217 protein-coding genes, 1 tRNA gene, 1 other RNA gene and 7 pseudogenes (2 of these 226 cut by a window edge) are annotated in these 227357 nt (G+C 59.0%); 115 read left to right on the top strand and 111 right to left on the bottom strand.

The annotated features are described in order from the left end of the window. The 5 genes from EC915_RS15230 to EC915_RS15210 all read left to right on the top strand — a co-directional run. Positions 1 to 200, top strand: partial view of an ABC transporter substrate-binding protein gene (locus EC915_RS15230; RefSeq protein WP_133751358.1) — the final stretch only. Its footprint begins 565 nt before the window's first position; 200 of the gene's 765 nt are visible here — the last part of the coding sequence; its start codon lies beyond the left edge, outside the window; its stop codon occupies positions 198 to 200. Positions 201 to 254: 54 nt separating this feature from the next. Further along, the gene (locus tag EC915_RS15225; RefSeq protein ID WP_133751357.1) at positions 255 to 950 is read left to right on the top strand and encodes an ABC transporter permease; all 696 of its coding nucleotides are present in this window, start codon (positions 255 to 257) and stop codon (positions 948 to 950) included. After that, entirely contained in the window at positions 947 to 1636 is a 690-nt protein-coding gene (locus EC915_RS15220; protein WP_133751356.1) for an ABC transporter permease, read from the top strand. Before EC915_RS15225 ends, EC915_RS15220 begins: the two co-directional genes overlap by 4 nt. Before the next feature lie 134 nt (positions 1637 to 1770). After that, positions 1771 to 3006, top strand: a complete 1236-nt coding sequence (locus EC915_RS15215; RefSeq protein WP_133751355.1) for a methyltransferase — start codon at positions 1771 to 1773, stop codon at positions 3004 to 3006. A 266-nt stretch (positions 3007 to 3272) separates the two neighbouring features. Further along, positions 3273 to 3348 (top strand) — tRNA-Thr (locus EC915_RS15210). A gap of 77 nt (positions 3349 to 3425) precedes the next feature. Here EC915_RS15210 and EC915_RS15205 read toward each other — a convergent pair. Further along, positions 3426 to 3713 (bottom strand): helix-turn-helix domain-containing protein, encoded by a 288-nt coding sequence (locus EC915_RS15205; protein ID WP_133751354.1) that lies wholly within the window; start codon positions 3711 to 3713, stop codon positions 3426 to 3428. 96 nt (positions 3714 to 3809) lie between these two features. On the opposite strand from EC915_RS15205, the gene EC915_RS15200 reads away from it, so the two are divergent. Beyond that, entirely contained in the window at positions 3810 to 4136 is a 327-nt protein-coding gene (locus EC915_RS15200) for a hypothetical protein (protein ID WP_133751353.1), read from the top strand. 171 nt (positions 4137 to 4307) lie between these two features. Here the strand turns inward: EC915_RS15200 and EC915_RS15195 are convergent, their stop codons facing one another. Next, complete coding sequence (locus tag EC915_RS15195) at positions 4308 to 5099, bottom strand: hypothetical protein (RefSeq protein ID WP_133751352.1); 792 nt, start codon at positions 5097 to 5099, stop codon at positions 4308 to 4310. A gap of 384 nt (positions 5100 to 5483) precedes the next feature. Here EC915_RS15195 and EC915_RS24840 point away from each other — a divergent pair, with 384 nt between their 5' ends. Next, positions 5484 to 5621 carry a hypothetical protein gene (locus EC915_RS24840; RefSeq protein ID WP_166650997.1) on the top strand — a complete coding sequence of 46 codons (138 nt, stop codon included), beginning with the start codon at positions 5484 to 5486 and terminating at the stop codon, positions 5619 to 5621. A 633-nt stretch (positions 5622 to 6254) separates the two neighbouring features. Here EC915_RS24840 and EC915_RS15190 read toward each other — a convergent pair. The 3 genes and pseudogenes from EC915_RS15190 to EC915_RS15180 form a co-directional block, all read right to left on the bottom strand. Then, positions 6255 to 7748 carry a P-loop ATPase, Sll1717 family gene (locus tag EC915_RS15190; RefSeq protein ID WP_133751351.1) on the bottom strand — a complete coding sequence of 498 codons (1494 nt, stop codon included), beginning with the start codon at positions 7746 to 7748 and terminating at the stop codon, positions 6255 to 6257. A 317-nt stretch (positions 7749 to 8065) separates the two neighbouring features. Then, positions 8066 to 8493, bottom strand: a pseudogene (locus tag EC915_RS15185) (SgcJ/EcaC family oxidoreductase). Between the two features lie 108 nt (positions 8494 to 8601). Beyond that, a complete protein-coding gene (locus EC915_RS15180; RefSeq protein WP_133751350.1) occupies positions 8602 to 8829 on the bottom strand; it encodes a hypothetical protein in 228 nt (75 codons plus the stop codon). Positions 8830 to 9251: 422 nt separating this feature from the next. On the opposite strand from EC915_RS15180, the gene EC915_RS15175 reads away from it, so the two are divergent. The 4 genes from EC915_RS15175 to EC915_RS15160 all read left to right on the top strand — a co-directional run bounded on the left by EC915_RS15175 (position 9252) and on the right by EC915_RS15160 (position 13589). Then, positions 9252 to 9551 carry a DUF6124 family protein gene (locus tag EC915_RS15175; RefSeq protein ID WP_256658742.1) on the top strand — a complete coding sequence of 100 codons (300 nt, stop codon included), beginning with the start codon at positions 9252 to 9254 and terminating at the stop codon, positions 9549 to 9551. Positions 9552 to 10257: 706 nt separating this feature from the next. Continuing rightward, positions 10258 to 10650, top strand: coding sequence for a DUF3597 family protein (locus EC915_RS15170; protein ID WP_133751349.1), 393 nt, complete (start codon positions 10258 to 10260; stop codon positions 10648 to 10650). Between the two features lie 94 nt (positions 10651 to 10744). Beyond that, the gene (locus tag EC915_RS15165) at positions 10745 to 11761 is read left to right on the top strand and encodes a TIGR04086 family membrane protein (RefSeq protein ID WP_133751348.1); all 1017 of its coding nucleotides are present in this window, start codon (positions 10745 to 10747) and stop codon (positions 11759 to 11761) included. Positions 11762 to 11948: 187 nt separating this feature from the next. Continuing rightward, on the top strand, positions 11949 to 13589 hold the full coding sequence (locus EC915_RS15160; RefSeq protein ID WP_133751347.1) for a methyl-accepting chemotaxis protein: 1641 nt from the start codon (positions 11949 to 11951) through the stop codon (positions 13587 to 13589). A gap of 49 nt (positions 13590 to 13638) precedes the next feature. Here EC915_RS15160 and EC915_RS15155 read toward each other — a convergent pair whose 3' ends face one another. From EC915_RS15155 to EC915_RS15135, 5 genes are all read right to left on the bottom strand, one after another. Continuing rightward, complete coding sequence (locus tag EC915_RS15155) at positions 13639 to 14976, bottom strand: MFS transporter (protein WP_133751346.1); 1338 nt, start codon at positions 14974 to 14976, stop codon at positions 13639 to 13641. Positions 14977 to 15172: 196 nt separating this feature from the next. Beyond that, on the bottom strand, positions 15173 to 16111 hold the full coding sequence (locus EC915_RS15150) for a hydroxymethylglutaryl-CoA lyase (protein ID WP_133751345.1): 939 nt from the start codon (positions 16109 to 16111) through the stop codon (positions 15173 to 15175). Further along, complete coding sequence (locus tag EC915_RS15145; RefSeq protein ID WP_133751344.1) at positions 16108 to 17301, bottom strand: CaiB/BaiF CoA-transferase family protein; 1194 nt, start codon at positions 17299 to 17301, stop codon at positions 16108 to 16110. Before EC915_RS15145 ends, EC915_RS15150 begins: the two co-directional genes overlap by 4 nt. A gap of 105 nt (positions 17302 to 17406) precedes the next feature. Next, positions 17407 to 18318: a LysR family transcriptional regulator gene (locus EC915_RS15140; protein WP_133751343.1), complete on the bottom strand. Its 912-nt coding sequence runs from the start codon at positions 18316 to 18318 to the stop codon at positions 17407 to 17409. Between the two features lie 143 nt (positions 18319 to 18461). Then, positions 18462 to 18788 carry a helix-turn-helix domain-containing protein gene (locus tag EC915_RS15135; protein WP_133751342.1) on the bottom strand — a complete coding sequence of 109 codons (327 nt, stop codon included), beginning with the start codon at positions 18786 to 18788 and terminating at the stop codon, positions 18462 to 18464. A gap of 163 nt (positions 18789 to 18951) precedes the next feature. Here EC915_RS15135 and EC915_RS15130 point away from each other — a divergent pair, with 163 nt between their 5' ends. Both EC915_RS15130 and EC915_RS15125 read left to right on the top strand, forming a co-directional pair. Further along, the gene (locus tag EC915_RS15130; RefSeq protein WP_133751341.1) at positions 18952 to 19260 is read left to right on the top strand and encodes a hypothetical protein; all 309 of its coding nucleotides are present in this window, start codon (positions 18952 to 18954) and stop codon (positions 19258 to 19260) included. Positions 19261 to 19567: 307 nt separating this feature from the next. Continuing rightward, entirely contained in the window at positions 19568 to 19888 is a 321-nt protein-coding gene (locus EC915_RS15125) for a hypothetical protein (RefSeq protein ID WP_133751340.1), read from the top strand. A gap of 54 nt (positions 19889 to 19942) precedes the next feature. Here EC915_RS15125 and EC915_RS15120 read toward each other — a convergent pair whose 3' ends face one another. From EC915_RS15120 to EC915_RS15090, 7 genes are all read right to left on the bottom strand, one after another. Beyond that, the gene (locus EC915_RS15120) at positions 19943 to 20902 is read right to left on the bottom strand and encodes a zinc-binding alcohol dehydrogenase family protein (RefSeq protein WP_133751339.1); all 960 of its coding nucleotides are present in this window, start codon (positions 20900 to 20902) and stop codon (positions 19943 to 19945) included. 40 nt (positions 20903 to 20942) lie between these two features. Beyond that, complete coding sequence (locus EC915_RS15115) at positions 20943 to 21116, bottom strand: DUF1427 family protein (protein ID WP_133751338.1); 174 nt, start codon at positions 21114 to 21116, stop codon at positions 20943 to 20945. A gap of 148 nt (positions 21117 to 21264) precedes the next feature. After that, entirely contained in the window at positions 21265 to 22041 is a 777-nt protein-coding gene (locus tag EC915_RS15110; protein WP_133751337.1) for a helix-turn-helix transcriptional regulator, read from the bottom strand. Positions 22042 to 22344: 303 nt separating this feature from the next. Continuing rightward, a complete protein-coding gene (locus EC915_RS15105) occupies positions 22345 to 23613 on the bottom strand; it encodes an OprD family porin (RefSeq protein ID WP_133751336.1) in 1269 nt (422 codons plus the stop codon). Between the two features lie 251 nt (positions 23614 to 23864). Continuing rightward, entirely contained in the window at positions 23865 to 24044 is a 180-nt protein-coding gene (locus EC915_RS15100; RefSeq protein WP_256658741.1) for a hypothetical protein, read from the bottom strand. A gap of 200 nt (positions 24045 to 24244) precedes the next feature. Continuing rightward, on the bottom strand, positions 24245 to 25351 hold the full coding sequence (gene aguA, locus EC915_RS15095; protein ID WP_133751334.1) for an agmatine deiminase: 1107 nt from the start codon (positions 25349 to 25351) through the stop codon (positions 24245 to 24247). A 304-nt stretch (positions 25352 to 25655) separates the two neighbouring features. After that, on the bottom strand, positions 25656 to 28574 hold the full coding sequence (locus EC915_RS15090; protein WP_133751418.1) for an aminotransferase: 2919 nt from the start codon (positions 28572 to 28574) through the stop codon (positions 25656 to 25658). A gap of 272 nt (positions 28575 to 28846) precedes the next feature. Here EC915_RS15090 and rfbB point away from each other — a divergent pair, with 272 nt between their 5' ends. From rfbB to EC915_RS15055, 7 genes are all read left to right on the top strand, one after another. Further along, complete coding sequence (gene rfbB / locus EC915_RS15085) at positions 28847 to 29926, top strand: dTDP-glucose 4,6-dehydratase (RefSeq protein ID WP_133751333.1); 1080 nt, start codon at positions 28847 to 28849, stop codon at positions 29924 to 29926. Beyond that, positions 29923 to 30798, top strand: a complete 876-nt coding sequence (gene rfbA / locus EC915_RS15080; protein ID WP_133751332.1) for a glucose-1-phosphate thymidylyltransferase RfbA — start codon at positions 29923 to 29925, stop codon at positions 30796 to 30798. The genes rfbB and rfbA overlap by 4 nt, the downstream gene beginning before the upstream one ends. Beyond that, the gene (rfbC, locus tag EC915_RS15075) at positions 30795 to 31340 is read left to right on the top strand and encodes a dTDP-4-dehydrorhamnose 3,5-epimerase (RefSeq protein ID WP_133751331.1); all 546 of its coding nucleotides are present in this window, start codon (positions 30795 to 30797) and stop codon (positions 31338 to 31340) included. Before rfbA ends, rfbC begins: the two co-directional genes overlap by 4 nt. Beyond that, positions 31337 to 32218 (top strand): dTDP-4-dehydrorhamnose reductase, encoded by an 882-nt coding sequence (rfbD, locus tag EC915_RS15070; RefSeq protein ID WP_133751330.1) that lies wholly within the window; start codon positions 31337 to 31339, stop codon positions 32216 to 32218. Before rfbC ends, rfbD begins: the two co-directional genes overlap by 4 nt. A gap of 106 nt (positions 32219 to 32324) precedes the next feature. Further along, positions 32325 to 34139, top strand: coding sequence for an ATP-binding protein (locus EC915_RS15065; protein ID WP_133751417.1), 1815 nt, complete (start codon positions 32325 to 32327; stop codon positions 34137 to 34139). Further along, positions 34136 to 35515, top strand: coding sequence for a sigma-54 dependent transcriptional regulator (locus tag EC915_RS15060; RefSeq protein ID WP_133751329.1), 1380 nt, complete (start codon positions 34136 to 34138; stop codon positions 35513 to 35515). Before EC915_RS15065 ends, EC915_RS15060 begins: the two co-directional genes overlap by 4 nt. Further along, complete coding sequence (locus EC915_RS15055; protein WP_133751328.1) at positions 35502 to 35972, top strand: YiiD C-terminal domain-containing protein; 471 nt, start codon at positions 35502 to 35504, stop codon at positions 35970 to 35972. Before EC915_RS15060 ends, EC915_RS15055 begins: the two co-directional genes overlap by 14 nt. 92 nt (positions 35973 to 36064) lie before the next feature. Here EC915_RS15055 and cysQ read toward each other — a convergent pair whose 3' ends face one another. Both cysQ and nudE read right to left on the bottom strand, forming a co-directional pair. After that, on the bottom strand, positions 36065 to 36907 hold the full coding sequence (gene cysQ / locus EC915_RS15050) for a 3'(2'),5'-bisphosphate nucleotidase CysQ (protein ID WP_133751327.1): 843 nt from the start codon (positions 36905 to 36907) through the stop codon (positions 36065 to 36067). After that, positions 36904 to 37470, bottom strand: coding sequence for an ADP compounds hydrolase NudE (nudE, locus tag EC915_RS15045; protein ID WP_133751326.1), 567 nt, complete (start codon positions 37468 to 37470; stop codon positions 36904 to 36906). Before nudE ends, cysQ begins: the two co-directional genes overlap by 4 nt. A 99-nt stretch (positions 37471 to 37569) precedes the next feature. Here nudE and yrfG point away from each other — a divergent pair, with 99 nt between their 5' ends. From yrfG to EC915_RS15020, 5 genes are all read left to right on the top strand, one after another. After that, entirely contained in the window at positions 37570 to 38232 is a 663-nt protein-coding gene (yrfG, locus tag EC915_RS15040; RefSeq protein ID WP_133751325.1) for a GMP/IMP nucleotidase, read from the top strand. Positions 38233 to 38430: 198 nt separating this feature from the next. Then, positions 38431 to 39318: a LysR family transcriptional regulator gene (locus EC915_RS15035; RefSeq protein ID WP_133751324.1), complete on the top strand. Its 888-nt coding sequence runs from the start codon at positions 38431 to 38433 to the stop codon at positions 39316 to 39318. Between the two features lie 94 nt (positions 39319 to 39412). Further along, positions 39413 to 40246 carry a formate dehydrogenase accessory sulfurtransferase FdhD gene (fdhD, locus tag EC915_RS15030; protein ID WP_133751323.1) on the top strand — a complete coding sequence of 278 codons (834 nt, stop codon included), beginning with the start codon at positions 39413 to 39415 and terminating at the stop codon, positions 40244 to 40246. 8 nt (positions 40247 to 40254) lie between these two features. Then, positions 40255 to 42585, top strand: a complete 2331-nt coding sequence (locus EC915_RS15025; protein WP_166650999.1) for an FdhF/YdeP family oxidoreductase — start codon at positions 40255 to 40257, stop codon at positions 42583 to 42585. A 340-nt stretch (positions 42586 to 42925) separates the two neighbouring features. Then, positions 42926 to 43396, top strand: coding sequence for a glycine zipper domain-containing protein (locus tag EC915_RS15020; RefSeq protein ID WP_133751321.1), 471 nt, complete (start codon positions 42926 to 42928; stop codon positions 43394 to 43396). A gap of 60 nt (positions 43397 to 43456) precedes the next feature. On the opposite strand, the gene EC915_RS15015 is transcribed toward EC915_RS15020, so the two are convergent. Then, a complete protein-coding gene (locus tag EC915_RS15015) occupies positions 43457 to 43885 on the bottom strand; it encodes a thioesterase family protein (protein ID WP_133751320.1) in 429 nt (142 codons plus the stop codon). Next, a complete protein-coding gene (locus EC915_RS15010; RefSeq protein ID WP_133751319.1) occupies positions 43878 to 45815 on the bottom strand; it encodes an ATP-dependent DNA helicase RecQ in 1938 nt (645 codons plus the stop codon). Before EC915_RS15010 ends, EC915_RS15015 begins: the two co-directional genes overlap by 8 nt. Positions 45816 to 45917: 102 nt before the next feature. On the opposite strand from EC915_RS15010, the pseudogene EC915_RS25295 reads away from it, so the two are divergent. From EC915_RS25295 to EC915_RS15000, 3 genes and pseudogenes are all read left to right on the top strand, one after another. Beyond that, a pseudogene (locus EC915_RS25295) lies at positions 45918 to 46121 on the top strand (hypothetical protein); the annotation flags it as partial. A 1-nt stretch (position 46122) separates the two neighbouring features. Next, positions 46123 to 46209, top strand: a pseudogene (locus tag EC915_RS25290) (transcriptional regulator); the annotation flags it as partial. A gap of 134 nt (positions 46210 to 46343) precedes the next feature. Beyond that, the gene (locus tag EC915_RS15000) at positions 46344 to 47060 is read left to right on the top strand and encodes a hypothetical protein (protein ID WP_133751318.1); all 717 of its coding nucleotides are present in this window, start codon (positions 46344 to 46346) and stop codon (positions 47058 to 47060) included. A 55-nt stretch (positions 47061 to 47115) separates the two neighbouring features. On the opposite strand, the gene EC915_RS14995 is transcribed toward EC915_RS15000, so the two are convergent. Next, on the bottom strand, positions 47116 to 48657 hold the full coding sequence (locus EC915_RS14995; protein WP_133751317.1) for a phosphoenolpyruvate carboxykinase: 1542 nt from the start codon (positions 48655 to 48657) through the stop codon (positions 47116 to 47118). Positions 48658 to 48849: 192 nt separating this feature from the next. Then, complete coding sequence (gene hslO / locus EC915_RS14990) at positions 48850 to 49752, bottom strand: Hsp33 family molecular chaperone HslO (protein WP_133751316.1); 903 nt, start codon at positions 49750 to 49752, stop codon at positions 48850 to 48852. 96 nt (positions 49753 to 49848) lie between these two features. Here hslO and EC915_RS14985 point away from each other — a divergent pair, with 96 nt between their 5' ends. Continuing rightward, positions 49849 to 50658: a phosphatase PAP2 family protein gene (locus EC915_RS14985; RefSeq protein WP_133751315.1), complete on the top strand. Its 810-nt coding sequence runs from the start codon at positions 49849 to 49851 to the stop codon at positions 50656 to 50658. Between the two features lie 25 nt (positions 50659 to 50683). Here the strand turns inward: EC915_RS14985 and EC915_RS14980 are convergent, their stop codons facing one another. Next, entirely contained in the window at positions 50684 to 51085 is a 402-nt protein-coding gene (locus tag EC915_RS14980; RefSeq protein ID WP_133751314.1) for an RNA-binding S4 domain-containing protein, read from the bottom strand. A 118-nt stretch (positions 51086 to 51203) separates the two neighbouring features. Between EC915_RS14980 and EC915_RS14975 the strand changes: the two genes are divergently transcribed. The 3 genes from EC915_RS14975 to rimK are packed head-to-tail and all read left to right on the top strand — an operon-like array spanning position 51204 to position 53377. Then, positions 51204 to 51977 (top strand): EAL domain-containing protein, encoded by a 774-nt coding sequence (locus tag EC915_RS14975; protein ID WP_133751313.1) that lies wholly within the window; start codon positions 51204 to 51206, stop codon positions 51975 to 51977. A 42-nt stretch (positions 51978 to 52019) separates the two neighbouring features. Beyond that, complete coding sequence (locus tag EC915_RS14970) at positions 52020 to 52475, top strand: ATP-dependent zinc protease (protein WP_177413379.1); 456 nt, start codon at positions 52020 to 52022, stop codon at positions 52473 to 52475. Continuing rightward, positions 52472 to 53377 carry a 30S ribosomal protein S6--L-glutamate ligase gene (gene rimK, locus EC915_RS14965; RefSeq protein WP_093465889.1) on the top strand — a complete coding sequence of 302 codons (906 nt, stop codon included), beginning with the start codon at positions 52472 to 52474 and terminating at the stop codon, positions 53375 to 53377. The genes EC915_RS14970 and rimK overlap by 4 nt, the downstream gene beginning before the upstream one ends. A 194-nt stretch (positions 53378 to 53571) precedes the next feature. Here rimK and EC915_RS14960 read toward each other — a convergent pair whose 3' ends face one another. Continuing rightward, positions 53572 to 54885: an ATP-binding protein gene (locus tag EC915_RS14960; RefSeq protein ID WP_133751311.1), complete on the bottom strand. Its 1314-nt coding sequence runs from the start codon at positions 54883 to 54885 to the stop codon at positions 53572 to 53574. 164 nt (positions 54886 to 55049) lie between these two features. Further along, entirely contained in the window at positions 55050 to 55790 is a 741-nt protein-coding gene (gene ompR, locus EC915_RS14955; protein WP_133751310.1) for a two-component system response regulator OmpR, read from the bottom strand. Positions 55791 to 56071: 281 nt separating this feature from the next. Between ompR and EC915_RS14950 the strand changes: the two genes are divergently transcribed. The 3 genes from EC915_RS14950 (at position 56072) to gshA (ending at position 60569) form a co-directional block, all read left to right on the top strand. Then, positions 56072 to 58396 (top strand): Tex family protein, encoded by a 2325-nt coding sequence (locus tag EC915_RS14950; RefSeq protein ID WP_133751309.1) that lies wholly within the window; start codon positions 56072 to 56074, stop codon positions 58394 to 58396. Next, the gene (locus EC915_RS14945; RefSeq protein WP_133751308.1) at positions 58396 to 58782 is read left to right on the top strand and encodes a PaaI family thioesterase; all 387 of its coding nucleotides are present in this window, start codon (positions 58396 to 58398) and stop codon (positions 58780 to 58782) included. Before EC915_RS14950 ends, EC915_RS14945 begins: the two co-directional genes overlap by 1 nt. 200 nt (positions 58783 to 58982) lie before the next feature. After that, positions 58983 to 60569, top strand: a complete 1587-nt coding sequence (gene gshA / locus EC915_RS14940; RefSeq protein WP_133751307.1) for a glutamate--cysteine ligase — start codon at positions 58983 to 58985, stop codon at positions 60567 to 60569. A 171-nt stretch (positions 60570 to 60740) separates the two neighbouring features. On the opposite strand, the gene argA is transcribed toward gshA, so the two are convergent. Both argA and argE read right to left on the bottom strand, forming a co-directional pair. Next, on the bottom strand, positions 60741 to 62039 hold the full coding sequence (gene argA, locus EC915_RS14935; protein ID WP_133751306.1) for an amino-acid N-acetyltransferase: 1299 nt from the start codon (positions 62037 to 62039) through the stop codon (positions 60741 to 60743). A gap of 117 nt (positions 62040 to 62156) precedes the next feature. Continuing rightward, a complete protein-coding gene (gene argE / locus EC915_RS14930; RefSeq protein ID WP_133751305.1) occupies positions 62157 to 63305 on the bottom strand; it encodes an acetylornithine deacetylase in 1149 nt (382 codons plus the stop codon). A gap of 172 nt (positions 63306 to 63477) precedes the next feature. Here argE and EC915_RS14925 point away from each other — a divergent pair, with 172 nt between their 5' ends. Then, a complete protein-coding gene (locus EC915_RS14925; protein ID WP_133751304.1) occupies positions 63478 to 64845 on the top strand; it encodes an inorganic triphosphatase in 1368 nt (455 codons plus the stop codon). A gap of 90 nt (positions 64846 to 64935) precedes the next feature. On the opposite strand, the gene EC915_RS14920 is transcribed toward EC915_RS14925, so the two are convergent. Then, positions 64936 to 65406: an Lrp/AsnC family transcriptional regulator gene (locus tag EC915_RS14920; RefSeq protein WP_133751303.1), complete on the bottom strand. Its 471-nt coding sequence runs from the start codon at positions 65404 to 65406 to the stop codon at positions 64936 to 64938. A 162-nt stretch (positions 65407 to 65568) separates the two neighbouring features. On the opposite strand from EC915_RS14920, the gene EC915_RS14915 reads away from it, so the two are divergent. The 5 genes from EC915_RS14915 (at position 65569) to EC915_RS14895 (ending at position 69875) form a co-directional block, all read left to right on the top strand. Next, on the top strand, positions 65569 to 65916 hold the full coding sequence (locus EC915_RS14915) for a hypothetical protein (RefSeq protein ID WP_133751302.1): 348 nt from the start codon (positions 65569 to 65571) through the stop codon (positions 65914 to 65916). A gap of 110 nt (positions 65917 to 66026) precedes the next feature. Then, positions 66027 to 67811, top strand: coding sequence for a GspE/PulE family protein (locus EC915_RS14910; RefSeq protein ID WP_133751301.1), 1785 nt, complete (start codon positions 66027 to 66029; stop codon positions 67809 to 67811). A gap of 137 nt (positions 67812 to 67948) precedes the next feature. Then, positions 67949 to 68902 carry an SPFH domain-containing protein gene (locus tag EC915_RS14905; protein WP_133751300.1) on the top strand — a complete coding sequence of 318 codons (954 nt, stop codon included), beginning with the start codon at positions 67949 to 67951 and terminating at the stop codon, positions 68900 to 68902. Between the two features lie 3 nt (positions 68903 to 68905). Then, positions 68906 to 69352 carry an NfeD family protein gene (locus EC915_RS14900; RefSeq protein ID WP_133751299.1) on the top strand — a complete coding sequence of 149 codons (447 nt, stop codon included), beginning with the start codon at positions 68906 to 68908 and terminating at the stop codon, positions 69350 to 69352. A 205-nt stretch (positions 69353 to 69557) separates the two neighbouring features. Beyond that, complete coding sequence (locus EC915_RS14895) at positions 69558 to 69875, top strand: DUF2388 domain-containing protein (protein ID WP_133751298.1); 318 nt, start codon at positions 69558 to 69560, stop codon at positions 69873 to 69875. 91 nt (positions 69876 to 69966) lie between these two features. Here EC915_RS14895 and gcvH read toward each other — a convergent pair whose 3' ends face one another. From gcvH to EC915_RS14855, 8 genes are all read right to left on the bottom strand, one after another. Next, entirely contained in the window at positions 69967 to 70350 is a 384-nt protein-coding gene (gene gcvH, locus EC915_RS14890) for a glycine cleavage system protein GcvH (protein WP_133751297.1), read from the bottom strand. A gap of 68 nt (positions 70351 to 70418) precedes the next feature. Beyond that, positions 70419 to 71501 (bottom strand): glycine cleavage system aminomethyltransferase GcvT, encoded by a 1083-nt coding sequence (gene gcvT / locus EC915_RS14885; protein ID WP_133751296.1) that lies wholly within the window; start codon positions 71499 to 71501, stop codon positions 70419 to 70421. 323 nt (positions 71502 to 71824) lie between these two features. Continuing rightward, on the bottom strand, positions 71825 to 73441 hold the full coding sequence (locus EC915_RS14880) for an iron ABC transporter permease (RefSeq protein ID WP_133751295.1): 1617 nt from the start codon (positions 73439 to 73441) through the stop codon (positions 71825 to 71827). A 187-nt stretch (positions 73442 to 73628) separates the two neighbouring features. Then, the gene (locus EC915_RS14875; RefSeq protein ID WP_133751294.1) at positions 73629 to 74630 is read right to left on the bottom strand and encodes an extracellular solute-binding protein; all 1002 of its coding nucleotides are present in this window, start codon (positions 74628 to 74630) and stop codon (positions 73629 to 73631) included. A gap of 258 nt (positions 74631 to 74888) precedes the next feature. Then, positions 74889 to 76109, bottom strand: a complete 1221-nt coding sequence (locus tag EC915_RS14870) for a 2-octaprenyl-3-methyl-6-methoxy-1,4-benzoquinol hydroxylase (protein WP_133751293.1) — start codon at positions 76107 to 76109, stop codon at positions 74889 to 74891. A 49-nt stretch (positions 76110 to 76158) separates the two neighbouring features. Further along, complete coding sequence (gene ubiH / locus EC915_RS14865) at positions 76159 to 77346, bottom strand: 2-octaprenyl-6-methoxyphenyl hydroxylase (RefSeq protein WP_133751292.1); 1188 nt, start codon at positions 77344 to 77346, stop codon at positions 76159 to 76161. After that, on the bottom strand, positions 77343 to 78677 hold the full coding sequence (gene pepP / locus EC915_RS14860) for a Xaa-Pro aminopeptidase (RefSeq protein ID WP_133751416.1): 1335 nt from the start codon (positions 78675 to 78677) through the stop codon (positions 77343 to 77345). The genes ubiH and pepP overlap by 4 nt, the downstream gene beginning before the upstream one ends. 78 nt (positions 78678 to 78755) lie before the next feature. Continuing rightward, complete coding sequence (locus EC915_RS14855; protein WP_133751291.1) at positions 78756 to 79307, bottom strand: YecA family protein; 552 nt, start codon at positions 79305 to 79307, stop codon at positions 78756 to 78758. A 150-nt stretch (positions 79308 to 79457) separates the two neighbouring features. On the opposite strand from EC915_RS14855, the gene EC915_RS14850 reads away from it, so the two are divergent. The 4 genes from EC915_RS14850 (at position 79458) to EC915_RS14835 (ending at position 80914) form a co-directional block, all read left to right on the top strand. Next, positions 79458 to 79667 (top strand): TIGR02449 family protein, encoded by a 210-nt coding sequence (locus EC915_RS14850; protein WP_133751290.1) that lies wholly within the window; start codon positions 79458 to 79460, stop codon positions 79665 to 79667. Further along, a complete protein-coding gene (locus EC915_RS14845) occupies positions 79664 to 79981 on the top strand; it encodes a cell division protein ZapA (RefSeq protein WP_133751289.1) in 318 nt (105 codons plus the stop codon). The genes EC915_RS14850 and EC915_RS14845 overlap by 4 nt, the downstream gene beginning before the upstream one ends. Before the next feature lie 31 nt (positions 79982 to 80012). Then, positions 80013 to 80191: non-coding RNA, 6S RNA (gene ssrS / locus EC915_RS14840), on the top strand. 96 nt (positions 80192 to 80287) lie between these two features. Then, on the top strand, positions 80288 to 80914 hold the full coding sequence (locus tag EC915_RS14835; RefSeq protein WP_133751288.1) for a 5-formyltetrahydrofolate cyclo-ligase: 627 nt from the start codon (positions 80288 to 80290) through the stop codon (positions 80912 to 80914). Positions 80915 to 81039: 125 nt separating this feature from the next. On the opposite strand, the gene EC915_RS14830 is transcribed toward EC915_RS14835, so the two are convergent. Beyond that, on the bottom strand, positions 81040 to 81189 hold the full coding sequence (locus EC915_RS14830; RefSeq protein WP_133751287.1) for a hypothetical protein: 150 nt from the start codon (positions 81187 to 81189) through the stop codon (positions 81040 to 81042). Positions 81190 to 81383: 194 nt separating this feature from the next. Here EC915_RS14830 and EC915_RS14825 point away from each other — a divergent pair, with 194 nt between their 5' ends. After that, positions 81384 to 81833, top strand: coding sequence for an EVE domain-containing protein (locus EC915_RS14825; protein WP_133751286.1), 450 nt, complete (start codon positions 81384 to 81386; stop codon positions 81831 to 81833). 29 nt (positions 81834 to 81862) lie between these two features. Here EC915_RS14825 and EC915_RS14820 read toward each other — a convergent pair whose 3' ends face one another. Then, a complete protein-coding gene (locus EC915_RS14820; RefSeq protein ID WP_133751285.1) occupies positions 81863 to 82273 on the bottom strand; it encodes a flagellar basal body-associated protein FliL in 411 nt (136 codons plus the stop codon). A gap of 135 nt (positions 82274 to 82408) precedes the next feature. On the opposite strand from EC915_RS14820, the gene EC915_RS14815 reads away from it, so the two are divergent. From EC915_RS14815 to glpT, 6 genes are all read left to right on the top strand, one after another. Continuing rightward, the gene (locus EC915_RS14815) at positions 82409 to 83386 is read left to right on the top strand and encodes an NADPH:quinone oxidoreductase family protein (RefSeq protein WP_133751284.1); all 978 of its coding nucleotides are present in this window, start codon (positions 82409 to 82411) and stop codon (positions 83384 to 83386) included. Between the two features lie 202 nt (positions 83387 to 83588). Continuing rightward, complete coding sequence (locus EC915_RS14810) at positions 83589 to 84689, top strand: hypothetical protein (RefSeq protein ID WP_133751283.1); 1101 nt, start codon at positions 83589 to 83591, stop codon at positions 84687 to 84689. A gap of 69 nt (positions 84690 to 84758) precedes the next feature. Further along, positions 84759 to 85607 carry an S-type pyocin domain-containing protein gene (locus EC915_RS14805; protein ID WP_133751282.1) on the top strand — a complete coding sequence of 283 codons (849 nt, stop codon included), beginning with the start codon at positions 84759 to 84761 and terminating at the stop codon, positions 85605 to 85607. Beyond that, positions 85604 to 85864: a bacteriocin immunity protein gene (locus tag EC915_RS14800; RefSeq protein WP_133751281.1), complete on the top strand. Its 261-nt coding sequence runs from the start codon at positions 85604 to 85606 to the stop codon at positions 85862 to 85864. The genes EC915_RS14805 and EC915_RS14800 overlap by 4 nt, the downstream gene beginning before the upstream one ends. 44 nt (positions 85865 to 85908) lie before the next feature. Further along, positions 85909 to 86799 (top strand): hypothetical protein, encoded by an 891-nt coding sequence (locus EC915_RS14795; RefSeq protein ID WP_133751280.1) that lies wholly within the window; start codon positions 85909 to 85911, stop codon positions 86797 to 86799. A gap of 253 nt (positions 86800 to 87052) precedes the next feature. Continuing rightward, the gene (gene glpT / locus EC915_RS14790) at positions 87053 to 88390 is read left to right on the top strand and encodes a glycerol-3-phosphate transporter (RefSeq protein WP_133751279.1); all 1338 of its coding nucleotides are present in this window, start codon (positions 87053 to 87055) and stop codon (positions 88388 to 88390) included. A 221-nt stretch (positions 88391 to 88611) separates the two neighbouring features. Here glpT and EC915_RS14785 read toward each other — a convergent pair whose 3' ends face one another. From EC915_RS14785 to EC915_RS14760, 6 genes are all read right to left on the bottom strand, one after another. After that, positions 88612 to 89286, bottom strand: coding sequence for a gamma-glutamylcyclotransferase (locus EC915_RS14785; protein ID WP_133751278.1), 675 nt, complete (start codon positions 89284 to 89286; stop codon positions 88612 to 88614). A 184-nt stretch (positions 89287 to 89470) separates the two neighbouring features. Beyond that, the gene (locus EC915_RS14780) at positions 89471 to 90439 is read right to left on the bottom strand and encodes a CDP-6-deoxy-delta-3,4-glucoseen reductase (RefSeq protein ID WP_133751277.1); all 969 of its coding nucleotides are present in this window, start codon (positions 90437 to 90439) and stop codon (positions 89471 to 89473) included. After that, positions 90439 to 91905, bottom strand: coding sequence for a 4-hydroxy-3-polyprenylbenzoate decarboxylase (gene ubiD, locus EC915_RS14775; protein ID WP_133751276.1), 1467 nt, complete (start codon positions 91903 to 91905; stop codon positions 90439 to 90441). Before ubiD ends, EC915_RS14780 begins: the two co-directional genes overlap by 1 nt. 287 nt (positions 91906 to 92192) lie before the next feature. After that, on the bottom strand, positions 92193 to 93452 hold the full coding sequence (gene rho / locus EC915_RS14770) for a transcription termination factor Rho (protein WP_037016529.1): 1260 nt from the start codon (positions 93450 to 93452) through the stop codon (positions 92193 to 92195). Between the two features lie 229 nt (positions 93453 to 93681). Beyond that, positions 93682 to 94011, bottom strand: a complete 330-nt coding sequence (gene trxA / locus EC915_RS14765; protein ID WP_081564805.1) for a thioredoxin TrxA — start codon at positions 94009 to 94011, stop codon at positions 93682 to 93684. Positions 94012 to 94187: 176 nt separating this feature from the next. After that, positions 94188 to 94892, bottom strand: coding sequence for a FadR/GntR family transcriptional regulator (locus EC915_RS14760; RefSeq protein ID WP_133751275.1), 705 nt, complete (start codon positions 94890 to 94892; stop codon positions 94188 to 94190). A 266-nt stretch (positions 94893 to 95158) separates the two neighbouring features. On the opposite strand from EC915_RS14760, the gene EC915_RS14755 reads away from it, so the two are divergent. The 5 genes from EC915_RS14755 to ppx all read left to right on the top strand — a co-directional run bounded on the left by EC915_RS14755 (position 95159) and on the right by ppx (position 99709). Beyond that, positions 95159 to 95944 carry a transporter substrate-binding domain-containing protein gene (locus EC915_RS14755; RefSeq protein ID WP_133751274.1) on the top strand — a complete coding sequence of 262 codons (786 nt, stop codon included), beginning with the start codon at positions 95159 to 95161 and terminating at the stop codon, positions 95942 to 95944. A 40-nt stretch (positions 95945 to 95984) separates the two neighbouring features. Continuing rightward, positions 95985 to 96650 (top strand): amino acid ABC transporter permease, encoded by a 666-nt coding sequence (locus tag EC915_RS14750; RefSeq protein WP_133751273.1) that lies wholly within the window; start codon positions 95985 to 95987, stop codon positions 96648 to 96650. Next, positions 96647 to 97297 (top strand): amino acid ABC transporter permease, encoded by a 651-nt coding sequence (locus tag EC915_RS14745; RefSeq protein ID WP_166650998.1) that lies wholly within the window; start codon positions 96647 to 96649, stop codon positions 97295 to 97297. Before EC915_RS14750 ends, EC915_RS14745 begins: the two co-directional genes overlap by 4 nt. After that, positions 97284 to 98018: an amino acid ABC transporter ATP-binding protein gene (locus EC915_RS14740; RefSeq protein ID WP_133751271.1), complete on the top strand. Its 735-nt coding sequence runs from the start codon at positions 97284 to 97286 to the stop codon at positions 98016 to 98018. Before EC915_RS14745 ends, EC915_RS14740 begins: the two co-directional genes overlap by 14 nt. Before the next feature lie 188 nt (positions 98019 to 98206). After that, the gene (gene ppx / locus EC915_RS14735) at positions 98207 to 99709 is read left to right on the top strand and encodes an exopolyphosphatase (protein ID WP_133751270.1); all 1503 of its coding nucleotides are present in this window, start codon (positions 98207 to 98209) and stop codon (positions 99707 to 99709) included. Here ppx and ppk1 read toward each other — a convergent pair. Then, a complete protein-coding gene (ppk1, locus tag EC915_RS14730; RefSeq protein WP_133751269.1) occupies positions 99696 to 101918 on the bottom strand; it encodes a polyphosphate kinase 1 in 2223 nt (740 codons plus the stop codon). The two genes, ppx and ppk1, sit on opposite strands and share 14 nt — an antisense overlap. A 348-nt stretch (positions 101919 to 102266) precedes the next feature. Between ppk1 and EC915_RS14725 the strand changes: the two genes are divergently transcribed. Beyond that, a complete protein-coding gene (locus EC915_RS14725) occupies positions 102267 to 102869 on the top strand; it encodes a DedA family protein (RefSeq protein WP_133751268.1) in 603 nt (200 codons plus the stop codon). Positions 102870 to 102942: 73 nt separating this feature from the next. On the opposite strand, the gene EC915_RS14720 is transcribed toward EC915_RS14725, so the two are convergent. The 5 genes and pseudogenes from EC915_RS14720 to EC915_RS14695 form a co-directional block, all read right to left on the bottom strand. Next, on the bottom strand, positions 102943 to 103398 hold the full coding sequence (locus tag EC915_RS14720; protein ID WP_133751267.1) for a DUF188 domain-containing protein: 456 nt from the start codon (positions 103396 to 103398) through the stop codon (positions 102943 to 102945). 164 nt (positions 103399 to 103562) lie between these two features. Beyond that, positions 103563 to 104021, bottom strand: a pseudogene (locus tag EC915_RS14715) (hypothetical protein); the annotation flags it as partial. 290 nt (positions 104022 to 104311) lie between these two features. Beyond that, the gene (locus EC915_RS14705) at positions 104312 to 104938 is read right to left on the bottom strand and encodes a LysE family transporter (RefSeq protein ID WP_133751265.1); all 627 of its coding nucleotides are present in this window, start codon (positions 104936 to 104938) and stop codon (positions 104312 to 104314) included. Between the two features lie 104 nt (positions 104939 to 105042). Next, positions 105043 to 105647: pseudogene (locus EC915_RS14700) on the bottom strand (mechanosensitive ion channel family protein). Next, entirely contained in the window at positions 105647 to 107557 is a 1911-nt protein-coding gene (locus EC915_RS14695; protein WP_133751264.1) for an ATP-binding cassette domain-containing protein, read from the bottom strand. Before EC915_RS14695 ends, EC915_RS14700 begins: the two are co-directional and overlap by 1 nt. A gap of 46 nt (positions 107558 to 107603) precedes the next feature. Here EC915_RS14695 and EC915_RS14690 point away from each other — a divergent pair, with 46 nt between their 5' ends. Next, positions 107604 to 108071, top strand: a complete 468-nt coding sequence (locus EC915_RS14690; RefSeq protein ID WP_133751263.1) for a TIGR02444 family protein — start codon at positions 107604 to 107606, stop codon at positions 108069 to 108071. On the opposite strand, the gene EC915_RS14685 is transcribed toward EC915_RS14690, so the two are convergent. Further along, complete coding sequence (locus tag EC915_RS14685) at positions 108068 to 109102, bottom strand: AlgP family protein (RefSeq protein WP_133751262.1); 1035 nt, start codon at positions 109100 to 109102, stop codon at positions 108068 to 108070. The genes EC915_RS14690 and EC915_RS14685 overlap by 4 nt on opposite strands. 179 nt (positions 109103 to 109281) lie before the next feature. Here EC915_RS14685 and EC915_RS14675 point away from each other — a divergent pair, with 179 nt between their 5' ends. Next, positions 109282 to 109959 carry an FKBP-type peptidyl-prolyl cis-trans isomerase gene (locus EC915_RS14675; RefSeq protein ID WP_133751260.1) on the top strand — a complete coding sequence of 226 codons (678 nt, stop codon included), beginning with the start codon at positions 109282 to 109284 and terminating at the stop codon, positions 109957 to 109959. 226 nt (positions 109960 to 110185) lie between these two features. On the opposite strand, the gene rsd is transcribed toward EC915_RS14675, so the two are convergent. The 8 genes from rsd to EC915_RS14630 form a co-directional block, all read right to left on the bottom strand. Further along, a complete protein-coding gene (rsd, locus tag EC915_RS14670) occupies positions 110186 to 110644 on the bottom strand; it encodes a sigma D regulator (protein WP_133751259.1) in 459 nt (152 codons plus the stop codon). A gap of 183 nt (positions 110645 to 110827) precedes the next feature. Next, positions 110828 to 111331, bottom strand: a complete 504-nt coding sequence (locus tag EC915_RS14660; RefSeq protein WP_256658739.1) for a disulfide bond formation protein B — start codon at positions 111329 to 111331, stop codon at positions 110828 to 110830. Between the two features lie 273 nt (positions 111332 to 111604). Next, positions 111605 to 112852, bottom strand: a complete 1248-nt coding sequence (locus EC915_RS14655) for a heme biosynthesis protein HemY (protein ID WP_133751256.1) — start codon at positions 112850 to 112852, stop codon at positions 111605 to 111607. Next, on the bottom strand, positions 112849 to 113991 hold the full coding sequence (locus EC915_RS14650; protein WP_133751255.1) for a uroporphyrinogen-III C-methyltransferase: 1143 nt from the start codon (positions 113989 to 113991) through the stop codon (positions 112849 to 112851). The genes EC915_RS14655 and EC915_RS14650 overlap by 4 nt, the downstream gene beginning before the upstream one ends. A 51-nt stretch (positions 113992 to 114042) precedes the next feature. Further along, on the bottom strand, positions 114043 to 114816 hold the full coding sequence (locus EC915_RS14645) for a uroporphyrinogen-III synthase (RefSeq protein WP_133751254.1): 774 nt from the start codon (positions 114814 to 114816) through the stop codon (positions 114043 to 114045). Next, positions 114813 to 115754, bottom strand: coding sequence for a hydroxymethylbilane synthase (hemC, locus tag EC915_RS14640; RefSeq protein WP_133751253.1), 942 nt, complete (start codon positions 115752 to 115754; stop codon positions 114813 to 114815). Before hemC ends, EC915_RS14645 begins: the two co-directional genes overlap by 4 nt. A gap of 228 nt (positions 115755 to 115982) precedes the next feature. Further along, the gene (locus tag EC915_RS14635; RefSeq protein ID WP_133751252.1) at positions 115983 to 116729 is read right to left on the bottom strand and encodes a LytTR family DNA-binding domain-containing protein; all 747 of its coding nucleotides are present in this window, start codon (positions 116727 to 116729) and stop codon (positions 115983 to 115985) included. Then, positions 116726 to 117808, bottom strand: coding sequence for a sensor histidine kinase (locus EC915_RS14630; protein WP_133751251.1), 1083 nt, complete (start codon positions 117806 to 117808; stop codon positions 116726 to 116728). The genes EC915_RS14635 and EC915_RS14630 overlap by 4 nt, the downstream gene beginning before the upstream one ends. Before the next feature lie 155 nt (positions 117809 to 117963). Here EC915_RS14630 and argH point away from each other — a divergent pair, with 155 nt between their 5' ends. From argH to EC915_RS14610, 4 genes are all read left to right on the top strand, one after another. Next, positions 117964 to 119358 (top strand): argininosuccinate lyase, encoded by a 1395-nt coding sequence (gene argH / locus EC915_RS14625; protein ID WP_133751250.1) that lies wholly within the window; start codon positions 117964 to 117966, stop codon positions 119356 to 119358. Positions 119359 to 119498: 140 nt separating this feature from the next. Next, positions 119499 to 119792, top strand: coding sequence for a hypothetical protein (locus EC915_RS14620; protein WP_133751249.1), 294 nt, complete (start codon positions 119499 to 119501; stop codon positions 119790 to 119792). 317 nt (positions 119793 to 120109) lie between these two features. Beyond that, positions 120110 to 120358 carry a TIGR02647 family protein gene (locus EC915_RS14615; protein ID WP_133751248.1) on the top strand — a complete coding sequence of 83 codons (249 nt, stop codon included), beginning with the start codon at positions 120110 to 120112 and terminating at the stop codon, positions 120356 to 120358. 201 nt (positions 120359 to 120559) lie between these two features. Next, a complete protein-coding gene (locus EC915_RS14610; RefSeq protein ID WP_133751247.1) occupies positions 120560 to 123403 on the top strand; it encodes a class I adenylate cyclase in 2844 nt (947 codons plus the stop codon). Between the two features lie 98 nt (positions 123404 to 123501). On the opposite strand, the gene EC915_RS14605 is transcribed toward EC915_RS14610, so the two are convergent. Both EC915_RS14605 and cyaY read right to left on the bottom strand, forming a co-directional pair. After that, complete coding sequence (locus EC915_RS14605) at positions 123502 to 123720, bottom strand: DUF1289 domain-containing protein (protein ID WP_133751246.1); 219 nt, start codon at positions 123718 to 123720, stop codon at positions 123502 to 123504. Beyond that, positions 123717 to 124076 carry an iron donor protein CyaY gene (gene cyaY, locus EC915_RS14600; RefSeq protein ID WP_133751245.1) on the bottom strand — a complete coding sequence of 120 codons (360 nt, stop codon included), beginning with the start codon at positions 124074 to 124076 and terminating at the stop codon, positions 123717 to 123719. Before cyaY ends, EC915_RS14605 begins: the two co-directional genes overlap by 4 nt. A 237-nt stretch (positions 124077 to 124313) precedes the next feature. Here cyaY and EC915_RS14595 point away from each other — a divergent pair, with 237 nt between their 5' ends. Genes EC915_RS14595 through EC915_RS14570 form a run of 6 tightly spaced genes read left to right on the top strand, consistent with a single transcriptional unit; the run spans position 124314 to position 128908 of the window. Beyond that, a complete protein-coding gene (locus tag EC915_RS14595) occupies positions 124314 to 124475 on the top strand; it encodes a lipoprotein (protein ID WP_133751244.1) in 162 nt (53 codons plus the stop codon). A gap of 8 nt (positions 124476 to 124483) precedes the next feature. Beyond that, positions 124484 to 125731: a diaminopimelate decarboxylase gene (lysA, locus tag EC915_RS14590; protein WP_133751243.1), complete on the top strand. Its 1248-nt coding sequence runs from the start codon at positions 124484 to 124486 to the stop codon at positions 125729 to 125731. 4 nt (positions 125732 to 125735) lie between these two features. Then, positions 125736 to 126566, top strand: coding sequence for a diaminopimelate epimerase (dapF, locus tag EC915_RS14585; protein WP_133751242.1), 831 nt, complete (start codon positions 125736 to 125738; stop codon positions 126564 to 126566). A 13-nt stretch (positions 126567 to 126579) separates the two neighbouring features. Next, on the top strand, positions 126580 to 127317 hold the full coding sequence (locus tag EC915_RS14580; protein ID WP_133751241.1) for a DUF484 family protein: 738 nt from the start codon (positions 126580 to 126582) through the stop codon (positions 127315 to 127317). A gap of 2 nt (positions 127318 to 127319) precedes the next feature. After that, positions 127320 to 128216, top strand: a complete 897-nt coding sequence (gene xerC, locus EC915_RS14575) for a tyrosine recombinase XerC (protein ID WP_133751240.1) — start codon at positions 127320 to 127322, stop codon at positions 128214 to 128216. Beyond that, positions 128213 to 128908: an HAD family hydrolase gene (locus EC915_RS14570; RefSeq protein ID WP_133751239.1), complete on the top strand. Its 696-nt coding sequence runs from the start codon at positions 128213 to 128215 to the stop codon at positions 128906 to 128908. The genes xerC and EC915_RS14570 overlap by 4 nt, the downstream gene beginning before the upstream one ends. 107 nt (positions 128909 to 129015) lie before the next feature. Here EC915_RS14570 and sutA read toward each other — a convergent pair whose 3' ends face one another. The 4 genes from sutA to glnK form a co-directional block, all read right to left on the bottom strand. After that, positions 129016 to 129348 carry a transcriptional regulator SutA gene (sutA, locus tag EC915_RS14565; RefSeq protein ID WP_133751238.1) on the bottom strand — a complete coding sequence of 111 codons (333 nt, stop codon included), beginning with the start codon at positions 129346 to 129348 and terminating at the stop codon, positions 129016 to 129018. Positions 129349 to 129439: 91 nt separating this feature from the next. After that, positions 129440 to 129871, bottom strand: coding sequence for a secondary thiamine-phosphate synthase enzyme YjbQ (locus tag EC915_RS14560; protein WP_133751237.1), 432 nt, complete (start codon positions 129869 to 129871; stop codon positions 129440 to 129442). 250 nt (positions 129872 to 130121) lie between these two features. Then, entirely contained in the window at positions 130122 to 131459 is a 1338-nt protein-coding gene (locus EC915_RS14555; protein WP_133751236.1) for an ammonium transporter, read from the bottom strand. 33 nt (positions 131460 to 131492) lie between these two features. Continuing rightward, positions 131493 to 131831 carry a P-II family nitrogen regulator gene (gene glnK, locus EC915_RS14550; protein WP_002555808.1) on the bottom strand — a complete coding sequence of 113 codons (339 nt, stop codon included), beginning with the start codon at positions 131829 to 131831 and terminating at the stop codon, positions 131493 to 131495. 416 nt (positions 131832 to 132247) lie between these two features. Here glnK and EC915_RS14545 point away from each other — a divergent pair, with 416 nt between their 5' ends. Continuing rightward, positions 132248 to 132511: an accessory factor UbiK family protein gene (locus EC915_RS14545; protein ID WP_133751235.1), complete on the top strand. Its 264-nt coding sequence runs from the start codon at positions 132248 to 132250 to the stop codon at positions 132509 to 132511. Positions 132512 to 132679: 168 nt separating this feature from the next. After that, a complete protein-coding gene (locus tag EC915_RS14540) occupies positions 132680 to 134173 on the top strand; it encodes a YifB family Mg chelatase-like AAA ATPase (protein WP_133751234.1) in 1494 nt (497 codons plus the stop codon). 109 nt (positions 134174 to 134282) lie between these two features. On the opposite strand, the gene EC915_RS25660 is transcribed toward EC915_RS14540, so the two are convergent. From EC915_RS25660 to EC915_RS14530, 3 genes and pseudogenes are all read right to left on the bottom strand, one after another. Continuing rightward, positions 134283 to 135005: a methyl-accepting chemotaxis protein gene (locus EC915_RS25660; protein ID WP_372237905.1), complete on the bottom strand. Its 723-nt coding sequence runs from the start codon at positions 135003 to 135005 to the stop codon at positions 134283 to 134285. A 177-nt stretch (positions 135006 to 135182) separates the two neighbouring features. Next, positions 135183 to 136121, bottom strand: a pseudogene (locus EC915_RS25655) (Cache 3/Cache 2 fusion domain-containing protein); the annotation flags it as partial. Between the two features lie 475 nt (positions 136122 to 136596). After that, positions 136597 to 137517 carry a LysR substrate-binding domain-containing protein gene (locus EC915_RS14530; protein ID WP_133751232.1) on the bottom strand — a complete coding sequence of 307 codons (921 nt, stop codon included), beginning with the start codon at positions 137515 to 137517 and terminating at the stop codon, positions 136597 to 136599. A gap of 166 nt (positions 137518 to 137683) precedes the next feature. Between EC915_RS14530 and EC915_RS14525 the strand changes: the two genes are divergently transcribed. Further along, entirely contained in the window at positions 137684 to 139066 is a 1383-nt protein-coding gene (locus EC915_RS14525) for a NorM family multidrug efflux MATE transporter (protein ID WP_133751231.1), read from the top strand. A 29-nt stretch (positions 139067 to 139095) separates the two neighbouring features. Here the strand turns inward: EC915_RS14525 and EC915_RS14520 are convergent, their stop codons facing one another. Next, positions 139096 to 140766, bottom strand: coding sequence for a bifunctional diguanylate cyclase/phosphodiesterase (locus EC915_RS14520; RefSeq protein WP_133751230.1), 1671 nt, complete (start codon positions 140764 to 140766; stop codon positions 139096 to 139098). Between the two features lie 202 nt (positions 140767 to 140968). Between EC915_RS14520 and rep the strand changes: the two genes are divergently transcribed. The 4 genes from rep (at position 140969) to EC915_RS14500 (ending at position 145517) form a co-directional block, all read left to right on the top strand. Beyond that, positions 140969 to 142978, top strand: a complete 2010-nt coding sequence (rep, locus tag EC915_RS14515) for a DNA helicase Rep (RefSeq protein WP_133751229.1) — start codon at positions 140969 to 140971, stop codon at positions 142976 to 142978. A 40-nt stretch (positions 142979 to 143018) separates the two neighbouring features. Further along, positions 143019 to 143588 (top strand): xanthine phosphoribosyltransferase, encoded by a 570-nt coding sequence (gene xpt, locus EC915_RS14510; protein ID WP_133751228.1) that lies wholly within the window; start codon positions 143019 to 143021, stop codon positions 143586 to 143588. A 189-nt stretch (positions 143589 to 143777) separates the two neighbouring features. Further along, the gene (locus EC915_RS14505; protein WP_133751227.1) at positions 143778 to 144662 is read left to right on the top strand and encodes an MBL fold metallo-hydrolase; all 885 of its coding nucleotides are present in this window, start codon (positions 143778 to 143780) and stop codon (positions 144660 to 144662) included. 39 nt (positions 144663 to 144701) lie between these two features. Then, positions 144702 to 145517, top strand: a complete 816-nt coding sequence (locus EC915_RS14500; RefSeq protein WP_133751226.1) for a sulfite exporter TauE/SafE family protein — start codon at positions 144702 to 144704, stop codon at positions 145515 to 145517. Between the two features lie 33 nt (positions 145518 to 145550). Here the strand turns inward: EC915_RS14500 and EC915_RS14495 are convergent, their stop codons facing one another. The 6 genes from EC915_RS14495 to dadA all read right to left on the bottom strand — a co-directional run bounded on the left by EC915_RS14495 (position 145551) and on the right by dadA (position 151487). Further along, positions 145551 to 147473 (bottom strand): acetyl-CoA hydrolase/transferase C-terminal domain-containing protein, encoded by a 1923-nt coding sequence (locus EC915_RS14495; protein WP_133751225.1) that lies wholly within the window; start codon positions 147471 to 147473, stop codon positions 145551 to 145553. Between the two features lie 120 nt (positions 147474 to 147593). Next, a complete protein-coding gene (locus EC915_RS14490; RefSeq protein ID WP_133751224.1) occupies positions 147594 to 147896 on the bottom strand; it encodes a DUF2845 domain-containing protein in 303 nt (100 codons plus the stop codon). A gap of 45 nt (positions 147897 to 147941) precedes the next feature. Continuing rightward, the gene (locus EC915_RS14485; protein ID WP_133751223.1) at positions 147942 to 148490 is read right to left on the bottom strand and encodes a cupin domain-containing protein; all 549 of its coding nucleotides are present in this window, start codon (positions 148488 to 148490) and stop codon (positions 147942 to 147944) included. Between the two features lie 149 nt (positions 148491 to 148639). Continuing rightward, positions 148640 to 149713 carry an alanine racemase gene (gene alr, locus EC915_RS14480; RefSeq protein ID WP_133751222.1) on the bottom strand — a complete coding sequence of 358 codons (1074 nt, stop codon included), beginning with the start codon at positions 149711 to 149713 and terminating at the stop codon, positions 148640 to 148642. A gap of 147 nt (positions 149714 to 149860) precedes the next feature. Beyond that, a complete protein-coding gene (locus tag EC915_RS14475; RefSeq protein WP_133751221.1) occupies positions 149861 to 150214 on the bottom strand; it encodes a RidA family protein in 354 nt (117 codons plus the stop codon). Beyond that, a complete protein-coding gene (gene dadA, locus EC915_RS14470; protein ID WP_133751220.1) occupies positions 150189 to 151487 on the bottom strand; it encodes a D-amino acid dehydrogenase in 1299 nt (432 codons plus the stop codon). The genes EC915_RS14475 and dadA overlap by 26 nt, the downstream gene beginning before the upstream one ends. A gap of 156 nt (positions 151488 to 151643) precedes the next feature. On the opposite strand from dadA, the gene dadR reads away from it, so the two are divergent. Continuing rightward, positions 151644 to 152132, top strand: a complete 489-nt coding sequence (gene dadR, locus EC915_RS14465; protein ID WP_133751219.1) for a transcriptional regulator DadR — start codon at positions 151644 to 151646, stop codon at positions 152130 to 152132. Between the two features lie 57 nt (positions 152133 to 152189). Here dadR and EC915_RS14460 read toward each other — a convergent pair whose 3' ends face one another. After that, the gene (locus EC915_RS14460) at positions 152190 to 152543 is read right to left on the bottom strand and encodes a YkgJ family cysteine cluster protein (RefSeq protein WP_133751218.1); all 354 of its coding nucleotides are present in this window, start codon (positions 152541 to 152543) and stop codon (positions 152190 to 152192) included. Positions 152544 to 152820: 277 nt separating this feature from the next. On the opposite strand from EC915_RS14460, the gene EC915_RS14455 reads away from it, so the two are divergent. Continuing rightward, a complete protein-coding gene (locus EC915_RS14455; RefSeq protein ID WP_133751217.1) occupies positions 152821 to 154110 on the top strand; it encodes an FAD-binding oxidoreductase in 1290 nt (429 codons plus the stop codon). A 67-nt stretch (positions 154111 to 154177) separates the two neighbouring features. Here the strand turns inward: EC915_RS14455 and EC915_RS14450 are convergent, their stop codons facing one another. Further along, complete coding sequence (locus tag EC915_RS14450) at positions 154178 to 154411, bottom strand: DUF1127 domain-containing protein (RefSeq protein ID WP_133751216.1); 234 nt, start codon at positions 154409 to 154411, stop codon at positions 154178 to 154180. Positions 154412 to 154584: 173 nt separating this feature from the next. Between EC915_RS14450 and EC915_RS14445 the strand changes: the two genes are divergently transcribed. Next, entirely contained in the window at positions 154585 to 156018 is a 1434-nt protein-coding gene (locus tag EC915_RS14445; RefSeq protein WP_133751215.1) for a PLP-dependent aminotransferase family protein, read from the top strand. 46 nt (positions 156019 to 156064) lie between these two features. Then, positions 156065 to 157657, top strand: coding sequence for a phospholipase D family protein (locus EC915_RS14440; protein WP_166650995.1), 1593 nt, complete (start codon positions 156065 to 156067; stop codon positions 157655 to 157657). Here the strand turns inward: EC915_RS14440 and EC915_RS14435 are convergent. Both EC915_RS14435 and EC915_RS14430 read right to left on the bottom strand, forming a co-directional pair. Next, positions 157654 to 158925, bottom strand: a complete 1272-nt coding sequence (locus tag EC915_RS14435) for an MFS transporter (RefSeq protein ID WP_372237903.1) — start codon at positions 158923 to 158925, stop codon at positions 157654 to 157656. The two genes, EC915_RS14440 and EC915_RS14435, sit on opposite strands and share 4 nt — an antisense overlap. A 191-nt stretch (positions 158926 to 159116) precedes the next feature. Then, positions 159117 to 160610 (bottom strand): aldehyde dehydrogenase, encoded by a 1494-nt coding sequence (locus EC915_RS14430; RefSeq protein ID WP_133751212.1) that lies wholly within the window; start codon positions 160608 to 160610, stop codon positions 159117 to 159119. A gap of 263 nt (positions 160611 to 160873) precedes the next feature. Between EC915_RS14430 and EC915_RS14425 the strand changes: the two genes are divergently transcribed. Further along, positions 160874 to 161236: a cupin domain-containing protein gene (locus EC915_RS14425; protein ID WP_133751211.1), complete on the top strand. Its 363-nt coding sequence runs from the start codon at positions 160874 to 160876 to the stop codon at positions 161234 to 161236. An 89-nt stretch (positions 161237 to 161325) separates the two neighbouring features. On the opposite strand, the gene rpmG is transcribed toward EC915_RS14425, so the two are convergent. Both rpmG and rpmB read right to left on the bottom strand, forming a co-directional pair. After that, positions 161326 to 161481 (bottom strand): 50S ribosomal protein L33, encoded by a 156-nt coding sequence (gene rpmG / locus EC915_RS14420; protein WP_010225867.1) that lies wholly within the window; start codon positions 161479 to 161481, stop codon positions 161326 to 161328. A gap of 11 nt (positions 161482 to 161492) precedes the next feature. After that, positions 161493 to 161729: a 50S ribosomal protein L28 gene (gene rpmB / locus EC915_RS14415; protein ID WP_037016669.1), complete on the bottom strand. Its 237-nt coding sequence runs from the start codon at positions 161727 to 161729 to the stop codon at positions 161493 to 161495. A 362-nt stretch (positions 161730 to 162091) separates the two neighbouring features. Between rpmB and EC915_RS14410 the strand changes: the two genes are divergently transcribed. Then, complete coding sequence (locus tag EC915_RS14410) at positions 162092 to 163684, top strand: ABC transporter substrate-binding protein (RefSeq protein WP_133751210.1); 1593 nt, start codon at positions 162092 to 162094, stop codon at positions 163682 to 163684. A gap of 163 nt (positions 163685 to 163847) precedes the next feature. On the opposite strand, the gene radC is transcribed toward EC915_RS14410, so the two are convergent. Continuing rightward, positions 163848 to 164522, bottom strand: a complete 675-nt coding sequence (radC, locus tag EC915_RS14405; protein WP_133751209.1) for a DNA repair protein RadC — start codon at positions 164520 to 164522, stop codon at positions 163848 to 163850. A gap of 132 nt (positions 164523 to 164654) precedes the next feature. Here radC and coaBC point away from each other — a divergent pair, with 132 nt between their 5' ends. The 4 genes from coaBC to argB all read left to right on the top strand — a co-directional run bounded on the left by coaBC (position 164655) and on the right by argB (position 169962). After that, a complete protein-coding gene (gene coaBC, locus EC915_RS14400) occupies positions 164655 to 165863 on the top strand; it encodes a bifunctional phosphopantothenoylcysteine decarboxylase/phosphopantothenate--cysteine ligase CoaBC (protein WP_133751208.1) in 1209 nt (402 codons plus the stop codon). A gap of 6 nt (positions 165864 to 165869) precedes the next feature. Then, a complete protein-coding gene (gene dut, locus EC915_RS14395) occupies positions 165870 to 166325 on the top strand; it encodes a dUTP diphosphatase (RefSeq protein WP_133751207.1) in 456 nt (151 codons plus the stop codon). A 106-nt stretch (positions 166326 to 166431) separates the two neighbouring features. Continuing rightward, entirely contained in the window at positions 166432 to 169032 is a 2601-nt protein-coding gene (locus EC915_RS25650; RefSeq protein ID WP_133751206.1) for a phosphomannomutase/phosphoglucomutase, read from the top strand. A 24-nt stretch (positions 169033 to 169056) separates the two neighbouring features. After that, positions 169057 to 169962: an acetylglutamate kinase gene (gene argB / locus EC915_RS14385; protein ID WP_133751205.1), complete on the top strand. Its 906-nt coding sequence runs from the start codon at positions 169057 to 169059 to the stop codon at positions 169960 to 169962. A 60-nt stretch (positions 169963 to 170022) separates the two neighbouring features. On the opposite strand, the gene EC915_RS14380 is transcribed toward argB, so the two are convergent. Beyond that, positions 170023 to 170637 carry a DUF4124 domain-containing protein gene (locus EC915_RS14380; RefSeq protein WP_133751204.1) on the bottom strand — a complete coding sequence of 205 codons (615 nt, stop codon included), beginning with the start codon at positions 170635 to 170637 and terminating at the stop codon, positions 170023 to 170025. Between the two features lie 22 nt (positions 170638 to 170659). Next, complete coding sequence (gene pyrE, locus EC915_RS14375; RefSeq protein ID WP_133751203.1) at positions 170660 to 171301, bottom strand: orotate phosphoribosyltransferase; 642 nt, start codon at positions 171299 to 171301, stop codon at positions 170660 to 170662. 81 nt (positions 171302 to 171382) lie between these two features. Here pyrE and EC915_RS14370 point away from each other — a divergent pair, with 81 nt between their 5' ends. Further along, complete coding sequence (locus EC915_RS14370; protein ID WP_133751202.1) at positions 171383 to 172162, top strand: exodeoxyribonuclease III; 780 nt, start codon at positions 171383 to 171385, stop codon at positions 172160 to 172162. Between the two features lie 99 nt (positions 172163 to 172261). On the opposite strand, the gene EC915_RS14365 is transcribed toward EC915_RS14370, so the two are convergent. Both EC915_RS14365 and rph read right to left on the bottom strand, forming a co-directional pair. Continuing rightward, the gene (locus EC915_RS14365; RefSeq protein WP_133751201.1) at positions 172262 to 172630 is read right to left on the bottom strand and encodes a DUF4870 domain-containing protein; all 369 of its coding nucleotides are present in this window, start codon (positions 172628 to 172630) and stop codon (positions 172262 to 172264) included. 37 nt (positions 172631 to 172667) lie between these two features. After that, positions 172668 to 173390, bottom strand: a complete 723-nt coding sequence (gene rph / locus EC915_RS14360) for a ribonuclease PH (protein WP_133751200.1) — start codon at positions 173388 to 173390, stop codon at positions 172668 to 172670. Between the two features lie 276 nt (positions 173391 to 173666). Here rph and EC915_RS14355 point away from each other — a divergent pair, with 276 nt between their 5' ends. The 6 genes from EC915_RS14355 (at position 173667) to EC915_RS14330 (ending at position 179097) form a co-directional block, all read left to right on the top strand. Next, complete coding sequence (locus EC915_RS14355) at positions 173667 to 174530, top strand: YicC/YloC family endoribonuclease (protein ID WP_133751199.1); 864 nt, start codon at positions 173667 to 173669, stop codon at positions 174528 to 174530. 13 nt (positions 174531 to 174543) lie between these two features. Beyond that, positions 174544 to 175164 (top strand): guanylate kinase, encoded by a 621-nt coding sequence (gene gmk / locus EC915_RS14350; protein ID WP_133751415.1) that lies wholly within the window; start codon positions 174544 to 174546, stop codon positions 175162 to 175164. 269 nt (positions 175165 to 175433) lie between these two features. Continuing rightward, entirely contained in the window at positions 175434 to 175697 is a 264-nt protein-coding gene (rpoZ, locus tag EC915_RS14345; RefSeq protein WP_133751198.1) for a DNA-directed RNA polymerase subunit omega, read from the top strand. 59 nt (positions 175698 to 175756) lie between these two features. Beyond that, entirely contained in the window at positions 175757 to 177865 is a 2109-nt protein-coding gene (gene spoT, locus EC915_RS14340; protein WP_133751197.1) for a bifunctional GTP diphosphokinase/guanosine-3',5'-bis pyrophosphate 3'-pyrophosphohydrolase, read from the top strand. Positions 177866 to 177916: 51 nt separating this feature from the next. After that, positions 177917 to 178297 (top strand): RidA family protein, encoded by a 381-nt coding sequence (locus tag EC915_RS14335; RefSeq protein WP_133751196.1) that lies wholly within the window; start codon positions 177917 to 177919, stop codon positions 178295 to 178297. 62 nt (positions 178298 to 178359) lie between these two features. Beyond that, on the top strand, positions 178360 to 179097 hold the full coding sequence (locus tag EC915_RS14330; RefSeq protein WP_133751414.1) for a hypothetical protein: 738 nt from the start codon (positions 178360 to 178362) through the stop codon (positions 179095 to 179097). A 251-nt stretch (positions 179098 to 179348) separates the two neighbouring features. On the opposite strand, the gene EC915_RS14325 is transcribed toward EC915_RS14330, so the two are convergent. Further along, positions 179349 to 180209, bottom strand: a complete 861-nt coding sequence (locus EC915_RS14325) for an SDR family oxidoreductase (RefSeq protein ID WP_133751195.1) — start codon at positions 180207 to 180209, stop codon at positions 179349 to 179351. Positions 180210 to 180421: 212 nt separating this feature from the next. Between EC915_RS14325 and exbB the strand changes: the two genes are divergently transcribed. The 6 genes from exbB to EC915_RS14295 all read left to right on the top strand — a co-directional run bounded on the left by exbB (position 180422) and on the right by EC915_RS14295 (position 187143). Next, positions 180422 to 181390 carry a tonB-system energizer ExbB gene (gene exbB / locus EC915_RS14320; protein WP_133751194.1) on the top strand — a complete coding sequence of 323 codons (969 nt, stop codon included), beginning with the start codon at positions 180422 to 180424 and terminating at the stop codon, positions 181388 to 181390. Positions 181391 to 181393: 3 nt separating this feature from the next. After that, on the top strand, positions 181394 to 181819 hold the full coding sequence (gene exbD, locus EC915_RS14315; RefSeq protein WP_133751193.1) for a TonB system transport protein ExbD: 426 nt from the start codon (positions 181394 to 181396) through the stop codon (positions 181817 to 181819). Next, positions 181816 to 182559 carry an energy transducer TonB gene (locus EC915_RS14310; RefSeq protein WP_133751192.1) on the top strand — a complete coding sequence of 248 codons (744 nt, stop codon included), beginning with the start codon at positions 181816 to 181818 and terminating at the stop codon, positions 182557 to 182559. The genes exbD and EC915_RS14310 overlap by 4 nt, the downstream gene beginning before the upstream one ends. 91 nt (positions 182560 to 182650) lie before the next feature. Then, positions 182651 to 183580, top strand: a complete 930-nt coding sequence (locus EC915_RS14305; RefSeq protein ID WP_133751191.1) for a hydrogen peroxide-inducible genes activator — start codon at positions 182651 to 182653, stop codon at positions 183578 to 183580. Positions 183581 to 183588: 8 nt separating this feature from the next. Next, complete coding sequence (recG, locus tag EC915_RS14300; protein ID WP_133751190.1) at positions 183589 to 185664, top strand: ATP-dependent DNA helicase RecG; 2076 nt, start codon at positions 183589 to 183591, stop codon at positions 185662 to 185664. An 84-nt stretch (positions 185665 to 185748) separates the two neighbouring features. Next, the gene (locus EC915_RS14295) at positions 185749 to 187143 is read left to right on the top strand and encodes an aminoacyl-tRNA deacylase and HDOD domain-containing protein (RefSeq protein WP_133751189.1); all 1395 of its coding nucleotides are present in this window, start codon (positions 185749 to 185751) and stop codon (positions 187141 to 187143) included. Between the two features lie 105 nt (positions 187144 to 187248). Here the strand turns inward: EC915_RS14295 and EC915_RS14290 are convergent, their stop codons facing one another. The 4 genes and pseudogenes from EC915_RS14290 to EC915_RS14275 all read right to left on the bottom strand — a co-directional run bounded on the left by EC915_RS14290 (position 187249) and on the right by EC915_RS14275 (position 189871). Beyond that, the gene (locus EC915_RS14290; RefSeq protein ID WP_133751188.1) at positions 187249 to 187620 is read right to left on the bottom strand and encodes an SCP2 sterol-binding domain-containing protein; all 372 of its coding nucleotides are present in this window, start codon (positions 187618 to 187620) and stop codon (positions 187249 to 187251) included. Between the two features lie 445 nt (positions 187621 to 188065). Beyond that, positions 188066 to 188335: pseudogene (locus EC915_RS14285) on the bottom strand (HU family DNA-binding protein); the annotation flags it as partial. Between the two features lie 188 nt (positions 188336 to 188523). After that, positions 188524 to 189672 (bottom strand): NAD(P)/FAD-dependent oxidoreductase, encoded by a 1149-nt coding sequence (locus EC915_RS14280; RefSeq protein WP_133751187.1) that lies wholly within the window; start codon positions 189670 to 189672, stop codon positions 188524 to 188526. A gap of 31 nt (positions 189673 to 189703) precedes the next feature. Further along, a complete protein-coding gene (locus EC915_RS14275; RefSeq protein WP_002555879.1) occupies positions 189704 to 189871 on the bottom strand; it encodes a rubredoxin in 168 nt (55 codons plus the stop codon). 202 nt (positions 189872 to 190073) lie between these two features. On the opposite strand from EC915_RS14275, the gene EC915_RS14270 reads away from it, so the two are divergent. Then, positions 190074 to 190649 carry a chorismate lyase gene (locus EC915_RS14270; protein ID WP_177413376.1) on the top strand — a complete coding sequence of 192 codons (576 nt, stop codon included), beginning with the start codon at positions 190074 to 190076 and terminating at the stop codon, positions 190647 to 190649. Continuing rightward, entirely contained in the window at positions 190649 to 191539 is an 891-nt protein-coding gene (gene ubiA, locus EC915_RS14265) for a 4-hydroxybenzoate octaprenyltransferase (RefSeq protein ID WP_133751186.1), read from the top strand. Before EC915_RS14270 ends, ubiA begins: the two co-directional genes overlap by 1 nt. Before the next feature lie 34 nt (positions 191540 to 191573). On the opposite strand, the gene EC915_RS14260 is transcribed toward ubiA, so the two are convergent. Continuing rightward, entirely contained in the window at positions 191574 to 191954 is a 381-nt protein-coding gene (locus tag EC915_RS14260) for a hypothetical protein (RefSeq protein WP_133751185.1), read from the bottom strand. 172 nt (positions 191955 to 192126) lie between these two features. Here EC915_RS14260 and phoB point away from each other — a divergent pair, with 172 nt between their 5' ends. From phoB to EC915_RS14245, 3 genes are all read left to right on the top strand, one after another. Further along, positions 192127 to 192816 carry a phosphate regulon transcriptional regulator PhoB gene (gene phoB / locus EC915_RS14255; protein WP_133751184.1) on the top strand — a complete coding sequence of 230 codons (690 nt, stop codon included), beginning with the start codon at positions 192127 to 192129 and terminating at the stop codon, positions 192814 to 192816. Between the two features lie 45 nt (positions 192817 to 192861). After that, entirely contained in the window at positions 192862 to 194163 is a 1302-nt protein-coding gene (gene phoR / locus EC915_RS14250; protein WP_133751183.1) for a phosphate regulon sensor histidine kinase PhoR, read from the top strand. Positions 194164 to 194261: 98 nt separating this feature from the next. Then, complete coding sequence (locus EC915_RS14245; protein WP_133751182.1) at positions 194262 to 195602, top strand: hemolysin family protein; 1341 nt, start codon at positions 194262 to 194264, stop codon at positions 195600 to 195602. 269 nt (positions 195603 to 195871) lie between these two features. Here EC915_RS14245 and EC915_RS14240 read toward each other — a convergent pair whose 3' ends face one another. From EC915_RS14240 to EC915_RS14205, 8 genes are all read right to left on the bottom strand, one after another. Then, a complete protein-coding gene (locus EC915_RS14240) occupies positions 195872 to 196780 on the bottom strand; it encodes a M23 family metallopeptidase (protein ID WP_133751181.1) in 909 nt (302 codons plus the stop codon). 394 nt (positions 196781 to 197174) lie between these two features. Further along, positions 197175 to 198071 (bottom strand): response regulator, encoded by an 897-nt coding sequence (locus EC915_RS14235; protein WP_133751180.1) that lies wholly within the window; start codon positions 198069 to 198071, stop codon positions 197175 to 197177. Between the two features lie 183 nt (positions 198072 to 198254). Next, the gene (gene phoU / locus EC915_RS14230) at positions 198255 to 199013 is read right to left on the bottom strand and encodes a phosphate signaling complex protein PhoU (protein ID WP_133751179.1); all 759 of its coding nucleotides are present in this window, start codon (positions 199011 to 199013) and stop codon (positions 198255 to 198257) included. Positions 199014 to 199067: 54 nt separating this feature from the next. After that, positions 199068 to 199898: a phosphate ABC transporter ATP-binding protein PstB gene (pstB, locus tag EC915_RS14225; RefSeq protein ID WP_133751178.1), complete on the bottom strand. Its 831-nt coding sequence runs from the start codon at positions 199896 to 199898 to the stop codon at positions 199068 to 199070. Positions 199899 to 200009: 111 nt separating this feature from the next. Next, the gene (pstA, locus tag EC915_RS14220; protein ID WP_133751177.1) at positions 200010 to 201680 is read right to left on the bottom strand and encodes a phosphate ABC transporter permease PstA; all 1671 of its coding nucleotides are present in this window, start codon (positions 201678 to 201680) and stop codon (positions 200010 to 200012) included. A 15-nt stretch (positions 201681 to 201695) separates the two neighbouring features. Further along, complete coding sequence (locus tag EC915_RS14215) at positions 201696 to 203981, bottom strand: ABC transporter permease subunit (protein ID WP_166650994.1); 2286 nt, start codon at positions 203979 to 203981, stop codon at positions 201696 to 201698. A gap of 205 nt (positions 203982 to 204186) precedes the next feature. Then, positions 204187 to 205158: a phosphate ABC transporter substrate-binding protein PstS family protein gene (locus EC915_RS14210; RefSeq protein ID WP_133751176.1), complete on the bottom strand. Its 972-nt coding sequence runs from the start codon at positions 205156 to 205158 to the stop codon at positions 204187 to 204189. A 158-nt stretch (positions 205159 to 205316) separates the two neighbouring features. Continuing rightward, a complete protein-coding gene (locus EC915_RS14205; RefSeq protein WP_133751175.1) occupies positions 205317 to 206612 on the bottom strand; it encodes an MFS transporter in 1296 nt (431 codons plus the stop codon). A gap of 376 nt (positions 206613 to 206988) precedes the next feature. Between EC915_RS14205 and EC915_RS14200 the strand changes: the two genes are divergently transcribed. Together EC915_RS14200 and EC915_RS14195 are read left to right on the top strand one after the other, a co-directional pair. After that, entirely contained in the window at positions 206989 to 207390 is a 402-nt protein-coding gene (locus EC915_RS14200; RefSeq protein ID WP_108236231.1) for an acyl-CoA thioesterase, read from the top strand. A 94-nt stretch (positions 207391 to 207484) separates the two neighbouring features. Beyond that, positions 207485 to 208396 (top strand): D-hexose-6-phosphate mutarotase, encoded by a 912-nt coding sequence (locus tag EC915_RS14195; RefSeq protein WP_133751174.1) that lies wholly within the window; start codon positions 207485 to 207487, stop codon positions 208394 to 208396. Positions 208397 to 208467: 71 nt separating this feature from the next. Here the strand turns inward: EC915_RS14195 and EC915_RS14190 are convergent, their stop codons facing one another. The 5 genes from EC915_RS14190 to EC915_RS14170 form a co-directional block, all read right to left on the bottom strand. Then, entirely contained in the window at positions 208468 to 209004 is a 537-nt protein-coding gene (locus tag EC915_RS14190) for a DUF3299 domain-containing protein (RefSeq protein ID WP_133751173.1), read from the bottom strand. 80 nt (positions 209005 to 209084) lie between these two features. Further along, the gene (locus EC915_RS14185) at positions 209085 to 209330 is read right to left on the bottom strand and encodes a GlsB/YeaQ/YmgE family stress response membrane protein (protein ID WP_133751172.1); all 246 of its coding nucleotides are present in this window, start codon (positions 209328 to 209330) and stop codon (positions 209085 to 209087) included. 280 nt (positions 209331 to 209610) lie between these two features. Next, a complete protein-coding gene (locus EC915_RS14180; protein WP_133751171.1) occupies positions 209611 to 210693 on the bottom strand; it encodes a 5-(carboxyamino)imidazole ribonucleotide synthase in 1083 nt (360 codons plus the stop codon). Between the two features lie 7 nt (positions 210694 to 210700). Beyond that, entirely contained in the window at positions 210701 to 211192 is a 492-nt protein-coding gene (purE, locus tag EC915_RS14175) for a 5-(carboxyamino)imidazole ribonucleotide mutase (protein WP_133751170.1), read from the bottom strand. Between the two features lie 219 nt (positions 211193 to 211411). After that, the gene (locus tag EC915_RS14170; protein ID WP_133751169.1) at positions 211412 to 211981 is read right to left on the bottom strand and encodes a reprolysin-like metallopeptidase; all 570 of its coding nucleotides are present in this window, start codon (positions 211979 to 211981) and stop codon (positions 211412 to 211414) included. 332 nt (positions 211982 to 212313) lie between these two features. On the opposite strand from EC915_RS14170, the gene EC915_RS14165 reads away from it, so the two are divergent. Then, positions 212314 to 212961 carry a hypothetical protein gene (locus tag EC915_RS14165; RefSeq protein ID WP_133751168.1) on the top strand — a complete coding sequence of 216 codons (648 nt, stop codon included), beginning with the start codon at positions 212314 to 212316 and terminating at the stop codon, positions 212959 to 212961. Between the two features lie 54 nt (positions 212962 to 213015). Here the strand turns inward: EC915_RS14165 and EC915_RS14160 are convergent, their stop codons facing one another. Next, on the bottom strand, positions 213016 to 213933 hold the full coding sequence (locus tag EC915_RS14160; RefSeq protein ID WP_133751167.1) for a LysR substrate-binding domain-containing protein: 918 nt from the start codon (positions 213931 to 213933) through the stop codon (positions 213016 to 213018). A gap of 345 nt (positions 213934 to 214278) precedes the next feature. Here EC915_RS14160 and EC915_RS14155 point away from each other — a divergent pair, with 345 nt between their 5' ends. The 3 genes from EC915_RS14155 (at position 214279) to EC915_RS14145 (ending at position 218440) form a co-directional block, all read left to right on the top strand. Beyond that, on the top strand, positions 214279 to 215703 hold the full coding sequence (locus tag EC915_RS14155; protein ID WP_133751166.1) for an aspartate ammonia-lyase: 1425 nt from the start codon (positions 214279 to 214281) through the stop codon (positions 215701 to 215703). 250 nt (positions 215704 to 215953) lie between these two features. Then, the gene (locus EC915_RS14150; RefSeq protein WP_166650993.1) at positions 215954 to 217405 is read left to right on the top strand and encodes a sodium:alanine symporter family protein; all 1452 of its coding nucleotides are present in this window, start codon (positions 215954 to 215956) and stop codon (positions 217403 to 217405) included. Positions 217406 to 217435: 30 nt separating this feature from the next. Continuing rightward, positions 217436 to 218440, top strand: a complete 1005-nt coding sequence (locus EC915_RS14145; protein ID WP_133751165.1) for an asparaginase — start codon at positions 217436 to 217438, stop codon at positions 218438 to 218440. A 143-nt stretch (positions 218441 to 218583) separates the two neighbouring features. Here the strand turns inward: EC915_RS14145 and EC915_RS14140 are convergent, their stop codons facing one another. Next, on the bottom strand, positions 218584 to 219480 hold the full coding sequence (locus EC915_RS14140) for a bestrophin family protein (protein ID WP_166650992.1): 897 nt from the start codon (positions 219478 to 219480) through the stop codon (positions 218584 to 218586). Positions 219481 to 219675: 195 nt separating this feature from the next. Between EC915_RS14140 and tkt the strand changes: the two genes are divergently transcribed. Further along, positions 219676 to 221787 carry a transketolase gene (tkt, locus tag EC915_RS14135; protein ID WP_133751163.1) on the top strand — a complete coding sequence of 704 codons (2112 nt, stop codon included), beginning with the start codon at positions 219676 to 219678 and terminating at the stop codon, positions 221785 to 221787. 207 nt (positions 221788 to 221994) lie between these two features. On the opposite strand, the gene EC915_RS14130 is transcribed toward tkt, so the two are convergent. Then, positions 221995 to 223206: a YeeE/YedE family protein gene (locus tag EC915_RS14130; protein WP_133751162.1), complete on the bottom strand. Its 1212-nt coding sequence runs from the start codon at positions 223204 to 223206 to the stop codon at positions 221995 to 221997. A gap of 183 nt (positions 223207 to 223389) precedes the next feature. Next, positions 223390 to 224934 carry a PLP-dependent aminotransferase family protein gene (locus EC915_RS14125; RefSeq protein ID WP_133751161.1) on the bottom strand — a complete coding sequence of 515 codons (1545 nt, stop codon included), beginning with the start codon at positions 224932 to 224934 and terminating at the stop codon, positions 223390 to 223392. An 88-nt stretch (positions 224935 to 225022) separates the two neighbouring features. Here EC915_RS14125 and EC915_RS14120 point away from each other — a divergent pair, with 88 nt between their 5' ends. From EC915_RS14120 to EC915_RS14110, 3 genes are read left to right on the top strand one after another with little or no spacing between them, the layout of a single operon-like run. Beyond that, the gene (locus EC915_RS14120; protein ID WP_133751160.1) at positions 225023 to 225661 is read left to right on the top strand and encodes an FMN-binding negative transcriptional regulator; all 639 of its coding nucleotides are present in this window, start codon (positions 225023 to 225025) and stop codon (positions 225659 to 225661) included. Continuing rightward, the gene (locus EC915_RS14115; protein ID WP_133751159.1) at positions 225654 to 226100 is read left to right on the top strand and encodes a GNAT family N-acetyltransferase; all 447 of its coding nucleotides are present in this window, start codon (positions 225654 to 225656) and stop codon (positions 226098 to 226100) included. Before EC915_RS14120 ends, EC915_RS14115 begins: the two co-directional genes overlap by 8 nt. A 13-nt stretch (positions 226101 to 226113) precedes the next feature. Continuing rightward, positions 226114 to 226785: a GNAT family N-acetyltransferase gene (locus EC915_RS14110; RefSeq protein ID WP_133751158.1), complete on the top strand. Its 672-nt coding sequence runs from the start codon at positions 226114 to 226116 to the stop codon at positions 226783 to 226785. Positions 226786 to 227081: 296 nt separating this feature from the next. Here EC915_RS14110 and oadA read toward each other — a convergent pair whose 3' ends face one another. After that, positions 227082 to 227357: the 3' portion of a sodium-extruding oxaloacetate decarboxylase subunit alpha gene (oadA, locus tag EC915_RS14105; RefSeq protein ID WP_133751157.1), read on the bottom strand. It continues 1533 nt past the right edge of the window; only the last 276 of its 1809 coding nucleotides appear in the window; its start codon lies off the right edge, out of view — the gene reads right to left on this strand; its stop codon occupies positions 227082 to 227084.

The raw sequence follows: 227357 nt of genomic DNA, 5'->3' as shown, positions 1-227357 counted from the left end.
CTTACGAGTGGCTGAAAAGCGACACCGGCCAGCGCTTCGAATTCAAGGGCGAGCCGATGTTCGGCGACGACAAGATCGGCATTGCCGTACGCAAGGACGACCCGCTGCGCGAAAAGCTGAACACGGCACTCAAGGAAATCATTGAAGACGGCACCTACAAGAAGATCAACGACAAGTATTTCCCCTTTAGCATTCTCTGACCGGCAACGCCGCCTGCCCACGCGGGCGGCGTCTGCCCTCTAGCAAGCACAGCCATGAACTTCGATCTCCAAGGATTCGGCCCGGCCCTCGCTGCCGGCATGCTGATGACGATCCAACTGGCGCTGTCAGCCTTGTGCCTGGGCCTCGTCCTGGGCCTGCTCGGCGCGCTGGCCAAGACCTCACCGAACCGGGCCCTGCAATGGCTCGGCGGCACCTACTCGACGCTGGTGCGCGGCATTCCCGAGTTGCTCTGGGTATTGCTGATCTACTTTGGCACCGTCAGCTCGATGCGCGCCATCGGCCATTTTTTCGGCATCCCCAACCTGTCGCTCAGCGCCTTTACCGCCGGTGTGATCGCGCTGGGCCTGTGTTTCGGCGCGTACGCCACGGAAGTGTTTCGCGGCGCCATGCTGTCGATCCCCAAAGGGCATCGCGAGGCAGGTTTGGCGCTGGGCCTGTCACGCTCGCGCATCTTCATCAAACTGGTGATGCCGCAGATGTGGCGAATCGCGCTGCCGGGGCTGGGCAACCTGTTCATGATTCTGATGAAAGACACCGCGCTGGTGTCGGTGATCGGGCTTGAAGAAGTCATGCGTCACGCGCAGATCGCCGTCACCACCACCAAGCAGCCGTTTACCTTTTATATGGTCGCAGCGTTCATGTACCTGGGCATGACGGCCATCTCGATGATCGGCTTGGCGTGGCTTGAGCGACGTGCATCGGTCGGGTTCGTAAGGAGTGCGTCATGAGTTGGGAGTTCGTCCTCAAATGGCTGCCAAAGCTGCTGCAGGGCGCGACCCTGACGCTGGAGCTGGTGGCCATCGCGGTGGTAGCCGGGTTGATTCTGGCAATCCCCATGGGCATTGCCCGCGCCTCGCGTAACAGCTTCGTCCGCGCCCTGCCCTACGCCTACATATTCTTCTTCCGTGGCACGCCGCTGCTGGTGCAACTGTTTCTGGTCTACTACGGCCTGGCCCAATTCGACGCCGTGACCAAAAGCGCCGTGTGGCCCTACCTGCGCGAACCGTTCTTCTGTGCCGCGCTGACCATGACCCTGCACACCACCGCGTACATCGCCGAGATCCTGCGCGGCGCGATTCAGGCCGTCCCCGCAGGCGAAATCGAAGCCGCCCGCGCACTGGGCATGTCCCGAGGCAAGGCGCTGCTCTACATCATCCTGCCCCGCGCCGCCCGCATCGGCCTGCCCGCCTACAGCAACGAAGTCATCCTGATGCTCAAGGCCAGCGCCCTGGCGAGCACCGTGACGCTGCTCGACATCACCGGCATGGCCCGCACCATCAACGCCCGCACCTACATGCCGGAGCAGACCTTCTTCATCGCGGGGATGATCTATCTGGTGATGTCGTTCGTGCTGGTTCAAGGCTTCAAGCTGCTGGAGCGCTACCTGCGCGTGGATGCCAGCCAAGGGCGCTGACAGGTCAGTCTGACTCAACGGCCGCTCTCACACCCCCGAAACCCTGTGGGAGCAAGCTGGCTCGCGAAGACTGACGCCCACAGGCCGCAAAACCCGTAAGCTTCACTCCACGCCCTGACACCACCGCCCAGCCCATGCCCCCCCACACCGACGACCTCCACGCCCGCTTCCTCGCGCTCGATGCCTTCCTGCTCGCGCACCAGCACCTGTGGAAGCCCAGGCCCTTCACCCATCGCCACCTGCCCTGGGAAGCGCAACACCCCGAGTTATCCACATGGCTACGCCAACGCTCGCTGGAACAGGCCGAAACAGCCCACAACCATCCCGAACGGCTCGACGCGCCACAGCCCTTCGTCGAAATCGCCAACCAGTCCAAGGCACTGAGTGAAGTCGACGCCCTGCCGACTCACCCCCTCAACGCCGTCTCCTCACGCCTGAGCGTCGACGTCCCGGGCCGCAAATGGCAGCAGATCGAAGCCTTCGCCAAAAGCCTGAGCTTTCGCAGCACGCCCACCCACTGGCTCGACTGGTGCGCCGGCAAAGGCCATCTCGGCAGGCGCCTGGCCCACGGTGGCCAAGCCCTCACCTGCCTTGAATACGACGAACAACTGGTTCAGGCAGGTCAGCAACTCAGCGCCAAACTGGGCATTCACGCCATGCACCTGCACCAGAACGTCATGGCCGCCGACGCCGCAAGCAGGCTCGCATCACACCAAACCCCTGTCGCCCTGCATGCCTGCGGCGACCTTCACGTGCGCCTCATGCAACTGGCCAGCGACGCCCGCTGCCAACACATGGCCATCGCCCCCTGCTGCTACAACCGCATCGACAGCCACCAGTACCAGCCGCTGTCCGCCGAAGGCCTGGCATCAAGGCTCACGCTGTCCCTCGACGACCTTGGCCTACCGCTCAGCGAAACCGTCACCGCAGGCGCCCGCGTTCGGCGCCAGCGCGACACCTCCATGGCCCGCCGCCTGGCGTTCGACCTGCTGCAACGCCAACTGCGCGGCATCGACGACTACCTGCCCACCCCATCGCTGCCCAGCGCCTGGCTCGACAAGCCCTTCGCCGACTACTGCCGCGACCTCGCCGAACTCAAACACCTGCCCGCGCCAACCGACAGCAACTGGCCCGAACTCGAAGCAGCCGGCTGGCAACGCCTGGCCCAAGTGCGCAACCTCGAACTGGTCCGCAACCTCTTCCGCCGCCCCCTCGAACTCTGGCTCATCCTCGACCGCGCCCTCTATCTGCAACAGCGCAATTACGACGTCCGCATCGGCACCTTCTGCGACAGCCACATCACCCCAAGAAATCTGCTCATCCTCGCCGAACTCAAACCCCATAATTCGGGCGTACTGCCCTGTGGATAACTCTGTTGACTAAATTCCGAAGAACACACATAAACCCTGCTTTCCACAGGATTCTGATCAGTGGTTATTTTTTAACCATCCGTTAAATTTTCGAAAAAACAGTAGCTTGCGAACGATTAATAACGATTCCACAAAGCCAGCGCTCCGCCACCCCGATTTGGCGCAATTGTGAATAACGGTATTTGCACCGCGCCAGAAACCCTGCAAAAAAACTGAAATTAGGGCTTTACTCGACCGATCAAATCCCTATAATCAGCGCCCACAACGCCGGTATAGCTCAGTTGGTAGAGCAACTGACTTGTAATCAGTAGGTCCCGGGTTCGACTCCTGGTGCCGGCACCATACGCAGTAAGACTTAGGCCAACCTTCGGGTTGGCCTTTGTCGTTTCTGAGTCAGACTAAAACACGAAACTGACACGCTAAGCGTCTTGCTTGGTGGCCCTCTTGGTTTTTGGCGAAGCCCCTTTACCCCGCTTCGTCAAAAACTCACTGAGTAGGTCCAAGGGTTCGACCCCGAGAGCTTCTGCGAACTCGACCAGCTCAACAACGTCTAGGCGACGCTCTCCACGCTCACATTTGGAAACGAACGTCTGCGTGTTTCCCAACCGATTTGCAAGGTCCACCTGAGAGACGCCCACCCTCCCCCTATACTCACGTAATACGGCGAGCAGGAGCTGATAATCAGAATTGTGGGTCGAGTTAGCCATGAACACAGTAACCAAGGATTCACGGCACGGTAAAGTCCATTTCGGGATAGTCCAAAATTGACTATTTTAAGCCGTGGATATTAATGGAATTCAGAAATGCGACTCAAATGCCTTCTTCTCGCAGCAGCCTTTTTCACGCCAGCGCTCGCTGTGGCAGAGTCAAGCCAGACTCAGAAAGACTTCATCACTTATCTGGTGAAAAGCGGCAGAGAACCGAAGGTGAAAGACGCGACGTGGATGACTGACTCAAATCTATACGCGGGAGTGTTTGACGACCGCTCAAGACGAGATGGCTTTGCAGACTACATCCGCTCTGTTGCAGGAGACCATGGCGTAAGCCCCGAGCTCGCCAAGATTATCGACATCGTGAAGCTGGTGCGCACCGGGAAGTTTGTCGAAATTGGTAAATCTGTCTGCAAATAGCGAGACAAGCGCAATGATTGGTTAAATAATAAACAAATCAGCGGAACTCAACGGGTCGCCCGTTCAATTTACCATCATTGCCTGCTAGACCATCGCCGAACTGGACCACGGCTACCCCGACTATCAATGCGTCTGGCACTCAATAGCTATTAATCCAGCTCTTCGGAAGTTTTAGAAATCTTCATCCTCGCTGGGCAGGTCGTCATAGGTGCCTAGATCTAGGCCCAGTTTCAGCTGAGCGACCAATGCCTCCATACTCTTCTTCGAATAGGGACCGTTGGCCGTAAGTCTGATAGTCGTAGACCGCGAAACACGAATATTCGCTATCTCCTCGCCGACGACTTGCGGAAGATAAGCGGTCGGCCTCTCAACTGACGCCGCTACATTAGGGCTCCGAGGGAGGTCACTGACCGGAGAATCGACCTCTTCCTCGTCAATGATCTCATCTTCAAAAATCGAGTCTAGGCTCTCGCTCGAAGAGTCGTTAGCGCCAAGTTTTGCATAGCTGACCACCTCTTTGTATATCTTAATTAAGTCTAAGGCAGCAGCAGGGATGAATAATTTTTCGACCCTGAGATAATGAGCTACCGTATCTGTGGATGGCAAATTCAAGCCGTACCGCTCCCAAAGATCTCTTAGGATGGCGGGATTCAATGCAGCCTTCTTTATGGCTTCGTCTCGCTCAGGGGACACGAGCCTGTCATCTTGAGCTATCGACAAACCTAGCTGGCTCAAACGTACCTTACGATCGACTCCGACGCCTTTATCATCCATCAATCCATAAGATTTTAAGGCCGATATTGTCACCAACCCTCCACTACTCTTCGGACCGTATTTCCAGTGTCCGACGGCAGTGGCGACCACGGTCTCATGCCTATCCTCTGCGCGATAAAAAGCTTTGGCCCTGGCGAGGGCGGTTTCCAGCGTGATTCCTGGATATGAAGGACTTCTTTGCTTAGCCATATTAAGGCTCCAATACGGTTTTCGAGCCGCTCAATCTACCGTATCTAAGAGACCCGGGCAAGACTTGGCATTCTCCAATACTCAGAACCGAAAAGCTATTCTTGACAACCCGCATCTCGGCTTATAAACTCCGAAACAAGATACGAGAAACCTCAGATTTCAGATACAAAAAAACCTCCGGGGAACCGGATTCTGATCTTGAATGGTTGAGAGTCATGGAGAACCGGTCAAGCGCCAACTTGACCGGCTTGTAAAAGACAACTGAATGGGCTCCAGATGTCTCTCGCGATGCTTTTGGGAAAGCTTCGTAATAGTAGTGGTGTTTAGCTTCTGTTGCAAGGCTGCGAGTTTTGTGTTCGAGCCCCTAAATGTAGGGGAATAGACATGTCATACAAAGACCTGTCCGACCAAGACAACGGCTGTGAGGTCATCTATCGGATGACCATCCGCACCAAGTCTGGGAAAGTGATCCGTCGGGCCAACGGCCAGCCGTTTCGCATCGTAATTCGTCGTAAACCGTAATAAAGGGCCTTGGCATCTTAGATGCCAAGGCCCTTTCAGTGCTAAGGGCAAGGATATGTCGAATCGAAATGAGGTACAGGACTGGGTTACCGCAGCACTAATGAGCTATGCGGGTAGGGCCTCATTGACGCAGCCCCACTGATTTTTCTCCATTAAGTCGAGATAAATCAGCCACGTAAGCGCTTTTCAGCACACCGATTCAAATCATGGCACAGCAGCAAGCGCCCGACTTGTAATCAGTAGGTCCCGGGTTCGACTCCTGGTGCCGGTACCATACAAGGTTCCAGAGAAGGCACCTCAGTTTTTTCGAGACCAGACCTTGTAGAGCAAGAAAGCCGCGATTAAAGCGGTACAGCCGATCGCTAGGCCTATTTGTTCAAACGTAAACCGACTTGGACGCCAAGCATCGCCAAGGCTGAACGTGCCCAGCGCAACCAATACGAGGATGGGAACAAATATTTTCCACGACATCAGAAATCCTATTCAATGCACGCTCCAGGCAAGACCATTCCCGCCGGGCTTGGTAGACCATGTCTGTGGATTCTGGTTTCCAACGAACGCAAAAAAAACCACCGGAGTGGGCTTTTCTGTGGGGGTCGATTGAACAGAACACCCCTTTTGAGAAAACCAGTTTTACTGCGCTCGACCTTGAACCAGTTCCAACGCGTCTCGATATAAGAACGGAACCCAATAGGTAATTCCATCCTTTTCAGTGCGAGTTTCAAAAAAACCAGTAGCCACTAATTTATCGGCAGTTAGTTGAGCCTGCTCTAAACTTTCGTCCCAAGTTTTTGCCAAGTTAACAATTGCTTGTTCTGTTTTACCGCCCTTCAATAGATCTGTATATTTTTTCAGCTCAGGATATTCAGCACACAATGTCTGCTCATACCTTACTTTGGACACGATAGCCAATGACGCTTTGAACACAGATCGTTCAAACAAATTTTTAGACTCAGGTTCAACGCCGCCTTGTTCAAGCTTTCTGATCTGAGTATTAATTAAAGACTCTAACATATGGATAACCTCGCGTGGCGCCGTTTGCTCGGTACCATCTTGTACTCGAGAAACCATCCAATCAAACGATTTTGGGTTTTTCCCTGTATCAACCTTATCTGGAAAAATTAATTCAATCAGCGCTTCTTGCTTGGCAAGATCCGAAAGGATAGCGACTTTATCTAGCTGTAGATAATCAACTAGAGTTTGATTATTCACAAGCCTGTGAACCACAAGATTTAGGAGACCATCTCGATTCCATTCGATTGTGTCAGCCTTAATAACATGACTAGCTTCGCGGAAACCACCCTCCATTATCCGATTCCAAATATCTTTTCGAACAAAAATTTTAGCCTTTATATTATCCAGAGGCTTTAGATCGGAATAAACTTTGAAAAGAGCACGCAATGCAGATTTTTCGAGAGCAAAAGAGGATGAAAACGAAACATCGAGCCGATCAAAAAGAAGCCAAACCTTGAGAGACGCCTCCCCAAGACCTTCATTAGCAAATCTCAATAGGTCATTCACAGGGACACTAGACAGCTTAGCTTTAGGGTCAGTTTTTGCATATTTTGATTTCTTTGTGGCATTGGGCATTCCTGAATCAGAATCTAGCCCCAAGGTATACTCCACTTCAGTAGGCTCGTTCTCAGCGAAACTTTGTATATAGTTCTTCGCCCGATTGAACAGAGACTCCAAGGTGAAAGACTTAGGGAGAAGTCCGGCAGTCTCAAGCGACAAAACAAGTTTTGTTGCGATATCGCTCGCAGCACCGCTAGAGCGCAACTTTGTAGCAATCAGCTGTAGTAAATAGAGCTTCCACATATAAGAGAGCGCCACTTCATTATAGATGCCATCATCAAGAAGCGTTTGAAATACAGAAGCACCTAAAGGATTTTCAGCTGGTATTAATAGAATATTTTTAGCAGCAAAATCATCCGAGCTGTTCGACAGTAACGAATATAAGGCACTTTTACCCATTCCTTTAGCGCCATATATAACATCAATTTCCCCATTCTCTAGCTTTTCCCATTGAGCGGTTTTCACAAAATAATTGCCAAGCTCATTTTTTTCGTCTTCGGCGACCCTATGGCCTACTCTCAAAGACTTGAGAAGATCTTTTTTTGTCAGCATACCTGCTCCGAAACCGCTTCATAATAGATAAATACATGCGTAAATACCAAACCTGGAAGTTTTTTGCTAGATAAAATGAACCGTATTGACGCACAAGATAAAAAATCAGCTTTAATACCTTTTCGGCCACATGAGTGGCGCGCACGCGACGGGAACCAGCGAGTCGTGCGACGTAATAAAGGAAAGGTGGATCAAGCGGGCTAAGGCTTTACAGCACGTACCACGTAAAAAAACCTCTAACTCACTGATTTTACTTTTAAAGACAAGGTTCCGGGTTCGACTCTTGGTACCGCCACACTACTCAGCAAAAAGGCTCACTAAGCCGAGCCCTCCTCACCTCTAACCCCCCCCTCATCCAACAACCCCGTGCCATACGAGTTATCCACCACGCATAGCCATTTCTCTGCGACCTGTCGAAAGACATAAGTCGCCCGACGCGCGATGTCGATGTCCGTTCCGGTTTTGTCAGTGGCGTGCAGCAAGGTCTCCATGATGACAAGTGCTACATCGCCACCTGGGATGACGTGGATGTTCCTTGGGTGACGACGATGCTGTTGTTGAAGTGTTCGGCGATGGCGACGAAGGCTCGGCGGATGTTGGCTTTGCCGGTGACGGTGAGACCTGGTTTGACGACGAGGCTGGCGTCTTCAGCGTAGAAGTCCATGAGGGCGTCGTAGTCTTGCGCGGTGATGGCGCGGTCGGCGGATTCGATTGTGTGTTTGAGGGCTTGAGTGAGTGCGTCCATGGCTGTTTTCCTGTTTGGTTTGAGCGGTAGAAACGAGCATTTGCTTCTGAGGCGAGCAGTGTTTTGAAGTCCGTCAAACCACTGCATGCTGGCAGCGGGATAGGGACATCATCTGATCTTGTCGAAGTAATTTTTACCGATATGCCGCGTGATGTAGCTGTTCAGGCCTTGCCCTGCGTTGGCGAGTTTCTGCAATTGGGCTAGCGCTGCGGTTCCGGGTTTTTCTGTGTTGTAGAGGTAGAGGGATTGGTCGTGGAATTCGATGAGGATGGCGCCTTCGCGTATTTCGAAGGCGATGACGCCCGATTCGCCGCTGAGGTTTTTGTAGCGTTGCATGTCGTGTCCCTTGGGCTGAGTGCCGACAGACTCTAATTGGCAAATGTGTGCTTGTGAACCAATCACGATGTTTAAAAGGGCTGTTTAAAAAGACACATTCACGAACAAAAATGATGCAGATGTGTAGGACGTTTCTGAAATTTGTGGCTATCCTCGCCAGCGCGTTGCGGCTCTGTGGATCACGGCATACCCTTCTCCGCGTCGCTGATTTCAGCGACCGGTTTTGACAGGCCGACAACTCCCAAACGTAACGCGTCAATCGGCAACAGATCATGAATCTGTGCGCTGTAATGGCGGCTGTACGCGGGGCACACTCGTGTGCGCCAGTTTGGGTGGTTGCTGGTCTGTCAACCCACGTACAGCTGCCACCCATTCTGATTGACAGCAGAGGGGTGCCGGCTCCGCACACAAAAGGAACCCCCATGATCCGATCCACGCCACATCCCCCAACAGTCCCCGTCACAGAAGCCACCCCGTTCGGGGTCGACTTCGGCAACTGCCGTCTGTTCAACGTCCAGTCCGGTATCAGAGTCGATGATGCCCTGGTCCTTGTGTCCGAATTCCTGAACTGCGCCGCCGCCACCGCTTATGAGGCTGCAGATAACACCCCCACCGAGTTCCGCCCGTTGGCTCGATCAGTGGTGCATCAAATCGAAGCGGCCAAGGCGTTGGTGGAAGCCTCGATAGCAGGCCTCGCGATTCGAGGTAAGACTACGCCCTAAACGTGATATCGGGCCGCCTCGGCTACGGCGGCTCACCCCCGCGTCATCGCCTGATCGCTGCATTGCCAGTTCCATTGCGTCGCGAATGAATTCGCGCCTCCAGGGCATATGTTTGTCGGTTGATTTTTCGGGCGGTCTGCACCGGGTTAAAGCGAGCGCTATCTGCGCTAACAATCTAACGTCATTGCGGTTTCATCTAACCCGCAGGTTCCTTTATCGCCGCATGAACTTGCTACCTTCCCTTTGCGCATTAGCCGCTACCGTTCGTCCGGAAAAATTTCCTGCCCGTCATTAGTTGGAACTCAACAGGCAGCAAGAAACTCAAGTTAATAGCGACAAGCACTCATTGGGAATTACGACAGGTTTACGGACAATTTAACGCACATGGCACTGACGTTCTCATTTCCAGCAATGGACGCCTTTTCGACCGTCCCGAAATGCGCAGGCTCTGCGGCTTTAGCCAGCGTGGAGTGTCGAGTTTTGCAGTGGTTTTGTGCGAGGTCCGTGGAACTTTTTGTGAATGCCGTTTTTTCGAGATTGGAAGAGGTGACTGCTATCAAACAGTCTTTTAATCGCGAAAAAACTGTACCGATGACAGTTGTCGCGTGAAGTAGATGTTCAGATCACCACTGCGGTGAACACTAAGAGACGGACGTATCAAACCCGGCAAGACCGGATAGAACGACCACTTACAAAGGAAATCACCATGAGCTTTTTCAATAAAATCCTGTCCGCACTGGGTATTGGCCACGCTGAAGCGAGCACCCAAACACAAGCATCGCCTGATGCGTCCACCGCTGCGTCAACTGCGAGCGCGCCTTCCACCGCCAGTACCGCCGCTGCCGGATCTGCTGCTCCTGCCAGTGCTGAACAGATCAGTGCCAAGCTTGAATCCCTGGCAAAAGATCACCCGACGCTGAAACCTAAAGAGTCCATCGTTGACCTGCTGAAGGCGTTGAACCTGCCCGATGATTTTGCCAGCCGTAAGCAACTGGCCGGGGAAGTCGGTGTGAGCAGTTACGAGGGCACCGCAGAGCAGAACATTGAGCTGCACAAAGCGGTGCTGGCCAAGGCCGCCCAAGGCAGCGCAAGCGTCTAACGACTGCCGCGAGCAACCGCAACACCCAAGGAGCTGCGCCTGACTTCAGGCGCAGCACGCTAAATCAGGGAGCTTGACCCTAGGAGCATCACCCATGATCACCGATGACCGCCCCAACACAGTGGTGTATCCAGAGACTCATATGACCTCTGCGCCGCTGCTCAAACGTATTTCCTGGAGCGCTATCTTTGCGGGCGTAGCCCTTGCGATGGTGGTGTCCGTCATTCTGAACCTGCTGGGTACAGCGATTGGCTCTGCCAGCATCGACCCACTGCAGGAAGGTAACCCGCTCGATGGTCTGGGCAAAGGTACGGCCATCTGGGTCGTCGCCAGCGGCATCATTTCGCTGTTTATCGGCGGCTGGGTTTCAGGGCGTCTGGCTCAGCGCGAAGGCGGCCTGCATGGCTTGCTGGTGTGGGCGACCACTTCGCTGGTGACCTTGTATCTGGTGTCCAGTGCCGTGACGGGGATCGTCAGCAGCGGCCTGAATCTGGCAGGCAGCGGCCTGTCGGCGGTAGGCAGCGGCATCTCGCAGGTTGCGCCACGTCTGGGCGACACTGTGCAGGATCAACTGCGCAAACAAGGCATCGACTTCAATCTGGATGACATTCAGGGCGAACTCGAAACTGCGATGCGTCAGACCGGTAAACCCGAGTTGAACCCGGACACCGTGAAGCAGGAAGCCAAGGCCACCGGTCAGGATGCGAAGAACACTGCGCAGCGCAGTGCTCAGAATCCTCAAGCGGCTGATAACCAACTCAGCGGCTTGCTTGATCGCATCAAGGCCAAGGGCGACAAGGCTTGGGATGCGGCTGACCGCGAGGCGTTCGTGAACCTGATCAAGGCGCGCACCGGCAAAACCGATGCTGAAGCCAATCAGATGGTCGATCAGGCCCAACAGGCTTATCAGCAGGCATACGCCAAGTATCAAGAGCTCAAAGCCGACGCAGAGCGCAAAGCACGTGAAGCGGCCGATGTGGCGGCCAAACGCGTTTCCCAAGGCGCATGGTTGCTGCTGATCACGCTGGTGATCTCGGGCTTGGTGGCTGCGGGTGCAGGCGTGCTGGGCCGTCGTACTCAACCAGTGACAAAAGTTGCCACGACCGTATAACGGCAACTGCGATACAGAAAACGTCCCGCCTTGTGGGACGTTTTTTTTGCCTTCGATAACTGCTGCACGTCAGACAGGCGGTGATGCAGCTCTTCCGGTGCAGGCCGATACACCGATATACCGCCTAAACCTGCGAAGTGTCCGGCTACCTGCTACTTTCCTGGCACACCTATCGAGACTTCAATTTATGACCTGGCTGCGCGATGCAAAGTTGTCGACCAAACTGATTACGGCTTTCGGGCTTTGCGCACTTATCACGTTGGCCGTGGGGCTGTTGGGCGCCAGAGGCATTACACAGCTGTCGGAAAGTCTCAAATCGGTGTTTTCCAATAATCTGGTATCCGTGTCCAAGACTGCGGACACCAAAAGCAATGCGATTGCCCAGCAAAGAGACCTGTACTCCCTGATTGGTGCCCATATCTCAGACGCGCCGCAAAGTGTCAAAGATCAGATCCTGCAGAGCATTGCGAAGAATCGCGCGGACAGCGAAAAGGCGTTCGCCATCTACAGACAGACTCCATTGGCCGACGACGAACGCGCCGCCGGAGACAAAATGGAGAGCGACTGGCCGGCGTATCAAGCGCTGATCCAGAACGTGCTCGCGGCGTTGCAGGCAGGCGATGTCACCTCCGCACGGGCGCTGATGTCGGGAGATGTTCAACGGGCTTATCGCACTGTGCTGGACGAATTGTCGATCATGGTGGAGTCCAATAACCGGCAGATCGCCCAGGGCGGAAAGGACGCAGTGACGCTGGAACGCACGGCCAAGAGCACCCTCTACGTCGGTATCGCGCTGGCCTTCATTGCTGCACTGGCGCTGGGTTTTTTCATCAGCAGGCTTATCAGCCGGCCTATCGCGGTCGCGGTGGCCAGCGCGCAATTGATCGCCAAGGGCGACCTGACGCACACGGTCGGCAGCGCGGCACGCGACGAAACCGGGCAACTGTTGGGCGCGCTGGGCGACATGCAGGAAAGCCTCAGAGGCACCATTCGGCAAATTTCCGAAGCCTCCCATCAATTGGCCTCCGCCGCTGAAGAGCTCAATGCGGTGACCGCAGATGGCAGCCGTGGGCTGCTGCGTCAAAATGACGAAATTCAACAGGCGGCGACCGCTGTCACCGAAATGACCTCGGCAGTGGAAGAGGTTGCGCGTAATGCGATTTCCACGTCAGAGGCTTCGAAAGCGGCGAGTACCCAAGCCAGTAATGGGCTTGGGCAGGCCCGCGATGCAGTGACGGCGGTCAACAGTGCAACCACCGAAATTCAGGCATCGACCACGATTGTGGAAGACCTGGCTGTGCAGGTCAGGGACATCGGCAAGGTGCTGGACGTGATACGCGGGATTGCCGAGCAGACCAATCTACTGGCATTGAACGCTGCCATCGAGGCAGCGCGGGCAGGCGAGCAGGGTCGAGGCTTTGCCGTGGTCGCTGATGAGGTGCGCGCGTTGGCAGCAAGGACCCAGTCGTCTACGGGCGAGATAGAAAGCATGATCGGCGCGGTGCAGTCCAGGGCCGATCAAGCTGTGGTTGCCATGGAGAAGAGCCAGACGCTGGTCACCAATACCCAGTCGCTCGCGCAAGCGACCGGCGATGCGCTGGAATTGATCGCCGAAGGCATCGGCCAGATCAACGACCGCAACCTGGTGATCGCCAGTGCCTGCGAGGAACAGGCTCACGTGGCGCGTGAAGTGGACAGGAACCTGGTCAATATTCAGGATCTATCGACCCAAAGCACCACCGGTGCGAGCCAGACCACCGCTTCGACACAGGATCTCTCCCGCCTAGCACTGTCTTTCAATGATCTGGTGGGCCGTTTCCGGTTGTGAGCAAGGCAGGGCTGAGCTAAGGCTGCGCATCGCCATGATGTAGCAGCCTTCATTCGGCACTGCTTTTATCCAGCGTGCGCAATTTCGCCGGCAGCCCCCACAGCAACAGCCCCGCAGCGATCACGCTGGTTATGCCGATGACGTAGAGCGCGGGTGTGGTGCTGCCTGTCAGGTCCTTGATCCGGCCGACCATGATCGGGCTGACGATGCCGCCGAATTGGCCGAGGGTGTTGATCAAGGCGATCCCGCCCGCTGCACCGGCGCCCGCACCGGCCAGCAGTTTGGGTGGCAGGGTCCAGAAGGCCGGAATGGATGCGACGATACCGCCGCCGAGCATGGCCAACGACAGCACCAGCATGCTGATGTGTTGCGCGAAAATGCCTGCGCAGAAGAAGCCAATGGCGCCCAGTACGACAAGGCCGCAGACGAATTTGCGTCGCTCGCCGCTGGCATCGGATAAACGCCCCACGACGACCATGCTGACCGCGCCGCAGATGTAAGGGATTGCGGTGAGCAGCCCGATGACCACCGGGCTTTCGACGCCTGCGCTGCGAATCAGTTGAGGCGCCCAGAAGTTCAGGCCGTAGGACGCTACCTGGATCAGGAAATAGATGAAGCCGAGCATGAGAAAGCCGGGCATCTTCAGGGCTGTCAGCAGCGAGCCGTGGTTGTTCGGTTCGTGCTGGGCGATGCGGCTGGAAAGGTAGGTCTTCTCGGCGTCGGTCAGCCAGTGCGCGTCGGCGACGCGGTCCTTGAGCACCTTCAGCACCGCGACGCCCAGGGCGATGCAAGGCAGGCCGCCCAGCAGGAACAGCCAATGCCAGCCGCGCATCTGCATGACGCCGTCCATGTGGCCCAGCACCAGACCGGAGAACGGCGCGCCAAGCAGCCCGGCGAATGCGGAGGCAAGGAACAGGATCGAGGTGATACGCCCGCGGTAGGTTTGCGGAAACCACAGGGTCAGATAAAACAGCACACCCGGTGCGAAACCGGCCTCCATTGCGCCGATGATGAAGCGCAGTCCGTAGAACTGCCATTCGGCGTTGACGAAGACCATCAAGGATGTCGCGATGCCCCAGGAAATCATGATGCGGGCGATCCAGCGACGTGCGCCAACCTTGTACAGCATGATGTTGCTCGGCACTTCGAACAGCACGTAACCGATGACGAACAGGCTTGCGCCCAAGCCGTAGGCGGTGTCGCTCAAGCTCAGGTCGGTTTGCAGCTGGAACTTGGCGAAGCTGATGTTGATGCGGTCGAAGAAGGCGAACAGGTAGCAGACCATGATCAGCGGCATCAGGCGCCATGCGACTTTGCGGATCAGGGCTTTTTCGGCGCTCACCACCTCGGCGAGGCTGCTGTCCGGGTTCAGAACAGAGAGGGTCATTGCGGTCACTCCAGTGGGACGTCCCTGAGGGAGCCCTATTGTTTTTGTTGTCTGGACGAACACGCAGCAGTCCGTGTTCGTGCGGGTTTGCAGGCCTTTGCCTGCTTGCGATTACGGGGTGCCGGTGGATAAATCAGCCACTGACAGACCGCACTCGCGAGCAAGCTCACGCCCACAGGGTTCTTCGCTTCAGGCTTCAGCGGGGCAGGTTTTCCGGCGCCGGGTGCAGGTCGCAGTTGCGCCCGGCCTTGGCGAGCTGGCCCGGCATTTCATGACCGAGCAAAGCAGGCAGACGGCGCGACAGGTTGAGCAGGTGTGGCAAGTCGATGCCGGTCTCGATGCCCATCTCGTCGCACAGGTTCACCAGGTCCTCGGTGCAGATGTTTCCCGAAGCGCCGGGAGCGAACGGGCAGCCGCCGAGGCCGCCAAGCGAGGCATCGAAACGCCGCGCTCCAGCCTCATACGCTGCCAGCACGTTGCTCAAGCCCAAGCCCCGCGTGTTGTGGAAATGCAGCGTCAGCGCGCTAGCCGGAATACGCGCCAGAACACGCTGCACCAGGCCATGCACCTGACGCGGATTGGCCATGCCGGTGGTGTCGGCCAGGGTGATGCCCTGCATGCCCAGCTCCAGGTAGGCGTCGACAATTTGCAGCACGCGGTCTTCGTCGATCCGGCCTTCGAACGGGCAGCCAAAGGTGGTGGCAATCGTGCCGTTGAGGCTGAACGGGCTGCCTGAAACCAGTGAAACAATCTCCGCAAAGCCGCTCAGCGATTGCTCGCAACGCATGCGCATGTTCGCCAGATTGTGGGTCTGGCTGGCGGACATCACCAGGTTCAGCTCATCGGCGCACGCCTCCATTGCCCGCTGCGCGCCTTTGAGGTTGGGGATCAACGCCACGTAGATCACACCCGGCTGACGCTGGATGCCACGGAACACTTCATCGCCATCGCGCAGTGCCGGAATGGCTTTGGGTGAAACAAAAGAACCGGCTTCGATGCGGCTGAAGCCGGCCAGAGAAAGCTGGTTGATCAGGTCGATCTTGTCTGCGGTTTCGACCCAGGTCGGCTCGATCTGCAGGCCATCGCGTGGCGAGACTTCCTGGACGATCAGGCGCTGGGAAAAGTCGGTGATCATTGCACCACCCCATCTGTCTTGAGTTGCGCGATATCGACAGCGCTCAGGCCCAGATCGCCGAGTACGCTGTCGGTGTGCTGACCCAGCGCAGGCCCTTGCCAGTTCACCGAACCCGGCGTTTCCGACAGCTTGGGCACGATGCCCGGCATCTTCACGTGGGCGCCGCCGGGCAACTGTGCGTCGAGGATCATCTCGCGGGCCTGATAATGCGGGTCGGCCACGATGTCGGCGACGTTGTAGATGCGACCGGCCGGTACTTCGGCCTGCTCAAGCGCCTGCAGGACCTCTTCAATCGGCAGACTGGACGACCACGCGCTGATCGTGGCGTCGAGCATTTCGCTCTGCGCGGCGCGACCGTCGTTGTGCGCGAACTCCGACGCTTCGGCCAGATCCGGACGGCCAATGGTGGTCATCAGGCGCTTGAAAATCGGGTCGCTGTTACCGGCGATGACTACGTAGGCGCCATCGGCGGTCGGGTAAGTATTGGAGGGCGCGATCCCCGGCAGGGCCCCACCGCTGCGCTCGCGAACATGGCCGAGCATGTCGTACTCGGGCACCAGGCTTTCCATGACGTTGAACACGCTTTCAGCCAGAGAGACATCGACGACCTGACCATCGCCCTGCCCGGTCTTTACCCGCAGCAACGACATCAGCGCGCCCATTACGGCATGCATCGAGGCCAGCGAATCGCCGAGGCTGACGCCCACCCGGGCAGGCGGCGAGCCAGGCGTGCCGGTGGTGTAACGAATGCCACCCATGGCCTCGCCGATGGCACCAAAGCCGGGACGATCCTTGTACGGCCCGGACTGGCCGTAGCCCGAGATACGCACCAGCGTGAGTTTGGGGTTCAGGGCATGCAGGACATCCCAGCCAAGCCCGAGCTTTTCCAGCGCTCCGGGGCGCAGGTTTTCGATCAGCACATCGGCATTTTCAGCCAGGCGCTTAACGATTTCGATACCTTCGGGGGATTTGAGGTTCAGCGAAAGGGACTTCTTGTTGCGCGATTGCAGGTACCACCACAGCGACGTGCCTTCGTGCAGCTTTCGCCATTTACGAAGTGGATCACCCTGCCCCATGGACTCGATCTTGATCACCTCGGCGCCGAATTCGCCCATCAGGCGTGCAGCGAAAGGCGCTGCGATCAGTGTGCCGATTTCAATCACGCGCACACCGTTCAGGGGGCCTGTCATAACGGATACCTCAAGTATTTCTTGGAATTTGTGCCCAAGACTAGAGGACCGGTGTTGGGTAAATCCAACCGTATGTTGGCAACAGGCGTTCGCGAAACGCGAACGCTAGGGCTGCGGCTGTTTCAAGTGGTCGAACAGCAGCAGGCTGACGGGGGACAACGCAGCAGTGTCGCGCACCACCAGAATCAGCGTGCGTTGCGCCCAGGCATCACTCAACGAGATAGCCGTGAGCCCCAGCGGTGTGCCCAGCAAGTCGAACGCCTTGCGGGGCAACACGCCGATGCCCATGTTGGCCTGGACCATCCGGCACATGGCGTCGAAACCCGGCACATGAATGCGCACGCGCAGGAGTTTGCCTTGCGACCGAGCGGCCGTGTGCGTACGCATGTTGATAGAGCTGGCGGCGTGCAGGCCGATGTAATCGCTGCCCAGGGTATCCTCGAACGTCACTTCATTCAGGCAGGCAAGGGGATGGTCAGGACGCGTGACGACCACCAGCTCATCCTGCCGATAGGGAACGCTGTACAGGCCTTGAACGTCGGTGTCTTCAGAGCAGATGCCAATGTCAGCGACGCCGTCGATCAGCCCTTGCACCACGCCAGTGCTGGGCCTTTCTTCCAGATCGACCTTGACCCGTTCGTGGCGGGTGGTGAAGGCGTGCAGGTCTTCCGGAAGGAACTGAATGATTGCCGAGAGATTGGCCAGCATGCGCACATAACCGCGCATGCCTTGCAGGTGTTCATCGAGTTCAAGGCCCATCTTTTCCAGGTCGAACAACATGCGCCGGGCGTGATGCAGCAACGTTTCGCCTGCTGCCGTGAGCACCATGCCTTTGGCGTTGCGCACGAACAGGCCGATGCCCAGCGCGTCTTCCAGCTCCATCAGCCGCTTGCTTGCCGCTGACACGGCAATGGCCTCACGCGTCGCCGCGCGCGTCAGCGTGCCTTCTTCATGCACCGCGACAAAGAGCTTCAGGGTGATGAGGTCAAGGCGGCGGATGAGGTTCTTGTGCAGCATGGAAGTCTCTCGACCATAGGACGAGCGCAAGAATACACATAAAACTGCGGCGCACTGCGCAAGATAAATCGCGTCATCAAACCGAAATAAAATGTGCAGTGGATAGTTATCCGCAATTAAAAGCGGAGAAGCTGTTGAATAACTTAGTCTTTGTAGAATGCGTTATGAGTGCCGTGTAATTCAACAGCGAGTGCCAGCACCCGTTTTTTCCTTGGCGCGTCGAGACGATAAAACAACACCAGCAATCTGGCCTCGTCATCATCAACGCTATGAAAATACGCCGCCGGTAGGTTCAGTGCAGTTGCAATCTGTATGACAGTCAATGAGTTAGGCGTGTGCTTATCGTTTTCGTATTGATTCATCCGCGCGCTGGCGGAGGCGGGACCAATTCCTGACTCAATACCCAAACGCTCCTGAGACAAACCCGCTGTTGTCCGGGCCTCCTTCAATCTTTTACTAAAAACACTCATTTATTCGCCGCTAAAAGGCAGGAAGACTCTTAGAATTGTGTTGACCACATACTAAGACATACTTTGACTCGCGCTGAGATTGGCAGTGAGCCGTATGCGATACCCGCATTGGCTCTAGCCGCAATTTCCGTGGCAGTCCCAAGAGCTGAAAAGAGCGTCTCAGATGGCTATTGAAGCTCGCATCTTCCGCCTGAATTCCTCCCTCCATGCCAGTGCTAACGGCGAAGTGAATCCCTCGGCTGAAACTATTCAGCGTTGGCTGTCTGAGCTTAATGAGATGCAGGGACCGCTGAATCACCTGAATGCGGCAATGCAGCGCGTCGCGGATGTGAATATGGCGCTTACCCTGACGACACGCCTGTTCGAGGCAACTCATACCGAAAAGCTCGATGCTGATCAGGTCTGGTGTTTGCTCGATCCGTTATGGGAAAGGCTGGACCGAGCGATCGAGGATATGAAGCTGTCTCTGTGATAACACGTATGAGCGGGGGCACGTCGTTTACTTCGGCGGGCAGCGGTAATTCAGCCGGACGGTAGCCTGGCGGTTTTCCTCGCTTCACAAGCCTCAGGCGCAGCCTCAGACGCAGCCTTCCGCCGCTTGCAGACCCTTTTCAGTTCGCTGCCCTTCGAGTGCAGCGCAGGCAGCCTCCTACCGATCTCGCCCCGCCCCCTCCCCGATCCTGCGCCCATCTAGTAACGTATAGGCATTCCCGACGGGCCGTTGCCTTTGCACCAGGCGACAGCGACCCGCCTCCCGAAACACGAGAGAAGGCCCAAACGTGCACAAAGTCCGCTTGATCAAATATGTCTGGACTCACCAGACGCCCGAGATTTCCTCTGAGTGGTCGAAGCTTCTTTATGAGGTCGAGTTGCCGTTCGTGCCGTTTCACGGCTTGAATATCCAGCTGCCCATGCAGCGCTCCTGGAAGATCCGGGAAGTGGAATGGAACGTCGAGGAACAGACGTTCCGCTGCCACATCGAAGACCAGTTCATGAATCTGCTCGATGTCGATGACTCATACGAAGACTGGCTCGATACGCTGATGGAATGCGGCTGGGTGCTGAGTGGTCGCTACACCAACGAGCACAACAAGACCTGACTTGGCGCTTGCTGTGATCGGTCAACGCTTAGGACCGCCGCTGCGCCCTGCGACTCAAGGCAGCAGAATGACCTTGTCCGCGCTGCCTTGATTGACTTCAGCGTAGCGCTCGCGTCCGTGCGCCAAAGGTGATTCCACCAGCCCGGTTGGCAACGGCAGCGTACCTTGGTCGAACAGCTTGCCGAATTGTTCGAGCATACGGGCACAGGCTTGAACGCCATACAGCAGCGAGTTGATGCCTACCACCGAACCGCCTTTGCGATACAGCGCCAGCGTCGGCAATTGCACGTGACCGTCCACCGGCGCGGCAATAACAGCGATGCGACCGAAGGCTGCCAAGGCCTGAACCGAAGCAGGCAGCCAGAAACCGGTGGTGTCGAAAATCACATCCGCCCCACCCTCGAACACAGTACCTACTTGCGCCGCGAGCGTTTCAGGCTCGCCCAGCAGCATGGCGTTATAGCCTTGAGCCTGCAGCGCCTGGACGTGCTCTGGGCGACGCGCCGCCGCCAGTACCTGCGCACCGCGCACCTTGGCCAGCGCAATGGCCGCATTCCCGACCGCACCATTGGCGCCGATGACCAACAAGCGGGTATTGGCATCGACGAGACTGCGCTCCAGCGCGTCCCATGCCGTGGTGTAAGGCACCCCCAGGCTTGCGGCCTGCACGAAACTCAACGACCGGGGTTTGAGGGCAACGCCCTTGGCTGACAGAGCGATGTAACCGGCATGGGAGCCGTTGCGCGAGAAGCCGATCTGGTTGCCCGTGCCCCAGACCTCCTGACCGATCATCGCCTGCGGGCCTTCGACCACCACACCTGCAAAGTCGCGGCCCGGCACCCGTGGCAAGGTGGTGTAGGGAAACCGGCCAAGGACGTTCTTTACATCACTGGGGTTCAGGCCCGCCGCCTTGATCTGTACCAGCACCTCGCCTTGCGCAGGGACAGGCGTGGGCAGTTCGACGACTTCCAGCGCAGCCAGATCGCCGGTTCTGGAGAATTGCAGTGCTTTCATAGTGTTCATGTCCAGAGTTGAGCAGTGGAAATCATTCGGTTCAGGAAATCAGGTCGGCAAACAGCTGACGGCCAATCGGCCAGAGCTTTTCCCCGGCCTGCATCCCGAGCAGGCCGACCAACGCGACCAATGGCGGCGCAGGAGACCGGAAGTCGAGGGCGCCGTACAGCACACCCACGGCGATGCCGATTGCGAGTGAAATGAGGTAGCTCATGACTGACTCCGAGGGTCTGGCGACGTGCGTCGCGACAGCGGTTGGCGATAATCGGAGTTTAAGCAGCCGCGGCAGAGGTTACCGGCCAAGTGCTTCTGGATTTCGGACAGGCTGGCGCAACGGCGCAGCCGAACTACCGACAAGAACCTCAATTGGCCTGTTCGCCGACCGGGTATTGAGAGGGCGCCACGCCCAGCTCACGGCGAAACATGTCGCTGAAACTGCTGGGGGAATAGCCCAGACAGCGGGCGATGGTGCTGACCGGCACACCCTGAATGATCTCGGCCACGGCGGTCGCCAATTGCACCTGCCTGCGCCACTCGGCGAACCCCATGCCCAGCACGCTTTGAAATAGCCGCGAAAGGGTTCTGACACTAGCACCGGCATTCTCGGCGTGCTGCTCGAACGACACAGCGATAGACGGATCGACCATCACCGCCTGGCAGACGTTGATCAATCTGCGGTCGCTGTCGTCGGGCATTGGCACCTTGAGCAGCGAGCGCCTGGCGCGTTTGAGCTCCAGCAAGGCCAGACCGACCAGCGCGCTGTAGTACTCGGAATCCTTGTCTTGCTCGTTGACCAGATTGACGATCAGCTCACGCAGCAGGCGCGCGACTTCGAACACCTGAACGCCAGGTTCAAGCGTCTGCGCGAGCGCCGGGCGCAGATAGATATTGCGCATCTGCAGATCCGAAACCACGCGAATCCCATGGGGCACGCCCGGCGGCAACCAAACCGCGCGTTGCGGCGGCACCACCAGCGCCTCACTGGGCGTCTCGACCCACATCACCCCGGACACCGCATACAAGACCTGTCCCCAGTCATGCTCATGCGGCTCGATATACACACCACGCGGATACGTGCGCGAGACGCGCTGCACGGGAACGGAGGTATTGGAGAGGTCGGGTGGAGCGGCAAGGGCCATGCGGGGTGACCGGAGGGATCAGAAGTGAGCCATGTTAGCGGGATGCCTGGCGGTCCCGCCAGCGGTTGAAACCGACCCGTAGCCGAGCGCTATCCGTGTGGGGGTGATTCATTCGCGAGGCGCTGGTGCATCTGACAGATAGGTTGCGGCTGTACTGGCCCATCGCGAGCAAGCTCGCTTCCATAGGGAAGAGATGACGCTGGTAATTTCAGGGACGAGCGCAACATTGAAAGCCAGATACTAAAACGCCCGATCTCTCGATCGGGGCGTTTTTTGCAGCTTCAGCTCAATGGCCGCTCAACCTTAGAAAACGTTGATGGGGTAGTCGAGGAAGATACGGGTTTCGTTACCGCTGGAGTTGTACTGGTCGGCATTGTTCGAGACGCGCAGGAACGAGTTGCGCAGGCGCACGGACAGGTCTTTGGCCGGGCCGCTCTGAACGACGTAGGTCAGCTGGCTGAACCACTCGCGCTCTTCGCCACGGCCACGGTCGGAGCCGTCGTCGATGTTGTCGCCGCGCACGTACGCGACCTTGTAGCTCAGCCCTGGAGTGACCACGGTCGCCAGGTTCACGCCATAGCCCAGCTGCCAGGAGCGCTCGTCCTTGCCGTTGAAGTCTGACCAGTAGGAGTTGGCCAGGTAGATGGAGTTGCCACCATCGCTGGTGCCACCGTTATTGCGGTAACCGCCGTAGACGTAGCCGGTTTCACCGGTGCTGCGCTGATGCGCGAGGGTGAAGGAGTGAATGCCCACAGCCCAGGTCGCGGCCAGGCTCCAGATCTTGTTGTCACGCGCGTCGTCGACAGCAAAGTCCTTGTCCAGCTTGGTCTTGTAGCCGTTGAAGTCGAAGGTCAGCGACTGGTCTTTCGGCATTGCCCAGACATAGTTCAGGTTCAGGTACTGCTTTTTCAGCACGTCTTCGTCGTCAGAGGCATAGAACGCCGCGCTGAGCGCATCGGTGAACTTGTAGCTGGCGCCGTAGACATTGATGCTTTTCAGATCGCCACTGTCGCGGCCTTCGGCGCTCTTGCGCGTCTGGGCCGTGAAACGACCGGCCACCAGTTCCAGGTCCTTGATCTCTTTGGACGTGATCAGGGTGCCGGTGTAGGTTTCAGGCAGCAGGCGCGAGCTGTCATAGCTCAGGACCGGCAGCTGCGGCATCATGTCGCCGTATTTGAGTTCGGTGTTGGAGACGCGGAATTTGACCGCTGCGCCAAAACGCTGCAGATCGTCAGCCGCGTTGCCGCTGTCACCCTGCTTGAAGAAGTCGATACCGCCCGCGCCGCTTTTACCCTTGCCGCCGTCCAGACGCACAGCGTACAGACCAAAGGCGTCTACACCGACACCGACGGTGCCCTGGGTGTAACCGGACGAATAGTTGGCCATGAAAGCCTGACCCCATTCGGCGCGGTCTTGAGGGCCATTCTTGTAATCGCGATTGATGTAGGCGTTACGCAGATTAACCTTAAGGCTGCTGTCTTCAACAAAACCCTTTGAGTCCGCTTGCCCGTCGGCCATGACGTGGCTGGCGGCCAGAATGCCCATGGCGAGCATGCCAATACGCTGTTTCATTTTGTTGTCCTTGTTGGCAGATTAATCACGCGCTGTGGCAATACCAGACAGGTAATTACGTCCTCCGTGACGGATGAAAGTCCCGGAAGCCCGCACGAAATCATCGCAGTGGACTACTGATGCACGTACATGGCGCTTGGCCACAGGCAGGTGAGCCAGGAATGCTATCCCCGGCTCCGGTGGGTGTCAATTCGATGAATACCAGAAGGACCTATGAGATGGCCTGGCCGAACCTGGCGCAGGGGCACGCTTCAGCTGTTCAGGATACCGAGCAACGCCTCGATTTCAGCCTCGTTGATCAAGCCGCTGGGATAGCGCTGGTTAAGCATGGTGCGGTAGTCGGGAGCGCTTTTCTTTGGCGCATGGGTCATCCGTAACCAGTCCGCCATCATCTGCCGGGCTTCACTGCTGGCAGACAAATTTCGAGCCACACGCGCGTCATGACATGCGTTCATAGGGATAACCTCTTGGCGTTTGGCCTGCGAAATCTACGGCGCTTTTGTTACAGACGGACGAAAGCGGTAACCCTTTAGGTAACCCCACGCACCCTTGCAGCCGGTGAACGAGAAAACGCTACCCACAAAAAAGCCCATCTTCCGATGGGCTTGATCACAGCAAGAACCGAACCAACTCAGGACCGGTGGGGCGCCGGCTGTTGTTGCGTCAGGCAGTGGATATTACCGCCGCCCAGCAACAGCTCCCGGCCCGGCACCATGACGATTTCATGCTCGGGGAACAAACGCTGGAGGATCTGTCGCACCTGCTCGTCCAGCGGGTCGTCGAAACAAGGGGCGATGATCCCGCCGTTGACGATCAGGAAGTTCACGTACGAGCCGGCCAGACGCACCGAAGGGTTGCGTTCCTGACTGCCATGCACCTGATCAACGCCTGCGCATTCTTCCTCGGTGGCAAACAGCGGGCCGGGAATCGGCATTTTGTGCACGATGAACGGCCGGCCCTTGGCGTCGCGGGCGTTTTCCAGAACCCCCATCGCCGCCTGGCAACGCGGGAAGTTGGGGTCCTGGGGATCATCGGTCCAGGCCAGCAACACTTCGCCGGGGCGTACGTAGCAGCAGAAGTTATCCACATGGCCGTCGGTTTCGTCGTTGTACAGGCCATCCGGCAGCCAGATGATTTTTTCCACCGACAGATGATCACGCAGCACGGCCTCGATCTCTTCGCGAGACAAGTGCGGATTGCGGTTGCGATTGAGCAGACATTCCTCGGTGGTGATCAGCGTGCCTTCGCCGTCGACATGGATCGAGCCGCCTTCAAGGACGAAATCTTCAGCGACATAGCGTGGGCAACGCTCGATTTCCAGCACTTTGCTGGCCAACTGTTCGTCCAGGTTCCATGGCCAATACAGGCCCCCGTCGAAACCGCCCCAGGCGTTGAAGCCCCAATCCACGCCGCGCACTTCACCCTGGTCGTTGATGACGAACGTCGGGCCGGTGTCGCGCACCCAGGCGTCATCGTTGCTGATCTCGACGACGCGAATATTCGGCACGTCCAGACGAGCACGAGCGTTGTCGTACTGCGCGGCGGAAACGGCCACGGTCACTGGTTCGAAACGGGCAATAGCCCTGGCTACTGCCACGTGGGCGCTCTGCACCGGTTTGCCGCCCAGGCGCCAGTTGTCCGGTCGCTCCGGCCAGACCATCCAGGTCTGGGTCTGCGGTGCCCATTCGGCAGGCATGTGGAAGCCGTCGGTGCGTGGCGTGCTGGTGAGCGTGGTCATCTAACAGGACTCCAATAAGCCATCGAGAATGTAGATAGGCCGTAGACATCGACGACCGAGGAAAAAGCACGTTATAGCCGATAAATATCTGCTTTAAAAGCGTTTAAAATCCGCCAAGACATAACTACTAGAACAAGAGCCGATATTAATCTGTTATTTGAGCCGCTGCGGCCCAGTTTGGGAGCGAATTCATTCGCGAAGCCGTTTTTGCCCCAACACATCTGCATCAGGCATATAGACGTCTCACGAATGAATTTGCTCCCAAACAAACCCCTGCCTGCGGGTAAAAGAAGGGCCTGGATGCTCAGCCCTCAAGCTCACTCAACACTTTCGAAACACTGTCGACGAAAAAGTCCACGCTGCGGCGAGTGGTGACCATCGGCGGTTTGATCTTGAGGATGTTCAGGTAGTCCCCGGTCGGCTGCATGAAGATGCCCAGTTCGCGCAGGCGGTCGCACAGGTAAGCGGTTTCCTCGGTGGCGGGCTCCAGCGACTGACGGTTTCGCACCAGTTCCAAACCCAGGTAGAAGCCTGACCCGTGAGCGGCGCCCACCAGTGGATGTTTATCGATCAGCGCCAGCAGGCGCTCCTTGAAATAGCCGCCCACAATCTTGGCGTTTTGCCAAAGGCCTTCCTCCTGCATGACATCCAGCACCGCCATGCCGATCTGGCAGCTCACCGGGCTGCCCCCGGCTGAAGAGAAGAAATACCCCTCGGCCTCAAGGGCCTCGGCGATTTCCCGGCGAGTGATGACTGCGCCCAAGGGATGGCCGTTACCCATGCCCTTGGCCATGGTGATGATGTCCGGGACCACGTCCTGTTCCTCGAAGCCCCAGAAGTAATGCCCCAGTCTGCCGTAGCCGACCTGAATCTCATCGGCGATGCACACGCCGCCCTGAGCACGCACCTTTTGATACACCGCCTGGAGATAGCCGGGAGGCAGCGATATCCCGCCCGCATTGCCATAAACAGGCTCGCAGATGAACCCCGCCAACTGCCGCTCCTGCTGCGCCAGACTGGCCAGATGCGCATCGACGCTTTTCAGGTAGAACGGCGTGCTGTCTGCGCCACGCCCCTCACCGCGATAGGTATTGGGTGCAGCCACTGGATGCACCCACTCAGGCCGCGTGCCAAGCGCATGGGGGTTATCGGCGATGGAGGTCGAAATCGCGTCAGTGGCCACCGACCAGCCGTGGTACGCCTCAAGCACAGTCAACACATCGCGACCGCCGCTGTAGGCCCATGCCAGTCGAATCGCCAGATCGTTCGCCTCGGTGCCGCTGTTGACCAGAAACACCCGGTCCATCCCTTCGGGTGCGAGTTTGAGCAGACGTTCGCAGAACTCAGCGATGGACGCGTAATGAAACCGCGAATTGGTGTTGAGCAGCGACCACTGCCGCGCCGCCACTTGAGCCATGCGCGGATGACCGTGACCCAGCACGGCGACGTTATTGAGCATGTCCAGATAGGAACGGCCCTGCATGTCGATGAGGTGATTGCACCAGCCGCGTTCGATCTGCGGCGGCATCGGGTAATAGTGCTTCTGCGAGCGCGCGAAACTGGCGTCACGGCGGGCCAACAGTTCGCTGGAGTCGGCCAACAGCGGCGCGTCGCACTCGAAACCGAGCAATGCCTTGGGCGAAGGACACAGCGCCCGCCACGCAGCCGCGCGTGAAGGTGTCGTAAACAGCGGCGGGCTGACCTCACGCTCGCAACACAACTGGACGATCAGCGAACCGCCACCCTGCCCGATCACATCGCTGGCGGCGAATTCGACTCCGGAATCGAAATCCGAGCGCACGCCCCAAAGACGCAGATTCGACCGGCCCCCTGCCAGCAGCAACGCCCCATCGGCGGTATGACGCAGCGTCCCGTGAAAGGGGGCGTGAACCACGCAGCCATAAGGGATGACCAATTCGACGTGCAGCGCAAAGGTGTCCGGTTCATGCGCGCTGTCGGGTTGCGTCCTCGACAGTCGGTATTCGCCATAGCGGCTGGCCGCCAGCCCGCCAGCGCGCGCGGTCTCTTTGAGCAGTATCTCGTCGATGCCGGATTGCTCCCAGTTGCCGGCCTCGAAATGCTCGCTGAGCACGCCCAGGTCGACGCAGGTGAACGTCTGAGCGCTCAAGCCAGGCAGCAAAGGTGAAAACGCTTCTATGTCGGCTGGCTGATCGAGCTGCTTCACCGCAGTTAGGATCGCGGCTTCCATCAGCGCCATCGGCACCGAAGTTGCCACGTCGAAGATGTTCCACTCGCTGGCGAGATTGGCCTGAATATAGGCGTTGTCCGGCTCGATGCTCGCCTGCTGCTCACTGCTGAGCACCAGCACTGCCGAGCGCGCGACGATTAGCGGCCATAGCGCTTTCAATTCTGCGGTTTGCAGCGGATTGATCCGGTGATAGGCCTCGATGGCGGGCAGGATGTACAGCGGATCGCCTTCTGCATGATGCAGCAGTGCCGCGCAGGTGACCGACAGATCGGCGATACGCCAGGTGCGCATCAGATCGCCAAAATCGATCAGACCTTGCAGCTGCCACATGCGCTGAGCATCGCGCCGCCACACCACGTTGTATTCGGTGATGTCCATGTGGATGGCCTGCATGGGCAAGTCCGGGATGAGCGGCAGCAACCGTGCGTGGGCTTGAGCGGCAGCTTTGGCGATGCAGGCGCGGGCCTCGGCACTCTCGATAACTGCCAGCAAGTGCTTGATCAGCGCGCCGGCATGGCGTGGGTCCCATTGCAGAATCCGTTCAAGGCCGGGATGTTCGAACCCCGCCAGCGCCACATCGACGTGAGCACAAAGCTCGGCCAGATCGGTTACTACCGGCTGACTCAGGTGTTTGACATGCGCCAGCGACTGGCCGTCGATGAATTCCAGCAGCCGCACGTGCACTGAGTGCCCGCCAATCTGTACGGACAGCAGGTCGTGCCCGCTGACCGTCAGCACCACACCCGGCACCCGGACATCGGCATGCGCGCGCAGATGCCGCAACGCCGCATGCTGGGCGGCCAGCTCCGTGGTCGAATAATCGCCGTGGCAGATCTTCAATACGAAACGGCGCTCGTCTGCGGTGTTCAGAAGAAAGTTGCGATCCTGATGGCTGCCCAGCGTCTTCAACGTGCCGGCCAAGGCGTAATACGTCGACAGCAGCTCAGCGGCTTGGTCGGTCGTGACATCGGGGCAGGGCAAGCTGGAGCGACGAATCAGAGTGGCAAGCGGCATATGCAGGGCCCCGGAGGCAAGATGGACGGCGATATCGCCATTGCGCACAGGCAACCCCGCCCAAAGGGTTTTTGACTCAATCACGATGTTGATTCAGAGATAGCGTAGCCGCGACGCAAATGAAACAATCCCGCCAGTTTTATGACGCTGTAAAGGTCCGGCAATCAATTAATTTCATAGCCTCTAGGGGGCTGGCCGCTTGCGCCTGTCAGCGCACACCCACAAGCTATGCTCTTTTGTCTTGACGTCAATCCAGGGAAGAAGGTCTGGCTATGCGAATACTTGTCACCGGTGGCGCCGGATTCATTGGCTCTGCGCTGATCCGCCATTTGATCAACAACACCGAACACGACGTACTGAATTTCGACAAACTGACGTACGCAGGCAACCTCGAATCGCTACAGAGCATCGTGACCACTACCCGTTACGAATTCGTGCAGCAGGATATCGTCGATCAGGCCGAAGTCGGCAAGGTGCTGGCTCGCTTCAAGCCCCAGGCGATCATGCACCTGGCAGCAGAGTCCCACGTCGACCGTTCCATCGATGGCCCGTCCGAGTTCATCCAGACCAACATCGTCGGCACGTACAGCCTGCTGGAAGCGACCCGCAGCTATTGGCTGACGCTGCCGGAAGCCGAGCGCGCAGCGTTTCGCTTCCACCACATTTCTACCGATGAAGTGTACGGCGACCTGCATGGTGTCGATGACCTGTTCACCGAGACAACGCCCTACGCGCCCAGCTCGCCCTACTCTGCCAGCAAGGCGGCGTCGGACCATCTGGTTCGCGCCTGGCAACGCACCTACGGCCTGCCGGTCGTAGTGACCAATTGCTCCAACAACTACGGGCCGTTCCACTTCCCTGAAAAACTCATCCCGCTGGTCATCCTCAATGCGCTGGCAGGCAAACCGCTGCCTGTGTACGGCAACGGCCTGCAGGTTCGCGACTGGCTGTACGTCGAGGATCACGCCCGGGCACTGCTCAAGGTCGTCACCGAAGGCCAGGTCGGTGAGACCTACAACATCGGCGGCCACAACGAGCAGAAGAACATCGACGTGGTGCGTGGCATTTGCGCGCTGCTCGAAGAACTGGCACCGGAGCAACGCAAAGGCGTGGCCAACTATGCGGACCTGATCACCTACGTGACCGACCGTCCAGGCCACGACATGCGCTATGCCATCGACGCCAGCAAGATCGAGCGCGAGCTTGGCTGGAAGCCGGAAGAAACCTTCGAATCCGGGCTGCGCAAAACCGTGCAGTGGTATCTGAACAATCTGCAATGGTGCCGCAATGTGCAGGACGGCAGCTACCAGGGCGAACGCCTGGGTACCAACGTTAAGGACTTGATCGCATGACCAAAGGAATCGTACTCGCAGGCGGCTCGGGCACACGTCTTCACCCGATCACGCTCGGCGTCTCGAAACAACTGCTGCCGATCTACGACAAACCGATGATCTACTACCCGATCTCGGTGCTGATGCTGGCGGGCATCAAGGAAATCCTGATCATCTCCACGCCGCTGGACCTGCCGCAATACCGAGCATTGCTTGGCGATGGCAGTCAGTTCGGGGTGAATTTCCATTACGCCGAACAACCCAAGCCGGACGGTCTGGCCCAAGCGTTCCTGATTGGTGAAGCGTTCATCGGCGATGATTCGGTGTGCCTGATTCTGGGCGACAACATCTTCCATGGTCAGCACTTCAGCGATCAGCTCAAGCGCGCGGCCGATTACCCGTCGGGTGCCACCGTGTTCGGCTACTGGGTCAAAGACCCGGAGCGTTTCGGCGTGATCGACTTCGACGACAAAGGCTGCGCGCTGTCCATCGAAGAAAAACCCAAGGCACCGAAGTCCAGCTACGCAGTGACCGGCCTGTACTTCTACGATAACGAAGTCATTCAGATCGCCAAGGACGTAGAACCGTCGCCGCGCGGCGAGCTGGAAATCACCGACGTGAACAATGCCTACCTCAAGCGCGGCGACCTTCGCGTGGAGCGTTTCGGCCGTGGCTTCGCCTGGCTCGATACCGGCACCCACGACAGCCTGCTGGATGCTTCGCAATACGTGCAGACCATCGAGCATCGTCAGGGCCTGAAAGTGGCCTGCCTCGAAGAAATCGCTTACCAGAACGGCTGGATCGATCGCGATCACCTGCTCAAACGGGCTGATTATTTCGGCAAGACCGGCTACGGTCAGTACCTGTTCAAGATCGCAGGGGAACATCAGTGAAAGTCACAAAGAGTGAATTGCCTGAAGTCCTCGTCATCGAGCCCAAGGTGTTCGGCGATGAGCGTGGCTTCTTTTATGAGAGCTTCAACGCCAAGGCCTTCGCCGAAGCGACCGGGGTTAACGCGCAATTCGTGCAGGACAACCATTCACGCTCGCAAAAAGGCGTGTTGCGCGGCCTGCATTACCAGATCGAAAACCCGCAGGGCAAACTGGTGCGCGTGACGGCGGGCAAGGTGCTGGACATCGCCGTCGATATCCGTCGCAGCTCCCCGCATTTCGGTCAATGGTTCGGGCTCGAACTGAGCGCCGAAAATGCCAGGCAGCTGTGGATACCAGCCGGCTTTGCCCATGGCTTCGTGGTGCTCAGCGACTACGCCGAGTTTTTGTACAAGACCACCGACTATTACACCCCGCCGGCCGAGCGCTGCATTCTTTGGGACGATGAGGATCTGGCCATCGACTGGGGGCTGACCGAAGCACCCAAACTGTCGACCAAGGATCAGGACGGCAAACGCCTCAAAGAGGCGGATCTTTTCGAATGAGTTCGCCGCTGCGGATCTTGATCAGCGGGCGACAGGGCCAGGTTGCTCAGGCGCTGCAACACAGCCTGAAGGACCTTGGCGAGTTGATCGTACTGAGCCGCGAGCAACTGGACCTGAGCGAGCCTGCGTCGATACGCAAGGTGGTGCGTCATGTCAGGCCGGACCTGATCGTCAACGCTGCTGCGCACACGGCCGTGGATCAGGCCGAGAGCGAGCCGGAACTGGCTTATGCGATCAACGCGATCTCCCCCGGCGTTTTTGCCGAGGAAGCCGCAGCGCTGGGCATTCCGTTCATCCACTACTCCACCGATTACGTCTTCGATGGCAGCAAGGATGGAGCGTGGGTCGAGCGTGACACGCCCAATCCTCTTGGGGTGTACGGCAGCAGCAAACTGGCGGGCGAACAAGCCATCGCTGCGGCCGGCGGTCAATATCTGGTCCTGCGCACCAGTTGGGTTTACTCGCTGATCGGTCGCAACTTTCTGCTGACCATGCAGCGTTTGCTGCAGGAGCGCGAAAAGCTCACCCTCGTCGCCGATCAGATCGGCGCCCCGACCTGGGCGGGCACCATCGCGCAAAGCACTCGCGCGTTGATCGAGCGCTGGCGCGATGGCAAGCCAGGGGCATGGGGCGTGTATCACATGACGGCCAGCGGCGAGACATCGTGGTTCGGCTTCGCTCAGGCCATCGGCCAGGAACTGATCAAAGCCGGAAAACCCTGCGCAATCCTTGAGCCCATTTCTTCCAGCGCCTACCCGACGCCCGCAACGCGTCCGCTCAATTCGCGTCTGGATTGCAGCCGCCTGCAACGCGAATGGGGTGTGACTCAGCCAGATTGGCACGACGCAATGCTGGAGTGCTTAGCGCAGCAGCGGTAGGCATAATGCGGTCCATACCGAGCCTGCACCGCATGTAACCCATGCGACCGCTACGCGCGCGAAACGTCGTGCAGGCAGCACAGCAACCAGCGGCGTACGCCCTATGATGACCAGCACTTCCTCTCTTCCGCGCCGTCCTCGCTGGCGCAGCCTTGCGTTGCTGGCCTTGATTCTGGCGCCGTTGCTGTGGCCGCTTGAGCGGCTGGCCGAGCATTACTACCGCACCGAGCTGTTGAGCCAGAACCGGCAGACGCTTGACCTCTACGTTGCCAACCTGCTCGGCACCTTGCACCGCTACGAAGTGCTGCCACAGATCCTTGGTGACCTGCCGGGCTTGCGTGCGATGCTGGCCAACCCACAGAACACGCAAATCCAGGAGCAGGCCAACCTGCTGCTGATGAATACGGCCCGCCAGACCGGCGCCGAAGTCATCTACCTGATGGCCCCCAATGGCGACACCTTAGCCGCGTCGAACTGGAACAAGCACGACAGCTTCATCGGTCGCAACTTCGCGTTTCGTCCCTACTTCAGTAATGCCATGGCAGGTAATCTGGGGCGCTTCTTCGGCCTGGGCACGACTTCGGCCAAGCGTGGTTACTTCTTCGCTGCTGCCGTTCACCAGGGCAATGCCGTTATCGGCGTGCTGGTGGTCAAGGTCGATCTGGACCTGACCGAAACGCTGTGGGGCAAGACCCCTGAACAACTGCTGGTCACCGATCACAACGGTGTGGTGATCCTGACCTCCAATCCCGCCTGGCGCTTTCGTGCGACACGCCCGCTCAGTGAAGAGGAGAAGCAGGCGATCATCGCCGTCATGCCTTATCCAACCCGTGATCCACGCCCGCTGCAGCTGGACGACAAAGGCTGGCTGACCCAGACCCAGCAAATCGATGAAACCGGCTGGAGCGTGAACATTCTGGCGCCCAAAATGCTGGTGTCACGGCCCGTTCGCACGGTGGTTGCCATTGGCGGTGCGACGCTGCTGGTACTGATGCTGCTACTGGGGATCATGATGCAGCGCCGTCGCCACTATCTGGACCGCATCAATTTCGAGGGCAAGGCGCGGCGTGAACTGGAAGTGCGCGTGATCGAGCGCACCAGCGACCTGGAAGGCCTGAACCAACGCCTGCGTCAGGAAGTGCTGGAGCGCGAGCATGCGCAACAAGAGTTATTCCGCGCGCAGGACGAACTGGTCCAGGCGGGCAAGCTGTCAGCGCTGGGCACCATGTCGGCGAGCATCAGCCACGAACTCAATCAGCCCCTGGCGGCAATTCGCAGTTACGCGGAAAACGCAGAAGTGCTGCTCGATCATCAACGCACCGACGAGGCTCGCGGCAATCTCAAGCTGATCAGTGAACTCACAGGCCGCATGGCTTCGATCATCGCCCATCTGCGCGCCTTTGCCCGCCGCGATCGACACGCCCCGGAAAGCGTGGCCCTGCAGCCGGCGCTGGACGACGCCCTTGCGCTGCTCGCCAAGCGCCGTCGGGCCATGGATGTCGAGTTGATTCGCGACCTGCCGGACGCCACGCTGTGGGTGCAGGCCGGTGAAACGCGTCTGCGCCAAGTGCTGGGCAATCTGCTGGCCAATGCGCTGGACGCGCTGACCGAGAAGGGCCCGCCGCGCAAATTGTGGATCAGTGCCGAATACAGCGCCGAAGGCGTCAACCTGTACATTCGCGACAACGGCCCGGGCTTTTCCCGTGAAGCGCTGGAACACGCCCGCGAGCCGTTTTTCACCACCAAGACGCGCACCCAAGGCCTGGGGCTGGGCCTTGCGATCTGCGATACCCTGATGCGCGCCCTGGGCGGTGAACTGCTGTTCGCCAACCATCCCGAGGGCGGCGCCCTGCTGACGCTGCGCATGCACGCCGGCGCTTCAGGGGTCAGTCTTCAAACACCGGAGGATCTATCTGCATGACCACGGACACCGCCATCGACAGTCAAACCCAGGTGGTGCTGATCGACGACGACCCGCATCTGCGTCAGGCCCTTAGCCAGACACTGGACCTGGCTGGCCTGAAGATCCTGCCGTTGAGCGACGCCACCGGGCTGCCAGCGCGCCTGGGACGCGACTGGCCGGGGGTAATCGTGAGCGATATCCGCATGCCCGGCATCGACGGCCTTGAGTTGTTGAACCAACTTCATGCTCAGGACCCGGACCTGCCGGTGTTGCTGATCACCGGTCACGGCGATGTGCCGCTGGCCGTGCAGGCTATGCGCGCCGGCGCCTACGATTTTCTGGAGAAACCCTTCGCCAGCGATGCACTGCTGGACAGCGTGCGTCGCGCCCTGGCCCTGCGCCGGCTGGTGCTGGACAACCGCAGCCTGCGCATGGAACTCAGTGACCGTCAGCAACTGAGCGCACGCCTGGTAGGCCTGTCTGCACCGATTCAGCGCTTGCGCGATCAGATCGGCGCGCTGGCTGCGACCAAGGCCGACGTACTGATTCTCGGCGAAACGGGGGCTGGCAAGGAGGTGGTCGCCCGCGCGCTGCATGACCTGTCCAGCCGCCGTAGCGGTCCGTTCGTCGCCATCAACGCTGGGGCGCTGGCTGAGTCAGTGGTCGAAAGCGAGCTGTTCGGCCACGAGCCCGGCGCCTTCACCGGCGCGCAAAAACGGCGCATCGGTAAGTTCGAGTTTGCCAACGGCGGCACACTGTTTCTCGACGAAATCGAAAGCATGAGCATGGATGTGCAGGTCAAGCTGCTGCGCTTGTTGCAGGAGCGGGTGGTCGAGCGTTTGGGCGGCAACCAGCAGATCCCTCTGGATATCCGGATTGTCGCCGCGACCAAGGAGGATCTTCGTCACGCCGCCGATCAAGGCCGTTTCCGTCCTGACCTGTATTACCGCTTGAACGTCGCGCCGCTGCGCATCCCGCCACTGCGCGAGCGAGGCGAAGATGCGCTGGTGCTGTTCCAGCATTTTGCCGATGCCGCCAGCCTGCGCCACGGCCTGCCGCGACACGAACTGCAGCCGGGCCATCGAGCGTTGCTGCTGCGGCACAACTGGCCGGGCAACGTGCGAGAGTTGCAGAACGCCGCCGAACGTTTCGCGCTAGGCCTTGAGCTTGAGCTCGAAGGCGCCGCGCAACAGGACATACCCGCCTCGACAGGCGGCCTTAGCGAGCAGGTCGAAGCCTTCGAGCGCGCCCTGATCGCAGCCGAACTGACCCGGCCTCACAGCTCAGTGCGCAGCCTGGCCGAAGCGCTGGGCATTCCCCGCAAAACCCTGCACGACAAACTGCGCAAACATGGCCTGAATTTCAGCGGGGGCGGTTCCGATGACAACGATTGATCCCGATTCGAAAGCCAGACAGCTGGAAGATGTCCTGCATCAGGACATCCCCCTGACCCGCGACATGGGCATTGAGGTGATCAGCTGGCAAAACCACCAGCTGCGCCTGCACCTTCCCTTGGCGCAGAACATCAACCACAAGAGCACGCTGTTCGGCGGCAGTCTGTACTGCGGCGCAGTGCTGGCCGGTTGGGGATGGCTATACCTGAGGCTCAAGGAAGTCGGGATCGCTGACGGGCACATCGTGATTCAAGAGGGGCAAATCAGCTATCCGCTGCCGGTCAAACGCGACGGCGTGGCAATCTGCGATGCGCCGGATGATGCGACTTGGGACCGGTTCGTAAAGATGTATCAATGCCACGGACGGGCGCGGCTGGCGCTGAACACCAGGATCGTGGCCGAAGGTTCAGAGGCGTCGGCTGTGGAGTTTGTAGGGCAGTACGTGCTGCATCGTTGACTGCTCGCTCGCTTCTGCCCGGAGGGCGTGGGAGCTGGCTTGCCTGCGAGCAGGGCCCCGCGCCCTCCGGCAGAATCAAGAGCTAATGAAGATCAACCTTTCGCTAACTCAATCAACGGCTCGCGCCAGGACGCCTGCGCTGGCAGGGCTAAAAAGAACGCATTGAGCAACGACTCCCTGGGTGGGTAGTCGAACGTGTCGCCTGCCAGATTCAACACCAAGCCGCCCGCGCCTTCCAGCACACCTTGGGCGGCGGCGGTGTCCCATTGCGAGGTCGGCGCCAGACGCGGATAGCAATCGGCCGAGCCTTCCGCCAGCAGGCAAAACTTCAGTGAGCTGCCGATGTTGGTCAACTGCAGCTCACCCACCACAGCCGCCAATCCGGCCAGCAGTTTTTCCTGCTCCGGGCTTGAATGACGACGGCTGGCAACCACGGTGAACGACTCGCCCTCTGGCGGCTGATTGCGCACCTGGATCGGCTCGATGTGATGGGCATCGTGACTGCGCCACGCGCCCAGCCCTGCGCCACCGAAGTAGCAGCGATCACGGGTGGGCATCGATACCACGCCGAACACCACACGCCCGTTCTCGATCAGCGCCACATTGACAGTGAACTCTTCACTGCCGCAGATGAATTCCTTGGTGCCATCGAGTGGATCGACCAGCCACCAGCGCTGCCACTGACTGCGCTCGCTCAGCGGGATGTCGGCGTCTTCTTCCGACAGAATGTGAATGCTCGGATCCAGCGCCTTCAGGCCCGCGACCAGCAACTGGTGGGCGGCGAGATCGGCGGCAGTGACGGGTGAATTATCGGACTTGACCGTGACTTCAACGCCCGAGCGCCAGAACGGCAGGATGACTTCCCCTGCGCGACGACAAAGGTCGATCACCGGCGCGAGCAAGGGGTGCGGCAAATCAGCGAACGCCTCTGTCATGACTGAAACACCCCACGCTGGGTCAGCAGATCACGGGCCAGATACAGCGCAGCCAGTGCGCGGCCTTCGGAAAACTTCGGGTGCTGCGCCAGGTTTGCCAGCTCGCGCAGGTTGACCTTGTCCACGCCCATCGGCTCTGGCTCGTCGCCCTCAAGGCGCTCTTCGTACAGATCGGTGGCCAGCACCACCTGAATCTTCTGGCTCATGTAGCCCGGCGACAGCGACAGCTCGGTCAGGTGTTCCAGGTTGTGCGCGCCGAAACCGGCCTCTTCCTTGAGTTCACGATTGGCTGCAGCCAGCACGTCTTCGCCCGGCTCGATCAGGCCCTTGGGCAAGGACAGTTCGTACTCGTCGGTTCCTCCGCAATACTCCTCCACCAACACTGCGTGCTCGGCATCGAGCATCGCCACAATCATCACCGCGCCGTGTCCGTTGCCGCGGCCGACCAGACGTTCATAAGCACGTTCGACGCCATTGGAGAAACGCAACTGCACTTCTTCGACGCGGAACAGACGGCTGCTCGCAACGATTTCGCGGGCGAGGACGGTGGGTTTCTGGCGCATGGCAAGCTCCTTGGCGTAGACGGGCGTACTATACCGTGGCTTTTCTGATTGTCTGTGCCTGAAAAACCACAGCGACTCATTCAATGCCGAGAGATCTACATGCCTTCCTTACCCTGGCGCGATATCGATACCGTCCTGCTGGACATGGACGGAACGCTGCTCGATCTGCACTTCGACAATCACTTCTGGCTGACGCATCTGCCTAAACGCTACGCCCAATTGCACGGCGTGAGCCTGGCAATGGCGCAGATGGAGCTGACACCGCTGTTCGAACAGAACGCAGGTACGCTGAATTGGTACTGCACCGACTTCTGGAGCAGGGAACTGAACCTGCCGGTCAGCGACCTGAAGCTTGAAATCGCCCATCTAATTGCACTGCGTCCCGATGCCGAGACTTTTCTTGCGGCAATCAGACAAGCGGGCAAGCGCGTGATCATGATTACCAACGCCCACCGCGATTCGCTGTCGCTGAAGATGGAGCGGCTGCAACTGGCACCGTATTTCGAGCGGCTGATCAGCTCCCACGATTATGGCTACCCCAAGGAAAATGCCCAGTTCTGGGATGCGCTGCATGCCGATATCGGCTTCGATCCGGCCCGTAGCCTGTTCATCGACGACACCTTACCGATCCTGCGCAGCGCCGGGCGTTATGGCGTAAAGCATTTGCTGGCCGTGCGCGAACCGGACAGCCGCAAGGGGCCAAAAGACACGGAAGAGTTCGCGGCGGTCGAGGATTATCGAGGGTTGGTCCAAGGGTTGTAGGGTTCGGATCCCGGCCCATTTCAACTGTGGGAGCGAGCTTGCTCGCAAATCCCTGTCTTTTCGTGAGCAGGCTCACTCCCGCAAACGATGAGTGCCCCAATGATCGGACTTCACAGATCGCCCAGCGCCGATCATCCCCCATGCGACATCCCGCCGCGTTAGAATCCCCGGGCCTGCCCTGCGCATTACGGAGTGAATATGGACATCAAACAGCTGAAATTCCTGATTGCCCTCGACGAGACCCGTCACTTCGGGCAGGCAGCAGCGCGTTGCCATATCACTCAGCCGACGTTGTCCATGCGGCTGCGCAATCTGGAGGAAGAGCTGGACCTGCCGCTGGTCAATCGCGGCCAGCGCTTCGAAGGCTTTACCGCCCCAGGCGAACGCGTGCTGGCGTGGGCACGCACGGTGCTGGCGGCTTACGACGGTCTGCAGGCAGAGGCCGCCGCCTGCCGCGGGCATTTGGTCGGGACGTTGCGGCTAGGTGTGGTGCCGCTGTCGAATTTCGATCCTCTGCCCTTGTTGCAACGTCTGCACAGCATTCATCCGAACATGCGCTTCGAGCTTTCCTCCCTCAGCTCCGAACAGATCCTCGACCAACTGGCGAGCAACCGCCTGGATTTGGGCGTCTCGTACCTGGAACGACTGGACAGCGACCGTTTCGACTCGCTGGAGCTGGCGGAAACCCGCATGGGCCTGCTGTACGACCACCGCCACTACAGCTTCGGCGACGAACCGCTGAGCTGGGAGAGCCTGACCGAATTGCCGTTGGGCATGCTGACCAACGGCATGCACTTTCGGCAGTCCATCGATCACAACTTTCACAGTCGCGGCCTGGAACTTCAGCCGCTGATCCAGACCGATGCCGTGCATCAACTGCTACAAGCGGTTCACGGCGGTTTCTGCTGCGCGATCATGCCGCTGGACGGCGGGCTGGAATCGCTGACCGAGCACCTGCGCCTGCAACCTATCGAACATGCACAGACACTTGCCCGCCTGGGGCTGATCATGCGCCGTTCAGCGCCCCGCTCGGCGTTGGCTGAAGCATGCTTTGGCCTGTATCAGAAAATGATCCAGACGCCTTGATCGACGTCATCTATCACGACATCAGTACTAGCAATTAGACGTTATCCAACTTGGCGCCTAGGCTAAGGCCTGAACACTCTGCCGGTACGTCCCGATGCATGCCAAACGCACGGAAAGCACGGCGCCCGCAAAACAACTGCCCGCGCCTGCCGCAAGTCAGTCCTACAGCTACTCGAACCTTGAGCACGACACCTGCGAGCCTAACGTGCTGGCTGAAGAAGTGGCGTTGGCCATTGCCTATAACGGCATCAGCCAGGCTGTGATGCTGGTGACGCCTACTGATCTGGAAGACTTTATCGTCGGTTTCAGTATTGGCAGCGGCATCATCGAGTCCCCGGACGAAATCTATGACATCAAGCTTGCAGGTTGCGGCTCGGCGCAAGCGGCCGAAGTCGAGATTGCCAGTCGCGCGTTCTGGAACCTCAAGACCCAACGTCGGCAACTGGCAGGCACCAGTGGTTGCGGGCTGTGCGGCGTTGAGGCAGTGGAACAGGCGCTGCCCGAACTGAACGTGCTGCCCGGTGCTCCGCTGCCGCCAGCCGAATGGCTCAAAGGCCTGCGCGGGCGTCTGGAGGAATTCCAGCCGCTGGGGCAGCACTGCGGGGCCGTCCACGCAGCAATGTTCATGAACGATCAGGGCCAATTGCTGCTGGGTCGGGAAGACATCGGCCGGCACAACGCCCTCGACAAGCTGATCGGTGCACTGATCCGTCAGAACATCCCGACCACCGGCGGTCTGGCGGTCGTGACCAGCCGCTGCAGTCTCGAATTGATTCAAAAAGTCCTGCGTGCCGGGATTCAAACCCTTGTCAGCCTGTCCTCGCCTACCGGCCTGGCGCTGCAATGGGCGCGTCGACACAACCTCAACCTCATTCATCTGCCTAAACACAGTGCGCCGCGGGTTTACAGTCCTGCGTTGGAGAATTAAGCGTGAGCATGCATAAAGAAGCCGACAAGGTCTCAACCCCTCGCTATAAGCCCTACAAAGGTCCAGCCGGCGGGTGGGGTGCGCTGATCAGCGTTGCCCATTTCTGGCTGACCAGCGACAACGCACTGAAAAACATTCGCACCATGCTCAAGACCAACCAGAACGGCGGCTTCGACTGCCCGGGCTGCGCTTGGGGCGACTCGCCGGAAAGCGGCATGGTCAAGTTCTGCGAGAACGGCGCCAAGGCAGTGAACTGGGAAGCCACCAAGCGCCGCGTCGATGCGTCCTTCTTCGCCCGCTACAGCGTCAGCTCGCTGCTGGAGCAGAGTGACTATTGGCTGGAATACCAAGGCCGCTTGACCGAGCCGATGGTCTATAACGCCGAGTCCGACCGCTATAAGACGATTGCCTGGGACGACGCCTTCGCGCTGATCGCCAAGCACCTGAACAACCTGCCAAGCCCGAACATGGCCGAGTTCTACACCTCGGGCCGGGCCAGCAACGAAGCGGCGTACCTGTATCAGCTGTTCGTTCGTGCTTATGGCACCAACAACTTCCCTGACTGCTCGAACATGTGCCACGAAGCCAGTGGCGTAGCGCTGTCACAAAGTGTCGGTGTCGGTAAGGGCACAGTGACCTTCGACGACTTCGAGCACGCCGATGCGATTTTCGTGCTGGGTCAGAACCCTGGCACCAACCATCCGCGCATGCTTGAACCGCTGCGAGAAGCCGTCAAGCGCGGTGCTCAGGTGGTGTGCGTCAACCCGCTCAAAGAACGCGGTCTGGAACGCTTCCAGCATCCGCAGCATCCGATCGAGATGCTCAGCAACGGCTCAGAGCCGACCAACACGGCCTACTTCCGTCCCGCACTGGGCGGCGACATGGCGCTGCTGCGCGGCATGGCCAAGTTCCTGCTGCAATGGGAGCGCGACGCACAGGCCAAGGGCGAGCCGGCGATCTTCGATCACGCATTCCTCAACGAACACACCCACGGCGTGCTGGATTACCTGGCAGTTGTGGATGACACCACGTGGGAGTTCATCGTCGAGCAATCCGGCCTGCCACTGATCGACATCGAACGCGCTGCGCGGATGTACGCCAAGGGCAAGAGCGTGATCATGTGCTGGGCGATGGGCATCACCCAGCATCGCCATTCGGTGCCGACCATTCAGGAAGTCGCCAACCTGATGCTGCTGCGCGGCAACATCGGCAAGCCAGGCGCCGGTCTGTGCCCGGTGCGCGGCCACAGTAACGTGCAGGGCGACCGCACCATGGGGATCAATGAGCGTCCTCCGGCGTTCTTCCTTGATTCGCTGGAGAAACGCTTCCAGTTCAAAGTGCCGCGCGAGAACGGTCACAACGTGGTCGAGGCCATCCACGCGATGCTTGAAGGTCGCTCAAAGGTCTTCATTGGTCTGGGCGGCAACTTCGCACAAGCCACGCCTGATAGCCCGCGCACCTTCGAAGCGCTGCGCAGCTGCGACCTGACCGTGCAGATCAGTACCAAGCTCAACCGCAGCCATTTGACTCACGGCAAGGAGGCGCTGATCCTGCCGTGCTTCGGTCGTACCGATATCGACGTCCAGGCCCAAGGCCCGCAAGCGGTCACCGTGGAAGACTCGTTCAGCATGGTTCACGCTTCCAACGGCCAGCTGAAACCGCTGTCGCGTGAAATGCGTTCCGAACCCGCGATTCTGGCGGGCATCGCCAATGCCACCGTAGGCAAACAGCCTGTGGATTGGCTCTGGCTGGTGGAGGATTACAGCCGCATTCGCGACCTGATCGCCGATACCATTCCGGCATTCAAGGACTTCAACGAGAAAATCAAGAATCCGGGCGGCTTCTATCTGGGAAGCACCGCAGGCTCACGCAAGTGGAACACGCCTAGCGCGCGGGCCAACTTCAAGTCCAACCATCTGCCGCAGGATCTGGTTCACGAGAGCGTCCGTGGGACAGGTATCGTGCCGGATCTGATCATGCAATCGATGCGCTCCCATGATCAATACAACACCACGATCTATGGCCTGGACGACCGTTATCGCGGTGTGAAGGGGCAGCGTGACGTGATGTTCCTCAACGAGGCGGACATCGTGCGCCTGGGCTTCGTGCCGGGTCAGAAGGTCGACATCATGTCGATCTGGGGTGATGACATCGTGCGTCGGGTCAAGGGCTTTACTCTGCTGCCGTTCGATATCCCTGCCGGTCAAGCCGCTGCGTACTATCCCGAGGTCAACCCGCTGGTGCCATTGGACAGCTTTGGCGACGGCAGCCATACGCCAACCTCCAAGTTCATTGCGATCAAGCTGGAGCGGCATAGCGAAGTGGCGCGGATTATCTAACTAACGACGTTGCAACCCCTGTGGGAGCGAATTCATTCGCCAGAGGCCGCTACAGACGATAGAAACAGGTCGCCTGTGAAGTTGCCCTAGGGGATGAATCCGCTCCCACAGTCACGTTCATTGCCAGGTCGCGTTCAAAATCCGGGCCCATAAAAAAGGCCCGAATCGCGTGATTCGGGCCTGGGTTAAGTAATCTAGGACCCACCGTTCCGCCTTAAGTTCCCTATCAAAAACAATAACTTAGCGTTATGTATACAAGTCGTGTTATTCGTCGGATTTCGATTGTGACATTTTCTTCATGATTGCAGGATCGCGGCGTCATCCCTACGAGCATCCCTGCATGAAGTATTCCTCGATTCTGTTGTTGTCTCTCTCCCTGGCCACCGGTCTTGCCTCAGCGGGCGATAACGTGACGGCCGGTGTAGGCGGCGCATTGGGTGGGGTATTGGGTTCGGTTGTTGGCCAGCAAGTTGGCGGCAGCACCGGCTCGGCCATCGGCGCAGGTCTGGGCGGTGCAGCCGGGGGCGCAGTCGGCGCCAACCGCCGCAACCGTACAGAAGCGGCTATTGGCGGTGGTCTTGGCGCAGCGGGCGGTAACGTGATTGGCCGCAGCGTAGGCGGCAGCACCGGTAGCCTGATCGGCGCAGCAGCGGGCGGCGGCGCCGGCGGTGCGTTGGGTAATTACATGGGCGAGGACAGTCGTCGTGACGGCAACCGCCGCAGCTACCGTGGCGACCGTCGCGATTACCATCAGGGCCGTGGCTCCCGTCGCTACGATCATGGCCGTCATCGCGAATGGCGTCATCGCTGACAGTCAGCGTATCGACCGTTCATCTGCGACCGGCCGCCGACAAAGCGGCCGGTCTGCGTTTCAGGGAAGCAAACGCTCCAACGCCTGACGCAATTGTGCAGGAATCGGCACCGGCTGGTTCGACGTCCGCTCAACGAACACATGCACGAAGCGTCCGGCCGCGCACGCATCGGCCTCCCCGGCCTTGAACACCGCTAATGCGTACTGCACCGAGCTGTTGCCAAGCTTGCCAACGCGTAGCCCGATTTCGATCAGATCCGGATAAGCGACCGAGGCGAAGTAATCGCAGGAGGAACTGACCACGCACCCCACCACTTCGCCGTCATGAATATCCAGGCCACCCTGTTCGATCAGGTAGCTGTTCACCGCACTGTCGAAGAAGCTGTAGTAAGTCACGTTATTCACATGACCGTAGATATCGTTGTCGTGCCAGCGCGTGGTGATCGGCTGGAAATGCCGATAGTCGCTGCGTTGTGGGGTTTCACTCATCCTTCGTCCTCGTTTGCACCCAGCCCCGCACAGCGGCGTAGGGATAATTTTCAAGCGCCGCAAACCCCTTGATGGTTCGGGCTTTGAGCCTGGTGAATAACGGCACGCTGATGCCGCAGAGAAACCGGGTCAGGCACTCAACACTGGGCTGATGCCCTCGCCCCTCAAGGTGTTTGCCGAAGAAATCACCGCACAGGCCATCAAAATCCTGCTGGTCGAGGGGTACCAATGCTGGCGGCTCAGGCAGGCTGATGACGTGACCTGCGCACACCGAGCAGTGCCCGCAACGTACAGGCGCGTGATCATCACCAAAATACTGCGCAAGACGATGGCTCAGACACACGTCACTGGCAAACAGCTCCAACATCGCGTGGATGCGTGCGACTTCTGCCGTTTCGTGATGCATGAAGTCATCATGCAGTTCGCCGCTCAAGGCCTGCGCATCGAAGTCGGTCACCAACAGGCTATACACCTCGGTCATCTGCTTGCTTTCAAGCTCGATCCAGCCTTTCTCCTGAAAGAAGTCCAGCGCCGTCACCACTCGGGCTCGTTCGGCCCGGTATTGCTGGTACATGGCGTCGAAGTTCACTGTCGCCCAGGTCCGGGCGCGATGTGAGGTATCAATCAAAGCCTGGACAAACTGCTGTCGCTCGCCTTGAAAGCGCTGCATCAGGTCCTGCGGCTCGATCAGGTACTTGAAACGGTACTCGGCAAAATACGAATAACGCGGCGCGATGATGCCGCGCAGTTCCAGCTGAACCAACAGCGTCTTGAGCGGCAACTGTCGGATGTTGCTCATGTCCGAGAGCGGCAACAGCATAAACTCCCACTGCCCTTCGTTGCGTGCGGCGAGCAAGTCCTCCAGCACCTGTTGAATACCCGCGCGCTCAGGCGTATCGCCGTAAACGAAGTTCTCCACCACGTTGAGGCTGTCGCGGTTGGCCAACACCAGACACGCTGAGACGGCGCCATCGCGCCCTGCCCGGCCGATTTCCTGACTGTAATTTTCGATGGACTTGGGCAGGTCGAAGTGCACGACGTTGCGGATGTCGCTCTTGTCGATGCCCATGCCGAAAGCGATGGTGGCGACGATGCAGTTCAGGCGTCCCTCCATGAACTGGCGCTGTATCGACTCACGCTTATCGTGGGGCAACCCGGCGTGGTAGGCCTGAGCCGGAATGCCGCTTTGCGCCAGATGAGCTGCGACGAACTCGGCAGTCTTTTGCTGCGTAACGTACACGATGCTCGGCTGCCCGGCGCGCTCCCCCAGCCATTGCACAAGGCGGCGACGCTTATCGTGACCGGGGATGGGCTCGACAAGCAGGGTAAGATTGGGCCGGTAAAAACCGGTGCTGACCACGTCGTCGGGTTCAATTGCGAACTTGCTCTGCATGTCGGCGATGACCTGGGGCGTAGCGGTAGCAGTCAGGAGCAGCGTTTGAGGAATGTTGAACTCGCGCTGATAGGCCGGGAGCTTGAGGTAGTCGGGACGGAAATTATGGCCCCACTCGGAAATACAGTGCGCCTCGTCCACCACCAGCAACGATATCGGCACCTGAGCGATGAAATGCCGGAAGCGCTCGTTTTTCAGGCGTTCCACCGAGATCATCAATATCTTCAGCTCGCCAGCGCGGGCACGGCCCATCACATCAGCCACATCCTCACGGCTCTGTGATGAATCAACGCCGGCTGCTGCAATACCGTGACGCTGCAAAAACGCCAGTTGATCCTGAATCAATGCCAGCAATGGCGACACCACCAGTGTCAGGTGCGGTAGCAGCAGCGCTGGCAGCTGATAACACAGCGACTTGCCAGACCCAGTGGGGAAAATCGCCGCAGCCGAGCGGCCTGCCAGCACCGCGCTGATGGCGGCCTCTTGCCCAGGCCGAAACTGCCGATAACCGAAAACCTGTTCAAGGGTTTGATGCATGTGCAGCCACTCCATGACCGTCGCAAAGGTGCAGACCTTAACGCGATGGGGTTGGGTGCAATAGACCCGAACCGTTACAGAAACGCCCGACAGGGTACATCCCTGATACAACATCGCCAGTCAGTACTGGCACCCAATGCGGCTTTACTTCAACGGTCACTTATCCTCCGTCCATCGTCCGGCAGGATCATCGAAGCTACCGAAGGCATCGGAAAGATCCAGATGGCGGCCAAGGGTCATGGGAAACGTGGCGGAGCGCGAGTCGTTTATTACCATTTTGTAAACGAATCGCAAATCGCGCTATTGCCGGCGCGAACCGACCGGGCCGGCGAAGGCATTGCTTAAAGCAATCCACAATGATCCCGTGAATGTCACTAACGCTCTGGCCAGCTAAGCGCCACTGCTTTGCAGCGTACGAACATCACACCGATGGTCCCGCTTCTGTCCTGCGCCCTGACAAACTCTTATTTTCGCGGTCATACCTTGCGCCAAGCAGAGGCTTTACGCCGATCACTTCAGGAAATCGTCATGATCTCGACTCGCTACTTTCCGCTACTGTTCACCACTCTGATTGCCATCCTCGCCGGTTGCGGGGACAAGCATCCTGAAAAGCCGGGCCGTGCCTCTGCAGACTCCCGAGGCCTGACGAAATCCATGACAGTGGATGTGAGCGGAGCGTTGAACCTGCACTACGAAGCCAAGGGCGATGCGGTCGGCGTGGGCTTTCTTCCGGGAAAGCTACCCGGCGCGAATTGGCTGACGCTGAGCGCGGACCAGGAAGCCGAAGGTGACCGAAACGAAGTGAGCATTGGCCCTATTCTGGGCTTCTCCTTCGACAACCCCGATCAGCAGAAGCAGGCGATCATGTTCCAGGGCGGTCGTGTCGAAGTTGCCCACGATGAGAACAGCGCTTCTTATGACACCGGGTCGTACTATCAATATTTCGATGCCGACAAAAGTGGCGCTAACAGCAACGTCAAACTCGACTTCAGCAAAATCGAAAAGCTGGAGTCCTCCAACAAGCTGCTGGACCGGTACCGCCTGATCGGCACCTTCCAGTTCAATGCCGCCCTATCCCCTGAACAACCCTCCGACGAGTGCACCAAAGAAGCCGCCAAATACGCCGCCGAGCACGGCGAACGTCACCCCGGTTTCGACGCGAAACTGTGCGATGCCAAAAGCGTTGTCGCCAAGGGCAGTTTCGATATCACTCAGGACTTTCCGGCGACGAACAAGGCAGGTTGAATCAAAGGCATAAAAAAACCGCCCCGAAAGGCGGTTTCTTTATGCAGACCCGTAATTACAACTTCGGCCCCGCAGCCTTGATCGCGTCGCTCACTTCGAACTTCTTGAAGTTCTCGATGAACAGACCGGCCAGCGCCTTCGCCGCTTCGTCGTACGCTGCTTTGTCAGCCCAGGTGTTACGTGGGTTGAGCAGTGCGGTGTCGACACCCGGAACCGATGTCGGCACTTCCAGGTTGACAGTGTCCAGGTGCTCGGTTTCTGCACCGATCAGCGCGCCGCTCTGGATGGCTGCGATGACGCCACGGGTGGTCGGGATGTTGAAGCGCTTGCCGACGCCGTAGCCGCCGCCGGTCCAACCGGTGTTAACCAGGTAGACCTTCGAGCCAAAGCCACGGATGCGCTTGATCAGCAGCTCAGCGTACTCACCCGCCGGGCGCGGGAAGAACGGTGCGCCGAAGCAGGTCGAGAAGGTCGACTTGATGCCGCTGCCCGAGCCCATTTCAGTCGATCCCACCAGTGCGGTGTAGCCCGACAGGAAGTGGTAGGCCGCTTGTTCCTCGCTGAGGATCGAGACTGGCGGCAGAACGCCGGTCAGGTCGCAAGTCAGGAAGATCACAGCGTTCGGTTCGCCACCGAAGTTTTTCTCGGAACGCTTTTCAACGTGCTCCAGCGGGTAGGCTGCGCGGCTGTTCTGGGTCAGGCTGCCATCGGCATAGTCGGCATGACCAGACGCGTCCAAGACTACGTTCTCCAGAACGGCGCCGTGCTTGATGGCCTTCCAGATAACAGGCTCGTTCTTCTCCGACAGGTCGATGCATTTGGCATAGCAACCGCCTTCGATGTTGAACACAACACCTTCGCCCCAGCCGTGTTCGTCGTCACCGATCAGGTAACGGCTTTCGTCTGCGGACAGGGTGGTCTTGCCTGTGCCGGACAGACCGAAGAACAGGGTCACATCGCCCTCTTCACCGATGTTGGCAGCGCAGTGCATCGGAAGTACGTCAGCGGCAGGCAGCAGGAAGTTCTGCACCGAGAACATGGCTTTCTTCATTTCACCGGCGTAACGCATGCCAGCGATCAGCACTTTTTTCTGTGCGAAATTGATGATGACGCAGCCGTCGGAATTGGTGCCGTCGCGCTCAGGCTCGCAGACGAAATTGGCAACGTTCAGGACCTGCCATTCCTGGCGATCAGCAGGATTGTACTGGGCCGGGTTGATGAACAGGCAAAGACCGAACAGGTTCTGCCAGGCAGTCTGGGTGGTCATCTTGACCGGCAGGTAGTGGTCTGCGGCAGAGCCTACGTGAACGTGGGAAACGAAGTGTTCCTGAGCGTTGTTGAACGCTTCTACACGGGCCCACAGGGCGTCGAACTTGTCAGCCGGGAATTTACGGTTGATCGGGCCCCAGGCAATTGCGGCCTGAGTGGTCGGCTCATCGACGATGAAACGGTCTACCGGCGAACGACCGGTACGATGGCCGGTTTCGACGACGAGTGCGCCGGTATCGGACAGTACGCCTTCTTCGCGTTTGAGGGCTTCTTTAACCAGTTCGTCGACACTGAGATCGGTGTAAACGGCATTGTTGGCTTGCGTCATGAGATTCCCCGTCGGCCCGCTGGCCGAGTGCTCCAAACGTTTTGTAGTAGAAAAACGCAAACTACTACAGCTGAAAAGTGGGCAGGATTATGCCAGAAACGCCTGAAAAAGGTAGGGGCCAACTGTCAGAACTACATAATGTAGAACCAGCCCCGCCGGGGAGAAACCATTCAGCCCGGCGCTGGCACTACATCAATGACGGGTGTTCGAGGGGGTGTCGATCCCGCCGCCGGCAAACAGCTGAACCACATCGGCAGCGTCGAAAAGGTAGCGCTGGTTGCAGAATTGACAATCGATCTCGACGGCACCGTTATGCTCGATCACTAATTGCTGCGCATCCTCCAGGCCAAGGCTGATCAAGGCGTTTGCGGAGCGCTCGCGCGAGCAACTGCAACGGAACACCAACGGCTGAACGTCGAACATGCGAACGGCGTCCTCATGGAAGAGACGGTGCAGCACGGTTTCGTTGTTCAAGCTCAGCAGTTCTTCGGCGGTCAGGGTATCGACCAGGGTGTTGACGTGCTGCCAGCTGGCTTCGCGATCTTCCGGATCGGTCAGACGTGCGGGAGGCAATTGCTGGAGCAGCAGGCCGCGAGCGCGCTTGCCGTCGGCCTTGATCCAGAAGCGCGTAGGCAATTGCTCGGACATCACGAAGTAACTCGACAGGCACGCCGAAAGGTCGACCCCGTCCAACCCCACAATACCTTGATAGCGTTTGCCACGACGCGGATCGATGGTCATGGTCAAATCGCCATCGGGCATCAGCTCTTGCAAGCTGGCAGCCGGAGTAATGAGGCTCTCGTCGTAACGTGCAATGCCGCGTATCTCCCGCTCGCTGGAGCATTCAACCATCAGCAAGGAAACCGGACCCAGTGAGCGCGCCTGCAGCACCAGCAGACCGTCGAATTTCAGAGTGCCCACCAACAACGCCGCAGCGGCGAGCATTTCGCCGAGCAATTTCGCCACCGGCTCAGGGTATGGGTGTTTGGCCAGCACCTCGGCGTAGCTGCGCTCGAGCGCCACCAGCTCGCCGCGTACGTCGCTCTCGTCGAAGATGAAACGCTGGGTGTAATCAATATCCGGAAAATCATGCATAGGAAAGTATCTGAGGTAATGACAAAGTGATGACAAGCGCTTATAAAGCGCGGTTTAGCACCGACGGGTGCACTGCCATGCCGATGGGGGCATCTTATGGACTATCCCGCCTTGTTCCAACCCAAGTGGAACATCAAAAAATTCCTGCTGTGTAATCTGGTGGCGCTCGCGCTGCTGCTATTGTGGATCTGGCCTGCGGGCCATGCCGCCTTTACGCAATTCGACGAGTGGTTTTTCCACCTGCTAAACAGGCCGTTGGAACAGAGCAAGTTGTGGCTCTGGACCTGGACGATTGCCAGTATGCGTCCCTTCGATATCGTCGTCGGGTTGATCCTGTTGATGCTTTTGATCAAAGGCAATTGGGTGTTCAGAGCGGTACAAACCCGTGCTGCCTTGATCGGTTTCGTACTGACGCTGCTCCTGCTGCTGGTCATCCGGACGGTGTTCTCCAAGATCATCGATCACACCTCGCTGCAGCATGACAGTGCGTCGATGGTGATTCCGGATGCCATCAAGCTCAGCGAGATTTTCCCGACGCTGGAAGATAAATGGCAGCTCAAGGATCGTTCGAGCCAGAGCTTCCCGGGGGACCACGCATCCGTTCTGCTGATCTGGGCGATGTTCATGAGCGTGTACAGCCGCACCGTCGGCCAGCGCGTCGTTATCTGGGGTCTGGCATTTCTGTTCATGATGCCGCGTCTGGTGGCGGGGGCTCACTGGGGGCAGGATGACTATATCGGTGGCGTGATGATTGCCTTGCTTGCACTGGCCTGGAGTTGCTACACGCCATTCGTGGCTGTGGTCACCCGCTTCCTGCTGCGGATGACCGCGCCGGTTTTCAACCTGTTCGCCAAGGTACCGCTGCTCAATTGCCTGAGTGTCATGGAACCGGGCTCACGCGAATAACGGCAAGCGAGCACAGCAGAACCACTCAATCATCCGCCGAGTGGAACTGAAACAATTGCCGACGCTGTTTCTTGGTCGGCTTGCCATCGGTGCTCACGCCCAGGCTGCCGGCCTTGCGCATCTCGGCGGCCTGCTCGCGTTTTGCCAGGCTTTGCGGAGTTTCGCTGTACAGCAACTGCGCCTCTGGAGCGCCGCGGCGCACGATGGACAGCGCCTGAACCACCACCGTGCGCTCATCGAACCCTGCGCGAATCTGCAATGGGTCGCCAACGCGCGGCTCCTTGCCAGGCTTGCAACGCTCTCCCCGGCAATGCACCTTGCCGCTTTCGATAGCGGCCTTGGCCAACGCGCGGGTCTTGAAGAAGCGCGCAGCCCACAACCATTTATCCAGGCGAACCTTGTCTTCTTCGTCTGACTTCTGTGACATCTGAATTCCTCAATCTGGTAACAGTCAGAACTGTACTACGCGACGTCGGGCACGCAGTTATCCCAACCGTCGTTTACACTGCCAGCCAAGATAGACGACGCCGATCCTGGAGCACTACGTGACAGACTTTCCCACTTCATTGACTGGCGGGTGCGAAGGCTGCAAAAACAGCCCGGAACTGGATTTTCATTTCGATTTCGCTTATCAGCCCATCGTCGATCTGCGCAGTCGCTCTGTCTTTGCCCATGAAGCTTTGGTTCGCGGAGTGAACGGCGAAGGTGCGGAGTCAATCCTGAGTCGGGTCGGTGACCATAATCGCTATCGTTTTGATCAATTGTGCCGAACGCGGGCGATTTCAACAGCAGCCAGTCTGAATATGGGCGAGCACTTGTCGATCAACTTCCTGCCCAATGCCGTCTATCGCCCGCAATTGTGCATACGCAGCACCCTGGAAGCCGCACGCACGCACAACTTCCCGTTGGAACGCCTGATTTTCGAAACCGTGGAAACCGAGCACATAGGCAGCAATCACCATCTGACCCATATTCTGCGCGAGTACCGCGAATTCGGCTTCAAGACGGCCATTGACGACTTCGGCGCCGGGTATTCCGGGTTGGCTCTACTCGCTGACTTCCAGCCAGACCTGATCAAGCTGGACATGGCGCTGGTGCGTAACGTGCACCGTGATCGCGCGCGCCAGGCCATCGTTCGGGGGGTTGTCGCAATGTGTACAGAGTTGGGCATTGCAGTGATCGCCGAAGGTATCGAGCATGCCGAAGAGCGCGACTTTCTTGCCGACTGTGGCATCTATCTGATGCAGGGTTACTGGTTCGCCAAACCGGCATTCAAGTCACTGGCCCAGGTTGATCCGGGCGTCTGGCAGAACGCGTAAAAGTACGGTATCGCTTTGAAAACATTCGACCATTTGACAGTCATCGGCCTCCGCGAATGGGTGGCGCTTCCCAACCTGGGAGTCGCGGGGCTGCGTGCAAAGATCGACACAGGCGCCAGTACCTCTAGCCTGCACGCCACCGAAATCCAACCCTTTGAACGCGATGGCGAGAAATGGGTGCGTTTCAATGCGCACTTGGGCACGGTCGTGCAACTGCGTCACCGTCGATGCGAAGCCCTGTTGGTCGCGATGAAGACCATCAAGAGCTCCAATGGCCATGCGCAGGTGCGCTATGTGATTCGCACCACCCTGGCACTGGGAGACCGGGTCTGGCCAGTGGAATTTACCCTGGCCTGTCGCAAGGCCATGCGTTACCGGTTGTTATTGGGTTCCAAAGCCTTGATTGACGGCCATTTGGTGGTCAATCCGGGCATTACTTACGTTCAGGACAAGCCGGTCTATCCGGCTTCAATTTCCCTTGCCACAGGTGTTGCATGAAGATCGCTGTGCTTTCGCGAAACCCGCGTCTGTATTCAACTCGTCGTCTGGTCGAAGCTGGCATTCAGCGTGGCCACGAGGTCGTAGTGATCGATACCCTGCGCGCCTATATGAACATCGCCAGTCATAAGCCGCAGATCCACTATCGAGGAAAACCCCTGGAAGGCTTCGACGCGGTGATCCCGCGTATTGGCGCTTCTGTGACCTTTTATGGCTGCGCCGTGTTGCGCCAGTTCGAGATGATGGGGGTCTTCCCGCTCAACGAATCAGTGGCCATCGCCCGCTCCCGGGACAAACTGCGTTCGCTGCAGCTGTTGTCGCGGCGCGGGATCGGCCTGCCGGTGACGGGCTTCGCCCACTCACCCGATGATATTCCCGATCTGATCCAAATGGTTAACGGCGCACCGCTGGTGATCAAGGTTCTGGAAGGTACCCAAGGTATCGGCGTTGTACTCTGCGAGACGGCAACGGCAGCAGAATCCGTGATCGAAGCCTTCATGGGCCTCAAGCAGGACATCATGGTGCAGGAATATATTAAGGAAGCAGGCGGTGCGGATATCCGATGTTTCGTAGTGGGCGACAAGGTTATCGCCTCGATGATGCGTCAGGCCAAGCCCGGCGAATTCCGCTCCAACCTGCACCGGGGCGGTACGGCCAGCCTGATCAAGATCACCCCGGAAGAACGCATGACCGCCATTCGCGCGGCCAAGGTCATGGGCCTGAGCGTCGCAGGTGTGGACATCCTGCGCTCCAACCACGGCCCGTTAGTGATGGAGGTGAACTCCTCACCAGGGCTGGAGGGCATAGAGGCGACGACCGGCAAGGATGTGGCAGGCATGATCATTCAGTACATCGAGAAAAACGGCGGCCCGCACATGACGCGGACGAAGGGTAAGGGGTGATGACTCCGTCCTATGGACGCTCGAGCGCTCTGGCGCAATGTTCGACGCTGCTTCCCGGTAGGCCAAAACACCTGTAGTAGACGTCGGAGGCTCCGACAATGATGAACGCGGTTTGTTAGCAGATTTTCTTCTGACTCACCGCGCTCGCCAGCAAGCCGGCTCCTGCAAATGATCTGCCTTGGCCGAGCGGCTGATCAATCTGCATCCCTGGGCAACATCAATCCCAACGGTAATCGCACACGTGCTTCGAGCCCGCCACCTGAACGGTTGCGCAACTCGACGTTACCGCCATGCATGGACGCAATGCGCTTGACGATGGCAAGGCCCAGGCCGGTGCCTTTGCCGCTGCGGGCGCGGTCGCCGCGAATGAAAGGGTTGAAAATGCCTTCCAGCTCCGCCGGATCAATGCCCATGCCACGGTCCAGCACGCTAAGCACCACATAAGGCGCGCCGCTGTCACCGGAAACGTAGGCCGCGACTTCGACGCCGTCGCCCGCATGGTGCATCGCATTGCCGATCAGGTTATTAAGCAGGCGTTTCATGGAGACGCGCCGCAGCGCAAATGGCGGAATCGACTCCAGGCACAGACGCACCTGTTCAACGGGACTGTTGTAGGGCGCCACTACCTCATGAACCAGTTCGACCAGATCGACTTCTTCAACCTCTTCGTCACGTCCGTCGCGGATGAACGCCAGAAACTGATCGAGGATGGCGTCCATGTCCTCGATATCGCGCACCATGCCTTCCATGAATTCGTTGTTGGCAGGCATCAGTTCCAACGACAGGCGCAATCGCGTCAACGGCGTACGCAGGTCATGTGAAACCCCCGCCAGCATCAATTCCCGCTCCTGCCCTGCTTGCTCGACGTCTTCTGCCATCTGGTTGAAGGCACGATAAACCTCGGTCATCTCGCTGGGGGTATCACTGACCGGCAGGCGTACGCTACGCCCCTGCCCAAGCTGACGGGCGGCGAAAACCAGACGTTTGAGGGGCCGGTTGAGCTGACTGACGAAGATCCATGCCGACGCCGTGGACAGCAAACCGATGGCCAGGAACCAACCCAGAACGCTCCAGATTTTCTGCCCGCGCAAAGGATGGGGGTAAAGAGGGACTTTCAGCCAGCCATCGCCCAGGCTTGGCGCGCGCACCCACAAGGCAGGAGGTGCATGGACACGCAGCCGCACCTCGGTGTCGGCACCGAGTTCAGCCTGCATCTGCCGCTGGTAGATTTCCGAGTACGGCCAGTGCTGCTCGCCTTCCGGGACCCCGCCGCCCACCACCCGAATCAGCCCCGCCGCATCAGCGATGGTCTGCCTGTCACTCTCATCCGCTGCCCAATAAGCCCGCAACGTCAACGCAACCCCATGGCTGTATTGACGATCGACCAGCACGTCTTCGTTCATCAGCAGGTAAACCAGGGTCAATGCCTTGGAAAACAGCACGACGATAAGCACCAGCCATAGCGTGCGGGAGAAAAAGCTTTGCGGGAACCAGAGCGGTGTCTTCATAACAGCAGCTACACACTTTGCAGGAGCGAGCCAGGCTCGCGAGATTCGTCGAGGGCAAGAGACGGCAAAACCAGCCACCCGAGACCCTCCTTTTCAGGAGTTGCGGGTGACTGGTCAGCATAAACGGGCGTGCAATGCGCCCGACTGGCAGTCTGTTAACCTGCTTACTGCTTGCCGGCACCGTCCGGCACGAACACATAACCCACACCCCATACAGTCTGGATGTAGCGCGGCTTGGCGGCGTCGACTTCGATCAGACGACGCAAACGGGAAATCTGTACGTCGATGGAGCGCTCCAGTGCGTCCCATTCGCGCCCGCGGGCCAGATTCATCAGCTTGTCGCGGGTGAGGGGTTCCCGTGCGTGCATGACCAAGGCCTTGAGTACAGCGAACTCACCCGTGGTGAGCATATGCACCTGATCACCCTTCTTGAGCTCGCGGGTGGCCAGAGACAGCTCGTACTCACCGAACGTAACGGTTTCATCTTCGCTGGCAGGTGCGCCGGGTACAGGCGCGGCCTGACGACGCAGGACCGCCTTGACACGGGCCATCAATTCATCAGGGTTGAACGGTTTGGCCAGGTAGTCGTCGGCACCCAGTTCAAGCCCTTTGATGCGGCTCAGCTCATCGCCCTTGGCGGTCAGCATGATGATCGGCACCTGGTTGTTCGCAGCACGCAGCCTGCTGCAGGCGGACAGGCCGTCTTCGCCGGGCAGCATCAGGTCCAGCACGACGAGGTGAAAGACTTCACGAGCCAGCAGCCGGTCCATGTGCTCCACATTGGGCACGGCACGGGCGCGATAACCCTTGCTGGTGAAAAAGCGTTCTAACAGGCTGCTCAGGCCCGGGTCATCGTCAACGATGAGGATTTTCTCGCCTTCAGCCGTTTGTGCAGTGCTGCTCATTGGATGCTCCTTTGATCTCGGCGCGCATTATGGCGCAGCTGCTGTGATGTGCACCGTGTGCATTGTTAGCAGATTTTTCCTGAACCGACACTGGTGCTCTGCCCAAGGGTCTGCGCACGTTCTTCCTTGGGTCTGACCTGCCTGTTTGCAGCCCCTGACAGGGCGATCCCCTAATCCGGGCTCACTGGGTATAATGCGCCGCCCTCAAGATCAGGCACCTCGCGCTCCAGGCGGTCCGCCAGCAGCCGGATTTTTTGCACACACATTTGTCAGGTGGTTTTATGGACAGCATCAACAGCCGCATCGCCGAGGAACTCGGCGTCCGCCCGCAACAGGTCGAAGCGGCCGTCGCGCTACTGGATGAAGGCTCAACCGTGCCGTTCATCGCTCGCTACCGCAAAGAAGTGACTGGCAGCCTCGATGACACGCAATTGCGTCATCTGGAAGAGCGCCTGCGCTACCTGCGCGAGCTCGATGAGCGCCGCATCAGCATCCTTGCCAACATCGAAGAGCAAGGCAAGCTGACCCCGGAACTGGCGCGCGACATCAAGCTCGCCGACACCAAGACTCGCCTCGAAGACTTGTACCTGCCTTATAAACAGAAGCGCCGCACCAAGGGCCAGATCGCCCTGGAGGCGGGTCTTGGCGAGCTGGCGGACGCGCTGTTCAACGACCCGAGCCTTACGCCTGAAGCTGAAGCTGCGCGCTTCGTCGACGCCGAAAAAGGCTTCGCCGAGATCAAGGCGGTGCTCGAAGCGGCCAAATACATCCTGATGGAGCGTTTCGCCGAAGACGCCACGCTGCTGGAAAAAATGCGCAGCTTCCTCAAGCAGGAAGCCGTGATCAGCGCGCGGGTCGTGGCCGGCAGGGAAGAAGAAGGCGCCAAGTTCCGCGACTACTTCGAACATGACGAACCGCTGAAGAGCATGCCATCCCATCGAGCCCTGGCGATTTTCCGTGGCCGCAACGAAGGTATTCTCAGCTCTGCGCTGAAAGTTGGCGAAGAACTGCCCGGCACGTTACACCCGTGCGAAATGATGATCAGCGAGCGATTCGGTCTGCAGAATCAGAACCGTTCGGCAGACAAATGGCTGGCAGAAGTGGTGCGCTGGACCTGGAAGGTCAAACTGTATTCGCACCTCGAAACCGACCTGCTGGGCGAACTGCGCGATGGCGCGGAAACCGAAGCGATCAACGTCTTTGCCCACAACCTGCATGACCTGTTGCTGGCGGCCCCCGCTGGCCCGCGCGCGACATTGGGTCTGGACCCGGGCCTGCGCACCGGCTGCAAGGTGGCCGTGGTCGATGCGACCGGCAAGCTGCTCGATTACGCCACGGTGTACCCGCACGTGCCGAAAAACCAGTGGGATCAGACCATCGCTGTGCTCGCGGCGCTTTGCGCCAAGCATTCGGTCGATCTGATTGCCATCGGCAACGGTACCGCCAGCCGCGAAACCGACAAGCTGGCTGCCGAGCTGATCAAAAAATATCCAGGTCTGAAAATGACCAAGGTCATGGTGTCCGAAGCCGGCGCGTCGGTTTACTCGGCCTCGGAATTGGCGGCCAAGGAATTCCCGGATCTGGACGTATCGATTCGCGGCGCGGTTTCCATCGCGCGCCGCTTGCAGGATCCGCTGGCGGAACTGGTGAAGATCGACCCCAAGTCCATCGGTGTCGGCCAGTATCAGCACGACGTGTCTCAGCTCAAGCTGGCGCGCGGGCTGGACGCCGTGGTCGAGGACTGCGTGAACGCGGTAGGCGTTGACGTGAATACCGCTTCGGTTGCCCTGCTGGCGCGCATCTCGGGCCTGAATACCACGCTGGCGCAGAATATCGTCACCCACCGCGACGAGAATGGCGCCTTCAAGACCCGCGCCTCGTTGAAGAAAGTCTCACGCCTTGGCGAAAAAACCTTCGAACAGGCCGCAGGCTTCCTGCGCGTGATGAACGGTGACAACCCGCTGGATTCCTCCGCCGTGCACCCGGAAGCCTATCCGCTGGTACAGCGCATCGCCGCTGAAACCGAACGTGATATTCGCTCCCTGATCGGTGATGCCAGCTTTCTCAAGCGCCTTGATCCGAAGAAATTCACTGACGAAACGTTTGGTCTGCCGACCGTGACCGACATCCTTCAAGAGCTTGAAAAACCGGGCCGCGACCCACGTCCGGAGTTCAAGACCGCCGAGTTCCAGGACGGCGTCGAAGACCTCAAGGACCTGCAATTGGGCATGATCCTCGAAGGCGTCGTGACCAACGTGACCAACTTCGGTGCTTTCGTCGATATTGGCGTGCATCAGGATGGTTTGGTGCATATCTCTGCGCTTTCGGAGAAATTCATCAAGGATCCGCGCGAAGCGGTGAAAGCCGGCGACGTGGTCAAGGTCAAGGTCATGGAAGTCGACATCCCGCGCAAACGCGTCGGTCTGTCGATGCGCATGAGTGACACACCGGGCGAGAAGATCGACGGCGCACGCGGAGCACGTCCTGGCTCAGCCCCTCGCCAGCAACAAAGCAGTGCGCCACGCAAGGAAACCGCGACTGCCGCCCCGGCGAACAACGCCATGGCCTCGCTGTTCGCCAATGCCAAGCAACTGAAGAAACGCTGATGGATATCCCGGACGATCTTAAGCAAAGCGCTTACTTCAAGACCCTGGGTTGCCGCATCGTGCGGCTGAGCGAGAAAGGTGTCGCCGAAGTGGCACTGGCGCTGGAACCGCATCTGCGCAACCGCGGCAATGTGATGCATGGCGGAGCCCTGTTCAGTCTGGTTGATATTGCAATGGGGCTGGCCTGTTCCAGCGCCCACGGCTTCGACAAGCAAAGCGTGACGGTCGAGTGCAAGATCAACTACATGCGTGGCGTGGCGGATGGCGAAGTCACCTGTGTCGCAACAGTGCTGCACGCCGGTCGTCGCACGCTGGTGGTGGAGGCTGCCGTACATCAGGCCGATAAACTCGTCGCTAAAGCACAAGGCACGTTCGCGATCATCTAGCTGTCCGATGGCGATATGAGTTAATTTCGGCACTGTGTATCAGTGTCGAAATCAACTGATTTTCCTTGTGGGAATGATCAGCGCGACATGCATCGGCGTTAGGATCAAAAACGAGGCGAAAACGCCAGTTCCTTTCTTCACCCTTGTAGAGCGCCATATCGCCCCCATATAGGGCCGACTGACGCGTGAAGGAATCCAACTTGAGCGAACTTCTCAATCGCCGCCTGGCTCTGCTTGGCGAGCACTCTCACCTCTCCCTTCTGGAGAAGTGCTTGCACGGCATCGAGCGCGAGTGCCTGCGCGTTACAGGCGAGGGCCGGCTGGCTCAGACACCGCACCCTGAATCCCTGGGTTCTGCGCTGACCAACGAGCAGATCACCACCGATTATTCCGAGTCTTTGCTGGAGTTCATCACCCCAGCGCTGACCAACCCTGCCGACACGCTGGAGAGCCTGGAGAAAATCCATCGCTTTGCTTACAGCAAGCTGGGCAATGAATACATCTGGAGCCCTTCAATGCCGTGCCCGCTGCCGGCTGAAGAAGACATCCCGATCGCCTATTACGGCACCTCGAACATCGGCAAACTCAAGTACGTGTACCGTCAGGGCCTGGCGCTGCGTTACGGCAAGACCATGCAGTGCATTGCCGGGATCCATTACAACTTCTCGCTACCCGAAGCTATCTGGCCGGTGCTCAAGCAGACCGTGGACTTTGATGGCAGCGATCGTGATTTCCAGTCTGAAAGCTACATCGGCCTGATCCGTAACTTCCGTCGCTACAGCTGGCTGCTGATGTACCTGTTTGGCGCCTCCCCCGCGCTGGACGCAAGCTTCCTGCGCGGTCGCTCGCATCAGCTGGAGCAGTTCGATGCGGACACGCTGTATCTGCCTTACGCCACCAGCCTGCGCATGAGCGATCTGGGCTACCAGAGCAACGCTCAGGCCGATCTGACGCCGTGCTACAACGACTTGCTGGCCTACACCGACAGCCTGCGCAAAGCGGTAGCAACGCCTTACGCGCCTTACGTCGAAATCGGTACGCACAAGGACGGCGAGTGGATTCAGCTCAATACCAACGTGCTGCAGATCGAAAACGAGTACTACTCGACGATCAGGCCAAAGCGCGTCACCTATTCCGGCGAGCGTCCGATTCAGGCCTTGGTGGCCCGCGGCGTGCAGTACGTCGAAGTGCGTTGCCTGGACATCAACCCGTTCCTGCCAGTGGGTATCGATCTGCAGCAGTCGCGCTTCATCGACGCGTTCATTCTGTTCTGCGCGCTACAGGAAAGCCCGCAACTGGCCGATTGCGAATGCGGCAACGCCAGTGGCAACTTCCTGACCGTGGTCAAGGAAGGTCGTCGTCCAGGGCTGCAATTGAGCCGCAACACCTCGACCATTGACCTGAAAGTCTGGGCGAATGAGCTACTGGACAAGATCGAACCGATCATTGCGCTGTTGGACAAAAGCCAGGGCATCGATGAGCACGCCAAATCGCTGGCCGCTCAGCGTGCGAAAGTGGCAGATGCATCGCTGACGCCATCGGCACAGGTGCTGGCCGCCATGACGGAACACAAGGAAGGCTTCACAGCCTTCTCGCTGCGTCAGTCACAAGTGCATGCCGACACTTTCCGCAGCCAGCCGCTGAGCGCCGAAGACCAGAACGACTTCGAAACCCGGGCACGCGTCTCCCTGAGCGAACAATCGGACCTGGAACGGACCGAAGAGCCAGTGGATTTCGATATCTTCGTCGGGGCCTATCAGGCGAGCATTCTGGCGATCAGTAACTGACACAAGGCTTTTGAGCGCGTTGCGGGAGCGAATTCATTCGCGATTGGCCGGTACATCCGCAGCATCTCTACCGGATATACCGCCGCCTCGCGAATAAATTCGCTCTTGCAGGGAATCCCCGCGAACCGAAAATAACCCCTTGGCCCAAACCCGGGCCCGGCGCGGTTTGGCTTAAATCGCCTTCTCGAAAATCTTCGAATTACGCTGATAGTTGTACAGTGAGGCACGGGCGCTTGGCAGGCGGTCGACGCTGCTCGGCTCGAAGCCACGTTCGCGGAACCAGTGCGCAGTGCGAGTGGTAAGCACGAACAAGGTCTTCAGGCCCTGCGCCCGCGCCCGTTCTTCGATGCGTTCGAGCAACTCGTCGCCGCGCCCGCCATGGCGGTACTCAGGGTTTACCGCCAGACACGCCAGCTCACCCGTCTCGGAATCGGCAATCGGATACAACGCTGCACAGGCGATGATCAACCCTTCGCGCTCCACCACGCTGAACTGCTCGATTTCGCGCTCAAGCACTTCGCGGGAACGGCGCACCAGAATGCCCTGCTCTTCCAGTGGCGTGATCAGATCGATCAAACCGCCCACGTCGCCAATCGAGGCCTCGCGCACCAGTTCGAATTGCTCCTGCGCCACCAGGGTTCCGCCACCGGCACGGGTGAACAGCTCGGAGAGCAGCGCGCCATCTTCGGCATAGCTGACGATATGACTGCGCGCAACGCCGCCGCGACAGGCCTGAGCGGCCGCATCCAGCAGTTCCGCCTGGTAATTGCTGCCCAGACGCTGAAGGTGCGCGGGGACCTGCTGTGGGCGCAGCTCGCGTACCAGACGACCCTGCTCGTCCATCAAGCCGGATTCGGCGCCGAACAGCAGCAGCTTTTCCGCACCCAGATCAATCGCAGCGCGGGTCGCGACGTCTTCGCAGGCGAGGTTGAAAATCTCACCGGTCGGCGAATAACCCAGCGGCGACAGCAACACGATCGAACGCTCGTCGAGCAGGCGGTTGATACCCTTGCGGTCGATCCGGCGCACTTCGCCGGTGTGTTGGTAATCAACGCCTTCAAGCACACCAATTGGCCGTGCCGTGACGAAGTTACCGCTGGTCACCCGCAGGCGTGAGCCCTGCATGGGCGAGGCAGCCATGTCCATCGACAGGCGCGCCTCAATGGCGATGCGCAGTGCGCCCACGGCGTCGATCACGCACTCAAGCGTCGCAAAGTCGGTCACGCGCATGTCGCGATGAAAGTGCGGCGTCAGGCCACGTGCTTCCAGACGGCTCTCGATTTGTGGCCGCGAGCCATGAACCAGCACCAGACGCACACCCAGACTGTGCAACAGCACAAGGTCATGCACGATGTTGCCGAAATTAGGGTGATCGATACCGTCGCCCGGAAGCATCACGACGAAGGTGCAATCGCGGTGGGCATTGATGTAGGGAGACGCGTGGCGGAGCCAATTGACGTAATCGGGCATATCCGGATGAGCCTGTAAAAAAGAGGGACGAAGGGTAGAAACACTCACGACGGCATGAGTTTTATCGTCGGAACAGGCATCGCAACACGCGTACTCTCCTTCTGGATGGGCGCTGACTCACGCGGGAGTCAGGCAGTAATGTTCGATCAACTGACGCAATAGACGCACGGTAGGCTGCAAACGGGACATTTCGAGATATTCGCCGGGCTGGTGCGCGCAAGCGATGTCACCGGGACCCAATACGATCGTTTCGCAACCAAGGCGCTGAAGATAAGGCGCTTCGGTGCCAAATGCCACTGCTTCAGCCGTATGACCCGTCAGACGTTCAGCAACGCGTACCAGTTCCGCATCGGCGCTTTGTTCGAACGGCGCGACCTCCGAGAACAGCGGCGCGTAGTTGATCTTCACTTGGTGCTGTTCGGCCAGTGGCTGCAGCTTTTGCCGAATCGCAGCACGCAACATTTCCGGATCCATGCCCGGCAGCGGGCGCAGGTCAAACTCCAGCGAGCACTGCCCACAGATGCGATTGGGGTTGTCGCCACCGTGGATGCAGCCGAAATTCATGGTTGGCTGGGGCACAGTGAATTGCGGGTTGCTGAACTGCGTCCGCCATTGCTGGCGCAGGCCTTTGAGCGCGCCGATCGCGTCGTACATCGCCTCAAGGGCACTGTGACCCAAGCTCGGGTCCGATGAATGGCCGCTGCGCCCGAGAATATCGATGCGCTCCATCATCACGCCCTTATGCAGACGAATCGGCTTGAGGCCCGTAGGCTCGCCGATCACGGCCGCGCGCCCCAGCACGCCACCGGCAGCCGCAAGGGCCTTGGCGCCAGCCATCGAGCTTTCCTCATCACAGGTCGCCAGAATGATCAACGGCTGCTTGAAAGGCTTGTTCAGCAAGGGTTGCAGCGCCTCGATTGCCAGCGCAAAGAAGCCTTTCATGTCACAGCTGCCGAGTCCTACCCAGTTGCCGTCGACTTCTGTCAGCTTCAGCGGATCGGTCTTCCACAGTGCGTCGTCGTAAGGAACGGTATCGCTGTGTCCGGACAGCACCAGGCCACCGGGGCCGGAGCCATAAGTCGCCAGCAGGTTGAACTTGCCAGGGCTGATTTGCTGGATATCGCACGCAAAACCCAGATCGCCAAGCCAGGTGGCCAGCAGGTCGATGACGGTGCGATTGGACTGGTCCAGCGCAGGCTGCGTGCAGCTCACCGAAGGCGCGGCGATCAAAGCCGCGAATTGGTCTTTCATGGACGGCAACGGCATGGGCAACTCCTCGAATGCTGGCTCCATCATAGGGTGATTGGGCCGCAGGAATAAACTGTCACGGTTGATGTCCTGTACACTGCACGACCCACGCAGTTGTGTCGATTCCGGCTGCGTCCCCTGTTCTCAGAAATAAAGCGCCTATCGCGATAGAGCGCCTGGATTCCCGGCCATGCAGAAAGAAACCGAAATCAAACTCCGCGTCAGCCGCGAAACCCTCATTGCCTTGCGCGACCATCCGTTGCTGAAAAAGCGCAACAAAAGCGGTTGGGAGCGGCTGGAGCTGTTCAACCAGTATTTCGATACGCCCGAGCGCGAGCTCGCCCACGCCAAGGTCGCCCTGCGCGTGCGCCGTGATGGCGACGCGATCATCCAGACCTTGAAGACCCGCGGCCAGAGCGTTGCCGGTCTGTCCGAGCGCAACGAGTACAACTGGGAACTGCCCAAGGCCAAGCTGGATGTGAAGAAGCTGGACGGCGAATGCTGGCCCGAGCAACTGGCGGATCTGGACAAGAAGACCATCAAACCGTTGTTCACCACCGACTTCGTTCGCGAGAAGGCAGAAATCGCTTGGGGCCGTGGCAAGGCCAAGGTTGTGATCGAGGCGGCGCTGGACCTGGGCAAGGTCATCGCAGGCAAGCAACAGGAAGAAATCTGCGAGTTGGAGTTGGAGCTGCGTGAAGGCGAGCCTGCCGCGTTGCTGGAACTGGCTGCAGAGTTGGCTGAGAAGCTGGCGCTGATGCCTTGCGACATCAGCAAGGCCGAGCGCGGCTATCGCCTGTTCGACGCCAGCAGCTATTCGATCAGGTTGCCGCTGCCGGAACTGCATGCCGAGACCTCCGTCGATCAGGCCTACAGCGCGCTGGCCTGGTATCTGCTAGGCAGCAGCCAGCGTCTGGCCGAGCAGTATCGCTTCAACGGGCACTGGAATCTGTTGCAGGAATGGGTCGACGTGCTCGCCGAACTGCGCGCACTGTCCTCAAGCCTGGGTCAGGCCGCGCCGCGTGCCACCACTCACGACTTGCGCGCCGCGCTGGATGCCTTGCTGGAAGACTGGCGTACGCTGGTTCAGGCCGGTCAGGAAGACGCCGATGTACGTGCTGCGGCCCATGAGCAATTCATCGAAGAGCTAGAAGACCCGCGCTGGGGCCTTTTCTCGCTGACCACCTCGCGCTGGCTGATGGCGCAAAGCTGGACCACCGAGCGCAATAATCGCGGCAACCGGCAGGGCAACGCGATGCTTAGCAGCTGGGTCCCGCGCTTTCTGGGCGATGAAGCGACGGCGCTGAACCTGCCACGCTATCAGCAACAGCCGGAAGATCTGGCCGAACAATTGCCTCGCATCGAACGCATTCAGGGCTGGCTGCACTACGCCCGCCACACTCTGGAGTTGCCAGAGCTGGACCGCCTGTACGGTGAACTGAACAAACTCGAACAACTGGCGCACCTGGACATCAGCGACGAAGTCCTCGAAGCACGCGTGCAACAGACCATCGCCGTACTGCAAAGCCGGGCCTGGAAGACGTTGCTGAAGATCTGACGGCAGTCTGACTGAGGAGCTGGCTTGCCGGCTCCTACTGGCCTTGAGTGCCGCTGCAGAACAGTCGCCTGAGCAAACGTCAGAACCCGGCTACTTCGATATAGGCAAACTCGTCGTCGATTTGATCTCGGAAAGCGCCACGGTCGAATTCACCTCCTGGATCCCCGGCACCAGCGACAGCTTCTCGAAGAAAAACCGCTCATAGGCCTCAATGTCCGGCGTGACAATGCGCAGCAGAAAGTCCACGGACCCCATCAGCACATAGCACTCCAACACCTCTGGAAACCCACGAATCGCGTCGGTGAATTCGGTGAAATTGGAGCGACCGTGCGCGTTGAGTTTTACCTCCGCAAAGATCTGCGTGTTCAGCCCGATCTTCTTGCGATCCAGCAGCGTCACCTGCCTGCGAATCACTCCTTCATCTTTCAGTCGCTGAATCCTGCGCCAGCACGGGGATTGAGACAGGCCCACCTGCTCGGCGATCTGCGCGCTGGACAATGAAGCGTCCTCTTGGAGCAACGCGAGTATCTTGCGATCATAAGTATCCAGCTCTGTTTGCATAATCAATTCTCTAAATACACGCGCCCCACATTAACAATTCTCAACAAGCCTGAAACAGCTAATTATGGGTCAGAATTTTCTACGCTGGCATGTAAAACTTTCTTTCACTCAACAGCTCGTCGAAGCCCATTCGCACAGCAGACGAAAACAGGAGAGTTCAGCATGCCGCACCTTGAAGCCGTCAACACCGCCCCGCTTCGTTATGACGCCTGGTCCGCTGCCAACGCCCATTGCTGCTCACGCTATCAGATCCTTGCCGAAGCCGAGCCCGATACGCTGTGCCGGCTCCTGAATCTGTTCGCCATGCAGTACCTGATCCCGCAGCAAGTCAACGTCTTGCAGCAGGAGGGCATGCTGATGATCAATATTGAAGCGGACGGCATGACGTGGCATCGGGCACAGGTCATTGGTAAAAAAATGCGCAACCTGATCAATGTTTGTACAGTAGAACTGGAACCGATCAGCGATTTGCACGTCCTATCCGAGCCCGTCTCGCTCGCTGTCGGTTGAGTCTCGAAAATATTGGCAACGCTTCACTGTCTGCAGGACGCAACAACTGGCACGCTTGGGACTACTCTTGCTTATCTACTTAGTAAGTCGTCTCGTCCAAAGGAGCCCGCATGTCCGTCCTTGCCTCATCTTCCCAGGACCGCTGGCTAGATCTGAATGAAGTGCTGCGCGATCTCGTCGCGCAGGGATACCTTGATCAGGACAATGCCGAATACGCACTGACCTTGCGCCGAAGTACGCAGCATTTGCAGACCCATCCGCTGGAATTCATCGCCACGCAGCAGTTCGATGACCCCAAGCGCCCGGGCAAGAAGCTCGATCTGGAAACCCTCACCGACTGGCTCGCCGATCAGGCTGGCCAACCGTATCTGCGCATTGATCCGTTAAAGATCAACGTAGCCGCCGTCACCCCTTTGATGTCTTACGCCTTCGCGCAGCGCCACAAGATCCTGGCCGTTGCCGCAGATCGCGAGTGCGTGACCATCGCCAGCGCCCAGCCTTACGTAAAAGCGTGGGAAGCGGACTTGATGCACGTGCTGAAAATGCCGATCAAGCGTGTGGTCGCCAACCCCGTGGATGTACAGAAACTGGCCGTCGAGTTTTACCGTTTGGCGAAATCAGTCAGCGGCGCTAACGCAACTGACCAAAAAGTGAGCAACCTGGGTAACTTCGAGCAGTTGCTCAAGCTCGGCGCGAGTGATCAGGAACCGGACGCAAACGACGCGCACATCGTCAATATCGTCGATTGGCTGTTCCAGTACGCCTATCAGCAGCGCGCCAGCGACATTCACATCGAACCTCGCCGGGAAGCCGGGACCGTACGCTTTCGTATCGATGGTGTGCTGCACAACGTCTATCAGTTTCCGCCACAGGTGACGATGGCTGTCACCAGCCGCCTGAAGAGCCTTGGCCGGATGAACGTGGCCGAGAAGCGCAAGCCGCAGGACGGTCGGGTCAAAACCAAGACCCCCGATGGCGGCGAAGTGGAATTACGCCTGTCGACCTTGCCTACTGCGTTCGGCGAAAAGATGGTGATGCGGATCTTCGATCCGGAAGTGCTGCTCAAGGATTTCGACCAATTGGGCTTCTCCGGCGACGATTTGCGTCGTTGGGAAGGCATGACGCGCCAGCCCAACGGCATCATTCTGGTGACCGGGCCGACCGGTTCGGGGAAAACCACCACGCTGTACACCACGCTGAAAAAGCTGGCCACAGCGGAGGTGAATCTTTGCACCATCGAGGACCCTATCGAGATGGTCGAACCGGCGTTCAACCAGATGCAGGTTCAGCACAACATTGACCTGACCTTCGCCAGCGGTGTTCGCGCCCTGATGCGGCAAGACCCGGATATCATCATGATCGGCGAGATTCGCGACCTGGAGACTGCCGAAATGGCGATTCAGGCCGCGCTCACCGGCCACCTTGTACTTTCGACACTGCACACCAACGACGCGCCCAGTGCCATCAGCCGTCTGCTGGAGCTGGGGGTGCCGCATTACCTGCTGAAAGCGACGATCCTAGGCGTGATGGCCCAGCGTCTGGTGCGTACGCTGTGCCCGCATTGCAAAGCGCCGGTGGAGATCGATGAAGTCGATTGGCAGACCCTGACCCGCCCCTGGCAGGCGCCTGTGCCGAGCGGGGCGCAGCAGGCGGTGGGTTGCGCAGAGTGCCGCGACACCGGTTATCGCGGGCGTGCCGGGGTGTACGAGATCATGCTGATGTCCGACGCAGTAAAATCCCTGATCACCGCAGATCTGGACCTTACGGCGTTGCGCCGCCAGGGTTTCAAGGACGGCATGCGCAGCCTGCGCTTGTCCGGCGCACAAAAAGTCGCCGCCGGATTGACCACGATCGAAGAAGTGCTGCGGGTTACGCCGCACAGCGAGCAACGGTAGACACGCTGCCTAGCAGAAGCAATGAATGGCGATTTTTCCCGGCGCAGTGATTTTTTTGATACAAGAAATATTCGCAGAGCGGGTGCCTTCACCTTACTCTCCGCAGCCTTATCAATAGCGATCAACAGGGACGGATTATGCAAATCGGTAGTGTGGCTCTACTTTTCGTCGGACTGGCCATTGCCATCGTGTTCATGGGCTTCAAGGTTGTGCCCCAGGGCTACCAATGGACGGTCGAGCGCTTCGGGCGCTATACCAACACGCTCAAACCCGGCCTCAACATCATCGTGCCAGTGGTGGACCGTATCGGGCACAGGATCAACATGATGGAAACGGTGCTGGATATTCCGCCGCAGGAGGTCATCACGTCCGACAACGCCACAGTGCAGATTGACGCAGTGTGCTTCTATCAGGTGGTCAATTGCGCGCAGGCGGCGTACGAGGTCAACAACCTGCAGCATGCGATCCGCAATCTGCTGCAGACCAACATCCGTACCGTGCTGGGCTCCATGGAGCTGGACGCCATGCTCAGCCAGCGCGACGGTATCAACGAACGCCTGCTGCGCATCGTCGATGAGGCCACTGCGCCGTGGGGCATCAAGATCACACGGATCGAGATCAAGGACATCAGCCCGCCCGCGGATCTGATGGCAGCCATGTCCGGGCAGATGAAGGCCGAGCGGATCAAACGCGCTCAGATTCTCGAGGCAGAAGGTCTGCGGGCTTCGGCCATTCTCACCGCCGAAGGCAAGAAACAGGCGCAGATTCTCGAAGCCGAAGGCGAGCGGCAGGCCGCGTTTCTGGAGTCTGAAGCCCGTGAGCGGCAGGCCGAAGCCGAGGCCCGCGCGACCCAGGTGGTGTCCGAAGCAATCGCTGCCGGTGACGTGCAAGCCATCAATTATTTCGTCGCGCAGAAATACATCGACGCACTCGGCAAACTGTCGTCGGCCAACAACAGCAAAGTCATCCTGATGCCGCTGGAAGCCAGCCAGATGATCGGTGCAATCGGCGGCATCGGCGAGATCGTCAAGGCGACGTTCGACAAAGGGAATCTCGACAAGAACAGGCCCGACACGGGCAAGCGAGTCTAAATCATGTGGCATTACGTGCAGAACCTGTCGTTCTGGGACTGGCTGGGGCTGGGCACTGTGCTGCTGATCCTCGAGGTCTTTGGCGCAGGCGGTTATTTGCTTTGGATAGGCGTGGCAGCGGCGGGCGTTGGCATTCTCACGTACATCCTCCCGTCGATGAGCTGGGAAGTGCAGTTCCTGCTGTTTGCCGTGCTTTCGGTGTTAACGGCGCTGTATTGGTGGCGTCGCCAGCGCAATGTGCTTCGCAAGTCCGACCAGCCGGGGCTCAACATGCGCGGCTCGGAGCTGATTGGCAAGACGTTCGTGGTGCATGACGCCATCGTCAGCGGGCGCGGCAAGATCAAGGTCGGCGACGGGGTATGGATGGTCGTAGGCCCTGACACCCCGGCAGGCGATCAGGTGACAGTCATTGCACAGGACGGGGCGATTTTGAAGGTTGAAGGGGTTTGAGCAAAAGCGAATCCATATCTGTGGGAGCCAATTCATTCGCGATGAGGCCAGATGTCCGACGCACGATGTCTTCCGCTCGATTCTGGCCAATGAATTCACCGCTACAGATCCACCTGCAGCCGCTGTTCGCGCTTGAGATACGGAACTAGATCAGAGGCAGGCGGATCAAATCGTTTCAGAACATCCAACGTCGGAGTCACCCGCCATGCGTCTAAAACTTGCCGTAGCCACGTTAGCTCTGCTTTCCCTGCCCGTCGGTTCAGCCATGGCTGACAGCTTTCTGCACGACGTTATTTCGTCCGGCGCAACCACCGGCTCTACCTACCTGACTTTCCGGCATCACAAACTGATTGTGGCTGCGCAGGATGATGCCGGTAGCTTCGTCGCCAGCAACGGGGCCATTCGTGGCCCGTATCTGGAAGCAGCCATGAATCAGGTTCGCCAAGACAACCCGGGGCTGAACGCTTCGGACATGGATCTGGCAAACGCGATTCTGGCGAAGAACCTGGTTGCTGAGCAGTAACGCTCAACACCATAAAAAATGCCGTCCAATTGAGCGGCATTTTTATTTGGCAGGGAATAAACGCATCGGCAGCCAACACCGATTCGGGTGCTTATTCGCCGATCGCGGCTTTGTAAGCAGCGGCGTCCAGCAACTTTTCCAGGTCTGCGGGGTTGGAAGGCTTGAGCTTGAAAATCCATGAGCTGTAAGGCGCGCTGTTCAGCTCTTCAGGCGCATCGCCCAGTGCTTCATTCACCTCGATAACCTCACCGGCAACCGGCGAATAGATATCAGAAGCGGCCTTGACTGATTCGACCACGCCTGCTGCATCACTGGCAGCAAGCACCTTGCCGATTTCCGGCAACTCTACGAACACCACGTCTCCCAGCGCTTCCTGAGCATGATCGGAGATACCCACAGTCACAGTGCCGTCAGACTCCAGACGCGCCCATTCGTGACTTTCGGCAAAACGCAGTTCGGCGGGAATATCGCTCATAATTTTTATCCTCTCTACATCATCAGGTCAGCGGGAAACCCGCCAGGGATTGTCTTTGATAACAAGGGTCAAATCAGGGCCTTACCGTGACGAACGAACGTCGGCTGGACCACTCGAACCGGGTACCACTTGCCGCGGATCTCCACTTCAGCGCGGTCGCCAGTGGCTATCGGAACACGCGCCAGGGCAATCGACTTGCTCAGCGTAGGAGAGAAACTACCACTGGTAATCTCTCCTTCGCCAACTTCCGCTATTCGAACGACTTGATGCGCGCGCAAAACACCGCGCTCTTCAAGCACAAGCCCGACAAGCTTTGAGGCAATGCCCTTGGCTCGCTCTGCTTGGAGCGCACCACGACCAATGAAGTCGCGATCTTGCGGCGCCCATGCAACGGTCCAGCCCATGTTGGACGTCAGCGGTGAAACCTGCTCATCGATTTCTTGCCCGAAAAGATTCATTCCCGCTTCAAGGCGCAGCGTATCGCGCGCGCCCAAGCCAATCGGCGAGATTCCCGCGCCGACCATTTCGTTGAAAAAGCTGCAGGCTTGATCGCTCGGCAGGATGATCTCCAGCCCATCCTCGCCGGTATAACCGGTGCGGGCGATGAACCAGTCACCTTCCTGATGGCCTTCGAACGGCCTTAGGGTGTGGATAAGTTCGGAGCGCGTCTGAGTGACCAGCTCGGCGATTTTCTGCCGGGCATGCGGCCCCTGAATGGCCAGCATCGCCAACTCGGAACGTTGGATCACCTGCACGTCGAAGCCGCAAAGATGGGAATTCATCCAGGCCAGATCCTTGGTGCCGGTAGCCGCGTTGACCACCAACCGATATCCCTGGTCGGTACGGTAGACGATCATGTCGTCGACGATCCCGCCCTGAGGGTCGAGCATGGCGCTATAGAGCGCACGCCCGGTTTGCTGCAGTCTGCCGACGTCGTTTGCCAGCAAGTATTGCAGCCAGGGCTGGGCCTGACTGCCTGAAACGTCGAGCACATGCATGTGCGACACGTCAAAAACCCCACAGTCGCGGCGCACCTGATGGTGCTCTTCGACCTGTGAGCCGTAATGCAACGGCATATCCCAACCACCAAAATCGACCAGCTTCGCGCCGAGCGCAAGGTGCAGGTCAAACAGGGGCGTACGCTTTCCCATGGGTTTCTCCTTCCGGGCCAGGGAAATGTGAAAATTATAGCTGGCTGGGCACATTCGGCAGTACGCACACGCTTGCGCGTTAGAAACAGGCGGAAAATGCTCATTCAGAACAGCTGGAGTCGGACACGACCCAACCGCTTTTGCCTGTTCTTTGCCTTATTGCTTCGCTCGCTATGTTCTCCCATCCCCTTGGGGCGTGGCGAAGACGCGATCGCTGCAGGTCCCCCGTGACTAGGGGTCTGGAACCTTTGCGAACCTGCGGAATTGTCTGACAGACCGCGTCGATTGCGGCGCATTGTAGCCGCAAGGTTCGGACCCCGCACCTAGCCGATGGGCCTGGCAGACCGTCTGATCAAGCCAATGACCGGTAGTAAACCGACCATGACCAGCGTCAATGCCGGTAACGCGGCTCGCGCCCACTCGCCTTCGCTGGTCATTTCGAAGATGCGCACCGCCAGCGTGTCCCAGCCAAACGGGCGCATCAGCAGCGTGGCGGGCATTTCCTTGAGCACATCGACGAACACCAGCAAACCCGCACTCAGGGTTCCCGGGATCAGCAGCGGCAGATAAATTTTGAAAAACAAACGCGGCCCGCTAACACCCAGGCTGCGGGCCGCTTCTGGCAACGACGGACGGATCCGCGACAGGCTGTTCTCCAGCGGCCCATAGGCCACGGCGATGAAGCGCACCAGATACGCCAGCACCAATGCGGCAAGGCTTCCCAGCAACAACGGTTTGCCAGCACCACCCCACCAGGCGGAAAGGGGCACCACCATCTCACGATCCAGATAACTGAACGCCAGCATGATCGATACCGCCAGCACCGACCCAGGCAGGGCATAGCCGATGTTGGCCAGGCTCACTGCCGAGCGAATGGCACGGGTGGGCGCCAAGCGCCGGGCAAACACCAGGATCATCGCCACGCTGACCGTCACCAGAGCGGCAAGCGCCCCAAGGTACAGGGTATGCAGAATGAGACCGGTATAGCGTTCATCCAGGTCAAACCGTCCACGTTGCCAGACCCAGACAATCAGTTGCAACAGTGGCACCACGAATGCACAGATGAAAACCAGGCTGCACCAGGTACTGGCCGCTGCCGCCTTGAGGCCGTGCAGGTGATACAGCGCCTTGACCCGAGGTCGTTCATTGCTCGCGCTACGGGCCCCGCGGGCACGACGTTCACCGTACAGCACCAGCATCACAGCCAAGAGCAGCAGGCTGGCCAGTTGGACCGCGCTCGACAGGCTGAAGAAGCCATACCAGGTTTTGTAGATAGCCGTAGTAAAGGTGTCGAAGTTGAATACGGCAACCGCACCGAAATCTGCCAGGGTTTCCATCAAAGCGAGTGCGATGCCGGCACCAATCGCAGGTCTGGCCATCGGCAGCGCGACACGCCAGAACGCCTGCCAAGGCGACTGCCCGAGGATACGTGCGGCTTCCATCAGGCCTTTGCCCTGGGCGAGAAAAGCTGTGCGCGCGAGCAGATAAACATAAGGATAGAAGACCAGCACCAGAACGATGATCACCCCGCCCGTCGAGCGCACACGGGGAAAGCGGACGCCTGTGCCAAACCACTCACGCATGAGGGTTTGCACGGGGCCGGCAAAGTCGAGCAGGCCAACGAAAACAAAGGCCAGGACATAGGCCGGAATGGCGAACGGCAGCATCAGCGCCCAGTCCAGCCAGCGTTTGCCAGGAAACTCACACAATGCTGTGAGCCAAGCGAGACTCACGCCTAACAGGGTCACACCCACACCTACGCCGACGACCAACGTGAGGGTGTTGCCCAGCAGCCGGGGCAGCTGGGTTTCCCAAAGGTGGGACCAGATCTCGTGATCAATGGTTTGCCAGGAAAGCAACAGCACACTCAGGGGCAGCAGCACCAATGCGGCGATGGCGGAGACCAGGAGATACCAGCGGCGCTGAACGGGATGGGTCAAGAAGGTACTCTCAGGAAACTGCGGAGGCCGCAAGGAATCCCCGTGGAAGCGCATTCATTCGCGAAAGGGCCGGCTCGGTCGACACCAGTCTGTGTTCGCACCGGCGCCTCGCAAATGAACCCACTCCCGCAGGATCGTGTTCAGTCCGCTGCATCAGCAATTGAGCAAATATTCACACCGCGCAGGATCAATTCCAGCCCGCGCGATCCATCATGCGAATGGCCTCGGCCTGACGCCGCCCGGCCACTTCAACCGGGATAGTGTCGGCTTTGAATTTACCCCAGCTTGCGACTTCTTCAGAGGGCGGGACTTTCGGGTTGGCTGGAAACTCCTGGTTGGTGCCCGAAAAGATCGTCTGCGCTTCAGGCCCGGTCATCCATTCAACCAACGCCTTGGCCGCATCGGGATGGGGCGCGTATCGGGTCAGGCCGATGCCCGAAAGATTCACGTGGACGCCACGATCAGACTGGTTCGGCCAGAACAGGCGTACGGCCAGATCAGGATTCTGCCTGTGCAGGCGACCGTAGTAATACGTGTTAACGATGCCGACATCGCACTGCCCGGCATTGATCGCTTGAAGCACCGCAATGTCATCGGAGAATACGTCAGTGGACAGGTTGTTGACCCAACCCTTGAGGATCTTTTCCGACGCTTCGGCGCCGTGGGCCTCGATGAGCGTGGCGGTCAGCGACTGGTTGTAGACTTTCTTCGCGGTTCGCAGGCACAGGCGCCCTTCCCACTGCTTGTCAGCCAACGCCTCATAGGTGGTCAGTTCCTCGGGTTTGACCCGGTCGGTCGAGTACACGATGGTGCGCGCACGCAGGCTCAGCCCAGTCCAGCTGTGGGTCGAGGAGCGATACTGTGCGGGAATGTTTTCGTCGATGACCGACGAGGTGAATGGCTGGAGGATGCCCATCTGCTCGGCTTGCCACAGGTTACCGGCGTCGACCGTGAGCAGCAGGTCGGCGGTAGCGTTCTGCCCTTCAGCCTTGATGCGCTGCATCAATGGCGCTTCTTTGTCGGTGATGAACTTGACCTTCACGCCGGTCTTGGCGGTGTAGGCATCGAACACTGGCTTGATCAGCTCGTCGATCCGGGAGGAATACACCACCACTTCATCAGCGGCCTGGGCGTTGCCGCCGAGCACCGTCAATGCCAGGGCAGCCAAAAGACGCTTGCTTGCCTGCATGCTGAAATCTCGTCTTGTCAAAATGAGGCGAAATGGTAGTGAATCGCATCTGGCATCTCAACCGATGTCCGGTTTGAGCAGTTACCAGATGTTGCGGGGTAGGTTTACGAGCGATTCCAGACAGGAACACGATCACCTGAGGGCGCGAATTATCCGCAAGACGTCAGCATGGGCGACGTATACGTGTCGCATAATCGGCGTATCGCGAGCCGACCCGCCCCAGCAAGAAGTCCATGCCGGGACTGAAACCGCGCCGTGTCAGGGCTTCGCCAATGCCGGCAAATCTCCAGTCAACCCTAGCGCCTGGCGAACGAACATCGCCTTGGCCGCAGTCGAATGATCCACCACTTTCAACCCGGTGTTGCGCAACCAGCGCATCGGCAATGGATCAGCCTGGAACAGGCGCTCGAAGCCTTCCATCGCCGCCATCAGTGCGAGGTTATGCGGCATTCGGCGGCGTTCATAGCGGCTGAGCACTTTCTGATCGGCAATACGCTCGCCACGTTCGATTGCGCCCAGCAGCACCTCGGCCAGAACAGCCGCATCCAGAAACCCCAGATTCACACCTTGCCCCGCCAACGGATGGATGGTGTGGGCGGCGTCGCCGATCAGCGCCAATCCATCGGCGACATAACGCTTGGCATGCCGCTGTCGCAGAGGCACGCACAGCCGTGGATCAGCGCAAATCACCCGACCAAGACAGCCCTCGAAGGCTGTCTCAAGCTCGCGACAGAACGCTTCATCCTCAAGCTTCATTAGCCGTGCTGACTCGGCAGGCGTCACCGACCATACGATCGAACACCAGTGCTCTCCTTCTCGCTCGAGGGGCAAAAACGCCAGCGGGCCGTCGTCGGTGAATCGTTGCCAAGCCGTCTTACGGTGGGATTGGGCCGTGCGCACGCTGGTGACGATGGCGTGGTGCATGTAGTCCCATTCCCGCGTTGCCGTACCCGTCATGTGCCGGACTGTGGAGTTGGCGCCGTCGGCAGCGACTACCAAGGGCGCGCGCAAGGTGCGGCCATCGGAGAGGGTCAGCAGCCAGTCGTCACCCGAATGACGCATCTGTTCCAGACGCGCATTGGCCATGAGGCTGATATCGGTCTCGTGCAGACGCTCGATCAAGGCATCCTGCACCACGCGGTTTTCGACGATATGACCCAGCACCTGGGCATGCACGCTGGACGCAGAGAAATGCACTTTGCCCGTGCCGCTGCCGTCCCACACATGCATCTCGCTATAAGGGCTTAAGCGCCGCGAAACGATGCCATCCCAGACGTTCAAACGCTCGAGAATGCGCTGGCTGGCCGCAGACAAGGCGCTGACTCGTGGCTCGAAAGGGGCAGCGTGATCGAACGGTTTGACGTTCAACGGGCTGCCGTCCACCACGAGGATATTCAGCCCGCTGTCTCGCAGCGCCAGCGCAAGTGCGCTACCGACCATTCCGGCCCCGACAATCAGCAGATCTGCGCGCGTTTCCATGCTTTAAATCGTTCTCGCGGGTGGCGTTGGCCACGGATGAAAGAAGGGGTTAGACATCAGCTCGTGTTCCCAGCCCCATAGCCTGGCGGGCGAACCAACTCTTGGCCGACGGCAGCAGATCGAGGCCCAGCAAGCCAATGTTGCGGCTCGCAGTGATCATCGGTTGTCGACTGCCGAACAACCGCGTGACCTGATCAGAAAAGCCCACGGTGAGCTTCTGGTCCAGGTATTGGCGATCGCGATAAACCTGCAAGGTCGCCAGATCCCCCAGTGGCGCTTCACTGGCGAGCAAGGTTTCGGCCAGCGATGCCGCATCACGCAATGACAGGTTGAAACCCTGGCCGGCAATCGGGTGCAAGCTGTGCGCCGCATTACCCAGAACGACCAGATGCGAACGCACCTGCTCCTCGGCCTGAATCAGCGCCAGCGGATAGGCATGCCGCGCGCCGACTTGTTTCAACGCGCCGAGGCGGTAGCCGAATACGCCTTGCAGTTCATTCAGGAAGCTGCGCTCGTCCAGCGCCATCAGCCGCTGTACATCCTCAGCCGTGCGGGTCCAGACCAGCGCACAGCGGTTTTCCGGCAGCGGCAGCAGCGCCATTGGTCCCTGCTCGGTGAAGCGCTCGAAGGCCTGGCCGCGGTGCGCTTCGCCCGGTGTGATGTTAGCGATCAATGCGCTCTGATCGTATGGCGTCTTACGCACGCCGATGCCCAGCTGTTCGCGCAGACTCGAGCGCCCACCATCGGCGAGCACCGCAAGATCACAGTCCAGTTGGGTTTCATCGTTAAGGGTCAGGCGGTAACCATCGGTCAGCGCCTGCATCTGTTTCACCTCGCCAGGCACACGCCAGCTGATGACGTCTTTATCCAGGTCTTGCCACAGGCACCGACCCAGCCAGGCGTTCTCCGCCACGTAACCAAGGGCCGGCACGCCTTCCTGAATGGCTGACAGCTGCGCCGCACCGAAGCGGCCTTTGTCGGATACCTGAATGTGCAGGATAGGCTCGGCACGACGGCTGATCTGCTGCCACAGCCCCAGACGCTCGTAGATCTGCCGCGCGCCGAACGACAGTGCCGACGAACGTGCGTCATAGCTCGGCTGCCAGGTGTCGCCCGGTGCGAAGGGCTCGATCATGACGATCTTCCAGCCTCGCGCCTTGGCACCGGCTTGCAACGCCAACGCCAGACTCGCGCCGACTAAGCCGCCACCCACGATCGCGAGATTGAAACGACTCATGCGGCGTCAGTCCGCGCAGCAGCCATCAAGGCCTCGATTTCGGCGACGGATTTGGGCACGCCACCAGTGAGAATTTCACAACCCGTCCTGGTCACCACGACATCGTCCTCGATTCGTACACCGATCCCGCGCCACTTCTTCGCTACATTCTGATTGTCCGGCGACACGTAAATTCCAGGCTCTACGGTCAGCGCCATGCCGACCTCGAGTACCCGCCATTCGCCGCCGACCTTGTACTCGCCTACGTCGTGCACATCCATGCCTAGCCAATGTCCGGCGCGGTGCATGTAGAACGCTTTGTACGCTTCATTGGCAATCAGTTCATCGACATCGCCCTGCAACAGACCCAGCTCAACCAGTCCCGCCGTGATCACCTGCACCGTCGCCTCATGGGCCTGATTCCAGTGATTGCCCGGCTTGATAGCCGAAAATGCAGCCTCCTGAGACTTGAGTACCAGTTCGTAGATCGCTTTTTGCTCTGTCGAAAACCGGCCGCTGACCGGAAACGTGCGGGTGATGTCGCTGGCATAGCAGTCGATCTCGCAACCCGCATCGATCAGCACCAGATCGCCATCCTTAAGCGGTGCATGGTTTTCCTGATAGTGCAGGATGCAGGCGTTGCGACCTGACGCGACGATGGAGCCGTAAGCAGGCATCTTCGCTCCGCCCTTGCGGAACTCATAATCCAGCTCGGCTTCCAGGCTGAATTCGTACAACCCGGCGCGACTGGCCTGCATCGCGCGAACATGAGCGCGTGCGGATATCTGCGCCGCTTCGCGCATCACCTTCAATTCCGCCGCCGATTTATACAAGCGCATGTCATGCAGCAGGTGATCCAGAGCAACGAACTCATTCGGCGGTTGCGCGCCCAGGTGCGCCTTGGAACGAATCACGTTGATCCACTCCATCACATGCCGATCAAACTCGGGATTGTTGCCCATGCACGAATACACCCGGTCGCGGCCCTCGATCAGGCCCGGCAGGATGTCGTCGATGTCGGTGATGGGGAACGCATCGTCGGCGCCGAAATGACCGATTGCGCCATCCTGTCCGGCGCGCAGGCCGTCCCAAAGCTCGCGCTCTGGATTGCGCTCGCGGCAGAACAGCACGTACTCGCCATACTCTCGGCCGGGAATCAGTACGATGACCGCTTCAGGCTCAGGGAAGCCGCTCAAGTATTGGAAGTCGCTGTCCTGGCGGTACACATGCTCGACATCACGATTGCGAATGGCCACAGCGGCTGCCGGAAGGATGGCGATGCTGTTGGGCTCCATCTGCTCCATCAAGGCTTTGCGACGACGGGCGTATTCGGCTTTCGGGATATGGATCATGGGCAAGTGCGGGCCTCTGGATGGGCGCCGGTCATCGACGCACACAGGCAGCGATGACCGGAGGGCAACGATGGTTGATCAGTGCAGAGAAGGTTTCGCTTCAGGTGCTGCTTTCTTGTTGAACTCGGTGAACAGCAACAGCGGCGCAACGCGCAGGTATTCCATGACCTCCATGTAATCGCTCTCGCCGTCTTCGGATTCCTCCAGGGCGTCCTGAACCTGAGCGATAGCCGCCAGATCCTGCAACACTTCCTGGGTCTCCTGGGTCAGCGATTGATTACCAACCAGTGCGAAACCTGCAAGAAAGCCCTGGCACCATTGGCCCATCGCGGCGGCGCGGTCTGCGAGGGAATCATCGTCGCTCGGCAACAGCAGTACGACTGTCATGTCATCGCTGGTTAATTCGGCTTTGACCATTTCCTGCAAGCCAATCAGTGCCTGACGAACATTATCTTCCGGCTCTTTTTCAAGCAGCATGGAGGCGTCGACAAACCAGCCTTCGGGGGCGAAGCCTGCACCTGCGCAACTGCGGCCCAGCAACAGGCCCTGCAGCTCGGCAGGAGAGACAGGATGACCACCGCTTTTGAGCAGGGTGGCGAATGCGTTGTACGGGGAATTCTGATTAGGCATGGGCAACTAGGCGCCAGGCGGCGCAATGTCTAGAATGAAGGCCTTGTATCGTAGCACCGGCAGACACACCCAAGCTATCCAGGCGACATTGAGGGCAGTTCCTGAGGCCAGCACCTGCACCACTCATCAGAAAATAATCAGTGGGAAACGATGGAAGATAACGATCTGCAAGCGCTGATGGCTCGACTGGAATTATTGATCCATCGCGTCGAGCAACTAAAAAGTCAAAACCGACTCTTATTAGCTCAGGAAAAAACCTGGCGCGAGGAACGCGCTCACCTCATTGAAAAAAACGAAATCGCCCGGCAGAAGGTCGAGTCCATGATTTCGCGCCTCAAGGCCCTGGAGCAAGACTCATGAGTAATAGCAACAGCATCACTGTGCAAATCCTCGACAAAGAGTATTCGATCATCTGCCCGCAAGAGGAGCGCACCAACCTGGTCAGCGCCGCGCGTTACCTGGACGGCAAGATGCGTGAGATCCGCAGCAGCGGCAAAGTCATCGGTGCCGATCGAATCGCCGTCATGGCAGCGCTGAACATTACCCATGACCTGTTGCACAAACAGGAGCTGCCTGAAGCCCAGGCCAATGGCTCGACCCGCGAGCAGGTTCGTGACCTTCTGGATCGTGTCGATCTGGTCCTTGCCACGGATCCGGATAAAGCACAAGGCTGATTGTTACGACATCATTCGGTATACTTGCGACCGCTCCCTGAAGTATTTGCCAGTCGGTCATGTCCCTGAGCCGATACGCACAACCACGGGGGTTGCACGTTGGGGCTGGTGTGCATGTCCGCTCGACGGAAAGCCTTAAAGCCTCCTGCAATCTCCACCTTGAACTTTCGGGTTCAAGGGCTACACCGACAGCGGTTCGTCGGGGAGTCTCGAATCTTCAACCCATTGCCAGCGCGCTGTCTGGCAATGGGGATCGTGAATCAGCTTCATCGCACGATCACCTTCAAACCTCATGGACCCGCCTGCATGACCTCTTCTGGCGCTGCTTCCCTGAACGATCCCTCTACCCTCTCCCGCCCTCAGTTGCGTCGTGTTCTGCGCAAGGCTCGCCGCTCGCTTAATAAAGCCGAACAGCGACGAGCGGCACAAGGCTTGTACCGTCAACTGGCGCAAAACCCGCTTTTTCGTCGCGCCCGGCATGTTTCTTTGTATCTTCCGATGGACGGTGAAATCGACCCGCGCCTGCTGCTACGTGAAGCACAGCGTCGGGGTAAAGCGACTTACCTGCCAGTGCTCAGTGCATGGCCACGAACCAGGATGGTTTTTCAGCGGGTGCGGGAGGGGGATAAGTTCAAACCCAATCGATTTCGCATCCCCGAACCTCGCGTCAATCCCCGGCGGCAGCGCAAGATCTGGGCGCTGGATCTGATTCTGATGCCACTTGTAGGGTTCGACGATCAAGGTGGCCGATTGGGTATGGGCGGTGGATTCTATGACCGCAGTCTGGCCTATCAGGCACGCCGCAAGATGTGGCAGAAACCGGTTCTACTCGGCCTGGCCCATGAATGTCAGAAGGTCGAAAAGCTGGCCGTGGCCAGTTGGGATGTACCGCTGCAGGGAACGATATCGGACAAGCGTTGGTATCTGGCTTGATACGGCTTTTGACTTTGTAGGAAATGCAGTTGCCGCCATAACGCTTTCAGGCAGCAGATATGCGGCGACTGCGCTTACCTCATTGCGGACAAGCGCTCTCCTGCAAAAGAAAAATGACCAAAGTGTTAACGACGGGATGGCTGCGGCTGTTGTTGAGTGACTTCAACCGGCGCGTCTGGCTTTGCCGCCCACAAACTTTGTGCGTAGCCGGTGGTGACAATACCCAAGCCGAACAAAATGACCAAAACCCATAATAAATCCGGCTTGCGTTGCATTGACTCCCCCTTTTGACAAACAAAAAGCTGACGTCCACGGCGTGTTGCTGTAAGCCGCGTAACGGTGTCACCCTGAAAATCCCGGCATTCTGCGTTAACGTGAACCAACACGCAAATGCTGGCATCGCCCGACTGTCGGTTTATCGTAAAAACGTAGGACAACCTGTCCACAGCGCATTTTGGAGCATGCACACATGGCCTATTGGTTGATGAAGTCCGAACCGGACGAACTGTCCATCAGCAATTTACAGACACTCGGCCAAATTCGATGGGACGGCGTCCGAAACTATCAGGCGCGCAACTTTCTGCGCGAGATGGCCATCGCAGACGAGTTCTTCTTCTATCACTCCAGTTGTCCAGAACCGGGCATCGCCGGAATCGGAAAAATCATCGAAGCCGCCTATCCCGACCCAACCGCACTCGACAGCCATAGCCACTACTTCGATGCCAAGGCGAGTGACGAAAAAAATCCCTGGAGCGCAGTCGATGTTGCCTTCGTCGAGGCGTTTGGCAACGTGCTGAGCCTGGGTTATCTGAAGCAGCAGACAGCGCTGGAACAGCTGCCCCTGGTGCACAAAGGCAGCCGTCTTTCAGTCATGCCGGTAACGGCCGAGCAATGGGCAGCAGTGCTGGCGTTGCGCTAAACGAATACGCCTGCAGGCTCAGTCACAACTCACTGCGCGATAAAGTTGTTGAATAAAAGATCCTCGACCACAGGTTTACCCGTTTCTTGAGTCAATACTTCCTGGGTCTGCTTCAACGCTTCCTGACGCAGTTTCTCCTTGGCGTCAACATTGCTCATGCTGTCGACGGTCTGCTGGGTGAACAACGCCACCAACTGATTACGGATCAGCGGTTCGTTCGTCTTGACCAGCTTCTGCGCGTCGGCACCGGTCACCCGCAGGGCCACGTCCGCTTTATAGACGTGCAGCTTGGGGCTGCCGTCCAGCGCGTAGTTGCCCACCAATGGCGGCGCCAACGCCACGTAGGAAACCTTGTTCGGGTCTTCCTTCTCGCCACCCTCTTCGGCCATTGCCACGACAGGCATCGCTAACGCCAACAACATCAAAATCCACGTTTTCATCGTCCAACTCCTCAATCCGTTTAGCGCCATAGCTTACTTCAGCTTATGCACGCCCATCAGGCCGGGGCATGCTCATTGACCCCACAACCTCGCTACCTACACTTATCGGCCATCACTGGAAAAGGAATAGCCCCGATGAAAGCCGTGCTGTGCAAAGCCTTCGGTCCCGCCGAAAACCTGGCGCTGGAGGACGTTCCCACGCCAGAACCAAAGAAAAACGAAATCCTGCTGAGCGTGCACGCTGCCGGGGTCAACTTTCCTGACACCCTCATCATCGAAGGCAAATACCAGTTCAAGCCACCCTTTCCGTTTTCGCCTGGGGGCGAGGCGTCAGGTGTGGTAGCGGCGGCCGGCGAGAAAGTCAGTCACCTGAAAGTCGGCGACCGGGTCATGGCCCTCACCGGCTGGGGCAGTTTCGCCGAACAGATTGCCGTTGCGAGCTACAACGTCCTGCCGATTCCCGAGGCGATGGACTTCATCACCGCCGCCGCTTTCAGCATGACCTACGGCACCTCGATGCACGCGCTCAAACAGCGCGCCAACCTGCAGGCCGGAGAAACCCTGCTCGTCCTCGGCGCCTCGGGCGGCGTCGGCCTGGCTGCTGTGGAAATAGGCAAAGCCATGGGCGCCCGCGTCATCGCCGCCGCCAGCAGCGCCGAAAAACTGGACGTTGCCAAAAATGCCGGCGCCGACGAACTCATCAACTACAGCGAAACCAACCTCAAGGACGAACTCAAACGCCTGACCAATGGCAACGGCGTCGACGTCATCTACGACCCCGTCGGCGGCGACCTCTTCGACCAGGCCGTGCGGGCCATCGCCTGGAACGGCCGCCTCCTCGTCGTCGGCTTTGCCAGCGGCCGCATTCCCGAACTTCCCGTGAACCTCGCACTGTTGAAAGGCGCATCGGTGATTGGCGTGTTCTGGGGTTCATTTGCCCAGCGCCAGCCACAAGACAATGCGGCCAACTTTCAGCAGTTGTTTAAATGGTATAGCGAGGGGAAGTTGAAGCCTTTGGTGTCGAAGATCTATCCGCTGGAACAGGCGGGGGAAGCGATTGATTCGTTGGGGCAGAGGAAGGCGGTTGGCAAGGTTGTGGTGAAGGTGAGGTAATTGAAGCTTAAATATAAACCCGCCGCAATGGCGGGGTTTTTTATCTAAAAGAGTTGAGACAACGAAACTGCTGCACCATTGTTGATAATGAACCGCGTTACTCTTACACCAAATAGCAGACATAACAAGCATACATATGTATTACCTGCCTAGAAAAGAATAAGAGTTATGTGCTTGCCATACAGAAAAAAGGAGAACCTGTATGGGCAACAGCGATGAGAAAAATATAAAAGTAGATAGAGGCATACCGCCGGCTAATCCATACGGCTCTGGTAATGGCCTTAACCCCTCTCGTGACGGCTGGAGTATTGGCTGGGGAGGTGGGGGTGGCAGCGAAGGCGGTAGACCTGGAACACTATCCAGTTCCAAAAGACGCCGCTTACGTCTTCAAGACAAACGCCGCCGGGAATGGGAGGCGCGCCAACGGGCCGAAGTTGAACGGCTAGAGGCCCAGGCTGCAGCTAAAGCGCAAGCAGATGCACAAGCCAACGCCATTGCCCATGCTGAAGCGCGGGCACGTGCACAAGCTGCAGCTGAAGCTCAGCAGGTGGCGCATGCTGCAGAGCAAGCCAGGGTCGCTGCCGCACAAGCGCGCGCAACGGCTGATCGAAAACAAGCAGTAGCCGCTCATCGCCAAGCGTTAGAAATACTTCCACACGCCCAAACGATGCGAAAGCAAGAGCTCGACCAAAAGCATGCTAACGACCTAGCTGGACTGTCGACTTCATTGGCGTTGGAAACTCAACGCGAACCGGCGCTGGCAGACTTGCGAGGCGCAGAGCTTCTGGACGCGATTCTGGCGGAAAAGGCTCGAGTCAACTATTGGATTGCGCAGAAGTCCGAAGCGTCTGAAAGCAGCTATCAAAGAGCGCTTCTATTTGCAGGAACCGATCCCCTCGAAATCACCAATGAACAATACAAAGCGATTCTTGGGGCTAAAAGCGGTAACGCCGAACAAGCCCACCAAGTTCATCAAGCCTGGGCACACGCCTATGCCGACGCTCTAGATGCGAAGCTATACTCTAATGCTGTCACACAACTGAGGGATAGATCTGCCTCACTCTCTGAATACTATGCAACGGCAAGTTGGGCAACCAAAAAAAGCGCAAATGACAATGAGGCGCTAAGCCCTAATCAGTTGCTCGAAGCAAACCGCTTTTGGTCAGTAGTTGCGGGACCCACTGCACCAAGTAGGGAGACCCCTACTGCGGCAGATAAATCGAAGGCAGTGGCTGAAAAGTTTTTTACTCGGCAGGTTTCGAGATTATTGAGTCGAGCACTGCCTCATTTGACCCTGCTGTAGTATCCAACCGAGTTGGCTAACAGCGAAATCGGACCTACGATTTTGGCTACGTCGGCGTCCGAGCTAGGAGTGGGCCGCGATGTAGATCTGGACTTCATCGCAAGCCGCAAAGGAACAGTTGAAGTCACGCATCGTATGGCTTTCGAGGAAACCGACGGTCAGTTAACCAACGTTTGGACCAAAGCCGAAGGCGTTACGGTTGGAGCGAGAGTTTCTGTTCGATCTTTTGTATATAACCCTAACACTAACGCGTATGAATTTACGCGTGACGACGAAGCTAAACCCAGCCTGGTTTGGACTCCTGCCGTAAGCCCGGGTAACAGTTCTACATCTCTTCCCGGTGAGGCCCCTGACGTAGATCATTATACTGGAAAGTCACCAACGCCCATTTCAGAAGCGGCTGGAGATTATCCAACCTACGACATTGATAAAATTGAAGATTACATACTTGTTTTCCCCGATGAATCGGGGCTTGATCCTGTATATGTAATGTTCAAAAGTCCTAGCTATTTGCCTGGGATTGTTAGCGGTATCGGAGGTTCTATTGATCCGAATTGGGAAGCCGCCGCCTCTAAAGGGCTAGGCTCGCCTATACCATCCCCCGTAGCAGATGCTCTTCGTGGTAGGAAATATGCGGAATTCCGTAATTTGAAGAAAGCCATCTGGAGGGAAATGTCCAAACTTCCAGAGGTCATCAAGGACATGAATGCAAGAAATATCGAGCTCATGCAAAAAGGCAATTCTCCTGTTGCGCCCAAACGCGAACGCAATGGTGGGCGAATCTGGTACGAGATCCATCACGCTCGGCCAATTTCAGAAGGAGGAGAAGTCTACGCAATCGACAATCTGACATTCAATAGTCCGGCAAACCACGATAGCATTCACAAAGACATCCGAGAGAAGGAAAAGCTGCAATGAACGAACGTGCAATCGAGCATATGACCGAAGCCGAATTTCTGGATCTGGTTAAAAAAAAATGTAAGGCTGATTATGCGACTCAACATCAACATGGAAAAGCTATTCTAGAGTTTGAGAGGTTGAGTGAACATCCCGACGGCTCTGATCTTATTTATTATCCAGAGGCCTCAGCAGATAACTCCCCCCAGGGAATCGTCAACACGATTAAAGAATGGCGTGCAGCAAACGGAAAAACGGGATTCAAATCCGAACACTAAAAAGCCCAGAAACAATTGTGACTAACATATAGGGACATTTTGAGATGACTAATTACACCACCTTGGTCCAGCAGCTCCCTCAACGACTTCAAATAGAAATATCTGCACATCTGGGTTCAACCGCAGGGATGTCGGAGGTCCAGATAGTCAGTCGCTATCGAGACGTCGCTTGGTGGCTGAGATCTGTCAAGCTCGCCACATTACCGGCAAACTACGAAGTCCCAGCCGGGCATTTATCGGCCAAGGAGTTCGACAGGATGGGTGGGCCGAGTCCCGGGGTCGCTCCTCACCTCGCAGCGATTATGAATGAATGGTTCGCTTACGAAAGTGCTTGGCATTTGGAGAAGTTCATCAATCAGCTCCAAGCTGAGGTAGCTCGATTACACGAGTTCGCTCAACAACAAGCGCAGCGTCGAGCCGAAGAGGCGTCACGGCAGCTCGCCCAACGCCAAGCAGAAGAAGCCGCCCGTCAACTCGCTCAACGTCAAGCGGAAGAGGCGGCGCGTTTGCACGCCCAGCGACTGGCGGAGGATGCAGCCCGCCAGTTGGCGCAACGTCAGGCGGAAGAGGCGGCGCGGTTAGCGGCTCGTCAACTTGCCGAGCAACAAGCGCACGCAGCAGCTGAGGCTTTAGCCCAACAGAAGGCGCAAGAAATTGCTCTGCAGGAAGCTCGCGTTGCATTGGAGCTGGCAGCTGCAGTACAGGCGCAACCCTCGGAAACTGCATTGGACTCAGAAGCTGCGTTGAGCGGGAGCGCCGCAGCTAAAACTTTCGCACCCAGGATTGTGTTTATTCCCGGCCCCGCAGCGATGGCTGAAATTAATCGCGCAACGCTGGTTTTGAAACAGAGCATCGACGCCGCTGTGACGCAGTATGCGTCTGCGATCAGTCCATACCTGAATGCTGCGGAGAACACCGCCCATGCCATTCATTAAGCAATGACTTGGCGAAAGTTTACTGGAAAGAAGCGTAGATCTAATCTGATCTGCGCTTCATCCGCTCAGGCGGACGATTCAAATCAGGGTACGCACATAACGAATTCCAGACGCCCATCACCGCCATGTTCACATTCCAACACGCCTGATCGCCTGAATCCGTCATATTGATCGCTAGGAACCCTTCCTATTTTCTGTAACGAAAATGTAATATTCGGATTCGCATAACAATATAAAAATCTGGAGTGTCTCGATGTTTGCCTTTTTCAAACCTGCCCCACATCAGGCACCGTTGCCTGCCGAGCGTGTCGATAGCACTTACCGCCGCCTGCGCTGGCAGATTTTCGCCGGTATTTTCTTCGGTTATGCCGGCTACTACCTGTTGCGCAAGAACTTCTCGCTGGCCATGCCGTACCTGATTGATCAGGGCTATACACGGGGTGAGTTGGGCGTGGCGATTTCGGCGATTGCCATTGCGTACGGTCTGTCGAAGTTTTTGATGGGGCTGGTGTCGGATCGCTCCAATCCACGTTATTTCCTACCGTTCGGCCTGTTGGTTTCGGCCGCGACGATGTTCGTGTTCGGTTTCGCGCCTTGGGCGACGTCGAGCGTGACCATCATGTTTATCCTGCTGTTCATCAACGGCTGGGCTCAGGGCATGGGTTGGCCGCCGAGCGGGCGGACGATGGTGCATTGGTGGTCGCAGAAGGAGCGTGGCGGCGTGGTGTCGGTGTGGAACGTGGCGCATAACGTCGGCGGCGGTCTGATCGGTCCGTTATTCCTGCTGGGGCTTGGCTGGACCAACGACTGGCATGCGGCCTTCTATGTGCCAGCGGCGGTCGCGCTGTTTGTCGCCCTGTTTGCGTTCATCACGATGCGCGATACCCCGCAGTCGGTCGGCCTGCCACCCGTTGAGGAGTACAAGAACGACTATCCGGAAGGCTACGACGCAAGCCACGAAGAAGAATTCAGCGCCAAGGAAATCTTCGTCAAATACGTGCTGCGCAACAAGATGCTCTGGTACATCGCATTGGCGAACGTCTTCGTTTACCTGCTGCGTTATGGCGTGCTGGATTGGGCGCCGACTTACCTGAAAGAAGCCAAGCACTTCGATGTCGACACCACTTCGTGGGCGTATTTCTTCTATGAGTGGGCGGGTATTCCAGGCACCCTGCTGTGCGGCTGGATGTCGGACAAGATTTTCCGCGGCAACCGTGGCCTGACCGGCATCGTGTTCATGGCGCTGGTAACCGTGGCGACGCTGGTGTACTGGCTCAACCCGCCGGGCAACCCGACGGTGGACATGATCGCGCTGATTTCCATTGGCTTCCTGATCTACGGCCCGGTGATGCTGGTCGGTTTGCAAGCGCTTGAGCTGGCACCCAAGAAGGCAGCAGGCACCGCTGCAGGCTTCACGGGGCTGTTCGGTTATCTGGGTGGTTCGGTGGCGGCCAGTGCACTGATGGGTTACACCGTTGACCATTTCGGCTGGGATGGCGGCTTTGTGATTCTGGTTGCAGCGTGCGTGCTGTCGATCGTATTCCTGGCCCCGACGCTGCGACACACGCGGGTGGCAAGTCAGTCGCGGTAGCAGCTAGCAGCATGCGAGCGCGGACGTGATATGCCGGTTCCTACAGGACTAGACTCCGTTGTCCTGTAGGCGCCGGCGCTGACGAAGGCAGTGGGTCAGATAAATCAGTACTGATTGACCCACCGCTTCGTTGCCGTCGTAACCTGCGGCGTCTTCTACAACGGTTTCGTCATCAAAACCTGTGACCGTCACCCGCCCGGCGCTGCGCTCTCATGCAGGCGTCAAACCGCCAATAAAATCGGCCGGCATCGCTTGAAGCGCTCCTCCAGAGTCACATCCGGCATTGCGTGGTGACGCAACGCGTGAATCGTCTGCTCTACATATTCGCGAGTAGTGCCGTAGCGGCCACTGGCGCTGGCCAGCACCTGAGTGAGGACGCTGTCAGGCAGGTTGCCTGCGTAGCTGGGCAGATGCCGGTCAAGCACGAAACCCAAGGCCTGCACCTTGCTGCCATCTTCCAGTCGGCAACTGAGCCAGTGGGGGCGATAGGAGGGGAATGGCATTTCGCGCTCCCATAACGCAAGCAGCGACTTTTCGATGTTTTCCTCGGGGAGGCGATAAGCGCAGCCGCTGCAAGAGCCGCCGCGGTCCAGACCAAAGACCAAGCCAGGCTGTTCGGGGGTGCCGCGATGTTCATGAGACCAGAGGTACAGGCCGCGATGATAGCCATGCACCCGACCGCGCTGACGCTCCACGGCGGAGCACTCGGGGCGCCAGATCAACGAACCGTAGGCAAAAAGCCAGACCGGGCCGCCTCTGTGCTGGCTCATGGTGGCATGCATGGAAGCAAGGAGCTGTTCACGCGTCAGTTTCGGCCCAAGGTCGATCACGGGTGGATAAGACAGCCCAAGGCCGTCGTGAACCGCCTCCACCAGGCTATTGATTTGCTTCTCCATCTGGCTCCCTCACTGGCCCGGATACGCCAGTGCAGTGCTGAACACTTTTCAAAGCGGCTCTGGCAACAGCGAATCAACACTCTGCCCCTACTGCGAGCGATGTACAGGTCGAAACGCCTTGAAACCGACCTGCACACATTCTGATGCAATTACCTCTCCACCGCTGCGGTCATCAGGCGAACGGTCAACCTCGCGGCGCATAGGCGAAGACATCGGCGCGCATCTGATGGGCATCCATGCCGGCGACGACCAACGCATCCAGCGTTGAGTACACCATTGCAGGCGAGCCGCTGGCGTAGACCTGAATGGCCTTCAGGTCAGGGAAGTCTTCGCACACGGCTTCATGCAACATGCCGCAACGCCCTTCCCAACCGCACAGGTCACTGACGATTTTGTGCAGATGCAGATTGGGCAAAGTCTTCCACTCATCCCAATGCTTGAGTTCGTAGAAATCTTCAGGGCGACGCACGCCCCAATACACATGGACCGGGTATGGAAAGCCCTTGGAGCGGCAATGCTCGATCAGGCTGTGCATCTGGCCCATGCCGGTGCCCGCAGCGATCAGCACCAGCGGGCCATCAGGCAACTCGCCCAGGTGAGTGTCGCCAAATGGCAGTTCGACGCGGGCCATGCCCTCACGCTGCAGCTGCTTGATCAGATTTTGCGCACTGGCCTCGCGGGCCAGCACATGGAACTCAAGGTCGCGGCCGCTTTCAGGCGATGAGGCCATGGAGAACGCGGATTTCTCGCCGTCATCGCGCTCGATCATCAGATACTGACCGGCGTGGTAGCGTGGCGGCTTGCCTGCCGGGGCGCGCAGCATCACGCGCCAGACGTCGCCGCCTACTTCGCGGCACTCGGTGACCTGGCATGCAAACGTGCGCACCGGCAATTCGCCAAGCGGCAACACGCTGTCCCACAGCACCACACAGTCTTGCTGGGGCACGGCCAGACAGGTGTGGATTTCGCCATGTTGCTTCACATCGCCTGCTTGCTCGACACTGCCTTCAACCAGCAGCGCAGAGCAAATGTGGCAATTACCGTTGCGGCAGCTCTGTGGGCATTCGTAGCCCAGACGCTGAGCGGCATCAAGAATCCGCTCGCCTGGCAAGGTCTCAAGTACTGCACCCGATGGCTGCAAGGTTACGCGCATCAATCTATTCCCAGTTGATTCCAGATATCGTCGATCCGGCGAGTGACGGCTTCGTCCTTGACGATGGCACGACCCCATTCACGGGTAGTTTCCCCCGGCCATTTATGCGTGGCATCCAGCCCCATCTTCGATCCCAGTCCTGACACCGGCGAGGCGAAGTCGAGGTAGTCGATCGGGGTATTGTCGATCATCACCGTATCGCGCTTGGGGTCCATGCGCGTGGTGATCGCCCAGATGACGTCGTTCCAGTCCCGGGCGTTGATGTCGTCGTCAGTGACGATAACGAATTTGGTGTACATGAACTGTCGCAGAAACGACCAGACACCCAGCATCACGCGCTTAGCGTGACCTGGATACTGCTTCTTGATGGTCACCACCGCCATGCGATACGAGCAACCTTCAGGCGGCAGATAGAAGTCGACAATCTCGGGAAACTGCTTCTGCAAAATCGGCACGAATACTTCGTTCAGCGCCACGCCCAGAATCGCCGGTTCATCCGGCGGCCGGCCGGTGTAGGTGCTGTGATAGATCGGTTTGATGCGGTGCGTGATGCGCTCGACGGTGAACACCGGGAAGCTGTCGACTTCGTTGTAATAGCCGGTGTGGTCACCATACGGGCCTTCGTCGGCCATTTCGCCGGGATGAATCACACCTTCCAGCACGATTTCAGCACTCGACGGCACTTGCAGGTCGTTGCTCCGGCACTTGATCAGCTCAGTGCGGTTGCCCCGCAGCAGACCGGCGAAGGCATATTCGGAAAGGCTGTCGGGGACCGGCGTGACCGCGCCAAGAATCGTCGCAGGGTCGGCACCCAGCGCCACGGAAACCGGGAATGGCTGGCCAGGATGTTTGTCGCACCATTCCTTGTAATCCAGTGCGCCGCCGCGGTGGCTTAGCCAACGCATGATGACTTTATTGCGACCGATGACCTGTTGGCGATAGATGCCCAGGTTCTGGCGTTCCTTGTTCGGGCCTTTGGTGACGGTCAGGCCCCAGGTGATCAGCGGACCCACGTCGCCAGGCCAGCAGGTCTGCACCGGCAGCATGCCCAGGTCGACGTCATCGCCCTCGATGACCACTTCCTGGCAAGGCGCGTCCTTGACGACCTTCGGCGCCATGGAGATGACCTTCTTGAAGATAGGCAGCTTGGACCAGGCGTCTTTCAGACCTTTCGGCGGCTCGGGTTCCTTGAGGAAGGCCAGCAACTTGCCGATCTCGCGCAGCTCTTCGGTTGACTCGGCGCCCATGCCCATAGCCACGCGTTCCGGCGTGCCGAACAGGTTGCCCAGCACCGGGATATCAAAGCCCGTCGGGTTTTCGAACAGCAAGGCGGGACCCTTGTTGCGCAGGGTCCGGTCGCACACTTCGGTCATTTCCAGCACCGGGGAGATGGGCACCTGAATGCGTTTTAACTCTCCGCGCTGCTCAAGCTGCTGCACGAAATCCCGTAGATCCTTGAATTTCATTAACCCGGCCACTTAACAAATAGATGCACATCCTACCTGCTCTGCCGCCCGACAGCAGCTGTCTGGAGCTTAATCATCGGGCTAAAGGCCTGTTAACAGGCACTTATCGCGACGGTTATTCCCACAGACGCCATCTGATTGCCCCGAGCGCAGCAGAGCAAAGTCGGTAGCCTGCCGAAAAGCGCAATGAGATCAAAGCGTGCATGACCTGCCCGGGGCGGCCTGCGGGTAAAAAAACTCAAAAAAAATGGCGCCCAAGGCGCCATTTTTTCTAGCCGTTAAGCGTGTTACTTGCGCTTCATCGACAGGAAGAACTCATCGTTGGTCTTGGTCTGCTTCAACTTGTCGATCAGGAACTCAATGGCAGCGACTTCATCCATGGGGTGCAGCAGCTTGCGCAGAATCCACATGCGTTGCAGCTCGTCATCAGCAGTCAGCAGCTCTTCGCGGCGAGTACCGGAACGATTGATGTTGATGGCCGGGAACACGCGCTTTTCGGCGATCTTGCGATCCAGAGGCAGTTCCATGTTGCCGGTGCCTTTGAATTCTTCGTAGATCACTTCGTCCATCTTCGAACCGGTTTCAACCAGCGCGGTGGCGATGATGGTCAGCGAGCCGCCTTCTTCGATGTTACGAGCCGCACCGAAGAAGCGCTTTGGTTTTTCCAGCGCATGAGCATCGACACCACCGGTCAGGACCTTGCCGGAGCTAGGAATGACAGTGTTGTAGGCGCGAGCCAGACGGGTGATGGAGTCAAGCAGGATAACCACGTCTTTCTTGTGCTCGACCAGGCGCTTGGCCTTCTCGATCACCATTTCGGCGACCTGCACGTGACGGGTGGGTGGTTCATCGAACGTGGAAGCAACCACTTCGCCGCGCACGGTGCGCTGCATTTCGGTCACTTCTTCCGGACGCTCATCGATCAGCAACACGATCAGGTGAACTTCAGGGTTGTTACGGGTAATGTTCGACGCGATGTTCTGCAGCATGATGGTCTTGCCCGCCTTCGGCGGAGCAACGATCAGACCACGTTGACCTTTACCGATAGGGGCACACAGGTCGATCACACGACCGGTGAGGTCTTCGGTGGAACCGTTACCGGCCTCCATCTTCATGCGAATGGTCGGGAACAGCGGCGTCAGGTTTTCGAACAGAATCTTGTTCTTCGCGTTTTCAGGACGGTCGAAGTTGATGGTGTCGACCTTGAGCAGTGCGAAGTAACGCTCGCCTTCCTTCGGCGGGCGAATCTTGCCGACGATGGTGTCGCCAGTACGAAGGTTGAAGCGGCGGATCTGGCTTGGCGAAACGTAGATATCGTCCGGGCCAGCAAGGTAAGAGGCGTCTGCAGAGCGGAGGAAGCCGAAGCCATCCTGGAGGATCTCCAGCACGCCATCACCCGAGATTTCCTCGCCGCTTTTTGCGTGCTTCTTGAGCAGGGAGAAGATCACATCCTGCTTGCGCGAACGGGCCATATTTTCTATGCCCATCTGTTCGGCCATTTCGAGCAGATCGGTAATAGGCTTTTGCTTGAGTTCAGTCAGGTTCATATAGGAATGACGTAATCATGTATGGAGGGGGAAATTAAGCTTTTGGCTTAATGAGGCCGCGCCGCAGAGAAGGCGACAGGATCGCGTACAAATCGAAAGGAGAGCGTCGGCGACGGCTAGCAGGGGGCAACGGAGAAACCGTTGCGGGGCCGAATGTAACACTTGATTTTCAGGGCGTCTAGTACGATGCCTGAAAAAAGCCCCGCTTATTTACGAGGCTTTTGCGCCATCAAATGTTGGCGTCGAGAAACGCTTGCAGCTGGGACTTGGACAGAGCGCCGACCTTGGTAGCCGCCACTTCACCGTCCTTGAACAGCATCAGGGTAGGGATGCCACGAACGCCGTGCTTGGCCGGGGTTTCCTGATTTTCGTCGATATTGAGCTTGGCAATGGTCAGTTTGCCTTCGTAAGTGCCAGCGATATCGTCCAGAACCGGAGCAATCATTTTGCATGGGCCGCACCACTCAGCCCAGTAATCCACCAGCACAGGACCGGAAGCCTTGAGGACATCGGCTTCGAAGCTCGCGTCGCTGACGTGTTTGATGAGGTCGCTACTCATGAGATTTCTCCGAGGTCATAGGCAAAAAAACGTTGGCTATCATAACTGTGTCACGCCGTGACAGGAAGGCGGAGGCGATTGTCTCTCGCTATGGACAGTCATGACTACGTTTATCGCAGAGGCCGGGGCTGGTATCAACCTCGCGCTGGGCGCAAGCCCGTGGCACCCCGGGCAATTCAAGCCGAAGGCGCGACAAACACAATGCCGGTTCTCAAGGCTGCTCCGCGAATATGCTCCTGCATTGCCCTCTGCGCCGGGCCCGAAGCGTTGCGGGCAAGGGCGCGGAGGATCTTGCGGTGTTCTTGCCAGGTTTCCATCGCCCTGCCCGCCCGGATGAAAGGCAACTTCTGGCTCTCTAGAAAGATATCGGCGCTGGAGGTGATGATGCCCTGGATGGCCTGATTGCCGCTGGCGACGAGTATGCGTCGGTGAAAATCGAAATCCAGCCTGGCAGCGCAATCGAAGTCTCCCGCCTTGAGCTCCAGGCGCATGGCTTCAACGTTGTCTTCAAGCACATCGCGCTCGTCGGCGGTCAACGTCACCGCTGCCAGACCGGCCGCAAAACCTTCCAGCGCATAACGCAGTTGAAACGTTTCCGCAGGCGAAGCGTGAGCGGCGTAAGGCCAGGAAAATCCGCTCGTGCGCTTTTCTGGTTCAGAAATAGCCTGAACGAACACCCCTTTACCGGGCTGCACGCTGACCACTCCCAGCGCGCTTAACGAAGACAGCGCCTCACGCAGAGAGGCCCGACTGACCCCGAGGCGAACCGCCAGATCCCGCTGCGAAGGCAGGCTGTCGCCGGGCAAATAGCCATGCTCGGCGATCAATTTGCGGATCGCTTGAAAGGCAACTTCGGGTACTGCAATCGGGCTCGGATGCATGAGTTTTCAGCGTGCTTACCGTTGAAAATTCCTCTTTTATAGCCATCGCACCGATTCGGCAAGTGACGCCCAAGCAAGGGGCGCCGTGGCTTTGAGACGCGCCAAAGCGGGGCGGGGCGCTTGCCAACTGTTCAGACCAGTTAGACCGCCTTTGCGTTGAAACCCGCATGACTGGGTCGCGAATTCGCCGCTGGCATGGGCTGTGCACTGGGGTTAGTGCAGTACCCACGCTTCGCCCAAACATTCGTTCGATTCGGAGACGTCACATGACCAAGCGCTACAGCGCTCTGCTCGCCGCCCTGTTTGCCAGCTTCATGCTCGGCCAGGCCCCAGCCCACGCCAATGGCCTGGATGATGTGACCACACGCGGCACGCTGAAAGTCGCCGTACCGCAGGACTTCCCGCCTTTCGGCTCGGTCGGTCCTGACATGAAACCCCGAGGGCTGGACATCGACACTGCGCAGCTCATCGCCGACAAGCTCAAGGTCAAGCTGGAACTGACGCCGGTCAACAGCACCAACCGCATTCCGTACCTGACCACTGGCAAGGTCGATCTGGTGATTTCCAGCCTTGGAAAGAACCCGGACCGCGAAAAAGTCATCGATTTTTCCCGCGCTTACGCCCCCTTCTACCTCGCCGTGTTCGGTCCACCTGACGCTGCGATCAATGGCGTGGACGATCTGAAAGGTAAAACCATCAGCGTCACCCGTGGCGCCATCGAAGACATCGAGCTGACCGCCGTGGCGCCGAAAGAAGCCACCATCAAGCGTTTCGAAGACAACAACTCCACCATCGCCGCCTACCTGGCTAATCAAACCGATCTGATTGCCAGCGGCAACGTGGTGATGGTCGCGATCAGCGAGAAAAACCCCAAGCGCATTCCCGCGCTGAAAGTGAAACTCAAGGATTCACCGGTCTACGTCGGCGTGAACAAAGGTCAGCCGGAGCTATTGGCCAAGGTCAACGAAATTCTTGAAGCGGCGGCGCAGGACGGCGCGCTGGAAAAGAACTCACAGACCTGGCTGAAACAACCTTTGCCAGCCGATCTCTGAGCGCATCTCTTAGTCATTGCATCTGATCCGGGGCTTTTAGATGGCTTATCAGTTCGACTTCATTGCGGTTCTGCAAAATGCTGACCTTCTGCTGCGTGGCGCTTTGTTCACCCTGGAGCTGACGGCCATCGGCACCTTGCTGGGGGTCAGCGTCGGCATCGTCGGCGCCATTGTCAGAGCCTGGAAAATCCAGCCGTTCTCGGCGCTTTTCGGTATCTACGTCGAGCTGATACGCAACACGCCGTTTCTGGTGCAGCTGTTTTTCATTTTCTTCGGCTTACCGTCGCTGGGGCTGCAGATTTCAGAATGGCAGGCTGCGGTACTGGCGATGGTGATCAATCTGGGGGCGTATTCAACCGAGATCATCCGCGCGGGCGTGCAGGCGATTCCCCGTGGGCAACTGGAGGCTTCGGCGGCGCTGGCGATGACGCGCTTCGAGACCTTCCGTCATGTGGTGCTGGTGCCAGCGCTGGGTAAGGTGTGGCCTGCGCTGAGCAGCCAGATCATCATCGTCATGCTCGGCTCGGCGGTCTGTTCGCAGATTGCCACCGAGGAGCTGAGTTTTGCGGCGAACTTCATTCAGTCGCGCAACTTCCGCGCCTTCGAGACGTACATCATTACCACGCTGATCTACCTGTTCATGGCCCTGATGATTCGCCAATTGCTGGCCTGGGTCGGTCGTCGCTACATTGCGAGGAACAGCTGATGGATTTCACCCTGTGGGACATCGTGCGCAACCTGCTCACCGGCCTGCAATGGACGCTGGCCCTGTCGCTGGTGGCATTCCTTGGCGGCGGCGTGATCGGGCTGTTGGTCATGACGATGCGCATCTCTGAAACCGCAGCCGTGCGCAGGCTCGCTCGCTGCTACATTGAGCTTTTCCAAGGCACACCGCTGCTGATGCAACTATTTCTGGTGTTCTTCGGCGTGGCATTGATGGGTGTGGATATCTCGCCCTGGGTTGCAGCGGCGTTGGCCCTGACGCTATTTACCAGCGCGTATCTGGCCGAAATATGGCGCGGTTGCGTTGAGTCGATTTCCAACGGCCAGTGGGAAGCTTCGGCAAGTCTGGCGCTTACTCCATTCGAGCAATTGCGTTACGTGATCCTGCCGCAGGCCCTGCGCATCGGGGTGGCGCCGACCGTCGGCTTTTCGGTGCAAGTGGTCAAAGGCACGGCCGTGACCTCGATCATCGGCTTCACCGAACTGACCAAGACCGGTGGAATGATTGCCAACGCTACGTTTCAGCCTTTCATGGTCTACGGCTTCGTTGCCTTGGGCTACTTCCTGCTTTGCTATCCGTTGTCGCTCAGCGCGCGCTATCTGGAAAGGAGACTTCATGCCTCTGCTTAGAATTTCCGCCCTGCACAAGTATTACGGTGACCACCATGTGCTTAAAGGCATCGACTTGAGCGTCGAGGAAGGCCAGGTCGTGGCGATCATCGGCCGCAGCGGCTCGGGCAAAAGCACACTGTTGCGTACGCTCAACGGCCTGGAGTCGATCAATGACGGGGTGATCGAAGTCGATGGTGAGTATCTTGATGCAGCACGCGTCGATCTGCGCAGCCTGCGGCAGAAAGTCGGCATGGTGTTCCAGCAGTTCAATCTTTTCCCACACCTGACGGTCGGCGAAAACGTCATGCTCGCGCCACAGGTGGTAAAGAAAGTCTCCAAAATTGAGGCGAGCAAGCTGGCCAAGGAGATGCTCGAACGCGTAGGGCTTGGGGAGAAGTTCGACGCATTTCCTGATCGTCTGTCGGGTGGACAGCAGCAGCGTGTGGCCATTGCTCGAGCGCTGGCGATGTCGCCTAAGGTGCTGCTGTGCGACGAAATCACCTCGGCGCTGGACCCGGAACTGGTCAATGAAGTGCTCGGCGTGGTGCGCCAGTTGGCCAAAGATGGAATGACCCTGATCATGGTGACCCACGAAATGCGCTTCGCCCGTGAAGTAGGGGACAAACTGGTGTTCATGCATCAGGGCAAGGTGCATGAGGTAGGCGATCCACGGGAATTGATGGCCAACCCGAAAACGCCGGAGTTGGCGAATTTCATTGGCTCGGTTGAGCAGGCCTGATCCGGGCTGCGCATCGGGGCCTGAAAGTCGGCCTTCATGAGCACCCTCACAGGGTTACGAAGTTGTCTGCAGGAGTGCGCCGTATCGGCCCAGACGTCGGCTCAGCATTTGATGTTTATCTGTGTGCCGTTTGGCGGCAGTGATGGTTCGTGGCACGATGTCGGAGTTAACGACCGGGACTTTTGACCATGCCGCAATCCAAAGCCAAAAACCTCTCGCTGATCGCCGCGATCGACTTGGGCTCCAACAGCTTTCATATGGTTGTCGCCAAGGCGAATCAGGGTGAAATCCGCATCCTTGAGCGGCTCGGTGAGAAAGTGCAATTGGCCGCCGGAATCGACGATGAGCGCAAACTCAACGAAGAATCCATGCAGCGCGGGCTCGATTGCCTCAAGCGTTTTGCCCAACTGATCAACGGTATGCCCACGGGCTCCGTGAGGATCGTCGGCACCAACGCCCTGCGCGAGGCGCGTAACCGCAACGAATTCATTCACCGTGCCGAAGAAATTCTCGGTCACCCGGTCGAAGTCATCTCCGGTCGTGAAGAAGCGCGGCTGATCTACCTCGGCGTTTCCCACACCCTGGCCGACACACCGGGCAAGCGCCTGGTGGCGGACATCGGCGGCGGCAGTACCGAGTTCATCATTGGTCAGCGCTTCGAGCCCTTGCTGCGTGAAAGCCTGCAAATGGGCTGCGTGAGCTTCACCCAGCGTTATTTCAAAGACGGCAAGATCACCCCGGCACGTTATGCCCAGGCGTACACAGCGGCTCGACTGGAGATCATGAGCATCGAACATGCTCTGCATCGCCTGAGCTGGGATGAGGCCATTGGCTCGTCCGGCACCATCCGCGCCATCGGCCTGGCACTCAAGGCTGGCGGACATGGCAGTGGCGAGGTCAACGCCGAAGGTCTGGCGTGGCTCAAACGCAAGCTGATGAAGCTGGGCGAAGTGGACAAGATCGATTTCGAAGGCCTCAAACCGGACCGACGAGCAATCTTTCCGGCCGGGCTGGCGATTCTTGAAGCGATCTTCGATGCACTCGACCTGCAACGTATGGATCATTGCGAAGGCGCGCTGCGCGAAGGCGTACTTTACGACCTGCTGGGTCGCCATCATCACGAGGACGTACGTGAACGCACCCTCAGCTCGCTGATGGAGCGCTATCACGTCGATCTGGAACAGGCCGCACGTGTGGAGTGCAAAGCGCTGTCAGCTCTTGAGCAAGTGGCCAAGGCGTGGGAGCTGGAAGACGATCTGTACCGCGAACTGCTCAGTTGGGCGGCCAAGGTGCACGAGGTGGGTCTGGACATCGCCCACTACCACTATCACAAGCACGGCGCGTACCTGATCGAGCATTCGGATCTCGCCGGGTTTTCCCGAGCAGACCAGCAGATGCTTGCACTTCTGGTTCGCGGCCATCGTCGCAATATCCCCAAGGACAAGTTCGCGGACTTCGGCGATGAAGGCGTGAAACTGATTCGTCTGTGCGTGTTGCTGCGCTTTGCGATCCTGTTCCATCACATTCGCGGCACTCAAGAGATGCCGCAACCTGTGTTGACCGCCAACGGCAACCATCTGGATATCGTGTTCCCGAATGGCTGGCTGGAAAACAATCAGCTGACCCAGGCCGACTTCGGTATCGAAGCCGACTGGCTGACCCGGGTCGGGATCGTCCTCAGGGTACGCTGAGCACCGGGTTGCTCAGTTTCTCCAGAAGCATCGCCTGCACATTGCGGGCGTTCTGGTTGCCGGTCGGTGTACTTCGCAGATAGCGGCCGTCCGGCTGCAGCAGCCAGGCGTGGGTGTTATCGGCCAGATACCCCTCCAACTCCTTCTTGACCCGTAGAATCAGCTTCTTGCCCTCCACCGGGAAGCAGGTCTCGACACGCTTGTCGAGATTGCGCTCCATCCAGTCGGCGCTGGACAGGAACATCTGCTCCTCGCCGCCGTTGAGGAAGTAGAACACGCGAGTGTGCTCCAGGAAGCGGCCGATGATCGAGCGTACCTGAATGTTATGCGAAACGCCCGGTACGCCTGGTCGCAGGCAGCACATGCCGCGCACCACCAGATCGATCTTCACGCCCATCTGACTGGCCTTGTACAACGCGCGGATGATTTTCGGATCGGTCAGCGAGTTGAATTTGGCGATGATGTGCGCAGGCTTGCCATCCGTCGCGAACTGGGTTTCGCGGGCAATCATGTCCAGCATGCCCTTTTTCAGGGTGAACGGCGCGTGCAACAGCTTCTTCATACGCAGCGTCTTGCCCATGCCGATCAATTGGCTGAACATTTTGCCGACGTCTTCGCACAAGGCGTCATCGGAGGTCAGCAGGCTGTAGTCGGTATACAGGCGAGCGTTACCAGCGTGGTAGTTGCCAGTACCCAAATGCGCGTAACGCACGATTTCGCCCGCCTCACGACGCAGGATCAGCATCATCTTGGCATGGGTCTTGAAACCGACCACGCCATAGATCACCACTGCACCGGCCGCTTGCAGGCGGCTGGCCAGTTGCAGGTTGGACTCCTCATCGAACCGCGCACGCAACTCGATGACCGCCGTCACTTCCTTGCCATTACGCGCAGCATCTACCAGCGCATCGACGATTTCCGAATTGGCGCCGCTGCGATACAGCGTTTGACGCACTGCCAGAACGTGGGGGTCTTTGGCCGCCTGACGCAGCAAGTCCACCACGGGCGTGAAGGACTCGAAGGGGTGCAGCAGCAGAATGTCCTGCCTGCTGATGACGTTGAAGATGTTCTCGCTGTTTTGCAAAAGCTTGGGAATGGCCGGCGTAAATGGCAGATATTGCAATTCCGGGTGACTGTCCAGGCTGGTGATGCTGAACAGACGCGTGAGATTCACCGGGCCGTTGACCTGATACAGCTCGGTCTCGCTCAGGTTGAACTGCTTGAGCAGGTAGTCCGACAGGTGCTTGGGGCAGGTGTCTGCCACTTCCAGACGCACCGCGTCGCCATAACGCCGGGAAAACAGCTCGCCACGCAGCGCACGGGCCAGGTCTTCGACGTCTTCGGAGTCCAGCGCCAGATCAGCGTTGCGGGTCAGGCGGAACTGATAGCAGCCCTTTACCTTCATGCCCTGGAAAAGATCATCGGCGTGAGCATGAATCATCGACGACAGGAACACATAGTTGTCGCCAGAACCGCCAACTTCCTCCGGCACCTTGATGATGCGCGGCAAAAGACGCGGGGCTGGAATAATCGCGAGGCCTGAGTCGCGCCCAAAAGCGTCGACGCCCTCCAGTTCCACGATGAAGTTCAGCGACTTGTTGACCAGCAGCGGGAACGGGTGCGTCGGGTCCAGGCCAATCGGAGTGATGATCGGGGCGATCTCGTCGCGGAAATATCGACGTACCCAGGTTTTCAGCTTGGTGTTCCAGTTGCGACGACGAATGAAGCGCACCTGATGTTTTTCAAGCTCGGGCAGCAGGATGTCATTGAGGATCGCGTACTGACGATCGACATGGCCGTGAACCAGTTCGCTGATGCGCGCCAACGCCTGATGCGGCTGCAGACCGTCAGCACCCGCTTGTTCGCGCGCGAAAGTGATTTGCTTTTTAAGGCCCGCCACGCGGATCTCAAAGAATTCGTCCAGATTGCTGGAAAAGATCAGCAGGAACTTAAGTCGCTCAAGCAAGGGATAGGACTCGTCCAGCGCCTGCTCGAGTACGCGAATGTTGAACTGCAACTGCGACAGCTCGCGATGGATATAGAGGCTACTGTCATCCAGGCTGGGGATGACGATCGCAGGCGTGGGCGGCTGATGCGGCTCGACGGCCGGGACGACCTCAATGGTCGGCTGGACCACGGCTGTGACTTCCTGAGAAAGGACGTGGGGTTCTAGTTCGACTGCGGCTTCGGTGGTTCCTTCGGTACTCATGAATAATCCTGCAAGGCAATGCCCTGTAACAGTTTGGGCCGCGAGAACGGCCGAAGAGAGCGATCTGCCAGTCCCGTCACAACAGCAGGGACGATCAGCAGCGCAGACCGGTCACACCGGACACCTGCGGGCCCGGGCGCGCGGGCAAACGTGACAGTTATAAGCCGGCGTTATGACTTCCGCATGACAGCTGTACTGTCCACCATACCCCGCAGGACACAAATGTGCTGCTTGGACGCCAAAATCTGCATCAACTGTAAGAAACTTTAACGCAGTGACACATTTCCACACTTTCCTGAATGTCTTGGGCGAGTTAGGCTGCGCGTTCATTTCGCCAGCACCTACACGATGCTCCAGCATTTTTTACAAGAATTTGGCTACTTCGCCCTTTTCCTCGGAACCTTTTTCGAAGGTGAGACCATCCTGGTGCTCGCTGGATTTCTGGCGTTTCGTGGATACATGGACATCAATCTGGTCGTAGTGGTTGCCTTCTTTGGCAGTTACGCCGGCGATCAGCTCTGGTATTTCATGGGGCGCAAGCACGGCCGCAAGCTTCTGGCACGTAAACCACGCTGGCAATTGCTCGGCGATCGCGCGCTGGAACACATTCGTCGACACCCCGACATCTGGGTGCTGAGCTTTCGTTTCGTCTACGGTTTACGCACGGTCATGCCGGTCGCCATTGGCTTGTCCGGCTATCCGCCGGGGCGCTATCTGTTACTCAACGGTATCGGCGCAGCGGTCTGGGCAGCGGCATTGGGCGCCGCGGCCTTCAAATTCGGCTCGGTACTTGAAGGTTTGCTCGGCAACGTCAAGAAATACGAGCTGTGGGTGCTCGCCGCGCTGGTGGTGATTGGCTGCCTGCTATGGATTCGTCGGCGCATCAAAGCAGCGCGTGTGGCACGCCAGACCCTCAAGGAAAAGACCGAGCCCGGCACTCTGGACGAGTGAACCATCCTATATAACGCCTGCCGCAAACCCCGCTGAGTCAACCGAGTGAGTGGGCGGATTCAGGCGAGTCGGGTTACGAAAGCCGCGCCAGTCGCGTGAGAATGCGGTCGAGGCTGTTGGCAAACGCCTGTTTCTCTTTATCGCCATAAGCGCCCTGCCCACCGCCAACCTGCCCTTGCTCACGCAGGTCGGTGAACAAATTGCGCACCGCCAGTCGCTCACCCATGTTGTGCTCGTCGAACTCCTTGCCGCGTGGGTCCAGGACCGTTACGCCCTGCTTTACCAGCCGGTCAGCCAGCGGAACATCGCTGCAAATCACCAGTTCGCCCGGCACCGCATGCTCCACCAGATAGTCATCTGCCGCGTCTGGCCCGGAGAGCACCACGATCAATTTAACCAGGGTGAAGGCAGGCTTGATTTGCGGCTGCCCGGCCACCAGCACGACCTCAAACTTACGTTTCAAGGCGAATTTGACGACTTGCTCCTTGGCCAGCTTGGGGCAAGCATCGGCATCAATCCATACACGCATGGGTTGTATTCCTGAAATTTGAAGAGTGAAGGTATTCTACGCAGACCTGCCGAGCATGCGCGGCGGATCCCCGGCAGCCGCATGCCAGACGATGACATTCAAGCAACACCGCCAACCCGCTCATACGCCGCTATTAGTGGGGTCGCCCAGGCATATTGGATTCATCAGGGCATACCGTAAGCAAAGGGGTCTGCTCCACGAAGCTTGGCGTTCTTGGTTTTGGCATCCTCGCTGGGAGGGCGCACCATCTGCACGCTTACGCTGTCGTCGACGCCGTTGTACACCACTGCACTGACGCCGCCTTCCAGATAGCTGGCGAAGGTCGCCAGATTGATCTGCACCATCGGGCTGCTGACCCCGGTATTGCCCAGTCGACGGCCAATGTCATAGCCTTCTTCGACGTGGCTGATGTCCAGACCATGACCGTCGGTGTTCAGCCCGTGCAAGGCGCCGGTCAACGCTATCTCGCCCTCGGTATTCCCGGTGCTGTCGTAGAACACGCGCACCGGTTTCAAACCATCGGGCAGGCCTTCCACCGCTTTAAGCCAGCCAGCTTGCAGCGCCTTTACCTGTAATGCGGGCTTGAGGGCTTTGCCGTGTTCGTCGCGCATAGACACTTTAACGGTCAAGCAAGTGTCGAAGTCGATCGCATTGGACGTTGCGCGCCAACTGCGTGAGCAGTTGCGGGGTGAAGTGGGGTACTCAACAGCAACAGTCCGGGCCGCACAACAATTTGCCGCGTGACAAGGCGCCGAAGATCCTGCGTTGAGGATGGCGGTAGATGCAGGAACACCAAGGGGGGGGCGAATTCATTCGCAGAGCTCAGTATCAGTCGACACACATGCGTCGAATCTAACGGGCTCTCGCAAACGAATTCGCTCCCATAGGTTTTTCCTTCGAGCTGGGATGGGAATCAAGCGCGGTGCAGCGTCGCCAAAAACGCCGCTGCACTGACGAACAAACCGGCAAACGTGCGATTCATCCGCCGTTGTTGTCTAGGCGTCGTGAGCAACCGAAGCACCTTCGAAGCCAATCCCGTATACCCCGCCATGACAGTCAGGTCGACGCAGACCATCGTCGCGCCGATAGTCAGATACTGAGGCAGCAGCGGCAGTTGGGTGTCGATGAATTGCGGCAGGATCGCCAGCATGAACACCAGTGCCTTGGGATTGCTGATATTGACCAGAAAGCCCCGTGTGACCAGCGTTGTCGGTTTGCCGACGGAGCGTATGGTGGGGTTTTCGGACAAATCGCCGGGCAAGGCCCGCCACTGTTTCACGCCCAGATACACCAGGTAGGCGACGCCAAACCATTTGATCAGCGTGAACGCCACTGCCGAAGTGGCCAGCACAGCACCCAGGCCGGCAGCGATGATCGCGATCTGGACGACAAGCCCCAATTGCAGGCCCAGCGCATTCCAATACCCGCGCCAGAACCCGTATTGCAAACCGCTGGACATCGATGCAATGGCGCCAGCGCCCGGAGACAGACTGATGACCCAGCAGGCGGCGAAGAAAGCCAACCACGTTTCAAACGACATGACGCACCTCAGACAGAACTCGAGCGGCCTCTAAGCTAGTGTCTGCGGGGGCGAAAGGCCATCTATTTCCAACTGTTACGTCGACTTCAAAGACAACTGTGAGGCTATTTCAGCCCTGCACCGTCACCCGCGCGTTTCTCGCCCGAGATGATCGCCAAGCCATCGTGCCCCCTCCAGCGCCGCACCGACTTCTGAAAGAACTGGCTGTTAGGCACCTGCACCATTGTCCCGCCCAACTCAGCAGGCTCGATCAGTGTCGTGAACATCAGGTTGATGGCCGTGACGCGGCCTTTGATCCCGGGTTTGTCCGTGGTGTCCACCAGCTCCACACATCACCGATCCGAAAAGGTCCGATGGTGAAGATCAACACTGCACACAGCAGGTTGGAAAGCACGCTCCACATAGCGAAGAATGCCACCGCCGCAACCGCTACGAACCCTGACAGTGCTGCCCACAACACGGCGGCTGAGACACCCAGCCGCCCGAGCACCGCAACCAACGCGGTGCCCATGATCAGCCAGCGTAAGCCGCCGCGAAGCATCACCAGCAACTCAGGCGGCAGCAGGGGGTAGCGCTCGCCCAGGCGGGTCAAAAAGCGGCCGACCAACCGTTGCAGGGTGTACCCGATCATAAGAATCAAGAGAATCTGCAGACCGACCACAATCGGTTCGATCCAGTAAGCCGGTACCGGTAGTGCCAAAGACTCCATCAGGACAGCGCTTCCAGCTCGGCCTGCATCGACTCAAGTAGCTCCAGCGCTTCCATCCACGCCTCTTCCAACTCTGACTCACGCACCTTCAGTTTGGCTTGATCGGCCAACAGGTCGCGCAGTTTGTCCTTATTGGCAGCTTCGTAAATAGCGCTATCGCCCAAGGCTGCCTCGATTTTCGCCAGTTTCTCGTGCAGCGCGCCAAGCTCCGTTTCCAGCTTCTCGGCTTCGCGCTTGTGCGGCGCCAACTGCTGGCGCAAGGCCGCTGCCTGCTGACGCTGGGCTTTCTTGTCGGTCTTGTCGGCGTTGACAGATGTGTTGCTGACCGGTGCATTGCGCTGACGATAATCGGCCAGCCAGCGGGTGTAGTCGTCCAGATCGCCGTCAAATTCCTCGACCACGCCGTCCGCCACCAACAGGAAGTTATCGGTGGTGCTCTTGAGCAAATGACGATCATGAGAGACAACCAGCACCGCACCGCTGAATTCCTGCAATGCCATGGTCAGGGCCAGGCGCATTTCCAGATCCAGGTGGTTGGTCGGTTCGTCGAGCAGCAGCAGGTTAGGTTTGTCCCAGGCGATCAGCGCCAAGGCCAGACGCGCCTTCTCGCCACCGGAGAAGTTCAGCACCGGCTCTTCCAGCCGCGCACCGCGGAAATCGAACCCACCGAGGAAGTCACGCAGCGTTTGCTCACGCTCGGACGGCGCAATGCGCTGCAAGTGCAGCAGTGGGCTGGCCTTGGCGTCGAGGGAATCCAATTGGTGCTGGGCGAAATACCCGACAACTGTGTTCTCGCCACGCACCAGTCGCCCGCTCAGCGGTTCGAGTTCGCCGGCAAGGTTTTTGATCAGGGTGGATTTACCAGCGCCATTTGGCCCCAGCAAGCCAATACGCGCGCCCGGCGTCAGTTGCAGTTTGACCTTCTGCAGCACGGCCTTGTCGCCATAGCCCAGACGCGCATCCGACAAGTCCAGCAGCGGGCTGGAAATCTTGTCGGACTCGCGGAAGGTGAAATCGAACGGCGAATCGACGTGCGCGGCCGACAGTTCCTCCATCCGCTCCAGCGCCTTGATCCGGCTCTGTGCCTGGCGAGCCTTAGTGGCCTGGGCTTTGAAGCGAGCGATGTACTTTTCCATGTGCGCACGTTGCGCCTGCTGCTTCTCGTAGGCCTGCTGCTGCTGGGACAGACGCTCAGCGCGGGCACGCTCGAAAGCGCTGTAGCCGCCGCGATACAAGGTGATTTTTTTCTGTTCGACGTGGGCGATTTGATCGACCACCGAGTCAAGAAAATCCCGGTCGTGAGAGATGAGCAGCAGCGTTCCCGGATAGCCCTTGAGCCAGTCTTCGAGCCAGATAATGGCGTCGAGATCCAGGTGGTTGGTGGGCTCGTCGAGGAGCAACAGGTCTGACGGACACATTAATGCCTGCGCAAGGTTCAGGCGCATTCGCCAGCCACCGGAGAAACTTGCGACCTGCCGTTCCATCTGCTCGTTAGTGAAGCCCAGCCCCGCCAGCAGCTTGCGCGCACGCGCATCGGCGGTATAACCATCTGCGCTGTCCAGCTCCGAGTGCAGCCGCGCTTGAGCCGCGCCGTCCTGGGCAGCTTCGGCGGCGGCCAGATCCTGCTGTACCTGACGCAGACGCAGGTCCCCATCGAGGACGTAGTCCACTGCCAGACGCTCGAGGGTATCGACCTCCTGACGCATGTGGGCGATGCGCCAATCGGCAGGCAGAAAGCAGTCGCCGTTGTCAGGGGATAGTTCACCCCGCAGCAAAGCGAACAGGCTGGATTTACCGGCGCCATTGGCGCCGATCAGGCCGGCTTTCTGGCCGGCGTGCAGGGTCAGCTCGGCGTCTTCTAGCAGACGTTGCGGACCACGCTGTAAGGTAAGGCTTTGAAGTCTGATCATAATGGCGGCGGAGTCTACCAGCTTCGTCCAAAACAGGTAGCTGACTATGCCTTCCGACCTTTGGAGTTTTACCCTGGATTTTTACGCGCGACCGGGCGTCGAGCAAGCCTGCTTGAAGCTGCAAGACAGAGGTGGCAACGTCTGCGCCCTATTGTGTGGCGTTTGGCTAGACCAGCGCAGCATTGCTTTCGATATCAGGCGAGCGGACGAAATCAGACAATTGGCCACCCCCTGGCACGACAGGGTCGTTGGTCCGTTGCGGACAGTACGCACGCAATGGAAGTCCGCCGCTGCGACTGACGAGGAACTCAGTGCGCTGCGTGAGCGATTGAAAGGGCTGGAGCTGGATGCCGAGCGCGAGCTGCTGGTGAGGCTGCAACGACTGGTTCAGGGATGGCCGGAACAAGACCCCCAGGAAGCGGGGGTCTGGCTGGACGCATTGGCGGGTGAAGCGGCAAACGAGGCGCCCGACGCGCTGGATATCCTGAGGCGCGTCGGGAAAGACCTGGCTTAGGAAGCGCTGTTCGATGCTGATCCGCTCGCTGGCGTGGCTGCCGCCGCGGTCGGCGTCGCGGACGCGGTGGTCTCCGTAGAGGCAACCGGGGCAGAGGTCCCAGGCTTGGCAGCAGGTTTCGCAGCGGATTTGACGGTGGCTGGTTTGGCCGCAGGCTTGCTCGCAGCAGGTTTGCTGGCCGCGGCTTTGGCTGCGGAGGTTTTGGCAGCAGTAGCGGGCTTCGCAGTAGCGCTGGTGGCTGGCGCTTTTGCGGCAGACTTGGTAGCCGGTTTAGCGGCAGGCTTGGCGGCAACGGCGGTTTTGGCCGCAGATTTAGCTGCTACGGTTTTAGCCGGAGCCTTGGCAGCGGCGGGTGCTTTTGCAGCAGGCTTGGCGACTGCCTTGGCGGCCGGTTTCGCAGCAACTGGCGCTTTGGCGGCAGCGGGTTTAGTGGCTGCAGTTTTGGCCGCGGGCTTAAGTGCTGGCTTGGCCACTGCTTTCACCAGTGCTTTTGTAGCAGGTTGGGCAGCAGCTGTCTTATCAACAGATTTGGCTTTAGCGGATTTGGTCGATTCATTCGCGGCGGCCTTGGCGCTTTTGGCTGTGGCCTTCGCGGAGGATTTCGCCGATACCTTGGCAGGAGCGTTGGCGGCACGATCACTCAGCGCCTTGCCGACAGCCTCCTTCACCCGGCCAATCCCCTGCGCCAGTTGCAGGCTTTCCTGGGCATCACGCTTGAGGTTGAGGATGTAGGAGCGGGTTTCGGTTTGACGATTTTTCAATGCGTCGAGCAGCGATTCAAGCTCAGCCACTGCATCTTTGGCCTTGCCCTGTGCCTTGGCTTTGCCAGCAGTGGCGGCGTCCTGCAATTTGGTACGCGACTTGTGCAGTTTTTCCTGCGCTTTGCCACGTTGTTTCTCAAGTTTGGCGAGCAGTTTCTCGGCATCAGCCAAAGCCTGAGAGCAGGCATCTTCAAGGTGTTCGAGCAAGCTGCTCGAGAGCTGTTGGAGCAAATGCAACGGCGTGTTTACTGGCTTGTTCGTGGCCGACATGACTTACCTCCTGGCTGATTTGAATGCGGCTCATACTAGACCTCTGCCCGCACTGCCGCTAGGGCATCTTGACACTGCAAATCGGGCTCTGTTGCAGGTCGGCCAAAAACCCTGCACATCGTCATCACATTCCCCGGCCGCGCTGGCATAATTGCCGCTTCCCAGGCCGGAGAGCATTCATGTCGCGCTACTTGTTAATGTCGTTGTTCCTCTTGGTACCTCTTGCCCACGCGACCGATGCCTCACCGTCCGATAACGCCCATGATCTGGCGTACAGCCTGGGAGCGAGCCTGGGTGAGCGCCTGCGTCAGGAAGCACCGGATCTGCAGTTGCCGGCATTGATCGAAGGCTTGCAGCAGTCGTATCAAGGCAAGCCGCTGGCAATCAAGCAGGAGCGTATGGAGCAGATTCTCAGCGACCACGACGCAGCACTTGCGCAAGCCGAAAATTCCGGCCAGTCCGAGCCACAGACCGAAGCGGCGCTCAAGGAAGAGCGGCGTTTCATGGATAGCGAAAAAGCCAAGCCGGGCGTCCGTCAGCTTGCCGACGGCATCCTGATGACCGAACTGACACCTGGCACTGGCCCGAAACCCGACCTCAATGGCCGGGTTCAGGTCAAATACGTGGGGCGCCTGCCCGACGGGACGATCTTCGATCAGAGTCAGCAGCCGCAATGGTTTCGTCTGGATAGCGTAATCGCTGGCTGGACCACTGCGCTGGCGGACATGTCGGTGGGTGCGAAGTGGCGACTGGTGATTCCTTCGGCGCAAGCGTATGGCGCAGAAGGCGCGGGGGATTTGATCGACCCGTATACGCCGCTGGTGTTTGAGATTGAGCTGCTGGCAGTATCGCAATAAGTGCCAGCCTGATCCGGTGTACCGGCGAATTGGGCGGGCCAGATGGCTGGGTCGACTGACACATCGCGTTCGCTGCCGTCGTAGCCTCCGACGTACAGCGACCGTGCCGCTCTTCGGATTCTTGGCCCACGCAGACTGAATTGCCGACGCCACGTGTGGCGGAACAGCAACGCAGGAGCATTAAAAAGGGCGCTGTGTTGGCGCCCTTCTTTAACCGCGAGTCCAGTCAGGCCTGGACCGCATCCTGTTGCTTATGCGAGTTGTGCAGCACTTCAATCAAACAGTCTTCCAGATCGAAGCGCTCATGCAACAAGCCTCCCAGCTCCTTGAATTTTTCCGCCACGCATTTTCCTTCGTCACACAGATCGTTAAAAGCCAACAGCTTCTCTGTGATCACGTCGATACGAGGATAAAGCGTATTGGCAAGGTCGAGCCCGCGTTCATCGTTGAAAGCTTTGGCTTCGCCATTCAGTTGCTCATAGACTTCGAAATGACCTGCCGATACATAATCAACGAGACGGTCGCAGAGTTCCTGCAGCTGCTGGGTGGTTCCAGACAACGCTTGAGGCTCGGCGCCGAGCACATCGTAAGCCTTGACCAGTTCGTGACGCTCCTGCAACCAACGATCAATCAACTTATGAACCCCACCCCAGCGTTCCTGAGCATTCTGACAACTTTCCAGCATGATGTTCTCTCTCTTCCCTTCAGGGGCCTGCTGCCTGTCGCTTGGCGATCCGGCTTCATGCTTATGAAACCGGGTCTGAAAAAAACGTCGACAGCAGCATTATTGCGATGGTGCGTGCGAGCCAGATTATGCCCGCGCGTCGTGGCCTTCAAGGTACGCAGGAGATAAAGTTCATACAAGTGTTTAATCAGCCGAGCCTATATCCATTGATCTGAATCGACAAAACTCGATGAAAAGGTAATAAAGCGCAAAGAGACTGACGCCTGAAAAGGCCAGCAGGCTCCACTCTGGAAGACTGATGCCGAAGAGTGACCAAGTGATTTCAGAGCATCCCGCTCTTCCGGCAAAAATCATCGCCAGGACCTTGAGCCAAGGCTGCGTATCAAGCAGATACTGCAAATTAAGCAGGCAGACATCCGGATTGTCCGGGGGTGAGGCTTGCAGCCATACCTGCCGCCCCGCCAGCGCCGCGCCGCATAACGAAACGAACAACAGGCCTCCCGAGTAAAGGCGCCAGCCGAGCGTGCCGGGTGCATGCAGGGCAGCTACCAGGCAGACGCCGGAGCAGGTGAGCAACAGCACCCGTTGTGCGAAGCAGAGCGGGCATGGAAATGAGCCCACCACGCGCTCCAGACAGACAGCCGCGCCCACAATCAACGCACAGGCGAAAAACGCCAGGAAGAACAAGGACCGTGTGCGAGCCAGATGCATGGAAAATCCGAAACAAAAGACGAAGGCGGTTACGGTAGAGGAAAGCGCGACTCGCTTTCAAGGCAACCGGGGGAGGATATTTCTTAGTCTGAACAAGGATTTCCCGACCGAAGGAATAGGAAGATATACCCTTCATCAGGGGATTGAGATAGAAACCCAATGAGCTTTCGGAAACCTCCTACACAGCTTTGCGAAGCAGGCGCAAAAAAGCCCTTATTCAGGGCCTTTTGCAGAGCAGGGGCAGAAGGCTTACGCGCGAACCAACGCAGGCAATGGACGCGCTAATAAACGCTCATCCAATAGGCCCAGCCCCTCCTGAAACAATTGGTTGCTGCGATCAGTCTCACCCAGTCTACCCAGCAGACGTGCAAGCTCGGCACAGGCTTCGGGATTGCGCTCCAGCCGCAGACTGCCCTCCAGATAGTCACGCGCCTTACCCCATAAGCTGCTTTGCAGGCATAGCCGGCCCAGGGTCAATAGCAAGCCAGGGTCTTCCGGATGCTGCTTCAGCCAACCCTCTGCCGTCTGCAATTGCTTGGCGGGATCACTTCCGCGTACCAGACCGTAGAGCCGCGCCAGATGACTGTTGTAGTCACGTTTCATGGCACTGCGCAGCACTTCTTCGGCTTGCACATCCGCGCCATGGCGACGCAGTTGCTCGGCATAGGCCAAAATCAGCGCCGGCTCCTGGCGCTGAGCGGAGGAGAGTTGCTGCCAAGCCAGTTCCAATGCTGGCAAACCGGCAGGACCGGATTCGTTTTCCGCCCCTCGGTAAGCGGCCAGCGAGAGGTTCTCGCTCCACGCACGTTTTTCCAGCTCCGCGAGTTCCTGCGCCGGCAGAACGTTATCCTTGCGCAACTCCGGCATCAGACGAACCAGTTCAGGCCAATCACCACGCTGGCGATAAAGCCGCTGCAACTGACGCAATACCTGAGGGTTATGCGGATGTCGCTCCTGCATGGCCTGCAACGTATTGAGCGCGCCATTACTGTCGCCCCGGTCAAGTTGCAGTTGCGCGTGATTCAGGGCAATCGCAAGTTCGGCCTGCGGCTGACGCTCCAGGGCGCGTTCGAGCAGGGTGTCACTGTCCTCGTAATGCCCTTGCTCGCTGGCCGCACGTGCTGCGCCAAGGTAATACAACAACGGTTGAGGCTCAGCCTCGGCGGCCCGCTGCAAGTGGCGTTGAGCGCTGGCCCAGCGACCTTCTGCCAAGTCCATCTGCCCCTTCTCGATAGCCACCTGCACCCGGCGACTGCGGTTGCGTCGCGACCAAGGGTTGACCACGCCGCTCGAAGCGGTCAAGAGCCTGATCACGCCACGTACCAGCCAGACCACCAGCGCAATCGCCACCAACAACGCCAGCGCTGCCCAGAGGCTCGACTCATAGCGGAAGGTGTCATACGCAATCAGCACATAGCCTGTGTGACGAGAGATCGCCAAACCTGCCAGTGCTGCGAGGATGATCAGTACAAACACGATCACGTAGCCGCGCTTCATGTCTTGCTCCCCGGCGGCGTCCCTTCAGCAGGCTGCTCAAGTGCACCGTCCACGGGGGTGTGGCGTTGTTGCAGATACGCCTGCACAGCACCGAGACTTTGCGTCAGATCAGGCGTGATTACGGAGACCGGCTTTTTGGCCAGCTCATCCAGGCGCTCGCCCAGCATCTTGCTTTGCGAGTTGTCCTGATTGAAGTTAGCGTTCAAGACGCTGCGTGCCTCAGTCACGGCCTGGGTGTAAACCTGCGCCTGACCATTAAGCGCCGCCCACTGCGCCTGCTCCAGCGCCAGACTCAGCGCCAGACGGACTTGGGTCAGACTCTGCCCGGCCAGCAACGGACGGATGTTCTTGTCCGCGTGGAAATCGATGCGAATGTAACGGGATATTTTTTCCCACCACTTGGCCCAGTAACTGTCTTCTTTGCCGTCGGTTAACCCAAGCAGAGACTCGCCTTGATCCTTGTATTCAGGTGCCAGTGCATTCAGTTGGGTAACTTGATCACGCAGAGCGGCCAATTGCAGGAACAGCCCCGTACGGTCAGGCTGATCGACGCTACCCAGCGCGGCCAGACTTTTGGCCAGTTGTTCACGAGCGCCGAACGCTGCCGGATCATCCTGCTCGCGCAGAATCTCGTCGGCGCCCTGCACCAGCGCCTTAGCACTGTTGATGTCCTGAAGTGCAGACAACCTCAAACTGGCCAGACGCAGCAAGTGTTCCGCCTCAGCCAGACGCCAGTCTTTGCGGCTTGCGCCAAGTACCGTTTCCACACGCTGACTCAAGCGCTGCTGATCGCCTTGCAGTTGAGTCACCAGTCGGCGACGATCTTCCAGTTCTTCGGCGGGCGGCAACTGGGCCAGGCGTGCAGACAGTTGCTGCTCGCTCTGTTTGAGGGCCTGGGTTTGCGCGCCGATATCCTGCAACTGGCTGGACTGCTGCTGATGACCGGCCTGGACGGCGCGCAGTTGCCAAACGCTCCAGCCACCGACAGCTACACCTGCCGCGCCCAGCAGCAACGCCAGAATAGCCAGACCGCTGCTGGAACGACGATGGGAAGGTTCTTTTCGCACTGGATCCGGTCGTGGCTCGGGTTGGGCCAGTAGCGGTTCAGCGTCATCTTTTGGCAAGACTGTTTCGCTCACGTATCCATCCTTTGCATTTGGGCGTAATCGCGTAATCCGAATCGTCGATCATTACGCCTGAGGGGCAGGTTCGGGTTGTTCTCGCAACGCTGCCAGCAAGGCCGAAGCGCTCGCGCCACGGCAGTCCACTACGGTTAGAGCCCCGGCCTCACGCGCCAGCTCGGCGACTCGGAGGCTTGGTACGAATAAAGGCATCTGCGCAAGTTCCGGCCAGGCATCACCTGCCAGATCATGCAGATGTTGAAAACCCTGTCCACTGCTGACCACCAGCCCGTTCAAGCGTTCCGCTGCAACTTGCCGTGCCAGCGTGAAAGCCGGGTACTGCGGGAGCTTGCGCCGGTACAGCTCAAGATAATCGACAGTAGCACCCTGTTCACGCAGGCGCTCGGCCAACAGTCCGCGACCGTCTTTACCACGCATGATCAGCACTTTGGGGTCGTAGCCGCAAATGGCTTCCTGAAGTTGCGGCAAGCCGAGCAACGCTTCACTGTCATCGCCCTGGGCCGGGAAGAATACGCGCAAACCGTAGTCATCCAGGATTTGCGCAGTGGCCGCACCCACAGTGAACCAGGTCTGCACTGGCGTTTGCGGCCAAACCTCGTCAACCATTTCGAGGCCGAGCCTGGCAGCAGGCTTGCTGACGACGATAACCGCGCAGTAGGCGGCGAGGTTATAGATGAGTGCGCGGTTCTGTTCCGAGACCGGTAATGGCTCGATCTCCAACAGCGGCAGGCTCGAGCTGAACACGCCCTGCTCTGCCAGCACGCCAGCCAATGCCTGCGACTCCTCGACCGGACGCGTCAGCAGCAAGCGCCAGCCTTTCACTCTTCGTCCGCCTGGCCGTAGACAGCCTTGAGGATTTTCGCCGCCCCCTGCGCCAGCAGGGCTTCGGCCACTTGCACTCCCAGGGTTTGCGCATCGGCGTGGGGGGCTCGCGCTTCGGCGTGCAGCAAAAGGCTTCCGGTAGGATCGCCCACCAGACCCCGTAACCATAACTGGTCGTTTTCCAGCACCGCATAACAGGCGATGGGCACTTGGCAGCCGCCATTGAGATGCTTGTTCAAAGCGCGCTCGGCAGTAACGCGCACGGCGGTTTCAGCATGATGCAGGGGCGTCAACAAGGCGTGCAGTTCGGTATCGACACTGCGGCATTCGATGCCCACGGCGCCTTGCCCGCCAGCGGGCAAGCTGTGCTCGATGCTGATCGGGGAGGTGATGCGGTCTTCGAATCCGAGTCGAATGAGACCGGCTGCGGCGAGGATGATGGCGTCGTATTCACCGGCATCGAGCTTGGCCAGACGCGTGTTGACATTGCCGCGCAGGAAATGGATTTTCAAATCGGGACGGCGAGCCAGCAATTGAGCCTGACGGCGCAGGCTGGAAGTGCCGACGACGCTGCCTGAGGGCAGTTCATCAAGGCTGGAAAAAGTAGTGGAGACAAAGGCATCGCGCGGATCTTCACGCTCACAGATACAGAACAGGCCCAGGCCTTGCGGGAAGTCCATGGGCACATCTTTCATGGAGTGCACGGCAATATCCGCTTCATTCTCCAGCAGCGCGGTTTCCAGTTCTTTGACGAAGAGGCCTTTACCACCGATTTTGGATAACGGAGAGTCCAGCAGCTTGTCGCCGCGGCTAACCATCGGAACCAGGGTAACGATCAGGCCCGGATGAGCTTCCTGCAGACGGGCCTTGACGTATTCGGCCTGCCAGAGGGCCAGCGCACTTTTGCGGGTGGCGATGCGGATTTCGCGTGTGGACATGGATCAATCCGTACTGAGTAAATGCGGCGGATAATAACAGCTCGGTCCGAGAGCACCGAATGACTGTCGTCAATCCGCTCGCATGATTAACTCAATCGATACACGGATGCCCTGTGACGGCATGTCGTTCTTGGGATGCTAGTGGCCCCCAGAAAAAGAGAAGACAGGGCCGATTTCCGCTACTACTCAACACTTGCACGTACTTTCGAAACATCGCCGTTGCACAGCTTACAACTGCTGCATCATTTTGCGCACGCCAGCCACATGCCTGCGGCTAACGATCAGGGCGTCACCTTTGAGGCCTTTTAGGAACAGCTGAAAATGCCCCAGTGGCGTGCGTTGCAGGCGTTCGATGCGATCACGTGCAACAAGCGCATTACGGTGGATGCGCACAAACCGGTCACCGAACTCATCTTCCAGCGCCTTGAGCGGCTCATCAAGTAGGACTTCGCCACCCTCGTGACACAGGGTCACGTATTTATGGTCGGCAATGAAGTAGATCACGTGATTCAGCGGGATCAGCTCTATGCCCTTGCGGGTGCGGGCACTGATGTGACTGCGCGGACCGTTGCCGCTTTCGGCGGCAGGCCGTGTCATCGCTGCCAGTTGCACGCGATTCGGTCGCTCGGCCTTACGCAGCGCTTCCAGCAGATTTTCCGGACGCACCGGTTTGACCAGATAACCCACGGCACTGACCTGGAAAGCCTCAAGAGCAAATTCATCATGGGCCGTGCAGAAAACCACGGCGGGCGGTGTGTCGCGCTCACATAATTTGGCCGCGACCTGCAGCCCATCTAGGCCCGGCATGCGGATATCGAGTAAAACCACGTCGGGTTTCAGACTATCGATCAGCGTCAGGGCTTCTTCGCCATTGGTGGCGCTGGGTTCAAGAACCCGATAACCCTCGAGATCACCGACCATGCGGCCCAGGCGTTCGCGGGCTAGGGGTTCGTCATCAACGATCAGGACATTCATATTGCTCTGGCTTCCTGCGTGAGTCTCGCACAAGGATAGCGTAGACAGGTGAAGTGACGACCGTCACGGCGCTCCACGCTCAGACTCGCGAGAGGGCCAAAAAGTGCCGTGATTCGGGCGCCGATATTTGCCAGGGCCTGCTGAGTGCCGCTTGAAGTCTGCCGATGGACAGCTTCGTCATAGGGGTTACTGACGCGCAATATGAATACTCCCCGTTCATAGTCTGCCTCGACCCTGACCACACCGCCTTCGATACGGGGCGCGATGCCATAGATCAACGCGTTCTCAAGTAATGGCTGCAAGGTTAGCTGGGGAATCGGCAAGTCGTCGGGAATTGCGCTGACGTCCCAGTCCAACTGTAGACGCTCGCCAAGTCGATATTGCTCAATCGATAAATAACGTTTAGCCAACTCCAGCTCTTCACCCCACGTAATCAGGCTGCCGGGCTTGCCCAGACTGGCGCGAAACAGGTCGGAAAGATCCAGCACGGCTTGTTCGGCCCTGACCGGATCGCTGCTGACCAGGCTGGCAATGCTGTTGAGCGTATTGAATAGAAAGTGCGGGCGGATCCGTGCCTGCAGCGACTCGATCCTGGCGCGCAGCTCCGCCTGCTGTTGCTTGCGCCACTGACTCTGCAGGTAAAAGTAACGCAACATCAGTGCCGACATGATGAGCGCAATCAAGGAATAGCGAACGTAACGCTCGATATCACTGTCGACCGTTGCCACGTCTGCTAGCTGGCAGTATTCGGTCACCGCCGTACACAGCAAGGTCACCGCCACCACCAGAAAACAGCACAAAGCGCCCGCGACACCCGCTTGCAGTCGGGCCAGCCAAGGCCGCAATCCGCACAACAGCGCCGCCGAGAGCAACACGATCCACTGCACGAACAACGAGATCAATGCCAGCCGTACCCAGTCAAACCCCGGATGCATCGGCTCGACCAATACCAGCACGAGCACCAACAGTTCGGCGAGCACGACCAGAACCAGCAGCGCCTGCGGCAGGCACAGTGCCGGGAGGAAGAACTCTTTACCGGGTGCAGGGCTGCGGCCCGGCTTACTGCGTTCGTTGTGCATGACAGCAGTCTCTGCGCTCACACCCTTGTGGGCAAGCCGTCGAGAATAAAACCCCGGCAATGCTGTTATCATCGCCCGCGCCTTTTAAAACCGGCGACATCACCTATTAACACAACCGTCATCAGTACAGTCATCAGCAGAGCAGCGAGCCAATCATGAGCACCGACAAGACCAATCAGTCCTGGGGCGGCCGCTTCAGTGAACCCGTCGACGCCTTCGTCGCACGCTTCACCGCCTCCGTCACTTTCGATCAGCGCCTTTATCGCCACGACATCATGGGCTCGGTTGCCCACGCCACGATGCTGGCCAAAGTCGGCGTGCTGACCGATGCCGAACGCGACACCATCATCGACGGCCTGAAGACCCTTGAGGGCGAAATCGAGGCGGGTATGTTCGAATGGCGTGTGGACCTGGAAGATGTGCACATGAACATCGAAGCACGCCTGACCGACCGCATCGGTATCACCGGCAAGAAGCTGCACACCGGTCGCAGCCGCAATGATCAGGTCGCGACCGACATCCGCCTGTGGTTGCGTGATGAGATCGACCTGATTCTGGCTGAGATCACGCGCCTGCAAGAAGGCCTGCTGGGCCTGGCCGAGCGTGAGGCCGACACCATCATGCCGGGCTTTACCCATCTGCAGACCGCACAGCCGGTGACCTTCGGGCATCACATGCTGGCCTGGTTCGAAATGCTCAGCCGCGATCACGAGCGTCTGGTCGATTGCCGCAAACGCACCAACCGCATGCCCCTGGGCAGCGCCGCGCTGGCTGGCACCACCTACCCTATCGACCGCGAACTGACCTGCCAGTTGCTGGGCTTCGAAGCCGTGGGCGGCAACTCGTTGGACAGCGTGTCCGATCGCGACTTCGCCATTGAATTCTGCTCGGCCGCCAGCGTTGCGATGATGCACCTTTCGCGTTTCTCCGAAGAGCTGGTGCTGTGGACCAGCGCGCAATTTCAGTTCATCGACTTGCCGGACCGTTTCTGCACCGGCAGTTCGATCATGCCGCAAAAGAAGAATCCGGACGTGCCGGAGCTGGTGCGCGGCAAGAGTGGCCGCGTGTTTGGCGCACTGATGGGTCTGCTGACCTTGATGAAGGGCCAGCCGCTGGCCTACAACAAGGACAATCAGGAAGACAAGGAACCGCTGTTCGACGCCGCCGACACTCTGCGCGATTCGCTGCGGGCTTTCGCCGACATGATTCCGGCGATCAAACCCAAGCACGCCATCATGCGCGAAGCTGCCTTGCGCGGGTTCTCCACGGCCACTGACCTTGCTGACTATCTGGTACGCCGCGGCCTGCCGTTCCGTGACTGCCACGAGATCGTCGGTCATGCAGTGAAATATGGTGTGCAGAACGGCAAGGACCTGGCGGAAATGACGCTTGAAGAGCTGCGCCAGTTCAGCGATCAGATCGAGCAGGACGTCTTCGCGGTGCTGACCCTGGAAGGTTCGGTCAACGCCCGTGATCACATCGGTGGGACAGCACCGGCGCAGGTCAAGGCCGCAGTAGGCCGTGGCAAGCAGCTGCTCGCCAATCGATAGCCCTGATCCACTCATGGAGCGCTGCTCGCATTTGGCTGCAGGAGCGCGTTGAGCGCAGGCGTCGCCATACGTGAGGCGTCCGGACGACCACCTGACGACCGATAGCAGTTAAACTGCCGGTCTTTCCTGAGGAGTCCGCCATGAGCGACCACATCGACAATGACGAAGAAGAGTTCGCTGAATCGACCCTGATCCAGGCCATCGAAAACCAGATCGAAAGCGACAACCCACCGGCCGCCAAGGCCACGTTCAACAAACTGACCTTGGTCGGTTATGAACGTGACGACATTCTGGAAATGATGGCGCACGTGCTGGCCGTTGAGATTGACGGCATCCTTCAGGACGACCGCCCATTCAACACCGAGTGGTACGAAAAGGCCCTGCGCGCCTTGCCGGAAATGCCACCGGGCGTGAAGCTCGAAGACGGCGAGTAATCCTCACCGGTCCGTTCACTGCAATATTCCCTGAAGCAGCGAATTCCTTCGCGAGAGGTCCGTACAGTCAATACAGTGCTGTAGCCCGATCAACTTTTCGCGAACGACTTCGCGCCCACGGATTTCGGCGCCAATCTGGAGCCCTCTCCCCCAGCGACGTCAACGCCCTCGAATCATCTGACAATCGCCCAGATACTTCCTGCAAAACCCTCAGACGCTAACTACACTCCAGGTGCCTCGCTGCCGCTTGATCTACGAGGCTGTCACGGCTGCGATTCGTTCGCCGCGTCATCCATTACAAAAAGTCTGGAGTCCCTATGTCGTTTACCCCTGAATTGGTCGCCGAACTGGAAATCCTGTCACTGTTCAATCTGAGCAATACCCAGGAGGGCCTGAAAGTCCACCATGTGGCTGCTCCTGCCGCCGTCGCCGCAGCCAGACGACTCCATGAAAAAGGCCTGACGACTCACGTCGATGGAGGCTACCTCACCGGTCTGGGCCTGGATGCCGCCGAACACGCACAATCACTGCTGATTATCCTTTCCACCACTCAGGAAGCAGCCTGAGCGTGCCGAGTCGCGAAACCTTTGCCGGAACGCATGAAATAAAGGTTTCGCGAACCCTTCATTTGTAAGAAGCTGCGCCGATAAAGTTCTGGCGCCAGAAAAAAAATACACACAGCCGCCTATCAACGCCTGATGCTGCATCTTTCTTTCCTGTCGCCTGCTCAGCCCCCCAGCAGTGCCGCATGTCGGCTTCGAGTCGCGATGATCCATAGTTTCGAGATCCGCCCCGATCTGGATGAGGGCATTGACCGCAAGGTGCTCAGCCAGCTGCGCAACCGCTTCCTGACCCTCAATGCAGGGCGGATGAACCGCGCCAATGAAGGCTTGTCCCCACGCCAGCAGTCAGTTCTGGCCATGCTGCCGTTGTTCTTTCACGTCAATCACCCACTTTTGCCCGGCTATGTTTCCAGCGCGACGCCGGCCGGGGTGTCCAACTACGAGCCGGCGACCCAGGCCCTGCTTGAAGCGCAGCGCCTGACGCGATCCTTTTGCTACAAACAGCGCAGGGGAGGCCCGCCACAACCGATCCAGGGCATTTTCCTGATGGGAAGTCTTGGCACGCTGGCCCAGGCCGATCAAAGCGACATGGACGTGTGGGTCTGTCATGACCCTAGCCTGGCAGCCGAAGAGGTGCAGGAGCTGCGCAAGAAATGTCAGGCGCTGGAAACCTGGGCCGCGACGATGGGCGCCGAGGCACATTTCTTTCTCATTGACCCGGCGCGGTTCGTGGTGGGCGAGCGCGACGCGCAACTCAGCAGTGACGACTGCGGAACGACTCAGCATTACCTGTTGCTGGACGAGTTCTACCGCACGGCGATATGGCTGGCGGGGCGCACACCTATCTGGTGGCTGGTACCGGTCTACGAAGAAGCGCGTTACGCCGAATATACCCATGCATTGCTGTCCAAGCGGTTCATCCGGGAGGATGAGGTGCTGGATCTGGGCAACATGTCCCACATCCCTGCGGGAGAGTTCATCGGTGCGGGCCTCTGGCAGCTGTTCAAAGGCATCGAATCGCCCTACAAGTCAGTGCTCAAACTGCTGCTGACCGAGGCGTATGCCGGCGATTACCCGCAGATAGACTGCCTGAGCATGCGGCTGAAAAAAGAGGTGTTCGCCAATCGTGTGAACCTCGACGAGCTTGACCCCTACATGATGGTTTACCGACGGATCGAGGAATATCTGCTGGCTCGCGGCGAAACCGAGCGCCTGGAGCTGGTGCGCCGATGCCTGTATCTGAAAGTGAATAAAAAGCTCAGCGGCCTGCCACGCCAGCGCGCCGACAGCTGGCAACGCCTGCTGCTGGAGCGCCTGGCGGTGGAGTGGCAATGGGATGAGCGGCAGTTGGCACTGCTCGACAGCCGCAGCCAGTGGAAGGTACGACACGTTTCCAGTGAGCGCCGAGCGCTGGTCAGCGAGCTTAATAACAGCTATCGCTTCCTCACCCAGTTCGCCCGAACGCAGAAGGCAATCAGTTCAATCACCAAACGCGACCTGAATATTCTCGGGCGTCGTCTTTATGCTGCGTTCGAGCGCAAGGCGGGTAAGGTCGAGTTCGTCAATCCGGGCATTTCGCCGGATCTCTCCGAGGACACGCTGACATTGGTGCAGTTGCCCGATAAGCGTGAGCCCGGCAAGTATCAATGGGGTCTGTACAACGGCAACCTCGCCGTTCATGAGTGGGAGTTGTTCGCGCCAATCAAGCGCACCCGTGAGCTGCTGGAATTGCTTGCCTGGTGCCATCGCAACCATGTGATCGACAGCAGCACGCGTCTGGCCCTGCATCCTGGCAACAGTGACCTGACCGAATTCGAGTTGTTCAACCTGCAAGGTGCGCTGCAACAAACCATTGCGATGCCATTGGGAGTGGTACCCGAAGAGGTCCTGCTTCGCCCAAGCGTGCCGAGTGAAATTTTGCTGCTGGTGAACGTGGGGGTCGATCCGCTCAAGCATCACAAAGACCTGAATATCCTGATGACCACCGAGCGCACCGACTCGCTGAGTTATGCCGGGGTTCGGGAGAACCTGGTGCTGACCTTCGACCAGATCACCCTCACCAGCTGGAACGAGGTGCTGGTCAATCGCTTCGACGGCCCCCACGCCCTCCTCGACTGCCTGACCGAGCTGCTCAACAATGCAACGTTGCCCAAAGCGTCGATCAACGTGCGCTGCTTCTGTCATAACCGGGCCCCTGCCATCGCACAGCGAGTCGATGAGCTGACCCAAACCGCGCAATTGCTGCTGTCTCGCCACCTGAACCACCGCTACCTGATCCAGGTCCAGCAGCGCTATCACGTACTGGAAATGATGCCAGGGCAAGTCAGGCATGTGGCGCTCGACACCCTGCCCGCCCTTTACCAATACCTGGGCAAAGAATTGCCGGGCTACAGCCCGATTCATCTGGACCCACAGGCGCTGGATGAAAGCGATCTGTCGCTTTTCATTCCCCACGCCCAGCCCGAATGCATCCAGGTGTTCTACCGGATCAACGAACCTTGTGCCGATCTGTACGTACTCGACGAACATAACGCACTGTGGCATCAGCGCCTGCCGTACCACGATGAGTCGAGCCTGCTGTTGCCGATCCAGCGTTTCCTGCAATCAGTGGCAAACCGGCGTGGCGCACTGCTGCCGCTGGACAACCCGCTCGATCCGCAGGCGCTGGAGACCTTGTACTACCGCATGACTCCCGATGGCGCCGGGCGCGCGCGTGGCATCGAACAACGGATCGGCCCGGTCATGGCCACCGACAAGCCGTTCCACGATGTGCAGGCCATCGTTGAGGAAGCGTCTCCGGGCGAAGTCAGCGTCACCTTGTATTGCGACGGTATGGAGTTTTCGGAGCTGGAGTTCGGCGCGCAGCTGTTCAACGTCGTTGCCCGTCAGATACTCGACCAGCGCCGTGAGACCCAGCGCTATCGGTGTTACATCACGGACCTCGATCTCTCGGGGATACTGGCGGATAGACGGGGCCAGACGAGTCTGTTCCTGCGCTACAAGGTGCAGTTGGAGAAATCGTTGAATGATGCAATGGATGAGGCCTGATGACGGCTATCGCGGGCTAGCCCTGCAGGAGCCTACGTCTTGACGTAATACGGTATGTCCGGCGACCCGTCCGTAACTGACCACATCTACGCTACGCATCAGGCGCTGGCGCGACGCTGATTTGCCTGCTGCACAATTTCCCGCCGCCGCTGATCGGTCGCCGCGCGCCATTCGCGGATGTCCTCGACGCGCCGGAAGCACCCTGTGCACATTTTATGTTCGTCCAGGCGGCAGACGCTGATACACGGCGAAGACACAGCCGGGCTGACATTGCTGAACAGCGGCTTAGGCGCCTTGACGGGGGCAGCGTTGATCACTGCCGATTTCCGTCTTCATGGCCGTCGACGGCGTCGAATTCGATTTCAACACCAGCCTGTTTCATAGCCAGACGATTAAGCATCTCGCCCAGCAGCTCTTCGCTCTTGTCACAGACCCAGCGCTTTTCCTCTTCGTCGTAGTCAAAGTGGAAACCACCGGCAGGCGCCGCCAGCCACAGCTGACGCAACGGCTCCTGACGACTGATAATGAATTGAGTACCGTTCTCGAATTTCACGGTCAGCACACCCGCCGAACTCTCAAGGTCAAGATCCAGACCGCTTTCGTCGAAGATATCCTCGATCAAATTTTGGGTCTCATCTACCAGGTCGTGAAAGCGGGCTTCGGTCAAACTCATTGCAAGAACCTCGAAAGTGTCTACAGATGGCGCAAGCGACGCAAGATACGGTCGCTGCTGGCCAATTGCAAAGCATACCCGCCCATTAGCAACCTGCCGCGCCAAAAAACGCGGCGATCGCCAACATATCCGGTCCCTGCGTCAAAGGCCCGCCGGACGAGAACCGTAGCGCATAGGCAATCTGTCGGGTGGTCGGTATACTCGGGCGCAATTAATGCTTATACAAAGGATTTCGCCATGAAGCGCCTGATTTCCTCCCTGGCCGCGCTCCTCGCTGTTGCGTGTCTGGTCTCTGCCTGCGGTCAGAAAGGCCCGCTGTACCTGCCCGATGACGACTCGTCCGACGGCAACAGCCAGACCCAATCGCACTCGCACAAGCACCAGACCTCGACCAACTAGGATTGCCCATGGACGCCTTCAACTATCGCGACGGCGAGCTGTTCGCGGAAGGAGTGGCATTGTCTGCCGTGGCCGAGCGTTTCGGCACGCCGACCTATGTCTACTCCCGAGCGCATATCGAGGCGCAGTATCGCGCTTATGCCGATGCCTTGAGCGGCATGCCACATCTGGTCTGCTTCGCCGTCAAAGCCAACTCCAACCTAGGCGTACTCAATGTCCTGGCGCGTCTGGGCGCCGGTTTCGACATCGTTTCGCGCGGTGAGCTGGAGCGCGTACTGGCGGCAGGCGGTCAGGCAGACAGAATCGTGTTCTCCGGCGTCGGCAAGACCCGTGACGACATGCGTCGAGCGCTGGAAGTCGGCGTGCATTGCTTCAATGTCGAATCCACCGACGAGCTGGAACGCTTGCAGATGGTGGCCGCCGAGATGGGCAAACGCGCCCCGGTATCCTTGCGGGTGAACCCGGACGTCGATGCGGGAACTCATCCGTACATTTCCACAGGGCTCAAGGAAAACAAGTTCGGCATCGCCATCGCTGACGCCGAAGACGTCTACATCCGCGCCGCACAGCTGCCAAACCTGGAAGTGATCGGTGTCGATTGCCACATTGGTTCGCAACTGACGACCCTCTCGCCCTTCGTCGATGCGCTGGATCGCCTGCTGGATCTGGTCGACCGTTTGAGCGATTGCGGCATTCAGCTGCGCCACCTGGATCTGGGTGGCGGTCTGGGCGTGCGTTATCGCGATGAAGAGCCGCCACTTGCGGGCGATTACATCAAGGCCGTGCGCAAGCGTCTCGAAGGCCGCGACCTGACGCTGATGTTCGAGCCAGGGCGTTTCATCGTCGCCAACGCCGGCGTGCTGCTCACCCGCATCGAATACCTCAAGCACACCGAACATAAAGATTTCGCAATCGTCGATGCTGCGATGAACGACCTGATCCGCCCGGCGCTGTATCAAGCCTGGATGGACGTCAAGGCCGTTCAACCTCGCGAAGGCGCGACACGCTCCTATGACATCGTAGGGCCAATCTGCGAGACCGGCGACTTCCTGGCCAAGGAGCGCGAACTGGCGCTGGCCGAGGGCGATCTGCTGACCGTGCACTCTGCGGGCGCCTACGGCTTCGTCATGAGCTCCAACTACAACACCCGCGGACGCACCGCCGAGGTGTTGGTCGATGGCGATCAGGCGTTCGAAGTGCGTCGCCGTGAAACCGTGACTGAGCTATATGCCGGCGAAAGCCTGCTGCCGGAGTGACCCCATGCTGCTGCGTTTTACCAAGATGCATGGCCTGGGCAACGACTTCATGGTGCTGGACCTTGTGAGCCAGCACGCGCATATCCAGCCCAAGCACGCCAAGCAATGGGGCGATCGGCACACGGGCATCGGTTTCGACCAGTTGCTGTTGGTCGAGGCGCCGAGTAATCCGGACGTGGATTTCCGCTATCGGATCTTCAATTCCGACGGTTCCGAAGTCGAACAGTGCGGCAATGGCGCGCGCTGCTTTGCCCGCTTCGTGCTGGACAAGCGCCTGACGGCCAAGAAGCAGATCCGTGTCGAGACAAAGGGCGGGATCATCGAGCTGGATATCCGCAACGACGGACAGATCAGCGTCGACATGGGCGCACCGCGTCTGATACCTGCAGACATCCCTTTCGATGCGCCAGAACAGGCAACCTGTTACACACTGGACGTCGATGGCGAAAGCGTCGAACTGGCCGCTGTTTCGATGGGTAATCCCCATGCCGTGCTGCGCGTGTATGACATCAACAATGCACCGGTGCACACGCTCGGTCCGAAAATCGAGAACCACCCACGCTTCCCGGCCCGGGTGAATGTGGGCTTTCTTCACGTTGTTGATCGCCAGCGCGCACAATTGCGTGTCTGGGAACGCGGCGCCGGAGAAACCCAGGCCTGTGGCACGGGCGCTTGTGCGGCGGCAGTCGCAGCCATCAGCCAGGGCTGGATGGAATCGCCGCTGCTGATCGATCTGCCCGGCGGACGTCTGTCCATCGAGTGGGCCGGCCCGGGTCATCCGGTACTGATGACCGGCCCGGCCGTTAGGGTTTACGAAGGCCAAGTACGTCTATGAGTGAGAGTATCCAATGACCGATCTGCCTCAGACTTCAACCGACACGCCCGGCGAATCACCTGCCGATCAAGCAGTGCCTGCCCTTGAAGCCGAGGCAGTCGCGGCCTGGCTGCAACAACACCCGGATTTTTTCGCTGAGCATGACGAACTGCTCACGGCAATGCGCATTCCGCATCAGCGCGGCGACACCGTTTCGCTGGTAGAGCGTCAGCTCAAACTGCTGCGCGAACGCAATATCGAGATGCGCCATCGACTCTCGCAACTGATGGACGTGGCCCGTGACAACGATCGACTGTTCGAGAAAACCCGCCGCCTGATCCTTGCGCTGATGGACGCCACCAGTCTGGAAGAGATCGTCATCGCTGTGGAAGACAGCCTGCGCCAGGAGTTTGAGGTGCCATTCGTGAGCCTGATCCTGTTCAGCGATAACCCGATGACGGTGGGCCGCTGGGTCAGCGGCGCTGATGCGCAGAAGGCCATTGGCGGACTGATCTCCGGCAACAAAACCGTTTGCGGCGCTCTGCGCGATCACGAGCTGGAGTTCCTGTTCGGTGCCCAACAGAGCAAGGAAGTTGGCTCCACCGCCATCGTCGCGCTGAACCATCAAGGCCTGCACGGCGTCCTGGCCATTGGCAGCCGCGACCCGCAGCACTACAAAAGCTCGGTGGGCACGCTGTTCCTGACATACATCGCAGATGTGCTTAGCCGCTTGCTGCCGCGCTTCACCAACGCCCTGCGCTCGGTCCGCTAGTCATGGAGCGGCAGCTGGACGCTTACTGCACGCACCTGCGCAGCGAGCGCCAGGTGTCGAGCCACACGCTTGAAGCCTACCGACGCGACCTGAGCAAGGTCTTGGGGTTCTGCGAAAAACAACACATCGACAGCTGGAGGGCGCTGGATATCCAGTCCATGCGCAGTCTGGTCGCCCGCTTGCACCAGCAAGGTCAGTCATCGCGCAGCATTGCCAGGTTGCTGTCAGCCGTACGCGGCTTCTATCACTACCTTAATCGCGAAGGCCTTTGCGACCACGACCCGGCCAACGGCCTGTCGCCGCCCAAAGGCGAGCGTCGACTGCCCAAGACCCTGGATGCCGACCGCGCTTTGCAATTGCTGGAAGGGGGCGTGGAAGACGAGTTCCTCGCACGTCGCGATCACGCGATTCTAGAACTGTTTTACTCATCCGGTTTGCGGCTTTCCGAACTCACGGGGCTGAACTGCGCGCAACTGGATCTGGCCGACGGGCTGGTAGAAGTGCTCGGCAAAGGCAGCAAGACCCGCGTCCTGCCAGTGGGGCGCAAGGCGCGCGAGGCCCTGGAGCAGTGGCTGAAACAGCGAACGCTCGCCACCCCCCAAGACGACGCAGTGTTTATCAGCCAGCAAGGCCGACGCCTTGGGCCGCGCTCGATTCAGCTTCGGGTCAAGGCGGCCGGCGAACGTGAACTGGGGCAAAATCTGCATCCGCACATGCTCCGACATTCCTTCGCCAGCCACCTGCTGGAGTCCTCTCAGGATCTGCGCGGCGTGCAGGAACTGCTTGGCCATGCCGACATCACCACGACTCAGATCTACACCCATCTGGACTTTCAGCATCTGGCAACGGTCTACGACAGCGCCCACCCAAGGGCCAAACGCAAGGACTCTTCCGAATGAGCATCAAGCTGATCACCTTCGATCTGGACGACACGCTGTGGGAAACCGCTCCGGCGATCGTCAGCGCAGAGACTATGCTGCGGGACTGGCTGGGGGAGAACGCCCCCAAGCTGGGTCCGGTGCCGGTGGAGCATTTGTGGGAGATTCGCTCGCGACTGGTCGACGCTGACCCCGGTTTCAAGCACCGGATCAGCGCCCTGCGTCGTCGGGTGCTGTTTCATGCGCTGGAAGATGCAGGGTATGGTCAGGCTGAGGCGCAGGATCTGGCCGAACAGGCTTTCGAGGTGTTTCTTCAAGGGCGGCATAAGCTGGACATCTTTCCTGAAGTGGTGCCAACGCTGGAAATTCTGACCAGGTCCTACACCCTTGGCGTCGTCACCAACGGCAACGCAGACGTGCGCCGTCTGGGCCTGGCCGATTACTTCGCCTTTGCGTTGTGCGCCGAAGACCTGGGCATCGGCAAGCCTGACCCTGCACCATTTATCGAAGCACTGAAACGTGGCAACACGAATGCAAGCCATGCAGTACATGTCGGCGATCACCCTGGCGATGATATCGCAGGCGCCCAGCAGGCCGGTTTGCGCGCAATCTGGTACAACCCGGGTGGCAAGGCATGGGAAGCTGATCAATTGCCGGACGCACAGATCAGCAGCTTGACGCAGTTGCCTGAAGTGTTGGGGCGTTGGGGGTAAGCGTTGGCTGGGGTTCGCCACTTCGATCAACCTAACAACCCCAGGTCAACACCCCAAAAAAAGCCCGCAGCGACGGCGGGCTTTTTTTCAGCAGGCATCGGACACCCTTAAATAGGGCGGCTACCGTACTTGTTGTCAGGCTTTTTCGGCGGGTCGGCGACCACGTTGGCGTCCACCTCCTGCACTTTGCCGCCGCGGGCGAGGAATTCTTCCATCGCACGCGCCAGCGCATCACGCTCTTTGTTCTTGGCTTCTACGCTCGGCAGCTCATCAACCGAGACTGCAGCCTTGGCTTTGCCTTTGGCCGGAGTTGCCGACGCTTCGGGACTGTCTTCGACATCCGCCACGTCGTCATCGGGAGCAGCCGCAAGCTCCTCACCATCGTCCTCGCCTTCCAGATCGTCTTCCAGACCTTCGTTATCGATGTCATCGTCGCTCATGTTCTACCTCATGACTTGCGCAAGCAGATTAGTTATAGCCCAGCTGCGCTCCATTTCTAGGACAGCCGGAAAATTCAACTACCGCCGACAATCAGCGGTCGTGCCCCTCTCCCTGAAGGGTAGCGAGGACTTTACGCGCACCGCCTGCATCGCGATGCTCTCCTAAATAAACACCTTGCCATGTTCCCATCGCCAATCGCCCGTCCGTCACCGGAACAAGCAACTGACAACCCAGCAGACTGGCTTTGAAGTGCGCTGGCAGGTCATCCGGGCCTTCGTCGTTATGCTCATAACCATCACCTCCCTGAGGGATGAGCCGGTTGAAGAAACGCTCGAAATCACGGCGAACGGCCGGGTCGGCATTCTCGTTGATGGTCAACGAGGCCGAGGTATGCTGCAGCCACAAATGCAACAGCCCGACTCGACAATCACGCAATCCGGGAAGGTCTGCGATTATCTCGTCAGTTACCAGATGAAATCCGCGAGGCCTTGCCCGCAGGGTGATTCTGGTCTGTTGCCACATACCGTTCTCCGTCCTTCGGCGCGCATTCTATCGCGCTGAAAAAAAAAACAAAGCGCGTAATGAGTGACGTTTTTTGTAAGCCTGAAACCCGGAACGCAACGCCGTTGCAAAGAGACTCAGGGCAACCCTGAAGCCACCGCCATGCAAGGTTCTCGCTCCGCTTGTCGATCATCCGTTCGCTGTCCTGCCTATCGACAAACTCCAGACAAAAAAATGCCCGGAAATCCGGGCAATTTTTTCACAGCCGTGATTACAGGTTGTAGCCACGCTCGTTGTGTTGCGCAAGGTCCAGACCTACAGCCTCTTCTTCCTCGGTGACACGCAGACCCATGACAGCGTCCAGCACCTTGAGGATAATAAAGGTCACGATGGCGGTGTAGATGATTGTGAAACCTACGCCTTTGCACTGAATCCAGACTTGTGCAGCAACATCGGTGACGGTACCGAATCCACCCAGCGAAGGGGCCGCGAAGACACCGGTCAGGATGGCGCCGAGGATACCGCCGATACCGTGAACGCCGAAGGCATCCAGGGAGTCGTCATAGCCGAGTTTGCGCTTCAGGCTGGTGGCGCAGAAGAAGCAGACCACGCCAGCCGCCAGACCGATGATCAAGCCGCCCATTGGCCCCACAGTGCCGGCAGCCGGGGTGATGGCAACCAGGCCGGCAACTACGCCAGAGGCGATGCCCAAAGCACTGGGTTTACCGTGGGTCAGCCATTCAGCGAACATCCAGCCCAGCGCAGCGGCGGCGGTTGCGATTTGAGTCACCAGCATGGCCATGCCGGCAGTGCCGTTGGCTGCTGCCGCGGAGCCAGCGTTGAAACCGAACCAGCCCACCCACAGCATCGCGGCGCCGACCAAGGTGTAACCCAAATTGTGCGGAGCCATCGGGGTGGTCGGGAAGCCTTTGCGTTTGCCCAGGACCAGGCACGCGACCAGGCCAGCCACACCGGCGTTGATATGCACGACAGTGCCGCCCGCAAAATCGAGGACGCCCCAGTCGCCTAGCAGAGAACCCGGACCGCTCCAGACCATGTGCGCGATCGGGGCGTAGACCAGGGTGAACCAGATGACCATAAAGACCAGCATCGCGGAGAACTTCATGCGCTCTGCGAAGGCGCCGACGATCAGCGCCGGGGTGATGATGGCAAACGTCATCTGGAAGGTGACGAATACAGCTTCCGGGAACAGAGCCGTTGGACCGGTGATACTTGAAGGCGTGATGCCCGCCAGGAATGCCTTGGACAGCCCGCCGACGAAGGAATTGAAGTTAACGACGTTGGCTTCCATACCGGTGGTATCGAACGCCATGCTGTAGCCGTAGACGACCCATAGGATGCTGATCAGGCCGGTGATGGCGAAGCATTGCATCATGACCGAAAGGACGTTTTTCTGGCGAACCATGCCGCCGTAGAACAGTGCCAGACCCGGAATGGTCATGAACAGCACCAGAGCGGTGGAAGTCAGCATCCAGGCGGTATCGCCGGAATTGAGTACAGGGGCTGCCACCTCGTCTGCCGCCATGGCCAGGCCAGGGGTTACGAGGGACAACAGGGCTCCTAGCCCTGCGAATTGACGCAGAGTCATATTGTTTTCTCCTGGGGCGTTGGGTGTGACGGCTTAGATGGCGTCGGTATCGGTTTCGCCGGTACGAATGCGAATAGCCTGTTCCAGATTAACCACGAAGATCTTCCCGTCACCGATCTTGCCGGTGTTGGCTGCTTTGGTTATCGCTTCGATAACGCGATCCAGATCCTTGTCGTCGATCGCAACGTCGATCTTTACCTTGGGAAGGAAGTCGACTACGTATTCCGCACCGCGATACAGCTCGGTGTGGCCTTTCTGACGTCCGAAGCCTTTGACTTCAGTGACTGTGATGCCCTGCACGCCGATTTCCGACAACGACTCGCGTACGTCGTCCAGCTTGAACGGCTTGATGATGGCAGTGACTAGCTTCATGAAACTTTCTCCCGAATTGGTGGACTTGCCCCAGGAAAACAAACCCGTCTCAAGTCTAAGCGCAGTGTCTGGCTTTGTAACGCGTCGATGGCCCGAAACAGACCTGACCAACAGAAAACCGCTTCTGACGAAAACCTTCCCCGCTCCGCCTGCCGCACTGCATTCGTCACAACGACTGCATCAGTGCATGGGTCATATGCCACTAAGCAGAAAGCTTGCCATCTCATGAAAATCTGCCAACTACGGCCTGCACGGGGCACTGCGACGAGTTGACATCGCACTCACCCGTTCTGACCGCACAACAACAGTGCACGCGTGCACCGCGCAACGCTCGAAAACCGTGCGCCCTGCAGCCCATGAAAGACTATAGGCACTGCGTGGTACACTGCCGCCCACTCTGATTCTGGAAGTTGACCATGCTCGCGCCCAAAGCCTTTCTAGATGCCCTGAGCGGCCATGCATCGCGGTTGTTCAATGGCGAAACCCCACTGCCCCGCAACGAATTCGAAACCCAGTTCAAAGCGCTGCTGCAAAACGGCTTCAGCAAACTGGATCTGGTGAGTCGTGAAGAATTCGACAGCCAAATGATCGTCCTCGCCCGCACCCGTGCCCGGCTTGAGGCGCTGGAAGTGAAGATGACGGAGATGGAAGCGCAGTTGGCGACGCAGGTTAAGGAATAACCCATAAACCTATGGCGCCCTCTGTAGGAGCGGGCTTGCTCGCGAAAGGGCCTTTACGTGACCGCCACGCTCGGGACACATGCCGTAGAACTTGCAACAGTGTCTATCTCTGACCTCTGACTATCCTTGAGCACGCCGCAGGAAGCGGTGCTGCCATCAAGGATCGTCATGTCCCTCGCCATTGTCCTGAGCCGCGCGCAAGTCGGCGTCGAAGCACCTGCTGTCACCGTCGAAACCCATCTGGCCAACGGCTTGCCCGCGTTGACGCTGGTGGGTCTGCCCGAGGGTGCGGTGAGAGAAAGCAAGGATCGGGTGCGCAGCGCGATCCTCAACTGCCGCCTCGATTTCCCGGCTCGGCGCATTACCTTGAATCTCGCGCCGGCCGATCTGCCCAAGGACGGCGGACGTTTCGATCTGGCGATTGCGCTGGGATTGCTGGCGGCGAGCGGGCAGCTGCCAACCCTGGCGCTGGAGGGCATCGAGTGCTTGGGCGAGCTGGCGTTGTCCGGGGCGATACGGCCAGTGCAGGGCGTATTGCCTGCAGCATTGGCCGCTCGGGAAGCCGGCCATACCTTGATTGTCCCTGCGGTCAACGCCGAGGAGGCCTGTCTGGCGTCGGGGTTGAAGGTGATTGCAGTCAGTCATCTTCTGGAGCTGGTGTCCCACCTCAATGGCCAGACTACTATCGCGCCGTACCAATCCAACGGTCTGCTCCTGCAAACACAGCCCTATCCCGACCTGAGTGAGGTGCAGGGCCAGACCGCCGCCAAACGCGCACTGCTGGTGGCCGCAGCCGGTGCCCATAACCTCTTATTCAGCGGCCCGCCCGGCACAGGCAAGACACTGCTCGCCAGTCGGCTTCCGGGATTGCTGCCGCCACTGGACGAGCGTGAAGCGCTGGAAGTCGCAGCCATTCTGTCTGTCGCCAGTCATGCGCCATTGACCAGTTGGCCTCAGCGTCCTTTTCGACAGCCTCATCACTCGGCTTCCGGCCCGGCACTGGTGGGCGGAGGCAGTCGTCCACAACCCGGCGAAATCACTCTGGCTCATCACGGCGTGCTGTTTCTGGATGAGCTGCCAGAGTTTGATCGACGGGTGCTGGAGGTCTTACGAGAGCCCTTGGAATCAGGGCATATCGTGATTTCGCGGGCCCGTGATCGCGTGCGCTTTCCGGCGCGCTTTCAGTTGGTTGCAGCGATGAACCCCTGCCCTTGTGGCTATCATGGCGAGCCAACCGGACGTTGTCGCTGTTCCACCGATCAGATTCAGCGCTATCGCAATAAATTATCCGGGCCATTGCTGGACCGGATCGACCTGCACCTGACAGTTGCCCGCGAAGCAACATCACTGGGCGCCATGCCGCAAACTGGAGAGACCAGCGCCAGCGCTGCTCAGATCGTGTGCGAAGCAAGGGAGCGCCAGCAGCAACGCCAAGGCTGCGCTAACGCCTTTCTCGACCTCCCCGCCCTGCGCCAGCACTGCGTATTAACGCCCGAAGACGAAGCCTGGCTAGAAACCGCTTGTGAACGCTTGAGCCTGTCGCTGCGCGCCGCTCATCGATTGCTGAAAGTGGCGCGCACGCTGGCGGATCTGGAGCGGGTGGAGGCGATATCCAGAAGCCATATTGCTGAAGCGTTGCAGTACCGGCCATCATCGGGGTGAGCGTTTCAAGCTTTTGATTCTGGCCGCAGGCCGTAGGGGCAAGTGACGCACCTACGGCCTTCGGCAGAATCAAAAGAAATCCGCGTTCACGCCTAAGGTCGTGCCTATCTCACCGAAACCTATCCACTTCCTTGCGCAAATCCGCCGCCAGCGCATTCAACTCCTGCGCGGTCACGGCCAGGTTCGAGACCACTTCGCGTTGTTCGCTGTTGGCTTGGGCGATGCTTTGCAGGTTGGCGCTGAGCAAGGTAGCGGTGCTGCTTTGCTCTTGGGTCGCGGTGGTGATCGACGCAAACTGCTCGCCAGCCGAGCGGCTTTGTTCGTCGATATGCGCCAGGGCTGCGGCGACTTTAGCGTTACGCGACAGGCCCTCCTGCATCAGCGTATTGCCCTGTTCCATGGTGCTGATGGCGTTACCGGTTTCCTGTTGAATGCTGGCGATCATGCCGGAGATCTCGTCGGTCGCCTGACGCGTGCGCGATGCCAGATTGCGCACTTCATCGGCCACCACGGCAAAACCACGACCCTGCTCACCTGCCCGCGCCGCCTCGATGGCCGCGTTGAGTGCCAGAAGATTGGTCTGTTCGGCGATGGAGGTAATGACGCTGACAATACCGCCGATCTCCTGCGAGCGCTGACCCAGGGTGTCGATGACCGACGCGGTGCTGCCCAGTGAGCCGGCAATCTGTTGAAGCGAGGCCGATGCCTCTTCCATCGACGCACGACCGATGCGGGTCTGCTGCGCATTGCCTTGGGCGAGTCGCTCGGTGTTGCTCATGTTGTCGGCGATGGTCAGGGCCGTGGCGCTGAATTCTTCGACGGCCCCGGCCATGCTGGTGATTTCACCGGACTGCTGCTCCATGCCTTCGTAAGCGCCACCCGAGAGGCCCGACAGCGCCTGGGCACGCCCGCTGACTTCCTGAGCGGCGGTGCGTATATGCGACACCATGTCTTCCAGCGCCCCGCCCATCTTGTTGAAGCTGCTTGCCAGTTGCCCGATTTCGTCATGACTGGAGATGTTCAGACGAACGCTAAGATTGCCCGCCCCCAGGGCCTCGGCCTGATTCACCAGATCCGACAGCGGCTGCAATTTACTGCGCAATAACCAGATCGCCGAACCGACCGCAATCAGCATCGCCAAGAGGCTGCCGATCGCCAGTTGAGTGCCGACACTCCAGGTCACGGCGCTGATTTCAGCCTTCGGCATGGTTGCCAGGATCGACCACGGGCCACCGGAGAAGGGTTCGGCGACGGTGTAGAAATCTTCCCCAGCGTCTTGCCAGAAGCCACCTTTGTTCGGCGTTTTCACGAATTGCGCCAAGGCTTTGCTCGCCTGATCCAGATCATTCACACCCGCCGGTGGCACCAGCCATTTGTTCTGCTCGTCGAGTACGGCCAGTGAACCGGTCGAGCCAATGCGGAAGTTCTTGAGATTGTCGAATTGGGCGTTTTGCGCGTCGGTGTAATCGAAGCCTACGAACAGGACGGCAATAACCTTGCCGCTGTTGTCGCGCACCGGGGAATATTGCGTCATGTACAACCGATCAAACAGCAGTGCGCGGCCTACATAGCCTTGGCCCGCCAGCAGTTTTTCATAGGCGGGATGCTTGTGGTCCAGCACAGTGCCGATGGCACGGGCGCCGTCCTGTTTGTTCAGCGAGGTACTGATGCGGATGAAGTCGTCGCCACTGCGCACAAAGACCGTCGCCACGCCCGCCGTCATCTTTCTGAAGTCATCGACTTCGGCGAAATCATTATTCAGGGGTTTGCCGTCAAGCAGCAGTGTCGGTGTCTGCATGCCCGCGACGGCAATCTGCTGATCGGCCTGCAATGCCAGGCCACTGTTGAAACGCTTCTCGAACAGCCCGCTCAGGCGCTGGGTACTGTCGCGCAGGGTGCTGTGGAAGGTATTCAACTGGTCAGCCAGCAACCGCGCTTCGCTGCCCATGTGTTCTTCGCGGATGGTGAGGTTCGCCGAATCCAGAGATCGCAGGGCAAACAGGGTACTGCCACTAATGACAACGGCCAGGATAACGGCCAGGGCGATGCCGAGCTGCGAGGCGATACGGGCACGAGGCTGAGGCATGAAGACTCCTTGCCGAACGACTGGACCATCCTGATCTCAGGCTCACCATTCGGACTGATTTCTAATAGGGGGTGTTTATGGACCGATAGAAGAACCGGTTCTGCAATTAGAGATTCGGCTGGCAGGAAAGATACTTGAGTCTTACGCATGGTCTTAGAGCGACAGTGTGGTGCAACGTGTCTAAATGAACCCTCCGGGAGCGAATTCATTCGCGAGAGGCCGGGACAGACGCACCATACGAACCGCATGAGATGCCGTATCGCGAATGAACTCGCGTTTACAGTTGATCAGCGCCAAGCCGACCTCCGGCACAATGCTCCATCGCGGCCCCCTATTTTCACTCCAATATCGTCACATCGGGCAACTCCATCGCCTGCACTTCGCTTTGTAGAAAATTGCTGAGCCTGCGCAATCGCTCGCCGCCCGGCCGGGTCTTGGGCCAGACCAGGTAGTAATTCTCGCCGCTGACCACGGCAGTGCGCCACGGCAGGCTGAGGCGCCCCTGACTCACATCCTCGGCCACCATCAGCAAGTCGCCCATTGACACTCCGTAACCTCGTGCGGCCGCTATCATTCCCAGTTCGAGCGTGTCGAAGACCTGCCCGCCCTTGAGGGAAATCTGATCCGATAACCCCATTCGCTCCAGCCAGTTGCGCCAGTCCCGGCGATCCGGAGTGGGGTGCAGCAATTCGGCGTCAGCGAGCCTTTCGACGTCCCACGGCGCGTCGTCGAGCAGGTTCGGGGAACCCACCGGAATCAAGAGTTCGGGAAACAGATAGGTCGCCTCCCAGTCCGGTGGAAAATGCCCGCGGCCAAGTAAGACAGCGCAGTCGAACGGCTCTTGAGTGAAGTCGACGTTGTCGATGTCCATCCACGCGCTGGTCAGTTGCACCTCGTTTCCCACCTGCAGATGACGGAACCGACTGAGCCGCGCCAGCAGCCAGCGCATGGTCAACGTTGAGGGTGCCTTCATGCGCAAAATGCCCTCTTCAGCCATCAATGCGCTACAAGCCCGCTCCAGTGCGCAAAAGCCTTCGCGCACGCCGGGCAAGAGTTCCCTGGCAGCCTCGGTCAACTGCAGGTTGCGCCCATTGCGACGAAACAGGCGGCAGGCAAAGTGCTGCTCCAGGGTCCGGATGTGTCGACTCACCGCGCTTTGGGTAATCGACAACTCCTCGGCCGCGCGGGTAAACGAGCTATGCCGTGCGGCAGCTTCGAATGCACGCAGCGCATACAAGGGCGGAAGACTAAGAGACATTGGGCGCTTTCCTTTTGGTGTAGCAGCGACAGCAAGCACTGTATCGGAAAACTTTCAGGATGAGTTTTACTCATGCCAATGATCGGATTTATCCCTTTGTGCATTCGGTACTGAAACACCACAATGAGCGGCTCATAAATGCCTCACCCTCCCGAGCACCAAGACCATGCAACAGCACGCCTTCAAAGAACTCTGGATCATCCTGCGCGTGGCCGGGCCGCTGATCGCATCGCAGATGGCGCACATGCTGATGGTCTTCACCGACACCGTGATGATGGGCAAGCTTGGCCCGGAATCCCTTGCCGGAGGTGGCTTGGGAGCCGCCAGTTACAACTTCGTCTCGTTCTTCTGCGTCGGCGTCATGGCTGCGGTCGGCACACTGGTGGCGATTCGCAAAGGCGCCAATGACGAGGCCGGCGCAACCCGCCTGACCCAGGCCGGGCTCTGGCTGGCATGGGGCATGGCGTTGATTGCCGCCCTGATCCTGTGGAATCTGGAACCCATCCTGCTCAACTTCGGCCAGGACGAGGCCAGCGTTCATATGGCCAGCGAGTTCCTGCTGACGCTGCCACTGGCCCTGCCTGGGTTGCTGAGTTTCATGGCCCTGCGGGGTTTTACCAGCGCGCTGGGCCGTGCGACTCCGGTGATGATCATCAGTCTGGTGGGAGTGGCACTGAACTTCGGGCTCAACTATGCCTTTATTTACGGCCTGTTCGGCCTGCCGCACTGGGGTTTGATGGGAATCGGGCTGGTCACGGCAATCGTCACCAACAGCATGGCGCTGGCCTTGGCGCTGCATATTCGTTACCACAAGGCCTATGCGGCGTACCCGATTCACAAGGGCCTGATGAGTGTGTCGCGCAACTGCCTCAAGGAGCTTTGGCGTCTGGGTCTGCCGATTGGCGGCACTTACGCGGTCGAGGTCGGTTTGTTCACCTTTGCCGCGTTTTGCATGGGGGCAATGGGCAGCACCGAAATGGCCGCGCACCAGATCGCCCTGCAATCGGTGTCGATGGCGTTCATGATTCCGGTGGGGATTTCCTATGCGGTCACCATGCGTATCGGTTTGCATTACGGCGCGGGCAACCTGTTGCTGGCGCGAACCGCCGGGCGCATGGGCATCGCGTTTGGCGGCTTGCTGATGCTGACGTTCGGCGTTCTGTTCTGGGTTGCGCCGCATCTGGTGATCGGTCTGTTCGTAGACCTTAACGATCCGAAATACCAAGGCGTGGTTGACTTGGCGGTCAAGCTTTTGGCGGTTGCAGCGTGGTTCGAAATCCTCGATGGCACACAAACCATCGCAATGGGCGCGATTCGGGGCTTCAAGGATGCCAAGACCACTTTTCTCATTGGCCTGGCGAGTTACTGGGTGGTGGGTGCGCCTCTGGCGTGGGGCTTGGGCTTCCTCGCGCACCAAGGCGCGGTCGGGGTCTGGTGGGGTCTGGCGGTCGGCCTGATGTGCTCGGCAGTCGCCCTGACCTACGCCTTCGAACGCAAGAGCGCCAAGCTGTTGCGTAACGAGGCGACGCCATCGGTGGTGATGGGCTAGCATCACGCCTGCTGGGGATCGCGGGGCGTTCACACCTCCCGCAGGATCCGTCCTTCACTCTGATCGAACGTCAAGTAGTTCAGCAGCTCCGGCATTGCCAGCGGGTGGCTGATCAGATAGCCCTGGGCCTGATCGCAACCGAAACTGCGCAACAACGCCAGTTGCTCCGGCGTCTCAACGCCTTCGGCCACCACCTCCAGACTGAGGTTGTGCGCCAGATTGATCATGGCGTGAACCAGCTTGCGGTTTTCTTCACGCTGTTCCATCTCGGCCACGAAGCTCTTATCGATCTTGAGGAGAGCGATGGGCAGGCTGTTCAGGTGCACGAATGACGAAAATCCAGTACCGAAATCATCCAGTGAGAATCGCACACCCAGGCGCCCCAGTGCGTCCATGGTCTGCCTGACCAGATCGCTACGGCGCATGACGGCGGTTTCGGTGAGCTCGAATTCCAGCCACTGCGCGTCCACACCACGGTCGCTGATCAAGCGGCTCAGGGTCGGCAATAGCTGGTTGTCCTGGAACTGCCGGAAGGACAGGTTGATCGCCATGTGCAACGGCGGCCGGCCTTTTTCACGCAAAGTCTGCATGTCACGCAGCGCACGGGAGATCACCCAGTAACCCAGCGGCACGATCAGCCCGCTTTGCTCGGCCAGCGGCACAAATTCGCTGGGTGGCAACAGGCCGCGCTCGGCATGACGCCAGCGCACCAATGCTTCAAGCCCCAGAATACGCCCGGTGTTCAAGCACAGGCGCGGCTGGTAATGCAGCTCCAGCTCGTCACGGCGCAAGGCCTGGCGCAGCTCGCTTTCCAGATCGGCGAGGCTGCGGGCATTGCGGTTGAGCCGCTCGTTGAAGACGTGAAAGGTGCAACCCTGAGTGCCCTTGGCCTGCTGCATGGCGATGTGCGCGTGCCACATCAACGGATCGGCGCCGGCGTCGGCGCGAGCATGGGCGATGCCGAGGCTGCAGCCGATCAACAGGCTCTCGCCGTCAACCCAGTAAGGCTCAGACAACGCCTCGGTGATGCGCTCGGCCATCCACTCGGCACGATCCGATGCACGTCGCGTGTCAATCAGCAGCGCAAATTCATCGCTGCCCAGACGCGCCAACTGGTCGCACACTTCGAGTTGGCTTTTCAGCCGCGCCACGACCTGCAGAATCAACCGATCGCCCGCCTGATGCCCCAAGGCGTCATTGGCGCGACGGAAACTGTCCAGATCCAGATGCCCCAGCGCCAGCCCACGTCCATCGAACTCCGCCAGTCGCCCCGCGAGCAGGGTCTGAAAACCCTGGCGATTGGCGATGCCGGTCAAAGGGTCCTGTTCCGCCAGGCGCTGGAGGGTGTTCTCCAATACGCCCCGCTCACGCACATGGCGCAGGCAGCGTCGCAGGCTTTGCGTTGACAGCACGTCACGGACCAGCCAGTCACTGACACCCGGTGGGTCGGCCTCGGGCTCGACATCGAGCAGCAGCACCGTGGGCCAACTGCATTGACCGGCCGAAGGCTGCAAAGCGGCAGTGGTGAGAAGCAGGACAGAATGCGAAGGGTCGCCCGAATCGCTAACAGCGCTCCAGCTCGATGCGCAGTCCAGAAGTACGGCTTCCCCTAGGGGCGCCAGGCACTCGCGCAATAATACTGGCCATTCCGGCGTGTCAGCCAGAAGCAGCAAACGCAAGGGTTCGACAGGCGTAGACACGCTAACTCCCCACACAAACAAAAGACATTGCACCCACTCAAACGGGGGCAACCAAACGAGTAAATCCGCCGCGCGATACGCAAATGTAACAAAACGGCGAAATATAGATAGCGTGAAGCATCACAGTGTCGGACGGTCGCTGCACAAACCGTGGACCCTGTTAAAATGCCCGCCCATTTCGCAAGCGACCCCCTTTTTTCTCATGTCCCGACTCAATCCCCGGCAACAGGAAGCCGTGAACTACGTCGGCGGCCCTCTTTTGGTGCTCGCCGGTGCAGGCTCCGGCAAGACCAGCGTGATCACACGCAAGATTGCCCACCTCATCCAGAACTGCGGTATCCGTGCGCAGTACATCGTCGCCATGACCTTTACCAACAAGGCGGCGCGGGAAATGAAGGAGCGGGTCGGCACCTTGCTGCGCAGCGGCGAAGGACGTGGTCTGACGGTTTCGACATTCCACAACCTGGGCCTGAACATCATCCGCAAGGAACATGCCCGCCTGGGGTACAAGCCTGGCTTCTCGATCTTCGATGAGACCGACGTCAAGGCACTGATGACCGACATCATGCAGAAGGAATATTCAGGCGACGACGGCGTCGACGAGATCAAGAACATGATCGGCGCCTGGAAAAACGAACTGATCCTCCCGGCAGAAGCGCTGGCCAACTCGCGCAACCCCAAGGAGCAGACCGCAGCCATCGTCTATACCCACTACCAGCGCACGCTCAAGGCGTACAACGCAGTGGATTTCGACGACCTGATCCTGCTGCCGGTAAAACTGTTCGAAGAGCACGCCGACATTCTGCAAAAGTGGCAGCACAAGGTGCGTTATCTGCTGGTCGATGAATATCAGGACACCAACGCCAGCCAGTACCTGCTGGTAAAAATGCTCATCGGCACCCGCTGCCAGTTCACCGTGGTAGGCGACGACGACCAGTCGATTTACGCATGGCGCGGCGCGCGGCCGGAAAACCTGATGCTGTTGAAGGACGATTACCCGTCACTCAAGGTCGTGATGCTGGAGCAGAACTACCGCTCCACCAGTCGCATTCTGCGCTGCGCCAACGTATTGATCGCCAACAACCCTCATGCGTTCGAGAAGCAGCTGTGGAGTGAAATGGGTCACGGAGATGAAATCCGCGTGATCCGCTGCAAGAACGAAGACGCCGAGGCCGAGCGCGTGGCGGTCGAGATTCTCAGCCTGCATCTGCGCACCGACCGGCCATACAGTGACTTCGCGATCCTCTATCGCGGCAACTATCAGGCAAAGCTGATCGAACTCAAGCTTCAGCACCACCAGATCCCCTATCGTCTGTCGGGCGGTAACAGTTTCTTCGGGCGTCAGGAAGTCAAAGACCTGATGGCCTACTTCCGCCTGCTGGTGAACCCCGATGACGACAACGCCTTCCTGCGCGTGATCAACGTGCCGCGCCGGGAAATCGGTTCGACCACTCTGGAAAAACTCGGCAATTACGCCACCGAGCGCAAGGTCTCGATGTATGCCGCCACCGATGAAATCGGTCTGGGCGAGCACCTGGACAACCGTTTTACCGACCGTCTCAAGCGGTTCAAGCACTGGATGGACGGCGTGCGCCAGCAATGCGCGACTCAGGAGCCAATTGCTGCATTACGCAGCATGGTCATGGACATCGACTACGAAAACTGGATTCGTCAGAACAGTTCCAGCGACAAGGCAGCCGATTACCGCATGGGCAACGTGTGGTTCCTGATCGAGGCGCTGAAAAACACGCTGGAAAAAGACGAAGAAGGCGGCATGACCATCGAAGAGGCCATCGGCAAGCTGGTCCTGCGCGACATGCTCGAACGCCAACAGGAAGAGGAAGACGGCGCCGAAGGCGTACAGATGATGACCTTGCACGCCTCCAAAGGCCTGGAATTTCCCTACGTGTTCATCATGGGCATGGAAGAGGAAATCCTTCCGCACCGCTCCAGTATCGAGGCCGACACCATCGAGGAAGAACGCCGGCTGGCCTATGTGGGTATCACGCGCGCGCGGCAGACCCTGGCCTTCACGTTTGCCGCCAAGCGCAAGCAATACGGCGAAATCATCGACTGCCTGCCAAGCCGTTTTCTTGATGAGCTGCCCCCGGACGATCTGGCCTGGGAAGGCAACGACGACACACCTACCGAAGTTAAAGCCGTTCGCGGCAATACGGCATTGGCGGACATTCGCGCCATGCTGAAAAGATAAACGCCCTATTTCGCGCATTCGCGCCCTGAGGAAAAGCAACGTGGAAGCACTGCACAAGAAAATTCGCGAGGAAGGCATCGTACTTTCCGACAAAGTACTGAAGGTCGACGCGTTTCTAAACCATCAGATCGATCCGGTCCTGATGCAGCAGATTGGTGACGAGTTCGCCACGTTGTTTGCCGACTCAGGCATCACCAAGATTGTCACCATCGAAGCCTCAGGCATCGCGCCTGCCGTGATGACCGGGCTGAAACTGGGCGTTCCGGTGATCTTCGCGCGCAAGCATCAATCGCTGACCCTGACTGAAAACCTATTCTCGGCGAGCGTTTATTCGTTCACCAAGCAGACCGAGAGCACCATCGCCATCTCCACGCGTCACCTGAGCAGCAGCGACCGCGTGTTGATCATCGATGACTTCCTGGCCAACGGCAAGGCGTCCCAGGCGCTGATCTCGATCATCAAGCAGGCCGGCGCCAGCGTGGCCGGACTTGGCATCGTCATCGAGAAGTCATTTCAGGGCGGCCGCGCGGAGCTGGACGAGCAAGGCTATCGTGTAGAGTCTCTGGCACGGGTCAAATCGTTGAACGGCGGTGTGGTGACGTTCGTCTAAACGACGGATCGAGCTGTTGGAATGCCCGCCGCTATCGGGATGAATCACCACACGCTGTTGGACTGAACTGGCTCAGGAAGAATGATTGTCAAACGTCGAGGTTGCCGTGACGGCATCTTCGTCCGATGGCGGCCCCGAACACGCTCACTCCCACAGGTTTTGTGAGGTGAGCAGAACAGGAGGTATCTCATGGACATTGGCAAAGCACTGAGCGTAGAGGCGTTCTTCGATCCGCAAACCTCGACCATCAGCTATCTGGTCGTAGACCGCGCAAGCCTCAAGGCCGCGCTGCTCGACAGTGTTCTGGACTACGACCCCAAATCCGGGCGCACCCACACTGAGTCCGCCGACAAGCTGATCGCCCGAGTGCGTGAACTGGGTGTGTCGGTGGAGTGGATTCTGGAAACGCATGTTCATGCCGATCACGTCTCCGCGGCGGCTTACCTCAAGGAGCAACTGGGCGGCACCGTGGCCATCGGCAGCCACATCACCCGGGTGCAGAATGTCTTCGGCGCCTTGTTCAACGCCCACGGCGAGTTCGCCCGTGACGGCAGCCAGTTCGACCGGCTGCTGGAGGACGACGCGCACTTCCAGATCGGCTCGCTGCGAGCCAGAGCGATGCACACTCCCGGGCATACGCCCGCCTGCATGACCTACCTGATCGAAGCCGATGGCGAGACCGTGGCCTTCGTCGGCGACACACTGTTCATGCCTGACTACGGCACGGCGCGCTGCGATTTCCCCGGCGCCGACGCCCGCATGCTGTATCGCTCGATCGGCAAGATCCTCAGCCTGCCACCGCAGACCCGCCTGTTCATGTGCCACGACTATCTACCCAATGGCCGCGAGTTGATGTACATGACCACGGTCGCCGAACAACGCGCAGACAACATTCATATCCGTGAAGGCATCGATGAAGATGCCTTTGTGCAAATGCGTGAGAAACGCGATGCAACACTGGACATGCCGGTGCTGATCCTGCCATCGGTGCAGATCAACATGCGCGGTGGCCACATGCCGGAGCCGGAAGGCAACGGCGTGAGCTACCTGAAAATCCCGATCAATGCGCTTTGACTCATTTCTGACCAACACGAGGAATGGACACAGTAAACGATGAACGAACACGAATTGATCGGAGCCGGCCTCGGTACGATCATTGGAGCGGTATTGGCATTGACCGGCGCAGGTGGCGGAATCCTTGCCGTCCCATTGCTGGTGTTCGGCCTGGGCCTGACGATGGTTGAAGCAGCGCCTGTCGGGCTGCTGGCGGTCGGGCTGGCGTCTGCGGTTGGCGCGTTGCTGGGTTTGCGTCAGGGCATCGTGCGCTACCGCGCGGCGCTGTTCATCGCGGCGATTGGCATCTGCTTCGCGCCACTGGGCCTTTGGCTGGCCCACCAGGTGCCCAACACACCTCTGGCACTGGGCTTTGCGCTGGTGCTGCTGTACGCCTGCGGCCGAATCTATCGCAAGGCGGCTCATGAACTCAGGCATGGCAAGCCGCTTGAGCGCGCGGGCTTTCTGCCGTGTGTGCTCAACCCGTTGGAAGGTCGCCTGCGCTGGACGCTGCCCTGCGCCCGTTTTCTGGCCCTCACCGGGATGATGTCGGGCCTGTTGTCCGGCCTGCTCGGGGTCGGCGGCGGGTTTGTAATTGTCCCGGCGTTGACGCGCTACACCGACCTCAATCTGAAAAGCACCGTGGCCACATCGCTGGCAGTCATCGCTTTGGTTTCCACAGGCAGCGTGGTCAGCGCCAGCATCAGCGGTGTGATGCACTGGACGGTCGGTCTGCCCTTCGCGGCAGGCGCCGTGGTGGGGTTGATGGCTGGGCGGCAAGTATCACGATTCATTGCAGGCCCCAGACTGCAACAACTGTTTGCCGTGACCGGTTTCTTCGCCGCAGCGTTACTGATCATCAAATCCCTTTCCTGACACCTGACAGGGGCTTGCGTTATGGCCTGGCACCTAACTCGTTGCCTGCAACCCCGCCAGTAACAGCCGCTGATACAACTCCTCGCGCAGCCCTTGGGGCTCGTCCAGCCCCATGCGCCGCAAGTGCTCGGCAAATGCATCGGGTTCGGGCGCCTCTAGGGTTGCCTTGCCCAGTTCGATGATCTCCGTGAGTTTGAATTTGCTCTTGAGCCAATTGAGCGCTCGCAGCAGATCCCGCTCCTCTGCGCTGAAGTCGCTGCCCAAGGGGTACTCCACAAATAACGATGGGAACCGTTCACGAATTTCTTTCAGCCGTTGCGGCGTGTTCTGGCTGAACAGCGGGTCGAGGCGGAAACTCTTTGGCAGCTTGCCAGCCTTCTGCGCCTGATCGATCAACGCAGGCTGAAACCGCGAGTCGGTGATGTTGAGCAAGGCCTCGATCACCGATGCGTCCGTCTTGCCACGCAGATCGGCTATGCCGTATTCGGTAATGACGATGTCGCGCAGGTGGCGCGGAATCGTCGCATGGCCGTACTCCCAGACGATATTCGAGCTGATCTCCCCGCCCGACTCGCGCCAGCTGCGCAGGATCAGAATCGACCGCGCACCTTCCAGCGCGTGGGCCTGGGCGACGAAGTTATATTGCCCGCCCACACCGCTGACCACTCGCCCGTCTGCCAGTTGATCGGACACGGCTGCGCCGAGCAGTGTCACCGTGAACGAGCTGTTGATGAATCGTGCATCGCGCCGTTGCAGCCGCTTCAAGTCCTCATCACCGTACAGCTCGTTGATGTAGCTGATAGCGGTCATGTCGATCTGCTGCATCTGCGCAGGCGAGAACTCGCGCAAGCGCTCATAGAAGCTTCTTGGTCCCAGAAAGAACCCGCCATGGATCAGCACGCCATCGCTGTGAACGGACTCATCCAGCAGGTCGGCATTAGCCAGTTTTTGCCGCGCCGCATCCGGGTACACCTTGCGCCGGATGATGCCTGCATCGAGCAACACCAACAGGCCGTTGACCAGCATTTCACTGCAGCCGTAAAGCCCGCCTTCAAAGGGCGCCAACCCACCTTCAGTCTCGATCAACGGCTTCCAGGTGGAAATGCCGTCAAGCTCGGCCAGGCACGCGCGATACGTCTCGTTATCGGCTTGCCGCGCCAACAACGCAGCGGTCAAAGCGTCGCCCATGGAGCCGATGCCGATCTGCAACGTACCGCCGTCCCGCACCAACGTGCTGGCGTACAAGCCGATAAAGTGGTCCTGGAAACCCACCGGCATGTTCGGCGTTGAAAACAAGGTGCTGCGCTCGTCATGCTCGATCAGCAGGTCGAAGGTATCGACACTGACCTCGGCATGGCCGGGCATGTAGGGCAGATCGGCATGAACGTGACCAAGCACAAGGACGTGCTCTCCCGCGGCGCGGCGCTTTGCCAGCCGGGGCAATAAATCCAGGGTGATGTCCGGGTTGCAGCTCAGGCTCAGATGATCGGGACGTTGCGGGTCATGAGCAACCATTTGCGCGATCAGATTCAGACCATTGGCGTTGAGATCCCGAGCGACATGGCTGTAGTTGCTGCTGACGTAATCCTGCTGCGCCTGCACGCTGCCCAGCAGACTGCCCGGCTGCATGAAGAACTGCTCGACCTGCACGTTCGGCGGCAGGTTGCTTTTGTGCAGATCGGCAAGGAAATCCAGCTCCACGTAGTCGCCAAACACACGCTCGAGAAAGGGCTCGAGGAAACGACCCTGCAAACCGTCGCCCGCCTTCGGACGTCCCAGACACAGCGCGGTAGAGATGGTCAGCTGCCGGTCAGGCAGGGATTTGATCCGGGCATACAGCGCATTGGCAAAGCGGTTGGGCTTGCCCAGCCCCAAGGGCATCCCCATGCGGATATGCGCTGGCAGCTCGGCCAGCACGTGATCGACGGCTTGCTCGATCGAGCAGGAATACGGCATCCGGCCTCTCCTGGTTTGTTATTCGATGGAGCTTGGACCGGGGATGAGGGAGAATTGCTGCACAGTGCCGCTAATACGCTGTGGATTCTGGCCTGAAGCAAGATCACCTTGCGGCCAAGATCAATCCCTTCTCGTGTCGATCGCTACGAGTTTTTCCTCGATGAACTTCAGGTGTTGAGAAGCCCCATTGCGGGGGCCGTACACCCAGAGCGTCACCTTCACGGCATTGAAACGCGGGACGCCATTGCTTCTTACTGCAGGTTGGTGTTCGACACTGCGGTCCGGCTCGCCGCACTTTTCGCGGACCACACCGACGGTGTCGCCAAGGCTGATCAGCGCCGTGCCACAACGCATGGTGGCTTCTGCCGCACTGGCGAACATCAGAATGGGAAGCCCCAAAAGCAGCAGCGTTTTCTTGAACATAGGATCCTGTCGTGCCGGTCTATCCATTGGACCAGGGTTCGCCAATCAGAAGTTCGCTGGCGTGGCAGCGCTGATGAGCCGCGCCGGAACATCGAACGGATTACGAAAGCGATGAGGTCGCGAACTCTGGAAATAGTAGCTGTCGCCCGCTTCGAGCACGTAGGTGTCCAGGCCAATCACCAGTTCCAGGCGACCTTCGACCAGAATGCCGGTCTCCTCGCCTTCGTGAACCAGCATTTCGTCACCCGTGTCGGCGCCTGGCGGATACACCTCGGTCAAAAAGGCTATCGCCCGACCCGGATGGGATTTGCCAACCAGTTTCATGGTGACAGCGCCGTCCGAAATATCGATCAGCTCACTGGCCTTATAGACCACCTGGGCCGGATTTTCCGGCTCCAGTTCTTCGGAAAAGAACTCCACCATGGACATCGGAATGCCGCTTAGCACCTTGCGCAGGGAACTGATCGAGGGGCTGACGCTGTTCTTTTCAATCATGGAAATGGTGCTGTTGGTCACGCCCGCTCGTTTGGCGAGTTCACGTTGCGACAGACCTTTGAGTTTGCGAATGGATTGCAGTCGTTCACCGACGTCCAATGCGGGGGTCCTCCGGATAATCAAGCACGGTCAAGTGGTCGCCATGATGGCAACAGTGTTCAGTATTTACAACACTTGAGCCTGTGGCTGGAACCGCAGAAGGGCTGGCGGCCACTCAGGGCCGCGAAGAAGCCGCAGGTACTGAAGCTTCAGCCCCCGGAATAGAGCCTTGGCAACCGTTTGAGATTGCAGAAGATCTGGTAAGGAATGGTTCCGGCGCTGGCTGCCACTTCGCTGGCCAACACGTTTTTGCCCCACAATTCGACGCAGCTGCCCAGACCCGCGCCCTGCACAGGGGTCAGGTCGACGCAGAGCATGTCCATCGACACGCGCCCCAGCAACCGGCTGCGCTGGCCCTCTATCATCACGGGCGTGCCAGTGGGCGCCTGACGTGGGTAACCGTCGGCATACCCCATCGCCACCACACCGATGCGCATGTTGCGGTCGGCGACGAATGCGCCGCCATAACCCATAGGCTCACCTGCCAGCAGTTCGCGCACGCAGATGACTTTGGATTCAAGGGTCATGACCGGTTGCAAGCGGTCGGCTACCGACTGGGGCTGATCGAAGGGTGTTGCCCCGTACAGCATGATGCCCGGGCGCACCCAGTCGCTGGGCACGTCCGGCCAGGCCATGACTGCTGGCGAATTGCGCAGGCTGATCTCTGCAGCCACGCCTTGTCGGGCAGCCTGGAAAATCGCCACCTGCTCTTCGGTGCGCACATTGCCCGGCTCATCAGCCCGGGAAAAGTGGCTCATCAGCACGACCTTCGCTGCCTTGCCAGTGCCGAGCAACCGTTGATACGCGGCCTGATATTCGCTTGGATGAATGCCGACGCGGTGCATACCGGAATCCATCTTCAACCAGATATTCAGCGGCTTGCCGAGGCTGGACTTCTCGATGGCGTCGAGCTGCCAGAGCGAATGAACCACGCACCAGAAATCGTGCTCGACGATCAGCGCCAGTTCATCGGCATCGAAAAAACCTTCCAACAACAGGATCGGTGCGCCTATTCCGGACTGACGCAGCTCCAGCGCTTCTTCGATGCAAGCCACGGCAAAGCCATCGGCATCGGTTTCCAATGCCTGCGCGACACGCACTGCGCCGTGCCCATAGGCATCGGCCTTGATCACGGCGAGTGCCTTGGCACCGGTGGTTTCCCGGACCAGTTGATAGTTGTGGCGCAGGGCCGAAAGATCGATGAGGGCGCGGGCTGGACGCATGGGGACGTGATTCTGAATTGGAGAAATGAAAATCTGTGGGAGCGAAACTGCTCGCGAAAACGTCGTGCACAGACAACAAAATGCAGCGTCTGACACTACGCATTCGCGAGCAAGCTCGCGCCCACAGAGACGAGGTGATTTAAATCGTTAAGGCAACGCAGCTGTCACCGACAGTTCGACCAGAATTTCCGGCTCGCACAATTTGGCTTCAACCGTGGCGCGGGCCGGTGCGACGCCTTTTGGCAGCCACGTGTCCCACACACTGTTCATCCCGGCGAAATGCGCGTCGATGTCCTTCAGGTAAATCGTGACCGACAGAATACGGTGCTTGTCGGTGCCTGCCAGGTCCAGCAAGCGCTCCACATTGCCCAGCACCTCGCGGGTCTGCTGTTCGATACCTGCGGTCAGGTCGTTACCCACTTGCCCGGCGAGATACACGGTGCCGTTGTGGGCGACAATCTGACTCATGCGCTCATTAGTGAGCTGGCGCTGTACTGACATGCTTGGCGATCTCCTTGGAACTACCGTAACGGGAAATATCGAGACCTTCGGCGCTGATCTGCGGCTTTTTACGCGCAATCAGATCGGCCAGCAAGCGACCGGAACCGCAGGCCATGGTCCAGCCCAGTGTTCCGTGGCCGGTATTGAGGAACAGGTTGCGATACGGCGTGGCACCTACGATTGGCGTACCGTCTGGCGTGGTGGGGCGCAGACCGGTCCAGAAACTGGCCTCGCTCAGGTTGCCGCCCTGAGGATAAAGATCGTTGACGATCATCTCCAGCGTTTCGCGACGGCGCGGGTTGAGCGACAGGTCGAAACCGGCAATTTCAGCCATACCGCCTACGCGGATACGGTTGTCGAAACGGGTGATGGCGACCTTATAAGTCTCGTCGAGAATGGTCGAGGTTGGCGCCATGCCCGGGTTAGTGATCGGTACGGTCAGCGAGTAGCCTTTGAGTGGATAAACAGGCGCCTTGATGCCCAACGGCTTTAGCAGCTGCGGCGAGTAGCTGCCCAACGCCAGTACGTAGCGGTCAGCGGTTTCCAGTCTGCCGTTGATACGCACGCCATTGATCCGGTCGCCCGCAAAATCAATCGACTCGATGGACTGGCCAAAACGGAACTCCACCCCCGCTTGCACACACATCTCGGCCAGACGCGTAGTGAACAGCTGGCAATCGCCGGTCTGGTCGTTGGGCAACCGCAGCGCGCCGCTGAGGATATTACTGACGCTGGCCAGCGCAGGTTCAACGCGGGCAATGCCTTCGCGGTCGAGCACTTCATAGGGCACGCCGGCCTGCTCAAGCACAGAGATGTCCTTGGCGGCGTTGTCGAGTTGTTCCTGGGTACGGAACAACTGCGTAGTGCCCAGGCTACGGTCTTCGTAAGCGATGCCTGTCTCGGCGCGCAACTCGTCGAGGCAATCGCGGCTGTACTCGGACAGACGCACCATGCGCTCCTTGTTCACCGCGTAGCGGCTTTGGGTGCAGTTGCGCAGCATTTGCGCCATCCACAGGTACTGGTTGATGTCGGCAGTCGCCTTGATCGCCAGCGGTGCGTGGCGCTGCATCAACCATTTGATGGCCTTGAGGGGAACGCCCGGTGCAGCCCATGGCGACGCATAGCCCGGTGAAACCTGCCCGGCGTTGGCGAAACTGGTCTCCATGGCAGCAGCAGGCTGACGGTCGACGACGGTCACCTCAAAGCCTGCACGAGCCAGGTAGTAAGCACTGGTGACGCCGATGACGCCACTTCCGAGGACCAGAACGCGCATGTTGATTCCCTCATCGCGGATATCCGCTGACGTTTCGAAGTTTTAACCCAGGATGTAGGCAGTATAAAAAGCATCGAGCAGTGCTTTTCACTATATAAACGCCTATATTCGACGTTAACCCCCGGCAACCGATGTTTTCGCAGCGTGAGGTTTTCAGTGCGCACACAACACCAGTCAAAACGTGAGCTGGACAAGATAGACCGCAATATTCTGCGCATCCTGCAAAGCGACGGCAGAATCTCTTTCACCGAACTGGGAGAGCGTGTGGGCTTGTCTACCACGCCGTGTACCGAGCGGGTCCGGCGACTGGAACGCGAAGGCATCATCATGGGCTACAACGCCCGGCTCAACCCACAAAGCCTCAAGGCCAGCCTGCTGGTATTCGTGGAAATCAGCCTGGACTACAAATCAGGCGACACTTTTGAAGAATTCCGCCGAGCCGTGCTGAAACTGCCGCACGTACTGGAGTGCCACCTGGTGTCGGGCGACTTCGATTATCTGGTGAAAGCGCGTATTTCCGAAATGGCGTCGTATCGCAAGCTGCTGGGGGACATTCTGCTTAAACTGCCCCACGTGCGCGAATCCAAGAGCTATATCGTGATGGAAGAGGTGAAAGAAAGTTTGAATCTACCGATTCCGGAGTAGCCATATGGTTGGACTCTGCGGCCCGGCTGAACCTGCTCCTGTGGAAGCGTCCGTAAGTCAGACCAACACCTGCCGCGTCGAGGCGATGTATTCATGCACCTGCTTCTCCACACGCGGGTGAATCAGGTTTTCAGGACGGCGCCCATTCGGGCAAGGCAGGGTCGCCGTGGTACCGAACAGGCGGCAGATCAGCGGACGCTCTTGGTACACCGTGCAACCGTCAGGCCCAAGGTGCACGCAGTCCAGTTCGCTGAGCGCAGCCTCTTGCTCGGCCGCCGTCTTGCGGGGCAGACGCGCCATTTCTTCGGAGGAAGTCGTCACCGGTCCGCAGCAATCGTGGCAGCCGGGCACGCACGCGAAAGACGGAATCTGCCGCCGCAAATCACGAATTTTCTGGCTATTGCTGCTCATGCGCGAGATTTCCCTGTGAAAGGCCACAATTGTGCCCGAGCGAAGCGTCGACTGATACCTAAGCTACGCTGCGCCTCATCTGCTGCGGGAGCGAATGTATTCGCGAAGCAGTACGGCTTGAGTCAGCTGCCTTGACTGTACGCCCCCCTCGCGAATGAATTCACGCCCACAAAGGCTCCACGTCGTCGGCGTGAGCGCGCTCCAGATGCCTTGCCCCTGCATGCCTGCACCGCTACCCTCCGTAAAAATTTTCAGACAGCCTTTTGAGAGCCAGCGCATGAACGCCTCCCGCCACGCCGCCTCCTATTACGCGGCCAGTAGCCACGTGCAACCTGACTACCCTGCCCTCACCGGCGAACGTACGGTGGACGTTTGTGTGGTCGGTGGCGGATTCTCAGGGCTCAATACAGCCATCGAGCTGGCGGAACGTGGTTTGAGCGTGGCCCTGCTGGAAGCGCACAAGATCGGCTGGGGCGCCAGCGGCCGTAACGGGGGCCAGTTGATCCGCGGCGTCGGCCATCACATCGAGCGTTTTCGCGATCTGGTTGGCGATGAAGGCGTGCGTCAGTTCACGTTGATGGGGCTGGAAGCCGTTGAAATTGTTCGTCGGCGCGTCGAGAAGTATCAGATCGATTGCGACCTGACGTGGGGCTATTGCGATCTGGCCAACAAACCCAAGGAGTTCGAGGGATTCGCCGAAGATGTCGAAGAACTGCGCAGCCTCGGCTACCGCCACGACTTGCAGCTTATCCAGCCGCAGAACATGCGCAGTGTGATCGCCTCCGGCAATTACGCAGGTGGCCTGCTGGACATGGGCTCAGGCCATCTGCACCCGCTGAATCTGGCCCTGGGAGAAGCTCGCGTTGCTCAGGCCCTCGGTGTGCAACTGTTCGAGCACTCGGCTGTGACCCGTCTGGAATATGGCCCACAGGTCAAGGTGCATACCGCGCAAGGCCTGGTCCGCGCCAACACGCTGGTCCTTGGCTGCAATGCCTACCTGAATGATCTCGACCCGACACTCAGCGGCAAGGTGCTCGCCGCTGGCAGCTACATCATCGCCACCGAGCCGCTGAGCGCAGAACTCGCCCAACAATTGCTGCCGCGCAACACGGCGATGTGCGACCAGCGGGTGGCGGTGGATTATTTCCGCCTTTCAGCGGACAGACGTTTGCTATTTGGTGGGGCTTGCCACTATTCAGGCCGCGACCCACAGGACATCGGCGCCTATATGCAGCCGAAAATGCTCAAGGTGTTCCCACAACTCAAGGAGGTGAAGATCGACTTTCAGTGGGGCGGGATGATTGGAATCGGAGCCAACAGGCTGCCGCAGGTTGGACGTTTGAAAGAGCATCCCAATGTTTTCTACGCCCAGGCGTATTCAGGACACGGTTTGAACGCCACCCATCTGGCAGGCAAGTTACTCGGTGAAGCCATCAGCGGCCAACACAGTGGTGGCTTTGAGCTGTTTGCCAAGGTGCCCCACATGACGTTCCCTGGGGGAAAACATTTGCGCTCACCCCTGCTGGCGTTGGGGATGCTTTGGCATCGCATGAAGGAACTGGTCTGAATCACGCACTGAAACGGCGGGGTGAGCTGTCAAAGGGGGTGTGCATCCTATGATGTCGCGCGCCCTATCAACCCCGCCAAAACGGCTTGAGCCCTTCATGGCGTGCCTGCTCGAGACTTAGACCGATATCGCGCAACTGGTCATCGGTCAGTCCCAACAACGCCAGCCGCGTGCGGCGCCGGTGCTGAAACAGCCTCCACAGACTCAACCCTTCCGGCGCGTTTATATGACCCGTCGCCTTCTGGCTCTTGTACAGCTCTGGCGCATACAGGGTTAACCGTACATCGCTTATCCCGCTCATTTCCAGCCACCTCATCATGGGTTTGAAGTGTTTCCATGATGCGTCTGTATAGGAAACCATTACAGATCCAGAGAATTCCAATTTTTTGCATACAGAGTCCTCGCAGCGACCCCTGAATGCTGTATTTTTGCCATATCTGTATTGGTTAACCGTAGAACGGTGCGGAGTACGCCATGACCCTTTATGTCAATCTTGCCAGCTTGCTCGGCACGCGCATCGAAAACGGTTTCTATCGCCCCGGTGACCGGCTGCCCTCCGTTCGGGCCCTGAGCCTGGAACACGGCGTCAGCCTGAGTACCGTGCAACAGGCCTATCGATTGCTCGAAGACAATGGCCTGGCGTCGCCACGGCCCAAATCAGGCTACTTTGTTCCTGCCAGCCGCAAGGCACCTGCCTTGCCAGCTGTAGGGAGACCGGCGCAACGGCCTGTGGACATTTCTCAATGGGATCAGGTCCTGGAACTGGCCCGTGCCGTTCCCCACCCTGACATCGTGCAACTGGCGCGCGGCATGCCGGACCTCACCAGCCCGACATTGCGGCCTCTGACTCAAGCGCTGGGCAAGATCAGCCGCCGGCAGGACATGCCCGGCCTGTATTACGACAACATCTACGGCACCCAATGCCTGCGCGACCAGGTGGCGCGCCTGCTGCTGGATTCGGGCACGCGTATCGACCCGAACGATCTGGTGATCACCACTGGCGCTCAGGAAGGGTTGGCCGTCAGTATCCGTTCGATCTGCCAGCCGGGCGATATCGTGGCCGTGGATTCGCCAAGCTTTCACGGCGCGATGCAAGCCCTTAAAGGGCTGGGGATGAAAGCGTTGGAGATCCCCACCGACCCGATTACCGGAATCAGCCTTGATGCACTGGAGCTGGCGCTCGAACAGTGGCCAATCAAAGCCATACAGCTGACCCCCAGCTGCAACAACCCGCTGGGCTACATCATGCCCGAGGCGCGCAAACGCGCACTCCTGACCCTCGCTCAGCGCTTCGACGTAGCGATTATCGAAGACGATGTGTATGGCGACCTGGCGTACACCTATCCTCGCCCGCGCACGATCAAATCCTTCGACGAAGACGGACGCGTCCTGCTGTGCAGTTCATTCTCAAAAACCCTGGCGCCCGGCCTGCGGGTCGGCTGGATCGCACCGGGACGTTATCTGGACCGGGTACTGCATATGAAATACATCAGCACCGGCTCCACGGCGACCCAGCCGCAACTGGCAATTGCTGAATTTCTCAAGGCCGGTCATTACGAGCCGCACATGCGCCGGATGCGAAACCAGTATCAACGTAGCCGCGACCTGATGACCGACTGGGTTACGCGCTATTTCCCTGAAGGCACCCGCGTCAGCCGACCGCAAGGCGGCTTCATGCTGTGGATCGAGTTGCCCGAAGACTTCGACTCACTGCGGCTGAATCGCGCGCTGGAAGGCCAAGGCGTACAGATTGCGGTGGGCAGTATCTTTTCCGCCTCAGGCAAATACAGAAATTGCCTGCGCATGAACTTCGCCGCCAAGCCGACTCCCAAGATCGAAGAGGCCGTGCGCAAGGTTGGCGCCATGACTGCGCGGCTGATGGCTCAGGCCAATTCGGCCATGACTTAACCTTTTGCAGAAAATGCGGTCATATCGCCATGATTTTGATTTCTGGATGACTGCGTTGACCAAACCATGGGCATTGCCCCTTCTTCTGGCTTTTGCCCTGGGCCTTGGCGGATGTGCGCACACCACTGTGCAGCAAGATGCGCCAAGTCAGGCTCTGCCAGCGGCGACATCGGCTTTCGGGCGCTCGATCCTCGCCCAGGCGGCTCCGTACGAGGGCCGCTCGGGTTTTCGCCTGCTGCCCAATAGCACTGAAGCCTTCATGGCACGCGCCGAACTGATCCGCAACGCCAAAACCAGCCTGGATCTGCAGTACTACATCGTTCATGACGGCCTCAGCACCCGCGCGCTGATCGACGAGCTGCTCAAAGCGGCCGATCGCGGCGTGCGCGTGCGCATTCTGCTGGACGACACCACCAGCGACGGTCTGGACGAAGTTATCGCCACCCTCGCCGCGCACCCGAACATTCAGATTCGTCTGTTCAACCCGCTCAACCTGGGGCGCAGCACGGGTGCCACGCGCTCGCTCGGGCGGCTGTTCAACCTTTCTCAGCAACACCGGCGCATGCACAACAAGCTCTGGCTGGCCGACAGCGCGGTGGCGATCGTCGGCGGGCGCAATCTGGGCGACGAATATTTCGACGCGGAACCGAACCTGAACTTCACTGATATCGACATGCTCAGCGTCGGACCCGTGGCCGAGCAGTTGAGTCACAGCTTTGATCAGTACTGGAACAGCACCCTGAGCAAACCGGTTGACGACTTTATCTATTGGCCACCGAATGCCAAGGATCTGGCCGAAGCCCGCAAGCATCTGGATGCCTCGCTGGAACAGGCCCACGTTGAGAAAAAGGCGCTTTATGAGCGCTTGATGGCTTACAAGACTCGGCCACGCATGAAAACCTGGCTGAACGAGCTGATCTGGGCCCACAACCAGGCGCTGTGGGATGCGCCGACCAAGGTGCTGTCCCGAGGCGAACCCGATCCGCATCTGCTGCTGACCACTCAACTGAGCCCGGACCTGCTGAATGTGCATCAGGAACTGATGATGATCTCGGCCTATTTCGTGCCGGGTCAGCAAGGGTTGACCTACCTCACGGGCCTATCCGACAAGGGCGTTTCGGTCGATCTGCTGACCAACTCACTGGAAGCGACCGATGTGCCGGCGGTCCACGGTGGTTACGCACCCTATCGCAAGGCATTGCTGGCGCACGGGGTGAAGTTGTTCGAGCTTCGACGCCAGCCCGGCGACCCGAGTAGTGCACGGGGCAGCGGACCAAAATTTCTGCAGACCAGGACACTCAAGGGCGGCTCGGAATCCAGCCTGCACAGCAAGGCGATGATTTTCGATCGGCAGAAAATCTTTGTCGGCTCTTTCAACTTCGACCCGCGCTCGGTGCTGTGGAATACCGAAGTCGGCGTGCTGGTCGACAGCCCGCAGCTGACCGAATACCTGCGTGAGCTGGCGCTGCAAGGTATGGCGCCGGCCACCAGTTACCAAGCGAAGCTTGAGAATGATCGCGTGGTCTGGGTTACCGAAGATAACGGCAAAATCCACACGCTGTACAAGGAACCGGGCGACTGGTGGCGCCGACTGAACGCGTGGTTCAGCAGCGCCGTCGGCCTTGAGCGGATGCTTTAAGCCGTGGCCGGTTGCACACCGAACGCCCGAGGACGCTGCGACACAATCACCAGGCCCAGCGCACCGGCCGCCATCAGTATTGGCAACGCCTGACCACTGATCCACTGGCTGCCAGCACCGGCGGCCAACGGCCCCAACAGACAGCCGATGCCCCATAGCTGCGCCACATGAGCATTGGCGCGCACCAGGGCGTCGTCTCGATAGCGTTCGCCGATGAGAATCAGCGACAGGGTGAACAGCCCGCCCGCACTGGCACCGAACAGCACCCAAAGCGGCCAGATGGCAACGGTGTTCACTAACAGCGCAATTGCGACGCTGGACGACGTAAGCACCAGCGCGCAGCCCGAGAACAGCCGACGTCGGGAAATCCGGTCGGCGAGTGCACCAATCGGCAGTTGCAGCAGGGCATCGCCCACCACCACCGTACTGACCATGGCCAATGCAATTTCGGGGGTGAAACCTTGTTGCAGGCAATACACCGGCAGCAGCGTCAGAATCATCGCTTCGAAACCTGCGAACAGCGCAATGGCCCACGCAATGGCAGGCAATTTTCTGCAGAAGCCACCCAGGTCACGCAGCGACACATGACTGGACTCAGCGCTCGGCGCGCCTGTGCGGCCCAACAACAGCAAAGGTGAGATCGCCAGTAGCGCGGTGCCGATCCAAAAGCCGTAATCGGCTTCAGTGCCAATGGCGCCGAGCAACAGCGGGCCACCCAGCTGACTCAACGCGTAACAGCTGCCGTACAGCGCCACCAGCTTGCCGCGCAGGTTCTCAGTGACCAACTGGTTGATCCAGCTCTCACCCAGAATGAACACCATGGTCAGGATCACGCCGAGCATCAGGCGCAGCACCAGCCAGATCCAGTAGTCGGGCAGTACCGCCAGCAAGCCTACGGAAACCGCCCCGCCCCACAGGCACAAGCGCATTACGTTGGCCGTACCAAGGACCGCGGCCAAACGGCTGGCAAGACTGGCACCCAGCAAGACGCCCATGGCCGGCATCGCCGCCATAACCCCGATGGCAAAGGCGCCATAGCCCCAGGCTTCAAGGCGCAACGACACCAGCGGCATGCTCACGCCCAGCGCCAGCCCGACGCTCAACACGGACGACAGCACCGCAAAATATGTACCCCAACGCATCACCACGCTCCTGTGGCCCAAGGCATAAGACGAAACAGCCGGGCTTTCATTTGGGAAAGCCCGGCTGTTTCGAGAACTCTTCAGTTGTGAAGTTCGCAGAGGGATGCAGCCCTCTGCGGGAGTCATCCTGTCGCTGAAGCGCTGCGACTTTGTTCAGTAAACCCAATCCCCATGGGAGCGAATTTCATTAGCTAGAGGCCGGTACAGGCCATGCAGATCTATCCCTGAGCCATTTTTCGCGAATGAATTCGCTCCAACAGCGTGTCCTGCACCCGGCTCTGGAACCAGTTCAGCGCTAAGTGCGTCCGAGCACCGACTTACAACTTGATCCAGGTCGCTTTCAGTTCGGTGTACTTGTCGAAGGCGTGAAGCGATTTATCGCGACCGTTACCGGACTGCTTGAAACCGCCAAATGGCGCAGTCATGTCGCCGCCGTCGTACTGGTTAACCCACACGCTGCCTGCACGCAGCGCACGGGCGGTCAGATGGGCCTTGGACAGGTCAGCTGTCCACACCGCCGCTGCCAAACCGTATGGCGTGTCATTGGCGATCTGCACCGCTTCTTGGGCAGTGTCGAAGGTGAGCACCGACAGCACCGGACCAAAGATTTCTTCCTGAGCGATTTTCATCGCGTTGGTCACACCGTCGAAAATCGTCGGTTCGACATAGGTGCCGCCCGTCTCCTGCAAAATCCGCTTGCCCCCGGCGACCAGCTTGGCGCCGTCAGTGTGACCGGACTCAATGTAGGACAGCACGGTGTTCATCTGCTGTGTGTCCACCAGAGCGCCGACGTTGGTGGCAGGGTCCAGCGGGTTGCCCGGTTTCCAGGTTTTGAGCGCCTCGATCACCATGGGCAGGAATGTGTCCTTGATCGAACGCTCCACCAGCAGACGCGAGCCTGCGGTACAGACTTCGCCCTGGTTGAAGGCAATCGCACTGGCAGCGGAGTCCGCGGCAGCCTGCAGGTCCGGGGCGTCAGCAAAGACAATGTTCGGGCTCTTGCCACCGGCTTCCAGCCAGACACGCTTCATGTTCGATTCGCCAGCATAAATCAGCAACTGCTTGGCGATCCTGGTCGAGCCTGTGAACACCACGGTATCGACGTCCATGTGCAGCGCCAGTGCCTTGCCGACCGTGTGGCCGTGACCGGGCAGGACATTGAGCACACCGGCCGGGATGCCCGCCTCGATAGCGAGTTGAGCGACACGAATGGCGGTCAGCGGCGACTTTTCCGACGGTTTGAGAATCACGGAATTACCGCTGGACAGCGCCGGGCCGAGCTTCCAACTCGCCATCAGCAGCGGGAAGTTCCACGGCACGATGGCCGCGACCACGCCAATCGGCTCGCGAGTGACCAGGCCCAGTTGATCGTGCGGGGTGGCTGCGACTTCGTCATACAGCTTGTCGATGGCCTCGCCGCTCCAGCTTAACGCCTGCGCGGCGCCTGGAATGTCGATGCCGTAGGAGTCGCTGATCGGTTTGCCCATATCGAGGGTTTCGAGCAGCGCCAGCTCCTCGACGTTTTCTCTGAGCAGGGCCGCGAAGCGGATCATTGCAGCCTTGCGCTTGACCGGTGCCAGACGCGACCAGACGCCAGAGTCGAAAGCAGCGCGAGCGCTTTCTACAGCGCGCTGGGCGTCGACGACGTCAGAACTGGCAACCTTTGCCAGGAATCGACCATCGACCGGACTGATGCAATCGAAGGTGGCACCGGATGCGGCATCGGTGTATTCGCCATTGATGAAGGCACGGCCTTCGATCTTCAACGCCTGGGCGCGTTGTTCCCAGTCAGCATGAGTCAGGGTGGTCATGGAACATCCTCCTGTTGAGAATTGGGCGCGGTGTCGCGCTCACGGATACGAGCCTTTGATGCAGGCCGTATCGGTAAAAGGCATCCGCCACCCTAAACCAGGGCCATGGCAATTTCCAATATATTGGACAAAAATCGCCGGAACACTGGGTTATCGTGCATTTTATTCAACAGGGGCCATCACTTTCCCTTGTAGGCTCCGGCACTATCATCCACATACCTCATCCAATACAGATCCTTCACTACCATTCAGGAGCCAGGCACATGAGTATCCAAAGCGTCGTCGACTTTGGCGAAGCCACTACGCCAGCAGAACGCTATACGCCAGCGGCGGAAAAGATTCTGAAGGGTGACCCCGCACAAACCCTCTACAACCATTACAACAGCCCTTGCGATCAGATGAACGCGGGCGTATGGGAAGGCGAAGTCGGGCAATGGACAGTCAGTTACACCGAGCATGAATACTGCGAAATCGTGCAGGGCGTTTCGGTGCTGCGCGATGAGGAAGGCAATGCAAAAACCCTGCGCGCGGGGGATAGATTCGTGATCCCGGCGGGATTCAAAGGAACGTGGGAAGTGCTGGAAGCGTGCCGCAAAATTTATGTGGTGTTTGAGCAGAAGGCCTGAGCCAACTCTGCAGGATCAACCGCGCTGCAAATCGCGCCCACAAAAAAGCCCGCATCGCTGCGGGCTTTTTCGTAGAGGCAAAAAATCAATTACTTGATTTTGGCTTCTTTGTAGATCACGTGCTTGCGAACAACCGGATCGAATTTTTTAATTTCGATTTTGTCCGGAGTGGTGCGCTTGTTCTTGTCGGTGGTGTAGAAGTGGCCGGTGTTAGCGGTCGACACCAAACGGATCAATTCACGCATGATTCTCTCCCTTAAACCTTAGCGCCAGCGCGACGGATTTCGGCCAGAACGACCGTGATGCCACGCTTGTCGATTATACGCATGCCTTTGGCAGATACGCGCAGACGTACGAAGCGTTTCTCTTCTTCAACCCAGAAGCGGTGATGCTGCAGGTTTGGCAGGAAACGACGACGGGTTTTGTTGTTTGCGTGGGAAATGTTATTCCCAGTCACCGGACCCTTACCGGTAACTTGACATACTCTCGACATGCCTCAGCCCTCTAAAACCACATGCCCAACCCGGCATGGGTTGGCCGCTTAATCTCTCAGTCATTTGGCGCCAGGCGCCGCGTTTCTTCAGGGGTCTTACCGGCCACACCTACGAAGAAGGAAGCGGGCCCCTAGAAAAGAGCGCTGCTTTATACCAGAAAGGCCGCCGCGCAACAACAGGAACCACGAATCAGCTACATGAAACTCTGGGCCTGCGGCTGACACGGCCAGCGACAGCGGGCGGAAAGGGAAATATACCGCTCGTCGCGACACAGCGATTGTCCTGTGCTTATCCATGGTCTAGGGTGAGTCCCTCTCCAGACTGCGCCGGCAGATGGGCTATCTCTGAAAGGAAAATCGCCATGCGCCTAGCTGTTTTACCCTTTTTGCTCGCGTCCCTGGCCGTGCCAGTCGTGGCTCACGCCACCACCAGTCTAAAGGTCTGCACCGAAGCGAGCCCTGAAGGGTTCGACGTAGTGCAGTACAACTCGCTCACCACCACCAACGCTTCGGCCGACGTGCTGATGAACCGGCTGGTCGATTATGACGCCCACACCGGCAAGCTGGTCCCCAGCCTGGCAGAAAGCTGGACCGTCAAGCCCGACGGCCTGACCTATGACTTCAAATTGCGCTCGGGGGTGAAATTCCATCACACCGACTACTTTACCCCTACCCGCGACTTCAACGCTGATGATGTGGTGTTCAGTTTCCAGCGCATGCTTGACCCGGCCGATCCGTGGAACAAAGTCGCCGCGCAGGGTTTCCCGCATGCCCAGTCGATGCAGTGGCCGTCGCTGATCAAGAAGGTCGAGGCGCCTGACGCCAACACCGTTCGTATCACCCTGGATCACCCGGACGCCACCTTCCTTGCCACACTCAGCATGGGCTTCGCTTCTATTTATTCTGCGGAGTACACCGCGCAGTTGCTCAAAGCCGGCACACCGGAGAAGCTCAACAGCCAGCCCATTGGCACCGGGCCATTTGTGTTCAAGCGTTTTCAGAAGGACGCGATGGTGCGTTATGAGGCGAACGCGGATTACTTCAAGGGCAAACCAGCCATTGACCTGCTGGTGTACGCGATTACCCCAGATGCCAATATTCGCCTGCAAAAGATTCGCGCAGGCGAGTGTCAGGTCGCCCTGTCGCCCAAGCCGCTGGATGTCACTGAAGCAGGCAAAGATCCGGACCTGAAAGTCGAAAAAACTGACGCATTCATGACCGCATTTCTGGCGATCAACAGCCAGCACCCTCCTCTGGATAAACCGGAAGTACGCCAGGCAATCAACCTGGCATTTGACAAGGACACCTACCTCAAGGCCGTGTTCGAAGGCTCGGCCCGCGCAGCGAATGGCCCGTATCCGCCCAACACCTGGGGGTATGCCAGCGATCTGCCGGGCTACAAGCATGACGTTGCAAAAGCCAAGGCGCTGCTGGCCAATGCCGGCCTGAAGGACGGTTTCAAGACCACCCTCTGGACCCGTCCGTCCGGCAGCCTGCTCAACCCGAACCCGAGCGCGGGCGCGCAGTTGCTGCAGAACGACCTGGCCGCAGTCGGCATCAAGGCAGAGATCAAGGTAATCGAATGGGGCGAGCTTATTCGTCGCGCCAAGGCCGGCGAGCATGATCTGCTGTTCATGGGCTGGTCCGGCGATAATGGCGATCCGGATAACTTCCTGACGCCGCAGTTTTCCTGCGCAGCGGTCAAATCCGGTACCAACTTCGCACGTTATTGCGATGAGGGCCTGGACAAGCTCATCAGTCAGGGTAAGGCCGTAACCGACCAGGGCCAACGCAGCAAGCTCTACCATCAGGCCCAGGAGCAGATTCAGAAACAGGCCCTGTGGCTGCCGCTGGCACACCCGACCGCCTTCGCGCTCACACGCAAGAACGTGCAAGGCTACGAAGTCAGTCCGTTCGGGCGACAGGATTTTTCCAAAGTGACAGTTAAGGAATAACGTCCAAAAGCTGCGCGAAACACCAATGACCTGTGGCGCGAATTCATTCGCGGTGCGGTATTTCAGGCAATCAAGATGCATTGCCCGAAATACCGCACCTCACCACTGAACTTGCGCCCACTGGGTAACGTAAAAAATTTGAAATTGCTGGGCGCAACACCTTTTACATCAACCCATGCTCCACCATCGACAACGGATCGCCATCGCCAACGATGATGTGATCAAGCACCACCACGTCGACCATTGCCAGGGCGGTCTTGAGATGCTGGGTCAGGTCGATATCGGCCTGGCTGGCATCGCACACGCCGGAAGGATGGTTGTGACAAAGGATGACGCCCGCAGCGTTATGCGCCAGCGCCCGCTTGACCACCTGCCTGGCGTGGACATGCGCCACATTGATCGAACCCTGAAACAGCGCTTCGAACGCTTGCACCCGGTTCTTGCTGTCCAGAAACAGGCAACCGAATACTTCATGGGGCTCATGGCGCAGCAGCGCCTTGAGGTAGCTGCGTACCTGGGTCGGGCTTTTCAGCACCGAGCCTCGTTTAAGACCCTCATCCATGTGCCGCCGGGCCATCTCCATGACCGCCTGCAATTGCGCAAACTTGGCAGGCCCCAGCCCCAACTCACTGCTGAATGTGGAGAGATTGGCTTCGAGCAGTGCGCGCAAGCTGCCAAACCGCATCAACAAATGGCGTGCAAGGTCCACAGCGCTCTTACCCGGCACACCGATACGTAGAAAAATGGCCAGCAACTCGGCATCGGAAAGACTCGCCGCACCTCGCTCCAGCAGCTTCTCCCGGGGCCTTTCCGCTACGGGCCAATCGCGAATACTCATAGCACCTCCCTGTCTGTGGACGCCGCTGTTGCGGTGCGGTCGCTGTGCTATCTTAGCGATCTTTTTTACGCGTTGATCAGGCCCAGGGAGGCCACTTGATTGCCGCGTGTAACTCGACCAATAGGCAGGTCTATGCAGCGGCTGTATCGGAAACGCATCGTTCTCGGCGTAGGCGGCGGCATCGCGGCCTATAAAAGCGCCGAACTGGTTCGCAGGCTGCGCGATCACGGGGCCGACGTACGTGTTGTCATGACCAAGGGCGGGGCTGAATTCATCACGCCACTGACCATGCAGGCACTGTCCGGGCACCCTGTGCACCTGGACCTGCTTGACCCCGCAGCCGAAGCGGCCATGGGACACATCGAACTGGCCAAGTGGGCAGACATGGTGTTGATCGCACCGGCGACCGCCGACCTGATCGCACGTCTGGCCCAAGGCATCGCCAATGACCTGTTGACGACCGTGGTGCTGGCCACCGACGCAATCGTCGCGGTCGCGCCGGCGATGAATCAGGCCATGTGGCGCGACCCCTCGGTGCAGGCCAATCTGCGAACCCTCGAAACGCGTGACTTGCGCATGTTCGGCCCGGCGAGCGGAAGCCAGGCCTGCGGCGACGTGGGTTATGGCCGCATGCTCGAACCTGGCGATCTGGCGCAGTCGGCTGCCGATTGCTTCCAGCGCCTGAGCCTGACCGGCAAACACGTGCTGATCACCGCCGGACCGACGCAGGAAAACATCGATCCGGTGCGTTACATCACCAATCACAGCTCCGGAAAAATGGGCTTTGCCCTGGCCCAGGCCGCTGCCGAAGCAGGTGCTCGCGTTACGCTGATTACCGGCCCGGTCAACCTGCAGACGCCGGACCGTGTATCGCGCATTGATGTGGTCAGTGCCCGCGACATGCTGGCCGCCTGCGAAGCCGCGATGCCCTGCGACCTCTTCATCGCTTCCGCTGCAGTAGCCGATTACCGCCCGGAGGTGGTTGCCCCGCAAAAACTCAAGAAAGATCCAACGACCGGCGACGGCCTTTTGCTGCAGATGGTCCGCAACCCGGACATTCTCGCCACCATCGCCCGACGTCAGGATCGTCCGTTCAGTGTCGGTTTCGCTGCCGAGACCGAACACCTGCTCGACTACGCCGCACGCAAGCTCAAGGACAAGAACCTCGATCTGATCATCGCCAATGACGTGGCCAATCCAGGCATTGGCTTCAACAGCGAAGAGAATGCGTGCAGTGTGATCGACCGAGCGTTGCAGACAACGCTCTTCGCCCAGACCAGCAAGGCCAAGATATCCCGCCAGCTGGTGACTTTTATCGCTGATCGTTTGAACCAGGTTTAATCACGTATGCACGCTCTACAAGCCAAGATCCTCGACCCTCGCATTGGCGGTGAATTCCCGCTTCCGGCTTACGCTACCACCGGCTCGGCCGGCCTGGACCTGCGCGCCATGCTCAAAGAGGAAACGGTGCTGGAACCCGGCCAGACCCTGTTGATCCCCACCGGCCTGTCGGTCTACATCGCAGACCCAGGCCTTGCCGCGCTGATTCTGCCGCGTTCGGGCCTGGGGCATAAACACGGCATCGTGCTGGGCAACCTCGTTGGCTTGATCGACTCCGACTACCAGGGCGAGCTGATGGTGTCCTGCTGGAACCGGAGCCAGAGCGCTTTCAAGATATCCGTCGGAGAACGCATCGCTCAACTGGTGCTGGTCCCGGTGGTACAGGCGCACTTCGAGGTGGTGCAGGAATTCGACGAGAGCCAGCGCGGCGCAGGCGGCTTTGGTCATTCCGGCAGCCATTGATGCTGCGTGAGGCCGCCTGGCATCTACGTCGCTGAACGCCTGATTCGAGCATGCACGATGCAGAAAACAAAAACGCCCAAGGTGTTCAGAGCAGGGAGACTCGAGTTTGAAAGGCATCAAGCGCACAGCCAAAGCGGCTTCTCGCCAGGGACCGACTGACTCAACGGCCAAGAATGCAAACCTGAGCCTGGCAAGCCCGGGGCTTGTGCCTTCCCTCATCGGCCTGATAGCTGCGGCTATTCTGGTCTGGCTCGGCATGCTCAGTCAGCCCCAGCAACGAGACCAACTGGCGCAGGCCTGGGGCACCGCTCAGGCAGGCGCCGTTGGCATGGCACTGCGCCAGATCACGGCAGACACACAAGCGGCTGCAACCGACGCGGCGCTGACTCAGGCGTTGCTAAGCAATGACCCGGTACAGATTCAGAACACCCAGAACCGCTTGCTGTATCGGGACAGCGTGATTGGGGCACGCCTGATGCCACTCGGCTTCAACAGCGTCGACAATCAGGACCCGTTGCCCGTCAGCTTCGCCACGCTGGACATGCTTGCCAAAGCAAGCAAGGGCCAACCCCCTGCGCCGGAAGCCCGCAAAGTGGGTGATGGCTGGATGATTTACAGTGTCGCCCCGCTACGCGCCAGCGCCGACGCCCCCATCACCGGCACGCTGCTATTGGCGTTCAAGGTCCAGCGCCTGACCAATGCGCTACCAGAAGCACCGGCTGACGTGGGCCAGATTGTGCTCAGTCAGCAGTTCGGTGATGCACCGGCGCAAGGTTTCCTGACACGCGGGCAAGCCGAAGGCCGTGATGCCATGGACTTCCCCACCGGTTATCCCAACTGGAAGGTCACGTTCACCCCTGGCCCCGCCCTGCAATCTTCGCCCCCTTCTCTGATGTTGCTTCTCGCCGCGCTGGTGGCTATCGGCAGTGTGCTGCTGGGTCTGTATCTAAATGAAAGCGCATTCAAGCGCCGCGTTGCTGCCGACGCCCGACAGTTGGAGCAACTGCTGCAAGAACTCTCGGGGGGCAAAGTCGTCAAAGCTTTCGGCTTGAGCATGCCCGCCCTTAACGGCTTGGCGCAGGCACTGGCGCGTTTTTCGTTGCGTAATCAACCAACGATGCCCGTTGCGGCGGTCATCAGCGATGCGCCTGCCGGCACTTCCGGCTCAATGAGCAGCGCAGACCTGCCTGAATCAGTCGATCAGGATGACACCCACCTCACCGATCCGCTGTTTCAAGACACCGACATTCTCGACATCGACGTGCTCGATGATCCACAAGACTTCCAGACGCCGGAGTATTCCCACGCAATGAGCAGCACCGTTTCCATCGCACCCGAGTTCCCGGACTCGATCTTCCGCGCGTACGACATCCGCGGCATCGTCGGCGAGACCCTGAGCGCAGAAACGGCTTACTGGATCGGCCGTGCAGTGGGCGCGCAAAGCCTGGCGCAAGGCGAGCGGAACGTGTGCGTGGGGCGTGACGGACGCCTTTCAGGGCCACAACTGGTCGCTCAACTGATCAAAGGGTTGTATGACAGCGGCTGCCATGTCAGCGATGTCGGACTGGTTCCGACTCCAGCGCTGTATTACGCCGCCCATGTACTGGAAGGTCGCACCGGCGTGATGCTGACCGGCAGCCACAATCCCAAGGACTACAACGGCTTCAAGATCGTTATCGCTGGCGATACTCTGGCCAACGAACAGATCCTGGCACTGCATGACCGCATCAAGCTCAATAACCTGCCGCCTGGCAGAGGCAGCGTGACCCGGGTCGATATCCTCGACCGGTACGCTGGGCGGATTACCGGCGACGTGGTGCTGGCTCGCCGCCTGAAAGTGGTGGTCGATTGCGGCAACGGCGCTGCAGGTGTCATAGCGCCGCAACTGATCGAAGCACTGAATTGCGAGGTGATCCCGCTGTTCTGTGAGGTGGATGGCAACTTCCCGAATCATCATCCCGATCCGGGCAAGCTGGAAAACCTTCAGGACCTGATCGCCAAGGTCAGGGAAACCGAGGCTGATCTGGGCCTGGCGTTCGATGGCGACGGTGATCGGATAGGTGTCGTCACCAATGCAGGCAGCGTCATATACCCTGATCGCCTGCTCATGCTGTTCGCCCGCGATGTGGTCAAGCGCAACCCCGGAGCGGATATCATCTTCGACGTGAAATGCTCACGCCGCCTGATACCGCTGATTCATGAATATGGCGGGCGTCCGGTAATGTGGAAAACCGGCCATTCGTTGATCAAGAAAAAGATGCGCGAAAGCGGCGCGCTGCTGGCGGGCGAGATGAGCGGCCACATCTTTTTCAAGGAGCGCTGGTTCGGTTTTGACGACGGCATTTACAGCGCCGCCCGACTGCTGGAAATCCTCAGTCAGGAGAAACTCAGCGCCGAAGCGTTGTTCCAGACCTTCCCGAATGACCTGTCCACGCCGGAGATCAACATCAAGGTCACCGAAGCCAGCAAATTTCGCATCATCGAAGCGCTGGAACGTGATGCCCAGTGGGGCAATGCCAACCTGACGAGCATCGACGGCGTGCGTGTCGATTATCCGAAGGGCTGGGGTCTGGTGCGGGCGTCCAACACTACTCCTGTGCTGGTGTTACGCTTCGAGGCCGAAACCGAGACCGAGCTGCAACGGATCAAGGACGTGTTCCACACCCAGCTGAAAAACGTAGCACCCGATCTAGAACTTCCTTTTTGATCAAACTTTTTGAGTGGAGCCCAAATGACCCTCGAACGCGATGCCGCAGCCAATGCCGCCAAAGTCCTTTGCGAAGCGTTGCCCTACATCCGACGCTTTGTCGGCAAGACGCTGGTAATCAAGTACGGCGGCAACGCCATGGAAAGCGACGAGTTGAAGACCGGCTTTGCGCGCGACATCGTGCTGATGAAGGCCGTGGGCATCAACCCGGTCGTGGTCCACGGCGGCGGTCCGCAAATCGGCGACCTGCTCAAGCGTCTGTCCATCGAGAGCCGATTCATCGACGGCATGCGCGTGACCGATGCGCAGACCATGGACGTCGTGGAAATGGTCCTGGGCGGCCAGGTCAACAAAGACATCGTCAACCTGATCAACCGTCACGGCGGCAGCGCCATCGGCCTGACCGGTAAGGACGCACAGCTGATCCGTGCGAAAAAGATGAACGTCACTCGCCAGACACCCGAGATGACCACGCCGGAGATTATCGATATCGGTCAGGTTGGCGAAGTGGTGGGCATTAACACTGACCTGCTAAACATGCTGGCCAAAGGCGATTTCATTCCGGTGATCGCGCCGATTGGCGTGGGTGCTGACGGCGAGTCCTACAACATCAACGCTGACCTGGTTGCAGGCAAAGTCGCTGAGGCACTGAAAGCCGAGAAGCTGATGCTGCTGACCAATATCGCCGGCCTGATGGACAAGGAAGGCAAGGTATTGACCGGCCTGACCACCGAGCAGGTGAATAGCCTGATCGCCGACGGCACTATCTATGGCGGGATGCTGCCGAAAATTCGCTGCGCGCTGGAAGCCGTTCAGGGCGGGGTTACGACTTCGCACATCATCGACGGACGCGTACCCAATGCCGTACTGCTGGAAATCTTCACCGATACTGGCGTGGGCACGCTGATCAGTAACCGCACGCGTCTCTGATCGCGCGCTCAAAAAAGACCCCGCTGGCACAACCGGCGGGGTCTTTTCGTTTCGATCTTGTTATTGCGACAGTAACTGCTGCAGTCGCGCCCGGTCCTGCGCGAACTCGGCATCGGCCTGCTGCCGGGCGGTTTGATATCGCAAGATATCGACTTTCAGATTCTGTTGCTGGTCCTGCAGGTCGGTCATCTGATCGATCAGGCTTTGCTGAACCGAATGCCCGGCGCGTTCCTGATCGGCAGCCTGACTCTGCAACGAGGCTTGCTGGGCCTTAAGGTTCTGAATGTTGCCCTGAGCCACGGAAATGAGCGCGTCCAGCTCTGCCAGTTTGCGAGTTCGCGCCCGATCGACGTCAATGACACTGCTATACAGGTGGGTCAACTGCGCATCGGCCTCGGACTGAATCCTGGCAGCCTGCGCCGCGACTTGCGCCTCACGCGCCTGATCGGCGGTCGGTGCCGGCGGGACCACCTGGACCACCCGACCGCGCTGATTCAATACCTCATACCCCTTGCCAGAGTACTCGGCGGGCACGCCTTGTCGGTCAAGCACCGTCACGCCGCGACTATCGACATAGCGATAGAGCACGACATCGGGGCTGTCGTCGGCCTGAGCGCTTCCAATCCAGCCCAGACCCAACGACAAACAAAGACCTGCTGCGCCCAGCTTGAGCATAACGATGAGACCCTCCGACGCCTCAGATTCCGTATTGAGCCCGGTAAGTTTCCACGGCAGACAAATGTTGCTTGAGCTGAGCATCGTCGGCCAGGAATTCGAGCACCTGATTCAACGAAACAATACTCACCACCGCAATACCGAAATCACGCTCGACTTCCTGAATCGCTGAAAGCTCACCGTTTCCGCGCTCCTGACGATTCAAGGCGATCAGCACGCCCGCAGCCTTAGCGCCTTGAGCCTGGATGATGTGCATCACTTCGCGAATCGCGGTGCCGGCAGTAATCACATCGTCAATGATCAGCACGTTACCGGTCAGCGGAGCACCCACCAGACTCCCGCCCTCGCCATGAGCCTTGGCTTCCTTGCGGTTGAAACACCACGGCAGATCAAGACTGTGATGGTCGGCCAGAGCCACGGCGGTCGCGGCCGCCAGTGGAATGCCCTTGTAGGCCGGGCCGAACAGCACGTCGAAGGAAATACCGCTTTCGACAACCGCAGCGGCATAGAACTTACCCAGTTGGGCAAGTGCCGAGCCACTATTGAAAAGACCGGCATTGAAGAAGTAAGGACTGGTGCGGCCCGACTTCAGAGTGAACTCACCGAAGCGCAAAACCCCGCGATCGATGGCAAAACGAATGAATTCGCGTTGATACGTCTGCATGAAAAAGCCCCGAATACCACGGATTTAGCTAATTAGGTAGAGCTCGGGTATCATACACGCACGTGATTTTTGGGGCCATTTATGCGGATCATCAGTGTGAACGTTAATGGTATTCAGGCTGCAGTCGAGCGTGGTTTGCTCAGTTGGCTGCAAGCTCAGAATGCCGACGTCATCTGTCTTCAGGATACCCGCGCCTCCGCCTTTGAAATGGATGATCCGGCCTTCCAGCTGGATGGCTATTTCCTGTATGCCCGCGATGCCGAAGTTCCCGCCCAGGGTGGCGTGGCACTTTACTCGCGACTGCAACCAAAGGCGGTGATCTACGGTTTGGGCTTTGAAACAGCCGACCGTTACGGGCGTTACCTGCAGGCCGATTTCGATAAAGTCAGCATTGCGACGTTGCTGCTTCCCTCCGGGATGAACGGCAATGAAGACTTGAACCAGAAGTTCAAGCTCATGGACGACTTCGGCAAGTACCTGGACAAGCAGCGGCGCAAACGTCGTGAGTACATCTATTGTGGCTCGCTCTACGTAGCGCAGCAGAAACTGGACATCAAGAACTGGCGCGACAGCCAGCAATCTCCAGGCTTCCTGGCGCCGGAACGTGCCTGGATGGACGAGGTCGTTGGCAACATGGGTTATGTCGATGCCCTGCGCGAAGTCAGCCGCGAAGGTGATCAGTACAGCTGGTGGCCGGATAACGAACAGGCCGAGATGCTGAACCTGGGCTGGCGCTTCGACTATCAACTGCTGACCCCGGGCCTGCGGCGTTTCGTACGCAGCGCACGCCTGCCACGCCAGCCGCGGTTCTCGCAGCACGCGCCGTTGATCGTGGATTACGACTGGACGTTGACCATCTGACGTTCAGTTGCTCAAAAAGAAAGCCGACATGAAGTCGGCTTTTGTTTGTCTGTAATTGGGTCAGAGACCGATGAATACGCAGGCGTCGGCTATTGGGAATTACTTGATCAAGCGCCAGGTAAACGGATACCGGTAGGCAATTCCGTCATTGACCTTAATGCCGGCAATGATCGTCAGTACCAACGCACCAATCCCCACCAGCATCAGCAGCGGAAAGCCAATGACGATCACCATCAGCAAGAAGCAAACCATCGCTGCGAGGGCGACGGTGATCTGGAAGTTAAGGGCTTCCTTGCCCTGAGCATCGATGTACGGATCGGTCTCTTTCTTCAACTGCCAGACAATCAATGGCCCGAGCAGATTTCCGAACGGGAAAATCAGCCCGAAAAACGCCGCGAAATGACACAACATCGCCCACTGACGGGCCTCTTTGCTAGGCACTGGCAACGGCGTTTGGCTATCGATCATCATGCTTTCCCTGTTCTGACGGATGTGTAAGGTCTAATCAGTCGGCCATCGCGGCCTGCTGCAATTCGAAAATTTCGTCCATGCCCTTTTGCGCCAGCGCCAGCATCGCATTCAACTCTGCAGGCTGGAAGGGTGCACCTTCGGCAGTGCCCTGGACTTCGATGAAACCGCCCGTGCTGGTCATGACCACGTTCAGGTCGGTCTCGGCAGCCGAATCTTCCAGGTAGTCCAGATCGAGCACCGGCTCGCCCTGATACATGCCGACGGAAACCGCCGCGATCATCTGCTTGAGCGGGTCGCCGGATTTCAGGCCGCCGCGCTTCTTGATGCTCTTCAGCGCATCGACCAATGCCACCATGGAGCCGGTGATGGAGGCAGTGCGCGTGCCACCATCGGCCTGAATCACGTCGCAGTCGACGTAGAGAGTGACATCGCCCAGTTTCGACATATCCAGCGCAGCGCGCAGGGAGCGACCGATCAGACGCTGAATCTCCAGCGTACGCCCGCCTTGCTTGCCACGGCTGGCTTCGCGCTGGTTACGCTCGCCTGTCGCACGCGGCAGCATGCCGTATTCGGCGGTCAACCAGCCCTGGCCCTGGCCTTTGAGAAAACGTGGCACGCCGTTCTCGACGCTGACGGTGCAGATCACCTTGGTGTCGCCGAACTCGACCAGCACAGAACCCTCGGCGTGCTTGGTGTAGTTGCGGGTGATGCGGATCGAGCGGAGCTGATCGGCAGCGCGACCACTTGGACGTTTCATCTGGGATACCTGTACTGAGACGGAAAACTGACGTGCATTATAGAGGCGCGAGCGCGCGCTTGGGACATCTTGTGAACCATCAATGATGACCGCCGTACGCTGCGGCTTATAAAAACGCACCGGGATAGCGAAAATGCGAAATCTGCGACAACGCCACATTTGGGCGCACACCCTGCTCTGAGCTACAATCCTGCGCCTTTATAGCCTGTCGATTCTTCACGACATTCATCGGGCAGCACATCGCCCCGCACGCCTGACTTTATAGAGGTAACTCCCATGGTGCACAGCATGACGGCTTTCGCCCGGGCCGAACGAGCCGGCCCTCAGGGCACGCTGAGCTGGGAATTGCGCTCGGTCAATCATCGCTACCTCGAGCCCCATCTGCGTCTGCCGGAATCCTTCCGCGATCTCGAAGGCGCGGTGCGCGAAGCGCTACGCCAAGGGCTTTCCCGGGGCAAGGTCGAATGCACCCTGCGCTTTACCGAGGAAACCACCGGCAGACCACTGCAGGTCAACCAGGAACGCGCCAGCCAGTTGGTCGCAGCCGCAGAAACCGTCGCCAGCCTGATTAAACAGCCTGCCGCACTGAGCCCACTGGAAGTCCTGGCCTGGCCCGGCGTGCTGGTAGCGGACGCCACCGATCCGCAGGCACTGAACAACGACGCTCTGGCGCTCTTCACTGAAGCGCTGAACGAACTGAAAGCCGGTCGTGGGCGGGAAGGCGGTGATCTGGCCAGGCTTCTCGACGAACGGCTTGTGTCGATCAACACCGAAGTCGCTACCCTGCGCACCCTCGTACCGCAGATGCTTGCCGCCCAACGCCAGAAAGTGCTCGATCGTTTCGCCGACATGAAGGCCGAGCTCGATCCACAGCGTCTTGAACAGGAGATGGTCCTGCTGGCGCAGAAGAGCGACGTCGCCGAGGAGCTGGATCGTCTGACGACCCACGTCACCGAAGTGCGCCGCGTGCTCAAGACTGGCGGACAGGCAGGGCGCCGCCTGGACTTCCTGATGCAGGAACTCAACCGCGAAGCCAACACATTGGGCTCCAAAGCCTTCGACCCTCGCAGCACTCAAGCCGCGGTCAACCTGAAGGTGTTGATCGAGCAGATGCGCGAACAAGTGCAGAACATTGAGTAAGGCCAACCACGACATGACCCACAGCACCGGCACTCTCTACATCATTTCCGCCCCCTCGGGCGCGGGCAAGACCAGTCTGGTCAAAGCCCTGATTGATGCCCAGCCGCAAATTCGCGTCTCCGTTTCCCACACCACACGGACCATGCGCCCGGGTGAGGTGGACGGCATGAACTACCACTTCGTCGATCACGCCGAATTCGAACGGATGATCGAACACGGCGACTTTCTTGAGCAGGCCGAAGTTTTCGGCAACCTGTATGGCACCTCGCAAAGCCGCCTGCAGCAGACGCTGGATGAGGGCCATGACCTGATTCTGGAAATCGACTGGCAAGGCGCCGAGCAAGTGCGCAAGGTGATGCCCCATGCCCGCTCGATTTTCATTTTACCGCCGACACAACAGGCCCTGCGCCAGCGCTTGACCAATCGCGGCCAGGACAGTGACGAAATCATCGAAGGTCGCATGCGTGAAGCGGTCAGCGAAATGAGTCATTACGTCGAGTATGACTACATCGTGATCAACGACGACTTCGCCACCGCCCTGGAAGACCTTAAAGCGATCTTCCGCACCAACCTGCTCAGCCAGGAGCATCAACAGCAGCGCCATAGCCAATTGCTGACCCAGCTGTTGGCCTGACTGAAGGCATGGCCCTTCCGTTGTGAGAGTGAGCTTGCTCACGAAAGCGGACATTGGTCCTTGGCGGCATTTGGCCTCTTCGTTAGCAAGCGCGCCTGCACAGCAGACCATGGGGCCCACGATCTCGGCTGATCCGTAGCCTTAATGGCTGCGAAAAACCGACCGCCTGTGGCTTGCCGCTTGAAGCCTGTGGCTGTCCGCTTGTAAACTACCGAGTCCGCTCGCCCATCCGGGCACCGCGCATATCGCATTCGCTACGAGGAATACCCATGGCCCGCGTGACCGTTGAAGACTGTCTGGAACATGTAGATAACCGTTTTGAGCTGGTCATGCTCGCCACAAAACGTTCGCGCCAACTGGCGACAGGCGGCAAAGAGCCAAAGCTGGCCTGGGAAAATGACAAGCCTACCGTTCTTGCCCTGCGCGAAATCGCAGCGGGCCTGATGGACTATGCCGTCATCGCAGAAGCTGAAATCGTCGAAGACGAACCTCTGTTCGCAGCGTTCGAGGACGAGTCCAGCGAGGCCGTCTAAGCTATGCCCGGTCGACGTAGCAAGGCGCAGGGTCAAAGCCCTCGGCAAGGAGCTTCATCTTGCCGAGCATAGACGCCCTCGCCGATCGCCTGTCGACCTACCTCGGCGCCGACCAGGTCAATCTGGTCCGCCGGGCGTATTTCTACGCCGAACAAGCCCACGACGGCCAGCGCCGTCGCAGCGGTGAAGCCTACGTCACGCATCCGCTGGCGGTGGCCAATATCCTTGCCGACATGCACATGGACCATCAGAGCCTGATGGCCGCGATGCTGCATGACGTGATCGAAGACACCGGTATCGCCAAGGAAGCGCTCTGTGCGCAATTCGGTGAAACCGTGGCTGAACTGGTCGACGGCGTCAGCAAGCTGACTCAGATGAACTTCGAAACCAAGGCCGAGGCCCAGGCTGAAAACTTCCAGAAAATGGCTATGGCCATGGCGCGTGATATCCGCGTGATTCTGGTCAAGCTCGCCGACCGCCTGCACAACATGCGCACGCTGGAAGTGCTTTCCGGCGAGAAACGTCGGCGCATTGCCAAAGAAACCCTCGAAATCTATGCTCCCATTGCCAATCGCCTTGGCATGCACAGCGTGCGCATCGAATTCGAAGACCTGGGTTTCAAGGCCATGTACCCCATGCGTTCATCGCGCATCGGTCAGGCCGTCAAGCGCGCCCGTGGCAACCGCAAGGAACTGGTCAACAAGATCGAAGAGTCACTGAGCCACTGCCTGGCGGTGGACGGCATTGAAGGTGAGGTCAGCGGGCGACAGAAGCACCTCTACGGCATCTATAAAAAGATGCGCGGCAAACGTCGGGCCTTCAACGAGATCATGGACGTTTACGCATTCCGGGTCATCGTTGACAAGGTCGATACCTGCTACCGGGTACTCGGCGCTGTACATAATTTGTACAAACCCTTGCCTGGCCGCTTCAAGGATTACATCGCCATCCCCAAGGCCAACGGCTATCAGTCGTTGCACACCACGCTGTTCGGCATGCACGGCGTGCCTATCGAAATCCAGATCCGCACCCGCGAAATGGAAGAGATGGCCAACAACGGCATTGCCGCACACTGGCTGTACAAGTCTTCTGGCGACGAGCAGCCCAAGGGCACCCACGCTCGCGCCCGCCAGTGGGTCAAAGGCGTGCTGGAAATGCAGCAACGCGCCGGTAACTCGCTGGAGTTCATCGAGAGTGTGAAGATCGACCTGTTCCCGGACGAGGTCTACGTCTTCACGCCAAAAGGCCGGATCATGGAGCTGCCGAAAGGCTCCACGGCGGTGGACTTTGCCTACGCGGTCCACACTGACGTCGGAAACAGCTGCATTGCCTGCCGGATCAACCGTCGGCTGGCGCCGCTGTCCGAGCCCTTGCAGAGTGGCTCGACGGTCGAGATTGTCAGCGCACCGGGCGCACGGCCTAATCCGGCCTGGCTCAATTTTGTGGTCACCGGTAAGGCGCGCACGCACATTCGCCATGCGCTCAAGCTGCAACGCCGTTCAGAGTCCATCAACCTCGGCGAGCGCTTGCTGAACAAGGTGCTCAATGGATTCGACAGCACGCTGGAAAAGATTCCGAACGAGCGCCTGCAGTTGATCCTCACCGAATACCGGGTCGAAGTCATCGAAGACCTTCTCGAAGACATCGGTCTGGGTAATCGCATGGCCTATGTGGTTGCCCGTCGCCTGCTGGCCGGCGAAGGTGAGGAACTGCCAAGTGCCGAAGGGCCACTGGCGATTCGCGGGACCGAAGGCCTGGTGCTGAGCTACGCCAAATGCTGCACGCCGATTCCGGGCGACCCGATCGTTGGCCATTTGTCCGCGGGCAAAGGGATGGTCGTGCACCTGGATAATTGCCGCAATATCAGTGAAATCCGCCATAACCCGGAAAAATGCATCCAGCTGTCCTGGGCCAAGGATGTCACCGGCGAATTCAACGTCGAGCTGCGGGTCGAGCTGGAGCACCAACGCGGGCTTATCGCGTTGCTCGCCAGCAGTGTCAACGCGGCCGACGGCAACATCGAAAAAATCAGCATGGATGAACGCGATGGTCGCATCAGCGTGGTCCATCTGGTTGTCAGCGTGCACGACCGTGTGCACCTGGCCCGTGTGATCAAGAAACTACGCGCCCTGACTGGCGTGATACGCATCACCCGCATGCGCGCGTAGCCAACCGCCAACCGCCAACCGCCAACCGCCAACCGCCAACAGGAGTTTTTCATGAGCAAGACCGTTATCTCCAGCGACAAGGCCCCTGCCGCCATCGGCACGTATTCTCAGGCGATCAAAGCTGGCAATACCGTCTACATGTCCGGCCAGATTCCTCTGGACCCGAAAACCATGGAACTGGTCGAAGGCTTCGAAGCCCAGACCACCCAGGTCTTCGAGAACCTCAAAGCCGTGGCAGAAGCCGCAGGCGGTTCGTTCAAGGACATCGTCAAACTGAACATTTTCCTGACCGATCTCAGCCACTTTGCCAAGGTCAACGAGATCATGGGCAAATACTTCGAACAGCCTTACCCGGCCCGCGCCGCAATCGGCGTGGCCGCACTGCCGCGTGGCGCCCAAGTCGAAATGGACGCTGTACTGGTCATCGAGTAAAACCCTCGCGGAGCGTATCAACGCTCCGCTCCTCAGAGCAAAGGAAGGACCCCGCTATGCCCATGCGCGTTGCGTTCGCCCTCTCGCTGCTGGCCGCGCTATTGAGCGGTTGCGCCAGCCGTTCCAATAAAGCCCCGGAAGGGGTCTGGATCAACCAGGCCGCCATTGATGCCGCAGCTGCAGGTGGCAATCTGCGCCAGTCGCTGCTCGCCAACGGCCCGACCCTGGAGTGGAACATCAACACAACAGCTGGCCAGGCGACGTCCTATAACGGTTTTGAGCTGACCGAGGGCAAGATTGCCAAGGACCCGGATGGCACGTGGAAAGTGAATGTCTATGGCAGCGCTTCGGATGCTCTCGGGTTGAAGGGCGCCGAACTGGTGCAAAGTGCAAGCGACACGGGTCCCGAGCAGCATTTCCGTGCTCCGAAAGAAGCGGCACCGGCCGGCGCCCCACCGGGCACCAGCTTTGAGCGTGCGCTCTATAGCGCGTATCTCGGCGGAAAATGGACCATCGTCAATGGCGAAGGTCAGGGTAGCGTCGTCGAATTCGAAGCGGATGGCAGCGTAACCGGCCTGCCGGGCAATGATCGATATGCGCTGTGTCTGGCTGGCGATTGCGCGGCCATGAGCGGCGAATACGACAGCATGTGGCTGGAAAAGAATGAGCGCGGTAACCCGTGGGTCTTCGTACGGCAAGGCAAGCAGCTGGAAATTTTCCAGGCTGTGAATAACGCCCAAGCCACCGAAATGCCAGACCTTCGCCCAGGAGAACGGCACTGGGTGCTGGAGAAGAACTGACCTGCATACCCCTCCCCCTGCATGAGTTGCCCCACTCTCATCAGATTCGGCTAACGCTCTGATTCAAGTGGGGCGCAAAGCCCCTATGGGAGCGAATTTATTCCCAGAAAAACAGATCGGGCAATACAGATGTGTCGACTGAATGGGCTTCTCGCGAATAAATTCGCTCCCACAGGCGGTCGTGGTTGATCAGGGAAAGCACAGCATCTTGCCCGGGGGAGGACGGCGTCCCATAGGTCAGGGCTCAAGAATCAATCCGGGCTTCCCGCCAACATCGCCTCATACCCCTCTTTATAACTGGCATAACGCGGAACCCAGCCCTGTGCCCTGGCACGGGCGTTACTGCAACGCTTGCTCCCTGCGCGCCGAACACTGTGTTCTTCCGACCATTGCGTCACGCCCAGCCGTTCACGCATCCAGTCCACTACTTCGGCCAACGGAGCTGGCGCGTCATCGACACCGATATAGACGTCATCCAGCGCGACACCCCGCGCGTCAGCCTGTAACAGAAACGCCAGCAGCCCGGCCGCGTCATCGGCATGGATCCGGTTGCCATATACCGGCGGGTCTACCGCTACGCTGTAACCTTGACGAACACGATTCATCAAATCGCTGCGCCCCGGGCCATAGATGCCGGTAAGCCTGACAACACTTGCGGGCACTCCACTGCCGAGCGCAACCTGTTCGGCCTCGCGCATCACTTGCCCGGAAAAGCCCGTAGCCTCGGCCGGAGAAGCTTCGTCGACCCACTCGCCGTGCTGCTGGCCGTACACACTGCTGCTGGAAACGAACAGGAACCGCCGTGGTTTCTGCCCACTGCGCTCGACCCAGCCCAGAACATGCCGCAGCCCCTGGACATAAGCGGCGCGATAGCCAGCCTCATCCCGCTCGCTGGGCGTCGCGCAATACACCAGATAATCGATGCGGCCTTCAGGCCATTGTCCGGGGATGCGCGCATCGAACAGGTCGCCATTGACTCCTCTTACTCCTGCAGGCAACTTCGCCGGGTTTCTGCGCAAGCCATGTACAGTCCATCCCTCGGACAACAATCGGGACGCCAGGCGCCCTCCGATGTCGCCACATCCAGCAATCAAAATCGAAGGCGCTGCCATGACCAATCTCCACATCAAAAGTAGGTTTGAACCAATGAAACGGGCCTCCGAGGCGGTTGCCGGAGCGCATTTTCTTTAAAAAAAGATACTCTATTACTTTTGTTAACAAGAATTACTTGCAATACTGTCGGCCCTTTGTTCTCCTCCGCTCGCCTTGCGCCAGCGTGACGCATTCAGAACGAAACACCTTTTTCATATCAGGTCGGGCCAGCATGACTCCTACTCCATCCCCCGCTTCGTCAATCTCGTTTTCAGGCCTGCCACGCGCAGGGCGCGCTATCGCAGCGATGCTTTTCAGCCTGATGCTGGCACCTGTCGCCTTCGCAGACTCCAATGCTCCCTCACCGACGCCTGCAGTCCAGTCGGCCGCTCCTGTCGCTACGCCAGTGGACAACACGCCAGCGCCTGCCGTTCAGGACCCTGCGGTGCCGGCCGAGTCAATGGAAGCTGCCGCTGAAGATAACAGTCTGGGCATGTCCCACGATCTATCGCCCTGGGGCATGTACAAGAACGCCGATATTGTCGTCAAGGCCGTGATGATCGGTCTGGCCATCGCCTCGATCATGACCTGGACCATCTGGATCGCCAAAGGCTTCGAGCTGCTGGGTGCCAAGCGCCGCCTCAAGGGCGAAATCGCAGCCCTCAAGCGCGCCCGTACTCTGGACGAAGCCAGCGCCACTGCCAAGAAGCCTGGCACTTTAGCGAATCTGCTGGTTCACGACGCCCTGGAAGAAATGCACCTTTCGGTCAACAGCCGCGAACGTGAAGGCATCAAGGAACGTGTCAGCTTCCGCCTGGAGCGCCTTGTCGCCGCCTGTGGCCGCAACATGAGCATGGGCACCGGCGTACTTGCCACCATCGGTTCCACGGCGCCCTTCGTCGGGCTGTTCGGCACCGTGTGGGGCATCATGAACAGCTTCATCGGCATCGCCAAGACACAGACCACCAACCTTGCCGTCGTCGCTCCCGGCATTGCCGAAGCCTTGCTGGCAACCGCTTTGGGTCTGGTCGCCGCAATCCCGGCGGTGGTCATTTACAACGTGTTCGCCCGCTCCATTGCCGGTTACAAGGCGCAAGTCTCGGACGCATCGGCTCAGGTTCTGTTGCTGGTCAGTCGCGATCTGGATCACCAGCCCGTCGCCGACCGCGCTCAACCGCCGCACAGGGTAAAAATGGGGTAAACCATGGGCCTGCATCTAAACGAAGGTGGCGACGACCTCGCCGAGAACCACGAAATCAATGTGACACCGTTTATTGATGTCATGTTGGTGCTGCTGATCATCTTCATGGTGGCGGCGCCCTTGGCCACGGTAGATATCAAGGTGGACCTGCCCGCCTCTACGGCGAAACCGGCGCCGCGACCCGAGAAGCCTGTGTTCCTGAGCGTCAAGGCCGACCAGAGCCTGTACCTGGGCGATGAAAAGGTCGCTCGCGGGCAGATCGGTCAGGTGCTGGACGCCAAGACCAAGGGCAAGAAAGACACGACCATTTTCTTTCAGGCCGACAAGGGTGTGAACTACGGCGACTTGATGGAGGTCATGAACCTCCTGCGTGGCGCCGGTTACCTGAAAGTCGGTCTGGTGGGTCTTGAGACGGTTGGTAAGAAATGATCAATACGCGCCAAAAACTGACGCGCTATAGCGGTAGTCTGTTGTTGGTGCTGGCGATACACGCCGTTGCGATTATCGTCGCACTGCGCTGGCCCGCCTCGCAGGCCATCGAGTTGCCCCCGGCGGCGATGATGATCGAGCTGGCGCCCGCTCCCGAACCCGCTCCGCCGCCACCGCCCAAAGTGGTTCAACCGCCGCAGCCCCCTGCGCCGGAAGAGCAACTGCCGATTCCGCCTATCGCTGAGGCGCCGAAACCGGAAATCGCCATTCCAAAACCGGTCAAGCGCAAACCCAAGCCACAGCCGCCCAAACCGGTGAAGAAGGTCGAGCCGCCGAAGGAAGAGAAAACTGCCGATGAAAAGCCGGTAGACACTCCGCCGTCAAACGCCAAGCCAGAAAAATCGGCCGCGCCTGAGCAGGCTCCGCCAGCACCACCGAGCACTGCGTTGCCAAGTTGGCAGGGCGACCTGTTGCGTCACTTGAGCAAGTTCAAGCGCTATCCGGAAGACGCCCGGCGTCGCGGTATGCAAGGCATCAACCGTCTGCGCTTCGTGGTCGATGGTGAGGGCCGGGTACTGTCTTACGAAATCGCGGGCGGCTCTGGCAGTGCGGCGCTGGATCGGGCCACGCTGGAAATGATTCGTCGTGCCCAGCCATTGCCCAAGCCACCGGCAGAATTGCTTACCAATGGCACCCTGGAAGTCGTCGCACCTTTCGTTTATTCGCTGGATAAACGCTGAAATGACGATTTTGTAAAGACAGAGGGCCTGATAACGTGCGTCTATCGATTGCACCCGCTATGCTGGGGCCGCAACTTCATGGACGCACGCTATGACCCTCACAGAATTGCGCTATATCGTTACCCTCGCCCAAGAACAGCATTTCGGCCACGCCGCCGAGCGCTGTCATGTCAGCCAGCCGACGTTGTCGGTGGGCGTGAAGAAGCTGGAAGATGAACTCGGCGTGCTGATTTTCGAGCGCAGCAAGAGTGCGGTCCGTCTTACGCCAGTTGGCGAGGGCATCGTGGCTCAGGCACAGAAGGTGCTCGAGCAAGCTCAAGGGATTCGTGAACTCGCCCAGACGGGCAAGAACCAACTGACGGCACCGCTGAAGGTTGGCGCGATTTACACCGTCGGTCCTTACCTGTTCCCGCATCTGATCCCGCAACTGCATCGGGTCGCCCCGCAAATGCCGTTGTACATCGAAGAGAATTTCACCCACGTGCTGCGTGACAAGCTGCGCAACGGTGAACTCGACGCGATCATCATCGCCCTGCCGTTCAACGAAGCCGACGTACTGACCCTGTCACTGTACGACGAGCCCTTCTACGTGCTGATGCCGGCTGATCATCCCTGGACGCAGAAAAGCACCATCGATGCCTCGGCACTGAACGACAAGAGTCTGCTGCTGCTGGGTGAAGGTCACTGTTTCCGCGATCAGGTGCTTGAGGCTTGTCCGACGCTGGTCAAGGGCGGTGACAGCGCCAGGCACACCACCGTCGAATCCAGCTCGCTGGAAACCATTCGACACATGGTCGCGTCGGGTCTTGGGGTTTCGATCCTGCCGATGTCTGCAGTGGACAGCCATCATTACGCCCCCGGCGTGATTGAGGTCCGTCCGCTGTCGGCGCCTGTACCTTTCCGCACGGTGGCCATCGCCTGGCGAGCGAGCTTCCCGCGACCAAAAGCCATCGAGATCCTCGCTGACTCTATCCGTCTGTGCTCCGTCGCTCGCCCTAAAGCCCAGGCACCAGCGAGTTAAGTGGCGGTATGACTGAGCTGTCCCACGTGGCGGTCACGGCGCTCAAGGGCGTCGGCCAGGCCATGGCTGAAAAGCTGGCGAAGGTTGGCCTGGAGAATATTCAGGACGTACTGTTTCACCTGCCCCTGCGCTATCAGGATCGTACCCGCGTTGTACCCATTGGCGCCCTGCGGCCCGGGCAGGATGCAGTGATCGAAGGCGTGGTCAGCGGCGCAGATGTGGTGATGGGCAAGCGCCGCAGCCTGTTGGTGCGGCTGGGCGACGGCAGCGGCGTGTTGAGCCTGCGCTTCTATCACTTCAGTAATGCGCAAAAGGACAGCCTCAAACGTGGCACCCACGTGCGTTGTTACGGTGAAGCCCGGCCCGGCGCCTCGGGGCTTGAAATCTATCACCCTGAATACCGCGCCATTACCGGCGAAGAACATGTTGCAGTAGAACAGACGCTGACGCCGATCTACCCGACAACCGAAGGCTTGACACAACAGCGCCTGCGTCAGTTGTGTCAGCAAAGCCTGGGCATGCTCGGCCCCAGAAGTCTGCCCGACTGGCTGCCCGAAGAACTGGCGCGAGACTATCAACTGGCGCCGCTGGCTGAAGCCATTCACTACCTGCATAACCCGCCCGCCGACGCAGACGTCGAAGAACTGGCCCTCGGTCATCACTGGGCTCAGCACCGGCTGGCGTTCGAGGAACTGCTAACGCACCAGTTGTCCCAGCAGCGCCTGCGCGAAAGCCTGCGTTCCCAGCGTGCCCCTGCATTGCCATTGGCCAAGCGCCTGCCGAAACAGTTTCTGGCCAACCTGGGTTTTCCACCCACAGGCGCGCAGCAACGGGTGGGCAAGGAAATCGCCTATGACCTCAGCCAGCAGGAGCCTATGTTGCGGCTGATTCAAGGCGACGTCGGCGCGGGCAAGACCGTTGTCGCAGCGCTCGCAGCCTTGCAGGCACTGGAAGCGGGCTATCAGGTCGCGCTGATGGCGCCAACGGAGATTCTCGCCGAGCAGCATTTCATCAACTTCACCCGCTGGCTGGAGCCGTTGGGTATCGAAACCGCATGGCTGGCGGGCAAGCTCAAAGGCAAAGCCCGCGCCGCGTCGCTGGGGCAGATCGCCAACGGTGCGCCGATGGTCGTGGGCACTCACGCGCTGTTTCAGGACGAAGTGCAGTTCAACAACCTTGCCCTGGTGATCATCGACGAGCAGCACCGTTTCGGCGTTCAGCAACGTCTGGCTCTGCGCAAGAAAGGCGTCGGTGGCCTGATGTGTCCGCATCAGTTGATCATGACCGCTACGCCCATCCCGCGAACGCTGGCGATGAGTGCCTACGCCGACCTCGACACTTCGATTCTCGATGAGCTGCCTCCAGGCCGGACGCCGGTCAACACGGTTCTGGTCGTCGACAGCCGTCGCATCGAGGTGGTCGAGCGCGTCCGTAATGCCTGCGCCGAGGGTCGTCAGGCGTATTGGGTGTGCACGCTGATCGAAGAATCCGAAGAGCTGACGTGCCAAGCGGCCGAGACGACGTTCGAGGAGCTGACCAGCGCCTTGGGTGAACTCAAGGTCGGGTTGATTCACGGTCGCATGAAGCCCGTCGAAAAAGCAGCCGTCATGGCCGAGTTCAAACAAGGTAACCTGCAGCTGTTGGTCGCCACGACGGTGATTGAGGTTGGCGTAGACGTGCCCAATGCCAGCCTGATGATCATCGAGAATCCCGAACGACTGGGCCTGGCGCAGCTCCACCAGTTGCGTGGACGGGTGGGACGCGGCAGTGCAGCGAGTCATTGCGTGCTGCTCTATCATCCACCCTTATCGCAGATCGGCAGGCAGCGTTTGGGGATCATGCGCGAGACCAACGACGGTTTCGTGATCGCTGAAAAAGACCTGGAGCTTCGCGGCCCGGGTGAAATGCTCGGCACACGCCAAACGGGTCTTCTGCAATTCAAGGTCGCCGACCTGATGCGCGACGCGGACCTGCTGCCTGCAGTCAGAGATGCTGCTCAGGCGTTGCTCGAACGCTGGCCCACACACGTCAGCCCACTGTTGGAACGCTGGTTACGCCATGGCCAACAGTACGGGCAAGTGTGAAGCAGTCAGCAAGAGTGCGTGTGTCACCTATATGACAACCAAGCTGGTTATACTTCAGTAATTGTAGGAATCTGGATACAGACCATGACAGAAGCTGCCCAAATCAACGACGCCCAACACGCCCCGTCCGTCATCCGGCAGTTGCTTGATAAAGCGGCCGTCAGCTACCGCGAAGTCATGGACGATCAGACGCTCCCCGTTGAGCAGAGAGTCCAGGCCATCCTGGTCCATGACACAGTGGGTGCCTTACTGGTTCTGTTCCCGCAAAGCCAGTTGCTGGACCTCAATCGGATCACCGAACTGACCGGGCGCAAGCTTACGGCTGTCACGAAAGAGCATCTGGACAGCATGCTGGGCAAGAACAACCTGCACGCCTTGCCTGCGCTTCCGGCGCTGACCAGTTCGCCTTGCCTGTATGAAGAACGCATCCTGCAGGAGCCGACCGTCCTGATCGATTCGGGCGAGCCCGGCCTGCTGCTGGAAATCAGCAGCGATGACTTCAAGACGCTTTTGAGCAAATCCAGCGCTGCCATCTTTGGTGAACCGGTCGCATCCGTGCAACCGAACCTGACGCGACCTGACGACGATCGCGAGGAGATCACCAAGGCGGTGCAGAACTTCACTGCACGCCGTATTCAACAGCGGCTGGAGGCTACAGTCGAGATCCCGCCGCTGGCCGACACCGCGCAGCGAATCATCAAGCTGCGGGTCGACCCGGACGCCACTATCGATGACATCACCGGCGTGGTCGAAACCGATCCTGCGCTGGCGGCGCAAGTGGTGAGTTGGGCGGCATCGCCTTATTACGGTTCTGCCGGCAAGATTCGCTCGGTCGAGGACGCCATCGTTCGCGTACTGGGCTTCGATCTGGTGATCAATCTGGCGCTGGGCCTGGCACTGGGCAAGACGCTGGCGCTGCCCAAAGACCATCCGCAGCAGGCAACGCCGTACTGGCAGCAATCGATCTACACCGCAGCGGTTATCGAAGGCCTGACTCGCGCCATGCCCCGCGCCAAACGTCCAGAGAGCGGGCTGACCTACCTGGCTGGCCTGCTGCATAACTTCGGTTACCTGTTGCTGGCTCACGTCTTCCCGCCGCATTTCTCGCTGATCTGTCGGCAGATTGAGGTTAACCCGCACCTGCATCACAGTTTTGTAGAACAACATTTGCTGGGTATCACCCGTGAACAGATCGGCGCCTGGCTGATGCGCAACTGGGACATGCCCGATGAACTGGCCACGGCCCTGCGCTTCCAGCACGACCCGCACTACACGGGAGAACATCACGAATACGCCAACCTGGTGTGTCTGGCGGTGCGTCTGTTGCGTAAGGAAGGCATTGGCTCCGGCCCGCTGGAAAGCATTCCGGATGAGCTGTTCGAGCGTCTGGACCTTACCCGTGACAAGGCCGAAGACGTGGTCAAGAAGGTCTTGGAAGCCGAAAAAGCGTTGCGCGAGCTGGCCTCACAGTTTCATTGATTGAAGCGTTCAACCACCTTGATGCTGAGGTGGTTGAAGATCCTTGTGGGCGCGAAGACATTCGCGTCCACAGGTTCAGCGTACGGCCCAAACTTCATCGGCCTGTCACTTCTTCCTCGGTTTCAGATACTTCATCAACCCCTGAAACCACATCACCAGACCGGTGTTACCGGTGATCTGAATATTCTTGTCCTGAATCCCCTGCATGAACGCCAGCTGCTTGTTCTTCGCCTGCATCGTGGCGAAACCATACGCCGCATCCTTGAATGAAATCGCAAATGCCGGCGCGGCGATGGCGCCTCCCCGGCTGCTGACCCGCTGATCGCGGACCACAAAATGGCGAGCGACCTTACCATCTGTGGTCTGCAGCTGAAAGGTCAGGTCCTTGCCGGCCAATTGGTGTTTGAAGGCAGGATTGTTGCGGCTGGCGCGAACCATCAACAGACCGAGCATCCAGAGAAGAAGACGAAATTTCATGGGCGAGGCCTCAGGCAATCAGGCGCGAATAGCGCAAGCCGCGCAGTGTATCGAGCTTGATGGGCGCATGAGGAAGCAGAACTCATCGGTCGCAAAGTGGCGGAGTAGGCACATGTGCCTGGCCCCATACGCTTGCCTACGGGAATGTGCTGACCCATGACAGGCCCGATAGCGTCGCAGTACCTTCACCAAGCGCTGAGAAATCTGTGGGGGCGAATTCATTCGCGAAAAAACGTGTCAGGTAACAGACAGCGTCCGACAGCCAATAAAAATGGGCACCCAACGCGTTGGCATGCCCATCTCTCGTCGTGCACGCCTTGCGCAAGGCGCGCAGCGCTTATTTCTTTTTCGGCGCAGCCGCTTTCGGTTTCGGCGCGGGCTTCGGAGCGGCCTTTTGCGCAGGCTTTGGTGCCGTTTTTGGCGCCGGCTTGGATGCGGACTCCGGATTGACGCTGTCCTTCAGAGACTTGCCCGGTTTGAACGCGACAGTGTTACTGGCTTTTATTTGCACCGGTTCGCCCGTCTGAGGGTTCTTGCCCGTACGCGCACCCCGATGGCGCTGCAGGAAGGTGCCGAAACCGACGAGCGTCACGCTGTTTTTTTTGTTCAACGCGTTGGTGATTTCCTCAAGAACGGCATTGAGGACGCGATTGGCTTGTTCCTTGGTGAGATCTGCTTTGTCCGCGATGGCGGCTGCGAGTTCTGGTTTACGCATATGAAGCCTCTTTTACGGTTTTTGTTTTTATGTCCCGTGCAGCCCTTGGCGGGCGGCCAGCAGGTGCCGCGACGGCTCTACGTAGCGGCAGACCGGAATGAGGATGGCACGCTGCCGAATTCGGCGCCAGTACGTGAGCAACGTTTGCCCCCACAAAACCGTGCCTTATCCGACAGAACGACAGGTATTTATGCCAGCAAGGACGGCAAGACCTTGTTCAGCGCCAGTTTGTCCATCACGGCAGTCCCAGTCAGGGCGTATCCCAACAGGTTTCCATCGGCATCCCGGCACAGTGCCTTGATATCAGCGCCCTGCCCATCCACCGTCCAGACACCTTGAGCGCCTTTCGGCACAGGCGACACCACCAAAGGGCAGACCGGGGTCTTCACGGTGATCGGCATCGGTCCGTATTTGACCGCAGTCGGCGTCCCGGCCAGGGTTTGCGCCAGCGCACGGGCGCAACTCATCAGCGGCATGACGTACAACAGATTGAGCCCGTCGACTTCAGCGCAATCGCCCAAGGCATAGATGTTGGCGTGGGAGGTCTTCAGATGACGGTCGACCACCACACCCCGACCCGCCTCCAGACCGGCAGCGGCGGCCAGATCAACGCGTGGACGCAGGCCAATAGCAGATACGACCAGATCGCAATGCAGCACCTCGCCATCCGAGAGGTGAGCTTCCAGGCCATCTTTGACCCGTGACAGGCGCGTAAGCACCGGCCCCAGATGGAACCGGGCGCCCAGACTCTCAAGCCCGGCCTGGACCGCTGTCGCTGCGGCCGGATGCAGCAGGGTGGGCATGACCTGCTCACAGGGCGCTACCAGATCCACCTCATAGCCACCCAGGATGAGATCGTTGGCGAATTCGCAGCCGATCAGGCCGACACCCAGAATCAGCACCCGGCGCTTGCCTGCCGCAGCGGCGCGAAAGCGTGCGTAGTCCTCCAGATCGTTGATCGGAAAGATCGCATCGCTGGCATCGCCTTCGATCGACACCCTTACGGTTTCCGCGCCCCAGGCCAGAACCAGGTCGCGATAGTGGACCGACTCTTCGCCGATCCAGAGCCGCTTGTGGCCTGCGTCGATACCGCTGACGCGAGTGCGGGTACGAACCTCGGCCTTCAATAGCTCGGCCATCGCGCCGGGCTCGGCCATGCTCAGGCCGTCCGCTTCCTTGTTCTTGCCAAAACCGGTGGAAAGCATGGGTTTGGAATAGGAACGACCGTCATCGGCGGTGATCAGTAACAGCGGCGTTTCGCCATCGAGCTTGCGGAATTCGCGGGCCAGGTTGTACCCCGCAAGGCCGGTACCGATGATCACCACAGGCGCGTTCATGCGTATCTCCATGTCAGTCAGGAAAGGGGAATCAGCCGATTTCGATCATTTCGAAATCCATCTTGCCGACGCCACAATCAGGACAGAGCCAATCTTCAGGCACGTCCTGCCAGAGTGTGCCCGGCGCAATGCCGTCATCAGGCCAACCATCGGCTTCGTTGTAAATAAGGCCACAGACAATACATTGCCACTTTTTCATCGGTTGGTTCTCTCGGTTCACAGGCTATACGGGCCCAGACGTTCGGCGGTCGTTGCGCATCTTTCGAATGGGTCTGGGCGTTTTACTGATCGCAGGGCGATGACGCAAGTTTCATCGACACTCAAGGCCCGGCGCGCGCGTCGGCCGCAATCACCAATCATGCTAAGCTCGCCGCCTCGATTACTGCCAATAACTGCTCACTGTGATCCAGCAAAATTCTGCCTGTCCGCCCCCCGAATGGCTGTTGCGCGAGCAACTGATCCAAGCGCCTGCGCCTGTCGTGGACGAATGGCTGTTCCATGAAGACTCCCTTACCCGCCGACTGACCCGACTCTCTGACAACAGCTTCAGCGTCACGCCGCTGTTCGAAGGCTGGCAGCCGCTGCGCGCCGACGAGTGTGCCGCACTGCAACTGCCGGCAGGCAGCGAGGGCTGGGTGCGCGAGGTCTATCTGCTCGGGCGCGAACAAAAGTGGGTATTTGCCCGCAGCGTCGCGAGCCGTGCTGCGCTGGAGGAAGACGGACTGCATATGGACGAACTTGGCACTCGCTCCCTGGGTGAGCTGCTGTTCAGCGACCAGGCATTCGCGCGCGGGCAACTGCAGATCTGCCAATACCCGGCAGCGTGGCTGCCAGAGGCCGATACCGCAAGCGGGCTGTGGGGGCGCAGGTCATGTTTCCTGCGTGGGACATTGAGCATTCTGGTGGCCGAAGTATTTTTGCCGACTGTGTGGCGCGCCATTGCTCAGGACGCCGACTCGAACAAGGAGCGCCACTGATGTACCTGTCGTTGCTCAAGTCTCTCAATCGCCTGCATCCGCGCGCCTGGGACTTCATTCAATTGATGCGAATCGAAAAACCCATCGGCATCTATCTGCTGCTGTGGCCGACGCTGTGGGCGCTGTGGATTGCGGGCAAGGGCTCACCTTCGCTGGGGAACATATTGATCTTCGTGATCGGTGTATTTCTGATGCGCGCCGCCGGTTGCGTGATCAATGACTTCGCCGATCGTAAGGTCGATGGCCACGTCAAACGCACCGAGCAGCGGCCTCTGGTGAGCGGCAGAGTCACGTCCAAAGAAGCGCTGGTTCTGTTCGCGGTGCTGGTCGCGCTGAGCTTCGGCCTGGTGCTGATGACCAACGCAACCACAATCTGGCTGTCGTTTGGCGGTCTGGCGCTGGCGGCCACCTACCCATTCATGAAGCGCTACACCTACTACCCACAGGTGGTGCTGGGGGCGGCGTTTTCGTGGGGCATGCCGATGGCCTTTACGGCACAGACCGGCGAGCTGCCCGCTGCGGCATGGCTGCTGTACATCGCCAATCTGCTGTGGACCGTGGGCTACGACACCTATTACGCGATGACTGATCGCGAGGATGACCTGAAGATCGGTGTGAAATCCACCGCCGTGCTGTTCGGCGACGCCGACCGGGTCATTATCCTGACGCTGCAGTGCCTGGCGCTGTTCTGCCTGATGCTTGCCGGTTCACGTTTCGAACTGGGGCTGTATTTCTTCCTCGGCCTGCTGGTGGCCGCTGGCTGCTTCGTTTGGGAGTTCTGGTCGACGCGGGACAGGGATCCGCAAGCCTGCTTCAAAGCCTTTCTGCATAACCACTGGGCGGGTATGGCGATCTTCGTCGGAATCGTAGTGGATTACGCGCTGCGCTGACCCGATACAGGCCAGCGCAACCTTAGGCGTCAGATCAGGGCTTGGCTACGTGCCAGACGTCGCCCTTGCCGTCGCCCGTCTTGTCGCCCTCGGCTTGGTCACTCTTGAAGGTGTACAGCGGCTTGCCTTTGTAAACCCACTGCGAAGCACCGTCCTCACGCTTGATGATGGTCCAGTCGCCCTCTGCCTTGTCACTGGCGCTGGCAGTCAAAGGAGGCCAGTTGGTGGCGCATTGATCGTTGCATACCGACTTACCGGCGGATGTGTCCTTGTCGAAGGTGTAGAGAGTCATGCCGTCATGCGTGGTCAGCGCGCCATCCTTGGTCATGGCAGGATCGGCAGCGAAGGCCATGCCCGACGACGCCAACGCGGCGGCAGTCAGCAGGCCCCTAAAAGCAGTAGCAACTTTAGCCATGTGTGAATCCTCTTTTATGTTCGTCGAAGTTCCGACAGCTGTTGTAGGACAGAACCGATAGCTTAGCCCCAGACCCAGGATTGCGCACCGTTCGAACTAACCTGTCACACGACTGCAATAATTCCGTTATCTAATGCGCCCCAAGACAGTTAAATGACATGAGGTTCGAGGCATGGCTGGCAAAAGCATTCTGATCGTCGATGACGAAGCGCCGATTCGCGAGATGATCGCCGTCGCTCTGGAAATGGCTGGCTATGACTGTCTGGAGGCAGAGAACTCTCAGCAAGCCCACGCCGTCATTGTCGACCGCAAACCCGACCTCATCCTGCTCGACTGGATGCTGCCCGGCACATCCGGTATCGAACTGGCGCGGCGGCTCAAGCGCGACGAGCTGACCGGAGACATCCCGATCATCATGCTCACTGCCAAAGGCGAAGAGGACAACAAGATCCAGGGCCTTGAAGTCGGCGCCGACGACTACATCACCAAACCTTTCTCTCCTCGCGAACTGGTCGCGCGCCTCAAGGCCGTGTTGCGGCGCGCCGGGCCAAGCGACGGGGAGACGCCCATCGAAGTTGGCGGGCTGTTGCTCGATCCGATCAGCCACCGTGTGACCATCGATGGCAAGCCAGCCGAGATGGGCCCGACCGAATACCGTCTGCTGCAGTTTTTCATGACCCATCAGGAACGCGCCTACACCCGCGGCCAGTTACTCGATCAGGTCTGGGGCGGCAACGTCTACGTCGAAGAGCGAACCGTCGATGTGCACATCCGTCGTCTGCGCAAAGCCCTCGGTGACGCCTATGAAAATCTGGTACAAACCGTCCGCGGTACTGGCTACCGCTTTTCCACCAAAAGCTGAGCAGGCTTTTGGACTCAGCCTGCGCTGATGACAAGGACGCGTTAATTGAATCAAAACTGGCACGGCACTCTGATCCGCCACTTGCTGCTGTTGCTCACGGGCTCGTTGCTGGCCGGTCTGGTCAGCGGGCATTACGGCGGGTGTCTGGCCGTGGGTCTGGGGTTGTACCTGGCCTGGACCCTCAAACAGTTGCTGCGCCTGCACGACTGGCTGCGCAATCACAAACCTGACGAAGCGCCACCGGATGGCTACGGCCTGTGGGGCGATATCTTCGACAGCATCTATCACCTGCAGCGCCGTGACCAACGCGTACGTGGCCGACTGCAAGCGGTCATTGATCGGGTTCAGGAATCCACCGCTGCGTTGCAGGACGCAGTGATCATGCTCGACAGCGATGGCAACCTGGAGTGGTGGAATCGGGCGGCCGAAACCCTGCTCGGCTTGAAGACGCCTCAGGACAGCGGCCAGCCGGTGACCAATCTGGTCCGTCATCCGCGCTTCAAGGAGTACTTTGCGCAGGCCAACTACGCCGAGCCACTGGAAATCCCCTCGCCAATCAACGACCGTCTGCGCATCCAGATGCTGATCACCCGCTATGGCAACAACGAGCACCTGATGCTGGTGCGCGATGTCACCCGGATTCATCAGCTGGAACAGATGCGCAAGGACTTCGTGGCCAACGTGTCCCATGAACTGCGCACGCCGCTAACGGTGATCTGCGGCTATCTGGAGACGTTGCTCGATAACGTCGAAGAAGTGAGTCCGCGCTGGGTCCGCGCACTGCAGCAAATGCATCAGCAAGGAGGGCGCATGCAGACGCTGCTCAATGACCTGTTGTTGCTGGCCAAGCTCGAGGCCACCGACTACCCGTCGGACAACCAGCCCATCGCAGTGCCTGCGTTGTTGCAAAGCATCCGTCAGGACGCGCAGGCGCTGTCCGGCAGCAAGAATCAGCAGATCACCCTGGATGTCGACGATCAGGTGAGCCTCAAAGGCAGCGAGGCAGAATTGCGCAGCGCATTCTCCAATCTGGTTTTCAACGCAGTGAAATATACCCCGGCCGAGGGCAAAATCCGCATTCGCTGGTGGGCTGACGGGCGCGGCGCCCACCTGAGCGTGCAGGACTCGGGCATCGGCATCGACAGCAAACACATCCCGCGTTTGACCGAGCGCTTCTATCGCGTCGACTCCAGCCGCGCCTCCAACACCGGCGGCACCGGACTGGGTCTGGCGATCGTCAAGCATGTCCTTTTGCGCCATCGCGGCTCGCTGGAGATAAACAGTGTGTTGGGCAAGGGCAGTGTGTTTATCTGCAACTTCGCGTCCGTCCAGATGACCAAGCCCTAGCAAACGTAGCGGATAGCCGCTAAATTGCATCGCTTATGCCCTCCATTTGAGAGGGTTAATTTCATCCTTATTCAAAACGGAACCTGCAAAACTCCATCATGGACCCTTCCCCTGGTATTAGCCTGGCTTCAATTGTCGCCGACTTCGGCATGATTCTCTTCGCAATGATTCTGGTGCTGCTCAACGGATTTTTCGTTGCCGCAGAGTTCGCCATGGTCAAACTGCGCTCCACCCGCGTGGAGGGCATCGCCGAGAAAAACGGCTGGCGCGGTCGTATCCTGCGTACGGTTCACAGTCAGCTGGACGCCTACCTCTCGGCCTGCCAGCTGGGTATCACCCTCGCCTCCCTGGGCCTTGGCTGGGTGGGTGAACCCGCCTTCGCGCATTTGCTCGCGCCGCTGCTGGAAATGCTGGGGGTGAATTCGCCGGAAGTCGTCAAAGGCGTTTCGTTCTTCACAGCTTTCTTCGTCATTTCCTATCTGCACATTGTGGTCGGTGAACTGGCGCCCAAATCCTGGGCCATTCGCAAGCCCGAACTGCTGTCGCTGTGGACGGCCGTTCCGCTTTACCTCTTTTACTGGACCATGTACCCGGCGATTTACCTGCTCAATGCCAGCGCCAACGGCATTCTGCGCGTAGCAGGTCAGGGCGAACCCGGCCCGCATCACGAGCACCATTACAGCCGCGAAGAACTCAAGCTGATCCTGCACTCCAGCCGCGGTCAGGACCCCAGCGACCAAGGTATGCGCGTGTTGGCTTCTGCCGTGGAAATGGGCGAGCTGGAAGTGGTGGATTGGGCCAACTCCCGGGAAGACCTGGTGACGCTGGACTTCAATGCGCCACTCAAGGAAATCCTTGCACTGTTTCGCCGCCACAAATTCAGCCGCTATCCGGTGTATGACGCCGAGCGTGGCGAGTTCGTTGGTCTGCTGCACATCAAGGATTTGCTGCTTGAACTGGCCGCGCTGGATCATATTCCCGAGTCGTTCAACCTGGCCGAGCTGACGCGACCGCTGGAGCGGGTTTCCAAGCACATGCCCCTGTCGCGCCTGCTTGAGCAGTTCCGTCAGGGCGGTGCACACTTTGCGCTGGTGGAGGAAGCCGATGGGAAAGTGATTGGCTACCTGACCATGGAAGATGTGCTGGAGGTGCTGGTCGGCGATATTCAGGACGAACACCGCAAGGCCGAACGCGGCATTCTGGCGTATCAGCCGGGCAAGCTGCTGGTGCGTGGCGACACGCCGCTGTTCAAGGTCGAGCGCCTGCTGGGCATTGACCTGGACCACGTCGAGGCCGAGACGCTGGCGGGTCTTATCTACGACAGCCTCAAGCGCGTTCCCGGCGAAGAGGAGGTCATGGAAATCGAAGGCCTGCGCATCATTATCAAAAAGATGAAAGGCCCGAAGATCGTGCTGGCAAAGGTGTTGAAGCTGGATTGATGTCGCTTTAAAGAATCACTGTCAATACAGGAGCGCGCTTGCTGGCTAAGTGTGGTGTCAGTCGAAGAGGTTTTCGAGACGGACCGCCATCGCGGGCAAGCGTGCTCTGACGGCAACTGTGTTGCACTGAAGAACCCAGCGTTGACCGCGGGCCTCTGTGGAAGCGAATACATTCCCAAGAGGGCATTACATGCCGACACATCTGTATCGGAACACGTGCGCATCGCGAATGAATTTGCTCCCGCCGGGGCATATGACACCCGTTGGTATCAATTCCCTCCAATCGCGAAATTAGGCAGGCTTTGCACCGGCTGGGCGAATTCGTAAGGAATCGACTCCAGCGCCAGCCCGACATTGCGCTGCACCACGAAGTGCAGGTGCGGCCCGGTACTGTTGCCGGTGTTGCCCGAACGCCCCAGCGGCGTACCCACGGCGACCCGCTCGCCCTCCTTGACGCTGACCGAGCCTTGCTGAAGATGCAGATAGACGCCCATCGTGCCGTCGTCATGCAGGATTCGCACGAAATTGCCCGATGGATTAGCGCCCCGGCCTGTCTGACTGTTTTCGGCCTTGATCACCGTACCGCTGCGCGCAGCGATTATCGGTGTGCCCTCAGGCATGGCAATGTCGATGGCGTATCGGCTCTTGGCACCCACATGACTGTACGCGCCATTCGGGCCCTGACTGATGCGGAACGGGCCACCTACCCACGGCAGCGGATACCGGTACGCGAAGCCATTGCCGGAAATGTCGCGTTGCGGGTCGCCAACGATGGAGCGCAGGCTTGGTTTGTAGGCCATGGCTTTACCAGCCGTAAGCGGGCTGAGTGCGATCAAGCGTTCATTGCTGCGCGCAGCAAGGGTACGGCGGATGACCTGATCGGTAACGCCCACTACGTTCTTCACGCCTGAAAGCCTCAGCTCGATCTCCACAGGCGCATACAGGTCGTTGCGCACATAAAGGCTGTCGGTGCCTTTGGACTTTTTCACGTTCAGCCTAACCTGGCTGTCGATACGCTCGACCATGCGCTCGCGGAGCTTCATTACCTGCGCACCGGGAACGGCCTGGTCGGTAAACGAAACCACTCCGTTAGCGTCGGTGAATCTGTAAATGGTCACGGCGGCGGCCGATTGAGCAGCCAGGAGCAACGCACACACGACCAGCAAGCGCTCTAACATCTGGACGGGCCTGACGTAGGGATGATGGGGGCAAGCCTAACAGCGAATCCGGGCGAAATGGGCTTATCCGTATCAATCGGCAATAGACAGGGCGTCAAGGAAACCGCGTCAGATCAGGCATGAAAGGGTTTTGCAATCCTATGCTGGGAGGGGAGCATGTCGCGCCCACACCTCATGGCGCGAGCTGATGCGTGCAATGCGACACAGCCAACAGAGTCGAAGGTATTGGCGTCTCGCGAATGAGTTCGTTCCCACAGCGGACCGCTATTGCCTCAGGTACGCCGCTTACCTGCAAGCGCTGGCCGGCTGGCTAACCTGGAGGCATCAGCCAGCGTCTCTGGTACTGACACTTACGCACTCGCCAGCACGCGACAGTGAACAGCGCTCAGGCGACCTAGGCGCCTGGCACGAAATGCTTCAGAGCCGTCCCTCGGGCAATCAGGCGCGACAGGTAATCGAGCTTCTGGGTGTCTTGGTCGACGAAGCGGAAAGTCAGTTGCAGCCAGTCGCTGTCCGGCTTTTGCTCGAAAGCGGCGATGGCATGCAGGTAGCCGTTCAGTCGGGCGACCTCAGCGTTCTCGCCCTGCTCCAGATCGAGCACGGCGCTGTCCAGAATCTGCGGTAGGCTCTCGGTGCGACGCACCAGCAGCGAGGCTTCCTTGAGCGTCAGCGCCTTGATCACACATTGCTGGGTGCCATTGGGCAGGCGCAATTGCCCCTGGCCGCGGCCTGTCGGCTCCTTCGAAGCTGCAGGCTGAGCAGCAGGCTTGGTCGCAGGTTGTGCAGACGACGTAACGTTCGCCGTCGCGGCAACGACTTCAGGTCGGTTCCCGGTCAATGCACCCAGGGAATCGTTGCCAAATGCCGAGTTCACCCGGGCCGGAGCGGTGGACATCAGTGCCTCCAGCTTGCCGACCTTGTGCAGGGCCTTTTTGACTTTGGTCAGCAATTGCTCATTGGTGAATGGCTTGCCGATGAAGTCGGAAACGCCGGCCTGGATCGCCTGAATGACGTTTTCCTTGTCGCCCCGACTGGTCACCATGATGAACGGCATACCCTTCAGGCTTTCTTGCTGACGACACCATGTCAGCAATTCGAGCCCGGACATTTCGGGCATTTCCCAATCGCACAACACCAGGTCAAAGACCTCTTTGCTCAGCAGAATCTGGGCTTTACGACCATTGACTGCGTCTTCCAGCGCTACGCCGGGAAAGGCGTTACGCAGCCCTTTCTTGACCAGATCGCGGATAAACGGCGCATCATCCACCACCAATACACTGACTTTACTCATCGACGCTCCTGATGGCGTGTTCACCGCAAATGGCGAGCATATCGCTGGCTGGTGGCCAACTGCCAAATTGTTTGACGACACCGGGACATTTATTCGCGGGTGACAGAAAAATAGGCGACCGGAAAACGGTTCAATCCTCAAAAAAAAGCCCGGCGGTCGCCAGGCATTTTTTCTCAGGCAATCTTACTTATCGTCAGGTGCGTCCGGAACATTAGGAATTTCGGCAGACAGGCCTTTGACTTCCTGCTGCATACGCTTGAGCCCCATGTGACGGACGTCGGTGCCGCGCACCAGATAAATCACCAGCTCCGAGATATTACGCGCATGGTCGCCGATGCGCTCCAGCGAACGCAGGACCCAGATCACATTAAGCACGCGCGAGATCGAACGCGGGTCTTCCATCATATAGGTGACCAGCTCACGCAGCGCGGTCTTGTACTCGCGGTCGATGTTCTTGTCGTATTGCGCAACCGAGAGCGCCAGATCGGCGTCGAAACGGGCAAAAGAGTCGAGCGCGTCCCGGACCATTTTGCTGACCTGGTCACTGATGTGACGCACTTCCACATACCCGCGTGGCGATTCGCCTTCTTCACACAGCTGGATGGCGCGACGGGCGATCTTGGTGGACTCGTCTCCGATACGCTCAAGGTCGATCACCGACTTGGAGATGCTGATGATCAGACGCAGGTCCGAAGCCGCAGGTTGACGACGGGCCAGGATGCGCAGGCATTCCTCGTCGATGTTGCGCTCCATCTGGTTGATGCGGTCGTCGACTTCGCGAACCCGCTGGGCCAGGCCCGAATCGGCCTCGATCAGCGCAGTGACCGCATCGTTGACTTGCTTCTCTACCAACCCACCCATTTCCAGCAGGTGGCTGCGAACTTCTTCCAGTTCAGCGTTGAACTGCTGGGAGATGTGATGTGTATGGCTGTCTTTGATCATGCTCAGTGTCCATCCGATTGATTACGCGAGGGTTCAGGGCTGACGAAACACGCCTTAGCCGTAACGACCGGTTATGTAGTCTTCAGTCTGTTTTTTGGTCGGATTGGTGAACAACGTGTCGGTGTCACCGAACTCGACCACCTTGCCCATGTACAGAAAGGCGGTGTAATCCGACACGCGCGCCGCCTGCTGCATGTTGTGGGTAACAATCACAATGGTGTATCTGGATTTCAGTTCGTAGATCAGCTCTTCAACTTTTAACGTCGAAATCGGATCGAGCGCCGAACAGGGTTCATCGAGCAGGAGCACCTCCGGCTCGACGGCGATGGTGCGGGCAATGACCAGACGTTGCTGCTGACCACCTGAAAGACCGAGAGCTGATTCATGCAGGCGGTCCTTGACCTCATCCCACAGCGCCGCGCCACGCAACGCCCACTCCACCGCCTCGTCGAGCGCACGCTTTTTGTTGATGCCCTGAATCCGCAATCCATAGACCACGTTTTCATAGACGGTCTTGGGAAACGGATTGGGCTTCTGGAACACCATGCCCACACGCCGACGCAGTTCGGCGACGTCTTCGCCCTTGGTGTAGATGTCGTGGCCGTAGAGCTTGACCTCGCCCTGCACGCGGCAGTCGTCCACCAGATCGTTCATGCGGTTGAAGGTGCGCAGCAAGGTCGATTTGCCACAGCCCGACGGGCCGATGAACGACGTCACCCGCTGCTTCGGGATGTTCATGCGAATGTCGTACAACACCTGTTTCTCGCCGTAAAACAGATTCAGGCCCGGCACTTGCAGCGCTACTTCTTCACTGGCCAGGTCCAGCCCCTGGCGCTTGCGGCCCAATGCCGACATTTTGATGCCGTGGGTATGGGGATCTTGCATATCTGGTCTCACTTCGTTCGTCGCTGCGAGCTTCACACTGCAAGCGGCAAGTCTGGTATGGAAACAGCGCGGTGTTTAGCTTGCCGCTTGTAGCTTCAGGCTCGAAGCTGGCTACCCATCAAACGCCTTGTACTTCTCGCGCAGACGGTTGCGGATGAACACTGCCGACAGGTTCAGCAGTGCGATCACCAGCACCAGCAACAGTGCCGTGGCGTAAACCAGTGGCCGCGCGGCCTCGACGTTGGGGCTCTGAAAGCCGACGTCATAGATGTGGAAACCCAGGTGCATGATCTTCTGGTCCAGATGCAGATACGGGTAATTGCCATCCAGCGGCAGCGACGGCGCCATCTTCACCACACCGACCAGCATCAGCGGCGCAACCTCTCCGGCAGCGCGGGCCACGGCCAGAATCAGCCCGGTCATCATCGCCGGGCTGGCCATGGGCAGTACGATCTTCCACAGCGTCTCGGCCTTGGTGGCGCCCAAGGCCAGCGATCCTTCACGCAGGCTCAACGGAATCCGCGCAAGCCCCTCTTCGGTCGCGACAATCACCACTGGCACTGCGAGCAGCGCCAGGGTCAGCGAGGCCCAAAGCAAACCCGGCGTACCAAAAGTAGGCGCGGGCAGTGCCTCGGCAAAGAACAACCGGTCCAGTGAGCCACCCAGCACATATACGAAGAACCCTAGACCAAACACGCCATAGACAATGGCCGGAATGCCCGCCAGGTTGTTCACGGCAATACGGATCAGCCGCGTCACCGGACCCTGACGCGCATACTCGCGCAGGTAGACCGCTGCCAGCACGCCGAATGGCGTCACGATCACAGCCATGATCAGCGTCATCATCACCGTGCCGAAAATAGCCGGGAAGATCCCGCCTTCGGTATTAGCCTCACGCGGGTCATCGCTAAGGAATTCCCAGAGCTTCTGAAAATAGAAACCCAGCTTGCTCGCAACACTCATTGCATTGGGCTGATAGGCGTGAACCACGCTACCCAGACTGATTTCGATTTCTTTGCCGGTGGCGTCACGGGCAACCAGGCTGTCGCGATTGAAGTCGGCGTATAGCGCCCCCACACGCGCCTCGATGTCCTTGTAGCGCGCATCGTATTCAGCGCGCTCGATGGCCATGTCTGCCTGTGCCTCGGCGCTCAGGCGACCCTTGAGTTCCAGCTTGCGAGCTTGCAATCGCAGACGTTCGATGCCGTGGTTGATCGCCCCGATGTCGGTCTTTTCCAAGCCACCCAGCTCTTTGGCAATCTGCTGCACCCGCGCAATGCGTTCGCGCAATTGCGGCCAAGCGGCCTCGCCTTCTGCGATGATTCTGCCGTCTTGCTTGATGTTGACCAGATAGCCATAGAAGTTGCCCCACTCGCGTCGCTCGACGGTCATCAGTTCGGCAGGCCGGCTCTGTTCGGTCAGCCATTGACCGATGACCCAAGTGAAGTCGCTGGGGTTGAGGTCGCGGTTACCCACCTTCAATAGCTCGCGGGTCATGGATTCGGGCCCTTGAGCAGGAACCGGTAATCCGGCGCCCCTGAGGCGCGCACGCGGCACCTCTTCGGACTGCACCCGCTCGCCCACCAGCACCTGCCGCGGCTGGCCGGGGACGTCGTAGTGGGCGGAAATTACGTCCGCTGGCCAGAAATGCCCCAAACCGCGCACGGCCAGTACTGCCAGCAGGCCGATGGTCATGATCACGGCAATGGAAACCGCACCCGCGCTTATCCAGACACCAGGGGCGCCACTGTTGAACCAATGCTTGAGGGAGGCTTTTTTCATCGGTTTCTGCCTGCCCTAGAGAGAGGAATACTTCTTGCGCAGGCGCTGACGGATCAGCTCTGCCAAGGTATTCATGACGAACGTAAACATCAGCAGCACCAGCGCCGCGAGGAACAACACCCGGTAATGACTGCCGCCCACTTCCGACTCCGGCATTTCCACCGCGACGTTAGCTGCCAGCGTACGCATGCCTTCGAACAGGTTCATGTCCATGATCGGCGTATTGCCGGTGGCCATCAGCACGATCATGGTTTCGCCGACCGCACGGCCCATGCCGATCATCAACGCCGAGAAGATGCCGGGGCTGGCGGTCAGGATCACGACGCGGGTCAGGGTTTGCCAAGGCGTCGCGCCGAGGGCCAGCGAGCCCAGGGTCAAGCCGCGTGGCACGCTGAATACAGCATCTTCGGCAATCGAATAAATGTTGGGAATGACTGCAAAGCCCATTGCCAATCCCACCACCAGAGCGTTGCGCTGATCGTAGGCAATGCCCAGATCATTGGTGATCCAGGAGCGCATGTCGCCGCCGAAGAACCAGTTCTCCATGTGCGGACTCATGCCCAGTGAACCCCAGCCCACCAGCAGAATGACCGGGATCAGAATCGCGCTTTCCCAGCCATCGGGCACCCGCAAGCGAATCGAGTCAGGCAAACGAGCCCACACAAAGCCCACCAGCAAAATGGCAATCGGGGTGAGGATCAGCAGACTGAAAATCCCCGGCAAGTGCCCCTCCAGATAAGGCGCCAGGAACAATCCGGCAAAAAAACCGAGGATCACCGTCGGCATCGCTTCCATCAGCTCGATCACCGGCTTGACCTTGCGCCGCATGCCGGGGGCCATGAAATACGCGGTATAGATCGCAGCGGCAACGGCCAACGGCGCAGCCAGCAACATGGCATAGAACGCAGCTTTTAGCGTGCCGTAGGTCAGCGGCGCCAGACTCAGCTTGGGCTCGAAATCACTGTTGGCGGCCGTGGATTGCCAGATGTATTTGGGCGCGTCGTAGTTCTCGTACCAGACCTTGTCCCACAACACGCTCCACGAGACTTCCGGGTGTGGATTGTTCAGCGTCAGCGGCAGCAGCCTGCCGTTGTCTTCGACGAGGATGCGGTCTGCACGGGGCGACAGGCCCATCACAGCCGGGCCGCTGGCAACCGGGTCAACCAGCAGCGTGCGATGCGCAGTGCTGTGGAAAACGCCCAGCTTGCCGGAGGTGTCCATTGCGATGAAACCCTTGCGGCGTTGCTCGGCAATGATCTGTGAAATCGGCGCGCCACTCATTCTGAAGTCACGAATGTGCTGCAACCGCATTTCGCCGTCGACGTCACGGGCCATGAACCACTGGGCGATGTTGCCTCTTGAACTGCCAATCATCAACGAGATCCCGCCGACCAGCTGCGCGCTTGCAGTGGTTTGGGCGTCGGCATCTTCGAGCAATTTGTAGCGCCCGTTGAGCGTGCGGTCCTGAAGGTTGAACACGTCAGCCTGGGCGCGCCCATTGATCACGTAAAGCCACTGCTGACGGGGATCGACGTAAATGGCTTTAACCTTCGCTGACAGCTGCGGCAGCGCGATGCGGCTTTGCTCGTGGGTGGTCTGGCCGGTCATCAGGTCGTCTGTCTGGCTCAAAGACAGCACATGCAACTGCGTGCCGGTCGCGCCCGCCAGAATCAGCGTGGTATCGCTGGCGTTCAGACTCACACGCTCCAGCGCCCGCCCTTCTTCATCCAGCACCAGCGGCGTCTGACCATAGGGCCAACTGACGGTCGGGGTAATAGTCTTTTGGTTTTGCGGATAGCTGACGGGATAGACGTGCTTGAACACCAGCACCCTACCATTGGACAGACCCACCGCAACCAGCGGTTTGCCCGGCTGATCCTGAGCGACGGAGGTCACGTGAGCGCCCGCTGGCACAGGCAGCGTCATCCGGGACAGCTCGCGGCCATCGACGATGCTCAAGAACAGCACTTCACCCTTGTCGGACACACGCATGGCAATCTGATTCTGTTCTTCGATGGCCAGCACCATCGGCTTGCCAGCGTCCTGCAGCCAGACCGGCGTTTGTACGTTCTGCGGGATGAGTTTCGCACCTTGAAACAAGGGCGCGACGACATAGGCCAGATAAAAGAAGATCAAGGTGATCGCAGCGAGAACGGCGAGCCCGCCCACTAGCACGTACCAGCGCGTCAGGCGGTCTTTGAGCGCACGGATACGACGCTTGCGTTGCAGCTCCGGGGTATTGAAGTCAATACGCCCGGGCGGGGACTTTTCGCTCATCGATGAATTGGCCAAATCATTCATGCGCACACCCTAGCGGCTATGTATGACAGATACATGACAGCATGGTGACGCAAAAAAGCCCATCGCCTCGGCATCGTGGCAACGGACTGTTCATGTTTTTACGAGCCTCGCTTCATGAGGCCCTTTAACCGGTGCGGGACGAGCCGGGCATCTCGCGTCAAGGTGCTCTCGACTATAAGAGCGGGCCGCGCCACGCGACCCGTTGTTACAGCCCCAGATCAGTCAATGTCTTGCTGACGACCTTGGCTGGTAACGGAATGTACCCGTCTTTGATGACAACTTCCTGACCTTGTTTGGACAGGACCAGTCTGACGAACTCAGCGTCCAGCGGGTTAAGCGGCGAGTTCGGTGCCTTATTAACGTAGACATACAGGAAGCGCGCCAGCGGGTATGTGCCGTTCAGGGCATTGGCTTCGTTGTCTTCGATAAACGCATCGCCCTCCTTCTTCGCCAGCGGGACGGTGCGTACGCTGGACGTTTTATAACCAATTCCCGAATAACCGATGCCGTTCAATGAGCTGCTGATGGAGCTGACGACCGAGGCCGAGCCGGGCTGTTCATTGACGTTCGCCTTGAAGTCGCCCTTGCACAGCGCAATTTCCTTGAAATAGCCGTAAGTACCGGACACTGAATTACGTCCGAACAGCTGAATGGACTTACCGGTCAGGTCACCCGTCACACCGATATCACCCCAGGTCTTGGCGTCAGCCTTGGCGCCACACAGCCGTGTTGCGGAGAAAATCGCGTCTACCTGCTGCAGCGTCAGGCCCTTGATCGGGTTGTCCTTGTGCACGAACAGCGCCAGCGCATCCACCGCCACCGGGATAGCTGTCGGCTTGTAACCGTACTTCTGCTCGAACGCCGAGATTTCACCATCCTTCATCTTGCGGCTCATCGGCCCCAGAGTCGCTGTGCCTTCGGTCAAGGCCGCAGGCGCGGTCGACGAACCTGCCGCCTGAATCTGGATATTCACGGTCGGGTACTCTTTCTTGTAGGCCTCGGCCCACAGGGTCATCAAATTGGCCAGGGTGTCGGAACCGACACTGGACAGATTGCCCGAGACGCCCGCAATTTTGACGTAAGGCTTGATGGCAGGATCAACCGCAGCAATGGCGTTAGCGGTGACAACGCCCGTTGCGATAAACGTGAGTGCAGCCATCAAACGCTTGAAGGTCATGCCTGGCTCCTGGCGAGGTAGAAGAGTGGCCGATGTCGGTGAGGGCCATGTGACCACTCTATGACCAGGATGTGACAGAGAAATGAAAGGCCGCCAGCTTTTTCAGGTGGCGGCCTTGAGGTAAGTCGATTATACGCAACAGACGATCAATGACTGACTCAGGTCGGTTGCTTCTTTAGCAGATGCACCCCGATTACCATCCCCATCACACACAGAATCGCTACGTACCACGCGGGTGCCATCGGGGTGGCCTTCAGCAACCACGTCACGGCCATTGGCGTCAGTCCACCAAAGATGGCGTATGCCAGATTGTAGGAAAACGACAGGCCGCTGAAGCGCACCGCGGGCGGGAAGGCGTTCACCATGACGAACGGCACGGCGCCGATGGTGCCGACGAACAGGCCCGTCATGGCATACAGCGGGTAGAGCAGATCGGGGTGTGCCCCGACGCAGTGGTAGAAAGTCCAGGATGTTACCAGCAGGCCGAGCGACCCCAGCAATAACACCCGACCCGCGCCAAAGCGGTCTGCCAGTGCGCCTGCGCCGATACAGCCCAGGCTCAGCAGAACGATCGCCAGGCTGTTGGCCTTCAACGCAACGGCGGCCGTGAAGCCATAGGCAGTACTCTGCAGCAGGGTCGGTGTCATCAGGATGACGACCACAACCCCCGCCGACAGCAGCCACGTTAACGCCATCGACAGCACGACTGCAGCCCGATGATCCCGCAACACGGCGGTGATCGGCAGATCCTCCGCCAGCTCCTTGCGCAGCTGCATCTCGGCGAACACTGGGGTTTCGTGCAGCCAGCGCCGCAGGTAAACCGACAGCAATCCAAACACGCCACCGAGCAGGAAAGGAATACGCCAGGCGTAATCAAAAACCTCGGCCACGGTGTAGAAGCTATTGATCCAGGTGGCAACCAGCGAACCGAGCAAAATGCCCACGGTCAGCCCGCACGTGAGGGTGCCGCAGGCGTAACCGACGTTACGTGCGGGAACGTGCTCGGAAACGAATACCCACGCACCGGGCACCTCGCCGCCAATTGCGGCGCCTTGAATGACGCGTAGCAGCAGCAATAGAAGCGGCGCCAGAAAACCAATCTGCGCATAGGTTGGCAGCAAACCCATGATCAAGGTCGGCACGGCCATCAGGAAGATACTCAAGGTGAACATCTTCTTGCGCCCCAGCAAATCGCCGAAATGCGCCATGACGATACCGCCCAGCGGACGCGCCAGATAGCCAGCCGAGAAAATACCGAAGGTCTGCATCGTACGCAGCCAGACGGGCATATCGGCGGGAAAAAACAGATTGCCGACCACCACTGCGAAGAATACGAAAATGACGAAGTCGTAGAATTCCAGGGCGCCGCCAAGGGCGGAAAGCGACAGGATTTTGTAATCGTTTCGGGTCAGCGGGCGCGACGGCTGCGCAACACTTACAGGCACAGAGGACATGACAATGGCTTCTCTTTTGAGGCTCTCTTGGGACGAATGATCAATAGCGATGCGGCCGTGGGTAACGGCTATGCACGCGATTTATCGACTCGAAGCGTTGATCGGGCATCAAAATTGCGTGCCAATATCGGCTTAGTGTGCCAAATCGGTCCGGCACGATAGCAAATTGTCTTCAGATATACATAGACGGAAAGAACGACCGTTCAAAAACGGGCTCAATAGTCGTAGCAAGACGTATCCCCCGATATACTGGCCGGCCATGCTCAACCGGTCTTACAGGGAATTTGTGCGAAACCATTTACCCAAGTCGTTTTCGCAGAGTTTCCCTTTTAAACGTTATGAAGACTTGAGAGTGATGGGTCAGAGGGACCCTTTGATGAATGAGTTAGAGCAAGAAGATCCAATCCCGCAGGGCGATCTCGCTCTGCAAATCACCGCGTTGCCGCGCGAAACCAATGGCTTTGGCGATATTTACGGCGGCTGGCTGGTCGCACAGATGGACCTGGCCGGCACTGCGATGGCAAGCAAGGTCGCGGGGGGGCGTGTGGCGACCGTCGCTATCGACCGCATGGCGTTCCTGGTCCCGGTAGCCGTGGGCGCACAGCTGTCCTTTTATACCCAGACCCTGGAAATCGGCCGCAGCTCGATCCAGATGATGGTCGAAGTATGGAGCGACGATCCGCTGTCCAGTGAATGGCGCAAGGTGACTGAAGCGGTTTTCGTGTTCGTTGCTATCGATGGCAGCGGGCGCACCCGCTCGGTTCCTGCCCGGCGTTGAAACTGGCGGTACTCAGCGCACTTGGCAGCGCGCGATAAACTCATCAAGCTTGGCACAGTCTGATTCAGTCACTGTCCTTTGAGTGAGTACCCTTATGCCAACGCCAGAAGTCAAATCCATCCAGCTTGGGGAGCTCGATTGCTGGCGTATTCGCCACGGTCAAGCCGAACTGGTGGTCGCCCAGCAGGGCGCACATGTCATCAGTTATCAAATCGACGGCGATCAGCCCTTGATCTGGTCCAATCCGGGCGCGGTGTTCAAGCGTGGCAAGGCGATTCGCGGCGGCATGCCCGTCTGCTGGCCATGGTTCGGCAACTTCCAGCGCAACCCGCAGAGCGTGCAGGACATGCGCCAGAGCAGCGAGCCTGCAAACGCTCACGGCGAAGTCCGGGCGATTGACTGGGAACTGATGGGCATGGGTGAGGATGGCGACGCGCTGATCGTCGAGTTCATTCAACCCAAAGCCGAAGGCCATCTGCCCGGCTGGCCGCATACGGTCGGTCTGAAGCTGCAGATACGCATGGACGCCGCATTGGGCGTCAGCCTGATCAGCTTCAATGCCGGGCGTGAAGACGTTACCTTCAGCCAGGCGCTGCACAGCTATTTCGCCGTCGGCGATGTGCATCAGGTCCGCATCGAAGGCTTCGACGACGTGAGCTACCTCAATACCCTGGAAAGCTGGGAAACAATCAACGTGCAGGACGGGGACATTACGTTCACCGGCGAGACAGATCGTATCTATCAGGACACGCCCGACCTTGTGTCGATCATCGACCCGGAGTGGAAGCGCCGAATCCAGATCCAGACCGCGGGCTCTAAATCGTCGGTGGTGTGGAACCCGTGGATCGAAAAGACCAGAACCTTCAGCGACATGCACGCCGATGGCTGGAAAGGCATGGTGTGCGTCGAAACGGCGAACGTCATGACGGACATCGTGACGCTCAAGCCCAATGACATGCACGTGATGGGTGTAAGTATCTGGGCTGAACCGTTGGGCGAGGATTGACCTGACGCTGACTTAACCCTGTGTCCAGGGCCTCAACAATCCCCGTTTGGGCGAGGCCGCCAAGGGACGCGTTACAAATCCGCCTCTGTCACCACCCGCACCTTCGCGGCATCCAGCGCGTAGGCCGCGTCGGCCAGATCATTGCTGACCTTCTCGACCTTTAACGTACCGATGACCCAAAGCGGCACGTAGATATCGTCGATTTTCAGGCCTTTCGGGTAGCGCACCAACACCAGTTGATTGGGCGGCGGTGGCGGAACGTGGATGCAGGCACCAGGGTAAGGGACCAGAAAGAACAGGGTGCTATGCCCCTTGGCATCGGTTTCCAGCGGTACCGGGTAGCCGCCCAGACGGATGCTCTTGCCGTTCATGGCCGCAACGGTCTTGGTCGAGTACATCACGGCGGGCAAGCCCTTGCTCTGCTTCAAACCACCCTTGCGGTCGAACGTGCCCATCGCCTCAGGGGAGTTATGGTCGATTTCGGGCATGGCTTCGAGGGCTTTCTGATCCGACTTGGGCATCAGTTCCAGCCAATCGGTTTCAGGCAAGTCGGCAGCGCGTACCAGTCCACAGACCAGCAGCAGAAAAACGGGGAAGAGACGACGCATTCAGGTGCTCGGCATGAGGAGTTGGGTGCCGGGCATTCTAGCCCTCCGCGCAACAGTAGCGCAGAGGGCCAGATTCACTTTCACTTCTTTTTGATCAAGCCGTAGATCACCAGCAGGACGATTGCACCCACCAGCGCACCGAAGAAGCCTGCACCTTCGCCTGCCTGATAGATACCCAACGCCTGGCCACCATAGGTCGCCGCCAGAGAGCCGGCGATACCCAGAATAATGGTCATGATCCAGCCCATGCTGTCGTCGCCCGGCTTAAGAAAGCGAGCCAACAAACCCACGATCAGGCCGATAAAGATGGTTCCAATGATTCCCATGCCGTGTCCCTCTGTTTTGAATGAATATGCCAACGCCTTATGAGGCATCGGCAACACGCTATGAGAGGGGTGTGGAGAATGAATGGTTCAACGCAATCAACACCGCGATAGAAGGGCTCATCCAAAACAACAGCAGGAGTGAGCTGGTCGGGACCGCCGTCGGACGATGAGGCCAGCCACGCCGACGCCTGTTGGGTGCGTGATCCTGAGCAGTCACGTGCAAGCTCTCCCCCACCGGTTTTGCATCAACCGCAGGCACGTTGGCAGACAGCAGATCGGCTCAGCGCTTGATCAGCGCCTCAACACGCTTGACCTGACGATCCAGCGTCACGCGGTCCTTGCTGCGCACGGTGGCGTGCCCCACCTTGCGGCCGAGCTTGAAGGCTTTGCCGTAGTGGTGCAGGTGGCAGTCGTCGATAGCGATGACTTGCTCCACGGCTGGTACTTCGCCGATGAAATTAAGCATGGCGCTCTCGCCCACCTTGGCGGTCGACCCCAGCGGGAGGCCGGCCACGGCCCGCAGGTGGTTTTCGAACTGGCTGCACTCGGCGCCTTCGGTGGTCCAGTGACCCGAGTTATGAACCCGTGGAGCGATTTCGTTGGCTTTGAGGCCACCCTCGACTTCGAAGAACTCGAACGCCAGCACGCCCACGTAATCCAGATGCTTGAGCACGCGACCGGCATAGTCTTCAGCCAGCCCCTGCAACGGGTGATCGGTACTGGCAATGGACAGACGCAGAATGCCGCTGTCGTGGGTGTTGTGCACCAACGGGTAGAAGCGCGTTTCGCCGTCACGAGCACGTACCGCGATCAGCGACACTTCGCCGGTGAACGACACGAAGCCCTCAAGCAGGCACGGCACACTGCCCAGTTCGGCGAAGGTGTCGACTACATCTGTTGGCGTGCGCAGGACCTTCTGCCCCTTACCGTCATAGCCCAGCGTGCGGGTTTTCAACACCGCAGGCAGGCCGATGCTGGAGACTGCGTCGTCCAGGTCAGCCTGAGACTGAATGTCAGCGAACGCAGGCGTCGGGATGCCCAGGTCCTTGAACATGCGCTTCTCGAACCAGCGGTCCCTGGCGATGCGCAAGGCTTCGGCGCTCGGATAGACCGGCACGAACTGCGAGAGAAAGGCCACGGTTTCAGCCGGCACGCTTTCGAATTCGAAGGTCACCAGATCCACTTCATCAGCCAGCTGACGCAGGTGGTCCTGATCGCCGTAATCGGCACGCAGATGCTCGCCCAACGCAGCGGCGCAGGCGTCCGGGGCCGGATCGAGGAAGGCGAAGTTCATTCCCAGCGGGGTGCCCGCCAGGGCCAACATGCGACCCAGCTGGCCGCCACCGATTACGCCGATCTTCATGAAAACCTCAGGCCTTGCGTGGGTCTGGATTGTCCAGAACGCTGTCTGTCTGCTCAGTGCGGAATTTTTTCAGCACTGCGTGGAATTGCGGGTGCTTAGCGCCCAGGATGCTGGCCGACAACAGCGCGGCGTTGATCGCGCCAGCCTTGCCTATGGCCAGGGTCGCGACCGGGATGCCTGCAGGCATCTGCACGATAGACAGCAGCGAGTCGACACCTGAGAGCATCGAGGACTGCACCGGCACGCCCAATACAGGCAGGTGGGTCTTGGCAGCGCACATGCCCGGCAGGTGAGCGGCACCGCCAGCGCCAGCGATGATCACCTCGATGCCACGCCCTTCGGCCTCTTCGGCGTACTGAAACAGCAGGTCCGGCGTGCGGTGCGCCGAAACCACTTTGACCTCGTACGGAATGCCGAGCTTTTCCAGCGTATCGGCGGTGTGGCTAAGGGTGGACCAATCGGACTTGGAGCCCATGATCACGCCAACCAGTGCGCTCATCGTCGTGCCTCTTCATCGGGCGCCCGCAGGCGCGTCTAAAAACAACAAGCCACGCGGGAAAAACCGGCGTGGCTTGTACGAATTATGACCAGTGCAACCGGCCAAAGGCCGCGCAGTATACCGCAAAGCGCAAGGAAGGCAGCCCCTTTGACGACCATTAGTCAGCGGGGGCCGAGGTGCCCGTTTTGGCACGTCAAAGGAGGCACTCCGGGACGCGAATCAATCCACATACTGCGCGAAATAGCGGGCCATGTTTTCGCGGTTCTTAATGCTGTATTGATAACAGTTGCTACGCAGACCGCCCTGCTCCGGGTATCCGTAGGTTGCACATTCAAGCCCGAAAGCATTGTGATGCAGTTCGGCGTCTTCGTGCCTCATGCCAAAGGTGTGCCCCAACTCATGTGCGATGGTTTGGTAATTGGTCAGCGAAGCGATTGCACAACCACCAGGCGCCTGCGCAATACCCAGCACTTCATCGTTGATGCTCTGCTGCGTCACCAGCAGGTATCTCTGAATACGCTCCGAAGCACGGATGTGGCGGTCCTGATAACCAAGCGCAGCCGAAATCCACCGATTCAACGCATGGCGTGGATCGCCGCCCTGGTACTCAATGTCGGTGACCCCAGGGATCGAATGCTTGTACTCGATGACGAACGGACGCCGCGCAACTCGTTCAAGCTCGGTAATACAGTCTTTAAGGTAATTGCGCGGCACGATGCGTCGCGTACTTGCACTGACATCATCATGGTAATAAACATGGATACGTATGAATTCTGTCGCAGTTGTCATGGTTAAGTCCTTTTAATTAACCACCCCTCATCATGAGGGGCGGTGATGACTGGCTTGCAAGAAAACTCCGTCGCAAGCCCTGACCAAAATTACAACACACCCAAATTTTTTAAAGAGGAAAAAACGGCGCTGTGCGTGGCTTTAGCCAGGGCAGGCTGTAGGAAGTTTTGAGTGAACTTCTTGAACGCTCTCTGCCCTAACAGCGTCTTCCGACGCGCCCAGACGAAATCAGCCTCACCAAACACTCATTAGTCCGACTGACAAACCACCTTCGACTTGCTTTTCTAAATACGCAAAACAACACAATTAATTCTCAAGGATGAGAAAACATCATGAACAGAGTGACTGCCGCACTTACGATTACCCTTCTTATCAGTACCATGCCGGCTTCAATCCTGGCGAGCGAATACCAGAGTTGGAACGCAAAGCTTCCCATTGTCCTTACGCTTTTTCTGCATGACGAATTGAGCGATACGGATATCAGAAACCTGGACACAAACTACTTTTCCTGGTTCACCGAAGACCTCGAATCCATCACGGACAGGAAAGTGGAAATCGTTCCAATCCTGCGCACACCTGGCTACACGGATTTTGACTATCGTCTGGGCGATGCGGGCAAATCGCTCTATGAGTGGGACCAACGAGTGATTGACTACGTGATCGGTGAAAACAAGCCCCGCAGCAAGCGTCATAAGTATTTATTGATTACTCGGGATAATCTAACGCTCTTGACAGAAGGCATTGCCGGATCAGGCAAACGCTCCGCAATTGCCTCGTTAAGTGCCTATCGAACTATTGCTCACGAAGTCGGACATTTGCTGGGGGCTACTCATAGCGACGGCCAATTAATTGGCTTTCCGTTTGCGCTGACGTGCAACACCAACATGGTCGCGAGTGAAGTGTTCTTCATCAAAAACTGCTATCGCTACAGTGACAGAGCTAAACAATCGATTCGCAACTATCTCAAAGACACACCTTGAACGAGGCTGGACCATAGGGACTTCTCTCGGCCATTCCTTGATGCCCACTACTGCTTACAGGCTGCCATCGCTTGAGCTGGCGGCCGTTTCCAGCTTGCGCCACAGCAACCGTACATTGGCTTTACGCACGAGCGCGCAGCGATACAGCCGAATCTCCAGAGGCACATGCCATTGAGCGCCGCCACAAATCACCAGTTCACCGCGCTCAAGCTCGGCGGCAATGCTGAGGCGGGGCACCCACGCGATACCCAGTCCTTGCAACGCCATTCCCTTGAGGCTGTCAGCCATCGCTGTCTCGTAGACCGTGGTGAACCGCAGGTTACGCTGGCGCAGCAGCAGATTGACCGAGCGCCCCAGAAACGCACCCGCGCTGTAGGCCAGTAACGGCACGCTGGGTTCACCTTCCAGATCGAACAGCGGGGTGCCGTTAGCATCGGTCGAGCAAACAGGCAGCATTTCCGTGACGCCCAAATGCAGCGATGGAAAGATTTCTGCGTCCATTTGCAGCGCCGCGTCAGGGTCGTAGAACGCCAGCATCAGGTCGCAGCCACCTTCGCGAAGCGCATGTACGGCGTCGCCGACATTGGTGGCGACCAGACGCGTGGCGATGTTCAAGCCTTCGTTACGCAACTGGGCGATCCAGCGCGGGAAGAAGCTCAAGGCCAGCGAGTGCGCTGCGGCTATCTGCATGACCTCGCCCTGCCCGCTTTCCAGATGGTGCAGATGGCGTAGCACTTCGCCGAGTTGGTCGACCACTGTGCGCGCAGTGACCAGAAACAACTGGCCTGCCGCTGTCAGCTCGATGGGGGTGCGCGAGCGATTGACCAACTGCAGGCCCAGCGCAGCTTCCAGACTGCGGATTCGCCGACTGAACGCCGGTTGCGTCACGAATCGTCGCTCGGCCGCCTGGGAGAAACTGCGAGTCGCGGCCAGAGCGCTGAAGTCTTCCAGCCATTTGCTTTCCAGGTTCATCGTGCTCTCCAGAGCTGCCGGTCTTGCCGAGTTTGGCAACTGGCTTTGATTCGATTGGAAGACTAACCCCTGTGAAAGCGAATTCATTCGCGAGAGGGCTGTACATCAGATACACCTTGTTGGATGTATCGATGCCTCGCGAATCAACTCGCTCCACAGAAGGAATCGTGGGCGTCAGGCATCAGTGCCAATCCTTCACACGCTCTACACATACCCAACGTCACCTCAACATTATGCCGTTTGTGCATAGGCTAGCGCTTAACAGCATTGGTTCGCAATCACCCACAGGCCTAGTATTAAAGGCGTTCCGGCTCAGTCCGTGCCTCTTTTGAGAATTTCTCTATCATGTCCTCCGCTGCATCATTTCGCATCGAAAAAGACCTGCTTGGCGTCCTCGAAGTACCCGCAGAAGCCTATTACGGCATCCAGACTCTGCGCGCGGTGAATAACTTTCACCTCTCCGGTGTTCCGCTTTCACACTACCCGAAACTGGTTGTCGGCCTTGCCATGGTCAAACAAGCGGCCGCCGATGCGAATCACCAGCTGGGGCATTTGAGCAAAGAGAAGCATGCGGCCATCAGCGAAGCCTGCGCACGTCTGATTCGCGGTGACTTCCACGAGCAGTTCGTGGTCGACATGATTCAGGGTGGCGCCGGCACGTCCACCAACATGAACGCCAACGAAGTCATCGCCAATATCGCGCTCGAAGCGATGGGCCATGCCAAAGGCGAATACAAACACTTGCACCCGAACAACGATGTGAACATGGCGCAGTCGACCAACGACGCGTACCCGACGGCCATTCGCCTCGGTCTGCTGCTGGGTCACGACGCTCTGCTCGCCAGCCTCGACAGCCTGATTCAGGCCTTCGCGGCCAAAGGTCAGGAATTCAACCACGTGCTGAAGATGGGCCGCACCCAGCTGCAGGACGCGGTGCCGATGACGCTCGGTCAGGAATTCCGCGCCTTCGCCACGACCCTAACCGAAGACCTCAATCGTCTGCGCAGCCTGGCACCTGAGTTGCTGACCGAAGTGAACCTTGGCGGCACCGCCATCGGTACCGGCATCAATGCCGACCCTGGTTATCAGCACTTGGCGGTAGAGCGTCTGGCGATCATCAGCGGCCAGCCATTGGTTCCCGCAGCAGACCTGATCGAAGCCACCTCCGACATGGGCGCCTTCGTATTGCTTTCCGGCATGCTCAAGCGCACTGCGGTCAAGCTGTCGAAAATCTGCAACGACCTGCGGCTGCTGTCCAGCGGCCCACGTACCGGCATCAATGAAATCAACCTGCCAGCGCGTCAGCCGGGCAGCTCGATCATGCCGGGCAAGGTCAATCCGGTGATTCCGGAAGCGGTGAACATGTGCGCTTTCGAAATCATGGGCAATGACCTGGCCCTGACCGTGGCCGCCGAAGGCGGCCAGTTGCAACTGAACGTGATGGAGCCGCTGATTGCCTACAAGATCTTCGACTCGATCCGCCTGCTGCAGCGCGCCATGGACATGCTGCGCGAACACTGCATCGTCGGCATCACCGCCAACGAACAGCGCTGCCGCGAGCTGGTCGAGCACTCGATCGGTCTGGTAACCGCGCTGAACCCCTATATCGGTTACGAAAACGCCACCCGTATCGCTCGCGTCGCCCTGGAAACAGGCCGTGGCGTACTGGAACTGGTGCGCGAAGAAGGCCTGCTCGACGACGCGATGCTCGCCGACATCCTGCGCCCTGAGAACATGATTGCCCCACGATTGGTGCCACTGAAGGCCTGATGGGAGGCTGCCGCTTCAACTGCAACACGATCACCAGGCTGGGGGCCTAGACACCCCTCACCCTTTTGAGGGCCGGAAGTAGACACTTCCCAGGCCCTTTTTTTTGGCCGCAATCTTCGAATGACGGGCCAGTCACAGCACCTGCGCTTCCTACAAGCCGACGAAACGAGCTTAAAAGCAGAAACGGTTTACAGACTCCAATAACGCGCACCGGTATAGTGCGGACCCTCTAAAAAGCGAGGAAACATCAATGCTTGAAGTCATCAACGACTTCCTCTCGGGAAAACTGCTGATCGTGCTCATTGTCGGGCTCGGTGGATATTTCACGATTCGCTCGCGTTTCGTCCAATTACGCCACTTCTTCCACATGTTTGCGGTCTTCCGCGACAGTCTGCGCAGCAGCTCGGGACAGTTGAGTTCATTTCAGGCCTTGATGCTGAGCCTTGCCGGTCGTGTCGGCGCCGGGAACATCGCCGGCGTCGGCATCGCCGTGACCCTAGGTGGACCGGGTGCTGTGTTCTGGATGTGGGTCACCGCCCTGGTCGGCATGGCCAGCAGCTTCTTCGAATGCTCCCTCGGCCAGCTCTACAAGCGCTGCGATTCCGATGGCCAATATCGCGGCGGTCCTTCTTTCTATATTCAGCACGGGCTGGGCAAGCGCTGGCTGGGCATGGTCATGGCGGTTCTGCTGCTGGTGACCTTCGGCTTCGCCTTCAATGGCCTGCAATCCCATGCAGTCACGCACTCGCTCAACGACGCGTTTGGCGTATCGCCTCTTTGGGCAGGCCTGGCTCTGGCCGGGCTGCTGGGACTGGTATTCATTGGCGGAATCAAACGCATCGCGGCAGTGGCCGACCTGCTGGTTCCGGTCAAGACGCTGGTCTACATCGGCGTCACCCTGTATGTGATCGGCGTGCAGTTCGAACACGTCCCGCACATGCTGATGACCATCGTCAAAAGCGCATTCGGCATGGATGAGGTGTTCGGCGGCCTGATTGGCAGCGCGATCGTGATGGGCGTCAAACGTGGCGTTTTCGCCAACGAAGCCGGTCTGGGCAGCGCGCCCAACGTCGCAGCGGTCGCTGAGGTCCAGCATCCGGTTGCGCAAGGCGTGGTTCAGGCGTTCAGCGTCTTCCTCGACACCTTCGTTATCTGTACCTGTACCGCCCTGCTGATCCTGCTGTCGGGTTTCTACACCCCAGGCTTCGAAGGCGATGGCATCGCGCTGACGCAAAACTCGCTGGCGGCGGTAGTAGGCGACTGGGGCAAGCTGTTCATCAGCGTGGCACTGGCGTTGTTCGTCTTTACCTCGATTCTCTACAACTATTACTTGGGCGAGAACAGCCTGCGCTTCCTGTTGGGCGAGAGCCGCAAAGCACTGATCAGTTATCGGGCACTGGTGCTGGCGCTGATCCTGTGGGGGGCCGTGGAAGATCTGGGCACCGTATTTGCGTTCGCTGACATCACCATGACCCTGCTGGCGTTCGTCAACCTGATTGCCCTGGCGATGCTGTTCAACATCGGTTTGCGTATCTTGAGCGACTACGATGCTCAACGTAAGGCAGGCATCAAGACTCCGGTCTTCGATTCCAGCCAGTTCCCTGATCTGGACCTGGACTTGAACGCCTGGCCCAAACCCGGGAGCAACGCCGCCAACGCCAAGCCTGTGGCAGGCGACAAATCGATCAATGACGCGCCTTGACCCACTGACAGTCAGCCCAGGGAGACATCCATGAATCGCGACAATCAGGCACCGGCCATAAACGTGATGGTGCTCTACACCGGCGGCACCATCGGCATGCAGGCCAGCGAAAACGGTCTGGCGCCAGCCTCCGGTTTCGAAGCGCGGATGGCCGACCAACTGGCGGGTCAGCCTGCGTTGGCGGTGCCACAGTGGCAATTTCGCGAGATGGCTCCCCTGATCGACAGTGCCAACATGACGCCCGCCTACTGGCAACGCCTGCGTGAGGCAGTGATCGATGCGGTTGACGTTCAGGGCTGCGATGCCGTGTTGATCCTGCACGGCACCGACACCCTGGCGTACAGCGCGGCGGCGATGAGCTTCCAACTGCTGGGCCTGAGTGCACCCGTCGTATTCACGGGCTCCATGCTGCCAGCCGGCGTGGCCGACAGCGATGCCTGGGAAAACGTCAACGGCGCACTGCAAGCGCTGGGTAAAGGCCTGCCATCAGGCGTGCATTTGTACTTTCATGGCGCGCTGATACAGCCGACACGGTGCGCGAAAATCCGCAGCTTTGGCCGTAACCCGTTCGCCGCACTGAACCGCACTCGCGGCGGTGAGGCCGTCGATACGCTGCCTGCGGCGCTGGATTACCGCCAACCGAAACAACTGGTCAGCGTGGCCGTGATACCGCTGTTTCCCGGCATTGGCGCCGCGCAACTGAACGGTCTGATTGATAGCGGGATTCAGGGCCTGGTTCTGGAGTGTTTCGGCAGCGGTACCGGCCCCAGCGACGATCCAACGTTCCTCGACAGCCTGCAACGCGCCCAACAGCAAGGCATCTGTGTGATCGCGATCACCCAATGCCATGAAGGGGGCGTCGAACTGGATGTCTACGAGGCTGGCAGCCGCCTGCGCGGTCTGGGGGTGCTTTCCGGCGGCGGCATGACCCGCGAAGCGGCGTTCGGCAAACTGCATGCGCTGTTGGGCGCGGACTTGCCGTCTGGTGAAGTACGCCGCCTGGTAGAGCTGGATGTGTGTGGAGAGTTGCGTTAAAGCGCGGCCACCGCACCCTCATCGATCCCCCACCGCCCTGTGGGAGCAACCAGAAGTGACGACGGTCAGCGAATGCTGCGCTGCCTGACGCACCGCCTTCGTGAAAGCCTTAACGTGCGATTGCTCCCACGCACCGTCTGCATTCAGCAGGCTTTCTTCTCCGTCGCATCGCGCAGCATCGAATCCAGATTGCCCGAGATGTTCGCGCACAGTGCCTTCATCTGAATCTCATGCTCGGACGCCTTGAACGGACTCTGCAGGTCGGTGCCGATCTTCTCGATCGCCAGCAGCATGAACCCCACGACGGTCGACGCCAGCGGGGTAAACCAGCCCAGCGTTTCCACCAGTCCGATGGGCACGATGATGCAGAACAGGGTGATGAACAGCCGTGGAAAGGTCACATAGGGATAAGGCAATGGCGTGTTGGCGATGCGCTCCATACCGCCCTGGCAGTTCGAAATCTCCACCATCGTCGACTCAAGCCGTGCCAGGCGAATGCTGTCCAGGCGTCCCGCCTTGTATTCACTGGCAAGGATGGCGGCCGAACCGTTGAGGATGTCGTTGGGAAAGTTATTGCTGCGCTTGCGCCGGTCGTATTCCTCTCGCGCAATCATCGCCGTCACATCTTCACTGCAATCACTGCCTTTAAGGTGCGCCGACAGACATTCCACATAAGCCACATGGCGACGCAGCAATACGGCCTTGACCGGATTGAGTTCGCTTTCGTCGTCCATCAATGTCAGCACTTGCCGGGCAAAGCTGCGGGAATTGTTAACCAGCGCACCCCATAACGTGCGCGCTTCCCACCAGCGGTTATAGGCGCTGGTGTTACGAAAACTGGTGAGGACCACCAATGCTGAGCCGAGCAACGTCAGCGGCAGCGACGGCAAGGTGATCTTGCGCTCCAGATACAGCATGAAGTCGACCGTGACAATGACATCCCAGATCAACAGCCAGAACAGCGACCAACCGATATAGGTAAAGGTCCTGATCATGGCGCGGTACTTCTTGACAATCGTTTCCTGCAAAGGCCACCCCATTCTGTCATTCAGCGGCCAGGCAACGAGCCTGGCTCTCTACAGGCATTCGAATGCGGATCACCCGCATGGTTCGCGACTGAAACATTTCAGCGACAAATCGCAGGCTTGGTCGGTTGCCAGAGATTTCATGGAACGAACCCGCTGAACGCGTGCTCAACACCTATCTGGAAGCATCAGCCACACGTCACGAGGAGAATGTTAATGAGCTCGTCTGCCAACTCTACCGAACGACCTGCTGCCGCAAGCACTGTCAAAGAGCACGGGGATCGCGACCAACTGACCATCAATACCATCCGCACTTTGGCCATGGATGCCGTGCAGAAGGCTAACTCCGGCCATCCCGGTACGCCAATGGCCCTGGCGCCAGTAGGCTACACCGTCTGGAAAGATTTCCTGCGCTACCACCCGGAACACCCTGACTGGCCAAGCCGCGACCGTTTTGTGCTGTCTGTCGGACACGCCTCGATGCTGCTTTATTCGCTGCTACATCTGGCAGGCGTCATCGAAATCGACGAGCACGGTAAACCTTCGGGCAAGCCAGCCGTCAGCCTTGATGACATCAAGCAGTTCCGGCAGATGGATTCCAAGACACCCGGCCACCCTGAATACCGCATGACCACTGGGGTTGAGACCACCACAGGTCCCCTTGGCCAGGGTTGCGCCAACAGCGTCGGCATGGCGATGGCCGAACGCTGGTTGGGCGAGCGCTTCAACAAGCCGGGCACCACGCTGTTCGATTACAACGTTTACGTGCTCTGCGGCGACGGCGACATGATGGAAGGCGTAACGGCCGAAGCGGCCTCGCTTGCCGGCCATCTCAAGCTGTCCAACCTGTGCTGGATCTACGACAACAACACCATCAGCATCGAGGGCCATACCGACCTTGCCTACAGTGACGATGCGCAGAAGCGTTTCGAAGGTTATGGCTGGAAAACCCTGCATGTGAAGGACGCCAACGATGCAGCAGCGCTGGCCAAGGCGATTCAGACCTTCCAGCAAACCAACGACGCACCGACCCTGATCGTGGTCGATAGTGTGATCGGCTATGGCTCGCCGAATAAACACAATACTGCGTCGGCCCATGGCGAACCGCTGGGCGAAGACGAAATCAAGCTGACCAAAAAAGCTTACGGCTGGGACGAGAACAGCAGTTTCCTGGTGCCTGACGAAGCTCGTCATTACCTGCGCGACGCGCTACTGGAGCGTAATGGCGCTGACTATAAGGCGTGGCAGGAGACCTTCGCCCGCTTTGAGCAGGAACAGCCAGCACTTGCCGATGAACTCCAGCGCATGCGCGCCGGAGAAATGCCAGAGGGATGGCGCAACACCGCGATCAGTTTTGATGCAGACGCCAAGGGTATTGCCACACGGGCTTCGGGCGGCAAAGTGCTCAACGGTTTCGCTCAGCAGATCCCGTGGCTCATCGGCGGATCGGCGGACCTGTCCCCGTCCACCAAAACCAACCTGACATTCGACGGTGCAGGTAGCTTCGAAGCTGGAAGCTACAGCGGCCGGAATCTGCATTTCGGTATTCGCGAACACGCCATGGGTTCGATTGCCAATGGTCTGGCGCTGTCCTACATCCGGCCGTACACCTCGACGTTCCTGGTGTTCAGCGACTACATGAAACCGCCGATCCGCCTGGCGTCAATCATGGAGTTGCCGGTGATCTTTGTCTTCACCCACGACTCGATCGGCGTGGGCGAGGACGGTCCGACGCACCAGCCTATCGAGCACCTGACTCAGATGCGTGCCACGCCCGGTCTGGTAACTCTGCGCCCAGGCGATGCCAACGAAACCGCCGAGGCCTGGAAAGTTGCTCTGGCGCAGACTAATCGGCCAAGCTGCCTGGTGCTGTCCCGCCAGCCGATGCCGACGCTGGACCGCTCGAAATATGCCAGTGCTGAAAATGTCGCCAAAGGTGCATATGTCCTGGCTGACGCGGTAGAAGGCAAAGTCGATGTGATCCTGATTGCCACCGGCAGCGAAGTCGGTATGACCGTCGAGGCCTTCGAGAAGCTCAAGGCCGAAGGGATTGCTGCGCGCGTCGTCTCGATGCCAAGTTGGGAGCTTTTCGAAGACCAGGACAAGGCCTATCGCGACAGCGTGCTGCCGCCGGACGTCAAGGGACGGTTGGTGGTGGAACAGGCAGGGCCTGTGGGCTGGGATCGCTACGTCGGCCAGAGCGGCGAAAAGATCGTTATGAACACCTTCGGTGCATCGGCGCCTCTCGAGAAGTTGCAGGCCAAGTACGGCTTTACCGCTGACAACATCGTGAAGGTCGCAAAGGCCCAGGCCGGGAAGTAATTCCTGGCTTCTGCCAGCATTAGGGGGCTAATTCGTTAGCCCCCTCGCCCCAATGACCTGCTCACGCTTTCACCGACATGTTCATGAGCCGTGTGGACGTGGAGTGCGCTGCCAAAAAGGGCCGGAATGACTGGCGCCTTTCGCTGGCTGCGGTTCAGCAACCGTGGGCAAGTGCGCCTCTAAAAGGTTTGGATCGGCTGTACCTGATTAGCACCCGCTCAACACCACCGGACGCCGCTCACCCTTGAAGAAGAATGGACGAATGCGTACACCCACCGCATTACCGGCAAACGCTGCCACCAACCACAACCAGCCATGCAGGCTGCCCGAAGCGATGCCGCTGAAGTACGCGCCGATGTTGCAGCCATAGGCCAAACGCGAGCCATAGCCCAACAGCAGGCCACCCAGTACAGCGGCGACCAGTGAACGCAGCGGAATCTTCAGCGTTGGCGAGAACCGTCCTGCAAGGCCCGCAGCCACTGCCGCACCCAGCATGATGCCGATGTCCATGACCGTAGTGATGTCTTCCCACACAGGCGCCGCCAGCGCCTTGGCATTTGCGGGCATCTGCCAGAACACCCAACTGCCAACATCTACCCCTAGCCCGCTCGCGACTTTTGCGCCCCACAACGCGAATGCCGAGGTGATGCCCCAAGGGCGACCAGCCAGCGCCAGCGTCGCGTAGTTGAGCAACGCCAAAGCGATTGCGCCCCACACCAGCGGCCATGGACCGCGCAGCAAACGCCGCAGGCCAACGTGCTCGCTGGTCACTGCGGCCTCCAATTCGCCATAACGACGTTTCTCCAGCCTGATGGTGACCAGCGCGATCACGCCAAACAGGGCCAGGCTAATGATCAGCGCAGGTATGACACCGAAGGTCTTGACGATGGAAGTGGCCGGGAACGATGGCAGTGAAAACCACCAGTGCGCGTGGTGGGTAGCGATCACCGAACCCACGACGAAGAACAGCAAGGTCACCAGCATCCGCGCGTTGCCGCCGCCGACGGTAAACAGGGTGCCCGATGCGCAGCCACCGCCCATCTGCATGCCAATGCCGAAAATGAACGCGCCGAACACCACGGAAACGCCCGCAGGTGCTACCAGACCGGTGACCGGGTTGCCCAATAACGTACCTGCGCCCAGCGCCGGGAAGAACAGCACGACCGCGATAGCCAGCATCACCATCTGTGCCCGCAGACCCGCGCCGCGACGTTCATTGATGAATACCCGCCAGGCAGACGTAAACCCGAATGCTGCGTGGTAGAGGGTAAGCCCCAGCGCTGCGCCGACGATGAGCAACAGGACTTGCCTGCCGCCGACAGCGGATTGAAGGAACAGACCGCCGACAACCAGCAGAATGAAGGCGATAAGAGGCGCGCCGAACTTGCGTTCAGGCGCCGCAGCAAGGGGGAGGCTCATGGGACGTTTCTCGGGAAAGGATGTGCAATGGGCGCAAGTATACCGCTGCCATGCCATGTGCTAACCCCAAAATACAGCGTCTGCTGTGGGTGAGCTTGCTCATGATTGCGATGCGTCATTCCACTCGGCCAGGCCTGACCGGACACATTTGCCAGCAACCCACTGCGCAAGACTCGTTCGGTATCAATCTTTCCAAATACCCCGCAAGCGCTGCAGCGCAGACGCGATATCAGCCTCCGGAACTGCCGCAAATCCCAACACCAGACCCGCCCGGTTATCCACAGGCGTTGCGGAATCCGGCAGCCAGTAGTCACTCAGTGGAGCAATTTCTACGCCCACGCTCTCAGCTTTTGCAACCAGCTCAGATTCCCTTTGCAGGCTATCTACTGCAACTGACACATGCAGCCCGGCCAGCGGCTTGGGCATTGCACTGCACCCGCGGATATCCTCGGGCCAGCCTGCGAGCAGCGCATCCCTTCGGCTCAAGGCCGCACGCCTCATGCGACGGATATGCCGCTGGAAATGCCCCGCCGCAATGAACTCTGCCATCACTGCCTGCGTGCCGATTTCCGAATGGCGCATGTCCAGTGCGCGACGCTGACTGAACGGCTTGACCAAGTTGCGCGGCAGCACCAGATACCCCAGGCGCAGCGCTGGGAACGCAACCTTGCCGAAAGTGCCGACATAGAGCACACGCCCGCTTCGATCCAGGGCGGCCAAGGGCGCAAGTGGTGCGCCGCTGTAGCGATATTCGCCATCGTAATCGTCCTCGACGATCCAACCCCCTGTCCGCTCGGCCCAAGCCAGCAACTCCAGCCGCCGCGCAAGGCTCATGGTGACGCCCAAAGGGTACTGATGGGACGGCGTGACATAGGCCAATGTGCAGCGACTTTCGTCGTCAGGACAGCGCATGCCGTCGATATCCACCGACATGCCGCGCAACGTCGCGCCCGCGACGGCAAAGGCGTGACCGGCTGCGCGATATCCGGGATTTTCGAACGCTACCGCATCACCCTCGTTCAGCAGCAGCTGTGCACAAAGGGTAATCGCCTGCTGCGCACCACTGGTGATCACAATTTGTTCAGCGTCACACTTCAGGTCACGAGATGTTCGCAGATACATCGCGATCAACTCCCGCAACCGCCATTCCCCTGCCGGATCCCCATACCCAAGCTGATGCAAACCCGGCTTACGCCAGAAAGCCGCGTGCAGCTTGCCCCACACGTCAAACGGGAACAGATCGAACGCCGGAAGCCCTATACGAAAAGCACGCGGCAAGCCGGTCTTATGAGCGCTCAGATGATGCTTTTCGAGACGCATCAGCGAAGTGCTGTGGATAACTTTACAGGATGAATTGCCAGCTTCATTTGACACAACTGTGGACAAACCTGTTGATAAGCCTGGTGATAACCCTGTGGATACCTTTGTGGATAGTTTTTTGGCAGCGCCGGCATGCTCGGTCAATTGGGCGACGTAAGTACCGTCACCTCTCCGTGCTTCAGTAAAGCCTTCTGCATACAGCTGGTCATAAGCGCGCAGGACGCTGTTGCGGGAAATCGACAGCGACGCCGCCAGATCACGGCTTGCGGGCAGGCGCGTGCCACCGCCCAGCCGGCCATCGAGGATCCTCTGGCGCAGCGTCTGGTAAAGCTGTCGACTCAGCCCTTGCTGGCGATCCAGCTCAATCCCGGCGAAATCAAAGGTCAACGATGGCGTAGAGACTGACATGGATTGGCCCTATGAAATTGACCGTTAGTGGCTCTTACAACAGACCAATAGGCTGCCTAGGATTGGGCCACTCGCCAAGGAAAATCTTATGCACACGCCCCGCGATTTCAGAGAGGACAGTCTCGACTGCCTGCACCGGCAGATCCAGGGCACGCGCCTGGCGACCCTGGTCACTTATGACGACACCGGCCTGCAGGCGAGCCATGTGCCGCTGCTGCTCGACCCCGGCCAAGGGCCCAACGGCACACTGTCCGGTCACTTGGCCAAAGCCAACCCGCAGTGGAAGGCCTTGGCCTCTTGCGAAGCGCTGGTGATCTTTCAAGGTCCCGATGCGTACGTCAGTCCGTCGTTTTATGCCGCCAAAGCCGAACACGGCAAAGTGGTACCCACCTGGAATTACCTGGCGGTTCACGCCTATGGCCGTGCCGAGGTGTTCACAGACCCCGCCCGGCTGCTGCAGATCGTCAGCACGCTGACGCAAAAACACGAAGCCTCGCGGGCCGAGCCTTGGGCCGTAAGCGATGCCCCTGCCGATTACATCGAAAAGATGCTCAACGGCATCGTCGGTTTTGCCATCCCCATAGACAGGCTGGAAGGCACGCGCAAGCTCAATCAGAACCGCAGCGCCGAAGACATCGCTGGGGTGAGCACAGGGCTGGCTGCCAGCCAGAATCAAACCGACCAGCAAATCGCTGGCTTGATGAGCCGAGGAGAAACCCGTGTCTGACCTACAGATCCGCCCCGTCACCGCTGACGATCACGAGGCCTGGTTGCCGCTGTGGAACGCCTATCTGGCCTTTTACAAGACCGAGCTGACCGATGCCGTGACACAAAGCACTTGGCAGCGCTTTCTCGATAGCAACGAGCCCACCAACGCGGCGCTTGCCTGGCAGAACGGCAAGGCGGTCGGCATGGTGCATTTCATCTACCACCGTTCCAACTGGAGCATCAACTGGTCGTGCTACCTGCAAGACCTGTTGGTCTCGGTCGAGCAACGTGGCACCGGTGTAGGGCGCAAGCTGATCGAATATGTCTACGCCACCGCCAAAAAGGATGGCGCTGACAAGGTGCACTGGCTGACCCACGAATCCAATGCAACGGCTATTCAGCTGTACGAACGCATTGCCGAGCGCCCCGGCCTTATCCAGTTTCGTAAACCACTTTGAGGGAGCACAGAGCATGTCGAATCTTGAACACTGGCAATCGGCAAAGCAGCCCGACACGCGCACCCTGCACGGACGCTTCATTCGCCTGGAAAAACTCGATACAACGCGCCACGCCGACGGCTTGTGGACTGCACTGCAAGGTCCTGATTGCGACCCAAAGTTGTGGGATTATTTGCTCATCGGTCCATTTTACGAGCGCAGCGCCTTCGATGATTATCTAGCAGGCCTGCAAGCCTCGACCGACCCCTGGTTCTACACGGTGGTCGATCAGCAGACAGGTGTTATCCACGGATTTATCAGCCTGATGTCGATCATGCCAAGCGCAGGCCGTATCGAAATCGGCCATGTGACCTTCGGCGCGTCCATGCAGCGCACGCCCAAGAGCACCGAGGCGGTTTACTTGTTAGCCAAGGAGTCGTTCGCGCTGGGTAATCGCCGTCTGGAGTGGAAATGCAACGCCGACAATGCGCGCTCCGTCAGCGCCGCAGAACGGTTCGGATTCACTTTCGAAGGCACTTTCCGTCAGCACATGGTGGTCAAAGGCAAGAATCGTAATACTGCGTGGTTCTCGATTCTGGACAGCGAATGGGCCGCATTGGAGCAGGCGTTTCAGGCGTGGCTGGCTGTGGACAACTTCAAGGATGGGCGGCAGATCCAGACACTAGGGCAGTTGCGCAGGGCTTGAATTGCAACGCGAGCCCTGAACTAAACACCCATTCTGTGAGAGTGAGGTTGCGCACGAATGCGCTGGTCAGTCTCAATATGCGCCCGCTGACGCGACCCCTTCGCGAGCAGCGCGCTCCCCAAGGGGTCTGTTTACGTGAGTCGCGTGGGGTTTCTTAAACAGCTGGCGTTGTGCTCGCGCGAGCCAATAACCACATTCAGGACAAAAAAAGAGGAGCCACGAGAGCTCCCCCAGAGGTAACCATTGCGCCTTGCGCGACTATCCTCGCGAAGGCTGTTTATTTCTTGAGGGCCTAATCAGCCCTCGATCTCGACCAGAATTTCTCCCGGGTTCACGCGATCACCTTTGGCAACGTGGATCGCCACGACCTTGCCGGCAACGGCGGCCTGAACCTCGGTTTCCATCTTCATCGCTTCGGTGATCAGCACCGCCTGACCGGCCTTGACTGTATCGCCCTCCTTGACCAGCACATCGACGATATTGCCTGGCATGGTGGTGCTGACGTGCCCCGGCTTGCTGGCTTGAGCGCGCTTGCCGATACCGCCACCAACAAACTCATTGAGCGGCTCGAA

The sequence above is a fragment of the Pseudomonas sp. LP_7_YM genome, assembly GCF_004364435.1.
Classification (GTDB): Bacteria; Pseudomonadota; Gammaproteobacteria; order Pseudomonadales; family Pseudomonadaceae; genus Aquipseudomonas.
This window is presented reverse-complemented; position numbering and strand designations above follow the sequence as displayed.

Excerpts from the sequence above, each read along its gene's own strand:
- EC915_RS15000 (WP_133751318.1), top strand. The coding sequence starts at position 46,344 with ATGATCTCGACTCGCTACTTTCCGCTACTGTTCACCACTCTGATTGCC.
- EC915_RS15060 (WP_133751329.1), top strand. The coding sequence starts at position 34,136 with ATGACCACGGACACCGCCATCGACAGTCAAACCCAGGTGGTGCTGATC.
- sutA (WP_133751238.1), bottom strand. The coding sequence starts at position 129,348 with ATGAGCGACGATGACATCGATAACGAAGGTCTGGAAGACGATCTGGAA.
- rho (WP_037016529.1), bottom strand. The coding sequence starts at position 93,452 with ATGAACCTGACTGAACTCAAGCAAAAGCCTATTACCGATCTGCTCGAA.
- EC915_RS14325 (WP_133751195.1), bottom strand. The coding sequence starts at position 180,209 with ATGGCAGCGCCTTCGATTTTGATTGCTGGATGTGGCGACATCGGAGGG.
- EC915_RS14275 (WP_002555879.1), bottom strand. The coding sequence starts at position 189,871 with ATGAAAAAGTGGCAATGTATTGTCTGTGGCCTTATTTACAACGAAGCC.
- EC915_RS14980 (WP_133751314.1), bottom strand. The coding sequence starts at position 51,085 with ATGTCACAGAAGTCAGACGAAGAAGACAAGGTTCGCCTGGATAAATGG.
- pyrE (WP_133751203.1), bottom strand. The coding sequence starts at position 171,301 with ATGCAGACGTATCAACGCGAATTCATTCGTTTTGCCATCGATCGCGGG.
- cysQ (WP_133751327.1), bottom strand. The coding sequence starts at position 36,907 with ATGACAGAGGCGTTCGCTGATTTGCCGCACCCCTTGCTCGCGCCGGTG.
- EC915_RS15175 (WP_256658742.1), top strand. The coding sequence starts at position 9,252 with ATGATCCGATCCACGCCACATCCCCCAACAGTCCCCGTCACAGAAGCC.
- EC915_RS15135 (WP_133751342.1), bottom strand. The coding sequence starts at position 18,788 with ATGAGTGTTTTTAGTAAAAGATTGAAGGAGGCCCGGACAACAGCGGGT.
- EC915_RS14900 (WP_133751299.1), top strand. The coding sequence starts at position 68,906 with ATGTGGCATTACGTGCAGAACCTGTCGTTCTGGGACTGGCTGGGGCTG.
- EC915_RS15160 (WP_133751347.1), top strand. The coding sequence starts at position 11,949 with ATGACCTGGCTGCGCGATGCAAAGTTGTCGACCAAACTGATTACGGCT.
- EC915_RS24840 (WP_166650997.1), top strand. The coding sequence starts at position 5,484 with ATGTCATACAAAGACCTGTCCGACCAAGACAACGGCTGTGAGGTCATC.
- EC915_RS14920 (WP_133751303.1), bottom strand. The coding sequence starts at position 65,406 with ATGCAAACAGAGCTGGATACTTATGATCGCAAGATACTCGCGTTGCTC.
- alr (WP_133751222.1), bottom strand. The coding sequence starts at position 149,713 with ATGCGTCCAGCCCGCGCCCTCATCGATCTTTCGGCCCTGCGCCACAAC.
- phoB (WP_133751184.1), top strand. The coding sequence starts at position 192,127 with ATGGCTGGCAAAAGCATTCTGATCGTCGATGACGAAGCGCCGATTCGC.
- EC915_RS14830 (WP_133751287.1), bottom strand. The coding sequence starts at position 81,189 with ATGCAACGCAAGCCGGATTTATTATGGGTTTTGGTCATTTTGTTCGGC.
- EC915_RS14850 (WP_133751290.1), top strand. The coding sequence starts at position 79,458 with ATGGAAGATAACGATCTGCAAGCGCTGATGGCTCGACTGGAATTATTG.
- cyaY (WP_133751245.1), bottom strand. The coding sequence starts at position 124,076 with ATGAGTTTGACCGAAGCCCGCTTTCACGACCTGGTAGATGAGACCCAA.
- EC915_RS14330 (WP_133751414.1), top strand. The coding sequence starts at position 178,360 with ATGCGCGTTGCGTTCGCCCTCTCGCTGCTGGCCGCGCTATTGAGCGGT.
- EC915_RS14825 (WP_133751286.1), top strand. The coding sequence starts at position 81,384 with ATGGCCTATTGGTTGATGAAGTCCGAACCGGACGAACTGTCCATCAGC.
- EC915_RS25660 (WP_372237905.1), bottom strand. The coding sequence starts at position 135,005 with ATGGCCGGGGCCGTCGAAGAATTCAGCGCCACGGCCCTGACCATCGCC.
- EC915_RS14430 (WP_133751212.1), bottom strand. The coding sequence starts at position 160,610 with ATGACCACCCTGACTCATGCTGACTGGGAACAACGCGCCCAGGCGTTG.
- trxA (WP_081564805.1), bottom strand. The coding sequence starts at position 94,011 with ATGAGTAGCGACCTCATCAAACACGTCAGCGACGCGAGCTTCGAAGCC.
- dadA (WP_133751220.1), bottom strand. The coding sequence starts at position 151,487 with ATGCGCGTTCTGGTCCTCGGAAGTGGCGTCATCGGCGTCACCAGTGCT.
- EC915_RS14960 (WP_133751311.1), bottom strand. The coding sequence starts at position 54,885 with ATGAAGACACCGCTCTGGTTCCCGCAAAGCTTTTTCTCCCGCACGCTA.
- EC915_RS14240 (WP_133751181.1), bottom strand. The coding sequence starts at position 196,780 with ATGTTAGAGCGCTTGCTGGTCGTGTGTGCGTTGCTCCTGGCTGCTCAA.
- EC915_RS14290 (WP_133751188.1), bottom strand. The coding sequence starts at position 187,620 with ATGAAATTTCGTCTTCTTCTCTGGATGCTCGGTCTGTTGATGGTTCGC.
- EC915_RS15165 (WP_133751348.1), top strand. The coding sequence starts at position 10,745 with ATGATCACCGATGACCGCCCCAACACAGTGGTGTATCCAGAGACTCAT.
- EC915_RS15155 (WP_133751346.1), bottom strand. The coding sequence starts at position 14,976 with ATGACCCTCTCTGTTCTGAACCCGGACAGCAGCCTCGCCGAGGTGGTG.
- EC915_RS14185 (WP_133751172.1), bottom strand. The coding sequence starts at position 209,330 with ATGGGAATCATTGGAACCATCTTTATCGGCCTGATCGTGGGTTTGTTG.
- exbB (WP_133751194.1), top strand. The coding sequence starts at position 180,422 with ATGACTCCTACTCCATCCCCCGCTTCGTCAATCTCGTTTTCAGGCCTG.
- EC915_RS14195 (WP_133751174.1), top strand. The coding sequence starts at position 207,485 with ATGCCAACGCCAGAAGTCAAATCCATCCAGCTTGGGGAGCTCGATTGC.
- EC915_RS14280 (WP_133751187.1), bottom strand. The coding sequence starts at position 189,672 with ATGAACGCGCCTGTGGTGATCATCGGTACCGGCCTTGCGGGGTACAAC.
- EC915_RS14160 (WP_133751167.1), bottom strand. The coding sequence starts at position 213,933 with ATGAACCTGGAAAGCAAATGGCTGGAAGACTTCAGCGCTCTGGCCGCG.
- EC915_RS14985 (WP_133751315.1), top strand. The coding sequence starts at position 49,849 with ATGGACTATCCCGCCTTGTTCCAACCCAAGTGGAACATCAAAAAATTC.
- EC915_RS14725 (WP_133751268.1), top strand. The coding sequence starts at position 102,267 with ATGCTCCAGCATTTTTTACAAGAATTTGGCTACTTCGCCCTTTTCCTC.
- EC915_RS14580 (WP_133751241.1), top strand. The coding sequence starts at position 126,580 with ATGACCGATCTGCCTCAGACTTCAACCGACACGCCCGGCGAATCACCT.
- EC915_RS14720 (WP_133751267.1), bottom strand. The coding sequence starts at position 103,398 with ATGCGTGTATGGATTGATGCCGATGCTTGCCCCAAGCTGGCCAAGGAG.
- EC915_RS15145 (WP_133751344.1), bottom strand. The coding sequence starts at position 17,301 with ATGACAGGCCCCCTGAACGGTGTGCGCGTGATTGAAATCGGCACACTG.
- EC915_RS14945 (WP_133751308.1), top strand. The coding sequence starts at position 58,396 with ATGGATATCCCGGACGATCTTAAGCAAAGCGCTTACTTCAAGACCCTG.
- EC915_RS14895 (WP_133751298.1), top strand. The coding sequence starts at position 69,558 with ATGCGTCTAAAACTTGCCGTAGCCACGTTAGCTCTGCTTTCCCTGCCC.
- EC915_RS14555 (WP_133751236.1), bottom strand. The coding sequence starts at position 131,459 with ATGACTCTGCGTCAATTCGCAGGGCTAGGAGCCCTGTTGTCCCTCGTA.
- rph (WP_133751200.1), bottom strand. The coding sequence starts at position 173,390 with ATGAAACGTCCAAGTGGTCGCGCTGCCGATCAGCTCCGCTCGATCCGC.
- EC915_RS14915 (WP_133751302.1), top strand. The coding sequence starts at position 65,569 with ATGCCGCACCTTGAAGCCGTCAACACCGCCCCGCTTCGTTATGACGCC.
- EC915_RS14540 (WP_133751234.1), top strand. The coding sequence starts at position 132,680 with ATGTCCCTCGCCATTGTCCTGAGCCGCGCGCAAGTCGGCGTCGAAGCA.
- EC915_RS15025 (WP_166650999.1), top strand. The coding sequence starts at position 40,255 with ATGCATAAAGAAGCCGACAAGGTCTCAACCCCTCGCTATAAGCCCTAC.
- EC915_RS15225 (WP_133751357.1), top strand. The coding sequence starts at position 255 with ATGAACTTCGATCTCCAAGGATTCGGCCCGGCCCTCGCTGCCGGCATG.
- EC915_RS14570 (WP_133751239.1), top strand. The coding sequence starts at position 128,213 with ATGAGCATCAAGCTGATCACCTTCGATCTGGACGACACGCTGTGGGAA.
- EC915_RS15010 (WP_133751319.1), bottom strand. The coding sequence starts at position 45,815 with ATGCATCAAACCCTTGAACAGGTTTTCGGTTATCGGCAGTTTCGGCCT.
- argB (WP_133751205.1), top strand. The coding sequence starts at position 169,057 with ATGACCCTCGAACGCGATGCCGCAGCCAATGCCGCCAAAGTCCTTTGC.
- EC915_RS14150 (WP_166650993.1), top strand. The coding sequence starts at position 215,954 with ATGCTTGAAGTCATCAACGACTTCCTCTCGGGAAAACTGCTGATCGTG.
- exbD (WP_133751193.1), top strand. The coding sequence starts at position 181,394 with ATGGGCCTGCATCTAAACGAAGGTGGCGACGACCTCGCCGAGAACCAC.
- EC915_RS14120 (WP_133751160.1), top strand. The coding sequence starts at position 225,023 with ATGCACACGCCCCGCGATTTCAGAGAGGACAGTCTCGACTGCCTGCAC.
- ppx (WP_133751270.1), top strand. The coding sequence starts at position 98,207 with ATGCCGCAATCCAAAGCCAAAAACCTCTCGCTGATCGCCGCGATCGAC.
- rimK (WP_093465889.1), top strand. The coding sequence starts at position 52,472 with ATGAAGATCGCTGTGCTTTCGCGAAACCCGCGTCTGTATTCAACTCGT.
- EC915_RS14525 (WP_133751231.1), top strand. The coding sequence starts at position 137,684 with ATGCAACAGCACGCCTTCAAAGAACTCTGGATCATCCTGCGCGTGGCC.
- EC915_RS14210 (WP_133751176.1), bottom strand. The coding sequence starts at position 205,158 with ATGACCTTCAAGCGTTTGATGGCTGCACTCACGTTTATCGCAACGGGC.
- fdhD (WP_133751323.1), top strand. The coding sequence starts at position 39,413 with ATGCATGCCAAACGCACGGAAAGCACGGCGCCCGCAAAACAACTGCCC.
- EC915_RS14305 (WP_133751191.1), top strand. The coding sequence starts at position 182,651 with ATGACCCTCACAGAATTGCGCTATATCGTTACCCTCGCCCAAGAACAG.
- EC915_RS14435 (WP_372237903.1), bottom strand. The coding sequence starts at position 158,925 with ATGACTCCCGCAGAGGGCTGCATCCCTCTGCGAACTTCACAACTGAAG.
- EC915_RS14460 (WP_133751218.1), bottom strand. The coding sequence starts at position 152,543 with ATGAGCAGCAATAGCCAGAAAATTCGTGATTTGCGGCGGCAGATTCCG.
- EC915_RS14475 (WP_133751221.1), bottom strand. The coding sequence starts at position 150,214 with ATGTCAGTACAGCGCCAGCTCACTAATGAGCGCATGAGTCAGATTGTC.
- rsd (WP_133751259.1), bottom strand. The coding sequence starts at position 110,644 with ATGCTGGAAAGTTGTCAGAATGCTCAGGAACGCTGGGGTGGGGTTCAT.
- dut (WP_133751207.1), top strand. The coding sequence starts at position 165,870 with ATGCACGCTCTACAAGCCAAGATCCTCGACCCTCGCATTGGCGGTGAA.
- EC915_RS14410 (WP_133751210.1), top strand. The coding sequence starts at position 162,092 with ATGCGCCTAGCTGTTTTACCCTTTTTGCTCGCGTCCCTGGCCGTGCCA.
- EC915_RS14995 (WP_133751317.1), bottom strand. The coding sequence starts at position 48,657 with ATGACGCAAGCCAACAATGCCGTTTACACCGATCTCAGTGTCGACGAA.
- EC915_RS14355 (WP_133751199.1), top strand. The coding sequence starts at position 173,667 with ATGGTGCACAGCATGACGGCTTTCGCCCGGGCCGAACGAGCCGGCCCT.
- EC915_RS14205 (WP_133751175.1), bottom strand. The coding sequence starts at position 206,612 with ATGTCCTCTGTGCCTGTAAGTGTTGCGCAGCCGTCGCGCCCGCTGACC.
- rpmG (WP_010225867.1), bottom strand. The coding sequence starts at position 161,481 with ATGCGTGAATTGATCCGTTTGGTGTCGACCGCTAACACCGGCCACTTC.
- nudE (WP_133751326.1), bottom strand. The coding sequence starts at position 37,470 with ATGCGCCAGAAACCCACCGTCCTCGCCCGCGAAATCGTTGCGAGCAGC.
- rfbD (WP_133751330.1), top strand. The coding sequence starts at position 31,337 with ATGAGTTCGCCGCTGCGGATCTTGATCAGCGGGCGACAGGGCCAGGTT.
- gmk (WP_133751415.1), top strand. The coding sequence starts at position 174,544 with ATGACCCACAGCACCGGCACTCTCTACATCATTTCCGCCCCCTCGGGC.
- rpmB (WP_037016669.1), bottom strand. The coding sequence starts at position 161,729 with ATGTCGAGAGTATGTCAAGTTACCGGTAAGGGTCCGGTGACTGGGAAT.
- EC915_RS14145 (WP_133751165.1), top strand. The coding sequence starts at position 217,436 with ATGAATCGCGACAATCAGGCACCGGCCATAAACGTGATGGTGCTCTAC.
- EC915_RS14155 (WP_133751166.1), top strand. The coding sequence starts at position 214,279 with ATGTCCTCCGCTGCATCATTTCGCATCGAAAAAGACCTGCTTGGCGTC.
- EC915_RS14810 (WP_133751283.1), top strand. The coding sequence starts at position 83,589 with ATGGGCAACAGCGATGAGAAAAATATAAAAGTAGATAGAGGCATACCG.
- EC915_RS14690 (WP_133751263.1), top strand. The coding sequence starts at position 107,604 with ATGCCTTCCGACCTTTGGAGTTTTACCCTGGATTTTTACGCGCGACCG.
- EC915_RS14425 (WP_133751211.1), top strand. The coding sequence starts at position 160,874 with ATGAGTATCCAAAGCGTCGTCGACTTTGGCGAAGCCACTACGCCAGCA.
- EC915_RS14125 (WP_133751161.1), bottom strand. The coding sequence starts at position 224,934 with ATGTCAGTCTCTACGCCATCGTTGACCTTTGATTTCGCCGGGATTGAG.
- EC915_RS14335 (WP_133751196.1), top strand. The coding sequence starts at position 177,917 with ATGAGCAAGACCGTTATCTCCAGCGACAAGGCCCCTGCCGCCATCGGC.
- EC915_RS14740 (WP_133751271.1), top strand. The coding sequence starts at position 97,284 with ATGCCTCTGCTTAGAATTTCCGCCCTGCACAAGTATTACGGTGACCAC.
- EC915_RS15120 (WP_133751339.1), bottom strand. The coding sequence starts at position 20,902 with ATGAAAGCACTGCAATTCTCCAGAACCGGCGATCTGGCTGCGCTGGAA.
- EC915_RS14235 (WP_133751180.1), bottom strand. The coding sequence starts at position 198,071 with ATGAGTAAAGTCAGTGTATTGGTGGTGGATGATGCGCCGTTTATCCGC.
- EC915_RS15140 (WP_133751343.1), bottom strand. The coding sequence starts at position 18,318 with ATGCTGCACAAGAACCTCATCCGCCGCCTTGACCTCATCACCCTGAAG.
- EC915_RS14495 (WP_133751225.1), bottom strand. The coding sequence starts at position 147,473 with ATGCCGTATTCCTGCTCGATCGAGCAAGCCGTCGATCACGTGCTGGCC.
- phoU (WP_133751179.1), bottom strand. The coding sequence starts at position 199,013 with ATGATCAAAGACAGCCATACACATCACATCTCCCAGCAGTTCAACGCT.
- EC915_RS14380 (WP_133751204.1), bottom strand. The coding sequence starts at position 170,637 with ATGCTCAAGCTGGGCGCAGCAGGTCTTTGTTTGTCGTTGGGTCTGGGC.
- EC915_RS14685 (WP_133751262.1), bottom strand. The coding sequence starts at position 109,102 with ATGTCGGCCACGAACAAGCCAGTAAACACGCCGTTGCATTTGCTCCAA.
- EC915_RS15190 (WP_133751351.1), bottom strand. The coding sequence starts at position 7,748 with ATGCTGACAAAAAAAGATCTTCTCAAGTCTTTGAGAGTAGGCCATAGG.
- hslO (WP_133751316.1), bottom strand. The coding sequence starts at position 49,752 with ATGCATGATTTTCCGGATATTGATTACACCCAGCGTTTCATCTTCGAC.
- rpoZ (WP_133751198.1), top strand. The coding sequence starts at position 175,434 with ATGGCCCGCGTGACCGTTGAAGACTGTCTGGAACATGTAGATAACCGT.
- coaBC (WP_133751208.1), top strand. The coding sequence starts at position 164,655 with ATGCAGCGGCTGTATCGGAAACGCATCGTTCTCGGCGTAGGCGGCGGC.
- EC915_RS14845 (WP_133751289.1), top strand. The coding sequence starts at position 79,664 with ATGAGTAATAGCAACAGCATCACTGTGCAAATCCTCGACAAAGAGTAT.
- EC915_RS15195 (WP_133751352.1), bottom strand. The coding sequence starts at position 5,099 with ATGGCTAAGCAAAGAAGTCCTTCATATCCAGGAATCACGCTGGAAACC.
- hemC (WP_133751253.1), bottom strand. The coding sequence starts at position 115,754 with ATGTCCACACGCGAAATCCGCATCGCCACCCGCAAAAGTGCGCTGGCC.
- argE (WP_133751305.1), bottom strand. The coding sequence starts at position 63,305 with ATGCCGTTGCCGTCCATGAAAGACCAATTCGCGGCTTTGATCGCCGCG.
- EC915_RS15020 (WP_133751321.1), top strand. The coding sequence starts at position 42,926 with ATGAAGTATTCCTCGATTCTGTTGTTGTCTCTCTCCCTGGCCACCGGT.
- EC915_RS14170 (WP_133751169.1), bottom strand. The coding sequence starts at position 211,981 with ATGACAACTGCGACAGAATTCATACGTATCCATGTTTATTACCATGAT.
- lysA (WP_133751243.1), top strand. The coding sequence starts at position 124,484 with ATGGACGCCTTCAACTATCGCGACGGCGAGCTGTTCGCGGAAGGAGTG.
- aguA (WP_133751334.1), bottom strand. The coding sequence starts at position 25,351 with ATGACCACGCTCACCAGCACGCCACGCACCGACGGCTTCCACATGCCT.
- purE (WP_133751170.1), bottom strand. The coding sequence starts at position 211,192 with ATGAGCGCACTGGTTGGCGTGATCATGGGCTCCAAGTCCGATTGGTCC.
- EC915_RS14450 (WP_133751216.1), bottom strand. The coding sequence starts at position 154,411 with ATGAGCGGGATAAGCGATGTACGGTTAACCCTGTATGCGCCAGAGCTG.
- EC915_RS15065 (WP_133751417.1), top strand. The coding sequence starts at position 32,325 with ATGACCAGCACTTCCTCTCTTCCGCGCCGTCCTCGCTGGCGCAGCCTT.
- EC915_RS15090 (WP_133751418.1), bottom strand. The coding sequence starts at position 28,574 with ATGCCGCTTGCCACTCTGATTCGTCGCTCCAGCTTGCCCTGCCCCGAT.
- EC915_RS14260 (WP_133751185.1), bottom strand. The coding sequence starts at position 191,954 with ATGGCTAAAGTTGCTACTGCTTTTAGGGGCCTGCTGACTGCCGCCGCG.
- EC915_RS14365 (WP_133751201.1), bottom strand. The coding sequence starts at position 172,630 with ATGATCGATAGCCAAACGCCGTTGCCAGTGCCTAGCAAAGAGGCCCGT.
- EC915_RS14490 (WP_133751224.1), bottom strand. The coding sequence starts at position 147,896 with ATGTTCAAGAAAACGCTGCTGCTTTTGGGGCTTCCCATTCTGATGTTC.
- EC915_RS14635 (WP_133751252.1), bottom strand. The coding sequence starts at position 116,729 with ATGAATGTCCTGATCGTTGATGACGAACCCCTAGCCCGCGAACGCCTG.
- EC915_RS14615 (WP_133751248.1), top strand. The coding sequence starts at position 120,110 with ATGTCGTTTACCCCTGAATTGGTCGCCGAACTGGAAATCCTGTCACTG.
- EC915_RS14705 (WP_133751265.1), bottom strand. The coding sequence starts at position 104,938 with ATGTCGTTTGAAACGTGGTTGGCTTTCTTCGCCGCCTGCTGGGTCATC.
- EC915_RS14445 (WP_133751215.1), top strand. The coding sequence starts at position 154,585 with ATGACCCTTTATGTCAATCTTGCCAGCTTGCTCGGCACGCGCATCGAA.
- tkt (WP_133751163.1), top strand. The coding sequence starts at position 219,676 with ATGTTAATGAGCTCGTCTGCCAACTCTACCGAACGACCTGCTGCCGCA.
- EC915_RS14820 (WP_133751285.1), bottom strand. The coding sequence starts at position 82,273 with ATGAAAACGTGGATTTTGATGTTGTTGGCGTTAGCGATGCCTGTCGTG.
- EC915_RS14130 (WP_133751162.1), bottom strand. The coding sequence starts at position 223,206 with ATGAGCCTCCCCCTTGCTGCGGCGCCTGAACGCAAGTTCGGCGCGCCT.
- EC915_RS14180 (WP_133751171.1), bottom strand. The coding sequence starts at position 210,693 with ATGAAGATCGGCGTAATCGGTGGCGGCCAGCTGGGTCGCATGTTGGCC.
- EC915_RS14875 (WP_133751294.1), bottom strand. The coding sequence starts at position 74,630 with ATGCAGGCAAGCAAGCGTCTTTTGGCTGCCCTGGCATTGACGGTGCTC.
- EC915_RS14110 (WP_133751158.1), top strand. The coding sequence starts at position 226,114 with ATGTCGAATCTTGAACACTGGCAATCGGCAAAGCAGCCCGACACGCGC.
- EC915_RS14905 (WP_133751300.1), top strand. The coding sequence starts at position 67,949 with ATGCAAATCGGTAGTGTGGCTCTACTTTTCGTCGGACTGGCCATTGCC.
- EC915_RS14760 (WP_133751275.1), bottom strand. The coding sequence starts at position 94,892 with ATGCATCCGAGCCCGATTGCAGTACCCGAAGTTGCCTTTCAAGCGATC.
- EC915_RS14620 (WP_133751249.1), top strand. The coding sequence starts at position 119,499 with ATGAGCGACCACATCGACAATGACGAAGAAGAGTTCGCTGAATCGACC.
- EC915_RS15110 (WP_133751337.1), bottom strand. The coding sequence starts at position 22,041 with ATGGCCCTTGCCGCTCCACCCGACCTCTCCAATACCTCCGTTCCCGTG.
- EC915_RS14800 (WP_133751281.1), top strand. The coding sequence starts at position 85,604 with ATGAACGAACGTGCAATCGAGCATATGACCGAAGCCGAATTTCTGGAT.
- EC915_RS14785 (WP_133751278.1), bottom strand. The coding sequence starts at position 89,286 with ATGGAGAAGCAAATCAATAGCCTGGTGGAGGCGGTTCACGACGGCCTT.
- EC915_RS14795 (WP_133751280.1), top strand. The coding sequence starts at position 85,909 with ATGACTAATTACACCACCTTGGTCCAGCAGCTCCCTCAACGACTTCAA.
- ppk1 (WP_133751269.1), bottom strand. The coding sequence starts at position 101,918 with ATGAGTACCGAAGGAACCACCGAAGCCGCAGTCGAACTAGAACCCCAC.
- gcvT (WP_133751296.1), bottom strand. The coding sequence starts at position 71,501 with ATGGGAAAGCGTACGCCCCTGTTTGACCTGCACCTTGCGCTCGGCGCG.
- radC (WP_133751209.1), bottom strand. The coding sequence starts at position 164,522 with ATGAGTATTCGCGATTGGCCCGTAGCGGAAAGGCCCCGGGAGAAGCTG.
- EC915_RS15180 (WP_133751350.1), bottom strand. The coding sequence starts at position 8,829 with ATGCAACGCTACAAAAACCTCAGCGGCGAATCGGGCGTCATCGCCTTC.
- EC915_RS14925 (WP_133751304.1), top strand. The coding sequence starts at position 63,478 with ATGCAGAAAGAAACCGAAATCAAACTCCGCGTCAGCCGCGAAACCCTC.
- EC915_RS14500 (WP_133751226.1), top strand. The coding sequence starts at position 144,702 with ATGAACGAACACGAATTGATCGGAGCCGGCCTCGGTACGATCATTGGA.
- EC915_RS15170 (WP_133751349.1), top strand. The coding sequence starts at position 10,258 with ATGAGCTTTTTCAATAAAATCCTGTCCGCACTGGGTATTGGCCACGCT.
- EC915_RS14910 (WP_133751301.1), top strand. The coding sequence starts at position 66,027 with ATGTCCGTCCTTGCCTCATCTTCCCAGGACCGCTGGCTAGATCTGAAT.
- EC915_RS14190 (WP_133751173.1), bottom strand. The coding sequence starts at position 209,004 with ATGCGTCGTCTCTTCCCCGTTTTTCTGCTGCTGGTCTGTGGACTGGTA.
- EC915_RS14215 (WP_166650994.1), bottom strand. The coding sequence starts at position 203,981 with ATGAATGATTTGGCCAATTCATCGATGAGCGAAAAGTCCCCGCCCGGG.
- argA (WP_133751306.1), bottom strand. The coding sequence starts at position 62,039 with ATGCCCGATTACGTCAATTGGCTCCGCCACGCGTCTCCCTACATCAAT.
- pstA (WP_133751177.1), bottom strand. The coding sequence starts at position 201,680 with ATGAAAAAAGCCTCCCTCAAGCATTGGTTCAACAGTGGCGCCCCTGGT.
- EC915_RS15130 (WP_133751341.1), top strand. The coding sequence starts at position 18,952 with ATGGCTATTGAAGCTCGCATCTTCCGCCTGAATTCCTCCCTCCATGCC.
- xerC (WP_133751240.1), top strand. The coding sequence starts at position 127,320 with ATGGAGCGGCAGCTGGACGCTTACTGCACGCACCTGCGCAGCGAGCGC.
- EC915_RS14545 (WP_133751235.1), top strand. The coding sequence starts at position 132,248 with ATGCTCGCGCCCAAAGCCTTTCTAGATGCCCTGAGCGGCCATGCATCG.
- EC915_RS14655 (WP_133751256.1), bottom strand. The coding sequence starts at position 112,852 with ATGAAGCGCGGCTACGTGATCGTGTTTGTACTGATCATCCTCGCAGCA.
- EC915_RS14505 (WP_133751227.1), top strand. The coding sequence starts at position 143,778 with ATGGACATTGGCAAAGCACTGAGCGTAGAGGCGTTCTTCGATCCGCAA.
- glpT (WP_133751279.1), top strand. The coding sequence starts at position 87,053 with ATGTTTGCCTTTTTCAAACCTGCCCCACATCAGGCACCGTTGCCTGCC.
- EC915_RS14950 (WP_133751309.1), top strand. The coding sequence starts at position 56,072 with ATGGACAGCATCAACAGCCGCATCGCCGAGGAACTCGGCGTCCGCCCG.
- EC915_RS14140 (WP_166650992.1), bottom strand. The coding sequence starts at position 219,480 with ATGGGGTGGCCTTTGCAGGAAACGATTGTCAAGAAGTACCGCGCCATG.
- EC915_RS14370 (WP_133751202.1), top strand. The coding sequence starts at position 171,383 with ATGCGGATCATCAGTGTGAACGTTAATGGTATTCAGGCTGCAGTCGAG.
- EC915_RS14530 (WP_133751232.1), bottom strand. The coding sequence starts at position 137,517 with ATGTCTCTTAGTCTTCCGCCCTTGTATGCGCTGCGTGCATTCGAAGCT.
- EC915_RS14675 (WP_133751260.1), top strand. The coding sequence starts at position 109,282 with ATGTCGCGCTACTTGTTAATGTCGTTGTTCCTCTTGGTACCTCTTGCC.
- EC915_RS15105 (WP_133751336.1), bottom strand. The coding sequence starts at position 23,613 with ATGAAACAGCGTATTGGCATGCTCGCCATGGGCATTCTGGCCGCCAGC.
- rep (WP_133751229.1), top strand. The coding sequence starts at position 140,969 with ATGTCCCGACTCAATCCCCGGCAACAGGAAGCCGTGAACTACGTCGGC.
- EC915_RS15115 (WP_133751338.1), bottom strand. The coding sequence starts at position 21,116 with ATGAGCTACCTCATTTCACTCGCAATCGGCATCGCCGTGGGTGTGCTG.
- EC915_RS15205 (WP_133751354.1), bottom strand. The coding sequence starts at position 3,713 with ATGGCTAACTCGACCCACAATTCTGATTATCAGCTCCTGCTCGCCGTA.
- EC915_RS15220 (WP_133751356.1), top strand. The coding sequence starts at position 947 with ATGAGTTGGGAGTTCGTCCTCAAATGGCTGCCAAAGCTGCTGCAGGGC.
- ubiH (WP_133751292.1), bottom strand. The coding sequence starts at position 77,346 with ATGAGTCGTTTCAATCTCGCGATCGTGGGTGGCGGCTTAGTCGGCGCG.
- EC915_RS14295 (WP_133751189.1), top strand. The coding sequence starts at position 185,749 with ATGACAGAAGCTGCCCAAATCAACGACGCCCAACACGCCCCGTCCGTC.
- pepP (WP_133751416.1), bottom strand. The coding sequence starts at position 78,677 with ATGATCCATATCCCGAAAGCCGAATACGCCCGTCGTCGCAAAGCCTTG.
- EC915_RS14695 (WP_133751264.1), bottom strand. The coding sequence starts at position 107,557 with ATGATCAGACTTCAAAGCCTTACCTTACAGCGTGGTCCGCAACGTCTG.
- EC915_RS14560 (WP_133751237.1), bottom strand. The coding sequence starts at position 129,871 with ATGTGGCAACAGACCAGAATCACCCTGCGGGCAAGGCCTCGCGGATTT.
- ompR (WP_133751310.1), bottom strand. The coding sequence starts at position 55,790 with ATGAGCAGCACTGCACAAACGGCTGAAGGCGAGAAAATCCTCATCGTT.
- EC915_RS15055 (WP_133751328.1), top strand. The coding sequence starts at position 35,502 with ATGACAACGATTGATCCCGATTCGAAAGCCAGACAGCTGGAAGATGTC.
- EC915_RS14200 (WP_108236231.1), top strand. The coding sequence starts at position 206,989 with ATGAATGAGTTAGAGCAAGAAGATCCAATCCCGCAGGGCGATCTCGCT.
- dapF (WP_133751242.1), top strand. The coding sequence starts at position 125,736 with ATGCTGCTGCGTTTTACCAAGATGCATGGCCTGGGCAACGACTTCATG.
- EC915_RS15150 (WP_133751345.1), bottom strand. The coding sequence starts at position 16,111 with ATGATCACCGACTTTTCCCAGCGCCTGATCGTCCAGGAAGTCTCGCCA.
- EC915_RS14455 (WP_133751217.1), top strand. The coding sequence starts at position 152,821 with ATGAACGCCTCCCGCCACGCCGCCTCCTATTACGCGGCCAGTAGCCAC.
- EC915_RS15015 (WP_133751320.1), bottom strand. The coding sequence starts at position 43,885 with ATGAGTGAAACCCCACAACGCAGCGACTATCGGCATTTCCAGCCGATC.
- glnK (WP_002555808.1), bottom strand. The coding sequence starts at position 131,831 with ATGAAGCTAGTCACTGCCATCATCAAGCCGTTCAAGCTGGACGACGTA.
- EC915_RS14835 (WP_133751288.1), top strand. The coding sequence starts at position 80,288 with ATGACCTCTTCTGGCGCTGCTTCCCTGAACGATCCCTCTACCCTCTCC.
- EC915_RS15200 (WP_133751353.1), top strand. The coding sequence starts at position 3,810 with ATGCGACTCAAATGCCTTCTTCTCGCAGCAGCCTTTTTCACGCCAGCG.
- rfbA (WP_133751332.1), top strand. The coding sequence starts at position 29,923 with ATGACCAAAGGAATCGTACTCGCAGGCGGCTCGGGCACACGTCTTCAC.
- EC915_RS14780 (WP_133751277.1), bottom strand. The coding sequence starts at position 90,439 with ATGCGCGTAACCTTGCAGCCATCGGGTGCAGTACTTGAGACCTTGCCA.
- EC915_RS14440 (WP_166650995.1), top strand. The coding sequence starts at position 156,065 with ATGACTGCGTTGACCAAACCATGGGCATTGCCCCTTCTTCTGGCTTTT.
- EC915_RS14310 (WP_133751192.1), top strand. The coding sequence starts at position 181,816 with ATGATCAATACGCGCCAAAAACTGACGCGCTATAGCGGTAGTCTGTTG.
- EC915_RS14165 (WP_133751168.1), top strand. The coding sequence starts at position 212,314 with ATGAACAGAGTGACTGCCGCACTTACGATTACCCTTCTTATCAGTACC.
- ubiD (WP_133751276.1), bottom strand. The coding sequence starts at position 91,905 with ATGAAATTCAAGGATCTACGGGATTTCGTGCAGCAGCTTGAGCAGCGC.
- rfbB (WP_133751333.1), top strand. The coding sequence starts at position 28,847 with ATGCGAATACTTGTCACCGGTGGCGCCGGATTCATTGGCTCTGCGCTG.
- EC915_RS14245 (WP_133751182.1), top strand. The coding sequence starts at position 194,262 with ATGGACCCTTCCCCTGGTATTAGCCTGGCTTCAATTGTCGCCGACTTC.
- EC915_RS14815 (WP_133751284.1), top strand. The coding sequence starts at position 82,409 with ATGAAAGCCGTGCTGTGCAAAGCCTTCGGTCCCGCCGAAAACCTGGCG.
- EC915_RS14755 (WP_133751274.1), top strand. The coding sequence starts at position 95,159 with ATGACCAAGCGCTACAGCGCTCTGCTCGCCGCCCTGTTTGCCAGCTTC.
- EC915_RS14595 (WP_133751244.1), top strand. The coding sequence starts at position 124,314 with ATGAAGCGCCTGATTTCCTCCCTGGCCGCGCTCCTCGCTGTTGCGTGT.
- ubiA (WP_133751186.1), top strand. The coding sequence starts at position 190,649 with ATGTACCTGTCGTTGCTCAAGTCTCTCAATCGCCTGCATCCGCGCGCC.
- EC915_RS14750 (WP_133751273.1), top strand. The coding sequence starts at position 95,985 with ATGGCTTATCAGTTCGACTTCATTGCGGTTCTGCAAAATGCTGACCTT.
- EC915_RS15215 (WP_133751355.1), top strand. The coding sequence starts at position 1,771 with ATGCCCCCCCACACCGACGACCTCCACGCCCGCTTCCTCGCGCTCGAT.
- EC915_RS14610 (WP_133751247.1), top strand. The coding sequence starts at position 120,560 with ATGATCCATAGTTTCGAGATCCGCCCCGATCTGGATGAGGGCATTGAC.
- EC915_RS14855 (WP_133751291.1), bottom strand. The coding sequence starts at position 79,307 with ATGCCTAATCAGAATTCCCCGTACAACGCATTCGCCACCCTGCTCAAA.
- yrfG (WP_133751325.1), top strand. The coding sequence starts at position 37,570 with ATGCCTTCCTTACCCTGGCGCGATATCGATACCGTCCTGCTGGACATG.
- EC915_RS14870 (WP_133751293.1), bottom strand. The coding sequence starts at position 76,109 with ATGGAAACGCGCGCAGATCTGCTGATTGTCGGGGCCGGAATGGTCGGT.
- EC915_RS15035 (WP_133751324.1), top strand. The coding sequence starts at position 38,431 with ATGGACATCAAACAGCTGAAATTCCTGATTGCCCTCGACGAGACCCGT.
- recG (WP_133751190.1), top strand. The coding sequence starts at position 183,589 with ATGACTGAGCTGTCCCACGTGGCGGTCACGGCGCTCAAGGGCGTCGGC.
- argH (WP_133751250.1), top strand. The coding sequence starts at position 117,964 with ATGAGCACCGACAAGACCAATCAGTCCTGGGGCGGCCGCTTCAGTGAA.
- EC915_RS14630 (WP_133751251.1), bottom strand. The coding sequence starts at position 117,808 with ATGCACAACGAACGCAGTAAGCCGGGCCGCAGCCCTGCACCCGGTAAA.
- gcvH (WP_133751297.1), bottom strand. The coding sequence starts at position 70,350 with ATGAGCGATATTCCCGCCGAACTGCGTTTTGCCGAAAGTCACGAATGG.
- pstB (WP_133751178.1), bottom strand. The coding sequence starts at position 199,898 with ATGCAAGATCCCCATACCCACGGCATCAAAATGTCGGCATTGGGCCGC.